202 protein-coding genes, 12 pseudogenes and 1 riboswitch (1 of these 215 running past the window's edge) are annotated in these 227,237 nt (G+C 72.3%); of the genes and pseudogenes, 104 read left to right on the plus strand and 110 right to left on the minus strand.

The genetic code is table 11. The annotated features are described in order from the left end of the window. Nucleotides 1-383: 383 nt before the first annotated feature. The 7 genes from QNO09_RS15680 to QNO09_RS15710 form a co-directional block, all read right to left on the minus strand. Nucleotides 384-2,192, minus strand: a complete 1,809-nt coding sequence (locus QNO09_RS15680; RefSeq protein ID WP_283970796.1) for an RICIN domain-containing protein — start codon at nt 2,190-2,192, stop codon at nt 384-386. Between the two features lie 58 nt (nt 2,193-2,250). Continuing rightward, complete coding sequence (locus QNO09_RS15685; RefSeq protein ID WP_283970797.1) at nt 2,251-4,401, minus strand: beta-galactosidase; 2,151 nt, start codon at nt 4,399-4,401, stop codon at nt 2,251-2,253. A gap of 47 nt (nt 4,402-4,448) precedes the next feature. Beyond that, nucleotides 4,449-5,384: a carbohydrate ABC transporter permease gene (locus QNO09_RS15690; protein WP_283970798.1), complete on the minus strand. Its 936-nt coding sequence runs from the start codon at nt 5,382-5,384 to the stop codon at nt 4,449-4,451. Further along, nucleotides 5,381-6,322, minus strand: coding sequence for a carbohydrate ABC transporter permease (locus QNO09_RS15695; protein WP_502962301.1), 942 nt, complete (start codon nt 6,320-6,322; stop codon nt 5,381-5,383). Before QNO09_RS15695 ends, QNO09_RS15690 begins: the two co-directional genes overlap by 4 nt. A 74-nt stretch (nt 6,323-6,396) precedes the next feature. After that, nucleotides 6,397-7,794, minus strand: coding sequence for an ABC transporter substrate-binding protein (locus QNO09_RS15700; protein ID WP_283970799.1), 1,398 nt, complete (start codon nt 7,792-7,794; stop codon nt 6,397-6,399). A 377-nt stretch (nt 7,795-8,171) separates the two neighbouring features. Continuing rightward, complete coding sequence (locus QNO09_RS15705) at nt 8,172-9,314, minus strand: LacI family DNA-binding transcriptional regulator (protein WP_283970800.1); 1,143 nt, start codon at nt 9,312-9,314, stop codon at nt 8,172-8,174. 792 nt (nt 9,315-10,106) lie between these two features. Continuing rightward, nucleotides 10,107-10,682, minus strand: a complete 576-nt coding sequence (locus QNO09_RS15710; RefSeq protein WP_502962302.1) for an alpha/beta fold hydrolase — start codon at nt 10,680-10,682, stop codon at nt 10,107-10,109. Between QNO09_RS15710 and QNO09_RS15715 the strand changes: the two are divergent. The 11 genes and pseudogenes from QNO09_RS15715 to QNO09_RS15765 all read left to right on the plus strand — a co-directional run. Further along, nucleotides 10,619-10,954, plus strand: a pseudogene (locus QNO09_RS15715) (transposase family protein); the annotation flags it as partial. The gene QNO09_RS15710 and the pseudogene QNO09_RS15715 overlap by 64 nt on opposite strands. 388 nt (nt 10,955-11,342) lie before the next feature. Further along, nucleotides 11,343-11,969 (plus strand): class I SAM-dependent methyltransferase, encoded by a 627-nt coding sequence (locus QNO09_RS15720; RefSeq protein WP_283970802.1) that lies wholly within the window; start codon nt 11,343-11,345, stop codon nt 11,967-11,969. A gap of 543 nt (nt 11,970-12,512) precedes the next feature. Then, a pseudogene (locus QNO09_RS15725) lies at nt 12,513-13,436 on the plus strand (IS1380 family transposase); the annotation flags it as partial. Between the two features lie 58 nt (nt 13,437-13,494). Then, the gene (locus tag QNO09_RS15730; protein ID WP_283970803.1) at nt 13,495-14,178 is read left to right on the plus strand and encodes a site-specific integrase; all 684 of its coding nucleotides are present in this window, start codon (nt 13,495-13,497) and stop codon (nt 14,176-14,178) included. Between the two features lie 77 nt (nt 14,179-14,255). Further along, nucleotides 14,256-15,011, plus strand: coding sequence for a HipA family kinase (locus QNO09_RS15735; RefSeq protein ID WP_283970804.1), 756 nt, complete (start codon nt 14,256-14,258; stop codon nt 15,009-15,011). Next, a complete protein-coding gene (locus QNO09_RS15740) occupies nt 15,008-15,421 on the plus strand; it encodes a DUF3037 domain-containing protein (protein ID WP_283970805.1) in 414 nt (137 codons plus the stop codon). The genes QNO09_RS15735 and QNO09_RS15740 overlap by 4 nt, the downstream gene beginning before the upstream one ends. Before the next feature lie 649 nt (nt 15,422-16,070). Then, the gene (gene fabG, locus QNO09_RS15745) at nt 16,071-16,832 is read left to right on the plus strand and encodes a 3-oxoacyl-ACP reductase FabG (protein WP_283970806.1); all 762 of its coding nucleotides are present in this window, start codon (nt 16,071-16,073) and stop codon (nt 16,830-16,832) included. Between the two features lie 12 nt (nt 16,833-16,844). Continuing rightward, complete coding sequence (locus QNO09_RS15750) at nt 16,845-17,603, plus strand: SDR family oxidoreductase (RefSeq protein ID WP_283970807.1); 759 nt, start codon at nt 16,845-16,847, stop codon at nt 17,601-17,603. A 296-nt stretch (nt 17,604-17,899) separates the two neighbouring features. After that, on the plus strand, nt 17,900-19,486 hold the full coding sequence (locus QNO09_RS15755) for an ABC transporter substrate-binding protein (RefSeq protein WP_283970808.1): 1,587 nt from the start codon (nt 17,900-17,902) through the stop codon (nt 19,484-19,486). 92 nt (nt 19,487-19,578) lie between these two features. Continuing rightward, nucleotides 19,579-20,262 (plus strand): uracil-DNA glycosylase, encoded by a 684-nt coding sequence (locus QNO09_RS15760; RefSeq protein WP_283970809.1) that lies wholly within the window; start codon nt 19,579-19,581, stop codon nt 20,260-20,262. Nucleotides 20,263-20,377: 115 nt separating this feature from the next. Continuing rightward, nucleotides 20,378-20,878, plus strand: a complete 501-nt coding sequence (locus QNO09_RS15765; protein WP_283970810.1) for a hypothetical protein — start codon at nt 20,378-20,380, stop codon at nt 20,876-20,878. Nucleotides 20,879-20,888: 10 nt separating this feature from the next. On the opposite strand, the gene QNO09_RS15770 is transcribed toward QNO09_RS15765, so the two are convergent. The 3 genes from QNO09_RS15770 to QNO09_RS15780 form a co-directional block, all read right to left on the minus strand. Further along, complete coding sequence (locus QNO09_RS15770) at nt 20,889-21,407, minus strand: hypothetical protein (protein ID WP_283970811.1); 519 nt, start codon at nt 21,405-21,407, stop codon at nt 20,889-20,891. A gap of 147 nt (nt 21,408-21,554) precedes the next feature. Then, nucleotides 21,555-22,064 carry a DinB family protein gene (locus QNO09_RS15775; protein WP_283970812.1) on the minus strand — a complete coding sequence of 170 codons (510 nt, stop codon included), beginning with the start codon at nt 22,062-22,064 and terminating at the stop codon, nt 21,555-21,557. Between the two features lie 43 nt (nt 22,065-22,107). Continuing rightward, a complete protein-coding gene (locus QNO09_RS15780) occupies nt 22,108-22,698 on the minus strand; it encodes a TetR/AcrR family transcriptional regulator (protein ID WP_283970813.1) in 591 nt (196 codons plus the stop codon). A gap of 82 nt (nt 22,699-22,780) precedes the next feature. Here QNO09_RS15780 and QNO09_RS15785 point away from each other — a divergent pair, with 82 nt between their 5' ends. Then, complete coding sequence (locus tag QNO09_RS15785) at nt 22,781-23,965, plus strand: FAD-dependent monooxygenase (protein ID WP_283970814.1); 1,185 nt, start codon at nt 22,781-22,783, stop codon at nt 23,963-23,965. A 13-nt stretch (nt 23,966-23,978) separates the two neighbouring features. Further along, complete coding sequence (locus QNO09_RS15790) at nt 23,979-24,884, plus strand: Gfo/Idh/MocA family protein (protein WP_283970815.1); 906 nt, start codon at nt 23,979-23,981, stop codon at nt 24,882-24,884. Here the strand turns inward: QNO09_RS15790 and lnt are convergent. The 5 genes and pseudogenes from lnt to QNO09_RS15820 all read right to left on the minus strand — a co-directional run bounded on the left by lnt (nt 24,808) and on the right by QNO09_RS15820 (nt 28,527). Further along, complete coding sequence (gene lnt / locus QNO09_RS15795; protein ID WP_283970816.1) at nt 24,808-26,373, minus strand: apolipoprotein N-acyltransferase; 1,566 nt, start codon at nt 26,371-26,373, stop codon at nt 24,808-24,810. The two genes, QNO09_RS15790 and lnt, sit on opposite strands and share 77 nt — an antisense overlap. A 72-nt stretch (nt 26,374-26,445) precedes the next feature. Next, a pseudogene (locus QNO09_RS15800) lies at nt 26,446-26,547 on the minus strand (nuclear transport factor 2 family protein); the annotation flags it as partial. Between the two features lie 196 nt (nt 26,548-26,743). Continuing rightward, complete coding sequence (locus tag QNO09_RS15810) at nt 26,744-26,923, minus strand: hypothetical protein (RefSeq protein WP_283970817.1); 180 nt, start codon at nt 26,921-26,923, stop codon at nt 26,744-26,746. Between the two features lie 98 nt (nt 26,924-27,021). Next, a complete protein-coding gene (locus QNO09_RS15815; RefSeq protein ID WP_283970818.1) occupies nt 27,022-27,897 on the minus strand; it encodes an undecaprenyl-diphosphate phosphatase in 876 nt (291 codons plus the stop codon). A 159-nt stretch (nt 27,898-28,056) separates the two neighbouring features. Next, a complete protein-coding gene (locus QNO09_RS15820) occupies nt 28,057-28,527 on the minus strand; it encodes a winged helix-turn-helix transcriptional regulator (RefSeq protein ID WP_283970819.1) in 471 nt (156 codons plus the stop codon). Between the two features lie 93 nt (nt 28,528-28,620). Between QNO09_RS15820 and QNO09_RS15825 the strand changes: the two genes are divergently transcribed. After that, entirely contained in the window at nt 28,621-29,790 is a 1,170-nt protein-coding gene (locus tag QNO09_RS15825; protein ID WP_283970820.1) for a thiolase family protein, read from the plus strand. A gap of 22 nt (nt 29,791-29,812) precedes the next feature. On the opposite strand, the gene QNO09_RS15830 is transcribed toward QNO09_RS15825, so the two are convergent. Then, nucleotides 29,813-30,604 carry a TVP38/TMEM64 family protein gene (locus QNO09_RS15830; RefSeq protein WP_283970821.1) on the minus strand — a complete coding sequence of 264 codons (792 nt, stop codon included), beginning with the start codon at nt 30,602-30,604 and terminating at the stop codon, nt 29,813-29,815. Between the two features lie 341 nt (nt 30,605-30,945). Between QNO09_RS15830 and tuf the strand changes: the two genes are divergently transcribed. Together tuf and QNO09_RS15840 are read left to right on the plus strand one after the other, a co-directional pair. Then, on the plus strand, nt 30,946-32,115 hold the full coding sequence (tuf, locus tag QNO09_RS15835; RefSeq protein WP_283970822.1) for an elongation factor Tu: 1,170 nt from the start codon (nt 30,946-30,948) through the stop codon (nt 32,113-32,115). Nucleotides 32,116-32,173: 58 nt separating this feature from the next. After that, complete coding sequence (locus QNO09_RS15840; protein ID WP_283970823.1) at nt 32,174-33,019, plus strand: spermidine synthase; 846 nt, start codon at nt 32,174-32,176, stop codon at nt 33,017-33,019. A 154-nt stretch (nt 33,020-33,173) separates the two neighbouring features. On the opposite strand, the gene QNO09_RS15845 is transcribed toward QNO09_RS15840, so the two are convergent. Further along, nucleotides 33,174-34,181 carry a DUF8017 domain-containing protein gene (locus QNO09_RS15845; protein WP_283970824.1) on the minus strand — a complete coding sequence of 336 codons (1,008 nt, stop codon included), beginning with the start codon at nt 34,179-34,181 and terminating at the stop codon, nt 33,174-33,176. A gap of 178 nt (nt 34,182-34,359) precedes the next feature. Here QNO09_RS15845 and QNO09_RS15850 point away from each other — a divergent pair, with 178 nt between their 5' ends. After that, nucleotides 34,360-34,797, plus strand: a complete 438-nt coding sequence (locus QNO09_RS15850; protein WP_283971006.1) for a DUF4442 domain-containing protein — start codon at nt 34,360-34,362, stop codon at nt 34,795-34,797. A gap of 95 nt (nt 34,798-34,892) precedes the next feature. On the opposite strand, the pseudogene QNO09_RS15855 reads toward QNO09_RS15850, so the two are convergent. After that, nucleotides 34,893-35,000: pseudogene (locus QNO09_RS15855) on the minus strand (UTP--glucose-1-phosphate uridylyltransferase); the annotation flags it as partial. Nucleotides 35,001-35,383: 383 nt separating this feature from the next. Between QNO09_RS15855 and QNO09_RS15860 the strand changes: the two are divergent. Both QNO09_RS15860 and QNO09_RS15865 read left to right on the plus strand, forming a co-directional pair. Beyond that, a complete protein-coding gene (locus tag QNO09_RS15860) occupies nt 35,384-37,270 on the plus strand; it encodes an RICIN domain-containing protein (protein WP_283970825.1) in 1,887 nt (628 codons plus the stop codon). A gap of 116 nt (nt 37,271-37,386) precedes the next feature. Beyond that, entirely contained in the window at nt 37,387-38,031 is a 645-nt protein-coding gene (locus tag QNO09_RS15865) for a DedA family protein (protein WP_283970826.1), read from the plus strand. Between the two features lie 12 nt (nt 38,032-38,043). Here QNO09_RS15865 and QNO09_RS15870 read toward each other — a convergent pair whose 3' ends face one another. Further along, nucleotides 38,044-38,571, minus strand: a complete 528-nt coding sequence (locus tag QNO09_RS15870) for a gamma carbonic anhydrase family protein (RefSeq protein ID WP_283970827.1) — start codon at nt 38,569-38,571, stop codon at nt 38,044-38,046. A gap of 111 nt (nt 38,572-38,682) precedes the next feature. Between QNO09_RS15870 and QNO09_RS15875 the strand changes: the two genes are divergently transcribed. Beyond that, entirely contained in the window at nt 38,683-39,483 is an 801-nt protein-coding gene (locus QNO09_RS15875; RefSeq protein ID WP_283970828.1) for an acyltransferase, read from the plus strand. A gap of 67 nt (nt 39,484-39,550) precedes the next feature. Here QNO09_RS15875 and QNO09_RS15880 read toward each other — a convergent pair whose 3' ends face one another. Then, nucleotides 39,551-40,408, minus strand: a complete 858-nt coding sequence (locus QNO09_RS15880) for an EamA family transporter (RefSeq protein ID WP_283970829.1) — start codon at nt 40,406-40,408, stop codon at nt 39,551-39,553. A 98-nt stretch (nt 40,409-40,506) separates the two neighbouring features. Between QNO09_RS15880 and QNO09_RS15885 the strand changes: the two genes are divergently transcribed. After that, nucleotides 40,507-41,079: a helix-turn-helix domain-containing protein gene (locus tag QNO09_RS15885; RefSeq protein ID WP_283970830.1), complete on the plus strand. Its 573-nt coding sequence runs from the start codon at nt 40,507-40,509 to the stop codon at nt 41,077-41,079. Between the two features lie 43 nt (nt 41,080-41,122). Then, nucleotides 41,123-41,680, plus strand: a complete 558-nt coding sequence (locus QNO09_RS15890; protein WP_283970831.1) for a YbaK/EbsC family protein — start codon at nt 41,123-41,125, stop codon at nt 41,678-41,680. A gap of 1 nt (nt 41,681) precedes the next feature. Here QNO09_RS15890 and QNO09_RS15895 read toward each other — a convergent pair whose 3' ends face one another. Then, entirely contained in the window at nt 41,682-42,740 is a 1,059-nt protein-coding gene (locus QNO09_RS15895) for a cation diffusion facilitator family transporter (protein WP_283970832.1), read from the minus strand. Between the two features lie 63 nt (nt 42,741-42,803). On the opposite strand from QNO09_RS15895, the gene QNO09_RS15900 reads away from it, so the two are divergent. Continuing rightward, nucleotides 42,804-43,163 (plus strand): ArsR/SmtB family transcription factor, encoded by a 360-nt coding sequence (locus tag QNO09_RS15900; RefSeq protein WP_283970833.1) that lies wholly within the window; start codon nt 42,804-42,806, stop codon nt 43,161-43,163. 1 nt (nt 43,164) lies between these two features. Here the strand turns inward: QNO09_RS15900 and QNO09_RS15905 are convergent, their stop codons facing one another. Together QNO09_RS15905 and QNO09_RS15910 are read right to left on the minus strand one after the other, a co-directional pair. Next, a complete protein-coding gene (locus QNO09_RS15905) occupies nt 43,165-44,388 on the minus strand; it encodes a 4-hydroxybenzoate 3-monooxygenase (RefSeq protein ID WP_283970834.1) in 1,224 nt (407 codons plus the stop codon). A gap of 256 nt (nt 44,389-44,644) precedes the next feature. Continuing rightward, nucleotides 44,645-45,073 carry a CoA-binding protein gene (locus tag QNO09_RS15910; protein ID WP_283970835.1) on the minus strand — a complete coding sequence of 143 codons (429 nt, stop codon included), beginning with the start codon at nt 45,071-45,073 and terminating at the stop codon, nt 44,645-44,647. A gap of 83 nt (nt 45,074-45,156) precedes the next feature. Next, a riboswitch (cobalamin riboswitch) is annotated at nt 45,157-45,346 on the plus strand. 69 nt (nt 45,347-45,415) lie between these two features. On the opposite strand from QNO09_RS15910, the gene QNO09_RS15915 reads away from it, so the two are divergent. The 17 genes and pseudogenes from QNO09_RS15915 to QNO09_RS15995 all read left to right on the plus strand — a co-directional run bounded on the left by QNO09_RS15915 (nt 45,416) and on the right by QNO09_RS15995 (nt 62,795). Further along, on the plus strand, nt 45,416-46,432 hold the full coding sequence (locus tag QNO09_RS15915; protein WP_283970836.1) for an ABC transporter substrate-binding protein: 1,017 nt from the start codon (nt 45,416-45,418) through the stop codon (nt 46,430-46,432). Then, nucleotides 46,429-47,481, plus strand: coding sequence for a FecCD family ABC transporter permease (locus tag QNO09_RS15920; protein ID WP_502962303.1), 1,053 nt, complete (start codon nt 46,429-46,431; stop codon nt 47,479-47,481). The genes QNO09_RS15915 and QNO09_RS15920 overlap by 4 nt, the downstream gene beginning before the upstream one ends. Next, nucleotides 47,478-48,275 carry an ABC transporter ATP-binding protein gene (locus tag QNO09_RS15925; RefSeq protein WP_283970837.1) on the plus strand — a complete coding sequence of 266 codons (798 nt, stop codon included), beginning with the start codon at nt 47,478-47,480 and terminating at the stop codon, nt 48,273-48,275. Before QNO09_RS15920 ends, QNO09_RS15925 begins: the two co-directional genes overlap by 4 nt. Before the next feature lie 102 nt (nt 48,276-48,377). Continuing rightward, nucleotides 48,378-49,094, plus strand: coding sequence for a hypothetical protein (locus QNO09_RS15930; RefSeq protein WP_283970838.1), 717 nt, complete (start codon nt 48,378-48,380; stop codon nt 49,092-49,094). Next, nucleotides 49,091-49,633: a SixA phosphatase family protein gene (locus QNO09_RS15935; RefSeq protein ID WP_283970839.1), complete on the plus strand. Its 543-nt coding sequence runs from the start codon at nt 49,091-49,093 to the stop codon at nt 49,631-49,633. Before QNO09_RS15930 ends, QNO09_RS15935 begins: the two co-directional genes overlap by 4 nt. 27 nt (nt 49,634-49,660) lie before the next feature. Then, nucleotides 49,661-50,287: a YigZ family protein gene (locus tag QNO09_RS15940; RefSeq protein WP_283970840.1), complete on the plus strand. Its 627-nt coding sequence runs from the start codon at nt 49,661-49,663 to the stop codon at nt 50,285-50,287. Nucleotides 50,288-50,490: 203 nt separating this feature from the next. Next, complete coding sequence (locus QNO09_RS15945) at nt 50,491-51,654, plus strand: exonuclease SbcCD subunit D (protein ID WP_283970841.1); 1,164 nt, start codon at nt 50,491-50,493, stop codon at nt 51,652-51,654. Beyond that, nucleotides 51,651-54,647, plus strand: a complete 2,997-nt coding sequence (locus QNO09_RS15950) for an AAA family ATPase (RefSeq protein ID WP_283970842.1) — start codon at nt 51,651-51,653, stop codon at nt 54,645-54,647. Before QNO09_RS15945 ends, QNO09_RS15950 begins: the two co-directional genes overlap by 4 nt. 829 nt (nt 54,648-55,476) lie before the next feature. Next, on the plus strand, nt 55,477-55,872 hold the full coding sequence (locus QNO09_RS15955) for a hypothetical protein (protein WP_283970843.1): 396 nt from the start codon (nt 55,477-55,479) through the stop codon (nt 55,870-55,872). Nucleotides 55,873-56,008: 136 nt separating this feature from the next. Further along, nucleotides 56,009-57,136, plus strand: a complete 1,128-nt coding sequence (locus QNO09_RS15960; RefSeq protein ID WP_283970844.1) for a PLP-dependent cysteine synthase family protein — start codon at nt 56,009-56,011, stop codon at nt 57,134-57,136. Further along, on the plus strand, nt 57,133-58,434 hold the full coding sequence (locus QNO09_RS15965; protein ID WP_283970845.1) for an MFS transporter: 1,302 nt from the start codon (nt 57,133-57,135) through the stop codon (nt 58,432-58,434). The genes QNO09_RS15960 and QNO09_RS15965 overlap by 4 nt, the downstream gene beginning before the upstream one ends. Nucleotides 58,435-58,523: 89 nt before the next feature. Next, nucleotides 58,524-59,273, plus strand: a pseudogene (locus QNO09_RS15970) (DUF1015 domain-containing protein); the annotation flags it as partial. 160 nt (nt 59,274-59,433) lie between these two features. Then, on the plus strand, nt 59,434-59,745 hold the full coding sequence (locus QNO09_RS15975) for a DUF1015 domain-containing protein (protein WP_283971020.1): 312 nt from the start codon (nt 59,434-59,436) through the stop codon (nt 59,743-59,745). 205 nt (nt 59,746-59,950) lie between these two features. Beyond that, entirely contained in the window at nt 59,951-60,415 is a 465-nt protein-coding gene (locus QNO09_RS15980; protein WP_283970846.1) for a DUF6153 family protein, read from the plus strand. A gap of 92 nt (nt 60,416-60,507) precedes the next feature. After that, nucleotides 60,508-61,188 (plus strand): DUF305 domain-containing protein, encoded by a 681-nt coding sequence (locus tag QNO09_RS15985; RefSeq protein WP_283970847.1) that lies wholly within the window; start codon nt 60,508-60,510, stop codon nt 61,186-61,188. Between the two features lie 130 nt (nt 61,189-61,318). After that, entirely contained in the window at nt 61,319-62,182 is an 864-nt protein-coding gene (locus QNO09_RS15990; RefSeq protein WP_283970848.1) for a F510_1955 family glycosylhydrolase, read from the plus strand. Nucleotides 62,183-62,276: 94 nt separating this feature from the next. Then, a complete protein-coding gene (locus QNO09_RS15995) occupies nt 62,277-62,795 on the plus strand; it encodes an immunity 21 family protein (RefSeq protein WP_283970849.1) in 519 nt (172 codons plus the stop codon). Between the two features lie 18 nt (nt 62,796-62,813). Here QNO09_RS15995 and QNO09_RS16000 read toward each other — a convergent pair whose 3' ends face one another. Together QNO09_RS16000 and QNO09_RS16005 are read right to left on the minus strand one after the other, a co-directional pair. Further along, nucleotides 62,814-64,505, minus strand: coding sequence for a DUF885 domain-containing protein (locus tag QNO09_RS16000; RefSeq protein ID WP_283970850.1), 1,692 nt, complete (start codon nt 64,503-64,505; stop codon nt 62,814-62,816). Nucleotides 64,506-64,536: 31 nt separating this feature from the next. After that, nucleotides 64,537-65,028 (minus strand): Lrp/AsnC family transcriptional regulator, encoded by a 492-nt coding sequence (locus QNO09_RS16005; protein WP_283970851.1) that lies wholly within the window; start codon nt 65,026-65,028, stop codon nt 64,537-64,539. A gap of 66 nt (nt 65,029-65,094) precedes the next feature. Here QNO09_RS16005 and QNO09_RS16010 point away from each other — a divergent pair, with 66 nt between their 5' ends. Next, nucleotides 65,095-66,318, plus strand: coding sequence for a trans-sulfuration enzyme family protein (locus tag QNO09_RS16010; RefSeq protein WP_283971008.1), 1,224 nt, complete (start codon nt 65,095-65,097; stop codon nt 66,316-66,318). A 65-nt stretch (nt 66,319-66,383) separates the two neighbouring features. On the opposite strand, the gene QNO09_RS16015 is transcribed toward QNO09_RS16010, so the two are convergent. From QNO09_RS16015 to QNO09_RS16035, 5 genes are all read right to left on the minus strand, one after another. Next, nucleotides 66,384-67,640, minus strand: a complete 1,257-nt coding sequence (locus tag QNO09_RS16015; RefSeq protein WP_283970852.1) for a GNAT family N-acetyltransferase — start codon at nt 67,638-67,640, stop codon at nt 66,384-66,386. 108 nt (nt 67,641-67,748) lie between these two features. After that, nucleotides 67,749-69,311 (minus strand): alkaline phosphatase D family protein, encoded by a 1,563-nt coding sequence (locus QNO09_RS16020; RefSeq protein ID WP_283970853.1) that lies wholly within the window; start codon nt 69,309-69,311, stop codon nt 67,749-67,751. A gap of 127 nt (nt 69,312-69,438) precedes the next feature. Beyond that, a complete protein-coding gene (pdxR, locus tag QNO09_RS16025) occupies nt 69,439-70,878 on the minus strand; it encodes a MocR-like pyridoxine biosynthesis transcription factor PdxR (RefSeq protein WP_283970854.1) in 1,440 nt (479 codons plus the stop codon). A gap of 33 nt (nt 70,879-70,911) precedes the next feature. After that, nucleotides 70,912-71,742 carry an alpha/beta fold hydrolase gene (locus QNO09_RS16030; protein ID WP_283970855.1) on the minus strand — a complete coding sequence of 277 codons (831 nt, stop codon included), beginning with the start codon at nt 71,740-71,742 and terminating at the stop codon, nt 70,912-70,914. Between the two features lie 107 nt (nt 71,743-71,849). Beyond that, nucleotides 71,850-72,092 carry a hypothetical protein gene (locus QNO09_RS16035; protein ID WP_283970856.1) on the minus strand — a complete coding sequence of 81 codons (243 nt, stop codon included), beginning with the start codon at nt 72,090-72,092 and terminating at the stop codon, nt 71,850-71,852. Between the two features lie 510 nt (nt 72,093-72,602). On the opposite strand from QNO09_RS16035, the gene QNO09_RS16040 reads away from it, so the two are divergent. Both QNO09_RS16040 and QNO09_RS16045 read left to right on the plus strand, forming a co-directional pair. After that, nucleotides 72,603-73,487, plus strand: a complete 885-nt coding sequence (locus QNO09_RS16040; protein WP_283970857.1) for an RNA polymerase sigma-70 factor — start codon at nt 72,603-72,605, stop codon at nt 73,485-73,487. A 167-nt stretch (nt 73,488-73,654) separates the two neighbouring features. Then, nucleotides 73,655-74,416, plus strand: coding sequence for a GntR family transcriptional regulator (locus QNO09_RS16045; RefSeq protein WP_283970858.1), 762 nt, complete (start codon nt 73,655-73,657; stop codon nt 74,414-74,416). 94 nt (nt 74,417-74,510) lie between these two features. Here the strand turns inward: QNO09_RS16045 and QNO09_RS16050 are convergent, their stop codons facing one another. From QNO09_RS16050 to QNO09_RS16060, 3 genes and pseudogenes are all read right to left on the minus strand, one after another. Next, nucleotides 74,511-75,653 (minus strand): ROK family transcriptional regulator, encoded by a 1,143-nt coding sequence (locus tag QNO09_RS16050; protein WP_283970859.1) that lies wholly within the window; start codon nt 75,651-75,653, stop codon nt 74,511-74,513. 88 nt (nt 75,654-75,741) lie between these two features. Next, entirely contained in the window at nt 75,742-76,404 is a 663-nt protein-coding gene (locus QNO09_RS16055; RefSeq protein WP_283970860.1) for a response regulator transcription factor, read from the minus strand. A 14-nt stretch (nt 76,405-76,418) separates the two neighbouring features. Beyond that, nucleotides 76,419-77,006, minus strand: a pseudogene (locus QNO09_RS16060) (sensor histidine kinase); the annotation flags it as partial. Between QNO09_RS16060 and QNO09_RS16065 the strand changes: the two are divergent. Further along, nucleotides 76,959-77,519: an ABC transporter permease gene (locus QNO09_RS16065; RefSeq protein ID WP_283971009.1), complete on the plus strand. Its 561-nt coding sequence runs from the start codon at nt 76,959-76,961 to the stop codon at nt 77,517-77,519. The pseudogene QNO09_RS16060 and the gene QNO09_RS16065 overlap by 48 nt on opposite strands. A 55-nt stretch (nt 77,520-77,574) precedes the next feature. Beyond that, the gene (locus QNO09_RS16070) at nt 77,575-78,006 is read left to right on the plus strand and encodes a hypothetical protein (protein ID WP_283970861.1); all 432 of its coding nucleotides are present in this window, start codon (nt 77,575-77,577) and stop codon (nt 78,004-78,006) included. A gap of 4 nt (nt 78,007-78,010) precedes the next feature. Here the strand turns inward: QNO09_RS16070 and mug are convergent, their stop codons facing one another. The 8 genes from mug to QNO09_RS16110 all read right to left on the minus strand — a co-directional run bounded on the left by mug (nt 78,011) and on the right by QNO09_RS16110 (nt 87,363). After that, the gene (mug, locus tag QNO09_RS16075; protein WP_283970862.1) at nt 78,011-78,559 is read right to left on the minus strand and encodes a G/U mismatch-specific DNA glycosylase; all 549 of its coding nucleotides are present in this window, start codon (nt 78,557-78,559) and stop codon (nt 78,011-78,013) included. Nucleotides 78,560-78,572: 13 nt separating this feature from the next. Continuing rightward, nucleotides 78,573-80,015: an adenylosuccinate lyase gene (gene purB / locus QNO09_RS16080; RefSeq protein WP_283970863.1), complete on the minus strand. Its 1,443-nt coding sequence runs from the start codon at nt 80,013-80,015 to the stop codon at nt 78,573-78,575. Nucleotides 80,016-80,107: 92 nt separating this feature from the next. Next, on the minus strand, nt 80,108-80,887 hold the full coding sequence (locus tag QNO09_RS16085; RefSeq protein ID WP_283970864.1) for an SGNH/GDSL hydrolase family protein: 780 nt from the start codon (nt 80,885-80,887) through the stop codon (nt 80,108-80,110). Between the two features lie 83 nt (nt 80,888-80,970). Beyond that, the gene (locus tag QNO09_RS16090) at nt 80,971-81,984 is read right to left on the minus strand and encodes a hemolysin family protein (RefSeq protein WP_283970865.1); all 1,014 of its coding nucleotides are present in this window, start codon (nt 81,982-81,984) and stop codon (nt 80,971-80,973) included. Beyond that, nucleotides 81,981-83,321, minus strand: coding sequence for a hemolysin family protein (locus QNO09_RS16095; RefSeq protein ID WP_283970866.1), 1,341 nt, complete (start codon nt 83,319-83,321; stop codon nt 81,981-81,983). The genes QNO09_RS16090 and QNO09_RS16095 overlap by 4 nt, the downstream gene beginning before the upstream one ends. Nucleotides 83,322-83,473: 152 nt before the next feature. Further along, nucleotides 83,474-83,968 (minus strand): GNAT family N-acetyltransferase, encoded by a 495-nt coding sequence (locus QNO09_RS16100; RefSeq protein ID WP_283970867.1) that lies wholly within the window; start codon nt 83,966-83,968, stop codon nt 83,474-83,476. 7 nt (nt 83,969-83,975) lie between these two features. Beyond that, a complete protein-coding gene (locus tag QNO09_RS16105; protein ID WP_283970868.1) occupies nt 83,976-86,543 on the minus strand; it encodes an ABC transporter permease in 2,568 nt (855 codons plus the stop codon). Between the two features lie 4 nt (nt 86,544-86,547). Continuing rightward, the gene (locus tag QNO09_RS16110; protein WP_283970869.1) at nt 86,548-87,363 is read right to left on the minus strand and encodes an ABC transporter ATP-binding protein; all 816 of its coding nucleotides are present in this window, start codon (nt 87,361-87,363) and stop codon (nt 86,548-86,550) included. Between the two features lie 135 nt (nt 87,364-87,498). Here QNO09_RS16110 and QNO09_RS16115 point away from each other — a divergent pair, with 135 nt between their 5' ends. Both QNO09_RS16115 and QNO09_RS16120 read left to right on the plus strand, forming a co-directional pair. Continuing rightward, entirely contained in the window at nt 87,499-87,738 is a 240-nt protein-coding gene (locus QNO09_RS16115; protein WP_086560028.1) for a toxin-antitoxin system HicB family antitoxin, read from the plus strand. A gap of 4 nt (nt 87,739-87,742) precedes the next feature. Beyond that, entirely contained in the window at nt 87,743-88,117 is a 375-nt protein-coding gene (locus QNO09_RS16120; RefSeq protein ID WP_283970870.1) for a fic family toxin-antitoxin system, toxin component, read from the plus strand. 1 nt (nt 88,118) lies between these two features. Here QNO09_RS16120 and QNO09_RS16125 read toward each other — a convergent pair whose 3' ends face one another. The 6 genes from QNO09_RS16125 to bioB form a co-directional block, all read right to left on the minus strand. Then, complete coding sequence (locus tag QNO09_RS16125) at nt 88,119-88,793, minus strand: class I SAM-dependent methyltransferase (RefSeq protein WP_283971010.1); 675 nt, start codon at nt 88,791-88,793, stop codon at nt 88,119-88,121. A 69-nt stretch (nt 88,794-88,862) separates the two neighbouring features. Continuing rightward, on the minus strand, nt 88,863-89,804 hold the full coding sequence (locus QNO09_RS16130) for an endonuclease/exonuclease/phosphatase family protein (RefSeq protein ID WP_283970871.1): 942 nt from the start codon (nt 89,802-89,804) through the stop codon (nt 88,863-88,865). 1 nt (nt 89,805) lies between these two features. Further along, complete coding sequence (bla, locus tag QNO09_RS16135) at nt 89,806-90,705, minus strand: class A beta-lactamase (RefSeq protein ID WP_283970872.1); 900 nt, start codon at nt 90,703-90,705, stop codon at nt 89,806-89,808. A gap of 87 nt (nt 90,706-90,792) precedes the next feature. Beyond that, entirely contained in the window at nt 90,793-91,515 is a 723-nt protein-coding gene (bioD, locus tag QNO09_RS16140; protein WP_283970873.1) for a dethiobiotin synthase, read from the minus strand. A 1-nt stretch (nt 91,516) separates the two neighbouring features. Next, nucleotides 91,517-92,797 carry an adenosylmethionine--8-amino-7-oxononanoate transaminase gene (locus QNO09_RS16145; RefSeq protein ID WP_283970874.1) on the minus strand — a complete coding sequence of 427 codons (1,281 nt, stop codon included), beginning with the start codon at nt 92,795-92,797 and terminating at the stop codon, nt 91,517-91,519. Next, entirely contained in the window at nt 92,790-93,965 is a 1,176-nt protein-coding gene (bioB, locus tag QNO09_RS16150; protein ID WP_283970875.1) for a biotin synthase BioB, read from the minus strand. Before bioB ends, QNO09_RS16145 begins: the two co-directional genes overlap by 8 nt. Before the next feature lie 150 nt (nt 93,966-94,115). On the opposite strand from bioB, the gene QNO09_RS16155 reads away from it, so the two are divergent. After that, the gene (locus QNO09_RS16155) at nt 94,116-95,243 is read left to right on the plus strand and encodes an 8-amino-7-oxononanoate synthase (protein ID WP_283970876.1); all 1,128 of its coding nucleotides are present in this window, start codon (nt 94,116-94,118) and stop codon (nt 95,241-95,243) included. A gap of 51 nt (nt 95,244-95,294) precedes the next feature. Here QNO09_RS16155 and QNO09_RS16160 read toward each other — a convergent pair whose 3' ends face one another. After that, entirely contained in the window at nt 95,295-95,525 is a 231-nt protein-coding gene (locus tag QNO09_RS16160) for a DUF397 domain-containing protein (RefSeq protein ID WP_283970877.1), read from the minus strand. Nucleotides 95,526-95,534: 9 nt separating this feature from the next. Continuing rightward, entirely contained in the window at nt 95,535-96,395 is an 861-nt protein-coding gene (locus QNO09_RS16165) for a helix-turn-helix domain-containing protein (protein WP_283970878.1), read from the minus strand. Nucleotides 96,396-96,622: 227 nt separating this feature from the next. On the opposite strand from QNO09_RS16165, the gene QNO09_RS16170 reads away from it, so the two are divergent. Continuing rightward, nucleotides 96,623-97,081 carry an ATP-binding protein gene (locus QNO09_RS16170; protein ID WP_283970879.1) on the plus strand — a complete coding sequence of 153 codons (459 nt, stop codon included), beginning with the start codon at nt 96,623-96,625 and terminating at the stop codon, nt 97,079-97,081. A 779-nt stretch (nt 97,082-97,860) separates the two neighbouring features. Here the strand turns inward: QNO09_RS16170 and QNO09_RS16175 are convergent. The 4 genes and pseudogenes from QNO09_RS16175 to QNO09_RS16190 all read right to left on the minus strand — a co-directional run. Then, nucleotides 97,861-98,025: pseudogene (locus QNO09_RS16175) on the minus strand (DUF6328 family protein); the annotation flags it as partial. An 81-nt stretch (nt 98,026-98,106) separates the two neighbouring features. After that, nucleotides 98,107-98,580 carry a C40 family peptidase gene (locus tag QNO09_RS16180; protein ID WP_283970880.1) on the minus strand — a complete coding sequence of 158 codons (474 nt, stop codon included), beginning with the start codon at nt 98,578-98,580 and terminating at the stop codon, nt 98,107-98,109. Nucleotides 98,581-99,131: 551 nt separating this feature from the next. Continuing rightward, a pseudogene (locus QNO09_RS16185) lies at nt 99,132-99,438 on the minus strand (hypothetical protein). Between the two features lie 12 nt (nt 99,439-99,450). Further along, nucleotides 99,451-99,939 (minus strand): annotated as a pseudogene (locus QNO09_RS16190) (ATP-dependent Clp protease proteolytic subunit); the annotation flags it as partial. On the opposite strand from QNO09_RS16190, the pseudogene QNO09_RS16195 reads away from it, so the two are divergent. Beyond that, nucleotides 99,935-100,119: pseudogene (locus QNO09_RS16195) on the plus strand (prevent-host-death protein); the annotation flags it as partial. The pseudogenes QNO09_RS16190 and QNO09_RS16195 overlap by 5 nt on opposite strands. Nucleotides 100,120-100,297: 178 nt before the next feature. Here the strand turns inward: QNO09_RS16195 and QNO09_RS16200 are convergent. After that, on the minus strand, nt 100,298-100,633 hold the full coding sequence (locus tag QNO09_RS16200) for a hypothetical protein (RefSeq protein ID WP_283970881.1): 336 nt from the start codon (nt 100,631-100,633) through the stop codon (nt 100,298-100,300). 124 nt (nt 100,634-100,757) lie between these two features. Here QNO09_RS16200 and QNO09_RS16205 point away from each other — a divergent pair, with 124 nt between their 5' ends. From QNO09_RS16205 to QNO09_RS16230, 6 genes are all read left to right on the plus strand, one after another. After that, nucleotides 100,758-101,060: an urease subunit gamma gene (locus QNO09_RS16205; RefSeq protein ID WP_283970882.1), complete on the plus strand. Its 303-nt coding sequence runs from the start codon at nt 100,758-100,760 to the stop codon at nt 101,058-101,060. A gap of 13 nt (nt 101,061-101,073) precedes the next feature. Further along, nucleotides 101,074-101,385 (plus strand): urease subunit beta, encoded by a 312-nt coding sequence (locus QNO09_RS16210; RefSeq protein WP_283970883.1) that lies wholly within the window; start codon nt 101,074-101,076, stop codon nt 101,383-101,385. Beyond that, nucleotides 101,378-103,099 carry an urease subunit alpha gene (locus QNO09_RS16215; RefSeq protein ID WP_283970884.1) on the plus strand — a complete coding sequence of 574 codons (1,722 nt, stop codon included), beginning with the start codon at nt 101,378-101,380 and terminating at the stop codon, nt 103,097-103,099. The genes QNO09_RS16210 and QNO09_RS16215 overlap by 8 nt, the downstream gene beginning before the upstream one ends. A 10-nt stretch (nt 103,100-103,109) precedes the next feature. Next, nucleotides 103,110-103,784 (plus strand): urease accessory protein UreF, encoded by a 675-nt coding sequence (locus QNO09_RS16220; RefSeq protein ID WP_283970885.1) that lies wholly within the window; start codon nt 103,110-103,112, stop codon nt 103,782-103,784. Nucleotides 103,785-103,846: 62 nt separating this feature from the next. Continuing rightward, nucleotides 103,847-104,524 (plus strand): urease accessory protein UreG, encoded by a 678-nt coding sequence (gene ureG, locus QNO09_RS16225; protein ID WP_283970886.1) that lies wholly within the window; start codon nt 103,847-103,849, stop codon nt 104,522-104,524. Next, a complete protein-coding gene (locus QNO09_RS16230) occupies nt 104,521-105,297 on the plus strand; it encodes an urease accessory protein UreD (RefSeq protein WP_283970887.1) in 777 nt (258 codons plus the stop codon). Before ureG ends, QNO09_RS16230 begins: the two co-directional genes overlap by 4 nt. A gap of 279 nt (nt 105,298-105,576) precedes the next feature. Here the strand turns inward: QNO09_RS16230 and QNO09_RS16235 are convergent, their stop codons facing one another. Then, nucleotides 105,577-106,293 carry a lysophospholipid acyltransferase family protein gene (locus QNO09_RS16235; RefSeq protein WP_283970888.1) on the minus strand — a complete coding sequence of 239 codons (717 nt, stop codon included), beginning with the start codon at nt 106,291-106,293 and terminating at the stop codon, nt 105,577-105,579. A gap of 354 nt (nt 106,294-106,647) precedes the next feature. Here QNO09_RS16235 and QNO09_RS16240 point away from each other — a divergent pair, with 354 nt between their 5' ends. Continuing rightward, a complete protein-coding gene (locus tag QNO09_RS16240; protein ID WP_283970889.1) occupies nt 106,648-107,103 on the plus strand; it encodes an RpiB/LacA/LacB family sugar-phosphate isomerase in 456 nt (151 codons plus the stop codon). 1 nt (nt 107,104) lies between these two features. Here the strand turns inward: QNO09_RS16240 and QNO09_RS16245 are convergent. From QNO09_RS16245 to QNO09_RS16265, 5 genes and pseudogenes are all read right to left on the minus strand, one after another. Beyond that, nucleotides 107,105-108,342 (minus strand): annotated as a pseudogene (locus QNO09_RS16245) (PP2C family protein-serine/threonine phosphatase). Between the two features lie 66 nt (nt 108,343-108,408). After that, nucleotides 108,409-110,868 (minus strand): SpoIIE family protein phosphatase, encoded by a 2,460-nt coding sequence (locus QNO09_RS16250; protein ID WP_283970890.1) that lies wholly within the window; start codon nt 110,866-110,868, stop codon nt 108,409-108,411. A gap of 478 nt (nt 110,869-111,346) precedes the next feature. Next, complete coding sequence (gene rocD / locus QNO09_RS16255; RefSeq protein WP_283970891.1) at nt 111,347-112,582, minus strand: ornithine--oxo-acid transaminase; 1,236 nt, start codon at nt 112,580-112,582, stop codon at nt 111,347-111,349. Further along, the gene (gene ddaH, locus QNO09_RS16260) at nt 112,579-113,400 is read right to left on the minus strand and encodes a dimethylargininase (protein WP_283970892.1); all 822 of its coding nucleotides are present in this window, start codon (nt 113,398-113,400) and stop codon (nt 112,579-112,581) included. The genes rocD and ddaH overlap by 4 nt, the downstream gene beginning before the upstream one ends. Before the next feature lie 126 nt (nt 113,401-113,526). Continuing rightward, entirely contained in the window at nt 113,527-114,045 is a 519-nt protein-coding gene (locus QNO09_RS16265; RefSeq protein WP_283970893.1) for an Lrp/AsnC family transcriptional regulator, read from the minus strand. 56 nt (nt 114,046-114,101) lie between these two features. On the opposite strand from QNO09_RS16265, the gene QNO09_RS16270 reads away from it, so the two are divergent. Genes QNO09_RS16270 through QNO09_RS16285 form a run of 4 tightly spaced genes read left to right on the plus strand, consistent with a single transcriptional unit; the run spans nt 114,102 to nt 118,151 of the window. After that, the gene (locus tag QNO09_RS16270) at nt 114,102-114,851 is read left to right on the plus strand and encodes a LytR/AlgR family response regulator transcription factor (protein WP_283970894.1); all 750 of its coding nucleotides are present in this window, start codon (nt 114,102-114,104) and stop codon (nt 114,849-114,851) included. Between the two features lie 2 nt (nt 114,852-114,853). Then, nucleotides 114,854-115,216, plus strand: a complete 363-nt coding sequence (locus QNO09_RS16275) for a hypothetical protein (protein ID WP_283971011.1) — start codon at nt 114,854-114,856, stop codon at nt 115,214-115,216. Nucleotides 115,217-115,224: 8 nt separating this feature from the next. After that, nucleotides 115,225-116,940, plus strand: a complete 1,716-nt coding sequence (locus QNO09_RS16280; protein ID WP_283970895.1) for a sodium/solute symporter — start codon at nt 115,225-115,227, stop codon at nt 116,938-116,940. Then, nucleotides 116,937-118,151 carry a sensor histidine kinase gene (locus QNO09_RS16285; protein ID WP_283970896.1) on the plus strand — a complete coding sequence of 405 codons (1,215 nt, stop codon included), beginning with the start codon at nt 116,937-116,939 and terminating at the stop codon, nt 118,149-118,151. The genes QNO09_RS16280 and QNO09_RS16285 overlap by 4 nt, the downstream gene beginning before the upstream one ends. 4 nt (nt 118,152-118,155) lie before the next feature. On the opposite strand, the gene QNO09_RS16290 is transcribed toward QNO09_RS16285, so the two are convergent. The 5 genes from QNO09_RS16290 to QNO09_RS16310 all read right to left on the minus strand — a co-directional run bounded on the left by QNO09_RS16290 (nt 118,156) and on the right by QNO09_RS16310 (nt 122,770). Next, nucleotides 118,156-118,335: a hypothetical protein gene (locus tag QNO09_RS16290; RefSeq protein WP_283970897.1), complete on the minus strand. Its 180-nt coding sequence runs from the start codon at nt 118,333-118,335 to the stop codon at nt 118,156-118,158. Between the two features lie 80 nt (nt 118,336-118,415). After that, nucleotides 118,416-119,366 carry a cytochrome c oxidase assembly protein gene (locus tag QNO09_RS16295; protein ID WP_283970898.1) on the minus strand — a complete coding sequence of 317 codons (951 nt, stop codon included), beginning with the start codon at nt 119,364-119,366 and terminating at the stop codon, nt 118,416-118,418. A 186-nt stretch (nt 119,367-119,552) separates the two neighbouring features. Next, a complete protein-coding gene (locus QNO09_RS16300) occupies nt 119,553-120,578 on the minus strand; it encodes a 6-phosphofructokinase (protein WP_283970899.1) in 1,026 nt (341 codons plus the stop codon). Nucleotides 120,579-120,779: 201 nt separating this feature from the next. Continuing rightward, nucleotides 120,780-121,508 (minus strand): type 1 glutamine amidotransferase, encoded by a 729-nt coding sequence (locus QNO09_RS16305; protein WP_283970900.1) that lies wholly within the window; start codon nt 121,506-121,508, stop codon nt 120,780-120,782. A gap of 23 nt (nt 121,509-121,531) precedes the next feature. Then, nucleotides 121,532-122,770, minus strand: a complete 1,239-nt coding sequence (locus tag QNO09_RS16310) for a MurT ligase domain-containing protein (protein ID WP_283970901.1) — start codon at nt 122,768-122,770, stop codon at nt 121,532-121,534. A 158-nt stretch (nt 122,771-122,928) separates the two neighbouring features. Here QNO09_RS16310 and def point away from each other — a divergent pair, with 158 nt between their 5' ends. Beyond that, nucleotides 122,929-123,468 (plus strand): peptide deformylase, encoded by a 540-nt coding sequence (gene def, locus QNO09_RS16315; RefSeq protein ID WP_283970902.1) that lies wholly within the window; start codon nt 122,929-122,931, stop codon nt 123,466-123,468. A gap of 74 nt (nt 123,469-123,542) precedes the next feature. Here the strand turns inward: def and QNO09_RS16320 are convergent, their stop codons facing one another. Next, nucleotides 123,543-124,187: a TetR/AcrR family transcriptional regulator gene (locus tag QNO09_RS16320; RefSeq protein ID WP_283970903.1), complete on the minus strand. Its 645-nt coding sequence runs from the start codon at nt 124,185-124,187 to the stop codon at nt 123,543-123,545. Nucleotides 124,188-124,359: 172 nt separating this feature from the next. Between QNO09_RS16320 and QNO09_RS16325 the strand changes: the two genes are divergently transcribed. Next, on the plus strand, nt 124,360-125,583 hold the full coding sequence (locus QNO09_RS16325) for an acyl-CoA dehydrogenase family protein (RefSeq protein WP_283970904.1): 1,224 nt from the start codon (nt 124,360-124,362) through the stop codon (nt 125,581-125,583). Here the strand turns inward: QNO09_RS16325 and QNO09_RS16330 are convergent. Continuing rightward, entirely contained in the window at nt 125,580-126,101 is a 522-nt protein-coding gene (locus tag QNO09_RS16330; RefSeq protein WP_283970905.1) for a cupin domain-containing protein, read from the minus strand. The two genes, QNO09_RS16325 and QNO09_RS16330, sit on opposite strands and share 4 nt — an antisense overlap. Before the next feature lie 74 nt (nt 126,102-126,175). Continuing rightward, a complete protein-coding gene (locus QNO09_RS16335) occupies nt 126,176-127,237 on the minus strand; it encodes a type III polyketide synthase (RefSeq protein WP_451521317.1) in 1,062 nt (353 codons plus the stop codon). 173 nt (nt 127,238-127,410) lie between these two features. Between QNO09_RS16335 and QNO09_RS16340 the strand changes: the two genes are divergently transcribed. Next, a complete protein-coding gene (locus tag QNO09_RS16340; RefSeq protein WP_283970906.1) occupies nt 127,411-128,076 on the plus strand; it encodes a thiaminase II/PqqC family protein in 666 nt (221 codons plus the stop codon). A 116-nt stretch (nt 128,077-128,192) separates the two neighbouring features. Here QNO09_RS16340 and QNO09_RS16345 read toward each other — a convergent pair whose 3' ends face one another. The 5 genes from QNO09_RS16345 to QNO09_RS16365 form a co-directional block, all read right to left on the minus strand. Next, complete coding sequence (locus QNO09_RS16345; RefSeq protein WP_283970907.1) at nt 128,193-128,429, minus strand: DUF6213 family protein; 237 nt, start codon at nt 128,427-128,429, stop codon at nt 128,193-128,195. 25 nt (nt 128,430-128,454) lie between these two features. Beyond that, on the minus strand, nt 128,455-129,840 hold the full coding sequence (locus tag QNO09_RS16350; RefSeq protein WP_283970908.1) for an NADP-dependent succinic semialdehyde dehydrogenase: 1,386 nt from the start codon (nt 129,838-129,840) through the stop codon (nt 128,455-128,457). Between the two features lie 76 nt (nt 129,841-129,916). Then, entirely contained in the window at nt 129,917-130,375 is a 459-nt protein-coding gene (locus QNO09_RS16355) for an NUDIX hydrolase (RefSeq protein WP_283970909.1), read from the minus strand. Then, nucleotides 130,372-131,910: an ATP-dependent DNA ligase gene (locus QNO09_RS16360; protein WP_283970910.1), complete on the minus strand. Its 1,539-nt coding sequence runs from the start codon at nt 131,908-131,910 to the stop codon at nt 130,372-130,374. The genes QNO09_RS16355 and QNO09_RS16360 overlap by 4 nt, the downstream gene beginning before the upstream one ends. Nucleotides 131,911-131,939: 29 nt before the next feature. Beyond that, a complete protein-coding gene (locus tag QNO09_RS16365) occupies nt 131,940-132,869 on the minus strand; it encodes an NAD(P)/FAD-dependent oxidoreductase (RefSeq protein WP_283970911.1) in 930 nt (309 codons plus the stop codon). 77 nt (nt 132,870-132,946) lie between these two features. Between QNO09_RS16365 and QNO09_RS16370 the strand changes: the two genes are divergently transcribed. From QNO09_RS16370 to QNO09_RS16395, 6 genes are all read left to right on the plus strand, one after another. Next, the gene (locus tag QNO09_RS16370) at nt 132,947-133,519 is read left to right on the plus strand and encodes a helix-turn-helix domain-containing protein (protein WP_283970912.1); all 573 of its coding nucleotides are present in this window, start codon (nt 132,947-132,949) and stop codon (nt 133,517-133,519) included. Between the two features lie 194 nt (nt 133,520-133,713). Further along, complete coding sequence (locus tag QNO09_RS16375; protein WP_283970913.1) at nt 133,714-134,679, plus strand: NADPH:quinone oxidoreductase family protein; 966 nt, start codon at nt 133,714-133,716, stop codon at nt 134,677-134,679. Continuing rightward, nucleotides 134,676-135,857 carry an acyl-CoA dehydrogenase family protein gene (locus QNO09_RS16380; RefSeq protein WP_283970914.1) on the plus strand — a complete coding sequence of 394 codons (1,182 nt, stop codon included), beginning with the start codon at nt 134,676-134,678 and terminating at the stop codon, nt 135,855-135,857. Before QNO09_RS16375 ends, QNO09_RS16380 begins: the two co-directional genes overlap by 4 nt. Next, nucleotides 135,854-136,927 carry an acyl-CoA dehydrogenase family protein gene (locus QNO09_RS16385; RefSeq protein WP_283970915.1) on the plus strand — a complete coding sequence of 358 codons (1,074 nt, stop codon included), beginning with the start codon at nt 135,854-135,856 and terminating at the stop codon, nt 136,925-136,927. The genes QNO09_RS16380 and QNO09_RS16385 overlap by 4 nt, the downstream gene beginning before the upstream one ends. A 257-nt stretch (nt 136,928-137,184) precedes the next feature. After that, nucleotides 137,185-138,048, plus strand: a complete 864-nt coding sequence (locus QNO09_RS16390; RefSeq protein ID WP_283970916.1) for a phosphatidylinositol-specific phospholipase C/glycerophosphodiester phosphodiesterase family protein — start codon at nt 137,185-137,187, stop codon at nt 138,046-138,048. A gap of 119 nt (nt 138,049-138,167) precedes the next feature. Next, the gene (locus tag QNO09_RS16395) at nt 138,168-138,362 is read left to right on the plus strand and encodes a hypothetical protein (protein ID WP_221758685.1); all 195 of its coding nucleotides are present in this window, start codon (nt 138,168-138,170) and stop codon (nt 138,360-138,362) included. A gap of 2 nt (nt 138,363-138,364) precedes the next feature. On the opposite strand, the gene QNO09_RS16400 is transcribed toward QNO09_RS16395, so the two are convergent. The 5 genes from QNO09_RS16400 to xylB form a co-directional block, all read right to left on the minus strand. After that, entirely contained in the window at nt 138,365-139,600 is a 1,236-nt protein-coding gene (locus QNO09_RS16400; protein WP_283970917.1) for a phosphodiester glycosidase family protein, read from the minus strand. Between the two features lie 341 nt (nt 139,601-139,941). Then, a complete protein-coding gene (locus QNO09_RS16405) occupies nt 139,942-140,340 on the minus strand; it encodes a luciferase domain-containing protein (protein ID WP_283970918.1) in 399 nt (132 codons plus the stop codon). Nucleotides 140,341-140,433: 93 nt separating this feature from the next. Beyond that, nucleotides 140,434-141,033: an N-acetylmuramoyl-L-alanine amidase gene (locus QNO09_RS16410; protein ID WP_283970919.1), complete on the minus strand. Its 600-nt coding sequence runs from the start codon at nt 141,031-141,033 to the stop codon at nt 140,434-140,436. 229 nt (nt 141,034-141,262) lie between these two features. Then, complete coding sequence (locus QNO09_RS16415) at nt 141,263-142,471, minus strand: ROK family protein (RefSeq protein WP_283970920.1); 1,209 nt, start codon at nt 142,469-142,471, stop codon at nt 141,263-141,265. Nucleotides 142,472-142,486: 15 nt separating this feature from the next. Beyond that, nucleotides 142,487-143,932 (minus strand): xylulokinase, encoded by a 1,446-nt coding sequence (xylB, locus tag QNO09_RS16420; protein WP_283970921.1) that lies wholly within the window; start codon nt 143,930-143,932, stop codon nt 142,487-142,489. 130 nt (nt 143,933-144,062) lie between these two features. Here xylB and xylA point away from each other — a divergent pair, with 130 nt between their 5' ends. Continuing rightward, on the plus strand, nt 144,063-145,229 hold the full coding sequence (xylA, locus tag QNO09_RS16425; protein WP_283970922.1) for a xylose isomerase: 1,167 nt from the start codon (nt 144,063-144,065) through the stop codon (nt 145,227-145,229). 150 nt (nt 145,230-145,379) lie between these two features. Further along, nucleotides 145,380-145,718, plus strand: coding sequence for a hypothetical protein (locus tag QNO09_RS16430; protein WP_283970923.1), 339 nt, complete (start codon nt 145,380-145,382; stop codon nt 145,716-145,718). A gap of 124 nt (nt 145,719-145,842) precedes the next feature. Here the strand turns inward: QNO09_RS16430 and QNO09_RS16435 are convergent, their stop codons facing one another. After that, nucleotides 145,843-147,120, minus strand: a complete 1,278-nt coding sequence (locus tag QNO09_RS16435; protein ID WP_283970924.1) for an SWIM zinc finger family protein — start codon at nt 147,118-147,120, stop codon at nt 145,843-145,845. Further along, nucleotides 147,117-149,981, minus strand: coding sequence for an SCO1167/SCO6262 family helicase (locus QNO09_RS16440; RefSeq protein WP_283971012.1), 2,865 nt, complete (start codon nt 149,979-149,981; stop codon nt 147,117-147,119). Before QNO09_RS16440 ends, QNO09_RS16435 begins: the two co-directional genes overlap by 4 nt. A gap of 223 nt (nt 149,982-150,204) precedes the next feature. Between QNO09_RS16440 and QNO09_RS16445 the strand changes: the two genes are divergently transcribed. Continuing rightward, the gene (locus QNO09_RS16445; RefSeq protein WP_031107015.1) at nt 150,205-150,387 is read left to right on the plus strand and encodes a tail-anchor membrane protein; all 183 of its coding nucleotides are present in this window, start codon (nt 150,205-150,207) and stop codon (nt 150,385-150,387) included. Nucleotides 150,388-150,437: 50 nt separating this feature from the next. Here the strand turns inward: QNO09_RS16445 and QNO09_RS16450 are convergent, their stop codons facing one another. Beyond that, nucleotides 150,438-151,298, minus strand: coding sequence for a hypothetical protein (locus tag QNO09_RS16450; RefSeq protein ID WP_283970925.1), 861 nt, complete (start codon nt 151,296-151,298; stop codon nt 150,438-150,440). Between the two features lie 134 nt (nt 151,299-151,432). Next, nucleotides 151,433-151,729 (minus strand): hypothetical protein, encoded by a 297-nt coding sequence (locus tag QNO09_RS16455; RefSeq protein ID WP_283970926.1) that lies wholly within the window; start codon nt 151,727-151,729, stop codon nt 151,433-151,435. 98 nt (nt 151,730-151,827) lie between these two features. On the opposite strand from QNO09_RS16455, the gene QNO09_RS16460 reads away from it, so the two are divergent. Beyond that, on the plus strand, nt 151,828-152,727 hold the full coding sequence (locus QNO09_RS16460; protein WP_283971013.1) for an oxygenase MpaB family protein: 900 nt from the start codon (nt 151,828-151,830) through the stop codon (nt 152,725-152,727). 109 nt (nt 152,728-152,836) lie between these two features. On the opposite strand, the gene QNO09_RS16465 is transcribed toward QNO09_RS16460, so the two are convergent. Next, nucleotides 152,837-153,436: a class I SAM-dependent methyltransferase gene (locus tag QNO09_RS16465; RefSeq protein WP_283970927.1), complete on the minus strand. Its 600-nt coding sequence runs from the start codon at nt 153,434-153,436 to the stop codon at nt 152,837-152,839. A 152-nt stretch (nt 153,437-153,588) separates the two neighbouring features. Between QNO09_RS16465 and QNO09_RS16470 the strand changes: the two genes are divergently transcribed. From QNO09_RS16470 to QNO09_RS16490, 5 genes are all read left to right on the plus strand, one after another. Then, nucleotides 153,589-154,362: an MHYT domain-containing protein gene (locus QNO09_RS16470; protein ID WP_283970928.1), complete on the plus strand. Its 774-nt coding sequence runs from the start codon at nt 153,589-153,591 to the stop codon at nt 154,360-154,362. A 273-nt stretch (nt 154,363-154,635) separates the two neighbouring features. Continuing rightward, the gene (locus QNO09_RS16475) at nt 154,636-157,212 is read left to right on the plus strand and encodes a sensor histidine kinase (RefSeq protein WP_283970929.1); all 2,577 of its coding nucleotides are present in this window, start codon (nt 154,636-154,638) and stop codon (nt 157,210-157,212) included. Continuing rightward, entirely contained in the window at nt 157,209-157,646 is a 438-nt protein-coding gene (locus QNO09_RS16480) for a roadblock/LC7 domain-containing protein (protein ID WP_283970930.1), read from the plus strand. Before QNO09_RS16475 ends, QNO09_RS16480 begins: the two co-directional genes overlap by 4 nt. 22 nt (nt 157,647-157,668) lie before the next feature. After that, entirely contained in the window at nt 157,669-158,079 is a 411-nt protein-coding gene (locus QNO09_RS16485) for a DUF742 domain-containing protein (RefSeq protein WP_283970931.1), read from the plus strand. A 68-nt stretch (nt 158,080-158,147) separates the two neighbouring features. After that, nucleotides 158,148-158,753 (plus strand): GTP-binding protein, encoded by a 606-nt coding sequence (locus QNO09_RS16490; RefSeq protein WP_283970932.1) that lies wholly within the window; start codon nt 158,148-158,150, stop codon nt 158,751-158,753. 16 nt (nt 158,754-158,769) lie between these two features. Here the strand turns inward: QNO09_RS16490 and QNO09_RS16495 are convergent, their stop codons facing one another. Continuing rightward, nucleotides 158,770-159,198, minus strand: a complete 429-nt coding sequence (locus QNO09_RS16495; RefSeq protein WP_283970933.1) for a PPOX class F420-dependent oxidoreductase — start codon at nt 159,196-159,198, stop codon at nt 158,770-158,772. A gap of 104 nt (nt 159,199-159,302) precedes the next feature. On the opposite strand from QNO09_RS16495, the gene QNO09_RS16500 reads away from it, so the two are divergent. The 3 genes from QNO09_RS16500 (at nt 159,303) to QNO09_RS16510 (ending at nt 161,240) form a co-directional block, all read left to right on the plus strand. After that, a complete protein-coding gene (locus QNO09_RS16500) occupies nt 159,303-159,716 on the plus strand; it encodes a roadblock/LC7 domain-containing protein (RefSeq protein WP_283970934.1) in 414 nt (137 codons plus the stop codon). Nucleotides 159,717-159,843: 127 nt separating this feature from the next. Further along, on the plus strand, nt 159,844-160,770 hold the full coding sequence (locus QNO09_RS16505) for a DUF6397 family protein (protein ID WP_283970935.1): 927 nt from the start codon (nt 159,844-159,846) through the stop codon (nt 160,768-160,770). A gap of 98 nt (nt 160,771-160,868) precedes the next feature. Then, the gene (locus tag QNO09_RS16510; RefSeq protein WP_283970936.1) at nt 160,869-161,240 is read left to right on the plus strand and encodes a VOC family protein; all 372 of its coding nucleotides are present in this window, start codon (nt 160,869-160,871) and stop codon (nt 161,238-161,240) included. A 148-nt stretch (nt 161,241-161,388) separates the two neighbouring features. Here QNO09_RS16510 and QNO09_RS16515 read toward each other — a convergent pair whose 3' ends face one another. From QNO09_RS16515 to QNO09_RS16525, 3 genes are all read right to left on the minus strand, one after another. Then, nucleotides 161,389-162,285, minus strand: a complete 897-nt coding sequence (locus QNO09_RS16515; RefSeq protein ID WP_283971014.1) for a DMT family transporter — start codon at nt 162,283-162,285, stop codon at nt 161,389-161,391. Nucleotides 162,286-162,411: 126 nt separating this feature from the next. Beyond that, nucleotides 162,412-163,284 (minus strand): acyl-CoA thioesterase, encoded by an 873-nt coding sequence (locus tag QNO09_RS16520; protein ID WP_283970937.1) that lies wholly within the window; start codon nt 163,282-163,284, stop codon nt 162,412-162,414. 37 nt (nt 163,285-163,321) lie between these two features. After that, the gene (locus QNO09_RS16525) at nt 163,322-165,835 is read right to left on the minus strand and encodes a DEAD/DEAH box helicase (RefSeq protein WP_283970938.1); all 2,514 of its coding nucleotides are present in this window, start codon (nt 165,833-165,835) and stop codon (nt 163,322-163,324) included. A gap of 146 nt (nt 165,836-165,981) precedes the next feature. Here QNO09_RS16525 and QNO09_RS16530 point away from each other — a divergent pair, with 146 nt between their 5' ends. Next, nucleotides 165,982-166,776 carry a metal-dependent hydrolase gene (locus tag QNO09_RS16530; protein WP_283970939.1) on the plus strand — a complete coding sequence of 265 codons (795 nt, stop codon included), beginning with the start codon at nt 165,982-165,984 and terminating at the stop codon, nt 166,774-166,776. Nucleotides 166,777-166,795: 19 nt separating this feature from the next. Here QNO09_RS16530 and QNO09_RS16535 read toward each other — a convergent pair whose 3' ends face one another. The 4 genes from QNO09_RS16535 to QNO09_RS16550 form a co-directional block, all read right to left on the minus strand. Further along, nucleotides 166,796-167,038: a type B 50S ribosomal protein L31 gene (locus QNO09_RS16535; protein ID WP_283970940.1), complete on the minus strand. Its 243-nt coding sequence runs from the start codon at nt 167,036-167,038 to the stop codon at nt 166,796-166,798. A gap of 35 nt (nt 167,039-167,073) precedes the next feature. Next, nucleotides 167,074-167,544: a DUF5709 domain-containing protein gene (locus QNO09_RS16540; RefSeq protein WP_283970941.1), complete on the minus strand. Its 471-nt coding sequence runs from the start codon at nt 167,542-167,544 to the stop codon at nt 167,074-167,076. Nucleotides 167,545-167,750: 206 nt separating this feature from the next. Further along, nucleotides 167,751-169,532 (minus strand): ABC transporter ATP-binding protein, encoded by a 1,782-nt coding sequence (locus tag QNO09_RS16545; RefSeq protein WP_283970942.1) that lies wholly within the window; start codon nt 169,530-169,532, stop codon nt 167,751-167,753. After that, a complete protein-coding gene (locus QNO09_RS16550; protein WP_283970943.1) occupies nt 169,529-171,334 on the minus strand; it encodes an ABC transporter transmembrane domain-containing protein in 1,806 nt (601 codons plus the stop codon). The genes QNO09_RS16545 and QNO09_RS16550 overlap by 4 nt, the downstream gene beginning before the upstream one ends. A 165-nt stretch (nt 171,335-171,499) precedes the next feature. Here QNO09_RS16550 and QNO09_RS16555 point away from each other — a divergent pair. Then, a pseudogene (locus QNO09_RS16555) lies at nt 171,500-171,865 on the plus strand (cation:dicarboxylate symporter family transporter); the annotation flags it as partial. Between the two features lie 76 nt (nt 171,866-171,941). Here QNO09_RS16555 and QNO09_RS16560 read toward each other — a convergent pair. After that, nucleotides 171,942-172,391 (minus strand): MarR family winged helix-turn-helix transcriptional regulator, encoded by a 450-nt coding sequence (locus QNO09_RS16560; protein WP_283970944.1) that lies wholly within the window; start codon nt 172,389-172,391, stop codon nt 171,942-171,944. An 86-nt stretch (nt 172,392-172,477) separates the two neighbouring features. On the opposite strand from QNO09_RS16560, the gene QNO09_RS16565 reads away from it, so the two are divergent. Beyond that, complete coding sequence (locus QNO09_RS16565; RefSeq protein ID WP_283970945.1) at nt 172,478-174,280, plus strand: ABC transporter ATP-binding protein; 1,803 nt, start codon at nt 172,478-172,480, stop codon at nt 174,278-174,280. A gap of 43 nt (nt 174,281-174,323) precedes the next feature. Next, complete coding sequence (mltG, locus tag QNO09_RS16570) at nt 174,324-175,169, plus strand: endolytic transglycosylase MltG (protein ID WP_283970946.1); 846 nt, start codon at nt 174,324-174,326, stop codon at nt 175,167-175,169. A gap of 40 nt (nt 175,170-175,209) precedes the next feature. Here the strand turns inward: mltG and QNO09_RS16575 are convergent, their stop codons facing one another. Continuing rightward, nucleotides 175,210-176,286, minus strand: a complete 1,077-nt coding sequence (locus QNO09_RS16575; protein ID WP_283970947.1) for an NAD(P)-binding domain-containing protein — start codon at nt 176,284-176,286, stop codon at nt 175,210-175,212. Nucleotides 176,287-176,469: 183 nt separating this feature from the next. Here QNO09_RS16575 and QNO09_RS16580 point away from each other — a divergent pair, with 183 nt between their 5' ends. The 8 genes from QNO09_RS16580 to QNO09_RS16615 all read left to right on the plus strand — a co-directional run bounded on the left by QNO09_RS16580 (nt 176,470) and on the right by QNO09_RS16615 (nt 188,769). Further along, the gene (locus QNO09_RS16580; RefSeq protein ID WP_031137210.1) at nt 176,470-176,892 is read left to right on the plus strand and encodes a YjbQ family protein; all 423 of its coding nucleotides are present in this window, start codon (nt 176,470-176,472) and stop codon (nt 176,890-176,892) included. A 144-nt stretch (nt 176,893-177,036) separates the two neighbouring features. Then, on the plus strand, nt 177,037-180,057 hold the full coding sequence (locus QNO09_RS16585) for a SpoIIE family protein phosphatase (RefSeq protein WP_283970948.1): 3,021 nt from the start codon (nt 177,037-177,039) through the stop codon (nt 180,055-180,057). A gap of 120 nt (nt 180,058-180,177) precedes the next feature. Beyond that, entirely contained in the window at nt 180,178-181,710 is a 1,533-nt protein-coding gene (locus QNO09_RS16590) for a sugar ABC transporter ATP-binding protein (RefSeq protein ID WP_283970949.1), read from the plus strand. Then, nucleotides 181,707-182,765, plus strand: a complete 1,059-nt coding sequence (locus QNO09_RS16595) for an ABC transporter permease (protein ID WP_283970950.1) — start codon at nt 181,707-181,709, stop codon at nt 182,763-182,765. Before QNO09_RS16590 ends, QNO09_RS16595 begins: the two co-directional genes overlap by 4 nt. A gap of 45 nt (nt 182,766-182,810) precedes the next feature. Further along, nucleotides 182,811-183,974, plus strand: coding sequence for a substrate-binding domain-containing protein (locus QNO09_RS16600; protein ID WP_283970951.1), 1,164 nt, complete (start codon nt 182,811-182,813; stop codon nt 183,972-183,974). Between the two features lie 166 nt (nt 183,975-184,140). Next, nucleotides 184,141-185,247, plus strand: coding sequence for an NAD(P)/FAD-dependent oxidoreductase (locus tag QNO09_RS16605; protein WP_283970952.1), 1,107 nt, complete (start codon nt 184,141-184,143; stop codon nt 185,245-185,247). Nucleotides 185,248-185,380: 133 nt separating this feature from the next. Next, nucleotides 185,381-186,784 (plus strand): cytochrome P450, encoded by a 1,404-nt coding sequence (locus tag QNO09_RS16610; RefSeq protein ID WP_283970953.1) that lies wholly within the window; start codon nt 185,381-185,383, stop codon nt 186,782-186,784. A 503-nt stretch (nt 186,785-187,287) separates the two neighbouring features. Further along, complete coding sequence (locus tag QNO09_RS16615; RefSeq protein ID WP_283971015.1) at nt 187,288-188,769, plus strand: MFS transporter; 1,482 nt, start codon at nt 187,288-187,290, stop codon at nt 188,767-188,769. Between the two features lie 27 nt (nt 188,770-188,796). Here the strand turns inward: QNO09_RS16615 and QNO09_RS16620 are convergent, their stop codons facing one another. The 5 genes from QNO09_RS16620 to QNO09_RS16640 all read right to left on the minus strand — a co-directional run bounded on the left by QNO09_RS16620 (nt 188,797) and on the right by QNO09_RS16640 (nt 198,888). Then, a complete protein-coding gene (locus QNO09_RS16620) occupies nt 188,797-189,873 on the minus strand; it encodes an SGNH/GDSL hydrolase family protein (RefSeq protein WP_283970954.1) in 1,077 nt (358 codons plus the stop codon). Between the two features lie 200 nt (nt 189,874-190,073). Beyond that, nucleotides 190,074-192,983, minus strand: coding sequence for a helix-turn-helix transcriptional regulator (locus tag QNO09_RS16625; protein ID WP_283970955.1), 2,910 nt, complete (start codon nt 192,981-192,983; stop codon nt 190,074-190,076). 206 nt (nt 192,984-193,189) lie between these two features. Then, nucleotides 193,190-194,197 carry a (-)-alpha-amorphene synthase gene (locus QNO09_RS16630; protein WP_283970956.1) on the minus strand — a complete coding sequence of 336 codons (1,008 nt, stop codon included), beginning with the start codon at nt 194,195-194,197 and terminating at the stop codon, nt 193,190-193,192. Continuing rightward, entirely contained in the window at nt 194,181-195,665 is a 1,485-nt protein-coding gene (locus QNO09_RS16635; RefSeq protein ID WP_283970957.1) for a cytochrome P450, read from the minus strand. Before QNO09_RS16635 ends, QNO09_RS16630 begins: the two co-directional genes overlap by 17 nt. A gap of 310 nt (nt 195,666-195,975) precedes the next feature. Next, nucleotides 195,976-198,888, minus strand: a complete 2,913-nt coding sequence (locus tag QNO09_RS16640; protein ID WP_283971016.1) for a glycosyl hydrolase 115 family protein — start codon at nt 198,886-198,888, stop codon at nt 195,976-195,978. A gap of 307 nt (nt 198,889-199,195) precedes the next feature. On the opposite strand from QNO09_RS16640, the gene QNO09_RS16645 reads away from it, so the two are divergent. Then, nucleotides 199,196-199,828, plus strand: a complete 633-nt coding sequence (locus tag QNO09_RS16645; protein ID WP_283970958.1) for a chorismate mutase — start codon at nt 199,196-199,198, stop codon at nt 199,826-199,828. A gap of 150 nt (nt 199,829-199,978) precedes the next feature. Here QNO09_RS16645 and QNO09_RS16650 read toward each other — a convergent pair whose 3' ends face one another. After that, nucleotides 199,979-200,383 carry a DUF779 domain-containing protein gene (locus QNO09_RS16650; RefSeq protein ID WP_283970959.1) on the minus strand — a complete coding sequence of 135 codons (405 nt, stop codon included), beginning with the start codon at nt 200,381-200,383 and terminating at the stop codon, nt 199,979-199,981. 208 nt (nt 200,384-200,591) lie between these two features. On the opposite strand from QNO09_RS16650, the gene QNO09_RS16655 reads away from it, so the two are divergent. Beyond that, entirely contained in the window at nt 200,592-200,738 is a 147-nt protein-coding gene (locus QNO09_RS16655; RefSeq protein WP_283970960.1) for a hypothetical protein, read from the plus strand. 6 nt (nt 200,739-200,744) lie between these two features. Here the strand turns inward: QNO09_RS16655 and QNO09_RS16660 are convergent, their stop codons facing one another. From QNO09_RS16660 to QNO09_RS16675, 4 genes are all read right to left on the minus strand, one after another. Continuing rightward, a complete protein-coding gene (locus QNO09_RS16660) occupies nt 200,745-202,784 on the minus strand; it encodes a CocE/NonD family hydrolase (RefSeq protein WP_283970961.1) in 2,040 nt (679 codons plus the stop codon). A 16-nt stretch (nt 202,785-202,800) separates the two neighbouring features. Then, nucleotides 202,801-204,114 (minus strand): ATP-grasp domain-containing protein, encoded by a 1,314-nt coding sequence (locus QNO09_RS16665; protein WP_283970962.1) that lies wholly within the window; start codon nt 204,112-204,114, stop codon nt 202,801-202,803. A 160-nt stretch (nt 204,115-204,274) separates the two neighbouring features. Next, nucleotides 204,275-206,677, minus strand: a complete 2,403-nt coding sequence (locus tag QNO09_RS16670) for a SpoIIE family protein phosphatase (RefSeq protein ID WP_283970963.1) — start codon at nt 206,675-206,677, stop codon at nt 204,275-204,277. Nucleotides 206,678-206,981: 304 nt separating this feature from the next. Beyond that, nucleotides 206,982-207,608 carry a LysE family translocator gene (locus QNO09_RS16675; RefSeq protein WP_283970964.1) on the minus strand — a complete coding sequence of 209 codons (627 nt, stop codon included), beginning with the start codon at nt 207,606-207,608 and terminating at the stop codon, nt 206,982-206,984. Nucleotides 207,609-207,719: 111 nt separating this feature from the next. On the opposite strand from QNO09_RS16675, the gene QNO09_RS16680 reads away from it, so the two are divergent. The 3 genes from QNO09_RS16680 (at nt 207,720) to QNO09_RS16690 (ending at nt 210,161) form a co-directional block, all read left to right on the plus strand. Further along, on the plus strand, nt 207,720-208,172 hold the full coding sequence (locus QNO09_RS16680) for an Lrp/AsnC family transcriptional regulator (RefSeq protein ID WP_283970965.1): 453 nt from the start codon (nt 207,720-207,722) through the stop codon (nt 208,170-208,172). Nucleotides 208,173-208,363: 191 nt separating this feature from the next. Continuing rightward, entirely contained in the window at nt 208,364-209,200 is an 837-nt protein-coding gene (locus QNO09_RS16685) for an alpha/beta fold hydrolase (RefSeq protein ID WP_283970966.1), read from the plus strand. Nucleotides 209,201-209,498: 298 nt separating this feature from the next. Further along, nucleotides 209,499-210,161 carry a DUF5701 family protein gene (locus tag QNO09_RS16690; RefSeq protein ID WP_283970967.1) on the plus strand — a complete coding sequence of 221 codons (663 nt, stop codon included), beginning with the start codon at nt 209,499-209,501 and terminating at the stop codon, nt 210,159-210,161. 105 nt (nt 210,162-210,266) lie between these two features. On the opposite strand, the gene QNO09_RS16695 is transcribed toward QNO09_RS16690, so the two are convergent. The 3 genes from QNO09_RS16695 to QNO09_RS16710 form a co-directional block, all read right to left on the minus strand. Further along, complete coding sequence (locus tag QNO09_RS16695) at nt 210,267-211,355, minus strand: AI-2E family transporter (RefSeq protein WP_283970968.1); 1,089 nt, start codon at nt 211,353-211,355, stop codon at nt 210,267-210,269. Between the two features lie 350 nt (nt 211,356-211,705). After that, complete coding sequence (locus tag QNO09_RS16705) at nt 211,706-211,921, minus strand: hypothetical protein (RefSeq protein ID WP_283970969.1); 216 nt, start codon at nt 211,919-211,921, stop codon at nt 211,706-211,708. A gap of 217 nt (nt 211,922-212,138) precedes the next feature. Beyond that, on the minus strand, nt 212,139-212,630 hold the full coding sequence (locus QNO09_RS16710) for a DUF2243 domain-containing protein (protein WP_283970970.1): 492 nt from the start codon (nt 212,628-212,630) through the stop codon (nt 212,139-212,141). 92 nt (nt 212,631-212,722) lie between these two features. Here QNO09_RS16710 and QNO09_RS16715 point away from each other — a divergent pair, with 92 nt between their 5' ends. Then, entirely contained in the window at nt 212,723-213,256 is a 534-nt protein-coding gene (locus QNO09_RS16715) for a hypothetical protein (RefSeq protein WP_283970971.1), read from the plus strand. A gap of 71 nt (nt 213,257-213,327) precedes the next feature. Here the strand turns inward: QNO09_RS16715 and QNO09_RS16720 are convergent, their stop codons facing one another. The 3 genes from QNO09_RS16720 to QNO09_RS16730 all read right to left on the minus strand — a co-directional run bounded on the left by QNO09_RS16720 (nt 213,328) and on the right by QNO09_RS16730 (nt 218,997). Next, entirely contained in the window at nt 213,328-215,598 is a 2,271-nt protein-coding gene (locus QNO09_RS16720) for a S9 family peptidase (RefSeq protein ID WP_502962306.1), read from the minus strand. After that, the gene (locus tag QNO09_RS16725) at nt 215,595-217,379 is read right to left on the minus strand and encodes an N-acetylglutaminylglutamine amidotransferase (RefSeq protein ID WP_283970973.1); all 1,785 of its coding nucleotides are present in this window, start codon (nt 217,377-217,379) and stop codon (nt 215,595-215,597) included. The genes QNO09_RS16720 and QNO09_RS16725 overlap by 4 nt, the downstream gene beginning before the upstream one ends. Nucleotides 217,380-217,899: 520 nt before the next feature. Further along, a complete protein-coding gene (locus QNO09_RS16730; RefSeq protein ID WP_283970974.1) occupies nt 217,900-218,997 on the minus strand; it encodes a carboxylate-amine ligase in 1,098 nt (365 codons plus the stop codon). Between the two features lie 465 nt (nt 218,998-219,462). On the opposite strand from QNO09_RS16730, the gene QNO09_RS16735 reads away from it, so the two are divergent. After that, complete coding sequence (locus QNO09_RS16735) at nt 219,463-220,833, plus strand: DEAD/DEAH box helicase (RefSeq protein ID WP_283971017.1); 1,371 nt, start codon at nt 219,463-219,465, stop codon at nt 220,831-220,833. 134 nt (nt 220,834-220,967) lie between these two features. On the opposite strand, the gene QNO09_RS16740 is transcribed toward QNO09_RS16735, so the two are convergent. Beyond that, nucleotides 220,968-222,446 carry a non-reducing end alpha-L-arabinofuranosidase family hydrolase gene (locus QNO09_RS16740; RefSeq protein ID WP_283970975.1) on the minus strand — a complete coding sequence of 493 codons (1,479 nt, stop codon included), beginning with the start codon at nt 222,444-222,446 and terminating at the stop codon, nt 220,968-220,970. A 680-nt stretch (nt 222,447-223,126) separates the two neighbouring features. Between QNO09_RS16740 and QNO09_RS16745 the strand changes: the two genes are divergently transcribed. The 3 genes from QNO09_RS16745 to QNO09_RS16755 form a co-directional block, all read left to right on the plus strand. Then, nucleotides 223,127-224,557 (plus strand): endo-1,4-beta-xylanase, encoded by a 1,431-nt coding sequence (locus QNO09_RS16745; RefSeq protein WP_283970976.1) that lies wholly within the window; start codon nt 223,127-223,129, stop codon nt 224,555-224,557. 100 nt (nt 224,558-224,657) lie between these two features. Further along, nucleotides 224,658-225,962, plus strand: a complete 1,305-nt coding sequence (locus tag QNO09_RS16750; RefSeq protein ID WP_283971018.1) for an RICIN domain-containing protein — start codon at nt 224,658-224,660, stop codon at nt 225,960-225,962. A gap of 219 nt (nt 225,963-226,181) precedes the next feature. Continuing rightward, a protein-coding gene (locus QNO09_RS16755) for a glycosyltransferase (RefSeq protein WP_283970977.1) crosses the window boundary here: on the plus strand, nt 226,182-227,237 show its 5' portion. 282 nt of this gene lie beyond the right edge of the window; the window shows 1,056 of its 1,338 coding nt (coding positions 1-1,056); it begins with the start codon at nt 226,182-226,184; its stop codon lies off the right edge, out of view.

Raw genomic sequence — 227,237 nt, forward strand, 5'->3', positions numbered from 1 at the left:
ACACCGGCCGAGGTCTTCGAAGAGCAGCTACGCTCGCTGCAACAGCCCGGTGTTGCAACGACTGGTTGAACTCGCCCAGTACTGCAGTCGGGCTTTCGCCGACGCCTGCCGCGAAGCGGGCGTCACCCAGTCCAATCGGCGGTGCCGCCGCGACGCCGGCTTCCGGCCTGGCCGACAGCGGCGTATCCCATGCGGTCTGGGACGGCGTGCGTGTAGGGGTTGCTCGGCGTCTGCCCATTCGGCTGCGTCGGACACGCGGCCACCACGGCCCGCCCGTAGTCGAATCCGATGACGTTCGAAATGTCGAGTGGAAAAGACGGGTGATACGGGACTGGCAGGGCCCGTCGGGGCCCGGCGTGGTCGCCGGGCCCCGACCAGGAGACCTACTGGACGAGTTCCCAGTCCTGCGAGCCGTCAGTGAGCGCGTTCTGCAACGTCAGCTGCGTCCCGGCGGACGCACCGGTCAGGTACAGGCTCGTGTTCTTGACGGACTGCAGCTTGTAGAAGCCGTTGCTGGTCTTGACGAGGTTCCAGCTGCCCGTGTTGCTGTTGTCGACCCACTGGCCGATCTTCTGGCCGGCCGTGGCGTTACCCGTCCAGATGGCCGCCGCGCGACCGCCGGCCTTGTTCAGCAGCGTTACGCCGCCGTTGGGTTCGGTCGTCAGGTGCCAGAACTGGGTGTCCGCGTTCGCCGCCGAGCCGGGGGCCTCCAAGCGCACGTCGGGGACGTCGCCGTTGCCGATGTTGGCGTCGTTGGTCTTGTTGCCGGTGCCGATCACCTGGTCCGTCTTGCGGTTCACCAGCTGGTAGTAGGCACCGTTGGTGTGCCCGAGATCGATCTCGGCGAACTTGAGTGTCGAGGTTCCCTGGTTGTTGAGGATCGCGATACGGCCGGTGCCCTCGACGTACTGCAGATTGCGGCTGTAGCCGGGCTGCGAAGTCGTCTGGTACTCCTTCCAGGTTCCGTCGCTGCGTCCGGTCTCGTTGACCCAGACGTTGCCGCTGCCCGCGGCGTTGTAGACCAGGCGCCCGCCGGGGAGCCTGATGAGGACCGGGCTGCCCCCCGCTGCGAGGGGGCGTGAGCCGGTGTCGACCGGCAGTGAGTTGACTCCCGTGCCGGTGGCCGATCCGGTGAAGAACTTCGTGGGGTCGCCGGCGATCTGGTAGCGGGTGTTGGCTCCGCCGCCCCAGTACTCGTAGGTGATCATCCACTTGCCGTCCGTGGTGCGAACGACGTTCGTCATGCCCGGCCGGCCGCCCCCGATCTCCGACTTGCCACCGCCCATGTCCTGGGTGAGACCGGCGATGTCGACGACGGGAGAGCTCCAGTTCGCGCTGCGCCCGTCCCAGGTCTTGTGCACGAGGATCTGTCCCAGCGAATCCGTCGCGGTGTCGTTCGCGGCGTCGAGGGTCGGGACGCCGGTGGTCGGGTTGAAGCCGGTGTAGTCGTTCTCGTCGGAGTAGTAGCAGACGAGCCGGCCCTTGTGGACCATCAGGTAGGGCTCCCAGAGGGGGTCCACCTGCCGGTTGGTGTTGGCGTTCGCGATGTTCTTGCCGACCGCGCCGGCGCTGCCGCCCTGCCAGCCGCCCGTTGCGACGATGTTGAGGATCTTCCACGTCGCGCCCTGGTCGGTGCTGGAGTACAGGGCGATCGCCAGGTCCTTGCGGTCGCCGTCGTTGGACGGCGTCCAGTTCGGGTCGGCCGCCTTGTGCTCCTTGTAGTAGTAGTCGTCACCCGACACCACCGTCGAAAGGAGCAGCGTGCCCTGCTTCAGATCCCCGACGTCCTGGGGAAGGGCGTAGAGGTAGGGGTTGGTCCAGTTGCTGGTGTACTTCGCGTACTGCGGGTCGCTGGAGATGTACGCGGGCGCCTTGACCTCGGACAGCGGCTGCCAGGACGTGCCGTGGTCGTCGCTCTTGTAGACCGGGACGGTCTGTCCGTCGGCGCTTCCCGACGACGTCACGACCGTGGACTTCTCGAACGCGGCCACCAGGCGTCCGCTCGGCAGCTGCGCCGACTTGGGGTAGACCGCGCAGTTCCCGCGCCCCTTCAGACACGGCTCGCTGCCGAGCTGGTACAGGGTTCCACCCGCCGGGTTGTACGCCTGCGCACCACCGGACGCGGGTATGGCCAGCAACGCGGACGCCGCGGCGACGGTTCCCAGTGCTCGTCTCAGCCTTCTTCTCTGCATAGCCCCTCCTCGGGGGATGACCATGGTGATACTCGGGTGTATGGAGCGGTTGCCTGCGTCAGGTAGGTGTGCCGTCCGTATCGGCTGAGACGAACACGCGTACGTCCCACGGGCCGAGTTCCAGTGCCGCGCCCGCGGGAAGGGATGCGCTGTCCAGGGCGTCGGAGAGCTCCACGGGGGCGGGGACGTTCGCAGGCTCCCAGCTCCAGTTGTGGACGATGTGGACCCGACGGCCGTCGGGTGCGGTGCCGGTCGTGGCGGTGACGGTTTCCGGCAGGTTCTGCCACGCGTTGCAAGCGGCCGGTGCCAGCCAGGCGGCCAGCGCCCGGGCGACACCGCGGCCGGGAACGGTGCCGACGGTGGTGACGCGACCGGTGCCGTGGCGGCGGGTGGTGATCGCGGGCCAGCGGCCGAAGTGCGGGTGATCGTAGGCGGCGAGCACATCGGCGTCGTCGACGGTGAGGCCGTCGGCCCACTGCGTCGCCGTCGCGTCCTGCGGGAGCTTCAGCGGGCTGTCGGGCGCGGCGCGGAGGGGAACGTCCTGGACGAGGTTGCTGAACTCGTCGTAGCTGACGCCGGCGGCCTCGGTGAGGCGTCCGGGGGCCGGTTCGGCTCGGGCGCGGGCCTCGTGGTCGGCGTAGCCGGTGCGCGGGCCGAGGACCAGGTGGCCGCCCGCTTCCGCGTAGGCCGCGAACCAGTCGAGCGTCGAGTCGGCGGCGATGTACAACGCGGGGACGACGAGGACAGGGTGGCGGCGGACCGCCTCCCGCGGTGTCAGGCCGTCCCGTTCCCCGGCCGGGTCGTGCAGTTGGCGGGAGTGGACGATGCGGACCTGGCGGTCGGCATCGAAGGCACCGCGATAGAACGGGTCGAAGATTCGGTGGTAGGACTCCGGGTCCGCCTCGCCGTCCGGCTTCGCGAGCGGCGGGTACTTCTGCATGAGCCACTTGCTGGGTGTCGAGTAGACCATCGTGATGTCGGCATCCGGATCGAGGCCGGCGACAAGCTCCCCCGTCGCCTCGAACTCGCCGCCCAGCCGGGCGAGTTCGGCGTAGGTACGACCGGGCTGTCCGGTGTGCGGAAGGATGCCGCCCCAGTAGGTCTCGGCGCCGAAATGGAGGGTGTGCCAGTGCCAGTACTCGATCATGCGGGCGCCACGGGCCACCAGCGCCCAGGCCGCCTGGCGCCACTGGCCGTCGTAGGCCGGGCGGTTGTCCCAGGGGAAACCGATGGAGCCTGCGTTGGTCTCGGTGACCAGGAACGGCTCCTGGCGGGAGGAGAACATCCAGTCGGCGGTCTGGTAGAGCGACCAGACGCCGGTGGTCTGCCACTTCTGCTCGTGGTCGTCGGGCGTGGGGTCGGGCAGCAGCAGGCTGTCCTGCATGCCGTAGTACGGGTTGCCGGAGGCGATGTCGAGGCAATCGGTCAGTTCGTCATCCTCGACCCCGGGACGCTTGTAGGAGATGCAGGTCGTGACGAACTGCTCGGGGTCGGCGTACTCTCGCACGATTTCGGCCTGCCAGCCGATGAACTCGGTGACCTGCCGGGCCTGGAACGCTCGCCAGGCGACGTCGTACTGGGGCTGGGCGTTGCCGTCCGGGGTCCACAGGTCGGCCCAGGTCGACAGGCGGTGGGACCAGTAGACCAGGCCCCATTCGCGGTTGAGGGTCTCGACGTCGCCGTACTTGGCGCGCAGATGGTCGGTGAAGCGCTGGAAGACGCCGTGGTTGTGGAAGAGCTCCAGGCCCGGCTCGTTGTCGACCTGGAAGCCGATGACCGCGGGGTGGTCGGCGTACCGGCCGATGATCTTGCGGATGACGCGCTCGGCGTGGAACCGGAAGGCGGGGTGGGTGAAGTCGACCTCCTGCCGGGCGCCCCAGCCGATGCGCTCACCGGTCCGCCGCTCGCCCGTGATCTCCGGGTACTGGCGGGCCAGCCACGGCGGCACGGCGTACGTCGGTGTGCCGAGGACGACCGAGATGCCGCGTTCGCGGGCGCCGTCCAGCACCGGCTGGAGCCAGTCGAGGTCGAATCGCCCGTTCTCCGGCTCCCAGGTCGACCACACCGACTCGCCGACCCGGATGACGCTGACATGCGCGTCGGCCATCAGGTCGAGGTCGGTTTTCAGGCGTTCGGCGGGGCGGTCGTAGGGCTGGTACTCGTGGTAATACGCGGCGCCGAAGAGGACGCGGGCAGGCAGAGCCGCCATGAGAGGAAACCTCCGAAGAACAGGGAGTGGGACGAGGGCTGCGAGCCCTACTGCTTGACGCCGCCCGCGGCCAGGCCGCTCTGCCAGTAGCGCTGGAGCATGAGGAAGGCCACGACAAGAGGCAGGATCGAGATCAGCGAGCCGGTCACGACCAGCGCGAGCATTTCGCTGCTGGAGCCGGCCCCGCCGTTCTGCGCCTGCGCGGCCCACGAGGAGAGGCCGACGGTGACGGGGTAGAGGTTCGGATCATTGAGCATGATCAGCGGCAGGAAGTAGTTGTTCCAGGTCGCCACGAGCGTGAACAGCAGCACGGTGACCAGGCCCGGCGCGAGGAGCCGCAGCACGATCGTCCCGAAGATCCGTGCTTCCCCTGCGCCGTCGATCCGGGCGGCCTCCAGGAGGCTGTCCGGCACGGCGTCCTCTGCGTAGATGCGCATGAGGTAGAGGCCGAAGGGGTTGACCAGGGAGGGGAGGATGACCGCCCAAGGGGTGTTGACCAGACCGGCCTTGGCGAACAGCAGGTAGGTCGGGATCGCCAGCGCGGTGGCCGGGACCATGACGGCGCCGAGCACCAGGTTGAAGGAGAACCGGTCGCCGCGGAAGCGGAACTTCGCGAAACCGTATCCGCCGGCGGCCGCGAGCAGCGCGGCCCCCACGGCGCTGACGCCCGCGTACAGCACTGTGTTGACCAGCCAGTGCACGAAGACCCCGTCGTCCTGGGCGAAGGTCTGCTTGATGTTCGTCAGCAGTTGCGGGGCGTGCGAGAACCACAGACCGAAGCTGTTGAACAGGTCGTGGGTGCTCTTGGTCGAGGCGATGAGCAGCCAGAACAGGGGGAGGAGGAAGTAGGCCAGGGCCGCCAGCATGGTGATCGTCAGGGGGGTGCTGCGACGCCGGGGTGCGGATCCGCGCCGGGCCGGGGCGGCGGGAGGCGGCTTTGTCGGCGGTTCGGCGATCGCGGCGGTGGGGATCGTGGTCGTCACGGGGTCCTCCTGCGGCTCGCGGTGAGCAGGACGGCGTAGGAGGCGATCACGATGATGAGGCCGAGGAGGAAGGACACTGTGGCCGCGTAGTTGACCTGCTGGCCGGTGAACGCGAGCGTGTAGGCGTAGAGGTTGGCGGTGTAGGCGCTGTTGATCACGTCCGGGGCGATGGTCATCAGCAGTTTCGGCTCGTTGAACAGCTGGAAGCTGCCGATCACCGAGAACAGCAGGGTGAGCATCAGCGCCGGTCGCAGGGCCGGCAGTTTGATCGACCGGGCGATCCGCCAGGCGCCGGCCCCGTCCATCGCCGCTGCCTCGTACAGCTCCTCGGGGACGGTGCGCAGGGCGGCGTACAGGATGATCATGTTGTAGCCGACGAACTCCCAGGTCACGATGTTCGCCAGGCTGCCGAGCATCCAGCCGTCACTGAGGAAGTCCGGGACGGGCAGACCGAGACCGCGACCGAGCTGGGCGAAGGGGCCGAAGTCCGGCCCGTACAGATAGCCCCACATGAGCGTGGCGACCACGCTCGGGACGGCGTACGGGACGAAGATGCCCAGCCGGACGACCCGGGCGAGCCGGAGCAGCCCGCTGTCGAGGGCCAGGGCGAACACCAGCGCCAGCAGCAGCATCACCGGGACCTGGATCGCGAAGAACAGCGCGACACGTCCGATGCCGTGCAGGAACTGCGGATCGCTCAGGGCCTGGGCGTAGTTGTCGAGCCCGACGAACGCCGTGCCGCCGATGAGGCGTTCCTGGAACAGGCTGAGATAGGCGGCATAGCCGAGAGGGGCGAGGAAGAGAAGCAGGAACAGCACCATGAACGGTGCGACGAACAGCGGTCCCGCCGCCCGTTGACGGCTCTTGCCGCCGCGCCCGAAACGTGTGGGCCCGTCTCGTCTCCTGCCCTTGGGGGAGACCGCGGTTGTGGCGGTCATCGTCGGGCCTTTCTGAGGGATGGGACTGTGTCAGGGGGAGGGTCCCGTGCCACCGCACGGGACCCGACGGACCGTTATGGCGTCTCGACGGTGAAGCCCTGGCTCTTGGCGTAGGCGGTGAGCCGCGACTGCCAGGTGCCGAGCGCGCGGACGGTGTCGGTCTTGTCGGCGAGGGACTTGCCGACCGTCTCGGTCCAGTCGGTCGCCGCCTGGTCGAGGAACGGGGGCCACTGGAAGTCGGAGTTGACCGTGGAACTGATGTCGGCGAAGACCTGGTTGACCTTCTGGCCGCCGTAGAAGGCGGGCGCGTCCCCGGTGAACGTGGCGTCCGTGAGGAGGGCCTTGGTGGCCGGGAAGAAGAACTGTTCGGTGGCGAACATCTTCGCGCTGGCCGGGTCGCTGTTGAGGAACTGTGCGAACTGGGCCGCCGCGATGGGGTTCTTGGTGGAACGGGTGACGGCGGTGGTCGAGCCGCCCCAGTTGCCCGAGCTCGGCTTCGAGGCGTCCCACTGCGGGAGGGGGGCGGCTCGCCACTTGCCGGACGTGGCCTTGGCGGAGCCGGAGAGGAAGGCCGGTCCCCATGCGGCGGTGATCCAGGTGGCGTACCTGCCCTTGTTGAACCCGGCGTACCAGCCGTCGGTGAAGTCCGGGTCGGTGCTGATGACGCCTTCCTGACCCAGGCCGCCCCAGTACGCGCCGAGCTTCCTGGATACGGCGTCGTCGACACCGATGGTGATGTCGCTCTTGCCGGACAACGCGTACGGCTTGGCGCCCGCCTGCCACAGCAGGCCGTGCCATGCGGCGACCTGGCCGGATGCGAGGTTGGTCAGGTAGACGTCGGGGTCGGCCTTGTGGAGCTTGCGAGCCGCGGTGGCGAACTCGTCCCAGGTCGCGGGGACCGGGATGTCGTGCTTGTCGAAGATGTCCTTGCGGTACAGCATGCCGAGCGGGCCGGTGTCCTGGGGGATCGCCCAGACCTCGCCCTTGCTGCCGCTGACCTGCTGCCAGGTCCAGTCGACGAACTCGTCCTTCAGCGTGGACGCGCCGTACGGCCGCAGGTCGAGCAGGCTGTCGGTGATGGTGAAGGTCGGGATGGCCTGGTATTCGATCTGCACCAGGTCCGGGACGCCGCTGCCGGCCTTGAGGGCCGTACGCAGCTTGGTGTACTCCGGGACGCCCTGACCGGCGTTGACGACCTTGACCTTGATCGCCGGGTACTTCGCCTCGAAGAGAGCGACCTCCTTGTCGATGTTCGGGACCCAGGTCCAGAACGTCAGCTCGGTCGGCGTCTGCATCGCCTTGTCGATGTCGGCCTGGCTGACCGGCTTGGACGACGTGGACGAGCCGCCGGAGTCGCTGCCACCGCAGGCGGTGAGAGTGACGCCGAGCGAGACGGCACCCGTCGTGGCGAGGAACAGTCGACGGCTCATCGAGGAGTGGCCGGGCATGGATGTGGACGTGAATCTGCGCATGGTGAACTCCCGCCGGTGGCGAAGATGACGGCACGCCTGGCAAGGGCGTACGTAGGGCGTACGGAGGGCGTGGTGGAGGAGCGGCGCGTACGCGCCGACCGAGGCTCGGACACCGACGGGGCCGGGTGCGGGTCCTCGTGGACCGGGGCCGGCGAGCCTTCCGTGTGCGGAGGTGGTGGTCGCGGCCGGACAAGAAGAGGGCAGACCAGAGGCCGAGCAGGTGTGGAACCCGTAACTCAGCGCCTGTTGGTTTGAACGGCCCCGCGGCGAGCTTGCGGCGGAGGCGTCCGGCAGGCGGGGCGTGGCAGGAAGATGCGGCTCGTCCTGAAGCCACGCGCCCGACTTGACCTGCGGTTGTCGGGGTTGACCGCTGTCGGTCAGCGGGGTGTGGAAGCGCCTCCGTTCTGGAGTGGCGGTTGGTCTGCTCCTCCCGAGGAGCGAGAGGCTGTACGCCGGCCGCGAGCCGGGGTCGTCCGGCTCAGCGGTGGCGCGGTTGAGGCGCGGATGATGAGGTCGATCGGTGGATCGCTCGTGGGCAAGGGATCTGCGCTCGGGTTCTCGATGGCATGCACCAGGCGCTTGAGTCCCTCTTGTGCCACGGCGTCGAAGGGTTGTCGCACCGTGGTCAGGGGAGGGGTCACATAGGCGGCGACCGGAGTGTCGTCGAAGCCGACGACACTCACGTCTTCGGGTACGCGCCGTCCGGCCTCCGTCAGTGCGCGGATCAGGCCGATCGCCATGTCGTCGTTGGCGGCGAACACCGCTGTGACATCACCGTCCTCGGCCAGTTCGCGTCCCGCCCGGTAACCGGACGCGGCCGACCAGTCGCCCTCGACGACCGGCGGCACGTCCCGGCCATGGGCGGTCAGGGCCGCTTGCCATCCCTCGAGGCGGTCCCGGGCGGCGTACCACCGCTGCGGACCGGCCAGATGATGGACTGTCACGTGGCCAAGATCCAGGAGGTGCTCGACGGCGGTGTGCGCCATCAGATCGGCACCGCCCCCTGCGGTCAGCGCCTGGGGTGAGGTGACAGGGAGTGGCGCACCCAGGGCGAGAACCGGAACGTCGATGCGGAAGGAAGCGTCTCCTTCGGCACCTTCTTCGTCGATCGGTTCGGAGATGACGATGCCGTCCACGCCCTGATCAAGGAGTGAACTCACGGCACCGGTCACGCCCGCGGCGTCCCCTTCCACCGTGTTGACCACGCGCAGCGCGTATCCCGTGTCCCGGACGACCCGCTCGACACCCATGAGCAGTGAGGCAGGCCCGTACAAGGCGGTGCCCAGCGTCACCACACCGATGGAGCGAGTGCGTCCGGAGGCCAGTGCCCGGGCGGCGTTGTTGCGCCGATAACCGAGCTCTTCAGCGGCTTCCAGGACGCGTCGGCGCACGTCGGCGGAGACATACTGCTCGTCGTTGAAGACCCGCGACACCGTCTTTTGTGAGACCCCCGCCAGACGAGCCACGTCCACGCTGCGCGGAGCCGCGGTGTTGCTGCTCCGCGCTGTTCCTCGCGACATGGTGTCTCCCGCCGGATGTGCGAACCACATGATGCCAGAGTCGCCTGTGACTGACTGCGTAGTCATGTCTACGCGGTCATGTCTACGCAGTCATAGGGCTGTAGTCAAGGGTTCGGAACGCATCCGTGACCAAGCTCGGGGCGGGCGCAGCGCGCGTGAACTCCGTGAGCGCGAGCCCGCGCGGCCGTGGCCAACTCGGTCAGGGTTGGTCGTGTTCCAGAGGGTTCGTCCTCCACAGCCGCCAACGGGTCGTCGTGTTCCTGTGTCCTCTTCACGCGCCGGTCCTGTCCCGGTATGTCGAGCGGGAGCCTCTGGCATTGCCGGCCACCTGGCGACCATCGTCGGCGGGGGCGCCGTGTGCCTGCTGCTCCCCGTAGGGATCGACTGGTGGCTGCCGGCCATGGCCCAAGTCCGGCACGGATGCGGACGGCGGATCCGGTAGTCCCGGGAGCGGCCTGGAAGCCGAGGGCCCTGCCCTGGGCTTGGCCAGCGCCGGGGCCACGGCCGAACGCTCCCGCTGAGGAGCGGACCCTCGACCTCGTCGGCGATCTGATACGCCGCGAGCGCAACCGGCTGGGGACTTGCCGGCGCAAGGTCCCCGCGGGCACCCAGGGGTTGATCGTGCTCGCCGTTCTCCGCCATGACCAGCGGCCTTCTCGTTGTCCAGGCGGCCGGAGGTCTTCGTCGTGCTCGGTTCCGTTCTTCGCAGCGGGTACCGCAGATGGCGTGATAGCTGACTGCACCTTCGAATGGGGGCAGTTGGTCGGCGCGCGACAGCCAGAACCGCCCTGGTTACGTTCGCGGTCGCTCTGTGGCATGGGCTGCGGTGGACCCGAACGCGACATCCTCGGTGCCCCAGACGTACAACGTGGGAACCTGGATCTTCCCGACTGCGGCGTCGGGCCGGTCAGCGCGGTAGTAGTTGAGGGCGGCGCTCAGTGCACCCGGTTCGGACAGACGCCGTACGTATTCATCGACGTGCCGGTCGGGAACCTTGCCTTGGTAGAGGGAACGCAGTAGCGCGGCGTCGTCCGCCAGGAAGCGGGCCTCTGTGTCGGGGCTCCGCCAGTCCTGCTGGTACTGGGAGCGACGGCGCTGGTCGTCGTCGGTGCGATGTGCCTCGCCCAACGCACTGGGGTGCGGCGTCGACACAGCGGTGAGCGTGCGCAGTCGCTCGGCGTGCCGGGCCGCGGTCCACCAGACGATGGCACCGCCCCAGTCGTGCCCGACGAGGTCGAAGCGATCCCAGCCGAGCGCGTCGGCCACCGCCGACACGTCCCCGACCAGCTCACTCACCCCGTACACGTCGGCATGCGGTGGGCGCACGCCGGACGAGTATCCACGGGTGTCGGGCGCGACCGCGCGCAAACCGGATCTGCGAACGCCAGGGCGTCCCGATCTTGGCCGACCGCGCCTACGTGGGCGCCGGCCCATGGGGGACGACACCCCTCCGACGCCCACCAGACCGTGGCCTCTCGCCCACTCAGCAAACCGTCAACCGCGCACTATCCGCGGCACGGGCACCGCTCGAACGCGGCGTGGCACGGCTCAAATCTTGGTGGATCTTCCGTCACGCCCGCTGCAGCCCGACCTGCATGACGTCAATCGCCAAAGCCGTCCTCACGCTTGAGCGGCACCGCTGTACCGGCGGGCGACTCAGTCGAGAAGCAAGGCGACTGCGCCGCTGCCCGGTGCGGCGCGGCGCACTCCGTTCGGTCGGTCGGTGCGGCGGAGAGATGGAACTCCAGCGGTCCGATCGTGTTGGTGTGGGAGGGCCAACACCCACCTGGCGGGAGGGGAACCTGCGCCGCACTACCTGACCGTCACGCTTTCACGCCACTGGGTGCCTGACAACGGCAGCCGGGTGGTCAGGTACGGGTGCAGAGGTGGCGCATGGTCGGACTCCTGTGTGAGCCTCGCCCTGTGTACCGTCGTAGCAGGCCGCGAGGTCTGGACCGACGAGCGGAATAGGGCGATGGCACTGTCCTCGCTCCTGCTGGGCGAGGCTGACCGGAAGGCACACTGAACATGACCGGGCAAAGCGACCGTTGGGCGGAACTGACCGGCGGACAAGCCGGAGAGGAGTACGCTCAGCGTTTCGCGCGGCTCGCCGAATCGGGCCAAGACATCCACGGCGAGGCCGCCTTCTGTGCCGCGCTGCTGAAGCCGGCCGCCCGGATACTCGACGCTGGCTGCGGCACTGGCCGGATCGCGATCCGGCTCGCCGAGCTGGGCCACTACTGCACCGGCGTGGATGTTGACCCCTCGATGCTCGCTGTTGCCCGCCGCGACGCGCCCACGCAGGAGTGGCTCCTCGGCGACCTGGCCCGTCTGGATGACCTCGGCTTGAATCCGGGTTTCGACCTGGCGCTGGCCGCCGGAAACGTCATCCCTCTGCTGGCCCCCGGCACCGAACCAGCTGTCGTCCGGCAGCTGGCCGCCGCACTGCGCCCCGGCGGTCTGCTGGTCACGGGCATGGGACTGGACGCGGCACACCTGCCGCTGCCCGAACCATCGGTGACCCTTGCAGAGTTCGACCACTGGTGCGCCCAGTCCGGACTGACCCTGCGGCAGCGCTACGCCACCTGGAGCGGCGACCCCTACTACCAAGGCTGCGGCTATGCCGTCAGCGTGCACTCCCGCCCCACCACGTGAGTCCTTGCCCATCCGCGACGATGTCGCCTGGCCGACGATCGCCGACCATCTCGGCGCACGACGGTGTCTGCCCCGGGCACGTGCCCGCGTGCCCCCACACCTTGATCCTCTGCCACGGGACGGGACACCATCCCAGGCGGCGGAGAAGTGCGCTCTCGGCGTGCCCGCGGGCGGAGCAGTGGCCCGCCTTGAGAAGTCCGAGCTGGGCGGCCGTGACGCTCATTTGACGCTCGTTCTGATGGGGTGTCAGGTGTTTCTCGATGCAGGTAGGGGGCTGTCTGTCGCGGCACCAGCAGTGGAGAGATCCCTTCTTGAAGTCCTCTGCCTTGCGCCCCTCGGCCCGTGGTTCTGTGACCAAATGGGCCTTTTCTCTGCGAAGACACCCAAGCACAGTCACGCACGCGCCCACCACTGACGCTAGCCTCGGGCTTTCACGAGGTGGGGTGTCCGAGGCTTGATCAAATAGGCGGAGAGTTCCCCTGACCTGCAACGATGGGACTTGTCTAGGGTCCTGTTGGCTGCACGGAAAGAAGCACTCTCCAGGTGAAGAAGCGTATCGGGTCGTACCCGCGTGTCCGCATCGAGGGCGGCGGCCGGGCGGTGGTCTCGCAGGCCGGGAGCGTGCTGCTGGTCGAGACCGTCCGCAAGACCGGGCTGGACGAGGCGATATCAGCGGCGCTGACGCCGTGGCGGAAGGCTCGGGCGGTGCACGATCCGGGCAAGATCCTGCTGGACGTTGCCCTGGCGGTCGCGTTGGGCGGGGACTGTCTCTCGGATGTCGGCATGCTGCGGGCCGAGCCGGCCGTGTGCGGGCCGGTGGCCTCCGACCCGACGGTCTCCCGCTTCATCGACACCCTCGCAGCCTCCGGGGAGAAAGTCCTGCGGGCCATCCGTGCCGCGCGGGCTGAAGTCCGCCAACATGTCTGGCGGTTGGCCGACCGGACAGCGCCTGATGCGGGCGGGACGGTGACCGTGGACCTCGACGGGGTGCTGGTGATCGCGCACTCGGCCAAGGAGGACGCCACACCCACGTGGAAGCGAACCTACGGCCACCACCCTCTGATGGGGTTCGTCGACCACGGACCGGGCGGCACGGGTGAACCGGTCGGGGCCCTGCTCAGACCAGGCAACGCGGGATCGAACACAGCCACAGACCGCATCACCGCCGCCCAACTGGCCTTGGCCCAGCTATCGAAGAAGTACAGGCGCGGGCGCCGGACCCTGATCCGCACCGACTCCGCGGGCGGCACCCACGACTTCGTCGCCTGGCTCGCCCAGCGGGGACGGTGGCTGTCCTACTCGGTCGGCATGGTGATCACCGAGGTGACCCACCAGCATGTGCTGATGGTTCCGGCATCGGCCTGGACGGCGGCCGTCGAGACGGACGGCGCGATCCGCGACGGCGCCTGGGTCGCCGAACTCACCGGCGACGTCCTGGACGGCTGGCCCAAGGGCATGCGGCTGATCTGCGCCACAAGAGCGACGCGGGGCTTGGCCGTTGGAGAGGGCGCTGCGAGTCCGCGACGTGATCAGCCCGCGAAACCGGATAGCCGTCGTAGTCGGTCTGGGGTGCGGACTCCGCCAGGGCGAGGTGTTCGGGCTGAGCCCGGAGGACATCGACTACGTGCGAGGCGTCCTCCACGTCCGCCGCCAAATCCAGGCGATCAGAGGAAGGCTGTACTTCACCCTGCCGAAGGGAGCCAAGACCCGTACGGTCGACATGCCCTCCTCGGTGGCCGAGGAGTTGAAGCGCCATGTCGACGCGTTCCCGCCAGTGGAGGTGGAGCTTCCGTGGGGGAAGCCGGAGGGGCAGGGGAGGAAGTTCTCCCTGCTGCTCACCACACGACTCGGCAACGCTGTCGCGGTGAACACGTGGAACACCTATACGTGGAAGCCCGCGTTGGCCGAGGCCGGCATCATCCCGCCGCGCGCCAAGGGAGCGAAACCGTGGCAGTGGGCGGCGGCCCCGAAGGACGGCTTCCACGTGCTGCGGCACACCTATGCCTCGATCATGCTGGAGGCCGGAGAGTCCGTCGTGACCTTGGCGCGGTGGCTCGGGCACTCCTCGCCCGCGATCACCCTCGGTTACTATGCTCACTTCATGCCGGAGGCCGGAAGCAAGGGGCGCACTGCCATCGACGGACTGCTGGGGAAGCAGGGAGAACCGCATGCCATTCGAAACTCCCCAGATTCTCCCCAGGGCCGTTGACGGGCGATTCCCGCTGCTGCCGCCTCTCCGAAGCTTGTCGTGGATTGCAAGGCTGAAGAGACGGGTGGCCCAGGAGAATGTTGAAAGAGGTCACCGCGACCCGCTACATCACGCCCCTGCGCGAGGGCGGTTCGCTGCCGGGACTCGTCGAGGCCGACGACCTCGGGACCTACGTCCTGAAGTTCACCGGCGCGGGACAGGGCCGCAAGACACTCGTCGCCGAAGTGGTCTGCGGGGAACTCGCCCGCCGACTGGGGCTGCGCATGCCGCGCCTGGTCACGGTCCAGCTCGACGCGGAGCTGGGGCTCGGTGAACCCGACGAGCAGGTGCAGAGCCTGCTCCGCTCCAGCGGCGGCACCAACCTCGGCATGGACTTCCTCTCCGGCGCGCTCGGCTTCGACCCGCTCGCCTTCCCGGTGGACGCGGAGGAGGCCGGACGGGTGGTCTGGTTCGACGCGCTGATCAACAACGTCGACCGGTCCTGGCGCAACCCCAACCTCCTGAGGTGGCGGGGCGAGTTGTGGCTCGTCGACCACGGCGCGACGATGATCTGGCACCACAACTGGCCCGGTGTGGAGGCCTCCGCCGCCCGCCCGTACGACGCCTCCGACCACGCGCTCGCGCCCTTCGCGCCCGACGTCGCCTCTGCCGCCGCCGCGTTGGCGCCCCTGGTCACCGAGGAACTGCTCGCCGAGGTGACCGCGCAGATCCCGGACGCCTGGCTCACGGACGAACCGGGTTTCGCCACTCCGGACGACCTGAGGCAGGCCTACGCGCGACCGCTGCTCGCCCGGGCCGCCGTCATCCACGACCGCATCCAGGGGCTCATGTGAACGACCGGCACATCATCAGGGGCGGCCCCCGGGACCGCCACGTCTACGAGTACGCCGTCCTGCGCGTCGTCCCGCGCGTCGAACGCGGCGAGTGCATCAACGCCGGGGTCCTCGTCTACTGCCGCGCCGAGGCCTACGTCGGTGCCCGCACCCACCTCGACGAGACCCGCCTGCTGGCCCTCGACCCCCGGGCCGACGTGGCCGGGGTCCGGGCCGCCCTGCGAGCCGTGGAAGGGCTGTGCGCGGGTGGGAGCGCGGCCGGCCAGGCGGCCTCCGACGACCCGGGCCGCCGCTTCCGCTGGCTCGTCGCCCCCCGCTCCACGATCGTCCAGCCCGGCCCCGTCCACACGGGCCTGACCACGGACCCTGCGGCGGAGCCCGAGCGTTTGCTGGATCTGCTGGTGCGGTGACGGGCACCCGGCCCGCCCGTAATCGCCGTCAGCGCCGGCGGCGTTCACGGGGAAACCGGCGGCGACCGCGGCCCCGCCGCGAAGGCCGGACCGATCCCGACGTCCCAGTCGCCCGGCCCCGAGGCCACCACGCCCCCGACTCCGCCTCGCACGCCCCTGGTCGCAGCGCCGGTCGGAGTCGCGGTGACGGGAGTGGAGGGACTGACCGGGGGACGGGCGGAAGGACCGGGCGGCGGGGTGGTGGGGAAGATGGCACCGGGGCGGGCCAACGCCTCCCACGCGATGCCGTCGTCAGGGCCCTGATCCTCGTCGAGTCTGGCAGTCCCCAGGTCCTGTCGGGGCCTGAGTTGGGGTCGATCGGCGGCACGACCGCGGCGATCGCGAACAGCGTGCCGATGGCACCGGGGCGACGGCGCATGGAACGCCTACCTTCCGGTCACGGGTGGCTCGCGCTCCGACGTCAGGGGCCGAGGGGCGTGGCGGCGCGCGAACCGTAGGCCGATCGGGTGTCCCGGAGGACGCCGCCGGGCAGGGTGGGGCCGGGTGATGGATCACATGCCGCCTGTGGCCGTTGACACCGCGTGCCAGGGCTTCTAGCGTCACCCTCACTGAAGGTACTAAGCGGTCGCTCACCTGAGGAGTAGCAGTCATGTCCACCACTGACCAGCGGGTTGCCGTCGTGACCGGTGCCGCGCGCGGCATCGGTGCCGCCACCGCCGTACGACTGGCCGCCGAAGGCCGCGCGGTCGCCGTTCTCGACCTCGACGAGGCGGCCTGCAAGGACACCGTCGAGAAGATCACCGCCGCGGGCGGCAGGGCCCTCGCGGTCGGCTGCGACGTCTCGGACGAGGCCCAGGTCGAAGCGGCCGTCGCTCGGATCGCCGAGGAGCTCGGCGCACCGACGATCCTGGTCAACAACGCGGGCGTGCTGCGCGACAACCTCCTGTTCAAGATGAGCGTCTCCGACTGGGACACCGTCATGAACGTGCACCTGCGCGGCGCCTTCCTGATGTCCAAGGCCTGCCAGAAGCACATGGTGGACGCGGGCTTCGGCCGGATCGTCAACCTGTCCTCGTCGTCCGCGCTCGGCAACCGCGGTCAGGTGAACTACTCGGCCGCAAAGGCGGGCCTGCAGGGCTTCACCAAGACCCTCGCCAAGGAGCTCGGCAAGTTCGGCGTCACCGCCAACTCCGTCGCCCCCGGCTTCATCGCCACCGAGATGACCAAGGCGACCGCCGACCGGGTCGGCATGGGCTTCGAGGACTTCAAGGCCGCCGCCGCCACCCAGATCCCGGTGGCGCGGGTCGGCGAGCCGGAGGACATCGCCAACGCCATCGCCTTCTTCACCGGCGAGGCGGCCGGGTTCGTCTCCGGCCAGGTGCTGTACGTGGCCGGCGGACCGCTCGACTAAAGGACGAAGAACATGACTTCCGTGGAACTCTCCGGCAAGGTCGCCCTCGTGACGGGCGCCAGCCGCGGCATCGGCTACGGCGTGGCCGAGGCGCTGGTCGCGCGCGGTGACCGCGTGTGCATCACCGGACGCAACGAGGACGCCCTCAAGGAGGCCGTCGAGCAGCTCGGTTCCGACCGCGTGATCCACGTGGCGGGCAAGGCGCACGACGAGGCCCACCAGGCCGTCGCCGTCGAGCGCGCGATGGAGGCCTTCGGCCGCGTCGACTACCTGGTCAACAACGCCGGCACCAACCCGGTGTTCGGGCCGATCGCCGACCTCGACCTGAACGTCGCCCGCAAGGTCTTCGAGACCAATGTCGTCTCGGCGCTCGGCTTCGCCCAGCGGACCTGGCACGCCTGGCAGAAGGACAACGGCGGCGCGATCGTCAACATCGCCTCCGTCGCGGGCCTGTCGCCCTCGCCGTTCATCGGCGCGTACGGCGTCAGCAAGGCCGCGATGATCAACCTGACCGTGCAGCTCGCGCACGAGTTCGCGCCCAAGGTACGGGTCAACGCGATCGCCCCGGCGGTCGTGAAGACCAAGTTCGCCCAGGCCCTGTACGAGGGCCGCGAGGAGGAGGCCGCCGCGGCCTACCCGCTGGGACGGCTCGGCGTGCCCTCCGACATCGGGGGCGCGGCGGCGTTCCTCACCTCCGAGCAGTCCGATTGGGTCACCGGTCAGACGCTCGTCGTGGACGGCGGCATCTTCCTCAACGCCGGAACCGGCTGACAATGCCCGAACGGGACGAAAACGCCTGAACAGGACTAGAAAGCACGAACCGGCCTGACCGCGCCTGAACGAGGCCGGCAACGCCGCAACCGGCCGACGAGCATCACGCACACCGCTCGGCACGGGCGCCCGTCCACACGGACGGCGCCCGTGCCGATGCAAAGACACCGCAAAGCCCGATGACAACGTCGTCAAAGGTTTATCGATCAAGAGGTCATGTCCCGGGGAGGGTCAGCGGGCGCGGCACTGCGGTATGGTCTGCCGACCCTTGGTAGGGCAGATCGAGGAGCGTGCGCGTGTTCAACCGGAATCGATGCCTGCGGCGGGTGGCGGCCATCGCGTCCATATCGTCCCTGCTCGCCGGATGCGGCGTGCTGTCGTCCGACACCCCGGAGGACGAAGGACCGATCGTCGTGGGCACCACCAGTGCGCCCAGCACGCTCGACCCTGCCGCTTCGTGGGACAGCTCCTGGGAGCTGTTCCGCAACATTTACCAAACACTCCTGAGCTATCCGACCGGTGCGAGCGAGCCCCAGCCGGACGCCGCCGAGAGCTGCGGCTTCAGCGACTCCTCGAACCAGGTGTACCGGTGCGAGCTGCGCGAGGGCCTGAAGTTCTCCAACGGCGACGCGCTGGACGCGCAGGCCGTGAAGCACTCGTTCGACCGGATCCGCAAGATCAACGTCAACGGCGGCCCCGCCGGTCTGCTGGGCAGCCTGGAGCGGGTGCAGGCGTCGAACGACCGTGAGGTGGTCTTCCACCTCAACAAGCCGGACTCCACCTTCCCGTTCGTGCTCGCCACCCCCGCCATGTCGATCGTGTCCCCGGAGGCCTACCCGGCGGACGGCCTGCGCGAGGACGGCGACGTGGTCGGGTCCGGGCCGTACACCCTTGACTCGTACTCCGACGGCAAGGAAGCCGTTCTCGTCCGCAACGACGCCTACAAGGGGTACGCGGAGCGCCGGAACGACGCCGTGACCGTCCGGTACTTCCAGGACTCCGGCGCCATGGTGAAGGCCCTGCGGGACGAGAAGATCGACGTGACGTACCGCGGTCTGGCCGCCGGTGACGTCGTCGAGCTCCAGAGCAAGACCTCCAAGGACGAGGAGATCCAGCTCGTCGAGGGCACCGGCACCGACATCAACTACCTGGTGTTCAACCCGAAGGACCCCTGGGCGAACAAGAAGGCCGTGCGCCAGGCCATCGCACAGGTCGTCGACCGGGCGGCGATCGCCCACAAGGTCTACAAGGACACCGTCGACCCGCTGTACTCCATGGTCCCCAAGGGCCTCACGGGCCACACCACGGGCTTCTTCGACGACTACGGCGACCCGGACGAGGCCAAGGCCCGGAAGATCCTCACCGAGGCCGGCATCACCCAGCGCGTCCCACTCACCTTCTGGTACACGAGCGACCGCTACGGCTCCGAGACCGCCGCCGAGTTCAAGGAGCTCAAGCGCCAGCTGGAGGACTCCGGGCTGTTCTCCATCAGCCTCAAGAGCCGCCCCTGGAAGACGTACGTCGAGGGGTACCAGAAGGGCGAGTACCCGGTGTTCGGACGCGGTTGGTTCCCCGACTTCCCGGACGCCGAGAACTTCATCGCGCCGTTCGTCGGTGAGCAGAACGCCCTCGGCACGCCCTACCGGGCGCCCGAGATCACCGGTGATCTGCTGCCCCGTTCGCGCCGGGAGAGCGACCGCGCCAAGGTGGAGAAGGAGTTCGAGGCGGCCCAGCGGATGCTCGTGGACGACGTCCGGCTGCTGCCGCTGTGGCAGGGCCGGCAGTACGTGGCGGCGAGCCGGGACGTCTCGGGTGCCGAGCGGGCCATGGACCCGTCGACGATCATGATGATGTGGGAGCTGCACCGCAAGACCGCCTGGTAGGCGGGCCGGCGCCGGGCGTTCCCGGGCACGTTGTCAGTGGTCGCCTGTAGGTTCTGTGGCCTGAAGTGACCGCACATCGTGAGGACGTTGACGTGACCGACATCGCCATGCTGCCCGAGTCCTGGCGCGGGGTTCTGGGTGACGAGCTGCAGCAGCCCTGGTTCAAGGAGCTGACGGAGTTCGTCGAGGAGGAGCGGGCGAAGGGTCCCGTCCATCCGCCGCGCGAGGAGGTCTTCGCCGCGCTGGACGCCACGCCGTACGAGGGGGTCAAGGTCCTGATCCTCGGTCAGGACCCCTACCACGGCGAAGGGCAGGGCCACGGCCTGTGCTTCTCGGTCCGGCCGGGCGTGCGGATCCCGCCGTCCCTGCGCAACATCTACAAGGAGATGCACCAGGAGCTGGGCACGCCGATCCCGGACAACGGCTATCTGATGCCGTGGGCCGAGCAGGGCGTGCTGCTGCTCAACGCGGTCCTCACGGTCCGGGGCGGCGAGGCCAACTCGCACAAGGGGCGGGGCTGGGAGAAGTTCACCGACGCCGTGATCCGGGCCGTGGCCGAGCGGCCCGACCCGGCGGTCTTCGTGCTGTGGGGCAACTACGCGCAGAAGAAGCTCCCGCTGATCGACGAGTCCCGGCACGCGGTGGTCAAGGGCGCGCATCCCTCGCCCCTGTCGGCGAAGAAGTTCTTCGGCTCGCGTCCCTTCACCCAGATCAACGAGGCGGTGGCGGCGCAGGGCCACACCCCGATCGACTGGACGATTCCGAACCTGGGCTGAGGGACCGGCCGGACGGCCGTGACGTCACCGGGGGTCTCCGGAGCCGCCTGAGCCGGATCGCCCCCGGCTGCGGTTAGCGTCGGCGGGAACAGCCGGCGAGTGCGCGGAGGGCGTCGTGGCGGAGCGACAGGGGCAGGCGGCGCCGGACGCCGTGCTGACACGGATCGGGCAGGTCGTGATGCTGCACCACGCGGGGGACCGGGAGGAGGCCCGGCACCGGTTGCTCGGCCTGTGGGCGGAGATCGGCGAGCACGGCGACCCGCTGCACCGCTGCACCCTCGCCCACTACCTGGCCGACACCCAGGACGACCCGGCGGACGAACTGGCCTGGGACCTGCGCGCGTTGACGGCTGCCGAGGAGGCCAGGGAGGAGGCCTTCGCGGTGACGGCGGTGACGGCGCTCTACCCTTCCCTGCACGTGAACCTGGCGGACGACTACCTCAGACTCGGGCGCGACGATGCCGCCCGCACGCATCTGCGCTGGGCCCGGGACGCCGCCACCGCCCTCGCCGACGACAGCTACGGCGACGGTGTGTGGGCGGCCATCGGACGGCTGGAGTCCCGGCTGGGGGAGGGCGGCCCGGGGGCGTGGACACCGCCGCGGCAGCGGCCCTGACGGCGGCAGGTCAGCGCCCGTACGTGTCGCGGCAGATCCTCGCCTCCGGGCTGTCCGTCCGCCAGCCCCCGTAGCGTCTGCCCAGCGCGCACACGTCCGAGCTGTTCGGAACGCTCTTCTCGACGTCCTGCCGTACCGCCTCCGGCACGTCCGGGACTGCGGCGTGCGACCGCCGGGGGGCGCGCGGGGCGGGCTCGGGGCGTTGCGGACGCATCGGGTGCGGTCGGACATCACGGTCACCGGGCCCCGGCCGGGCGCGCTCCGGCGAGGCCGCCGGCGGCGTCGCCGGCCGGGGCGCCGAAACGGCCGGCTCGGGGCGACGGGACGCCTCTTCGATGAGTTGCAGGGCCTCACGGGCCGGTGCCTGCACGATCTGGGTCTCCGCCTCCCCCTCCGGCCGCGGCGCCGACGGCCGGGACGGTGCCGCCGAGGGCCCCGGCGCGGGGGGATGCGGGACCGTCGTACAGCCGGTGAGGGCCGAGACCGCCACGGTCACCAGGAGCGTCGCTGTGGTCGTCGTTCGATGCACCCGCGCAACTCTGGTGCGTCCGGCCCGAGATGGGGCCGCGGACCGGCGGAGGATGCCCCGGACGGGTGATCTCGCGCCCCGTACGGAGGTCGCGCACGGGACGGGGGTGACGTGCGGTGACACGCGTGACCGGTGGCTCGGGCGAGGTCAGTCGCCGGTCGCGCCGTCGATGCGCTCGCGGATCAGGTCCGCGTGGCCGTTGTGCCGCGCGTACTCCTCGATCATGTGGGTGTAGAGCCACCGCAGGTTGTACCGCTCGCCGGTGCGCCGGTGCTTGCCCTCGCTGATGTCGTCGAGACCGAAGCGGGCCGCGTTGCGGCGGGCCGTGTCGATCTCGGCCTGCCAGGTCGCCTGCGTCTCCTGCCAGGTGTCCGCCTCGGTGAGACGGAACTTGTCCGGGTCCTCGGCGCTCCAGTAGATCGGCTGCGCGTCCTCGCCCGTCAGCACCCGGCGGAACCAGCTCCGTTCGACGTCCGCCATGTGCCGCACCAACCCCAGCAGGGACAGGTCGGAGGGCTCGACGGCCGCTGACCTGAGCTGCTCGTCGCTCAGCCCTTCGCACTTCCAGGCGAGCGTCTGGCGGTGGAAGTCGAGCCAGCCCTCCAGCATGGTGCGTTCGTCGGCCGTGCTGGCGGGGATGCTGCGTTCGTTCGTCATGAACGCATCCTCTCCGGGCAGCCTCTGACGCGCCACGAGGTTTTCAGCCCCCCAGCATGCCCTCCAGCAGTTCCCGCACCCCGGCCCGCACGTCCTCCAGGCTCGGCACCTCGGCACCGAAGGACCCCGCCACGCAGCTGAACATCAGCCCGTCCGCCCAGGCGATCAGCGACAGGGTGTGCCGGGCCGGGTCCGTCGAGCCCAGACCGGTCACCAGGGCCGCGAGCTGGTCCCGGAAACGGGCGCCGGCGGCGTCGAAGTAGGCCCGCAGCTCGGGGCGGCGCGTGGCTTCCAGGGCCAGTTCGTAGCGGGCGAGGGTGAGGGTGCGGTTACCCGTCAGGGCCCGGTGGGTCGCCAGGGCCAGCGCGTCCGCCAGGGGGCCGGCCCCGGCCCGGGGGTCCGGCATCTCGTGCAGCCCCAGCACCCGCGCCTCACGGTCGGCCAGGCGCCGCACCGCCAGTTCCAGCAGGGCCTGCCGGGTCCGCGCGAGGTTGGAGGTGGACCCCTGCGGGAGCCCGGCCGCCTCGTCGACGGCCCGGTGCGTGAGGCCGCGCATTCCGCGCTCGGCGAGCAGGGCGAGGGAGGTGTCGGCGACGAGATCGGAGCGGGCGGGGCCGGCGGTGCGTACGGACATGGGCCTCACGCTACCCGCTCTACTACATCTGTAGTAACGTCGATGATGTCACTACAGGTGTAGTCGAACAGCAGGAGGAGCCATGGCACAGCCGAGTCGGGCCGTCGTGATCGGCGGCGGGATCGGAGGCCTGACCGCGGCGGTCGCCCTGCACCGGCGCGGCCTGCGGGTCACCGTGCTGGAGCGGGCCCGCTCGCTGGCTCCGGTCGGCGCTGCGATCTCCCTCGCGCCCAACGCTCTGCGCGCACTGGACGTCATCGGCCTCGGCGACGAGATCCGCACCCTCGCCGCCTGGTCGGGGGACGGCGGCCTGCGCTCCCCGGGCGGGCGGTGGTTGTTCCGCTCCTCCGCCGAGGCCGCAGCCGAGCGCTTCGGCGGCCCGCTCGTCCTGCTGCACCGCGCCACCCTGATCGAGCGTCTCGCCGGCCTTCTCCCGGCGGACGCCGTCCGCACGGACGCCGCGGCGGCCCTCGCCGACAGTGGCGGCCCGGGCCGGGCGGCCCGCGTCACGACCGCCGACGGTGAGATCGAAGCCGACCTGGTGGTCGGTGCGGACGGAGTCCGCTCCGCGGTGCGCGGTGCGCTCTTCCCCCGCCACCCGGGGACCGTCTACTCCGGCTTCACCACCTGGCGGGTCGTGATCCCCCTCCCCGGCGCGCGGTTCGCCTCGCACGAGACCTGGGGCCGAGGCCGTATCTGGGGCACCCACCCGCTCAAGGACGGCCGCGTCTACGCCTACGCCGCCGCCCTGGCCCCCGCCGGCGGCCGGGCGCCCGACGACGAGAAGTCCGAACTGCTGCGCCGCTTCGGGGACTGGCACGACCCGATCCCCGCCGTGCTCGCCGCCATCCGCCCCGAGGACGTCCTGCGCCACGACGTCCACCGCGTCGCCGAGCCCCTGCCCGCCTACCACCAGGGCCGGGTCGCCCTGCTCGGCGACGCCGCGCACGCCATGCCCCCCAGCCTCGGCCAGGGCGGCAACCAGGCGATCGAGGACGCGATCGTGCTCGCCCACCACTGCGACGACCTCGCCGCCTACACCGCCGCCCGGCTGCCGCGGACGACCGCCATCGGACGCCGGGCCGTCACGGCGGCCCGGCTCAGCCTCATGAGCGGCCGGGCCGGGACCGCCCTGCGCGACACGGCCGTGACCGCACTGTCGAAGGCCGGACCCGCCCTGCTCCTGCGCGGCTTCGACGGCATCGCCGACTGGGCGCCACCACAGCGGCCGTATGCTTCCGAACAGACCCCGGCAGGCAACCGTTAGAGGAGATCATCCCGTGAAGGTCGGCTGCATCGGACTCGGCGACATCGCGCAGAAGGCCTACCTTCCGGTCCTCGCCTTCCGGCCCGGGGTCGAACTGCACCTGCAGACCCGCACGCCCGCCACGCTCGACCGGGTCGCCGACGGCCTCCACCTCCCGCCGGAGCGGCGGCACACCACCTTCGACTCCCTGCTCGCGGCGGGCCTCGACGCGGCCTTCGTGCACGCGCCCACACTCGTGCACCCGGAGATCGTGACGCGGCTGCTGGAGGCGGGCGTACCGACGTACGTCGACAAGCCGCTCGCCTACCGAATCGACGACTCCGCGCGGCTGGTGGCACTCGCCGAGGAGCGGGACGTGAGCCTCGCGGTCGGCTTCAACCGGCGCCACGCCCCCGGCTACACGCAGTGCGCGGACCATCCGCGCGAGCTGATCCTGATGCAGAAGAACCGCATCGGGCTGCCGGAGGAACCCCGCTCGATGATCCTCGACGACTTCATCCACGTCGTGGACACCCTGCGGTTCCTGGTGCCCGGCGAGATCGACGACGTGACCGTGCGCGCCCGCGTCCAGGACGGGCTGCTGCACCACGTGGTGCTCCAGCTCGCCGGGGACGGCTTCACCGCGCTCGGCGTGATGAACCGGCTCAGCGGCTCCGCCGAGGAGATCCTCGAGGTGTCCGGGCAGGACACCAAACGGCAGGTCGTCAACCTCGCCGAGGTCGTCGACCACAAGGGTCAGCCGACCGTGCGGCGGCGGGGGGACTGGGTGCCGGTGGCCCGGCAGCGCGGGATCGAGCAGGCGGTGCTCGCGTTCCTGGACGCCGTCCGGGCGGGCAAGGTGCTCAGCGCCCGGGACGCGCTGGCGACCCATGAACTGTGCGAACGGGTGGTACGCGCGGTTCAGGAGCGGACCGCCTGAGCCGCAGGGTCCGAGCGCCCGCACCGGCCGCCCACAGGGCGAGGACCAGCATCGCCGCGTGCACCGTCCAGTCGCCGTGGCGGACATAGGGCGTGGTGCCGTGGGAGAGGGGGAGCTCGTAGACCTGTGCGGCGGAGGCGTCCGTGCCGAGCCACGATCCGACACGCTGCCCGTCCGGGCCGTAGACGGCGGAGACACCCGTGAGGGTCGCGTGCACCATGGGACGGCCGGTCTCGGCGGCGCGCAGCGCGGCGAGCGACGCGTGCTGCCCGGGAGCCCAGCTGTGCTGGAAGGTGGAGGTCGACGACTGGCCGATCAGCACGTCCACGCCCTCCCGGGTCAGGTGACGGGTCATGTCGGGGAACGCCGTCTCGAAGCACACCAGCGGGCCGACGCGCAGACCGTCGCCCAGGTTCATCACGACCGGCTGCGAGCCGCGCCGGCGGTCCTCACCCGCGGCCTTGCCGACGGAGGTGGCCCAGCCGAGCAGGGAGCGGGCCGGGATGTACTCGCCGAAGGGCACGAGCCGCATCTTGTCGTAGCGCTCGCCGGTCAGGCCGTCGGGGCCCACCAGGACGGAACTCTTGTAGATGCCGGGCTTGTCGGAGCGCCTGGCGTCCACGTTGACCAGGATGTCGGCGCCGGTCGCGCGGGACAGGGCAGCGAGCCGCCGGGCCGGGCCGGGGCGGTCCCGGAGGTCGAAGCCGACACTGCTCTCGCCCCAGACGATCAGATCGAGGTCCTCACCGGCGAGCCGGCGGGTCAGCTGCTCCTCGCGGGCGAACCGGCTGTCCGCGCCGACGACGACGCCCGGCTGCACGACGGCGATCCGGATCTGGCCGTCGACGGCGGGGCGGGGTGAGAACGTCCAGGCGGCGGAGGTGGCGGTGGCCGTGACGACCAGACCGGCGACCGCGGGCACCCGGGCCCGGCGGACCGCGAGAAGGACGGCCACGGCGACGTTCACGGCCACGAGCAGGTAGCTGAGCAGCCACACCCCGCCGACCGAGGCGAGCCGCAGCGCGGGCTCGACCTGCCACTGAGTGCTGCCGAGCATGCCCCAGGGGCCGCCGAGGCCCTGCCAGGAGCGGACCAGCTCGGCGGCCAGCCAGCCCGACGGCAGCACCAGGAGCGCCACCGCCACCTGGCTCCGGGACCGGATCGCTCCCAGAAGACGGCGCACCAGCCACCCCCAGGGGGCCCACAGCGCGCCGAGGAGGGCGGCGAGGACGATCGTGAACACGTTCAGGCTCGGCAACAGCCAGTGGTGCATGGCGAGCATGAAGCCGAAACCGCCGCACCAGCCCTCGTACACGGCCCGCTTCCCGGTCGGCGCGGTGCGCAGCAGCAGCAGCCAGGGGACCAGGGCGGCGTAGGCCCACCACCACAGGGACGGCGCGGGGAAGGCGAGCACGGGGAGGGCGCCCGCCATCGCCGCGGCCGCCGAGCGGCGCCAGGGGGAGGTGAGCCAGTGGCCGAGCGTCTTCATAGGCGCCTCCTACCCGCCGGTGCCTCCAGTGTGCCCCCCACCCGCGGACGATCCAGGACACGGGACGCCGGGTCAGTTGATCACAGGTGCCGTCCGCGGCTCGGGAAGGCGCCGCCACTTCTCCCGTACGACCACCTCGCTCAGCCGCCGGCCGTCGTCCGTGCGCAGCCGGGCAGGGACTTGCGTCCGGGGCGGCGGCCGCCGCGCGGATCACCGAGGTGAGATCCAGGACGTCGCGCCGCTCGCCGCGGAGATCCACGGGCTGGTGAGGGCGGGTCGACCGGAGTCGGCGGCGGGCCTGTTGCCGGAGGAGCGGCCGTACGAGACGGACGACGGGGTGCTGGCGCCTCTGCGCGCCTGGACGTGCCGATCAGGCCGCCTTGGCGACGCCGCCTCGGATCGCGGTCGCCCACTCGACGACGAGGAGCTCGTACTCCGCGCGCTCCTCGGCCGACAGGGTGCCGCCCGTGCGCTGCCACAGCGCACGGATCTCGTCGTTGACCTCGGCAGCGGACCGCACGGAACCAGGGGTCACGAAATGGGGGGACATGCGGACAAGCCTAGGGGCAGCCACTGACAGCCCGCTACCGGACGGCTACCCGATCGCTATGCGGTTGGTCACGAGACCCGGGTCACAGACCCCCGGCGTCAGCCCGCCGACTCGGCCGCGTGCGGGCTCAGCGCACCCGTGCTGACCAGGACGATGATGACGATGCCGAGTGCGATGCGGTACCAGACGAACGGCATGAAGCTCTTGGTCGAGATGAACTTCATGAACCACGCGATGACCGCGTAACCGACCCCGAAGGCGATGACCGTCGCGAAGATCGTCGGGCCCCACGAGACATGGCCGCCCTCCGTGGCGTCCTTGAGCTCGAACAGGCCGGAGGCGAGCACCGCGGGGATGGCGAGGAGGAAGGAGTAGCGGGCCGCGGCCTCGCGCTTGTAGCCCATGAACAGGCCGCCGCTGATGGTGGCGCCGGAGCGGGAGACGCCCGGGACGAGTGCCATGGCCTGGCAGATGCCGTAGATCAGGCCGTCCCGGACGCCCAGGTCCTCGAGAGCCTTGCGCTGCTTGGGCGCGCGGTGCTTGCCGCCGCTCTCGTCACGGGCCGCGAGCCGGTCGGCGACACCCAGGACGATGCCCATGCCGATCAGCATGGTGGCGGTGATCCGCAGATCACGGAACGGCCCCTCGATCTGGTCCTTCAGCGTCACGCCGAGCACACCGATCGGGATCGATCCGACGATCACCAGCCAGCCCATCCGGGCGTCGGGGTCGCTGCGCAGCGACTTGTCGGTGAGCGAGCGCGTCCACGCCGAGATGATCCGCCCGATGTCCTTGCGGAAGTAGATCAGTACGGCTGCCTCGGTGCCGATCTGCGTGATCGCCGTGAAGGCCGCGCCGGGGTCCTCCCAGCCCGAGAAGGCCGCCGTCAGCCGCAGGTGGGCGCTGGAGGAGACGGGGAGGAACTCGGTCAGCCCCTGGACGAGTCCGAGGATGAGTGATTCGAACCAAGACATGAGGTAGCGGAGTCCAAGTGCCGATCGTGGGACGGACGACGGGCGCACCGGGCCGCCGTTGCGATGAACGGGGGATCATGTGTGCCGAGGGGGAAGCGTAGCGCCCCCGGATGGCCGCTGGGACACAGGGGTTTGGAAGCCCTACCCGAGCAGGGGTGTTCAGGCCCCGGTGGGTCCGGTCACCGTCCAGCCGGGTGCCTGGGGGCGGGCCGTGAGGTCCTCGTGGCGTACCTCGTCGCCGCAGGCCCGGCAGGTGACGGCCGGGGCGAGGGGCCGTCCGCAGGAGTGCTCCAGGACCATCGGCCGGTCGCCGTCCGGCCGGAGGTGACGGTCGCCCCACGCCATGAGGGTCATCAGCACCGGCTCCAGCTCCAGTCCCGCCCGGGTCGGCCGGTACTCGAAGCGCTGCGGGCGCTCGCTGTACGGGTGCTTGGCCAGGATCCCGGCCTCGACGAGCCGGCGCAGCCGCGTGGTCAGGATGTCGCGCGGGGCGCCGATGTTGCGCACCAGCTGGTCGAACCGGCCGTTGCCCAGGCACACCTCCCGCAGCACGAGCAGGGAGTGCTTCTCGCCGACGAGCGCGAGGGTGTCGGCGATGGAGCAGGGGCGCGGGTCTTTGCGGGCGGCCATGGGACTCAGTCTAGAAGAGGGTTGGATTTTCCAACCCTGCGGGCTACGGTGAGTTCGGATTTCCTACTCACCGGTAGTCGTGGAGGCCCGCCCATGCGTGACGCAGTCATCGTCGAAGCCGTACGCACCCCGATCGGCAAGGGCAAACCGAACGGTGCCCTGGCGCACGTCCACCCCGTGGAACTCCTCGCCCACACCCTGCGCAGCCTCGTCGAGCGGTCCGGGATCGACCCGGCCCTGATCGACGACGTCATCGGCGGCACCGTCGACCAGGTCGGCGAGCAGGCCATGAACACCACCCGCTACGCCGTGCTGTCGGCGGGCTTCCCGGACTCGGTGCCCGCGACCACCGTGGACCGCCAGTGCGGCTCCTCCCAGCAGGCCGTGCACTTCGCGGCGCAGGGCGTCCTCTCGGGCGCCTACGACCTGGTCGTGGCCTGCGGTGTCGAGTCGATGAGCCGGGTGCCGATGTGGTCGAACGTGCCCGCGGGCAAGGACCCCTTCGGCCCCGGAGTCGCCGAACGCTACCCGGAAGGGCTTGTTCCGCAGGGGATCAGCGCCGAGCTGATCGCCGCCAAGTGGTCGATCGGCCGTGAGCAGATGGACGCCTTCGCCGTCTCCTCGCACCAGAAGGCCGCCGCGGCCTGGGAGAGCGGGCTCTTCGACGCCGAGGTCGCCCCGCTGGACGGACTCGCGCGCGACGAATCCGTGCGGCCCGGCAGCAGCACCGAGACCCTCGCCGGGCTCAGGCCCGCCTACCACGACCCTGTCTTCGCCGAGCGCTTCCCGCAGATCGAGTGGAACGTCACGGCGGGCAATGCCAGCCCGATCAACGACGGCGCCTCGGCGGTGCTGATCACCTCGAGCGAGACGGCGGCCCGGCTCGGCCTGCGCCCGCTCGCCCGGCTGCACAGCTTCGCCGTCACCGGCTCCGACCCACTGCTGATGCTCACGGGCGTGATCCCGGCGACCGAGAAGGTGTTGCGCAAGGCCTCGCTGACCCTCGACGACATCGACCTGTTCGAGGTCAACGAGGCCTTCTCCAGCGTCGTCCTGGGCTGGCGGCAGGAGACCGGCGCCGAGCTCGACCGGGTCAATGTGCACGGCGGCGCCATCGCGCTCGGGCATCCGCTCGGTGCGAGCGGAACCCGCCTGACGACGACGCTGGTGCACGCGATGCGGGAACGGGGCGCCCGCTACGGGCTCCAGACCATGTGCGAGGCGGGCGGACTCGCCAACGCCATGGTGCTGGAACGGGTGTGAGCCGGGCGGATGTGACGGCCCCTCAGAGCTGGCGCAGCCGGTGCCGCTTGCGCCAGGCCACCACCACGCCCGCCAGCGCGGGCAGGGCGATGCACGCCAGGGCGATCAGGAAGGCGGGAGAGGTCGGGGTCGAGGCGCGGGCGCCCGCGACGGCGTAGGCGGCGGTGTTCGGGATCGAACCGAGGGCCGTGGCCAGCAGGAACGGCAGCAGGCCCATCCGGGAGACGGAGGCGCAGTAGTTCGAGGCCCAGAACGGCACCCCCGGGAACAGCCGCACCGCCAGCATCGAACGGAAGCCGTGCCGGCTGAGCTGGCCGTCCGCGGCCTTCAGCCAACGCCCCCGCAGCAGAGGCCGCAGGGCGTCCTGGCCCAGCGCCCGGCCCAGGCAGAAGGCGATCCCCGCGCCGAGCACCGTGCCACCGAGGGCGACGCCGAGGCCCAGCTGCGAACCGAACAGGGCACCCGCGGCGAGGTTCAGCAGCGGCCTCGGCACGAACGCCACGGTGCACACGCCGTACGCCACCGCGAACACCGCCGCCGCGGCCGCTCCGCCGAGCTGCGGCGGCCAGCCCTCCGTCAGCAGCCGCTGCGGCTCGAACAGCAGCACCCCGCACGCGCCGGCGGCGAGCAGCGCGACGAGCAGCGACAGCCGCGACCACGGCGAGAGCAGGACTCTCGTGCAGCGGACGGCGAAACGGGTCGGTACGGCGGGCGGGACCGTCGGTGCCTGGGGAACGGCGACGGCGAGCTCCGCGGCGGTGGCCCGGGGAGAGGCCGTGGCGGTGCCCCCAGAGCGGGTGGTGGCATCGAGCATCCGGTGACACTAACCGACAAATGTGTGTGATCGCCGTATGGTTCGTCTCACGAGCGTCACAGGAGCCTGGGCGCGACCCCGTCCGGAGTCGAGCGAAAACCATTCGACGTGCGGTGAGGCGTCGGCGATGATCGACGACATGTTCCGGCACGCCTTCCCCCTCGCAGCATCCGTCGTCACGGATGCCCCGAAGGCTGCCGTCGCCGTTCTCACGGCCGTTGCCGACGGCGCCCGAAGCTGACCCTCTCCGGTTCCTCCGGCGGACCCCGCAAGGGGAGGGTCGGGCAGGTCCTCGGGGTCCCACGTTCTACTTCGCTGATCAGACGCTTCGAGGTACAGCCATGTCCAAGACGGCCTACGTCCGTACGAAACCCCACCTCAACATCGGCACGATGGGTCACGTCGACCACGGCAAGACCACCCTGACGGCCGCCATCACCAAGGTGCTCGCCGACCGCGGCGGCGGCGTGTTCGTGCCGTTCGACCGGATCGACCGGGCGCCCGAGGAGGCGGCGCGCGGCATCACCATCAACATCGCGCACGTCGAGTACGAGACCGACACCCGGCACTACGCGCACGTCGACATGCCGGGCCACGCCGACTACGTCAAGAACATGGTCACCGGCGCCGCCCAGCTGGACGGGGCGATCCTCGTCGTCTCCGCGCTCGACGGGATCATGCCGCAGACCGCCGAACACGTCCTGCTCGCCCGGCAGGTGGGCGTCGACCACATCGTGGTCGCCCTCAACAAGGCCGACGCCGGCGACGAGGAGCTGACCGACCTGGTCGAGCTGGAGGTCCGCGACCTGCTCACCGCCCACGGCTACGGCGGTGACTCCCTGCCCGTCGTACGGGTCTCGGGGCTGAAGGCGCTGGAGGGGGACCCGCGCTGGACGGCGTCGATCGAGGCGCTGCTCGACGTGGTGGACACCTATGTGCCGATGCCGGAGCGGTATGTGGACGCGCCGTTCCTGCTGCCCGTGGAGAACGTGCTGACCATCACCGGGCGCGGGACCGTGGTGACCGGGGCGGTCGAACGGGGTGTGGTGCGCGTCGGGGACCGGGTCGAGGTGCTCGGGGCGGCCGTCGAGACGGTGGTCACCGGACTGGAGACCTTCGGGAAGCCGATGGAGGAGGCACAGGCCGGGGACAACGTGGCGCTGCTGCTGCGCGGGGTGCCACGGGATGCCGTGCGTCGGGGGCATGTCGTCGCCGCGCCGGGGAGTGTCGTGCCGAGTCGTCGCTTCACCGCGCAGGTGTATGTGTTGTCCGCGCGTGAGGGAGGCCGTACGACAGCGGTGTCCACCGGGTACCGGCCGCAGTTCTACATCCGTACGGCGGATGTGGTGGGGGACGTCGACCTCGGTGAGGTCGGCGTCGCCCGGCCCGGGGAGACGGTGGTGATGACGGTGGAGCTGGGGCGGGACGTGCCCTTGGAGCCGGGACTCGGGTTCGCCGTGCGTGAGGGCGGCCGAACGGTCGGGGCGGGGACCGTGACCGTGGTCGGATGAGGGCGTGGGGCGGCTCCCGCGCCCCTTGACCGCGGGGTCCCGCCCTGACAATGGGAGAGTGAACGACTCCATTCCCGTGACCAGGACCACCGATCACGGCACCGCCAAGCTCATGCCCGACGTCGACCGGGACAGGGCCTGGCTGCTGACCGTGGACGGGGCGCCGCAGTCCTACGTCGATCTCGACGAGCCCGCGCACCTGGAGTTCGAGTACACACGGCGCCTCGGCCACGTGCTGGATGTCGTGGCCGAGCCGGGGCGGGCGCTGGACGTGGTGCACCTCGGGGGTGGGGCGCTCACCCTGCCCCGGTACGTGGCCGTGACCCGGCCCGGGTCGCGGCAGGACGTCGTCGAGGCCGACCGGGGGCTGCTGGAACTGGTGGCCGAGCACCTGCCGCTGCCGCACGGCGCGAACGTCGCCCTGCACGCGGCGGACGCACGCGACTGGCTGGAGAGGGCGCCCGCGGCTTCGGCGGACGTTCTCCTCGCGGACGTCTTCAGCGGGTCGCGGGTGCCGGCCCACCTCACCTCCGTCGCCTACGTCCGTGAGGTGGGGCGGGTGCTGCGGGACGGCGGGGTGTATCTCGCCAATCTCCCCGATGCCGCGCCGTTCGCCTTCCTGCGGTCGCAACTCGCCACCCTGGCCGGTGTCTTCGAGGAGCTCGTGCTGATCGCCGAGCCGGGGGTGCTGCGGGGGCGGCGGTTCGGGAACGCGGTGCTCGTGGCCGGGCGGCGGCCCGTCGACGTCGCCGCCCTCACCCGGCTCACCGCCGCCGACGCCTTCCCCGCCCGGGTCGAACACGGGGCCGGGCTGAGGGAGTTCATCGGGGGCGCGCGGCCGGTGCGGGACGAGGACGCTGTGCCCTCGCCCGAGCCCCCCGACGGGGCGTTCGGCATCGGCTGACGCCTCTTCGGTGCCGCCCCGGGCCACCGCCGGCGGCGCGGGTTGCGGGCGTCCGGCACGGTGGCGCAGTGGCGTGCACAGGCGCCGGGTCCGTCCCGAGGCTCCGGTGAACCGGGCCCGCCCCCGATCGGGGCGGGCCCGTCGGGTTCCCGCGTCAGCCGCCGGTCGGCTCACCGTGCAGGCGGACCGTGCTGAGGATCTTCATGATGGTCTTCTCGGGCACCTCGCCCGTGACGCCCTTGGCGCCGAAGAAGCTCCACGCGACGAAATCCCCGGCGGAGTTCTTGAAGCCGAACGTGACCGCCTTGCCGTCGCTCGCGCACTTCCCCTTGTCGGGGGTGTTCTCCGAGTACGCCCAGGCGACGCTGCCCTTCACGCCGGAGGCGGTGGTGTACGGCTTGGCCTTGTCGTCGGCCTTGACGCTCTTCTTGTCCGGCTGCGTGTAGCCGCCGTACACCCACCAGGCCACTTGGTTGACCGCGACCTCGTCCGTGTTCTTGGCGCCGTCGGCACCCTTGGTGCCCGCTCCGGCCAGGGACTCGGTCTCGCTCCTGCCGTCCTTGTCGTCGTCGCTCGTGCACCACTTGGACTTGTAGAACGCCGGTGCCGACATGAGGATCAGCGGCTTGCCGTCGTCGGACTTCTCGTCCTCGAAGAACACGGACGACGTCGGGGCGGCCACCTCCCAGTCCGCCGGGACGTCGAAGGCCGTGCCCCACTTGGGGTTGATGACGACCTTCCAGCCCTTGACCGTGGGCTGCTCCGCCTCGCCGCCGCGCGGGTTGTCGCCCGTGGCGGGGGCGCTGGGCTCCTCGGCCGAGGGGGCGGCCGACGTCCTGTCGCTCTTGCCGCCGCCGTCCGCCGTGGCGCCCTTGTCGCCTCCCAGCACCAGGAAACCGGTCACGCCGGCCGCCACGACCACCGCGGTGGCCGCGATGATCGCGACCAGCTTCGTCCGATTTCCGCCGCCACCGCCCTGCGGGGGCTGCGGCGCACCGGCCGGAGCCGGGGTGTTCCACTGCGGCTGCTGCCCATAGGGGTTGGGCTGCTGCTGGTATCCCGGCTGCTGGTACGGATTCGGCTGCTGGTACTCCGGCTGCTGGTACGGGTTGTTCCCTTGCGGGTTCTGCTCGCCCCCGGGCGGCTGCTGTCCTGGCCACATGGGCAGCCACCCTAGCCGCGCTCCGGACACGATTCGGTCACCGCCCGTGGACGGAGATGTAGCAACCCGGAGACGGAGCGGTGCGGCGGACGCCGTGCGGGCCGGTGCGGCGGTCGTCACACCTCCCTGGCCACCTGTCTCTACTCGTGAGTAACATGCGGTCATGAGCGCAGACCAGATGTCCATCGGCGAGATGCTCGCCGCCACGGTGCCCATGGCCCGGACCTTGAACCTCCAGTTCCTGGAGACCTCGCCGGAGCGGGCGGTGGTGTCGCTGCCGGACCAGGGCGAGTTCCACAACCACGTCGGTGGCCCGCACGCCGGTGCGATGTTCACGCTGGGCGAGTCCGCGAGCGGGGCGATCGTGCTGGCCGCGTTCGGGGACCAGCTCTCGCGTGCCGTGCCGCTCGCGGTCAGCGCCGAGATCTCCTACAAGAAGCTGGCGATGGGCGCCGTCACGGCCACGGCCACCCTCGGCCGCCCGGCCGCGGAGGTCGTCGCCCAGCTGGACGCCGGTGAACGCCCCGAGTTCCCGGTGGCCATCGCCATCCAGCGGGCCGACGGTGCCGTGACCGGCGAGATGACCGTGGTGTGGACCCTGCGGCCCAACGGCTGATCAGACTGTCGTGCGTGCGGGACCCCGGCCGGGTGCCGGGGCTTTCGCATGTCAGGGGGTCACGCCCCGGTGTCCGGGCCGGGCGCCGTCCAGCTCTTGTCGACGACGGGCAGCATCTCCTTGGGTGTCGCCTTCGTGGCGGGCAGGAAGCGGATGTCGAGGCCGGCGGCCGGGACGACCGCCTTGCGGACGGTGCGGAGGGGGCGGCCGGGAGGGAGGGGCGGGGGGTGATCATGCGGCCCATGCTGGTGCGCGGTGGTGGGAGCGCGCCGAGAGCCGCAGGGGAGTGGGCTGTGAAGGGGGAGATTTTGTGGACCAACCGTCTTTCCCCGCGCACAACTTGCCGCCCTCGGCGGCCGGGTTTTCGAAAGCCGGTGCGGATACCGCTGGTAACACATCTGAATTGCTCCCGCTGTGAACGTGCGTCATCCGAACTCCTTGTTACCTGCGAGTCGTATGTGCGAAAGTGAGCCGCCTCACAGTCGGGTCCGCAGCTGACACGGCACAGGTATGCACCAATCACGCACCTGCTTTCCAACGGACGCGCAATTCGCCTGCCGTTCTGCGGCTGGAAGGAAATGGTTCCGTGCAATCCCCCTACCCCCCACGCCCGCCGTACCCACCACGACCCGGAGCGGGGCCGGCGGAGTCCGACCGCAATCTCCTCGCCCGGGTCGGTGAACCGGATGAAGGGCCCCGCGCCGTCGCGCTGTTGCTGGCTCGGCACTGGCGCGCGGTCTACGAATACGCCGTCATCTGCCTGGCCTCCTCGGAGGATTCCGCGTCGATGGCGACGGCCGCCGCCTTCCGCGCGGAACTGGCCCGGCCGGGCGGCGGCGCCCTGCGCCCCCGGCTGCTCGCGGCCGTCCGGGAGACGGCCGGACAGTGGGCCGCCGACGACGGAATTTCCCATGTCCTGCCGGAACTCCGCAAAACCGTCGGCGCCCGGGGCCTGCGTGCCGCCCGCTCCCGTACGCCCGAAAGGCGACGCCTCGCGGAGCGCGCTTTCCGCGGGCTTCCGGGGGCCTCCCAATGCCTCCTGTGGCACACCGAGGTCGAGGCCGAGCCCATATCCGTACCGGCCGGTCTGCTGGGAGTGGATGCCGCTACCGCGTCGGCCGCCCTGGAGCAGGCACGTGAGCAATTCCGGACGGGATGCGTACGGGCACACCGGGAACTCGCGCCGACGCGGGAATGCCGCTACTACAACCGCCTGCTGGACGTCCCCATGCGCCGCGGCGGGGCCCTGCTGCCCGATGTGCAACGACATCTCATGGCATGCCGCTATTGCCGTCACGCCGTCGAACAACTCAGCCATTTCGAGGGCGGTCTCGAAGACCTGCTCGTCGAGACGGTGCTCGGCTGGGGCGCCCGCCGCTACCTGGAGTCACGGCCGGGCCGCGACACGAACCGGGGCGTGATGCCCACCGGCGGACGCCACCGCCACCGCCACCGCCTCCGGGCCCGTGCCCAGCCCGCCGACGGCCGGCCCGTACCCGCGAGAAGACACACGAAGGCACTGGCCGCCGCGGTCGGGGTGACCTCCCTGGTGCTCCTCGCGACCCTGCTCGCCGCCCGGGGCTGGACGGAGGAGAGCGGCACCGGCGACCCGCAGGCCACCTGGGGCGCGGTCAGCGGCCACACCGTCCGGCCGGACGGCGGGGGAACCTCGTCCGCGGGACCGGACGCCACGGACTCCTCGTCCGGATCCTCGACCGGCAATTCCTCGTCCGCCGGCTCATCGACGGCCGCCGCCGCGCCCGGCCCCGCCGAGGTGGCCCGCGGACGGCTGCGCAACCTCGACGCCGCCCTGTGCCTCGACGTCCGGGGTGGGCGGATTCGGGCCGACGTCCGCATCATGCTGGCCGCCTGCTCCATGGACGGCTCCCAGCGCTGGTCGTACCGGGACGACGGTGTTCTGCGCAGCGCCACCGACCCCACCCTGTGCCTCAATTCCGACCCGGCCGAGGGCTCGGTCGTCCTGGCCGACTGCCTCGTGCACGCCGGAGTCGTCCGCTACGACCTGACCGTGCGCGGCGAACTCCTGCCGCGCGGCGGCAAGGGACTGGCCGTCGCACCGGGGGAGGGCCGGGACGTGATCGTCGCCGGGCGCGACGGATCCCAGGCCCAACGCTGGGCGCTGGAACCGGTGGTCACCGCCAAAGGGCCGGGGGAGCCCCGGGAGAAGCGCGCCGAGGACGACCTGCGGGAGAACCGCGGGGAGGGGCGGCAGCCGGACGACGCCCCGTCCCGGCCGGGGTCGGGCGGCACGTCCGAAGACCGGCCACAGGAGCGGTACGAGACGCGGTTCGCGCAGGTGGACTGCTGTGCCGAGGCCGACGGGGCCCCCGGAACCGACGAGGCCGACGGGAGCGGCCGGGCCGGTGCGCCGCCCGGCTCCGGTGTCCTGGGTTCGGCGACCGCCACCCTGACCGACGCCGTGACGACGCCGCACAGCGCCGCGCTGCCGTAGGGCTCCCCTCGGGGTCGTCCCCTGGGGCGACCCCTGGAACGGCTGAGCCGCGAGGGACGTCCTACGAGCCGGTAGGCTTCCCGGGCACGCAGGGAAGCTCGGGGAAGGAACGGGCCTTGCACGTCCAGGAGTGGCTCGAAACCGTACCCGCGGTCGCCGTCTACGCACTGGTGGGGCTGGTCATCGGGCTGGAAAGCCTGGGCATCCCGTTGCCGGGCGAGATCATCCTGGTCTCCTCGGCACTGCTCGCGTCCCAGCACGGCGAGATCGACCCCGTCGTCCTCGGCGCGAGCGCCACGGCCGGCGCGATCATCGGCGACTCGATCGGCTACGCCATCGGCCGCAAGGGCGGGCGGCCCCTGCTGGCCTGGCTGGGCACCAAGTTCCCCAAGCACTTCAGCGAGGGCCACATCGCCACCGCCGAGCGCTCCTTCGAGAAGTGGGGCATGGGGGCCGTCTTCTTCGGCCGCTTCGTCGCCCTGCTCCGCATCTTCGCGGGCCCGCTCGCCGGTGTGCTCCGCATGCCGTACTGGAAGTTCCTCATCGCCAACGTCCTCGGCGGCATCGTCTGGGCGGGCGGCACGACGGCGGTCATCTACTACGTCGGCATCGTCGCGGAGTCCTGGCTGAAGCGCTTCTCGTGGCTGGGCCTGGTGGCGGCGGTCCTGGTGGGCCTCACGTCCGTGCTCGTGCTCAAGCGCAAGGCGAAGCAGGCTCAGCAGCAGACCCAGCAGGCCGGGACCGTGGCCGCCGCCGAGTAGCGCGGCCTTCTGCTACGCGTGCACCTCGCGGTGCGCCTTGGCGAGCTCGGCGTACATCGTGCCGTTGAGGGTGACCCCCTGCCGCTCCTCCTCCGACAGCTCCCGCCGTACCTTCGCGGGAACCCCCGCCACCAGCGAACCCGGCGGCACCACCATGCCCTGCGGCACCAGGGCCTGCGCGGCCACGAGCGACCCGGCTCCGATCACGGCGCCGTTCAGCACGGTCGCCCCCATGCCGATCAGGCAGTCGTCCTCCACGGTCGCCCCGTGCACCACCGCGTTGTGCCCGATGCTCACGCGCTCACCGACGCGCACGGGAAACCCCGGGTCGGCGTGGAGGGTGCAGTTGTCCTGGACGTTGCTGCTCGCCCCGACGGAGATCGCCTCGACGTCGCCGCGCACCACGGCCCCGTACCAGACGCTCGCGCCCGCCCCGAGTACGACGCTCCCGATCACCGACGCCGTCGGCGCCACGAACGCGGTCTCGTCGATCTCCGGCTCCCTGCCGCCGATGCCCGTGATCATCGCCCGCTGACCCATGTCCGCCTCCCGAACGTCGTAGACAACGCGCACACCGTACGTCACCCGGTAGGGCGAAGATCACAGGCAGGGGACGCCGCGGGGTGAGCGGCCGCTGAGTACGGTGAGCGGGTGCCGAAGCGCAAGAACACGTTCTCATCCTGGCGGCGTGGCCTCACGCAGCGCGCCGTCCACGCGGGCTGGGCCTGGCTGCAACGGACGGCCTCCGTGACCGCCGAGCACCCCGGCCGGTACCGGTTCGGTGCGATGGGAACAGGTACCAGGCTCGCCTTCCCGCTCGGCACGGTCTTCGGTGAACCGTGGATCCACCTGGGTTCCCACTGCATCATCGGCGAGCAGGTCACCCTGACCGCGGGCCTCATGCCCGACCTCGACCTCGGTCCGGATCCGATCCTGCGCCTCGGCGACGGCGTCGTCCTCGGCCGCGGCAGCCACGTCATCGCCGACACCACCGTGACGATCGGCAGCGACTGCTATTTCGGCCCATACGTCTACGTCACCTCCACGAACCACTCCTACGACGATCCGCACGAGCCGATCGGCAAGCAGTGGCCGCGGATGGAGCCGGTGGAGATCGGGCCCGGCTGCTGGATCGGCACCGGAGCGGTGATTCTTCCGGGCGCCCGGATCGGGCGGAACGTGGTGGTGGCCGCGGGCGCCGTCGTCCGGGGCGCCGTGCCCGATCACGCCGTGGTGGCGGGCGCGCCGGCCCGTGTCGTGAGGCGCTGGACCCCGGCCGACGGCTGGCAGCCCCCGCTGCGCACCCCGGCGCCCGTCCCGATACCGGAGGGCGTCACCTCCGAGCAGTTGTGTGCGCTGTCGGACCTGGACGAGGAGACGGCGGCCAGGCTGGCCGAGCTGGACGAGGAGGCGGCGGCGGGTCTCGCGGAGCTGGAGCCGGGGTCGTCCTGACCTCCATGAGGGGACCCCTCGGGTGCCCGGACGCAGAGGTGCGCCGTCTCTGGGGTCTGAGCCCGGATCAGCCCGAGGCCAGCAGCACCGTGCCCACCAGGGCCAGTCCCGCCCCCGCGCTCTGAATCGCCCGGAGCCGTTCGCGCAGCACGCCCCGTGCCGCCACGGCCGTCACCACCGGGTACAGGGAGGCCAGCACGGCGGCGACCGTCACCGGGCCGTGCTGCGCGGCGATCGAGTACGTGCCGTTCGCGGCGACGTCCGCGAGGCCGACGAAGGCGAGGGCGGGCAGGGAGTGCCAGGGGAAGCCCTTCGCCGGGAGTGCGGGCGACCCGCGCCGCACCGAGACGTACAGCGCCAGGCCGCCGGCGGCGACATTCGTCACCCGCTGCACGAACAGTGCCAGGAACAGCCCGGTCAGTGTGGTTGACGCCTCGGCGATCAGAGCCATGACCGCGCCGAAGCCGAACGCCGCGAGCAGGGTCAGGGCGATGGCCTGGCGCTGGACGGGAGCGCCGCGGAACTGGGGGCCGCCGGCCAGGCACACTCCCGCGACGGCGACCAGGATGCCGAGGAACTGCACCAGGCCGGGGCGTTCGCCCAGCACCAGGCCCACGCCGACCGGCACCGCCACGCCGATCGACCCCAGCGGCGAGACCACGCCCATCGGGCCCAGCGCGAGCGCCTTGTAGAAGGCGAGCATCGCCACCGGCCCGGCCAGCCCGGCCGCCACGGCGAACCACAGTTGCGGCCCCGCCTCGCTCCAGCCGCCGGTCGCCATCACGACCGCGCCCAGCACGGCCACCGCGATCGACTGCGAGACGACGACCACCGTGAGCGCGGGCGTGCGCCGGGACAGCAGGCCGCCGCCGAAGTCGGCCAGCCCCCACAGCAGGCTGGTGGCCAGGGCGAAGAGCGCTGTCATGGGGCGGATACCTCGCAGTACAGTTCAGTGAACGATCAGGTGCAACCACACCATAGTGCAGTCGACTGCACTGTGTCATACAGAATATTGGACGGAACGTGTCGGACCTCGACCTGCTGACCCAGTCCCTGGCGCGGAGCGTCAAGCACTGGCGCGCGGTACGCGGCTTCACCCTGGACGTGCTCGCCGCCCGGGCGGGGGTCAGCCGCGGCATGCTCATCCAGATCGAGCAGGCCCGCACCAACCCCAGCCTCGGCACCGTCGTCAAGATCGGTGACGCGCTCGGCGTCAGCATCACCACCCTGCTCGAGCACGAGCAGGCCCCGAACGTCCGCGTCATCCCGGCCGAGCAGGCCGTACGGCTGTGGCACACCGACGCCGGCAGCTACAACCGGCTCCTCGCGGGCACCGAGGCGCCCGGCCCGCTGGAGATGTGGGACTGGCGCCTCATGCCCGGCGAGAGCAGCCCCTCGGACCCGCACCCGGCCGGCACGACCGAACTGCTCCACGTCACGGCGGGCGAGCTCACCCTCACCGTCGACGGCGTCGAACACCGCGTGCCCGCCGGCGCCAGCGTCCACTTCGAGGCCAACGTCCCGCACACCTACGGCAACACCGGCGACGTGCCCATGGAGATGGTCATGGCCGTCTCGGTGCCGCCCGTGACCTGAGACACCCGGCCCACCACCGGTCCCTTGTTGTCGGCGTGCGCTCATGCGCGCACCCATCGGACACTTCGACAACGCCCGCCCGGCCCCCGCCTGCCTCGACGAACGCACCGCCCCGGTGGCCGACGCCGTACGCCACTGGCGGGGCGGTGTCCCCGCCGAGCACATCGTCTACGTCGACACCGACCCGGAGTGGGCCGACACCGCCACCTTCGTGGAGCACTACGGGCAGGACCTGCTGGAGCGTTCGGCGAACTGCGTGGTCGTCGCGGGCAAGCGGGGCGCGGAGTCCACGCTCGCCGCGTGTGTCGTGCTGCCCACCACCCGGGTCGACGTGAACGGCGCCGTGCGCCGTCGGCTCGGTGCCCGCAAGGCGTCCTTCGCCTCGATGGACACGGCCACCGGCGAGACCGGCATGGAGTACGGCGGCATCACCCCGCTCGGACTGCCGGAGGGCTGGCCCGTCCTGGTGGACGCCGTCGTCGTCGACCTGCCCTATGTGCTGGTCGGTAGCGGCCGGCGGCGCGGCAAGCTGCTCGTCCCGGGCAAGGCGTTCGCGGAACTGCCGGGCGCCGTCGTGCTGGAGGGCCTCGGGCTCCGCTGACCTACGCCGCGATGTGATGGGCCAGCCGAAGGTGGGGGTCGCTCTCGCCCGGGGCCGGCTCGGGATCCGCGTGCACCAGGGCCGCGGTCAGCCGCGGTACCGCGTGCAGCAGCGCGTGCTCGGCCTCCACGGCGATGTGGTGGGCCTCGCGCACCGTCACGTCGCCGTCCACCACGACCGCCACCTCGGCGCGCAGCCGGTGGCCGATCCAGCGCAGCCGGAGCTCACCCACCCCGCGCACCCCGGGCACCTCGGTCAGGGCCCGTTCGGCCCGGTCCACCAGAGCCGGGTCGACGGCGTCCATCACCCGGCGGAACACCTCACGGCCCGCGTCCCGCAGCACCAGCGCGATCGCCGCCGTGATCGCCAGCCCGACGATCGGATCGGCCAGGTGCCAGCCCAGGGCCGAGCCCCCGGCGCCCAGCAGCACGGCCAAGGAGGTGAAGCCGTCCGTACGGGCGTGCAGTCCGTCGGCGACCAGGGCTGCCGAGCCGATCGAACGGCCGACGCGGATGCGGTAGCGGGCCACCCACTCGTTGCCGGCGAAGCCCACGAGAGCGGCCACGGCGACCGCCGGGACGTGCTGGACGGGGCGCGGATCCAGCAGCCGGTCCACCGCCGTCCAGCCCGCGAAGGCCGCGGACGCGGCGATCGTCAGCACGATCACGAGCCCGGCCAGGTCCTCGGCCCGCCCGTAGCCGTAGGTGAAGCGGCGGGTGGCCGCACGCCGGCCCAGCACGAAGGCGATCCCGAGGGGCACGGCGGTCAGCGCGTCCGCGGTGTTGTGCACCGTGTCCCCGAGCAGTGCCACCGATCCGGACAGGGCCACCACGACCGCCTGGGCCAGCGCCGTCACCCCGAGGACGGCGAGCGAGACCCACAACGCACGCATCCCGCGCGCCGAGGACTCCAGCGCGGAGTCGACCTTGTCGGCCGTCTCGTGGGAATGCGGGGTGAGCAGATGGCTCAGCCGCCGGCGCAGGCCGTGCCGGTGGCCGTGACCGTGGCTGTGGCCGTGGGCGTGGTCGTGCGGGTGGGAGTGTTCGTGCCGGTCGCTCACGTGGATCCCCTTTCGGTGCGCGCGAGAGTGGACGTACCCGTCCCGGGACGCCATTATGTGCGTATGAGCGCACGCATGCACTTGTCAGCTACGCATGATGCGCATCCGCGCAGCCCCGGCGACGAGCAGTTCGCCCTCGCCGCCGAACTCCTCGCCCTGCTGGGGGACCGGACCCGGCTCGCGCTGCTGCACGCGCTGACCGGGGGAGAGGCCGACGTCACGACCCTCACGGAAGCGTGCGGGGCGGCCAGACCGGCCGTCAGCCAGCACCTGGCGCGACTGCGCCTCGCGGGCCTGGTGAACACGCGGAAGGAAGGCCGCCGGGTGGTCTACTCACTCCGCGACGGCCATCTGCGCCGGCTCGTCGACGAGGCGCTGAACGTGGCCGACCACCGCCTCAGCGACCGGCCCCCGCACGACTGAGTCAGTACCGCGCCGCCGTCCCGAGGTACTGCTCGGCGAAGGCGGCGGCCGCCGCGGGCGAGGTGAACAGGCGGCGCAGCCGGGCGAGTGCGGTGCCCGCGCGGAACGGGTCGCCCGCCGCCGTGCCGTGGTACACCTCGGACAGCCACTGCGAGAACTCCTGGTAGTCCCACACGCGCCGCAGACACGCCTCCGCGTAGCCCGCGAGCCCGCTGCCGTCGCCGGCGGTCAGCCGGGCGGCCAGCGCGTCGCCGAGCAGGAACGCGTCGTGCAGGGCGAGGTTCATGCCCTTGGCGGCGATGGGGGCGACCAGATGGGCCGCGTCGCCGGCGAGGAACAACCGGCCGTGCGCCATCGGCTCGACCACGTAGTCGTGCATGTCCAGCACGCGCTTCTCGATCAGCCGCCCCTCGGTCAGCGGCGGCACACCGGCCGCCCCGAGGCGCTCCCGGAGCTCGGCCCAGACGCGCTCGTGCGGCCAGTTCGCCGGGTCGTCGCCCGGCGGGCACTGGAGGTAGTAGCGGGTCACCTCCGGGCTGCGGGGCATCTGGCCGGCGAACCCGCGCGCGTGGCATCCGAACAGCACGCAGTCGGCGGACGGCGGGGCCTCGGCGAGCAGGGCCAGCCAGCCGACACCGTAGTCGTGCCGCGCGATGCGGACCCGCTCGGGCGGGAGCGAGGCCCGGCTCACCCCGCGCGCCCCGTCGCAGCCGGCGACGAAGTCGCAGTGCGCCACGCGGCTTTCACCCGTCTCCGGGCAGGTGTACGACACCCGGGGCCGGTCGGTGTCGAGGTCCTGGATCCGCACGTCCCGGACCCCGAAGCGGATCTCTCCGCCCCGAACGTCGGCGTACTCGCGCACCAGGTCCGTCACCAGCAACGGCTGCGGGTAGACGAAGTGGTGGCTGCCCGTCAGCTCGCCGTACGGGAACCGGTAGCGCTGCCCGTCGAAGCGGAACTCGCACGCGGTGTGCAGCTCGGCGCGGTCCAGCAGGTTCCGGGCGAGGCCCCGCTTCTCCAGGCCGCGCACGGCCCATTCCTCGATGACCCCGGCCCGGGGCCGCTGTTCGACGAACGCACGGGTCTCCGTCTCCAGCACCAGGCAGTCCACGGACGCGGCCCGCAGGATGTTGCCGACGGTCAGACCCGCGGGACCGGCGCCCACGACGACGACCGGGAAGCGTTGCGGGGCGCCGGAGCCGGCGGACGGGAGGGCGTGGGTCATGCGCACATTATGGAGGCCGGTCCCGGGGGACGGGCACCCGCGCGACGGCCACCTCCCATGCCTCGCTCGATCTCCCCGGACCGGGGAACCGAGGCGCGGGCCCGGTAGCAGATCGCCGGTGAGAAACGGCGACGACCAGCACGTCCCACCACAGACCCAGGTGCCACCGGCCGCCGAATCCGCGGCGGTGTACCAGACGTAGCCGCCGACGAGTCGTGCACCCTCGACCGGGTGCGGGAATGCCGTGGGAAACGCCTCAGGAATCCTGAACGCGGTGATCAGACAGCCGTGGGATCTCGATCGCCGGGCAGCGGTCCATCACCGTCTCCAGGCCCGCCGCCCGGGTCCGGTCGTACGCCGCTTCGTCGATGACGCCGAGCTGGAACCAGACGCCCTTGGCGCCCTTGGCGACCGCCTCGTCGGCGACGGCTCCGGCGAGGTCGCTGTTCACGAAGACGTCCACGACGTCCACGTCGAAGGGGATGTCCGCCAGGCTCGCGTACCCCTTCTCCCCGTGCACCGTCTCCGCCTTCGGGTGCACCGGCACCACGCGCTTGCCGAAGCGCTGGAGCACGGCGGCGACGCCGTACGCCGCGCGCTGCCGGTTCGACGACAGGCCCACCACGGCCCAGGTGTCGCCGAGCCCGGTGAGAATCCTGCGGACCGTTGCCTCGTCGCCGTACACCGGCGGCCTCCTCGGAAGTCGTGAACGACCTGCTCCCGGGTTCAACGGCGCGGGGTGCGCGGTGATTCCCCGGACGGCCTCCGTGATAGCTTGCCGAGGCCAGTCGAACCCATGTACGTGGGTCAGGGAATCCGGTGCGAATCCGGAACTGACGCGCAGCGGTGAGGGGGACGGGCGGGGCCTCGGCCACTGGACTCCCTCGTGGACGTCCGGGAAGGCGCTCCGATCCGGGTGAACCCGAGTCCGAAGACCTGCTGGCGGCCCCCGCGGCCGCATGCGGCGGGGGAGCACCGTACGACCGGGCTCCGCGCATGGGCCCTCGACGCCTGAGGACTGGTTCTCGTGCCCCTCACCCGACCCGCCCCCGCCGCCGTCCTGCTCGCGGCCGGCTCCCTGCTCCTGACCGGCTGCGGCGCCTCCGGACCCACGACGGCGAAGGCCGCCGTCACGCTCGTCAACTGCGGCCACGACGTCGCCGTCGAGACCCCGCCGCGGCACGCGGTCTCCCTCAACCAGGGCACCACCGAGATCCTGCTGTCCCTCGGTCTCGCCGACCGCCTCGCGGGCACCGCCACCTGGACCGACCCGGTGATGAAGGGGCTGGAGAAGGCCAACGCGCGGGTGCCGCGCATCGCCGACGACAACCCGTCCTTCGAACGCGTCCTGGACACCGATCCCGACTTCGTCGCCGCGTCCTTCGTCTCCACCCTCGGCAAGGGCGGCGTCGCCACCCGCGAGCAGTTCGAGAAGCTCGGCGTCCCCACCTACGTCTCCCCGTCCGACTGCGCCGGCAAGGACAACTCCGGTGGCGGTGACGGAGCGCGCGACGAAGCCCTGGGCATCGACACCGTCTACGGCGAAGTCCGCGACCTCGCCACCGTGTTCGGGGTGAAGGAACGCGGCGACGCGCTCGTGGCCTCGCTCCGGCAGCGCATGGAGAAGGCCACGGCGGGCGTCGACGCCTCCGACGTCACCCTCCTGTACTGGTTCGCCAACTCCGAGTCGCCCTACATGGCCGGCTGCTGCGGAGCGCCCGGCATCATCACCCGGGCCCTCGGCGCGCAGAACGCCTTCGACGACACGCACGAGGAATGGCCGCAGATCAACTGGGAGACGGTCGCCGACCGCGACCCCGACGTCCTCGTCATCGGCGACCTGACCCGCAAGTCACAGACCGCCGAGTCGGCCGCGAAGAAGATCGCCTTCCTGGAGTCCAACCCCGTCACCAGGACCATGGACGCCGTCCGGCACAAGCGGTACGTGCTGCTCAGCGGGCAAGCAATGAACCCGACCATCCGCACCGTCGAGGGCGTGGAGCGGGTGACGGCGGGGCTGCGCCGGTTCGGGCTGGTGAAGTGACCGCCCGCAGTGAGCCGGCCCCAGGGGCCCGGCCCCGGCGCGGGACCGGGCCGGCGCTGGGCGCGGCGGGGGCCGTCGCGCTCGTCGCCTCCCTCGCCGTGGCCATCACCATCGGCCCGGCCGACATCAAGGTCGCCGACGTGTGGTCCGTCGTGGCCGCCCACCTCGGTCTCGGCAACTCGGGGCTGACGCCGATCCGGGACGGGATCGTCTGGCAGCTGCGGCTGCCCCGCACCCTGCTCGCCGCGGTGTGCGGGGCCGGACTCGCCGTGTGCGGGGCGGTGATGCAGTCGCTGCTGCGCAACCCCCTCGCCGACCCGTTCGTGCTCGGCGTGTCCTCGGGCGCCTCCACCGGAGCGGTCCTCGTCGTCGTGCTCGGCGTGGGTGGCGGCGCCCTCCCGGTGTCCGCCGGCGCGTTCCTCGGCGCCCTGCTGTCGTTCGCGTTGGTGCTGCTGCTCAGTCACACCCTCGGCGGCACCACCGAGCGGGTCGTCCTCGCGGGCGTCGCCGCCATGCAGCTCTTCTCGGCGCTCACCTCCTTCGTCGTCATGACCGCCGCCGACGCCGAGACGACCCGCGGCGTGCTGTTCTGGCTCCTCGGCTCCCTCGGCGGCGCCGGCTGGACCGACGTGTGGCTGTGCCTGGCCGTGCTGGCCGTGGCGCTGGGGGTGTGCCTGCCGTACGCCCGTACCCTCGACGCCTTCGCCTTCGGGCAGGACGCGGCGGCCGCGCTCGGGGTGTCCGTCGCCCGCACCCGCCTGGTGCTGCTGTGCGTCACGGCCCTGCTCACGGCCGCCCTGGTCAGCTCGGCCGGGGCGATCGGCTTCGTGGGACTGGTCCTGCCGCACGCCACCCGGGCCCTGACCGGTCCCGGACACGCACGGCTCCTGCCGGTCACCGCCCTCGCGGGGGCGGTGTTCCTGGTGTGGGTCGACACCCTGGCCCGTACCGTCCTCGATCCGCAGGAGGTTCCGGTGGGGGTCGTGACGTCGCTGATCGGAGTACCGGCGTTCGTGGCGGTGCTGTACCGGACGCGGAGGGTGCGGTGAGCGGCACCGGGCGTGCGAAGAGTGAGGGGCTGCGGGCCGAGCGGGTCAGCCGCCGCGCCGACGGACGTCTCATCCTGGACGGCGTGGTCCTGGCGCCCGAGCCCGGTTCCACCGTCGGCGTGCTCGGCCCCAACGGCTCCGGCAAGTCCACGCTGCTGCGGCTGCTGGCCGGACTGCTCACGCCGACCTCCGGAGTCGTCACGCTCGACGGCGCACCACTCGCCGAACTGCCCCGCCGCACGGTCGCCCGCCGCCTCGCCGTCGTCGAGCAACAGTCGGACACCCAGGTCGAACTGACGGTGCAGGACGTCGTACGGCTGGGCCGCGTCCCGCACCGCCGGGCCTGGACACCCGCCTCCGCGGACGACGAGCGGGCCGTGCGCGCCGCCCTGGAGCGCACGGACCTCACCGGCCGTTCCGGCCAGCCCTGGCACACCCTCTCGGGCGGCGAACGCCAGCGGGTGCAGATCGCCCGCGCGCTCGCCCAGGAACCCCGCGAACTCCTCCTCGACGAGCCCACCAACCACCTCGACATCCACCACCAGCTCGACCTGCTCACCCTCGTCACGGGCCTTCCGGTCACCACCGTCGTCGCCCTGCACGACCTCAACCTCGCGGCGATGTACTGCGATCAGGTCGTGGTGCTGTGCGCGGGGCGGGTCGTGGCCGGGGGCACTCCGGGGGACGTCCTCACGCAGGAACTCATCGCCGAGGTGTACGGGGTGCGGGCCGACGTTCGCCCTGAAGGGCACGAGGGGCGGCCGCATGTGCGGTTCCTGGGGACGCTGGCCTGAGAGGAGCGCCGCACAGGCCACCGGCGGGGGCGATCGCGCCACGGTGGCCCGAAAACGCCGAACCTGCCCGCGTACGCGTGTCCGCCCGCCTACGCTCACCCCGTGCTGCGCATCATCGACGCCCGAAGCCATGAGCCGGTCGACGCCGCCCCGGCCCGCCGGGGCCTGACCCGTGTCGTGGTGCACGCGCACGGTTCCGACACGACGAACCTGCGGGTGCTGCTCGTCGGGGACCTCCTCGTCCGGGCCCTGGAACTCGGCGGCACACCGGTGTGGGCGCTGCTGACCGGCGGCCGCAGGCAGGCGGAACTGCGTGCGGACGCCGCGGCCCTCGGCATGCACCCCTTCGAGGACAGTCCCGACGTCGGCGCCGGACTGGGCGAGGCCCAGGCCGTGCACGTCGTCGCCGAGGACGGGCCGCTGCCCGACGGGGTGCGGATCGCCGTCGCGCCGGTGGCGGTGGACACGCCGGACCACTCCGACCCCGCCGCCCTGCGCCTGGCCCTGCTCACCCGGCACCACAGCGCGCCCGTCCGGCTGGAAAGGGCCTCCCTCGGCGACGCCCGCGACACCCTCGCCCGCTGGCGCACCGCGGTCGCCCGCTGGGCGCGGCAGCCCTCACGGCCGATCCCCGACGACGTGCGGGGGCGGCTGCGCGACGCCTGGGAGGACGACCTGGACGTGCCCGGGGTGCTGGACGTCCTGCGCCACGTCGAGACCGAGCCGGACCTCGCGGACGGCGCACGCTTCGAGACGTACGCCTACGCCGACCGGCTCCTCGGCCTCGAACTCACCCGCGATCTGGGGTCACCGTCATGATCGAACGCTCCGGAGCGGGTCCGCTGCGCCGCCTGATCGTGCTGCGGCACGCCAAGTCCTCCTGGCCCCCGGACGTCGCCGACCACGAACGCCCCCTCGCCCCGCGGGGCCGCCGGGACGCCCCGGCGGCCGGGCGGGCCCTGGCCGACGCCGACCTCCTGCCGGACCTCGCGCTGTGCTCCACCGCCGTCCGCGCCCGCCGGACCTGGGACCTGGCCGCGGCCGAGTGGGGCACGCCCCCGCCGGTCCGGCACGACCGCCGCATCTACGCCGCCGGCCCGTCCGGTCTGCTGGCCGTCGTGCACGAGGTGCCCGCCGAGGTGGAGACCCTGCTGCTGATCGGGCACAACCCGGGCCTGGAGGAACTGGTCCTGGCCCTCGCCGACGACGGCCTCGACGACACCCTGGAGCGGGTCCGGACGAAGTTCCCCACCTCGGCGATCGCCGTGCTGTCCTGGCGCGGCACGGCCTGGCGGGCCCTCACCCCCGGCACCGCGCTGCTCACCTCCGTGATCGTGCCCCGGGGCGCCAAGAAGTAGGCCGGGAGCCGCGCATAGGCTGGCCGGATGCAGGACGAATACCGCACGGTCACCGCCACCGGCGTGCACGAGACCGAGGTCAACCGCTCCCGCTTCGTGTGCGCCCTCGCCCCGGCGGCCACCGAACAGGAGGCCCAGGCCTTCATCACCGCGGTCCGCAAGGAGCACGCCGACGCGAGCCACAACTGCTGGGCCTACGTCATCGGCGCCGACGCCTCCGTCCAGAAGGCGAGCGACGACGGCGAACCGGGCGGCACGGCCGGAGTCCCCATGCTCCAGATGCTGCTGCGCCGGGACATGCGGTACGTCGTCGCCGTCGTCACCCGCTACTACGGCGGGGTCAAGCTCGGCGCCGGTGGGCTCATCCGGGCGTACGGCGGAGCGGTCGGCGAGGCGCTGGACAGCCTCGGCACCCGCACCCGCCGCAGGTTCCGGCTGGCCACGGTCACCGTCGACCACCAGCGCGCCGGCAAACTCGAGAACGACCTGCGCACCACCGGACGCGAGGTCCGCGACGTGCGCTACGCGGAGGCCGTCACGATCGAGATCGCGCTTCCGGACGCCGACGTGGAGGCCTTCAGAGCCTGGCTCGCCGACGCCACCGCCGGGACGGCCGGCTTCGAACCGGGCGGAGAGGCGTACGGCGACGCGTGACGTGCGGGCCCGCGTGCGGCGGCTTTTCTCTGTACACATACGGACATGTCCCTTGGATCGGCGCCGGGCGGGCGGGGCTTGCCGAGGTTCGTGGTGGAGCAGGGGCCCGCACGCGTTAGCGTGGTGGGTGCTGACAGCGAGCCGTACCGGCTCGCGCTGGTTGTGCGGGAAGCAGGGGGAGACATGCGGGTCGGGGCGGGGTCGTGAGACTGCTGCACACGTCCGACTGGCACCTCGGCCGGGCCTTCCACCGGGTGAACATGCTCGGTGCCCAGGCCGAGTTCATCGGCCACCTCGTCACGACCGTCCGGGAGCGGGCCGTGGACGCGGTGGTGGTCTCGGGGGACGTGTACGACCGGGCGGTGCCGCCGCTCGCCGCGGTCGAACTGTTCGACGACGCCCTGCACCGCCTCGCCGACCTGGGCGTGCCGACGGTGATGACCTCCGGCAACCACGACTCGGCCCGCCGGCTCGGCGTCGGCGCCGGACTGATCGGACGGGCCGGCATCCACCTGCGGACCGAGCCGTCGGCCGCAGGCACCCCGGTGGTGCTGCCCGACGCCCACGGCGACGTCGCCTTCTACGGCCTGCCGTACCTCGAACCGGCCCTGGTGAAGGACGAGTTCGGGGTGGAGAAGGCCGGGCACGAGGCCGTGCTCGCCGCCGCCATGGACCGGGTCCGTGCCGACCTCGGTACCCGCCCGCCCGGCACCCGCTCCGTGGTCCTCGCGCACGCCTTCGTCACCGGCGGCGAACCCAGCGACAGCGAGCGGGACATCACGGTCGGCGGCGTCGCCGCGGTGCCCGCCGGGGTGTTCGACGGCGTCGACTACGTGGCGCTCGGGCATCTGCACGGCTGCCAGACCCTCACCGACCGCGTCCGCTACTCCGGTTCCCCGCTGCCCTACTCCTTCTCGGAGGCCGCCCACCGCAAGAGCATGTGGCTGGTCGACCTGGCCGCGGACGGCTCCGTCGACGCCGAGCGCGTCGACTGCCCCGTGCCCCGCGCCCTGGCCCGGATCCGGGGCACCCTGGAGGACCTGCTCGCCGACCCGGACCTGGCACCGCACGAGGAGGCGTGGGTCGAGGCGACCCTCACCGACCCCGTCCGGCCGGCCGACCCGATGGCCCGGCTCACCGAGCGGTTCCCGCACACGCTCAGCCTCGTCTTCGACCCCGACCGCGACGAGGACGAGTCCGAGGTGTCCTACGCCCGGCGTCTCGCCGGCCGCAGCGACCAGGAGATCGCGGAGGACTTCGTCGCCCATGTGCGCGGCGCCGGACCCGACCCGCACGAACAGGGCGTGCTGCGGGACGCGTTCGACGCGGTGCGGGCCGACGAGACCGTGCGGGAGGTGGCCCGGTGAGGCTCCACCGGCTGGCTCTCACCGCCTTCGGGCCCTTCGGAGGCACCCAGACGGTCGACTTCGACGAACTGTCGACCGCCGGGCTGTTCCTGTTGCACGGACCCACCGGCGCGGGCAAGACGTCCGTCCTCGACGCCGTCTGCTACGCCCTGTACGGCTCGGTGCCCGGCGCCCGGCAGGGCGGCGGTCAGGGCACGACCCTGCGCAGCGACCACGCCGCGCCCGCGACCCGCACCGAGGTCGCCCTCGAACTCACCGTCGCCGGCCGCCGCCTGGAGCTCACCCGCCAGCCGCCCTGGGAGCGCCCCAAGAAGCGCGGCACCGGCACGACACTCGACAAGGCCCAGACCTGGCTGCGCGAGTACGACCCGACGGCCGGCGCCTGGAAGGACCTGAGCCGCTCCCACCAGGAGATCGGCGAGGAGATCACCCAGCTGCTCGGCATGAGCCGGGAGCAGTTCTGCCAGGTCGTGCTGCTGCCGCAGGGCGACTTCGCCCGGTTCCTGCGCGCCGACGCCGAGGCCCGCGGGAAACTGCTGGGCCGGCTGTTCGACACCCGCCGCTTCGCCGACGTCGAGAAGCGCCTCGCCGAGCGCCGCCGCGTCACCGAGGCCCGGGTGCGCGACGGGGACGCGGAACTGCTGGCCGACGCCCACCGCATGCAGCAGGCCGCGGGCGACGCCATGGAGCTGCCCGAACTTGCCCCCGGCGAACCGGGACTCGCCGAGGCCGTCCTGAGTGCCGCCGCCGTCGCCCGCGGCACCGCCCGCGAACAACTCACCGTCGCCGCGTGCGCGCTCGGCGCGGCCGAGTCCGCCCAGGCCGCCGCCGGCCGCGCCCTGGACGACGTCCGCGAACTGGACCGCCTCCAGCGGCGGTTCGCGGAGGCCCGGGACCGGGCGGCCCGCCTGGAGCACGGAGCCGAGGCCTACCGGCAGGCGCAGGCGCTCATGGAGCGGTCCCGCAAGGCCGAAGCGGTCGCGCCCGCCCTGGACCTGCGGGAATCCGCCGAGGCCGAACACCGCCGGGCCGCGGCCGCCGAGACGCGTGCCCGTGCCCTGCTCCCGGAGGCCTTCGCCGACGCGGGAGCGGCCGGACTCGCCGCCGCCGCACGCCGGGCCGCCGAGGAACTGGGCGGGCTCGACTCGGCCCGCCGCGCCGAGCGGCGGCTGGCCGAACTCCTCGACGAACGCGCCGGTCTGAGCCGGCAGGAGCGCGCCGACGCGGACCTCCTCCAGGAGGCGGAGACCTGGCTCGACGGCTGGGAGGAGACCCGCACCCGACTCCAGGACCGGGTGGAGGCCGCGCAGCAGGCCGCGGCCCTCGCCGAGCAGCTCGCCGTGCGGCGCGAACCCGCCCGGCAGCGGCTCCGGGCGGCCCGCCTGCGCGACCAGCTCGCCCAGGACACGGACCAGGCGGTCGACCGGGTCCGCACCGCGCGGGACGAGACGCTGGCGGCCCGGCAGCACTGGCTCGACCTCAAGGAACAGCGACTGAACGGCATCGCCGCCGAACTGGCCGCACACCTCACCGAGGGCGAACCCTGCGCCGTCTGCGGCGCCACCGAACACCCCGCCCCGGCCCGCAAGGTCGCCGGGCACGTCGACCGCGAGGCGGAGGAGCACGCCCTCACCGCCTACCACCGCGCCGACGAGCAGCGCGCCGAGGACGAACGGCGCCTCGGCGTCGTACGGGAGGCACTGGCCGCCGCCACCGCCGAGGCCGGTGACGCCCCCACCGATCGACTGGCCGAGGAAGTCGAGCAGATGGAGGAGCAGTACGCGCGGGCCCGCGGCGCCGCCGCCGAACTGCACTCCGCGCGGGAGCGGCTGCGGCAGGCCGGGCAGGAGCACGAACGGCGCCTCGCCGCCCGGCAGGAGGCCGCCGTGCGAACTGCCGCACGCGTCGGTCACCGGGAGCGGCTGGACAGCGAACGGGCCGCCCTGGAGGAGGAACTGGACCGGGCGCGGGGCTCCCTGGACAGTGTCGCCGCGCGAGCCGCACAGCTGGAGCGGCGGACCGCGCTGCTCACCGACGCCGCCGACGCCGCCCGCGTCGCCGAGGACACCGCCCAGCGGCTCAAGGACGCCGACGCCCGGCTCGCCGACGCCGCCTTCCGGGCCGGTTTCGACACCCCGCAGGCCGCGGCCGACGCCCTCCTCGACAACGCCGCCCACCGCGAACTGCAACGCCGACTGGACGCCTGGCAGCACGAGGAGGCCGCCGTACGGGCCGTCCTCGCCGAAGCCGACACGGCCGCGGCGGCCCGCGCGCCGCAGGCCGACCTGGCCGCGGCGCAACGGGCCGCCGACGAGGCGGCCCGGCGGCTGCGCGACGCCGCCTCCGCCCACGACGCCGCCGGCCGGCGCTGCGTGGAACTCGACCGGCTGTCCGCCCGGGCCACGACCGCCGTGCGGCGGCTGGCGCCGCTGCGCGAGGAGTACGACCGCGTCGCCCGGATGGCCGGCCTCGCCGCGGGTACGTCGGCGGACAACGAGCGCCGGATGCGCCTGGAGTCGTACGTCCTGGCGGCCCGGCTGGAGCAGGTCGCCGCCGCCGCGACCGTGCGGCTGCGCCGCATGTCCTCAGGCCGCTACACCCTCGTCCACTCCGACGACCGCACCGGGCGCGGCCGCAGCGGACTCGGGCTGCACGTGGTCGACGCCTGGACCGGCCGCGAGCGGGACACCGCGACGCTGTCGGGCGGCGAGACGTTCTTCGCCTCGCTCGCGCTGGCCCTGGGCCTCGCGGACGTCGTCACCGACGAGGCGGGCGGGGTGCGCCTGGACACCCTCTTCATCGACGAGGGTTTCGGCAGCCTCGACGACCAGACCCTCGACGAGGTGCTCGACGTCCTCGACTCGCTGCGCGAACGCGACCGCAGCGTCGGCATCGTCAGCCATGTCCCCGACCTGCGGCGGCGTATCCACGCCCAGCTCGAAGTGGTCAAGAGCCGGTCCGGGTCGGTGCTGCGCCAGCGCGGCGCCGGTTAGGGTTCGGCGGCCCCGCGCGGTCCTCACCCAGTCCCGGTGCCGGCCGCTCCCGTACGGCGGCGGATCAGGTGACCTGAGCACCAGCCGCAGCAAACAGGCCATTCATCCGACGAGTTGACTCAGTGTTTCGGCACGGGTGGTCGATCACTTCCAGCGAGCCGCTAGGATCACGGCATGGTCACGGCTTGGTCGCCCCGGCGCATCGTCAGGACCCGCTCCGGTGCGGGTCCGCTGCTGCGCGTGCTGGCCATGGCCGTGCTCCTGTTCGGCGTCCTCGTGACGCACGGCGTGCACGTGGAAAGCGTCACGGGGCACCTCTCCACCGGCGCAACAGCCTTCACCGCACCGCCGGACGGCGGCGTTCGCCATGCGGGCGTCGAGCCGACGGTGCGGTCCGCCGCGGATGCCGACGATCACCATGGGGGCCATGGGCCGTCACACCCTGGTGAGCACTGCGTGTCCGGACAGCCTCAGCAGGCTTCCGCCCTGGTACCGCCCTGCTTCGCAGCGTCGGTTCGCGAATCGACCGGTTCCTCCCACGCCTCGACCGTTCGAGGGCCGGCCGCTGGTGGCCCCATGGACGGTGAGTCTCCTGTGGCTCTCAGAGCAGCCTCCGTGGTGCGGCAGGTCTAGAGGCACGCGGTTCCGCCAACCGGCCTGCCGGATGCCACCGGTTCGGCTGGTACCGCGCGACGAGCGTCCTGTCCCGTGCTCATGATGGGTCGCCACGTTCGTCGAAGCCGTCCTGCCCCACTCATGTCTGCGCCTCACTCCGTGCCTGCCGGAGACGTGGCAGCAGCACGGAGGACCTGTGTCGACCCACTCCCGTATGCACCCCCTATGGGCCCCCTGCGGCTCATCGCTGTCCCGCCGATTCGTCTCGGCGGTCCGCGGCGCCCTCGTGATGGCGCTCGTGCTCTGCGCCGTCCTGCACGGCGTGTCCGAAGAGGCGCACGCGTCGGTGTCCGTGCCTGCCGCGTCCTCGGTGACGGCAGCGGACATGGACCCTCATGGCCCCCACGCCCCCCACGGGGCCGAGGAGTGTGCGGCGGGCGTGATCGTGCGCGCCGCGGTCCAGCCGGCCGTGGAACTCGCCCTGGCCGTCGTACTCCTTGCCGTGTCCCTGGTGGCCGCGAGACCCCTCCTGCGGCGTGGCCGCCGTAGACGTCGCAGCGCACGCACCGGCCGCCTCGCGCTCGCTCGCACCTCGCGGTGGCGGATCTAGACCACTCGCTCGCAGCCGAAGGACTTCACAGCTGCCGCGTGCCCCTGGCCTGAGCGCGGACGCATCGTCCGCCCGTGACCAGGACGCGCGAGAGGAACCGCACAGGTATTCATCGAGCGAGAGTGAACACAAAGACATGCAGTCATTGACCAAGGCCGCGACCCCCTCCGGCCGGCCCGCCCTGTCCGGGCTGGTGGGCAACACCCCGCTGCTGCGGGTGTCGGAGCCGCTGGCCCCGGCCGGGCGCGGTTTCTGGGCGAAGCTCGAAGGCTTCAACCCCGGCGGCATCAAGGACCGTCCGGGGCTGCACATGGTGGAGCGGGCCCGTGCCCGTGGCGACCTGCGGCCCGGCGGGCGGATCATCGAGTCCACGAGCGGGACCCTGGGACTGGGGCTGGCTCTGGCCGGGATGGTGTACGGGCATCCGGTCACCCTGGTCACCGATCCAGGTCTTGAGCTGTCCATGACCCGGCTGCTGACCGCGTATGGAGCCCAGGTCAACGTCGTCTCCGAGCCGCACCCCACCGGAGGCTGGCAGCAGGCCCGCCGTGACCGCGTGCAGCGGCTGCTGGAGCAGCACCCCGGCTCCTGGTGCCCGGACCAGTACAGCAACCCCGACAACGTCGCCGCCTACACACCGCTGGCTCTCGAACTCGCCTCCGAGATGGGCCACATCGACGTGCTGGTGTGCAGCGTCGGCACCGGAGGCCACTCGGCCGGCGTCTCCCGCGTCCTGCGCCAGCTCTACCCCGAGCTGACCGTCATCGGCGTGGACACCATCGGTTCCACGATCTTCGGCCAGCCCGCCCGGACCCGCCTGATGCGCGGTCTCGGCTCCAGCATCCACCCCCGCAACGTCGCCTACGAGAACTTCTCCGAGGTGCACTGGGTCGCCCCGCACGAGGCCGTGTGGACCTGCCGCCAACTGGCCACCTCCCACTACGCCACCGGCGGCTGGAGCGTCGGCGCGGTCGCGCTGGTGGCCGGCTGGCTGGCCCGCACGACGCCGGCCGACGCACGGATCGTCGCGGTCTTCCCCGACGGCCCGCAGCGATACCTGGGGACCGTCTACGACGACGACTACTGCGCCGCCCACGGCCTGCTGGAGTCGCCACCGGCACCCGAACCGGAGCTGCTCGGCCGCCTGGACGAGAAGGAGGTCACCCGCTGGACCCGGTGCACCACCGTCGTCGACCCCCTGACGCTGCAAGACGCCCAGGGCGCACCGGCCGTCGAGGCCGACGCCTCGGAGGAGGACCGGTGAAGGGGCTGCTCACCCAGGTCCGGTCGTACGAAGGCAGCGTCCAGCTGTTGATGGTCAACCAGTTCACCATCAACCTCGGCTTCTACATGCTGATGCCCTATCTGGCCGCCCACCTCTCCGGAACGCTCGGGCTCGCCGGCTGGATCGTCGGACTCGTCCTCGGCGTACGCAACTTCAGCCAGCAGGGCATGTTCCTGGTCGGCGGCACACTCGCCGACCGGCTCGGCTACAAACCGCTGATCGTCGCCGGATGCGTGCTGCGCACCCTCGGCTTCGCGACGCTCGGACTCGTCGACTCCCTGCCTGCCCTGCTCGCCGCTTCAGCGGCCACCGGGCTGGCCGGGGCGCTGTTCAACCCGGCCGTTCGGGCCTACCTCGCGGCCGACGCGGGGGAGCGCAGGGTCGAGGCGTTCGCCCTGTTCAACGTGTTCTACCAGGCAGGCATCCTGCTGGGCCCGCTGGTCGGCATGGTGCTGACCGGGGTGGACTTCCGCGTCACCTGCCTGGTGTCGGCCGGGATCTTCGCGGTGCTGAGCGTCGTACAGATCCGCGCGCTGCCCGCCAGGACGCCGGAGGACGCCAAGCGGAAGGACGCTCACGCCGGCCAGGGCGTGCTCGCCCAGTGGCGCGGCATCCTCGCCAACCGGCCGTTCGTGCTCTTCTCCATCGCCATGATCGGTTCGTACGTCCTGTCCTTCCAGGTCTATCTGGCGCTGCCGTTGGAGGTACGTCGGCTCGGCGGCGACGGGCGGTTCGGCACGGCGGCGGTCGCGCTGCTCTTCGCCGTCTCCGGACTGGCCACGATCATCGGTCAGACGCGAGTGACGGCGTGGTGCAAGGCGCGGTACGAGCCAGGACAGGCACTCGTGCGCGGACTGGCGGCGATGGGATCGGCCTTCGTGCCGCTGCTGCTCGCCACCGCCGTGCCGGTACCGGAGTCCGGGATCGGACTGTGGCTGCTCGCGGCGGTTCCGCCGACGCTCGCCGCGCTGCTGCTGGCCATCGGCACGATGATCACCTACCCGTTCGAGATGGACACCATCGTCCGCCTCTCCGGTGACCGCCTCGTCGCCACCCACTACGGGCTGTACAACACGATCTGCGGCATCGGCATCACCGTCGGGAACCTCGGCACGGGCGCCGCGCTCGACGCCGCCCGCGCGGCCGGGATGCCCGCGCTGCCGTGGATCACGCTGTGTGCGCTCGGCCTGGCCTGCGCCGCCGCCTTGTACGGCCTGTACCGCACCGGACGGCTGACGGCGCGGCCGGCCTCCGAGCCGCTCGCCGCGACCGTCTGACCCACCCACCGGCCACCCGCCGGCCCGGGGGCGGGGCACCACACGGTGCCCCGCCCCTACTGGGCCCTGCCCTCCTCCAGGAGTCCTCCATGCCCGTTCCCGCGGTGCCCTTCCCCGAGCCGACCCCCTTGCAGCTCCGCCCCTTCCGGGCAGTGCGCTACGACGCGGACCGTGTCGGCGACCCGTCCGAGCTCCTCTCCCCGCCCCACGACGACCTTCACCCAGCCCACATCCGCGCGCTCCGGCGCCACCCGCACCACGTGGCGCGACTGCTGTACGCGGACGCACCGCAGGACGCCGCCCGCGAACTGGGACGCTGGCTGCGACGCGGCGTACTCCGCCGGGACGAGCGGCCCGCACTGTACGTCTACCAGCAGCAGCGTGGCGCCCGGATCCTCCAACGTGGCCTGGTCGGTGACCTGTTGCTGCCACGTCAGGCGGGACAACTGCTGCCGCACGAAGACGTGTCGGCTCATGTGGTCCGGCAGCGCGCCGCCCATATGTCAGGGCTCCGCGCTCAACTGGAGCCACTGCTGCTGGCTCATCGGGGCACAGAGTCGACGACCGCGCAGCTCATGGACCACATCACCCGCCGAACACCGGTCGCCGTCGCCCGGACCGGACAGATCACCCACATCCTGTGGGCTTGCGATGATCCCGCGGAACTCGCGCTTCTGGCCGGCGGCCTGTCCGTCGGGCAGGCCCTCATCGCCGACGGCCACCACCGCCACGCCGCCTGCCTGCACCTGTGCGCGGACGCGCCAGGCCCGTGGACCGGCAGCCTCGCCCTCCTGGTCGATACCGTGACGTACCCTCTGCGGCTCTCCGCGATCCATCGAGTGCTGCCTGCGCTGGAACCGGAGAAGGCCGCACGCGAGGCGGGCGAAGTGGCCCGAGTGCTCCCGCTGCCAGGAGGGCCGCGTCCGCCCGGGCTCGGTGAACTCATACTCACCGGCGGGGGAGAGGCCTTGGAGCATCACACATCCCGACCCCGGGAGCATGGAAGAAGCCCTGGCGGGTCATCCCAGCCAGTGGGCGCGGCTCCCCGCTGCCGTCAGCGACCACCTGCTGCTCCGGCACGCCTGGTCCGTGCCCGACCTGCCCGGCGCCGTGACGTACCTCCACGACATCGGCCAGGCCACGGCTGCCGTGTCCGCTCCGGGCAGGGGCAGCGCGCTCCTGTTGCCCGTGATCAGTCAGGACACGGTGTGGGAACTGGCCGGTGCCGGTGTGCTGTTGCCGCGGAAGTCCACCTCGTTCGGTCCCAAGCCGACGGCCGGTCTGGCCATGCGTGTGCTGGGCCTGTCGTAGCGCCGTTCCGGTGGTCTCGACGGGGATGTGCCGCCGTGTCGAGGGTGGGATCACCGAGGCGCGCGGACCGCGCCCAGGGGAGAGACGGCCGATGAGGAGGGGCCTCCCGAGGCACCCTCCTGCCTGCGAGGGCCGGTGCGTGGGCCGATGGGTGGGCCGATGGGTGGGGCGCCGTTCCGCGCATCGACTGAGTAGCATGTCCGGCATGTTGCGTGTGAGCAGTCGGCTGCGTGTGGGAGGAGCCCTCGGGTACCTCCTGCTGGTTGCCGCGCTCACCTTCGGCGTGTTCGCCATGCACACGATGGGTCATCCCGAGCACTCCTCCGCCCCAGGGGCAGGCGGCGCACCCCATGCGGTCGCCGGCGCGCACCAGGACGTCATGGCCCAAGAGACCGCCCGGACCCGTACGTCCACAGAGCCCGTGACCATGGCGGACCACGGGGCGGTCGCGCCGACCGAAGCGACCGCGGACGGGCCCATGACGGGCATGGACGTGCTGTCCGTATGCGTGGCGGTCCTCACCGGATGGCTGCTGTGGTTGTTCCTGTGCGCGGCGGCCCGCCGTAGGGAGCGGCTGACGGCCCTGCTCGCCCGAGCGATGGCCGTGAGAGGCCCCCTCCCGCCGCCACCCAGACCTCTCCTCGCTCAGCTGTCAGTCCTGCGGATATAGGCCGGAACCGCGGCGCGGGCTTCGCATGCCCACGCACACCGCGCGTAACCAGCACCTTCACCGTAGAACTGATCAAGCGAGGTATCACGCACATGACCGCCCACAACCCTGCCCTGCGTCGTCGTCTTCGTCGCCGTTCGGCCATCGTGAGCACTGTCGTGGCAGGCGGGCTGCTGCTCGCCGCATGCGGCGGGGACGACACGGAGGGCATGGACCACGGAAGCGGCAGCTCCGCCTCCGCCACCTCCACCCCGACGGCGGGTGACAACCCGGCGCCCGGCGCCTTCAGCGACGCGGACGTCATGTTCGCGCAGATGATGATCCCGCACCACGAGCAGGCCCTGGAGATGTCCGAGCTCGCGGACGGCCGTGCTTCCGACGCGGAGATCAAGACCCTGGCCGCGGACATCGAGAAGGCGCAGGACCCCGAGATCCGGACCATGAAGTCGTGGCTGAAGGCCTGGGGCAAGCCGGAGTCCGCCCAGGAGAGCATGCCGGGCATGAACCATGGGTCCGGTGGCATGGACCACGGCTCCGGTATGTCCGGGATGATGTCCGAAGCGGACATGAAGAAGCTCAAGGCCGCCAAGGGCACCGAGTTCGACCGGATGTTCGCGGAGATGATGATCGAGCACCACAAGGGTGCCATCACGATGGCGGAGGACGAGCAGAAGAAGGGCCGTAACGCCACGGCCAAGAAGCTCGCCGCCGATGTCGTGAAGACCCAGTCCGCCGAGGTCGAGACGTTCGAGAAGATCCTCGACCGGCTCTGATCCAGATCCGGCCACTGACCGTCCGGGCTCCCGGGCCCGCGCCCGAGGAGCCCGGGCGGTCATCCCCCTTGCCACCGCCACCGTGATCGGCTGCCGCCGCTCCGGTGCGCCCGCACGCCTGCGAGGAATCATGAACAAGCGTTGTGCCGCCATGGCGGCCACGGCCCTGGCTCTCACCCTCTCCCTGGTTGCCTGCTCCGCCCGGGGAGATGACACGGACTCGACCGGCTCCACCGCTTCCGGGAGGACCGTGAGTCACATCCACGGTCTCGGTCTGGACCCCGCCGACCAGCGCCTGTACGTCGCCACCCACGAAGGCGTCTACACCCCCGACGCCGAGGCGGAGCCGGAGCTGGTCGGAATCAGCGAGGACGACTTCATGGGCTTCACCGTGGCGGGCGCGAAGACCTTCTACGCCAGCGGCCACCCGACCACCGGGGGCAACAAGGGGCTCATCAAGAGCACCGACGCCGGCAAGACCTGGAAGTCCCTGTCCCTGTCCGGCGAGTCCGACTTCCACGCCCTGGAGTTCGCACACGGCACGGTCTACGGCTACGACTCCACCAACGGTCTGGTGCGCACCACCAGGGACGGCGTCTCCTGGAAGGACGGCGCGCGGGTGGAAGCCGTCGACATCGCGGTCAGCCCGTGGGAACCCGACCTCGTGCTCGCCACCACCGCCGACGGCGTAGCCCGCAGCGCCGATGGCGGCAGCACCTTCGCCAAGGGTGAGAAGCCGGTGATGGCCTTCCTTTCCTGGGCGGCGAAGGACGCCTTGTACGGCATCGACACCTCCGGCGCCGTACACCGCAGCAGCGACGGCGGCAGCACCTGGAAGAAGGCCGCCACCGTTCCGGGCGGCCGGCCCCAGGCTCTCACCGCCGTCGACGCCGAGCACATCCTGGCAGCCACCCAGGGCGGGGTGTACGAGTCGAAGGACGGCGGCAAGGCGTTCACGAAGCGCCTCGCCGTCGAATCGAGCGGCGCCCACTGAGCGGTAGCTCCCCACGGCGGAGACTGCGCACCGGCTGGGCCGTCCCGGAAACCCCCGGTCGGGGGCCGTGTGTTGACCCTGTAGGTTCTGCGCCATGGTGCGATACGCGGAGCCGGGCGCGGTGGAATGGGTGGAGTCGGGCGGCGGGCCGCTGATAGCGGTACCGGAACCCGTCCTGCCGTTCTGGGCGGGCGCCGACGGAGAGGAGACGGCCTCGGACTACGACCGGGCCTGCGAGGTGGACGGCCACGTCGGCCTCCTCCCGGTCGGCGACTGCACCGCCCTGGTCCTGGGCGACGAGCCCGCCTCGACCGCCTATCTGCCCGACCACGGCGTGTTCGTCCGGTGGTGCGCCGGCGACTCCGAGGACGAACTCCTGGCGAGCGTCCCGGCGGCGACCGCCACGGCGCAATGGGGACCGGAGACGACCTGGAAGGTGCCCGGCCCCGTGCGCCTCTTCGACGCGGCCTGGCCCGGGACGGACCTCACGGGCACCGACCAGGTACGGGTGGTGCTGGAACCGGGGAGGTACGCGGTCCGCGCGGCGAGGGTCCAGCCGGGCCCGGAGACCTGGCTGGACCTGATCGAGCTGCGCCTCCAGGCGCCGCGGTAGCGACGCCCCACAAGGCGCCTACAGCCGGGACAGTTCGTCCACCAGGTCGTCCAGCCCCAGGGAGCCCTGGGACAGCGCCGCCATGTGCCACGCCTTCGGGTCGAAGGCGTCGCCGTGCCGCGTGCGGGCGTTCTCGCGGCCGAGCAGCCAGGCCCGCTCGCCGAGCTTGTAGCCGATCGCCTGGCCCGGCATGGACAGGTAGCGCGTCAGCTCGCTCTCCACGAAGTCGGCCGGGCGGCTGCTGTGCGAGCCGAAGAACTCCTGGGCCAGCTCGGGCGTCCAGCGCTCCCCGGGGTGGAAGGGGGAGTCGTCCGGGATCGTCAGCTCCAGGTGCATGCCGATGTCGATGATGACGCGCACCGCCCGCATCATCTGCGCGTCCAGGTAGCCGAGCCGGCGCTCCGGGTCCGTGAGGAAGCCCAGTTCGTCCATCAGCCGCTCCGCGTACAGCGCCCAGCCCTCGGCGTTGGCGCTCACCATGCCGACGCTCGCCTGGTAGCGGGAGAGGTCCTGCGCCACGTGCTTCCACTGGGCCAGCTGGAGGTGGTGGCCGGGAACGCCCTCGTGGTACCAGGTCGACACCAGGTCGTAGACCGGGAAGCGCGTCTCGCCCATGGTCGGCAGCCAGGTGCAGCCCGGGCGCGAGAAGTCGTCCGAGGGGGGCGTGTAGTAGGGGGCGGCGGCGCTGCCCGGAGGGGCGATGCGCGACTCCACCCGGCGCACCCGCTCGGCCAGGTCGAAGTGGGTGCCGTCGAGCGCGTCCATCGCCTCGTCCATGAGGCTCTGCAGCCAGTCGCGGACCTCGTCGACGCCCTCGATGTGCGTGCCCTGCGCGTCGAGGTGGGCCAGCGCCTCCCACGGTGTGCCCGCGCCCGGCAGGATCTTCTCGGCCTCGCTCCTCATCTCGCCGAGGAGGCGGTGGTACTCGGACCAGCCGTAGGCGTACGCCTCGTCCAGGTCGAGGTCGGTGCCGTTGAAGTAGCGCACCCAGCGCGCGTACCGCTCCCGGCCCACCACGTCGGGCGCGCCCTCGATCGCCGGCGTGTACACGTCCCGCATCCAGTCGCGCAGCCGGACGACGGCCTCGGTGGCCGAGCGGGCGGCGGCGTCCAGCCGTGAGCGCAGGGACTCGGGGCCGGCGGCGGCGTACTGCTCGAACCAGCCGTGGCCCTCGCCGTCGGCGTCGGCCCACTCGCCGAGCTGCTCCACGAAGGTGGCGGTGGCGCGGGGGCCGCCGTACAGCTTCCGTTCCAGGCCGAGCGCGAGGGACCGGCGGTATCCCTCCAGCGCGTCCGGGACCGCGCGCAGCCGCTCGGTGATCGCCGCCCAGTCCTCCTCCGACTGCGCCGGCGTCACGGTGAACACCTGCCGCACCGCATGGGCGACGGAGCTCAGGTTGCTGACGGAACGCAGGCTCTCGTCGGCCTCGTGCACCGCGAGTTCGGCGCCCAGCCGCTCGCGCAGCAGCCGCGCGCACCGGCGTTCGATGTCGCTGTCCGCGCCGGGCAGCCGCTCGGCCTCGTCCAGCCGGGCCAGCGTCCGGCGTGCCAGCTCCGCGAGCGCCTCCTGACCCGCGGGCGAAGTGTCGGGCAGCCTGCTCGAACTCTCCTTGTCGCCGAGGAACGTCCCGGTGATCGGATCGAGGGCGACGAGCTCGTCGACGTACGCGTCGGCGACCTCACGGGGCAGCGGGCTCTTGATCTCAGACATGCGGCCATCCTCGTACGACGGACCGCACACGTCACGCGGATTGAGCCGACGGCGAAGGCGGCAGCAGCGGCCCGCACTCCCACTGCTGGAAGATCAGCCGGGTCTCCACCCGCGCCACCTCCCGGCGCGAGGTGAACTCGTCCAGCACCAGCCGCTGGAGATCGGCCATGTCGGCGACCGCGACATGGACCAGGTAGTCGTCCGGGCCGGTCAGGTGGAAGACCGTCCGCGACTCCGGCAGGGCCCGAATCCGCTCCACGAACGGCCCCACCAGCTCCCGCCGGTGCGGTCTGACCTGCACCGACAGCAGAGCCTCAAGTCCGCGCCCCAGCTTGGCCGGATCCAGCTCCAGCCGGTGACCGAGGATGACGCCCGAGCGGCGCAGCCGCGTCACCCGGTCCAGACAGGTCGACGGCGCCACCCCGACCTGCGCGGCGAGATCCCGGTACGTCGCCCGGGCGTCGTTCTGCAACAGCCGCAGCAGATGGAGATCCACCGGATCGAGTACGACGGATTCGGCCATGGGCCGAACGTAGCACGGGATATCGCGCCGACGACCCGGCCGATGTTCACCCTTGCCCACATGGACATGGACCCAACGAGCACGCGCGCCCACGACGACGTACGCACCGCACCGCGAGCCCTCGCCACCGAGGCCGTGCACGCCGGGCGGGACGACCTCGCCCGGCAGGGGCTGCACGCCCCGCCGATCGACCTGTCCACCACCTACCCGTCCTACGACAGCCGCGGCGAGGCGGCCCGTATCGACGCCTTCGCCACCACCGGCGCCGAGCCCGACGGCCCGCCGGTCTACGGACGGCTGGGCAACCCGACCGTCGCCCGCTTCGAGACGGCTCTGGCCCGCCTGGAGGGCACCGAGGCGGCGGTGGCGTTCGCCAGCGGCATGGCCGCGCTGAGCGCCGTCCTCCTCGTCCGCGGCTCGATGGGCCTGCGGCACGTCGTCGCCGTCCGTCCCCTCTACGGATGCAGCGACCATCTGCTGACCGCCGGGCTGCTCGGCTCGGAGGTGACCTGGACCGACCCGGCCGGGGTCGCGGACGCGCTGCGCCCCGACACGGGTCTGGTCCTGGTCGAGTCCCCGGCCAACCCCACCCTCGCCGAGGTCGACCTGCGGGCCGTCGCCCACGCCTGCGGCTCGGTGCCGCTGCTCGTGGACAACACCTTCGCCACACCGGTCCTGCAGCGCCCCGCGGAACAGGGCGCCCGGCTGGTCCTGCACAGCGCCACCAAGTACCTCGGCGGGCACGGGGACGTGCTCGCGGGCGTCGTCGCCTGCGACGAGGAGTCCGCCGGCCGGCTGCGTCAGGTGCGTTTCGCCACGGGCGGCGTCCTGCACCCGCTGGCCGGCTATCTGCTGCTGCGCGGTCTGTCCACCCTGCCCGTCCGGGTCCGGGCGGCCTCCGCCACCGCCGCCGAACTGGCCCGCCGCCTGGCCGCCGACCCGCGGATCGCCCGGGTGCACTACCCGCGCATCGGCGGCGCCATGGTCGCCTTCGAGGTGCACGGCGACCCGCACGAGGTCATCGCCGACGTCCGCCTGATCACCCCGGCGGTGAGTCTGGGCAGCGTGGACACCCTCATCCAGCACCCGGCCTCCATCAGCCACCGCATCGTCGACGCGGACGACCGCAGGGAAGCGGGGGTGAGCGACCGGCTGCTGCGCATGTCGGTGGGTCTGGAGGACGTGGAGGACCTGTGGTCGGATCTCGACCAGGCCCTCTCCGGACCTCAGGGGGGCGGGAGGAACCGCGCGACGAGCCGCACCGCGCCCGCCCCCGCGCTCGCCGGCTGACGACGACGGCTAACGGGTCCTTTCACTATGAGCGTCCGATCAGGTCGCTCATAGTGAAAGGACCCCTAAGGCGCCGAGGTGCTTCCCAGACCTTCCGCGCCCGACGCGACGACCTCGCCCAGCCGTGCCGTGATGACCAGCGTCCCCTCCTCGACCTGGTAGTCGAGAGGCAGCCCGAGCCCGCGCATCGCGGCCACCATCCCCGTGTTGGAGGCCTGCGTCACGGCATACACACTCGAGCAGCCCGCCTCGGCGGCCATCGCGACCAGTCGCCCCAACAGCTGCGCGCCGACACCCCGCCGCTGCCACGCGTCCTCGACGAGCAGCGCGACCTCCGTCTCGTCCCCGTCCCACAGGAGGTGACCGAGCCCGACGATCCGCCCGGAGGCCGTCTGCACGGCGAGGGTGCGGCCGTAGCGCGGGCTGAGCAGGTGGTTGAGGTACCGGTCGGCGTCCCGCACGGGCCCGTGATAGCGCAGCCTCAACGTGTGCGGGGAGCACCGCTCGTGCATCGCCCTGGCCGCTTCGAGGTCGCGTGTGTCGGCCCGCCGCACGGTGATGTCGCTGCCCTCGGCGAGGGTGAGGTGGTCCCGCCCGTGCGGGAGACGCGGCCCGAGCCGGGCGTCCAGTTCCACCAGGGCCCTGGCCCGGGCGAACTCGGTCGGGGTGAACGGCAGATACGGCCGCTCCACGGTGATCACTCCACCATCGGGGGCGCGCAGCCGCATCACCGTGTCGTCGAGCGCCCCCTCCACCGGAAGGCCGTCCGCTGCCCGGCCGGCGCCGGCCCGAGCGGGCTGGGAACGAATCGTGCACCGGCCCAGCAACTGCCGCAAGGCGAGCGGCAGTTCCGCCGCGTCCAGGGCCGTGCGGGCGGCCAGCCCGAGGATGCGGGTCGGCGCGTCCACCAGGTCGTGGGCGTCGGCCCGCTCGATCCAGGTGTCGGCGCCACCGGCCGACTCGACGGCCGCGGTGATCCCGGCCGCCGGCAGACCGGCCGGGCTCCGCAGTAGGAACTCGTCGACCGTGCCTTCGGCCAGCGGGTGCGTCTGGAGGCTCAGGATGTCGACCCTCTGCCCGGCCAGGGCCGCGCAGAGGGTCGCCAGAGACCCGGGTTCGTCCTGCACCGTGGTCCGCATCCGCCACAGGGTGTTCGCCCCCGGCACCGGCTCGGGTGCCGGGGACCCGGTATCACGCGTCGGCGGTGCGTGTTCGTGGCGTCGTGTTCGCCAGGTCCGGAACGTCTCGGAGATCCGCTGCCACGGTGTGGCGGGGCGGCAGTCGGCGTCGTGGTGCGGCACATGAGTCACTTCTCGCGTCATGCACCCACTGTGAAGGAACGGTGTTGCGTGATCGAGAACGCTCTGTGACTGCCGGGTAAAGGGCGGGCTTTCCCCCTTTATCGACGCTTCAAACGTTGCGTTCCGTACCTACTGGCCGACCCGGCCCGGCTGGAGCACCTGCGTGAACAACACCGTGCCGTCCTGCTCCCGCAGACGGACCGTCAGCTCCCCGCTGTGGCCGTCGATGTCCACCTCTCCGAAGAACTGGAAGCCCCCGGCGGGCGAGACGTTGGGGGTCGTCGGTGCCTTCACGAACACACGGTCCGGTCCGAAGGTTCCGTCCAGCGCGTTCGCCGGGAAGGCACCGGCGTTGAGCGGACCCGAGACGAACTCCCAGAACGGCTCGAAGTCGCTGAAGGCGGCCTTCGACGGCTGGTAGTGCTGAGCCGAGGTGTGGTGCACATCGGCGGTCAGCCACACCGTGCCCGTGATCCGCCGGTGCTTGACGAACCGCAGCAGTTCGGCGATCTGCAGTTCGCGGCCGAGCGGCTTGCCGGGGTCGCCCTGCGCGACGGCCTCGATGTTCGGCGCGTCCGGGACGACCAGGCCGATCGGCATGTCGGAGGCGATCACCTTCCACACGGCCCGGGAGCGGGACAACTCGCGCTTGAGCCACTGAAGTTGCTCGCGGCCGAGAATGCCCTGCGGATCCACCGGCTGGTCGTTCGGCGAGTTGGCGTTGCGGTAGGTGCGCATGTCCAGGACGAAGACGTCCAGCAGCGGACCGTGATGCTGCACGCGGTGGACACGGCCGCCGGGGCGGCGCAGCGTGGAGATCGGGAAGTACTCCGAGAAGGCCCGGCGGGCACGGGCGGCGAGCACGTCGACGCGCTTCTCGGTGTACCGGGCGTCGGTGAGGATCTCGCCCGGGTACCAGTTGTTGGTGACCTCGTGATCGTCCCACTGGACGATGGACGGGACCCGGGCGTTGAAGGCCCGCAGGTTCTCGTCGAGCAGGTTGTACCGGAAGTTGCCGCGGAACTCCCCGAGTGTCTCGGCGACCTTGGCCTTCTCCTCGGTGGTGACGTTCCGCCAGGTGCGGCCGTCGGGCAGGGCCACGGTCTCGGTGATCGGGCCGTCGGCGTAGACGGTGTCGCCGCTGCACAGGAAGAAGTCCGGGTCGAGGGCGGCCATCGCGTTGTAGATCGTGTAACCGCCGAACTCCGGGTTGATGCCCCAGCCCTGCCCGGCCAGGTCGCCGGACCAGACGAACCGCACACCGTCGCGGCGCTTGGCCGACGCCGTGCGGAAGGTGCCGGTGACCGGTTCGCCGGTGCGGCGCGGGTCGTCGGGGTCGGCGAGCAGCACACGGTAGTGGATCTGCTCGCCGGACGGCAGGCCGCGCAGCCGGGTCGTGCCCGTGAAGTCGGTACCCGGACCCAGCAGCGGGCCGTGCCATCTGCGGGCGGTGCGGAACGACTCGGTCGCCGACGTCTCGACGATCATCCGGGCCGGACGGTCGGAGCGCACCCACACCAGCCCGGAGTCGCAGGTCACGTCTCCCGCCTGCACACCCCACCCCGCCGTCGGGCGCCCGGAGCGCGCGAACGCGGGTGCCGCGCCGAGAGCGGTGGGCAGGGACAGGGCCGCCGACGCGGCGAGGGAGCCACGCAGGACGCTACGGCGCCCGGGCAACGGACGGTGTGACATGGATGTGCCTCCAGGGACTCGATCCGGCCAAGTGTGCAGAGCCACACCTACTGGCACGCCGCAGCGCACACACGAACCCCGAGTGAACAACTGACCGCGGGATGAGGGAACCGGCGAACCGGCCGGATCACCCGGTCGCGGCCTCGGCCATCAGCCGTACGCCGTCGGCGATCCTGGCGGGCGGCACATGGGCGTAACCGAGGACGAGCCGGACCTCCTCGGCACCCTCCGGTTCGGTGCGCGGGTGGGCGTACGCCGACAGCGGGCGTACCGCCACTCCCGCCTCCGCCACGCGCGCGAGGAAGCGCTCCTCCGGTCCGTACCGACCCGGCAGTGTGGCGATCACATGCAGGCCCGCGGCGATCCCGGACACCCGGGATCCGGGGAAGTGCGCGTCCAGGGCGGCGACCAGCGCGTCACGCCGCTCGCGGTAGGCGCGCTGGCAGCGGCGCAGCTGGCGGTCGTAGTCGCCGCGTTCCAGGAAGCGGGCGAACACCGCCTGGTCGAGGGCGGGGTGGCCGAGGTCCATGGTGCGTTTGCGTTCGACGATCTCCTGCGCCCAGGACTCCGGCACCAGCAGCCAGCCCAGCCGCAGGCCCGGGGCGAGGGACTTGCTGACCGAGCCCGTGTAGGCCACGCGGTCCGGGTCGAGGCCCTGGAGCGCGCCGACGGGAGCACGGTCGTAGCGGAAGTCGCCGTCGTAGTCGTCCTCCAGGACGATGCCGTCCACGGACCGCGCCCAGTCCAGCAACGCGGCGCGACGCCGGGCCGAGTAGGCGATGCCGCTGGGGAACTGGTGGGCCGGGGTCGTCACCACGGCCCGTAGGCCCGACGCCCGCAGCGGCCCGGGGGCGACCCCCTCCTCGTCCACCGGCAGCGGTACGGCGCCGACCCCGGCCGCGCCGTACAGCGCGTCGTGCTGGGGACTGCCCGGGTTCTCCACGCCGACCGCGCGCACCCCGCGCGCGTGCAGCGCGAAACCGAACAGGGTCGTCGCCTGGGCCACCCCCGAGACGACCACGATCCGTTCCGGGTCGGCCACCACGCCCCGCCGCCGGGCGAGCAGTTCGGCCAGCGCGCTGCGCAGCCGCGGCAGCCCGCGCGGATCGGGGTAGCCCAACTCCTGGTGCGGCAGTTCCGCCAGCACACCGCGGTGCGCGGCGGCCCACGCCGCCCGCGGGAACAGCGCCAGGTCCGGGGTCCCGGGCACGAAGTCCGCCCGGGAGCCGGGCGATCGCGGAGCGAGGTCGTGCGCCCGCGGCCGCGCGGCCCGGACGGCCGCGCCCACCCACGTGCCGGCGCCCCGGCCGCTGCGCAAGTACCCCTCCGCCGTCAGCTGCTCGTATGCCTCCGTGACCAGCCCGCGCGACACCCCGAGGTCCGCCGCGAGGTCCCGGCTCGACGGCAGCCGGGTGCCCGGCGTGAGCCGGCCCGAGCGGACCGCCTCGCGCAGCGCCGCCTGCAGGGAACGGCCCCGTGTGCGTGCCGGTGCCGACGCGGCGGGGAGCAGCAGTTCCCAGGCGGCGGACGCGGCACCGTCGCCCGGGACGCTCTGCGTTGGTCTCATGGGGGGAGACCTTAAGCCGTCCCCGGCGTGGGGTCAGCGGCTGCCGTCGAGCACCACCCGGGCCACCAGCGCCGGGTCGTCGTTCATCGGGACGTGGCCGCAGCCGGGCAGCCGCACCAGCCGGGCCCCGGGGATGACGCCCTTGGCGCGCACGCCCTGGCGGGGGATGAGCAGCCGGTCCCGGTTGCCCCACGCCACGGTGACCGGCGTGCCCACGATGTCGTCGGTGAACCGCACGGTCCGGCCGGAGCGCAGCGTCTCGGAGAACCCCTGGGCACGGGCCAGCGCGAGCGTCTCGGCGACCACGGCCTCGGGGGACCGGCGGCCCGGGCGGGCGTAGATGGTGCTCGTCAGCAGGGTGCGGCCGAGGGCCGGGCGGGCCAGTCGCTCCACCAGCGGCGGCGGCATCCGCCGGGCGATCTGCCGCATCGTCATCAGCACCGTGAAGGCGTAGCGGCGCTCGGCCGCGTTCCAGAACCCGGCGGGGGACAGGGCGGTGACCGAGCGGACGAGGCGCGTGCGGGCCAGGTCCAGGGCCAGCAGGCCGCCCAGCGAGTTTCCGGCCACGTGCGGCCGTTCGATCTCCAGTGCTTCGCACAGGGCCGTGAGGACCGCGCTCATCGTGGGCAGGTCGTGCGCCATGCCGTCCGGCAGCGCCGGTGACTCGCCGCAGCCGGGCAGGTCCACGGCGATCACATCGCGCTCGGCCGCCAGCGCGGGGATCACCGGGTCCCACACCTGGCGGTGGTGACCGATGCCGTGCAGCAGGAGGAGCGGCTCGCCGCTGCCCCGGCGCGTGTAGGACAGGGTCACGCTCTGCTCGCCCTGCGCGGAGGCGACGTTGAAGGAGACGGTGGCGGACATGGGGTGCTCCTCGGCTGTACTCGCTGACGGACGCCGTAGACAGCTTGTCAGCAATTGCTACTCGCGGGTAGCCCCATGGTGGCGTCACCTTCACGGCCCCGGGCCGCTCAACGCGACCGGCGCACCTCCCGGTTGAACTCACCGTGCCCGAACGACCGGAACAGGCCGACCCGCGGGGGCAGCAGCCACATCTCCACGGCGCGTGCCGCCCGGTTGCCCCCGAGATCGAGCACGCGCCCGGTTGGCGGCCCCAACTCCCCGGGCAGGGCCGTCACCTGCTCCCTGGCACCCGGGTCTTCCCCCCAGGCAAAGACGTTGTGCTCGCCCGGCACACGGTCCGGTTCCGCCATCACCCGGCAGGACCGTGTTGAGCGTCTTCACCACGCGTGCCCGCGCAAGCGCCCGCTGGTCCGCTCACCACCGCTGTCCGACCCGACGGGGGACAGCCGCGACTCACCCTCCGCGAACGCGGCGGATCGGCCACGTCCACGAGGACTTCCCGCCGAGGTTTGCCGCCCCTCCGCCTCCCGCGCGGTGAGCGCCACCCGCCCTCCGGCCGCGTTCACCACGACCTGCCCGAACTCCGCCGCCTCCGCGAACGTCCCCATGCCCGCATCCGGCGCGGACCACCGCACGGCGGCCGCGTCGTCCCTCGTGCGCGAGCCCGGCCGCACCTCGTGGCCCGGCTCCACCGGCCGTTCGCCGAGCGTGCGCCCGACCTGTCCCCCCGTGCCCGACGCCGCGTACCGCGTCGCCACCTTCCGGCCGTACCGCCGTTCACCGGTGCCCTATCGGCCAGTCTGTCCGGGAAGAGACGGTTCCGCCTGGACAGGGCCGCAGCGGTGGGCTGGGATGGAGCCGTGACCACCGAGACCGCGACCGATGTCTTCGAAGCACACCGTCCCGTCCTGCTGGGCGTCGCCTACCGCATGCTGGGGCGCGTCGCCGACGCGGAGGACGTGGTCCAGGAAGCCTGGCTGCGCTGGTCCGGCGCCGCTCGCGACGACGTGCGCGAACCACGCGGCTACCTCGTGCGGATCACCACCCGGCTCGCCATCGACCGGCTGCGCCAGATCAAGGCCCGCGACGAGACGTACGTCGGCCCCTGGCTGCCCGAGCCCTACGTCACCGACTTCGGCGACACCGTTCCGGACACCGCCGAGCGCGCCGTGCTCGCCGACTCCGTCTCCCTCGCCGTCCTCGTCGTACTGGAGTCGCTGTCGCCGCTGGAGCGGGCCGTGTTCGTGCTGCGCGAGGCCTTCGGCTTCCCCTACGCCGACATCGCCGCCATGCTCGACCGCGGCGAACCGGCGGTGCGCCAGCTGGCCGGGCGGGCCCGCAAGCACGTCGGGGAGCGGCGCCCGCGCTACGAGGTCGACCCCGCCCAGCGCCGCGACCTCACCGAGCGATTTCTCGCCGCCGCCGCCGACGGCGACCTCGAAGGCCTGATGGCGCTGCTCGCCCCGGAGGTGCGGCTCGTCGGCGACAGCGGCGGCAAGTCGCGGGCGCCGCTGCGGGTCCTGCGGAGCGCCGACAAGGTGGGCCGCTTCCTCGTCGGCGCGGCGCGCAAGGGTGTCGCGGACTTCTCCGTCCGTTTCCTGGAGCTCAACGGCGGCCCGGCCGTCCTCGTCCTGTCCGGCGGCAGGCCCGATTCCGTCTTCCAGATCGACGTCGCCGACGGCCGGGTCCAGGCCGTCTACGTCATCCGCAACCCCGACAAGCTGCGGTCACTGGCCGCCGCGTGACCGGACGACCCGGGCCCGCCGAGGCCCCCGACCACGGGCCGTGAACGTTCCCGGCCATTGGTCTTGACCAAGGATCAGGGCCGCCCTATGGTCGCAGAGAAGTGCAACAACCTTTAATAAACAAGGGCGCTGAAACGCCGCCGACCACGGCTATCGCGGAGGACAGGGTGGGGACCACGCAGCTGGAATCGGTGCAGGAACCGAAGTACTGGCATCTCAAGACGGTGCTCAGCCAAGCGCTCGACTCGGAGTTCTCGGTGGGGGAGATCCTTCCCAACGAGCGCGACCTCGCGGCCCGCTTCGGCGTCGCCCGCGCCACGCTCCGCCAGGCCCTGGAGCAGCTCGAACTCGAAGGCAGGCTGCAGCGCCGCCGCGGAGTCGGGACGACCGTCGCGCCGCCCCGCGTGGGCGTCTCGCTCGGCACCGGCCCGCACACCTGGCCGGGCGGTCCCGAGGACGCCTGGCAGCCCGTCGACTGCACGGCGGCGGTGCCGCCCGCGGCGGTCGCCGAGGCGCTGGAGACCGGCGAGGAGGAGTCCGTGCACGTCGTGCGCCGCTCCCGTGTCTCGCACGGCCGGCCCGTGGCCGCGGAACTGCTCTACGTCCCGCGGTCCTCGGTACCCGACCTCGCCGGCATCGACGCGGCGTCCGCGGCGGCACGCGCGCGTGCGGTGCTGCGCGAGCTGCAGCGGCTGGAGCCGGAGCGGCAGGAGAACGCGGTGGAACTCGGCTCCGCCGGCGCCGACGAGGCGAAGGAACTGGACCGGCTGCCCGGAGCGCCCGTGCTGGTGGTGACCACGCGGTTCGTCGCAGGGGGACGGACGGCCGCGTTGTCGGTGGCGACCTATCGCGCCGATACGTGCCGGTTGACCTTCGGCGACTCGGGGGACGTGGAGATTCACGCCGGGCTTCAGCGGCAGGCTTCCTGACCCGGGCGCCGTGAGCCGTGCGGTGAGCGGGGCTGCGGGTTCGTCGTGGCTTGTCGCGCGGTTCTGCGCCCCCCCGGGGGAGGGCGCCGGCCGCTCAAGGGCGTTCCACGGTGAAGAGCTGTTCCTCCACGTGGTCCAGGGCCAGGCGCAGGGCGCCCGTCGCCACGGCCGCGTCTCCCAGGCTGGAGAGGGTCACCTCCGGGGGGCGCAGACAGTAGCGGGCGAGTTCCCGGCGCAGGGGTGGCAGGACGCCGTCCAGACCTGCCGCCCAGCCGCCGATGACGACCAGCTCCGGGTCCAGGGCGAGGACGAGGGCCGCCACGTCGTGGACCAGGCGCTGGATGAAGCGGTCGACGGCCGCGCGGGCCCGCTGGTCGCCGCCGCGGGCCTGGGCGAAGACCTCGGCGACGGCCTGCTCGTCGAGCGGGTGCAAGGGCTCGTCGGTGGTCGACAGGAGCGTCTCGGGCGTCACCCCCCGGCCCAGCAGATGCAGCGCGCCGATCTCGCCGGCCGCTCCGCCGTAACCCCGGTGCAGCCGGCCCCCGATCAGCGAACCGGCGCCCGGGCTGAGCCCCGCCAGCACGAACACCACGTCGTCCGACTCGGTGGCGGCGCCCTTCCAGTGCTCGGCGACGGCCGCGGCGTTGGCGTCGTTCTCGACCAGCACCGGGCACTTGAACGACCGGCTCAGCCGCTCGCCCAGCCGCAGCCCCGTCCAGCCCGGCAGCGCCGTGCCCAGCCGCACCGTGCCGTCCGCCTCGACGATCCCGGGCGTGGCCACGCCCACGGCCCGCAGCGAGCCGCGTGCGACCCCGGCCCGCCGCAGCAGCTCCGCGACGGCACCGCGCAGCCGCTCCAGCCGCTCGTCGGCCCCCGCCGTCTCGGGGACCTCCTTGGCCTGGGCGCCGATCACCCGGCCGTCCAGGTCGGACAGCAGCGCGGCCACCCGGTGCGCCCCGATCTCCAGCCCCAGCAGATGCCCGGCCTCCGCCCGGAAGCGGAACCGCCGCGCCGGGCGCCCCTGCCGCCGGGCGGCGCCCTCCTCGGCGGCCTTCTCGACGACGAGCCCGGCCTCGATGAGCCCCTCGACGACGCCCTCGACGGTCGGCCGGGACAGCCCCGTCACCCGGGTGATCTCGGTCAGCGTCGCGCAGTCCGTGGCACGCAACGCGTGCAGCACCACCGCGGAGTTGATCCGTCGCAGCAGCGAGGGGTCCCCGCCGGTCAGCCGCCCCACCGTCCGTCCTCCCAGGTCGTGCGCGTGTTGGCCGGATCGTACTTCGCTACGGCACACCCCGGCGAGGGGCAGACGCCGGCTCTCGCGATCAGCCCGGCGCCACGAAGCCGGACTCGTACGCCGCGATCACGGCCTGGGTGCGATCGCGCGCCCCCAATTTCGCCAGCACCGAGCTGACACGCGACTTCACGGTCTCGGTCCCCACGACCAGGCGGGCGGCGATCTCCGCGTTGGACAGGCCCCGCGCCATCAGCCGCAACACCTCGGCCTCGCGCTCGGTGAGCTGGGCCCGCTCCAGCAGCGCCCGAGCCGCGCGGTTCCCTCCGGTGTCGCCGTACTCGGCGGCGAGCTGCCGCACCGAGGCCGGGAACAGCAGCGACTCGCCCTCGGCGATCAACCGCACCGCGTGCACGATCTCGGCGGGCCGGGCACGCTTCAGCAGGAACCCGTCGGCTCCCGCCCGCAGCGCCTCGTACACGTACTCGTCGTTCTCGAAGGTCGTCACCACGAGGATCCTGGGCGGCTCGTCGACCGTCCGCAGCAACGCCCGGGTGGCCTCGATGCCGTCCAGCAGCGGCATCCGGACGTCCATGGCGACCACGTCCGGCCGCAGCCGCCGTACGAGCGGGATCACCGCCGCCCCGTCGGCGGCCTCCCCGACGACCTCGATGTCGGGCTGTGCCTCCAGCACGGCCCGCAGACCCGCGCGCACGAGGGGTTCGTCGTCGACGAGGAGTACGGTGACCGGCATCGCACCAGCGTAGATCAACTCAGCGGCAACTCGGCATGGACATGCCAGTCGCCTTCGTCGGGTCCGGTCCGGGCCCGCCCGCCGAGCAGAGCCGCGCGTTCCCGTATCCCCCGCAGGCCGCTGCCGCGCCCGGAGCCGGACCTCCCGGCCGGCAGCGGATTGCGTATCGCGAGGACGACGGTGCCCTCGCCGACGTGCACGCGGACGCGCACCGGGACCGCCCCCGCGTGCCGCAGCACATTGGTCAGCGACTCCTGGAGGATCCGGTAGCCCTCCCGGGACACCGTCCCGGGCACACTCTCCACCGGACCGGTCACCTCGGCGTCGACCTTCGCCCCGGAGGCCCGGGCCGACACCAGCAGCCGGTCGGCGTCGGCGAGGGTCGGTCTGCCGCTCACCGGCCTCTGCGACTCGCGCAGCACGCCGAGCACCCGCTCCAGGTCCTCCAGGGCGGCCCGCCCGGTCTCCTCGATGGCACCCAGGGCGCGAGCGGTGAAGGCCGGATCGCCCGCCGCCCGGGCGGCCCCCGCCTGCACGACGGCGACGGTGAGGGCGTGGCCGATGGAGTCGTGCAACTCACGGGCGATCCGGGCGCGTTCCAGGCCGTGTCGTCGGAGTTCCGCCCGGGCGCACTCCGGCTGTCCCTGGCCGCGGTGCCGCGGCGCGGCCGGTGGTTCGCGGCCAAGGCGGCCGTCATCGCCGCACCGGCGCTCCTCGTGGGGCTGGTGACGGCCGTCGCCGCCCTCCTCGTGGCGCGGGCGGGCCTCGGCCCGGCGGCCGACGGGCTCAGCGCCGGTGAGCAGGCGCGCGGTGTCGTGGGCTGCGGCGTCTACCTCATGCTGATGGCCCTGTTCGCCGCCGGAATCGCCGCCCTGCTGCGCAGCGGAGTGGCCACCCTCTCCCTGCTGGTGCCGTTCATCCTCGTCGTGTCCTTCGTGATCGGCGACGCGACGGGCACCGTGGCCGACTTCCTGCCCGACAAGGCGGGTCAGCTCGTCCTCCGGGAGACCTACGACGGCTCCCTCGGGCCGTGGTCGGGGCTCGCGGTGACCGCGCTGTGGACGGCCGCCGCCCTGCTGGCCGGGGCCTGGAGCCTGCGGCGCAGGGACGCCTGACGGCCGACCGGATGACGGCCCGCCAAGTGTCAGTGCGGGCGGGTTTACTGGAGCCATGAACATCGCACAGCACATCGCCCTCATCGACGAGCTGTGCTACCGCCCCTTTCCGGCGGAGCACGGCCCGTCGGACGTCGGTGTCTCGGGGCCCGGTCACCACATCGCGGTGTTAGAAGCCGCGACGGACGGCGACCCGGCGGCCCGCGCGATGACGATCGACCAGTACGAGAAGGACCGGGACGCCGTCTACGAGCTCCTCGCCTCCCGCTGGGGCGACACCGCCCCGTACAACCTGCAGACCGTCCTGCTGCGCACGGCGGGGGAGGAGATACCCCGCCCCTGGGCCGAGTTGAGCGCGCGGGCGAGCGTGGCCCACCTGTGGGAGGTGGAGGGCACGGGCCGCTGGGTCGCCGTGGCGGTCGCGGACCGGGACCCCTCGCGGGAGGTGCAGTTGCTCGCCCTGATCACGCAGACGGACCCGCCGTAGCGGATCAGTCCTCGGCGGCGGCCTTCCGCAGCCGTCCGAACTCCTCCGCCATCGTCTCCAGCGTCCAGTGCGCGTTCAGCCCGCTCGGATTGGGCAGCACCCACACGCGCGTATGGCCGATCGTCCGCGGTTGCGGACCCACCCGCGCCGTGCGGTCGTCGAACGCGGCGCGATAGGCGGTCACCCCCACGACGGCCAGCCAGCGCGGCCGCAGCCGTTCCACCTTCGTCGCGAGCAGCCGCCCGCCCTCCCGGTACTCCGCTGCGCTCAGCTCGTCGGCCCGGGCCGAGGCCCGCGCCACGACGTTGGTGATGCCGAGCCCGTACGACGGCAACTCCTGCTGCTCCGACGGCTTCAGCAGCCGCGGCGTGAACCCGGACCGGTGCAGCGCCGGCCAGAAGCGGTTGCCGGGGCGGGCGAAGTGATGACCCGTCGCGGCCGTCATCAGACCGGGGTTGATGCCGCAGAACAGGACACGCAGGCCCTCCGCGACCACGTCGGGCACGACGCGGTCGCGGGCGGCCTGAAGCTCCTCGGGCGTGAAACGCGCCATCACGGGCGGCGCGTCAGAGGATCGCCCCGGGCGCGTAGCCCGCGGCCCGGGGGTGCTGCTTCACGATCTCCTCGATCCGGGCGACGACGGCGGCGACCTGGTCGCCCGCGGCGCCGGTGAAGGACAGCTTGTCGGCCATCAGCGCGTCGAGCCGGTCGCGGTCCAGCGGGATGCGCGCGTCGGCGGCCAGCTTGTCGAGCAGTTCGTTGCGCTCGGCGCCCCGCTCGCGCATGGCGAGCGCGGAGGCGACGGCGTTCTCCTTGATCGCCTCGTGCGCCAGCTCCCGGCCGACGCCCGCGCGCACGGCGCCCATCAGCACCTTCGTGGTGGCGAGGAACGGCAGGTAGCGGTCCAGCTCCCGGGCGACGACCGCCGGGAACGCGCCGAACTCGTCGAGCACCGTCAGGAACGTCTCCAGCAGACCGTCCAGCGCGAAGAACGCGTCCGGCAGCGCGACCCGGCGCACCACCGAGCAGGACACGTCGCCCTCGTTCCACTGGTCGCCCGCCAGCTCACCGGTCATCGAGGCGTAGCCGCGCAGGATCACCATCAGGCCGTTGACCCGCTCGCAGGAGCGGGTGTTCATCTTGTGCGGCATCGCCGAGGAGCCGACCTGGCCGGGCTTGAAGCCCTCGGTGACCAGCTCGTGCCCGGCCATCAGCCGGATCGTCTTCGCCAGCGACGACGGGGCCGACGCCAGCTGCACCAGTGCCGTCACGACCTCGTAGTCCAGCGAGCGCGGGTAGACCTGGCCGACCGAGGTGAAGGCCTGCGAGAAGCCCAGGTGCGTGGCGATCCGCTGTTCCAGGTCCGCGAGCTTCGCCGCGTCCCCGCCCAGCAGGTCCAGCATGTCCTGCGCGGTGCCGACCGGCCCCTTGACGCCGCGCAGCGGGTAGCGGCCCAGCAGCTCCTCGACGCGGCCGTGGGCGACGAGCAGCTCGTCGGCGGCGGTGGCGAAGCGCTTGCCGAGGGTGGTGGCCTGCGCGGCGACGTTGTGCGAGCGGCCGGCCATGACCAGCTCGCCGTACTCACCGGCCAGCTTGCCGAGCCGGGCCAGGACGGCCACCGTGCGGTCGCGCATCAGCTCCAGCGAGAGGCGGATCTGCAGCTGCTCGACGTTCTCGGTGAGGTCGCGGGAGGTCATGCCCTTGTGCACGTGCTCGTGCCCGGCGAGGTCGTTGAACTCCTCGATCCGTGCCTTCACGTCGTGCCGCGTGACCTTCTCGCGCTCGGCGATGGAGGCCAGGTCGACGGTGTCGAGGACACGCTCGTAGTCGGCGAGCGCCGCGTCCGGCACCTCGATCCCGAGGTCCTTCTGGGCCCGCAGCACGGCGAGCCAGAGCTGTCGCTCCAGCTTCACCTTGTGCTCGGGCGACCAGAGCGTGGCGAGCTCGGCGGAGGCGTAGCGTCCGGCGAGGACGTTCGGGATGCGGGGCTTGGCGGGAGCGGAAGTCACGTGCACGGATTCTACTGGCGATTCGTGCAGGCCAGCGCCTCGGGTGTCCTTGTCGGAACCTACGAGAGGGCGGCGGCCGTCTCCACCTGGGGCTACGCCCGGTCCTCGTACGGCAGCAGCTCCGGCCGCTTGGAGGGCAGGCCGTCACCCGAGGAGCGGCCCGTCAGGCGGCGGCCTATCCACGGCAGGAGGTGCTGCCGGGCGAAGCGCGCGTCGGCCACGCGCCGCATGACCCAGCCGGGCGGCAGCGTCGCGGGTATCGGCGTGTGCCAGTCGGCGTCCCCGGGGTCGTAGCCCAGCGTCTGCCACACCGCCTCCGCGACCCGGCGGTGGCCCTCGGCCGTCAGGTGCAGCCGGTCCACGTCCCACATCCGCGGGTCGCTCAGGGACGGGGCTCCGTACAGGTCGACGACGATCGCGCCGTGCCGGGCGGCCAGCTCGTCGACGCAGGCGAACAGCTCCTCCATGCGCGGCCGGAACCGCTCCAGGACGGGGCCCTGCCGGCCCGGGCTGCGCATCAGGACCAGCTGCCGGCACGCGGGGGCCAGCTTCTCCACGGCCTCCTCCAGCAGGCCGCGCACCCGGCCCATGTCGCACTTGGGCCGCAGTGTGTCGTTGAGCCCGCCGACCAGGGTGATCACGTCGGCGCCCATGGCCGCGGCGACGTCGACCTGCTCGTCGACGATCTGCCGGATCAGCTTGCCGCGCACGGCGAGGTTGGCGTACCGGAAGCCGGGCGTGCGGGCCGCCATCCGTGCGGCGAGCAGGTCGGCCCAGCCCCGGTAGGTGCCGTCCGGCATGAGGTCCGACATGCCCTCGGTGAAGGAGTCGCCGACCGCGACCAGGCTGCTGTAGGTGGGGTTCGTCTGCATGGCGACGGAAATGGTATCCCGTGCACATACCCAGCGGTCGGTCGGCCTCCCGAGGCCTGGGCGGCGGGCTCCCGCCGCCCGTTTCACGCCCGCCGGCCGAACAGCTCCCGCAGGACGTCCTCCATGCTCACCAGCCCGGCCATGCGCCCGTCCGCCCCGACGACGGCGGCGAGGTGCGTACGGCTGCCCCGCATCGCCGTCAGGACGTCGTCCAGCGGTGTGCGCTCCACCACGCGCGCGATGGCCCGCATGTCGCGCAGCCGGAACGGCACGTCACGCCCGAGGGCCTCCAGGGCGTCCTTCACATGGAGATAGCCCACGATCCGCCGCCCGTCGTCCACCACCGGGAAGCGGGAGAACCCGGACTCCGCCGACAGCCGCTCCAGCTCCTCCGGTGTGACGCCGACGCGCGCGTACACCACGCGCTCCAGCGGCAGCACCACGTCCCGCACCGGACGGCGGCCGAGCTCCAGCGCGTCGCGCAGCCGCTCCTGGGCCCGTTCGTCGATCAGGCCGGCCTCGCTGGAGTCCTTCACGAGCTGCGCGATCTCCGCGTCCGAGTAGGAGGCGGTGACCTCCTCCCGGGCCTCCACGCGCAGCAGCCTCAGCAGCGCGTTGGCGAAGGCGTTCACGGTGAAGATCACCGGGCGCAGCGCCCGGGACAGCGCCACCAGCGGCGGTCCGAGCACCAGCGCGCTGCGCACCGGCTCGGCCAGCGCGATGTTCTTCGGCACCATCTCGCCGAGCAGCATGTGCAGATATGTCGCCAGGGCCAGCGCGATCACGAAGGACACCGCGTGGCCCGCCCCCTCGGGCAGGCCCACCGCGTGGAACACCGGCTCCAGCAGATGCGCGATGGCCGGTTCGGCCACGACGCCCAGGACCAGCGTGCACAGGGTGATGCCGAGCTGGGCCGTCGCCATCAGCGTGGACACGTGCTCCAGACCCCACAGCACGCTCTTGGCGCGTCGTTCGCCCCGGTCGACGTGGGGCTCGATCTGGCTGCGGCGCACCGAGATCAGTGCGAACTCGGCGCCGACGAAGAAGGCGTTGACGACCAGCGTCGCCAGTCCGATCAGCAGCTGGACGGCGGTCACAGCTCCACCCCCGTCTCGTCGGGCTTCCGGTCGCCGAGGGGGGCACGCAACCGGACCAGGGCGGCCCGGCGTCCCGTGGCGTCGAGGACCTCCAGGTGCCAGTCGGCCACCTCGAGGGTGTCACCGGCGGCCGGTATCCGGCCGAGCACCGTGGCCACCAGCCCGGCGAGCGTCTCGTAGGGACCCTCCGGCGCGCGCAGCCCGACGCGTTCCAACTGGTCCACGCGCGCGGAGCCGTCGGCCGAGTACAGCGGGTGCCCGGCCTCGTCCCTGCCCGCCGGGGCCAGGTCCGGGGTCTCGTGCGGGTCGTGTTCGTCGCGCACCTCGCCGACGACCTCCTCGACGATGTCCTCCAGCGTGGCCACGCCCGCCGTGCCGCCGTACTCGTCGATCACGACGGCCATCGTGCGCTTGCCGGAGAGCCGGTCCAGGAGCCGGTCGACGGTGAGCGTCTCCGGGACCAGCAGCGGCTCGCGCATCAGCTCGGAGACGTAGATCCGGGTGCGGCGCTCGGCCGGCACCGCCAGCACGTCCTTGACGTGCGCCGTCCCGACGACCGAGTCGAGCGTCCCGCGGTAGACGGGGAACCGTGACAGGCCGGTCGCGCGGGTCGCGTTGGCCACGTCCTCCAGGGTCGCCTGCACCTCCAGCGCGACGACCTGCACCCGGGGCGTCATCACGTTCTCCGCGGTCAGATCGGCGAGGTTCAGGGTCCGCACGAACAGCTCGGCGGTGTCGGGCTCCAGGGCCCCCTCCTTGGCGGAGTGGCGGGCGAGGGCCGCCAGCTCCTGCGGCCCGCGCGCCGAGGCGAGCTCCTCGGCGGGCTCGACACCGATCCGCCGCACGACCCGGTTCGCGGTGTTGTTGAGATGCGTGATGAAGGGCCGGAAGGCGGCGCTGAACCAGCGCTGCGCGTTGCCCACGGTCTTGGCGACCGCCAGCGGCGAGGAGATCGCCCAGTTCTTGGGCACCAGCTCGCCGACGACCATCAGGAACACCGTCGACGCGGCCGTGCCCAGCACCAGCGCGACACTGCGCGACGCCGAACGGGAGAGGCCGAGGTCCTCCATCGGCCCGGCGATCAGGGCGGCGATCGACGGCTCGGCGAGCATGCCGACCACCAGGTTCGTGACCGTGATGCCGAGCTGCGCGCCGGAGAGCTGGAACGTCAGATTCCGTACGGCCTTCAGGGCGCCCTGCGCACCCCGTTCGCCGCGCTCGGCGGCCCGCTCCAGCTCGCCGCGCTCGACCGTGGTGAGCGAGAACTCGGCCGCCACGAAGGCGCCGCAGGCGAGCGAGAGCAGGATCGCCGCCAGGAGGAGGAGCACTTCGGTCATCGGTTCACCCCTGTTCCATGGTTCTCCAGGAAGGGGCGGAAGGCGCGGTGTCGCGCACGGGGAGGCTCGCCCATGGGCGGACGCTCACAACCATTCATGCGGACCGAGTGGCCATTCAAGGGAAAAGGATGGGTAAAACCCCTCCTGGCCGTTCACGAGGCCGGGGGCGGCGCCTGGCCGGTGAGCGGCTTGACCCAGCGCCGCCACTGCTCCTCGGGCCCGTACCCGGCGGCGTCCCACGCCCGGTGTGCGCTCTCGTTGCGGGTGAGCACCATCGCGTCCGCGCGGCGCCCGCCGAGCCGCACGAACCGCTCCTCCGCCGCGGCGAGCAGCGCGGACGCGATGCCCTGGCGGCGGTGGTCCGGGTGCACGGCCAGCCGGTACAGATGACAGCGCCAGCCGTCGAACCCGGCGATCACCGTGCCCACCGGCTCGCCGCCGCGCTCCGCGAGGATCAGTGCCTCGGGGTCCCGTGCGACCAGCCGCTCCACGCCGCCGCGGTCGTCACTGATGCTCGTGCCCTCGGCGGCCACCTTCCAGAAGGCCAGGACGGCGTCGAGGTCCTCGGGCGTCGCCGCCCGGATGCGCAAGTCGGTCATCCCGTGATCACACCACTCGCGCCGGCCCGCGTCAGACCGTTTCACCATCCGGACGTCACTGGTGCGCGATCGCCGCCAGCACGTTCATGCGGGACGCGCGCAGCGCCGGCAGCAGCGCCGCCACGACTCCGACCACCGCCGAGCCCACCACCACCAGCACGATCGTCAGCCACGGGACCGCCAGGGCCGTCATGCCCTGGAGCGCCAGGACCCGGTGCGTGCAGACACCCCACACCAGCCCCAGCACGAGCCCGAGGACCGCCCCGAACACGGCGATCACCACCGACTCCAGCCGGATCATCCGCCGCAGCTGACGCCGGGCCAGCCCGATCGCCCGCAACAGGCCGATCTCCCGAGTGCGTTCGACGACCGACAGCGCCAGGGTGTTGACCACGCCCAGCACCGCGATGATGATCGCCAGGCCCAGCAGCGCGTACACCAGGTACAGCAGCACGGCGATCTGGTCGTGGACCAGCTGCTTGTAGTCGGCCAGGTCCCGCACCTGCACCTGCGGATACGGGTCCAGGGCCTTCTCCAGGCTCGCGCGCAGGTCGTCGTCGCTCGTACCGCCCGAGGCGTTGACGTAGAGCGCGGAGTCCTGCCCGCCCGGCGCGTACCGCTCCAGGGTGCCCAGCCCGAAGTACAGCCCGCCCTGGGTGCCGAACCCCTCGGCGGAGTCCTGATCGGTGAGCGCGCCGACCGTCAGCTCCGCCGAGCGTCCGCCCTGGAACTCCACCGGGAGGGTGCTGCCCACCCGCACGCCGTGGTCGCGCGCGAAGTCCCGGTCCATGGCCATGCGCCCGTCCGCCAGCGCGGCCGCGGAGTCTCCCCGCACATAGGTGATGTTGGCGACGTCGTCGAGCCGGGGGTCATAGCCCGCGGCGGTCGTCTCCACCCGGTCGCCGTCGGGGAGCCGCACCGCGACGGGTGTGAACCGCCCGCGCACCACGAGGCCCACGCCGTCGGTGCCGCGCACCTTGTCGGTGACCTCCCGCGGGAACGGCTGGAAGTTGGTGTTCTGGATGACGAAGTCGGCACCCAGCGTCCTGTCGATCTGCCGGTCGAACGACGCGGTCATCGACTCACTGGCCACCGACATCCCGCCGACCAGGGCGATCCCCACCATCAGGGCGGCGGCGGTGGCGCCGGTGCGGCGGGGATTGCGCAGGGCGTTGCGCTGACTCATCCGGCCGATCGACCCGAACAGCGCGGGAAAGGCCGCGCCGAGCACCCGGATCATCGGGCGCACCAGCAGCGGCCCGGCGACCACGGTCGCGATCAGGGTGAGCACCACGCCGAACCCCAGCAGGGACGCCGCCGTCGCCGTCCGCTCCGACACCGCGCAGCCCACCAGCGCCGCCGCACCGGTCGTACCGACGATTCCGCCCGCCACCGCGCGAATCCGCAGTGGCCGGCCCACCCCGGCGACCTCCGCGTCCGAGAGCGCGGCCATCGGTGAGACACCCGCGGCCCGCCGCGCCGGGAGATAGGCGGCGACGAAAGTGACGCCGAGCCCGACGACATACGCCGCCACCGGTGTCACCCAGCGGATCTCCATCTCGTCGGCGTCGATGTTCATGCCGAGCAGGCCCATCAGCGCGATCAGACCGGCGGCGAGTCCGATGCCCGCGGCCAGCCCCAGCGTGGAGCCGACCAGGCCGAGCAGCAGGGCCTCGGTGAGGACCGAGCGCCGGACCTGGCGCCGGTCGGCGCCGAGCGCGCGCAGCAGCCCCAGCTCCCGGGTGCGCTGGGCGATCAGCATGGTGAAGGTGTTGACGATCAGGAACACGCCCACCAGCACGGCGATCCCGGCGAAGCCGAGCATCACGTACTTGATGACGTCGAGGAACCCGCCCAGTTGCTCGACATCCGACTGTGCCTGCTCGCCGGCCGTCCGGTAGTCGTAGGCGTGCGCCCCGAGCGCGTCCGCCACCCGCTGCTTGAGCTGAGCGTCGCTGACGCCCTCCGCCGCGTCGACCGAGATGCCGGTGGCCGTCCCCGGCCGGCCGAGCAGCTTGGTCTGCGCGGTGGGGGTGTCGACGTAGATCAGCGCGGAGCCGGGGTTGGTGGTCGTGAACGTGACGATGCCGACCACCCGCACCTCGAACGACCCCGGCGGTGCGATGACGGTGAGGGTGTCGCCGATGCGCACGTCCCTGCGGTCGGCGGTCTCGGAGTCGAGCAGCGCCTCGGCGGGGCCGTGCGGGGCGTGGCCCGAGGTCAGCTCCACGGGGCTGCGCGCGTACGGGTTCCAGGCGTGGCCGAGCGTCGGCGCCCCGGTGGTCGGGCCCACCGGCTCGTTCTGCTCGTCGACGACCGTGAGGCCGTTCACCTTCACGTCGGCGCGGGCCGCCGCGACCCCGTCCACCTGCCGGACCCGTTCGGCGAGCGCGGCCGGCAGGGTGGCCGTCCGGCCGGAGGGCACCGCCTCGTCGAGGCCCTCCTTCGGGCTGACCGTCACATCGGCCGCCGTGGAGGCGAACAGCCGGTCGAAGGTGCGGCTGACGGTGTCCGAGAAGATCAGGCTCCCCGTGACGAACGCGACGGACAGCAGGACGGCGAGCGCCGAGAGCAGCAGTCGCCCCTTGTGCGCCAGGAAGCTCCTCAGGGTCGCCTTGAGCACGGGCTCAGTTCTCCTCGGACGACGCCGGGGCGTCCTCGTACCGGGTGCGGATCGCGTCGAACCTCTTCATCCGCTCCAGGACCGCCTCCGCCGTCGGGTGGCGCATCTCGTCGACGATCCGGCCGTCCCCGAGGAAGAGCACCAGGTCGGAGTGGGCGGCGGCGCCCGGATCGTGGGTGACCATGACGACGGTCTGCCCGAGCCGGTCCACCGCCTCGCGCAGGAAGGCGAGCACCTCCAGGCCGGCGCGCGAGTCCAGGTTGCCGGTCGGCTCGTCCGCGAAGATCAGCTCCGGCCGGGAGGCCAGGGCCCGGGCACAGGCCACGCGCTGCTGCTGACCGCCGGAGAGCTGCGACGGCCGGTGCCCGAGGCGGTCCCTGAGCCCGAGGGTGTCGATCACCTGGTCCAGCCACTTCTCGTCGGGCTTGCGGCCCGCGATGTCCATGGGCAGGGTGATGTTCTCCAGCGCGTTCAGGGTCGGGATGAGGTTGAACGACTGGAACATGAACCCGATCCGGTCGCGGCGAAGCCGCGTCAGTTCACGGTCCCGCAGCCCCGTGATCTCCGTGTCGCCCAGCCACACCTGACCGGCCGAGACGGTGTCGAGCCCCGCCAGACAGTGCATCAGCGTGGACTTCCCGGAGCCCGAGGGCCCCATGACCGCGGTGAACCGGCCCCGGACGATGTCCACGTCCACCGAGTCGAGCGCGAGCACGGCCGTCTCGCCCGCGCCGTACGCCTTGGTCAGACCGCGGGCGCGGGCCGCGATCCCGTCGGCCGGCGCGAGGCCGGGAGCATGCTCCGCAGCAGGTGTGGACAAGGCCGCCTCCTCTGGGTGGACGTCAGGACCTCCTGGCCCTGACCGAGGGTAATGTGACCCGGCCCACACTCGGTATCCTCCGCGGGTCGGACTCCGCCCTTGCCGGTGCTAGCACCCGAGCGCTAGCTTCGAGGTATGGCCAAGACCCAGCTGAACGTGCGCGTCGACGAGGGCACCGCCCGAGCCGCGCGAGAACGCGCCCTGGCCCGCGGCATGAGCGTCAACCGCTACATCGAGGAGCTGGTCCGTCAGGACACCGGCGAGGTGGGCCACACCTTCGTGGAGGCCGCCGCGGACTTCATGAAGCAGTACGAGTCCGTCTTCGCCGAGGAGTTCGGCGGGGACCGTGAGGGCACGCGCGAAGGTCGCCACTGAACCGTTGGACAACCTCGAGATCGACCTCGCCTGGCTGCTGATGCTCGCCGAGCAGAAAACCCCCGGAGACCCCCAGGTCACCGACTGGGGAGCCCTCGTCGCCGCCGTCGCCCGGCACCGCGCCGCCGTGTTCGACGTCCCCGTCTACGACAGCCCGCACGCCCGCGCCGCCGCCCTGCTCCAGCTCCTCCTCCACGTCCCCGCGCTGGAACGCTCCAACGCCCTGTTCGCCTCCGCCGTCGCCTACGCGTACCTCGTGGCCAGCGGCGCCAAGGTCGTCACCTCACCCGAGCAGGTCCGCGACCTCGCCCGGCTGGTCAAGAGCGGCGAGGCCTCCGTACGGGAGATCGAGCAGGAGCTGCGCCAATGGAGCCTGTGACTCACCCCTCGGCAGGGCGCCACGCCGTGCCGAGCACGCAGTACGAGGTGGGCAGCGTCGGCCCCTGTTCGGGCATGAGCAACCGCCGGTAGGGGCCGAGTTCGAACCCGGCGTCCCGCAGGGCCCGCACCGGCTCCCGCGCCACATGGCAGCCCCCGCTCAGCACCGGCCACACCGTCCGGTCCAGGGCCTGCTGGGTGAAGGTCATCGCCCGGCCGCCGCCCCGGCCGTGCTCGAAGAACCGCACCTCGCCGCCCGGCCGCAGCACCCGCCGCAGCTCCCCGAGCGCCCGGGGCACGTCCCGCACACTGCACAGCACCAGCGACACCACGGCGGCGTCGAAGCCCTCGCTCTTGACCGGCAGCGCCTCGGCCACCCCCGGCGCCACGTCCACCGGCACCTCGGCGCGCAGCGCGGCCTCCACGGCCAGCTGCCGCAGCCGCCGCTCCGGTTCGATGGCCACGACCTCCGCGACGGTGCCCGGGTAGTGGGCGAAGTTCAGCCCGTTGCCCGCGCCGATCTCGATCACCCGCCCGGACAGCCCGCCGAGCAGTCTCCCGCGGATCCGGCCCATGCCCATCCGGGTCTCGGCGGCCACACTGGCCCGGGCGTAGCAGCGGGCGAACAGCGGATGGTGCACGGCGTCCCGTGGCACCGCGGCGGAACGGAACGGCATGGCGACCTCCCTGACGATGCCGGGCATACCCCGATTCTCCCCGCGACGGGCACGGCGCACCCCTGCCGCCTACCGCAGGCGTACGCGGCCCAGGACCGGACGATGGTCACTTCCGGTCGCCGCCAGTGCCGACACCTCCGCCACCTCCACCCCTCTCCCCAGCACCTGATCGATCCTCGCCACCGGCAGGGCGGCCGGCCAGCTGAAAGCGAACCCCGAGGGCGGGGCGTGCAGCCGGGAGGTGAGCGGCCCGAGACCGCGGTCCCGCACCGTGCCGTTGAGGTCGCCCACCACCAGGAGCCGGTCGGCCGGATCGTCGGCGACCAGGGCTGCGAGCAGGGCCGCGCTCTCGTCACGGGCCGCCGACGCCAGGCCCGCCGGACCGAGCCGGACGGACGGCAGGTGGACCACGTACACCGTGATGCTCCCGCCCGGCGCGGACACCGTGGCCCGCAGGCCCCGCTGCCAGCTCCCCGGGAAGCCCGCGGGCCGGATGTCCACGGGCCGCACGTCCGACAGGGGATGGGCCGACCAGAGCCCGACCGTGCCGTGGACGGCCCGGTGCGGGTGTGAGGCGCCCAGGACGTCCTGGTAGACGGGTCGCGCGGCGGGTGTCAGTTCCTGCACGGCCACCAGCCCCGCACGGGCGGCGCGCAGCGCCCGGGCGGTGCCGGAGGGGTCGGCGTTGTCGTCGGCCACGTTGTGCTGGAGGACGGTCAGGTCGTACGGGCCCGGGGCCCGGATGGGGGAGAACCACATCCCGCCGAACATCCAGAGCCACACGGCCAGAGGCGCCAGGCAGGCGAGGAGCCCCGCCCACGACCGCTTGAGCAGCGCGAGGCAGCCGAGCACGGGCACGCTCAGCCCGAGCCACGGCAGGAACGTCTCCAGCAGGCTCCCCAGCCGCCCGGCCCCGTTGGGCACGGCGAAGTGCAGCACCTGGAGCGCGGCGGCACCGGCCGCACCGCACACCAGCCGCACGTCCCACCGCGACCTGCCGCCGACGGCCACGCTAGGCGAGTTCCGCCGCCACCAGCGCGGCCGTCCGGGCCACCAGCGGGTTGTCGGCCACGGCGTCCTCCTCCGGCTGGGTGGTCAGGACGGACAGCGCGATCGGCGGGCCGTCCGGCGGCCGGACGACGCCCACGTCGTTGTTGGTGCCGTACCGCCCGCCGCCGGTCTTGTCGGCGATCAGCCAGTCGGCGGGCAGGGCCTTGCGGAACTTCTCGGTGCTGGTGGTGTTGCGCAGCAGCCAGTCCGTGAGCCGTGCCCGGTCCCGGGGCTCCAGCGCGGTGCCGAGCACCAGCCGGGCGTAGGTCGTGCCGACGGCGCGCGGGGAGGTCGTGTCGGTCACGCGCCACGGCTCCGCCGAGTTGAGCTCGGGCTCCCACCGGTCGAGCCGGGTGACCCGGTCACCGATCGAGCGGCAGAAGCGCGTGACGGCCGTCGGCCCGCCGAGTTCCTTCAGGAGCAGGTTGCCCGCGGTGTTGTCGCTGAAGCGGATGGTGGCGTCGCACAGTTCGCCGACGGTCATGCCGGTCGTGACGTTCTTCTCGGTGATCGGGGAGTACCCGGACTTCGTGACGTAGTCCTGCGTGTAGCGGACGCGGCGCGCCAGGAACTCACCGTCGTGGTCGAGGTCGCGCAGGACGGCCGCGGCGGCCAGGGTCTTGAACACCGAGGCCATCGGGAAGCGTTCGTCGGCCCGGTACGCCACCGTCCGGCCGGTGCGCAGGTTGCGGGCGTACACGCCCAGCCGGGCGGTGTGCTCCCGCTCCAGTTCCCGCAGCCGCGCGGTGACAGCACCGGTGCCCGGTGACGCGTGGGCCGTGCCGCCGCCCAGCGAGAGAGCGGCGGCCGTGCCCAGCGCGAGAGCCGTGCGGCGGGACGGGCGTGATCCGTTCGTGTGCAAGGTGGTCCCTTCGGAGGCGATCACGTACGTAGGTCAACACGCGATCACGTCCGGTCCGGTTTCACCGCGTGCCCGAACGGGCCCTCATCACGCCTCGGGTGCCTCCCGTACCCGGAACGCCTCCGCGTCCCACGAGCCGTCCAGCCGGGGGGCCAGCCAGTGCGGCGCGGATGCCCGGAAGGCGGCGGGGGAGAGGGCGGCCGACCCCGCCGGAACGGCACCCAGCAGCGGCGCTCCGGCCACGTCCGGCAGGTCCGCGAGATTGCAGCGCGCGGCGAGGTCGGGGGCGGCCGGCCAACTCCCGATCACGATCCCGGCCATCTCCAGCCCTCGGGAGCGCAGTTCACGCGCCGTCAGCTCCGTCGTGTTCAGGGTGCCGAGTCCCGCCGGCGCCACGACCAGCACCGGCGCCGACAGCAGCCGGGCGGCGTCCGCCAGGGTCCCGCCGGCCGCGTCGAACCGTACGAGGAGTCCGCCGGCCCCCTCGACCAGCACCAGGTCGTGCTCGGTGGCCAGCTTGGCGGCGGCCTCCGCGACCTCGTGCGGATGCACCGGGGCCCGGCCCGCCCGGCGTGCGGCCGTCGCGGGGGCCAACGGCTCGGGGTACCGGGCCAGTTCGGCCGTTGTCACCGGCCCCGCCAGGCGCGCCACCTCGGCGGCGTCGCCCGGCTCGTCCGGCCGTACGCCCGTCTGGGCGGCCTTGAGCACGGCCACCGACCGGCCGGCCGCCAGCGCCGTCGCGGCGACGGCGGCGGTAACGACCGTCTTGCCGACCTCCGTGCCCGTGCCCGTGATCACCAGTACCGGCATGTCATCCCTCCCGCGCCGCCGCGCACACGGCCCGGGCGATCCGCGCGAGGTCCGCGTCGCCCGTGACGTACGGCGGCATGGTGTAGATCAGATCGCGGAACGGCCGCAGCCACACGCCCTCGTGCACGGCCGCCTCGGTCGCCGCCCGCATGTCCACCGCGTGATCCAGCTGTACGACCCCGATCGCGCCGAGGACCCGGACGTCCTTCACCCCCGGCATGTCGGAGGCGGCCGAGAGTCCGTCCCGCAGCCCCGCCTCGATCCGCTCGACCTCCGCGGTCCAGTCCTGCCCGAGCAGCAGCTCGATCGAGGCGCAGGCCACGGCGGCCGCCAGCGGGTTGCCCATGAAAGTGGGGCCGTGCGCGAGCACCGGCACCTCGCCCCGCGAGATGCCGTCGGCCACCCGCGCGGTGCACAGCGCGGCCGCCATCGTCAGGTACCCGCCGGTCAGGGCCTTGCCCACGCACATCACGTCGGGCGTCACCGCCGCGTGTTCCGCCGCGAACATCGCGCCCGTACGGCCGAAACCGGTCGCGATCTCGTCGAACACCAGCAGCACGTCGTGCGCGTCGCACGCCTCGCGCAGCACCCGTAGATACGCGGGGGAGTGGAACCGCATCCCGCCCGCGCCCTGAACCACCGGCTCGACGACCACCGCGGCCAGTTCACCGGCGTGCCGCTCGATCAGCGACCGCAGGTGCTCGGCGTACGCCTCCTCGTACTCCGCCGGGGGCGCATCGGCGAACACCTGGCGTTGCAGCACCCCGGTCCACAGGTCGTGCATCCCGCCGTCCGGATCGCACACCGACATGGGCTGCCAGGTGTCGCCGTGGTAGCCGCCGCGCCAGGTCAGCAGCCGCTGCTTGCCGGGGCGGCCCAGCGAGCGCCAGTACTGCAGGCACATCTTGACCGCGACCTCGACCGACACCGACCCGGAGTCGGCGAGGAAGACATGCTCCAGGCCTTCGGGTGACATGTCGACAAGGAGCTTCGTCAGGCGTACGGCGGGCTCGTGGGTGAGCCCCCCGAACATCACATGGCTCATCCGCCCCAGCTGCTCACGCGCGGCCTCGTTGAGCACGGGGTGGTTGTAGCCGTGGATCGCCGACCACCAGGACGACATCCCGTCGACCAGCTCCCCCGAACCGTCGGCGAGCCGCAGCCGCACTCCGCTCGCCGACTCCACGACGAGCGGTTCCTGCCGTCCGGGCATCGGGCCGTACGGATGCCACACGTGCCGCCGGTCGAGCTCCAGCAGCTCGGCGACCGTGCGCTCAGGCATTGGGCGCGAGGTCGGTCCCGGCGCCCCGGCGGCGCACGGCGACCAGGTCGGTCCGGGGTTCGGCGCCGGTACGGGCGTCGGCGACCTGCGGTTCCTCGCCGGATCCGCATGACCCGCCACCCTCGGAACCGCACACTCCGCCACCGTCGTGGCAGCCGCCGGCGGCCCGGTGCTCCGGAAGCGTCACCCGGTCGGTGCCCTCCACCTCGAACCCGGCGTCCGCGATCATCTCCAGGTCGGCCTTGCCGGCCTGGCCCTCACTGGTGAGGTAGTCGCCGAGGAAGATCGAGTTGGCCAGGTGCAGGGCGAGCGGCTGCATCGTGCGCAGATGGACCTCACGTCCACCGGCGATCCGCACCTCGACGTCCGGGCAGACGAACCGCGTCATCGCCAGGATCCGCAGGCATCGCTGCGGGGTCAGGTTCCACTCCTTGCCGAGCGGAGTGCCCTCGAACGGGATCAGGAAGTTGACCGGAACCGAGTCCGGGTCCAGCTCACGCAGCGAGAAGACGACGTCCACGAGGTCCTCGTCCGTCTCGCCCATGCCGGCGATCAGCCCGGAACAGGCGGACAGACCGGCCGCGTGCGCCTTGTGCACGGTGTCGACGCGGTCCTCGTAGGTGTGCGTGGTGGTGATCTCCCCGTACGTCGCCTCGGACGTGTTGAGGTTGTGGTTGTAGGCGTCGGCGCCCGCCTCGCGCAGCCGCTCCGCCTGGCCGTCGGAGAGCAGACCGAGGCACGCGCACACCTCGACGCCCTCGTTGTTCTCCTTGATCGTCCTGATCGTCTCGGAGACCCGGTCCACGTCCCGGTCGGTCGGGCCGCGCCCGCTGGCCACCAGGCACACCCGCTTGGCCCCTCCGGCCACACCGGCCGCCGCCGCGTCGGACGCCTGGCCGGGCTTGAGCCAGGTGTACTTCAGGATCCCGGCCGTCGAGCCGAGCCGCTGCGAACAGTACGAGCAGTCCTCGGGGCACAGGCCGGACTTGAGGTTGACGAGATAGTTCAGTTTCACCCGCCGGCCGAACCAGTGCCGCCGCACCTTTCCGGCCGCGGCCACCACATCGAGCAGGTCGTCGTCGGACGTCGCGAGGACGGCCAGTGCTTCGTCGCGGGTCGGCAGCTCGCGCCGAAGCCCCTTGTCCACCAGCGTGTTCAGCAGGTCCATGGAAGCCGATCCTGTCCTACGGAGGCGCCCGGGGCCAAGGAGACTTCGTACAACAGAGTCGCTTCGAGGTGTGGGTATCACCACACACTGACCTGCTGGTCGTCCCGCTAGTGTCTGTGCACTGCCTACAAATTCCCCGGAGGACCACCCATGGCGTTCGGCTGGATCGACGAGCAGGCCCAGCGGCGCCGCCGCGCCGGACTCGTACGGATTCTGCGCCCCCGTCCGGCCGCTTCGCCGCTCCTCGACCTGGCGAGCAACGATTACCTGGGGCTGGCCCGGCACCCCGAGATCACCGAGGGCGCGGCCCGGGCCGCGCGGACCTGGGGCGGCGGCTCGACCGGCTCCCGGCTCGTCACCGGCACCACCGAACTGCACACGGAGCTGGAGCGGGAACTGGCCGACTTCTGCGGTTTCGAGGCGGCCCTGGTCTTCTCCTCCGGTTACGCCGCCAACCTCGCCGCCGTCACCGCGCTGGCCCCGCACGGCTCCCTGATCGTCTCCGACGCGGGCAACCACGCCTCGCTCATCGACGGCTGCCGGCTGGCCCGCGGCACCACCCAGGTCGTGGCGCACGCCGAGCCCGACGCCGTGCGCAAGGCACTGTCGGCGCACGAGGGCACGGCGATCGCCGTGTCCGACACGGTCTTCTCGGTCGACGGCGACGCCGCCCCCCTCACCGCGCTGGCCGAGGCCTGCCGGGAGCGCGGCGCCGGACTGGTCGTCGACGACGCCCACGGCCTGGGCGTCCTCGGCGACGGCGGCCGGGGCGCCGCGTACGCGGCGGGACTCGCGGGCGCCGACGACGTCGTCGCGACGGTCACCCTGTCCAAGTCGCTCGGCAGCCAGGGCGGAGCCGTCCTCGGCCCCGCCCGGGTCGTCGACCACCTGGTCAACGCGGCCCGGACGTTCATCTTCGACACCGGACTCGCCCCCGCCGCGGCGGGGGCGGCCCTGTCGGCCCTCCGGCTGCTGCGCCGCGAGCCGGAACGGGCCGCACGGGCCCGCGCGGTGGCGGCCGAACTGCACGCACGCCTGACCGCCGCGGGACTGGAAGCGGTACGTCCGGACGCCGCGGTGGTCTCGGTGCGGGCGCCCTCTGCCGAGGACGCGGTGAACTGGGCGGCGGACTGCCGCGCGGCGGGCCTGGCCGTGGGCTGTTTCCGTCCTCCCTCCGTGCCCGACGGCATCTCACGGCTCAGGCTGACCGCCCGCGCCGACCTGACCGGTCAGCAGATCGCACGCGCTGTACGGCTGATCGGCGAGACGCGACCATGAGTCGGCGTGACACGGCCGTGTGTCGCACGATGTCGGCCTGATCGAACGCGGTTACATGCGGTCCACCCCGGCCGCGAACGCCGCCCAGCTCTCCGGAGAGAAGAGTAGCGCGGGTCCGGCCGGGTTCTTGGAGTCGCGCACGGCGAGCAGTCCGGCCCAGGGCGGGGCATCCGGACGCGCGGTCTCGACGCAGTTGTTCGCGCCGGTGCTGTAGCTGCTGCGCAACCACCGCACACCGTGCAGTTCGATGCTTGAGGGGACGTGACGAGGCAGTGCACGCATGGTGCCTCCTTACGCGCCGGCGGCTGTCCCGGCGATGAAATCCAACGAGTCCTCGGGCGAAAGGGCGTGGATCTGAAGGGCGTTGAAGGCCTCCGTGTAGGCCTGGAGGTCTTCTTTCCGTTCGAGGTAGAGGCTACTCGTCAAGTGGTCGAGAACAACCACATCCAGATCAGAAGTGCTCGAAAATGACAAGATAACGAAAGGGCCGGTGACGCCGATGTGCGCCCCGGCGGCGAACGGCAGCACCTGCAGCCGCACTTGGGGGAGCCGGGCGGCCTCGACCAGTCGTTCCAGCTGGCGGGCCATGACCCCGGGTCCGCCCACCTCCCGGCGCAGCACCGCCTCGTCCAGGACGGCGCTCAGTTCCAGCGGGGGATCCGCGCGCAGCACGTCCTGCCGGGCCAGTCGCACCTCGACCAGCGTGTCGAGCCGGTCCTCCGAAAGCCCCTCCACCGCGGCCTTCGTCACCGCGCGGGCGTACTCGGGTGTCTGGAGCAGGCCCGGGACGACGGTGGTCTCCAGCGTGCGCATCGCGCCGGCCTGCGACTCCAGGCTGATGAAGTCCCGGTAGGTCGGCGGCAGCACCCCGCGATAGGCGTGCCACCAGTGATGACGTCCACCGCTCTCGTCGGGCCCCGCCAACACCATGAGCAGCTCGCGAAGTTGGGAGTCCGCCACGGAGTAGGCGTCGAGGAGTAACCGCACATCGGCCGGTTTCACCCCGCTCGTGCCCGTCTCGATCCGGCTGACCTTGGACTGGTGCCAACCCACCAGCCGGGCCGCCTCACCGCTCGTGAGCCCCGCCGAGGTGCGCAGCGCACGCAGTTCGGCGCCCAGTTTCCGGCGGCGCACCGCGGGACCGTGCTGCATGGGCTCCTCCTTACTCCTTACCGGGACTCCGAACGGCCGCATCCAAATACGGTCTCGCGTCGCAGAGTTCACCGCTTTGAGCGACAGATATATGCATATCTTGGTGGATCGCCGTCCTTCGGGGGCGTTCTGATGGCAGTCTGGCGATGAAGCACCAGTCCGGGACCGTACTCGAACCATCCGCTCCGTGTCGGACTGCGGTCCCGTGGGAAAGGGACGACGTCGCCATGGCAGACCATTTGGAAGCATCCGTCACTCTGCCGAGCGATCCCGCCTCGGTCTCCGCTGCGCGCACCTACGTGGTGGGCACGCTGGCGGAGTGGGGCCTGCCGCCGGACACGGAAGTGTCCGACACCGTCCGGCTCATCGTCTCCGAACTCGCCACCAACGCGGTCCAGCACACCTTCGGCCAGTCACCGACGTTCACCGTGGACCTGGAGCTCGATCGCGACGAGTGGTTGCGTATCGGTGTCACGGACAGTCACCCGCGCTTCCCCAGACGCCTGCCCGCCGCCGTCCAGCAGGACAACGGCCGCGGCCTGGTCATCATCCGCTGGCTGACCGCCGAGTGCGGTGGCCGACTCCGCATCCGCCCCACCCGCGAAGGCGGCAAGACCATCTCGATCGAGCTCCCGTGGGCCGCGCCGGTCCAGCCGGTGACCACGGTGGTCCGGCAGGAGCCGTGACCGCTCGTAGCAGGACCGAAGAACATCCCCAGCGGATGCCCTGAGCCTGCCCGGGCCCACGCGACCGGCATCCATGCACCCCGCGAGCCGCGACGCCCCTCTTCCGGCCGCCCGCGAGCCATGGCGCCCTCCGGCGCCGCCTCCGAGCCAGGTGCTTCCTCCGGGCCGCCTGCGAGCACGCCGCCCCTGCGAGCACGCGCCTGCGAGCGCACCGCCCCTTCGGGCCTCCGTGCGAGCTGTGGTGCTTCCTCCCGGATCGCCTGCGAGTCGCGGCGCCCTCTCCGGGCCACCCCCAAGTCACGGTGCTTCCTCCGGACCGCCTGCGAGCACGCCGCCCCTTCAGACGACCCTGCGAGCCGCGGCATCTTCTCGGGGCCGCCTGCGAGCCGCGGTGCTCCTCCGGGCCTCCCCACGAGCCCCGGCGCCCTCATCGGGCCCCCTGAGAGCCACGCCGCCTCCTCCGCCGCCCGCGAGCCCGAGCCGCCCCTCCGGGCCGCCCGCGAGGCTACGACGCCCCTTCTGGGCGTCGTACGGCGCGGCGCCAGTCACTCCCCGTGCCTCACCACGCGCCGTGGCACGCGACGGCCCTCACCTGTGCCGCGCCGCGCCTCCCGGTGCGCTGCCGTGCACCGAAGCCCTGACGGCGGCCTGACGGTGCGCCGCAGTGGTGCGGGAAACCTGACGTCGTCCCCGGCCCGCTCCTCCTCGGTCGTCTCCGAGGTGCCGTCCGTCTCCGGACGCCGACCCGCGCGCCGCACCAGCCGGGGAGCAGCCCCCACAAGGTCCCCGAAGCGCGAGGTGAAGGCGAGCGACAACAGGAAGGCGAAGAGGATCTGCACGCCCGTCTGGGTGACGCGCAACTCCTGGAGCAGTTCGACGAAGTTGCGGTCCGCACGGTGCAGCGGAGTCTCGTTGCGCGCGGTGCAGGGGCGATGCTCGGCCATGGGGCGACGGGTATCCGCACAAGTCCGAGTCACGCTCCGGCGTGCGGCGGCGCGTCAGGACGCCGCCGCACGCCGGGCGGATCACTTCACGCGCCCGTACCAGACGCTCTTGGTCCAGATCTTCTGGAGCCGCACCACGTCCCCGCTCTTCGGGGAGTGCCAGAGCTTGTTCTTACCCGCGTAGATACCGACGTGGTACACGTTGCTGCCCGAGTGGAAGAACACCAGGTCTCCGGCCTTGCGGTTCTTGCTGGAGATGTGGCGGGTCTTGTTGTACTGCTGGGCAGCCGTGCGGGGGAGCTTCTTGCCGGCCTTCTTGAACGAGTAGAGCGTGAGCCCGGAGCAGTCGAACCGGTGCGGACCGGTGGCCCCGTACTTGTACGGCGAACCCTTCTTCGAGGCCGCGATCTGGAGTGCCTTGGTCGCCGGCGTGGCTGCCGCGGCGTCGGAGGCGAAGCCGGGCGCCACTATCGAACCGCCGACGGCGGCGATGGTGAGCGCCGAGGCCGTGCCGGCCCGGGCCATGAGCGACGGGACACGATTGAGCGCAGTCATGCGCAACCCTTCGTCAGCCGCCTGTGAAGGATGACCTGTCGGATTCGGGCTGGCGAAGTTGCCCGGCCGCTGACGCGGCTTCACCCCAAGGGCTGCTCGGGTGCGGTCATGGCGTGACCGTCCCGGCGACCCGTCGTGCTTGGGTCCTCCACTCCTGCCGATCCACTCCTGTCGACCGGTCATCCGGGCGGCGGCAGGACTCGGCGTCCGCCCGGATCGCCCCGCCACAGCGGCGGGGGCTTGTCGTCAGACAGGGATCTTGGCTCATGCCTGTCCGGATTTCCCAACGGAACCGGGGATTTGTGTTGTTACTCACCACTCGCCCGTTCGGGTGGACACGTGTGCGTTCGAGCCGCTGTCCACAGGTTCGCGGAGCGTCGGACCAGCGATGGAATGTCCCATTCCGTCCCCTGGCTGCGCGCGTTGCGCAACCGGGACGGTCCCAAAACAGGTCTCCCACCTACTCCGAACAGGGGTACGTCATTTGGTCCGTTTCGACTCAGCCCCGGACGGTCCACGGTCGATCGGGCGTCCGGAGCGAGGACTCCGCGTCAACTGACGGACTCCGGGGGCAGGCTGAGGCGGGCCGTGCGCAGCTCACCGTCCAGCACCCGCAGCGCACGGGCCAGGGTGCCGGCGTGCAGTTCCGTCTCACCCCGCTGGTGCATCAGGGCCAGCGCGTCGCGCAACGCGGCCGCCTTGCCGACCAGGGACTGGGCGGCGCGCAGTCCGCGGTAGGTGTCGCCGTCCAGCGCCGGGTTGATACGGCCCAGCAGGCCGACGACCTCGAGGTAACGGCCGATCAGTTCCGCCTCGGCGCGTCGGGGCGGGCAGCGGCGGCAGTTCCGGCGGGAGCATCGGGGCCTCACCTCACCGTCCGGTCGGCGGGACCGGGGTGGCCCTGCGGTGGGGGATGATCCCGTCCACCAGGCCGTACTCCACGGCCTCCTGGGCGGTGAGGATCTTCTCCCGCTCGATGTCCCTGCCGATCTGCTCCCGGCTGCGGCCCGTGTGCCGAGCGAGCAGCTCCTCCGTCCGGAGCCGGACGCGCGTCAACTCGTCCGCCTGGACGGCGAGATCGCTCGCCTGTCCCCGGACGGGCGCGGGCAGTGCGGACTGATGGATCACCAGGCGGGCGTCGGGGAGTGCGAATCGCTTGCCGGGCGCGCCTCCCGCCAGCAGCACCGAGGAGGCCGCGCCGGTCCGGCCCGGACAGATCGTCTCCACGTCGCAGGAGACGTACTGCATCGTGTCGTAGATCGCCGCCATGGCGTGGAAGGTGCCGCCGGGGGAGTTGACGTAGAGCGAGATGTCGCGGTCCGGGGCCTGGTGCTCCAGGCGCATGAACTGGGCCAAGCCCCTCGTCGCCCTCGTCTCGGCCGATGACCTGCGGCGACTCGAAGTGACCCAGGAGCTCGCGGAATCCGCGGAGGAGCAGGTGGTCAGCGCGGTCTCCACCGTCCGCGAGGTCGCGTCCGCCCCGGCGAACCCCAGCGGTTCGGCATCGCGGCGGAGCGCCACAGGGCGGGCTCGGCCTAGGCCCCTTCTGATGGCTCTCCGTGGGAGAAGGAGCGGCGTTCGGTGCGTGCTCTGGGGGTCCCCCCTGCTCGAAGAGCTTGGGGGAGTGCCGCGTGGAAGCCCTCGTAGCGGAGCTACTCGGGCTTTCGCGCGGTGCGGCGAGCGTGCGTGCCGGGCGTCGCGACGCCGCGGAGATCCGTCAGAAGGGGCCTAGTCCCGTACAGGCGAGAACCGTGCGTCCCCGTCCGCTGCCGCGGGGACGCACGGTCGCCATCCGGGGTGCTCGGAGGCGCCGGTGTGGTGGTCGGCCGACGGCCGAGAGTTCCCTTCGGTCGGCCGCGGGCTCACTGCCCGCCTTCCGTGCCCGCAGCGCGTCGCCGAGCAGCACGGCGCCCGGGCCGAGCGCCGCCCACCAGGCCAGGGCCAGAGCGGGCCCGGTCGCGGCCATGTCCACCAGGGGCCGAGAGGCCGAAGCGCCGAGCGGCGCGAGCACGGCCCGGTCGCCGCGCAGCCCGCGCCGCGGCCGGTGGATCACAGCGCGGTTAACGTGCCCGAAACGCGGTCCAATTAGCCTGCCGATCCACGCCACCTGGCAGTTTGCCCCGTGGCCGCGGCAGCCGGGCCCCGCACGGCCCGGAGCGAGGACTGTGAGGTGGGACGTGCAACTGACCCCGCACGAGCAAGAACGACTGCTGATCCACGTGGCGGCCGACGTGGCCGAGAAGCGCCGCGCCCGTGGCCTGAAGCTGAATCACCCCGAGGCGGTCGCGCTCATCACCTCGCACATCCTCGAAGGCGCGCGGGACGGCCGGACCGTCGCGGAACTCATGGCCTCCGGACGCACGATCCTGACCAGGGACGACGTCATGGAAGGCATCCCCGAGATGATCCATGACGTGCAGGTGGAGGCCACCTTCCCGGACGGCACCAAGCTCGTCACCGTCCACGAGCCGATCGTCTGACGGGGAGGCCGCCGTGATTCCCGGAGAGATCCTGTTCGCCGAGGACCCGATCGTCTACAACCAGGGCAGCGAGGTCACCCGTCTCACCGTCCTCAACGCCGCCGACCGGCCCGTGCAGGTCGGCTCCCACTACCACTTCGCCGAGGCCAACCCGGGCCTGGAGTTCGACCGCTCCGCCGCGCGCGGCAAGCGGCTGAACGTCGCCGCCGGCACGGCCGTGCGCTTCGAACCCGGGATCCCCGCCGACGTCGAACTCGTCCCGCTGGCCGGCGCCCGTGTGGTTCCCGGTCTGCGCGGGGAGACCGGAGGTGCCCTCGATGCCTGAGATCTCGCGCGCCGCGTACGCCGACCTGTTCGGCCCGACGACCGGCGACCGGATCCGCCTCGCCGACACCGACCTGCTGGTCGAGATCGAGGAGGACCGTTCCGGCGGTCCCGGCCTCGCCGGTGACGAGGCGGTGTTCGGCGGCGGCAAGGTCATCCGCGAGTCCATGGGGCAGGCGCGAGCCACGCGTGCGGAAGGGACCCCCGACACCGTCGTCACCGGCGCGGTGATCATCGACCACTGGGGGATCGTCAAGGCCGACGTCGGCATCCGCGACGGCCGGATCACGGGCATCGGCAAGGCCGGCAACCCCGACACCATGGACGGCGTCCACCCGGATCTGGTCATCGGCCCCGAGACCGAGATCATCGCCGGCAACGGGCGGATCCTCACGGCCGGCGCGATCGACGCACACGTCCACTTCATCTGCCCGCAGATCGCCGACGAGGCGCTCTCCTCCGGCATCACGACCCTCGTCGGCGGCGGTACGGGGCCGGCCGAGGGCTCCAAGGCCACCACGGTGACGCCCGGCCCCTGGCATCTGGCACGGATGCTGGAGGCGATGGAGGCCCACCCGCTCAACATCGGACTGCTCGGCAAGGGCAACACCGTCTCCCACGAGGCGATGCTGTCGCAGCTCCGGGGCGGCGCGCTCGGCCTGAAGCTGCATGAGGACTGGGGCTCCACACCGGCCGTCATCGACGCCGCGCTGACCGTCGCCGAGCGGACGGGCATCCAGGTCGCCATCCACACGGACACGCTCAACGAGGCCGGGTTCGTCGGCGACACCCTCGCCGCCATCGCCGGGCGGGGCATCCACGCGTACCACACCGAGGGCGCGGGCGGCGGGCACGCGCCGGACATCATGACCGTGGTCTCCGAGTCGTACGTGCTGCCCAGCTCCACGAACCCCACCCGGCCGTTCACCGTCAACACCGCCGAGGAACACCTCGACATGCTGATGGTGTGCCACCACCTCAACCCCGCGGTGCCGGAGGACCTGGCCTTCGCCGAGTCCCGGATCCGGCCTTCCACGATCGGGGCGGAGGACGTCCTGCACGACCTGGGCGCCATCTCGATCATCTCTTCCGACTCCCAGGCCATGGGACGCGTCGGAGAGGTCGTCATGCGGACCTGGCAGACCGCGCACGTGATGAAGCGCCGGCGGGGCGCACTGCCCGGCGACGGACGGGCCGACAATCACCGAGTGCGTCGATATGTCGCCAAGTACACGATCAACCCCGCCCTCGCCCAGGGCCTGGCCCGCGAGATCGGGTCGGTGGAGAGCGGCAAGCTGGCCGATCTGGTGCTGTGGGATCCGGCGTTCTTCGGCGTGAAGCCACTGCTCGTCATCAAGGGCGGGCAGATCGCGTACGCGCAGATGGGCGACGCGAACGCCTCGATCCCCACGCCGCAGCCGATCCTGCCGCGGCCGATGTACGGGGCCATCGGGCGGGCGCCCGCCTCCAACTCCGTCAACTTCGTGGCGCCCCTGGCCGTGGAGGCCGGGCTGCCCGAACGGCTGGGACTCGGCAAGCGGTTCGTGGCGATCGAGTCGACGCGTGGGGTCACCAAGGCCGACATGCGGGAGAACGACGCGCGGCCCGAGGTGCGGGTCGACCCCGACAGCTTCGCCGTGCACATCGACGGAGAGCTGGTCGAGGCGGCACCGGCGGCCGAACTCCCCATGGCTCAGCGGTACTTCCTGTTCTGAGGGTGGTCTGATGTCGCGAGCAGCGCTTCTCGTCCTGGCCGACGGGCGGTTCCCCGCCGGAGGACATGCGCACTCCGGGGGTGCCGAGGAGGCGGTCAAGGCCGGGCGGATCAGCGGGGCGGCGAGCCTGGGCGAGTTCTGCCGGGGCCGGTTGCACACGGCGGGGCTGGTGGCGGCGGGGCTGTCCGCGGCCGCGGCGCTCGGGATCGATCCCGTCGCGCTGGACCGCGCCGCGGACGCGCGGACGCCGTCGCCCGCCCTGCGGACCGCCGCCCGGAAGCTGGGACGGCAGTTGCTGCGGGCCGCGCGGACGACCTGGCCGTCCGCCGAGCTGGACGCCCTCGGCAGGGAGTTCCCCAAGGGCGCGCACCAGCCGGTGGTGCTGGGGCTGGCCGCCCGGGCGGCGGGACTGGGCCCGGTGGACGCGGCGTACTGCGCGGCGTACGAGAGCGTGAGCGGGCCCGCGTCGGCGACGGTACGGCTGCTGAGTCTGGACCCGTTCGACGCGACGGGTGTCCTGGCCCGGCTGGCGCCGGAGGTCGACCGGGTCGTGGACCGGGCGGTGGAGGCGGCGCGCCGGGTCGTCGACGAGGGCGTCGACGCGTTGCCGGCGGGGTCGGCGCCACTGCTGGAGATCGGGGCCGAAGCCCACGCGGGGTGGGCCGTGCGGCTCTTCGCCTCCTAGACGGTCGCCGAGCCCGTCGTCGCCACCCGCATCAGTCGGACACCAACGGAGGAGTCGCTCCCATGCACCTCGACCACACCCACCAGGGCCCCGCCGCCGTCAGCGCCGACGCCCTGCGCCCCGACGGCCGCCGCCGTGCCCTGCGCGTCGGGCTCGGCGGCCCCGTCGGATCCGGGAAGACCGCCACCGTCGCCGCGCTCTGCCGGGCGCTGCGGGACGAGCTGTCGCTCGCCGTCGTCACCAACGACATCTACACGCGGGAGGACGCCGAGTTCCTGCTCCGTGAGGCCGTGCTGCCGCCCGAGCGGATCACCGCCGTGGAGACGGGGGCCTGCCCGCACACCGCGATCCGGGACGACATCTCCGCGAACCTGGAGGCGGTGGAGGACCTGGAGGACGCGGCCGGGCCATTGGACCTGGTCCTCGTGGAGTCCGGCGGGGACAACCTCACCGCGACCTTCTCCAAGGGGCTCGTCGACGCGCAGATCTTCGTCATCGACGTGGCTGGGGGCGACGACATCCCGCGCAAGGGAGGACCGGGCGTGACCACCGCCGACCTGCTCGTCGTCAACAAGACCGATCTCGCCCCGTACGTCGGTTCCGACCTGGCCCGGATGGCCGCCGACGCCAAGGCCCAGCGCGCCGAACTGCCGGTGGTCTTCCAGTCGTTGCGGAGTGAGGGCGGGGTGGCGGACGTCGCCGCGTGGGTGCGTGCGCGGCTCGCCGCGTGGACGGCATGAGCGGGCGCGCCGGTGCCGGGGTGCGGTCCCTCGCGCGGATCGTCGCCCGTGCCGACGGGCGGGGCGGAACCTCGCTGCCCGTGCTGGAGAGCGACGGGCCCCTGGCGCTGCGGCGCACCCGGGCCAGCGGCTGCGAGGCGCGGGTCATGCTGGTCGGTGCGATGAGCGGACCGCTCGGCGGGGACCACTTCACCGTGGACGCCCGGGTGGAGCAGGGAGCGCGGCTGTCCGTCGGATCGGCCGCCGCCACCATCGCGCTGCCCGGCCAGGCGAAGGGCGACGCCCGCTACGACGTCCGGATCGAGGTCGCCGACCAGGCCGAACTGCACTGGCTCCCCGAGCAGTTGATCTCCGCCCGGGGCAGCGACCTGTCTGTGGGCACTCGCGTGGAGCTGGCCGCCACGGCCCGGCTCGTGCTGCGCGAGGAGCAGGTGCTCGGGCGGGTCGGAGAGGAACCCGGGCGGCTCACGAGCCGTCTGACCGTGCGGGTCGCCGGGCAGACCGTGCTCGACCAGGAGCTGGCCTGCGGCCCCGGCGCGCCCGGCGGCTGGGACGGGCCGGCCGTGCTGGCGGGACATCGCGCGGTCGGTCAACTGGTCGTGGTGCGACCGGAGTTCGCCGCCGAACCGGTGACGGCCGGGATGCTGGGGGAGAGGGCCTCGGTAGTGCCGCTCGCCGGGCCGGCCGCGCTGGTGACGGCGGTGGCGCCGGACGCCCTGCGGCTGCGGCGGCTGCTCGACGAGAGCCTGAGGTCCCTCGCCCCCCGACCGTAACCGCCCGCGAGCAGCATCGGCTCTCCGTTCACCGGATGGGCAGAGAAGGACCTCCCGCCGGAGAACGGCAGCGCCGTCTACACGGCCATGGAGTGCGCCGACGCCAAGTGGCCCATTGGGCGGCGGACCTGTCGCACACCACCGGCAGCTCCACCGACCACGGTGAGCCGCCCACGGACGCCTGCGCCGACCCGTCCAGCAGGACCGTCTCCGTTCCCATGCCGCGACGGTAGATCGCCGCGGGCCTGCCGGGAACCGGTCTCTGCCGGGCAGCAGAGCTCAGCGCAGCGGCAGGCGGCGGAACTTGCGCTCCTTGGTGGCGGCCTCCTCGGCCTTCACCACGGCCGCGTACCGATCGACGTACTCCTGCTCGGACAGGGAGAGGATCGCGTACATGATCTCGTCGGTGATGGCGCGCAGAACGGCCTTCTCGTTCTCCATGCCCTCGTAGCGGGAGAAGTCGAGGGGCTCGCCGAAGCGGATCTTGACGGGGTGGATGTTGGGGATGACCTTGCCGGGCGGCTGGGCCTCGAAGGTGCCGATCATGGCGCAGGGGATCACCGGGACGCCGGCCTTCAGAGCCATCACCGCCACGCCGACCTTGCCCTTGTACAGGCGGCCGTCGTGCGAGCGGGTGCCCTCGGGGTAGATGCCGAGCAGCTCGTCCTTGCTCAGCACGCCGAGGCCCTCGCGGATCGCCGCCTGGCCCGCGTCCTTGCCGGAGCGGTCGACCGGGATCTGGCCGGCGCTGCGGAAGAAGAAGGCCGTCAGACGGCCCTTGACGCCCGGACCCGTGAAGTACTCGGCCTTCGCGAGGAAGGTGATGCGGCGCTTGAGGATCGCGGGCATCAGGAAGTGGTCCGAGAACGACAGGTGGTTGCCGGCGATGATGGCGGCGCCCTCCGCGGGAACGTGCTCCAGGCCCTCTATGCGTGGCCGGAAGACCAGTCTCAGCAGCGGGCCCAGCAGCACGTATTTCAGCAGGTAGTAGAACAAAGCGGGCGCTCCTCGACTCTCGCAGTGGACTCAACCGCCGCGTTCCAGCAGGTCAACCGGCATGTCGTGGGGTGCCAGTGTAGGTGCAGGCGTGGCCACCGGGCACCTCGTGCGGCCGGACCGCACAGATCCTTCGCCAATTGACTGATGGTCAGTCAGGAAGGGGTGTGGCGGTGGTGCTCGTGCGGCTGGGGAGAACCACGGGGCCGGCGTGCTGCGCCGTCCGGGTGACGGGCAAGCCGCACGGGAGGCGTGGCGCGATGGCGGGGGTGCGTGGCGGACCCGCGGTTCTTGCGGGCGGGCAGCCGTGGTGGACCGCTCGCCCGCGCCGCCTCGGCGAGTAACCTGCCAGACATGCGGATCTCTGTTTCCTCGGACATGGACGAACCCGTCGCCCGCCTGCTCGTGGCCGCCCTGCGCGAGCGGGGGCACGAGGTGCGCCCGCACGGCGCGCTGCGCCCGGGGGACGACCCGCAGTGGGCGGTGTGCTCCGAGGCCGCCGCCCGCGAGGTCGCCGACGGCACGGCCGACCAGGCGGTGGTCTGCTGCTGGACCGGCACGGGCGCCTCGATCGCCGCCAACAAGGTGCCCGGCGTACGGGCCGCCCTGTGCACGGACGCCTACACGGCCGACGGGGCACGCCGCTGGAACGACGCCAACGTGCTCGCGCTCAGCCTGCGGCTGACGTCGCAGCCGCTGCTGACGGAGATCCTCGACGCGTGGTTCGCCGGTGAGCCCAGCGCGGACGCCGAGGACCGGCAGAACATCGACCGTGTCCGGCTGCTGGACCACGGCAGGACCCCCAGGTAGATCACAGACGCACGATGATCAGCGCGGTGTCGTCGGTGGCGCCGCCGGGCGGCAGCAACTCCGACAGCACGGTGTCGGCGAGGGTCTCGAGGTCCTGGTCCCGATGGTCGCGCAGGGCGTCCGCGAGCCGGCCCAGGCCCGTGTCGATGTCCTCGCGCCGCCGTTCGATCAGGCCGTCGGTGTAGAGCGCGAGCGTCGCGCCCGGCGAGAACGTGGTCTCGGCCTGGGGTCTGCGGATCGGGTCCGGGCGCGCGTCGAGCGGCGTGTCCGTGGCCTGATCCAGAAACTCCGTGCGGCCGTCGGCGTGGACGAGCACCGGCGGGGGATGACCGGCGCTGCTGTACGTGATGACGTGGCGGTCGCAGTCGATGAAGGTCGTCACGGCGGTCGCCGACTCGGCCCCGTCGATCACATGGGCGTAGCGCCCCAGCACGTCCAGGGCCTGGGCCGGCCCCGCCGAGACCCGGGAGGCCGCGCTGAGGGCACTGCGCAACTGGCCCATCACCCCGGCGGCCGCCAGCCCGTGCCCGACCACGTCGCCCACGGACACGCCGATACGGTCGCCGCCCACCAGATCGACCAGGTCGTACCAGTCCCCGCACACGTTGAGCGCGCCCACGGCGGGCCGGTACCGGACGGCGGCCCGATGGTGGCCGACCTGCCGGGGAGCGGGCAGCATCGCCTCCTGCAACGCCAGCGCCACCTCGCGCTCCCGGGAATGGGCCTGGCGCAGCCGCTCGTTGAGCTCCTGCAGCTCCCGGGCGCGGGTGTACAGCTCGGCCTCCAGCACCCGGGCCCGGCTGCCCCGGTCCCCCGGAGCGCCGCCCCGGCCCGGATCAGTTCCGTGACCTCCTCCACGCGGTGCAGAATCAGCGCGACCTTGCCGTCCGAGCCCAGCAGCGGCGCGTTCACCGGGCTCCAGTAGCGCTGCTGCCACTCGCCGGGCCGCTCGGGATCCTGGACGTCGTAGCGCTGCAGCGCCATGGTGTCGCGTTCCCCCGTGGCCAGGACGCGGTACAGCGAGGCCTCCAGGTTGCGCATGCCCGACGCGGCCGGATCGGACGGGTTGTCCGGGAAGACGTCGAACAGGTACTTGCCGATCAGCTGCTCCCGTGAGCGGCCGGAGACCCGGACGAACTCCTCGTTGACGTCCGCGTACACCAGATCGGGTGTCAGGAGCGCCACCATGCCGGGCAGGGCCTTGAACACCGCCCCGTAGTCGATCGCCGTGTCCGCCATGGCTGCCGCCTCACCACCGCCGGGATCACACCAGTTTCGCATGGTATGGAGGATCCTCAACCGGCTTCATCCGGGGAGGTCCGTCAGTGACTGCTCGGCCCAGATGATCTTCCCTTCGGGGACGAACCGCGTGCCCCACCGCTGCGTGAGCTGGGAGACCAGCAGCAGCCCGCGCCCGCCCTCGTCCGTCGTACGGGGATGACGCAGATGGGGCGCGGTGGCGCCGCCGTCGAGAACCTCGCACATCAGGGCCCGCTCCCGGATCAGCCGTAGCCGGATGGTCCCGGTGGCGTACCGGATGGCGTTGGTGACCAGCTCGCTCACCACCAGCTCCGTGGTGAAGGCCAGCTCGTCCAGGCCCCAGCGCGCGAGCTGCCGCGTGGCCGTGCGGCGGGCGTCGGCGACCACGGCCGGGTCCGAGGGCAGTTCCCAGGCCGCGACCTGCTCGGTGCCGAGACGTTTCGTCCGGGCCATCAGCAGCACCACGTCGTCGTACGGGCGGGCCGGGAGCAGCGCGTCGACCACGGCCCTGCAGGACGACTCGAGCGGACCCGCCCGCTCCAGCGCCCCGCGCAGCCGCTCCCGGCCCGCGTCGACGGCCCAGGTCTCGCTCCGGGCCAGCAGTCCGTCGGTGTGCAACGCGAGCGTGCTGCCCTCCGCGAGGGACAGTTCGACCGCCTCGAAGGGCGGGCCGCCCACGCCGAGCGGCGGCCCCTGTGGCAGGTCGACGAAGACGACCGAGCCGTCGGGCAGCACCACGGCCGGTGCGGGGTGCCCCGCCGCGGCCATCGCGCAGCCGCCGTCGACCGGGTCGTAGACGACGTACAGGCATGCGGAGCCCACGCACTGCGTGCCCGCGGCGCCGACCGTGCCCGGCTCGGCGCCCTCCTCCCGCGCCGACCGCGCCACCAGGTCGTCGAGATGCGCCAGCACCTCCTCGGGCGGCAGATCCAGAGCCGCCAGCGTCCGTACGGCGGTCCGCAGCTGTCCCATGGCCGCCGCGGCGTCGATGCCGTGCCCGGGCACCTCGCCCACGACCAGCGCGACACGCGCCCCGGACAGCGGGATCAGGTCGTACCAGTCGCCGCCCAGTCCGGTCAGCTCGTCGGCCGGCCGGTAACACGCGGCGACCTCGACGGCGTCCTGCTCGGGCAGCCGGTGGGGGAGCAGACTGCGCTGCAGGACGAGCGCGGCGTCCCGCTCCCGGGTGTAGCGGCGGGCGTTGTCCACGCAGACGGCCGCACGGGCGACGACATCCTCGGCCAGCCGCAGGTCCTCCGCGTCGAAGGGCTCCCGCTGGTGGCGCCGGTAGAAGGTCGTGATGCCCAGCGTCGTGCCGCGCGAGCGGATCGGCACGGCCATCACGCTGTGCAGACCCAGCTCCCCGAACGTGGCCCGGCGGCCGCTCGGGGTGTCCGTGGTCCAGTCCCGGATCAGCGGGTCGAGCCGCTCCTCACGCCAGGACCGTCCCGTGGCCAGACAACGGAAGGGGGGCGTCCCGGCCCGGAAGGCGACCACCTCGCCGATCGCGATGACGGCCTCCGTGAGGTCGTCCTGTACGGACCGGTATCCGGCGCGGCGCAGCTCCACCGGCTCCTGCGATTCCGCGAGGGGTCCGGGAGCCGGCTCGGCGCCCCGCAGCACCGACTCCAGCAGGTCCACGGTGACGAAATCGGCCAGCCCCGGCGCGGCCACGTCCGCCAACTCCTGGGCGGTGCGTGTGAGGTCCAGGCTGCGTCCGATGCTCTGGCCGGCCCGGTCGAGCAGCGCCAGCCGCTGCCGCGCGCGGTGCCGCTCGGTCATGTCGACGACCGTGTAGTACACGCCGATCGGATGACCCCGGTCGTCCTCGAGCCGGGTGAACGACAGCATGTGCGCCGTCTCGCGCAACGGTGCCGAGCGCACGTGACCCACGTGCTCGTAACCGATCACCGCCTCACCGGTCTCCAGCACGTGCCGCATCTGCGCCTCGACCGCCTGGGCGTCCATGCCCGGCTGGACGTCCGCGAAGCGCAGACCGAGCCGTCGCGCCGCCGGACCGCCGCCGAACTGCTCCAGGGCGGCGTTCGACCACACGAAGCGCAGGTCCGTGTCCACGATCGCGATACCCACCGGGGCGCCCGCCGTCAGCTGTTCCAGGACCGTGCGGCTCATGTCCCAGCCGGGGGCGTCGGCCAGCTCCGACAGGAGCATCAGCCAGCGCGACCCGCCGTGCGCCTCCTCGGCCGAGGCGATCCGGGCCACGACCTTCACCGGCTGCCCGTCCCCGCGGCGGGCCGTCAGCAGCCCCGTCCAGCCGCCGTCCCCGCGGCACCGCTCGACCAGGTCCGGCACGCGCTGCGCGTCCTCGGCGATCAGCAGATCGGCCAGTTTCCTGCCGACCGCCTCGGAAGCCGGGTATGCCAACAGCCGCCGGGCACCGCTGGTCCAGCCCGTCACCACGCCCTGTGGATCGAGCAACACGGGCGCCGCGTCGGCCACGTCGAACCGCTGCCGGGCAACGCCGTACTCGTCGTCTGCGCCCACGGCCGACCTCTCTGTCGCTGAGAGTGGTCTACCACCTCTTGCCCCAATCTTCACCCTTCCGGCGACAGCGGGCGGCCTGGGCGGGGCCGGTGAGGTGGGACGGTCCCACCGGCCCCGCGCGATCTGGACGGACAAGGGCACGACGCGTCGGGGCGGAGGCGGCGACACCCTCGGACGACCTCGCGCTGGCGCCCGGGATACCCGTCGTCGCCCCGATCAAGGCGACCGAGGTGTCACTCGCCACCGCGTGAACGCGCCGGTGAACGACGGGAGGCGTCCTCGCCGGACCAGCCGGTACGGGCGCCGACCGCGTCGAGCCGGACGGTTGTGCCCGGGCGCCGGCGCGGCCGTCAGCGCCTGCGCGGTCCGCCTGCTCCGCGTCGCCGACGCCCCGCCGAGGGGCCACCACCGGGCCATCCGCTCCTGCCCGCCTCGCGGGGGACCGTGACGCTCCCCACCCCGGTGGCGGCCCGGCCGCTCACCCCAGTGCCTTCTCCAGCGCCGCGAGCGCCCCCCGCAGCTCCTCGGCCGTGATGGTGAGCGGCGGGGCCAGGCGGATCGTCGAGCCGTGGGTGTCCTTCGCCAGGATTCCCTCCCGCATGAGCCGCTCGCTGATCTCGCGGCCCGTGCCGAGCGCGGGGTCGACGTCCACGCCCGCCCACAACCCGCGCGAGCGGAAGCCGACCACGCCCTTGCCGACCAGCCCCGTCAGTCCGTCGCGCAGGATCACGCCCAGCTCGGCCGCCCGGCGCTGGAACTCGCCCGTCTCCAGCAGTTCCACCACCGCCGTACCGACCGCCGCCGCCAGGGGATTGCCGCCGAACGTCGAGCCGTGTTCCCCGGGATGCAGCACCCCGAGCACCTCCCGGCGCCCGACCACCGCCGACACCGGCACGATCCCGCCCCCCAGCGCCTTGCCCAGCAGCAGCACGTCCGGCACCACCGGCTCGTGCTCGACCGCCAGTGTGCGGCCCGTGCGGCCGAGCCCGGACTGGATCTCGTCCGCGATGAACAGGCACCCCTTGCGGCGGGTCAGCTCCCGCACGCCCGCCAGATAGCCGTCCTCGGGGATGATCACCCCCGCCTCGCCCTGGATCGGCTCGATCAGCACCGCCGCCGTCGTCTCGTCGACCGCCGCCTCCATCGCGGCCAGGTCGTTGTAGGGCACCACCCGGAAGCCGGGCGTGAACGGCCCGAAGCCCGCCCGGGCCGTCTCGTCCGTGGAGAAGCTGACGATCGTCGTGGTACGTCCGTGGAAGTTGTCCGCCGCGACCACGATCGTCGCCCGGTCGGCCGGTACGCCCTTGACGTCGTAGGCCCACTTGCGGGCCACCTTCACCCCGCTCTCCACCGCCTCCGCACCGGTGTTCATGGGCAGCACCATGTCCATGCCGGTCAGCGCGGCCAGCCGCTCCGCGAACCCGGCGAGCCGGTCGTTGTGGAAGGCGCGCGAGGTGAGCGTCAGCCGGTCGAGCTGGCGGTGGGCCGCCTCGATCAGCGCCGGGTGCCGGTGGCCGAAGTTGAGCGCCGAGTAGCCGGCCAGCATGTCCAGGTAGCGTCGGCCCTCGACGTCCTCCACCCAGGTGCCCTCGGCGCGGGCCACGACGACGGGCAGCGGATGGTAGTTGTGCGCGAGGACCGGCTCCTCGGCGCGGATCAGCTCCTCGGAGCCCCGCGTGCCCTGCGAGCCCTGGGTACGGACGGGTGCGGTCATGGGCGGTTCTCCCGGATCTCCTGGGTGCAGCACTTGATGCCGCCACCGGCCTTCTGGAACTCGGACAGGTCGACGGGGACGGGGACGTAGCCGCGGCCGGAAAGCTGCTCGGCCAGGGCCGTCGCCCCGGGTGAGATGAACACATGGCGCCCGTCGGAGACGGAGTTGAGCCCGAACGCCATCGCATCCTCGCGGGTGGCGAGCACCGCGTCCGGGTACAGCCGGGCCAGCACCTCGCGGCTGCCCGGCGAGAACGCCTCGGGGTAGTACACGATGTTCTCCTCGTCGAGGACGAACAGTGCCGTGTCCAGATGGTAGAAGTACGGATCCACCAGCGTCAGGCTGATCACCGGCGTCCCGAAGTACTCCTGCACCTCGCTGTGGGCCTCCCGGGTCGTACGGAAGCCCGTCCCGGCCAGGATCCAGCGGCCGGCCGGCACCAGGTCGCCCTCGCCCTCGCAGACCGACTCGGGGTGATAGACCTCGTAGCCCGCCGCCTTGAACCACGCCTCGTACGGCACGGACTCCGGACGGCGCTCGGGCGCGTGGAAGAGGGAGCCGAAGACGCGGCCGTCGACCACGACCGCCGCGTTGGCGGCGAAGACCATGTCGGGCAGACCGGGAACGGGTTTCACAGTGTCCACGGTATGGCCGTGCGCGCGGTAGGCGTCGACCAGCGCCTGCCACTGGTCCACGGCGCGGAGGACGTCGACGGGTTCGTCGGGGCGCATCCACGGGTTGATCGCGTACTGCACGGCGAAATGTCTGGGTTCGCAGACGAGGTAGCGCCGCCGGCGCGGCACACGGGAGTCGGGCACAGAGGGGTCCCTCCGCTTCCTCACGGTGTGTGACTGGTGGTTGACACAACGGTAGGAACTGGCGAAGGTGCCCGACAAGCGACAATGGTTGCGTGTTCGCGCAGGAACGCTGCGTCTTCAGCCCGCTCAGCGCACGTCTGATGCGCCGCCCCGGCCCTCCTCGGGCGCCGGATGGGTTGCTCCCGCCTCCGGGCTCTCGGGGAGCAGATGGGACAGCACCATCACACTGATCGTCTTCCGGATGAACGGCTCCTGCCGGATCCGCTCCAGCACCTCCTCGAAGTGCTCCACGTCCCGCGCCCGCACGTGCAGCAGCGCGTCCGCGCCGCCGGTCACGGTCATCCCCGCGGTGATCTCCGGGTAGTCACGCACGACCTCGGCCAGCCGCCGCGGCGGGGCGGCGCCCTCGCAGTACACCTCGACGTAGGCCTCCGTGCGCCAGCCCAGCGCCGACGGCTTCACCGTGGCCGTGAACCCGGTGATCACGCCCGTCTCGCGCAGCCGGTCGACCCGCCGCTTGACCGCCGTGGCCGACAGGCCGATCGCCGTGCCGATCTCGGCGAACGACGTCCTGGCGTTCGCCATCAACGCCGTGATGATCTTCCGGTCGAGTTCGTCGAACGCCGAGGACGACCTGCTGTTCATGCGGGCACTGTATCCACGTGTCCGGACAGCGGGGATCCCCCCTACACTCCGGGTTCATGCTGCGCGCCCTGGCTGTCGACGACGAACGCCCCTCCCTGGAGGAGCTGCTCTACCTCCTGCGGGCCGATCCCCGGATCGGCAGCGCGGAGGGCGCCGGTGACGCCACCGAGGCGCTGCGCCGCATGAACCGCGCCCTGGAGTCCGGGCCGGACGGTCCGGAGGCCATCGACGTCGTCTTCCTCGACATCCAGATGCCCGGCCTCGACGGCCTCGACCTCGCCCGGCTGCTCACCGGCTTCGCCCGGCCGCCGCTCGTCGTGTTCGTCACGGCCCACGAGGACTTCGCCGTGCAGGCATTCGACCTCAAGGCCGTGGACTACGTCCTCAAACCGGTCCGCAAGGAGCGGCTCGCCGAGGCCGTCCGCCGGGCCGCCGAGCTGCGCGGCGCCGCCCCGCGCATCCCCGTGCACGAACCCGACCCGGACCACGTACCCGTCGAGCTCGGCGGCGTGACCCGCTTCGTCGCCGTCGACGACATCACCCATGTCGAGGCCCAGGGCGACTACGCCCGCCTGCACACCGACAAGGGCAGCCATCTGGTGCGCATCCCGCTGTCCACCCTGGAGGAGCGCTGGCGCACCCGCGGCTTCGTCCGCATCCACCGCCGCCACCTCGTCGCCCTGCGCCACATCGGCGAACTCCGCCTCGACGCGGGCACCGTCAGCGTCCTCGTCGGCTCCGAGGAACTCCAGGTCAGCCGCCGCCACACGCGCGAACTGCGCGACCTGCTCATGAGGAGGCCGTGACAGTGCCCCAGGACCACACCGAACGCCGCGTCGTCGTCACCGGACCGCCCCGGCAGACCGGCCGAGCGGCCTCCGGCTACTACCGCCCGCGCACCGAGATCGACGAGCAGACCACCCTCGGCCACACCTACGTCCGCTCCCTGATGCGCACCCAACTGCGCGCCGCGCTCACTGTGTTCGCCGTCCTCGGCCTGCTCGTCGGCCCGCTGCCGCTGCTCTTCGCGGCGATGCCCGACGCCCGCCGCCTGGAATGGGCCGTCCTCGGCTTCGGCCTCTACGCCCCCCTCGTCCTGCTCGCCCGCTGGTACGTCCGCCGCGCCGAACGCAACGAACGCGACTTCGTACGCCTCGTCGAAGACCGCTGAACCCCCCGATGAACTCCAGCTACGCCATCGCCGCCGTCGCCCTCGTCGTGGTCGCGACGGTCCTCGTCGGCGCCTTCGGCCTGCGCATCTCCCGCACCACCTCCGACTTCTACGTCGCCTCGCGCACCGTCGGTCCCCGCCTCAACGCCGCCGCCATCAGCGGGGAGTACCTCTCCGCCGCCTCCTTCCTGGGCATAGCGGGCCTGGTCCTGGTCCAGGGCCCCGACATGCTCTGGTACCCGGTCGGCTACACCGCCGGCTATCTGGTCCTGCTGCTGTTCGTCGCCGCCCCGCTGCGCCGCTCCGGCGCCTACACCCTCCCCGACTTCGCCGAGGCCCGCCTCGCCTCCCAGGCCGTGCGGCGCCTGGCCGGTGCCTTCGTCGTCGGCGTCGGCTGGCTGTACCTGCTGCCCCAGCTCCAGGGCGCCGGACTGACCCTGACCGTGCTGACCGGAGCACCCGACTGGCTCGGCGGAGTGATCGTCGCCGTCGTCGTCACCGCCATCGTCGCCGCCGGCGGCATGCGCAGCATCACCTTCGTCCAGGCCTTCCAGTACTGGCTGAAGCTCACCGCCCTGCTCGTCCCCGCCCTCTTCCTGGTCCTCGCCTGGCAGAGCGACGGCGCCCCCCGGCACGCCTTCGACGAACCGGCCACCTTCCGCGAGCAGCGCGCCGTCCTCGTCGACGACGGCATCGACCTGAAGCTGGACCGCCCCCTGCCGGTCACCGTGACCGGCACCGTCGACGGCCGGACGCACACCGACGCCCGCCTCACACTCCCCGCGGGCACCCACCACATCGAACGCGGCACCCGCCTCACCTTCGCCGCGGGCGCCCCCGTCCCCCGCGCCGGGGGCAGCGGCGGCGGCGACCTGTCCCCGTCCCAGGCCGAGAGCCGTCAGGAACGCCCCCTCTACGCCACGTACGGGCTGATCCTCGCCACGTTCCTCGGCACCATGGGCCTGCCGCACGTCGTGGTCCGCTTCTACACCAGCCCGCACGGCGTCGCCGCCCGCCGCACCACCGTCGCGGTCCTCGGCCTGATCGGCGCCTTCTACCTCCTGCCACCCCTCTACGGCGCCCTCGGCCGCCTCTACGCCCCCGAACTCACCCTCACCGGCGACCCGGACGCCGCCGTCCTCCTGCTGCCCGACCGGATGATCGGCGGAGTGGGCGGCGATCTGCTGGGGGCGCTGGTCGCCGGGGGCGCCTTCGCCGCGTTCCTGTCCACGGCCTCGGGGCTGACCATGGCGGTCGCCGGCGTCCTCACCCAGGACGTCCTGCCGTCCCGGGGCGTGCGGCACTTCCGGCTCGGGACGGTCCTCGCCATGGCCGTGCCCCTGGCGGCGAGCGTCCTGGTCGGCGGGCTGCCGGTCGCCGACGCCGTCGGGCTCGCCTTCGCCGTGTCGGCGTCGTCGTTCTGCCCGCTGCTCGTCCTCGGCATCTGGTGGCGGCGGCTGACCCCGCCCGGCGCCGCCGCCGGGATGCTGGTCGGCGGCGGTTCCGCCCTGCTCGCCGTCGCCGCGACCATGGCGGGTTACCCGGGCGAGGGCGCCGCACTGCACGCCCTGCTCGCCTGGCCCGCGCTGTGGTCGGTGCCGCTGGGCTTCCTCACCATGATCCTGGTGTCCCTGGCCACCCCCGGCCGGGTCCCGCCCGGCACCGGGGCGATCCTGGCCCGGTTCCACCTTCCCGAGGAACTGCGCACGGAGGTGCCGGCATGAGCGGCTTCCTGGCGGGCCTGTGCGTCGCGGTGCTCCCGGTGCTCGCCCTGGGCGTCTGGCTCGGGCGGCGCACCGCCCGGGCCACGAGCCTCGCCGGCCTCGGCACACCCGTCGAGCACGCCACCTTCGAGACCCTGCACACCGCGTCCCTCGCCGCGCCCCCGCTGCGGGCCGGCCTGACCGAGGAGACCGCCCGCAAGTCCGCCCGCAAACTGCGTTCGCTGCTCGGCACGGACGCCCTCTGCCTCACCGACCGCGAGCGGGTCCTGGTCTGGGACGGTGACGGCGACCACCACCGCACCGAGATCATGGAACGCCTCGCGAACTCCCTGGAGACCGGCCGCGGTGAGGCCTTCGAGCTCACCTGCGACAGCCTCGACTGCTCGGTGCGCTGGGCGGTCGTCGCCCCGCTGACCGTCGACGACCGGGTGCACGGCGCTCTGGTCGCCTGTGCGCCCCGCGAGTCGGCCGTCCTGGTCCGGGCCGCCGGCGAGGTCGCCCGCTGGGTCTCGGTCCAGCTGGAACTGGCCGATCTCGACCAGTCCCGCACCCGTCTCATCGAGGCGGAGATCAAGGCGCTGCGGGCGCAGATCTCCCCGCACTTCATCTTCAACTCGCTCGCGGTGATCGCCTCGTTCGTCCGCACCGACCCCGAGCGCGCCCGCGAGCTGCTGCTGGAGTTCGCCGACTTCACCCGCTACTCGTTCCGCCGGCACGGCGACTTCACCACCCTCGCCGAGGAACTCCACGCCATCGACCACTACCTGGCGCTGGTGCGGGCACGCTTCGGCGACCGCCTCTCCGTGACCCTCCAGATAGCGCCGGAGGTGCTGCCGGTGACCCTGCCGTTCCTGTGCCTGCAGCCGCTCGTCGAGAACGCCGTCAAGCACGGCCTGGAGGGCAAGGCCGTGCCCTCGGGCAGGTGCCACATCCAGATCACCGCCCAGGACGCGGGCGCCGAGGCGCTCGTCGTCATCGAGGACGACGGCGCCGGCATGGACCCGGGCCTGCTCCGCCGCATCCTCGCCCGCGAGGTCAGCCCCTCGGGCGGCATCGGCCTCTCCAACGTCGACGACCGGCTCCGCCAGGTCTACGGCGACGACCACGGCCTCGTCATCGAGACCGCCGCTGGCGCGGGCATGAAGATCACGGTCCGGCTCCCGAAGTACCAGCCGGGCGTGCACTCGGCGGCCCGGCTGACCCGGGAGTGAGCCGTCAGGTGCTGCGCGCGGTCACCACCAGTCCCAGGGTGATCAGACCCAGGACGACCCAGCCGAACCACAGCCAGCCGTTGCTCCCGAGCGCCACCGTGTAGGCCGTCACCAGGACCAGCCCCCCCACGGTGATCACTCCCATGGTCTTGGTCGAGTTGGAACCGTTCGTGGAACCGGGCATCGCGACACCCTCCTCATGGTTCGGTTCCTCCATGGTGCCTGGCGCATGCCCGGCGCGCACGGCCCGTACCGGAGTCGGGTTCAGCGCCCCTGCGTGTTCAGCGAGGCCAGATAGGCGTTGTACGCCTCGAGTTCCTTGTCCCCGTCGCGGTCGGCGGCCCGGTCCGTGCGCCTGGCCTGCCGCTGGTCCGAGGCGTACCACTGGAACAGCAGGGCGACCAGCACCAGCACGGACGGGATCTCGCTGAACGCCCAGGCGATGCCGCCCGCCGCGTTCTGGTCGGAGAGCGCCTCGATACCGAGCGAGGCGGGCGGGTTCTCGAACGTCTCGATCATCGGCGCGGACGCCATCATCAACGCGATCCCGAAGAACGCGTGGAACGGCATGCCCGCGAACAGCTCCAGCATCCGCATCAGGTAACCCGGGCGGTGCGGGCCCGGGTCCACGCCCATGATCGGCCAGAAGAACACCAGGCCCACGGCGAGGAAGTGCACCATCATCGCGATGTGCCCCACCTTGGAACCCATCAGCGTGTCGAAGAGGGGCGTGAAGTACAGCCCGTACAGGCTCGCGATGAACAGCGGGATCGTGAACGCCGGGTGCGTGATGATCCGCATGTACCGGCTGTGCAGGAACATCAGCAGCAGCTCACGCGGCCCCTTGCGGCCCCGGCCCGCGGTCGGCAGCGCCCGCAGTGCCAGGGTGATCGGCGCCCCGAGCAGGATGAGGATGGGCGACACCATGCTGATGACCATGTGCTGCACCATGTGCACACTGAACATGACCATGCCGTAGTCGTTCAGCTGGGTGCACATCATGAGCATGATGGTCAGCACACCCAGGACGTAGGCGACCGTCCGCCCCACGGGCCAGCTGTCCCCGCGCCGGACGAGCCGCACGACACCCCACCCGTACAGGGCCAGCCCGGCCAGGCAGGCGACGAGGAAGAACGGGTCCGCCGACCACTCCAGCCCTCGTCCCAGCGTGAACGGCGGCAGATCCATGGTCATGCCGTGCCCGCTGTGATCCATCCGCCGGCTCCTGTTTCGTGGGGGTGTGCAGCCATCTGTCCGCCCCAAGACTAGAACCGCCCCCGGTCGTCATTGCGACCGGGGGCGGTACGACGTCTCAGGGGCGCGGGGCCGGGTTCGACACGCGGCACCGCCGCGCGGCGCGACAGGCCACGAACGGCCCGTACCCGGCCGACTCCAGCGATCTCAGAGCACGCACTCCGCCTCTTCGTACCGGTTCTCCGGCACGGTCTTCAGCGTCTTCACGGCCTCGGCGAGCGGCACCATCACGATGTCGGTGCCCCGCAGCGCGGTCATGTGCCCGAACTCACCGCGGTGCACGGCCTCCACGGCGTGCCACCCGAACCGCGTCGCCAGCACCCGGTCGTAGGCGGTCGGCGTACCGCCGCGCTGCACATGTCCGAGGATCACCGGCCGGGCTTCCTTCCCGAGCCGCCCCTCCAGCTCCACCGACAGCTGCCGGGCGATCCCGGCGAACCGCTCGTGCCCGTAGATGTCCTTGCCGCCCTCGTCGAACTCCATGGTCCCGGGCTTGGGCTTGGCCCCTTCCGCCGCCACGACGATGGCGAAGCGCTTGCCCGCCTCGAACCGCTCACCCACCTTGCGGGTCAGTTCGTCGACGTCGAAGGGCCGCTCGGGGACGACGATGGCGTGCGCGCCGGCGGCCATGCCGGAGTGCAGCGCGATCCAGCCGGTGTGCCGGCCCATGACCTCGACCACCAGGACCCGCTGGTGGGACTCGGCGGTGGTCTTCAGCCGGTCCAGGGCCTCGGTCGCCACGCCCACGGCCGTGTCGAAGCCGAAGGTGACGTCGGTGACCGCGATGTCGTTGTCGATGGTCTTCGGCACACCCACGACGGGCAGGCCGCTGTCCGACATCAGCCGCGCGGCCTTGAGCGTGCCCTCGCCGCCGATCGGGATGATCGCGTCGAGGTCGAGCTCCTCGACATGGCCCCTGGCCCGCTCCACACCGTCCCGCAGATGGGAGGGCTGGACCCGGGAGGACCCGAGAATCGTGCCGCCGCGGGCGAGGATGCCACCCACCGCGTCGAGGTCGAGCTTGAGGTAGTCGCACTCCAGGAGGCCCTTCCAGCCGTCCCGGAAGCCGATGACCTCGTCGCCGTGGTCGACGACGGCGCGGTGCACGACGGACCGGATGACGGCGTTCAGGCCGGGGCAGTCGCCGCCGGACGTGAGGACACCAATGCGCATAGCCCGAATACCTTCTCCACGTGGGCCGGGTCCGGACCACGTTGTCCGGCTCGAATCCCCGCCACCCTAGCGGCATCCAGGGCCCGGACCGAAGCACGCGTCCGCCTGCTGGACGACCCCGCTCACCTGTGCGGATGTGCCGTCAGACGGGCTGTTGACCAGCAGGTTGACGCGTCCTTCGGACACGCTGCGGCGCAGCGCTCACGCAGGCTGCTGAGCAGCGGCGATGCGCTCGTTGCGGAGTGCCTCGTACCAGCGGTCGTCGGTCGGGGGCAGCGCGTTGACGTCGAGGGCCAGCTTCAGCATCAGGTCCGCGATCAGCGGGTTGCGCGCGAGCACCGGCCCGTGCATGTACGTGCCGAAGACGGTGTCGTTGTACGCGCCCTCCGTGCCGTCGCCCGTGCCGTTGCCGTTGCCGAAGCGCACCCGGGCGAGGGGGCGGGCGGTGGGGCCGAGGTGGGTGACGCCCTGGTGGTTCTCGAAGCCGGTCAGCGGGGGCAGGCCGAGCCGGGCGTCGACGTCGCCCAGCACGTCACCGACGCAGCGGGCGCCCTCGCCGCGCGTCGACACCACGTCCAGCAGACCGAGGCCGGGCTCGCGCTGGCCGAGGTCGTTGATGAACTCGTGGCCCAGGATCTGGTAGCCGGCGCACACGGAGAACACGATGGCGCCGTTCTCCACGGCCCGGGTCAGCCCGCCGTCCCGGCGCAGCCGCTCGGCGGCGAGCCGCTGCGGACGGTCCTCACCGCCGCCGATCAGGTAGATGTCGCCGGAGGTCGGGATCGGCTGGTCGCTGCGCACGTCCAGCCGGGCCACGTCCAGGCCGCGCTGCTGGGCCCGGCGTTCGACGACGAGGACGTTGCCCTGGTCGCCGTAGGTGCTGAGCAGGTCGGGATAGATCCAGACGATGCGCAGTTGGTTGTCGCTCACAAAAGTCCCCTGACGTCTCGTGCTCAGTTGCCGACGCGGCGCCGGAGGTCCTGGAACGCCGTGTAGTTGGCGATGACCTCGATCCGGCCCGGCGGGCAGGCGGCCACGGCCTGGTCGAGGTTGTCGTAGACCTGGAAGTGCTGGTCGGCGACCTCCAGGCGCACCGCCAGGTCCAGGCGCCGGTCGCCGACCACGCAGATCGGGTGGCCGGTCAGGCGCGTGTAGTCGACGTCCCACAGCCAGGAGGTGTCGGTGCCGTCGGCGCCGCGGGCGTTCACGGAGAGGATGACCGGGGTGGGCGGCGGGTCGATCAGGGAGAACGTCTCCAGCCAGCCGGCCGGGTTCTTCGCGAGCAGCAGACGCAGGTCGCGGCCCTGGAACTGGACGACGTCGTAGCGCCCGGCCACCGCCTGCACCTGGTACATGCGCTCCAGCGCGACCTGCGGCGGCACCCCGAACACGGCGGCGACGGCGGCCGAGGAGGCGGCGTTGGCCTTGTTGGCGCGGCCGGGCAGCTGGAGGTGGATCGGCCAGGCCGAGCCGTGCGGGTCCAGGACGTGGTCGCCGGAGAGCGCCCAGCTCGGCGTCGGACGGCGGAAGCCGCACTCGCCGCAGAACCAGTCGTCGCCCGGGCGCTGCATCACGCCACCGCACGACGGGCAGGACCAGGCGTCGTCCTTCCACATCTGCCCGGCCGCGACCCAGATCACATTGGGGGAGGAGGACGCCGCCCACACCACCAGCGGGTCGTCGCAGTTGGCCACGACCACGGCCTTGGAACCCGCGAGCCCCTCCCGCCAGTTCTCGGCGAGCATGCGGGTCTCGGCGGCGCGGTCGAGCTGGTCGCGCGAGAGGTTGAGCAGGGCGATGCACTTCGGGGCGGTGTCCCGGGCGACACCGGCGAGGTACTTCTCGTCGACCTCGATGACGCCGTAGCGGGCGTCCGAGCTGCCGGCGAGGGCCGAGGTGATGCCGGCCGGCATGTTGGCACCGAGCGCGTTGGAGACGACCGGTCCCGCCGCGCGCAGGGCCTCGGCGATGAGCCGGGTGGTGGTGGTCTTGCCGTTCGTCGCGGAGACCAGGATCACGTCCAGGTGCTGCGCGAGCCGGGCGAGGAGGTCGGGGTCGAGTTTGAGCGCGACCCGGCCGCCGATCACCGAACCGCTGCCGCGTCCTGCGGCGCGCGATGCCGCCGCGACCGCCTTGCCCGCGGTCACGGCCAGCTTGGCCCGCGGCGAGAGCGGGTCCGAGTTGCCTGCCATCAGTTCTCGATCCTCCTTGCGTACGCGCCGCGCCCTGAAGCCTGACGGCCACGTGGTGTGGACCTCAGCCTATCGAGATCCGTTCGCACTCCCGAACCGCGGCACTGTGGCGAACTCGTGTGGGAGACGCGGACCGACAGGACCTTACTCTTGCCGCCATGCGACACAGCTCCCTGCCCGGCACCCACGGCCGCGTGAGACCCCTCACCCTGCACGGCGATCCGCTCCTGCACTCGCCCTGCGCGGAGGTCACCGACTTCGGTCCCGAACTGGCCCATCTCGTCGAGGACTTGTTCGCCACCATGTACGCGGCCCAGGGCGTCGGGCTCGCCGCCAACCAGGTCGGCGAGCCGCTGCGGGTCTTCGTCTACGACTGCCCGGACGACGAGGACGTCCGCCATGTGGGCCATGTGATCAACCCGCGGCTGACCGAAAAGGACGGTGTGGTGATCCGGGGCCCGGAGGGCTGTCTGTCCCTGCCCGGCCTGGAGGCGGGCACGGAACGGTACGACCACGTGGTCGTCGAGGGCTTCACGGTGACCGGAGAGCCGGTCACCGTCCACGGCACGGGGTTCTTCGCGCGCTGCCTCCAGCACGAGTGCGACCACCTGGAGGGCCGCGTCTACGCCGACCACCTCAAGGGCTGGCGCCACCGCAGGCTGATGCGCCAGGTGTCCCGGGCTTCTTGGCGCCGGTGAGGCCGATCTGCCTTTTCCAGGGCGCGGGGAACTGCGCGACCAGCCCCCACCGGCCCGCACACGACTCGCGAGGGTCAGAACCCGGGACCTCCCACCCGATCTCCCGCAGCCGCGAGCCGCCCCCACAGAAGATCAGCCAGACTCCGCACCAACTCCGCACGAGAACAGGGCCGTTCCCCCAGCCACCAGTCCCCGGCGGCATGCATCATGCCGACGATCCCGTGCCCCCACACCCGAGCCAGTCGCTGCCCGCCCGGGCCGAGGTCCAGCCGCTCCTCGATGACCTGCGCCAGCTCCTCGCCCATCCGCCGCAGCAACGGCGCGCTGTGCTTGCCGACATCGAAGCCCTGATCCCCCTGCTGGCTCCCGTCCGACGGGTGCATCAGGAACCGGTACACCTGGGGCCGCGCCTCGATCGCCGCGAGGTAGGTGTCCAACGTCGCCTCGACCCGCTCCCGTCGGTCCGCCGGCGCGTCCAGCGCCGCCCGCAGCGAGTCCAGCAGCGCGTCGGTGTGCCGTTTGGCAAGGGCCGCGTAAAGTCCGCCCTTGTCACCGAAGTGCCGGTAGAGGATCGGCTTGGTGATGCCGGCCTCCGCCGCGATCGCGTTCATCGAGGCCTGCGGGCCGTCGCGCAGCACCACCCGGTCGGCGGCTTCCAGCAGCTCACGCCGACGGCGGTCGGCGGACCGTTGCTGATCGGTCCGCTGCGTGGTGTCCATGTGCTCTCCCCACCCGTGCTGTTTCGCTGACGCCTGCGCAAACTAACACTGAAGCATGCGCGGGAGACCGGACGGGTGCCGACCGGTCGGTAGGAGTTGACTTCGACTACCCGTCGGTAACAGACTGATGTTACCGCAAGTAACATGCACGTGTGCCGCTGGAGGGGACGACATGGCCGAGTTCACCATGGAGCTCAACGACGAACAGAAGGAGGTCCGGGACTGGCTGCACGGCTTCGCGGCCGATGTGATCCGCCCCGCGGCCGCCGAATGGGACGAGCGTGAGGAGACTCCCTGGCCGGTCATCCAGGAGGCCGCCAAGGTCGGCATCTACTCCCTGGACTTCTACGCCCAGCAGTACTTCGACCCCACCGGTCTCGGCATCCCCATGGCCATGGAGGAGCTGTTCTGGGGCGACGCGGGCATAGCCCTCTCCATCGTCGGCACCGGTCTCGCCGCGGTCGGCGTCCTCGCCAACGGCACCGAGGAGCAGATCGGCACCTGGATCCCCCAGATGTACGGCGACGCCGACGATGTCAAGGTCGCCGCGTTCTGCTCCTCCGAGCCCGACGCCGGCTCGGACGTCGCCTCCATGCGCACCCGCGCCGTGTACGACGAGGCCAAGGACGAGTGGGTGCTCAACGGCACCAAGACCTGGGCGACCAACGGCGGCATCGCCAACGTCCACGTCGTCGTCGCGGTCGTCGACCCCGAGCTCGGCTCCAAGGGGCACGCCTCCTTCATCGTCCCGCCGGGGACGCCGGGGCTGGCTCAGGGCCAGAAGTTCAAGAAGCACGGCATCCGCGCCTCGCACACCGCCGAGGTGATCCTCGACAACGTGCGCGTCCCCGGCTCCTGCCTGCTCGGCGGCAAGGAGAAGCTGGACGAGCGGCTGGCCCGCGCACGGGAGAAGGCCCAGCAGGGCGGGAGGGTGAAGAACGCGGCGATGGCCACGTTCGAGGCCTCGCGTCCCGCGGTCGGCGCCATGGCGGTCGGCACCGCCCGCGCCGCCTACGAGGTCGCCCTCGACTACGCCGTTACGCGCGAGCAGTTCGGGCGCCCGATCATCGACAACCAGGGCGTCGCCTTCCAGCTCGCGGACATGCGGACGTCCATCGACGCGGCCCGCCTGCTGGTGTGGCGCGCGTCCTGGATGGCGGTCAACGGCAAGCCGTTCACCGCTGCCGAGGGCTCGATGTCCAAGCTGTTCGCGAGCGAGACGGCCAAGAGCGTCACGGCCCGGGCCATCCAGATCCTCGGCGGCAACGGCTACACCCGCGAGTACCCCGTCGAGCGGATGCACCGCGACGCGGCCATCTACACCATCTTCGAGGGCACGAGCGAGATCCAGCGGCTGGTCATCGCCCGGACCCTGGCCGGGGTGCCCATCCGCTAACGGTGTCTCAGCGGCGTCAGCTGCTCGATGTCGTACCGCGCCCGCAGCTCCTGGATCGCGGAGTGGTCCGGCGGGCCCCCGGCGCCGAGGATCTCCAGCAGTTCCTCGAAATACCGCTCGTGATCCGGCGGCGGACTCGCCTGGAAGAACACCTTCGCGGGCTCCTCCGTCGGGTTGGCGAAGGCGTGCGGGCACCCCGGGGGCACGACGATCACCGTTCCCGGTGTCGCCCGTACCACCCGGTTGCCCGAACGGGACTCCCACTGCTGCCAGCGGTCGGGAGTGCGGACCCGAGGCTCGAAGGCGAGGACGTCCAGCTCGCCCTCGAGGACGTAGAACAACTCCTCGCTGCGGGTGTGCACATGGGCGCCCACGTCGAAGCCCGGGGGCACGACCACCTCGAAGGTGGAGGCCGCCCGGGAATGCGTGCCGGTCACCTTGAACGTGACGTGCTGGGCGGGGGCCGCCATCACCCGGCCGTGCCCCGGGGGGACGAGCAGCCCTTCCGTCGCCGTCATCGCCCGCTCACCGCGTCACGGGCAGGGGGCGGGATCCCGGTGATCGTGTCTCCGTGATCGTCTCCTCGCTCATGTCACCTCGCCTCGTCCCCGCTGTGCCAGCGCGCCAGGGCCATCTCGGCGGTGATACCGGGTCCGAACCCCGCGAGCAGCCCGCGGGCCCGGTCCCCGGGGCCGCCCTCGTCGAACAGCCGGCGCAGCGCGTCCAGGACGACGGCGCTGGCGATGTTGCCGTACTCGGTGAGCGTGGCCCGGCTGAAGCGGAAGGCGTGCGGGTCGACGCGCAGGAAGGTGCTGAGGTCGTCGAGGATGCGGGGCCCACCCGCGTGCACGATGTAGAAGTCCAGGTCGGAGGCGTCCCATCCCTGGTCGCCCGCCAGGTCCCGCAGCACCGGGGCGAGCGGCTCCATCGTGCCCGGCACGCGCTTGTCGAGCAGGAAGTGGAAGCCGGTTTCCCGGACGTCGTACATGATCCACTCCTCGGTCTTGGGGATCAGGTACGAGCCGTTGCGCTCCAGGAGGACTCCCTCGCCGCCGCGGCCGCGGACCACGGCGGCGGCCACGCCGTCACCGAACAGGCCGTTCGACAGCAGGGAGCCGACACCGATGTCGGTCGGCTGGTAGCACAGCGAGCAGAACTCGCAGGCCACGATCAGCGCGTTGGCGTCGGGGTACGCCGTGCAGAAGTCGTGGGCCCGGTTGACGGCCGCGCCGCCGGCCGCACATCCCAGCTGGGCGATCGGCAGCTGACGGGTGGTCGGGTCGAATCCCATCTCGTTGATGAGCCACGCCGTGAGCGAGGGCATCATGAAGCCCGTGCACGACACGTAGACGAGCAGATCCACCTCGGTGGCGAGCAGTTCCGCGTCGTCCAGTGCCCGCTGGACGACCGCGGGCACCCGGGCCTTCGCCTCGGCCTCGTAGAGCTTGTTGCGGTCCGCGAATCCGGGGTGTCTCAGCGTTTCCTCGATGGGCTGGACGATGTGCCGTGTGCGCACACCGGTGTTCTCGATCAGGCGGAGGGCCAGCGGCAGTTGGGGGTGGTCTGTGTGGCGCCCTCGCGCCAGCTCCAGCGTCTCCTCCATCGTGATCACGTGCTCTGGAACGGACACCGCGGGTCTGCACAAAGTCGCCATGAACCGTGCCTGCTTTCGCCTCCCGGGAGGCCTTCGGTCCGGTCAGAAGGTGCGTCACCTCAAGAGGTGGTCCCCCCACGATCCCCTGCCGGTACACCGACTTCGCGCCGGACTACTCCGTATCGGGCACGCCGTGCCACGCTCGTACCGACACCTCGACGACGGAGGACGCGATGACGCACCCGGCACCGGATCTGCTGAAGAGGACGACCGCGGCCCTCGCCCCGGACCCGCACGCCAACCCGCTGATCCCCCGGATCGCCGACGGCACCGCCACCCGCTCCACCCTCGCCTCGCTGGCCCTGGAACAGACATGGGTGATCCCGGCGGACCGCCGGGCGTTCGAGTTCCTGGCGGCACGCGGCGAAGCGACCGACCCGGAGGCCGCGGCCTTCTTCACGGCCCTGGCCGAGAGCGAGGCCCTGGCGGGTGAGCGACTGACGGCGTTCGCCCGAGCGTGCGGAGTGGACGAGGCGGGGGAGACGTCGTACAAGCCCCTGGCGGGCTGTCAGGCGTACCCCGCGTACGTGGCCTGGCTGGCCCTGAACGCCTCACCGGCAGACGTGGTCCTGGCTCTGACGGCCAACTTCTCGGCGTGGGGCGGCTACTGCGCGACGATCGCGACCGCGCTGCGCGAGCGGTACGGCTTCACCGACGAGGCCTGCGCCTTCTTCGACTTCTTCGCGCAGCCGTCGCCGGAGCCGGACCGACTGGCGACGGCGGCCGTCCAGGCGGCGCTGGACGCCGGGCACCTCGACGAGGAGCGAGCACTCACCTACGGCCGCCTGCTGCAGAACTACGAGGCGATGTTCTGGAACACCTTGAGCCGGGTGCCGTGAGGGGAGCGGGACGCTGTCCGCTGTGCGGCTCCGCCGTGGACGCGACAAGCCCCCAGGCGCCCGCACACCCCACGAACCACACCGCACAAGCCCTCACGCACCCGCCCACGCCACGACTACGTCGCACTCCCACTGCTGTGCGCGATACAGGCCACATCGATACGATCGGCCAGCTTCGCCAGCTCAATGGCCAACTCGGCGACCGTGTCCTCGTCCAGCCCCGATTCCCCGCCCTCCACGAGCCGCACCCACCGACCCCCCACCGTCCGCAGGAGTTTGCTGACGTCCGCGGCAGCCACCTGCAAGGTCCCGCGGTCGTCGACGATCAGAGGCAGAGTCACTTCGCGGTTCACAGACGGGATCGTAGCCCCGCAACACTCACGCACCATGCCAAACAGTGGTGATGTTGCAGAACTCGCGGATTCCGTGCCCGGACAGCTCACGCCCGTACCCGGACCGCTTCACACCGCCGAACGGGAACGCCGGGTGGGACGCCGTCATGCCGTTGAAGAACACCCCGCCGGCCTCCAGGTCGCGCACGAACCGGTCGACCTCACCCTCGTCCCGCGTCCACACGTTGGAACTCAAGCCGAACGGCGAGTCGTTCGCGATCAGCACGGCCTCGTCGAGGTCGGCCGCCCGGTACAGCGTCGCGACCGGCCCGAACGCCTCCTCCCGGTGGATCCGCATCTCGCGGGTGATGCCGGTGAGGATCGTCGGCGTGTAGTACCAGCCCGGCCCGTCCGGCCGTTCGCCACCGCACAGCACCCGGGCCCCGCTGCGGACCGCGTCGTCGACCAGTTCCTCCAGATCACGCAGGCCCTGCTCGCTGGAGAGCGGCCCGACCTCGGTGTCGTCGGACAGGGGGTCGTCGACCTTCAGCGCCTTCATGCCCTCGGCGAACCGCTCGGCGAAGGCGTCGTAGACGTCCGTGTGGACGATGAACCGCTTCGCCGCGATGCAGGACTGCCCGGTGTTCTGCACCCGCGCGGTCACCGCGACCTTCGCTGCCCGGTCGATGTCGGCGGACGGCATCACGACGAACGGGTCGCTGCCGCCCAGCTCCAGCACCGTCTTCTTGATCATCTCCCCGGCGGTGGAGGCGACCGCACGGCCCGCCGGCTCGCTGCCGGTGAGCGTGGCCGCCTTGACCCGCTCGTCGCGCAGGATCTCGTCGACCGCGGCGGAGCCGATCAGCAGCGTCTGGAAGGCGCCCTCGGTGAAGCCCGCCCGGTGGAAGAGGTCCTCCAGGTACAGGGCCGTCTGCGGGACGTTCGAGGCGTGCTTGAGCAGGCCCACGTTGCCCGCCATCAGCGCGGGCGCGGCGAAGCGGACCACCTGCCACAGCGGGAAGTTCCACGGCATGACCGCCAGCACCGGGCCGAGCGGCCGGTAGCGGACCCGTACGCGCGAGGCGCCGGAGTCCTTCACGTCGGCGTCGGCGGGTTCCTCGTCGGCGAGCAGTTCCTCGGCGTGGTCGGCGTACCAGCGCATGGCCTTGGCGCACTTCGCCGCCTCGGCGCGGGCCTGCTGGATCGGCTTGCCCATCTCGGTGGTCATCACCCGGGCGACGTCCTGCTGGTCCTCTTCGAGCAGGTCGGCGGCCCGGTGCAGCAGCCGGGCCCGCTCGGCGAAGGTCGTCGTCCGGTACGTGCGGAACGTCGCCTCCGCGAGCTGGAGCCGGCGCTCGATCTCCTCCTCGCCCATGGCCTCGTACGTCTTGAGCGTCTCGCCGTTCGCCGGGTTCACCGTTGCGATGGGCATGGCTGACCTCCCTCGGAGCGGGCTGTGTCTCGACCTTCCCGCGCGGCGGAGGGGACCGCAACGCGGGAGCGTCTCCTCAGGGCGAGTGCTCCGCCAGGCGGTCGAGAAACGCCGCCTGCGCCGTGACGATCACCGCGCGGGCCCGGTCCGGGCCGAACCACGCCACCCGGTCCAGCTCGGGGAACTCCTGGAGCCGCCCCGACCTCGGGGGCCACTCCATCCGGAAGGTGCCGGGCGCGATCGTCGCCGGGTCGAGGTCCGCCTCGACCGCCCACGCCGTGACGATCTTGCCGTTGGTCTGCCGGACCTCGCCGAGGTCGAGGGCCTCGCCATCGGGCGGGGGGAGCCCCAGCTCCTCCCGGAACTCGCGGCGCGCGGCCTCCCATGCGGGCTCGCCCGGCTCGTACTCGCCCTTGATCACGGTCCACGCCCCGGCGTCGCGCCGGGCGAAGAACGGGCCGCCCATGTGGCCGAGCAGGACTTCGAGGCCGTCGCCGGTGCGGCGGAAGAGCAGCAGGCCGGCGCTGCGCTTCACGGCTTCACTTCCGGGTGCGCGGTCAGGAGTGTCTCCACCGTGTCGGCGTCCTCGGGGCGCTTGTCCTCCCGGTAGCGGATCACGCGGGCGAAGCGCAGGGTGACGCCGGCCGGGTAGCGGGTGGAGCGCTGCAACCCGTCGTAGGCGATCTCGACGACGAGGTCCGGGCGGACGGTCACGACGTGGCCGTTGTCGTCGACGGCGAGCTGCTGGAGCCGTTCGGTCTGCCAGGTGAGCATCGCGTCGGTCATGCCCTTGAAGGTCTTGCCGAGCATGGCGAGGCCACCGTCGGTGGTGCGGGCGCCCAGGTGGAGGTTGGAGAGCTTGCCGGTGCGGCGGCCGTGGCCCCACTCGGCGGCCAGGACCACCAGGTCGAGGGTGTGGACGGGCTTCACCTTCAGCCAGGACGCCCCGCGCCGGCCCGCGCTGTAGGGGGCGTCGAGTGCCTTGGCGACGACGCCCTCGTGGCCGCGCTTCAGGGTCTCGGCGAGGAACTCCTCCGCGGTGGGCGTGTCGTCCGGGCCGGACACCAGCGTGCGCCGTACCCGCATCGGCTCGGGCACCAGGCGGGCCAGCTCGGCGTGCCGCTCGGCGAAGGGCAGGTCCAGCAGGTCCTGGCCGTCCACGGACAGGGCGTCGAAGAACACGGGGGAGACCGGCACCGCGCGGGCGGCCGTCGCCACGTCCGTACGGGAGCCGACGCGCCCGGCGGTCTCCTGGAACGACCGGGGGCGTCCCTCCTCGTCGAAGGAGATCACCTCGCCGTCCAGGATGAACCGCTCGCCCCGCAACCGAAGGGCGGCGGCCGTCACTTCCGGCAGGCGGTCGGTGATGTCGTCGAGGGTGCGGGTGTAGAGCCGAACGGTGCCGCCGTCGCGGTGCACCTGCACGCGGATGCCGTCCAGTTTCTCCTCCACCGCGCAAGGGCCCAGCTTGTCCACCGCCTCGGCCACCGAGGAGGCGCTGTGCGCCAGCATCGGCAGGACCGGGCGGCCGACGGTCAGGCCGAAGCGGTCGAGGGAGGCGGGGCCGTCCGCCAGCAGTGCCTCGGCCACCGCCTGGAGGGACCCCGCGAGCATCACGGCCCTCCGCACGTCGGCGGACGGCGCGCCGGTCGCCTGGGCCAGGCCCTCGACCGCCACCGCGTCCAGCGCGCCCTGCCGGACCTCACCGGTGAGCAGCCCCAGCAGGAACCGCTGCTCGTCCTCGGTGGCCGCGCCCATCAACTCCCCGACCAGCCGGGCCCGTTCCGCCTGGGAGCCGGGGCCGGACACCTTGGCGAGCTCGGACAGCCGGGCGTCCACCTCCCGCACGGTCAGGCCCGGTTCGGCGGCCGGGGCGACCGGGCGGCCGAGCATCTTCCAGCCGACGCCGATCCGGCCCTGCGGCAGCCGCCCGGCCAGATACGGGATCACGATCGGCACGTCGTCGGCCTCGGCGTCCCGGAAGAGCTCCGCGAGCAGGGCCGTCTTGCGGGACCGCGCCGACGTGGCGGCGACCTCCCGGGACACTCGGGCCAGCCGGTGCAGCAGCATGCAGTCATGGTGCACCGGGTGCGGTGCCTCTACACCTGGACCGCCGCGTCGAGGTCGGTCATCAGCAGGTCCCCGACGATCGCCGACGCCGCCCGGTACCCGCCGCTCGCCGCGTGCACCACCTGCTCGGCGAAGCCGATCGCGTTGCCCGCGGCCCACACGCCCGGCACCGTCGTCAGGCCGGTCGCGTCGACGACCGGATACGCGCCGAACGGCGTCTCGTGCAGCTCGGCACCCAGCCGCTCCAGCAGGCCGGTCTGCGGAACGGGGCGCGGGGCGACGAACAGCACCGAGCGGGAGTGCGCCGTACCGTCGGTGAGCCGGATGCCGGTGAGCCGGTCGTCCTCGACCACCAGCTCCGCGACCTCCCCCGGCACCACGTCCACCCCGGCCGCGGCGAGCCGGCGCAGGTCCTGGTCGGACAGCTCCTCCTCGGCGACCGTGTGCAGGAAGAACCGCACGTCCTTCGACCACTGGGACACGATCAGCGCCTGGTGCACGCTCGCCGGGCTCGTCGCCAGCACCCCGAACGGCTGGTCGCGCACCTCCCAGCCGTGGCAGAACGGGCAGTGCAGCACGTCCCGGCCGAACCGCTCGGCGACCCCGGCGACCGCGGGCAGCTCGTCCTTCAGCCCCGTCGCGACGACCAGCCGCCGGGCCCGAACCGTCCGCCCACCGGCCAGCACCACGGTGAAGTCCTCGCCCCTCGTCACCTCCACCACCCGGTCCCGCACGAGCTCCACGCCGTAGCGCGCGATCTCCTCCCGGCCGACGGCCAGGAACTCGGCGGGCGGCATGCCGTCCCGGGACAGATAGCCCTGCATGTGCGCGGCCGGCGCGTTGCGCGGCTCACCCGCGTCGACCACCAGCGTGCGGTGCCGGGCCCGCCCCAGCACCAGCCCGGCGGACAGGCCCGCCGCGCCCCCGCCGATGACGACCACCGCGTACTTCTCGGTCATACGACCACCTCCGCTGCCGAGCGTCCTCCCGGCACTGCGGGATTGACAAACGGCTTTGCCGAATCTGCAATACGTCCATGACGACGGACGAGGTACTCGCGGGCGTGGGCCCCCGGCTGCGGCAGATGCGGAAGGACCGGGAGGTGACCCTGGCGGCGCTGTCCGAGACCACCGGCATCTCCGTCAGCACCCTCTCGCGGCTGGAGTCCGGTCTGCGCAAACCCAGTCTCGAACTGCTGCTGCCGATCGCGCGCGCCCACCAGGTGGCCCTGGACGAACTGGTCGGCGCTCCGCCGACCGGCGATCCGCGGGTGCGCTCCAAGCCGATCGTGATGGGCGGCCGCACCCACTGGCCGCTCACCCGCCAGCCCGGCGGCCTCCAGGCCTACAAGGTCCTGGAACCCCGGCGCAGACAAGAACCGGAACCGCGGACGCACGAGGGCTACGAGTGGCTGTACGTGCTGTCCGGGAAGCTGCGTCTGGTGCTGGGCGAGCACGACGTGGTGCTCACGGCGGGGGAGGCCGCCGAGTTCGACACCCGGGTGCCGCACTGGTTCGGGTCGACGGGGGAGGGGCCCGTGGAGTTCCTCAGTCTGTTCGGGCCGCAGGGCGAGCGGATGCATGTGCGGGCCCGGCCGAAGGGCGCGTGACGGACGGCCGTGACGGACGGCTGTGACGGACGGCCGTGGCGGACGGCTGTGACGGATGGTTTGACCGACGGCTGTGGCGGACGGGAGACCTCCGCGCGGGAGATTGCCCGGAGACGGTTCCCTGATGGGCAAGCGACCGCTTAGTATGCGAACCGACCCCGGTCAGACGAAGCAGTCCCCCGTGGAGGCCCCGCATGCAGGCATGGCAAGTGCACGAGAACGGTGAGCCGGGCGAGGTGATGCGGCTCCAGGACGTGGAGCCCCCCACGCCCGGTGACGGCCAGGTCCTGCTGAAGGTGCGGGCGGCCAACATCAACTTCCCGGACGCCCTGCTGTGCCGCGGCCAGTACCAGGTCAGGCCGCCGCTGCCGTTCACCCCGGGCGTGGAGATCTGCGGGGAGACCGAGGACGGCCGCCGGGTGATCGCCAACCCCGCGCTGCCCCACGGAGGCTTCGCCGAGTACGCCGTCGCGGACGCCGCCGCGCTCCTGCCCGCGCCCGACGCCCTCGACGACGCCGAGGCCGCGGCCCTGCACATCGGCTACCAGACCGGCTGGTTCGGTCTGCACCGCCGGGCCGGTCTGGAGGCCGGCGAGACCCTGCTCGTCCACGCTGCCGCTGGAGGGGTCGGCAGCGCGGCCGTGCAGCTCGGGAAGGCCGCCGGTGCCACCGTCATCGGTGTCGTCGGCGGCTCCGGGAAGGCGGCCGTCGCCCGCGAGCTCGGCTGTGACGTCGTGATCGACCGGCGCTCCGAGGACGTCGTCGCCGCCGTCAAGGAGGCCACCGGCGGCCGGGGCGCCGACGTGATCTACGACCCGGTCGGCGGCGAGGCCTACACACAGTCCGCCAAGACCGTCGCCTTCGAGGGTCGTATCGTCGTCGTCGGCTTCGCCAGCGGCACGATCCCCAGCCCCGGCCTGAACCACGCCCTGGTGAAGAACTACTCGATCCTCGGCCTGCACTGGGGCCTGTACAACACCAAGAACCCGAAGCTGGTCCAGCACTGCCACGAGCAGCTCACCGAGCTGGCCGCCCGGGGGGCGATCAAGCCGCTGGTGAGCGAGCGGGTGCCGCTCGGCTCGGCGGCGAGCGCCGTGCAGAAGGTGGCGGACGGTCTGACCACCGGCCGGGTCGCGGTCGTCATGGAGGAGACAGCATGACCGACACCGAGGAACTGCGCCGCCGCACCCGGGAGTTGCTGGCCGCCCACCCGCCGGCCTCCACCGACCGGCTGGACTTCCTCCGGGCCCGCTTCGACGCCGGACTGGCCTGGGTGCACTACCCGGAGGGCCTCGGCGGGCTGGGTGCTCCCCGATCCCTCCAGGGCGTCGTGGACGCCGAACTGGAGGCCGCCGGGGCGCCCGACAACGACCCGCGGCGCATCGGCATCGGCCTCGGCATGGCCGCTCCGACCATTCTGGGCTTCGGCACCGACGAGCAGAAGCGGCGGTACCTGAGGCCCCTGTGGACGGGGGAGGAGGTCTGGTGCCAGCTGTTCAGCGAGCCCGGCGCCGGGTCCGACCTGGCCGCACTGGGCACACGGGCCGTCCGCGAGGGCGACGAGTGGGTGGTCAACGGGCAGAAGGTATGGACGTCCAGCGCCCATGTGGCCCGCTGGGCGATCCTCATCGCCCGCACCGACCCGGAGGTGCCCAAGCACCGGGGCATCACGTACTTCGTCTGCGACATGACCGACCCGGGCGTCGAGGTACGGCCGCTGCGGCAGATCACCGGCGAGGCCGAGTTCAACGAGGTGTTCCTCACCGACGTCCGCATCCCGGACGCGCGGCGCCTCGGTGCGGTCGGCGACGGCTGGAAGGTCGCCCAGACCACGCTGAACAACGAACGCGTCGCCATCGGGGGCATGCGACTGCCCCGCGAGGGCGGCATGATCGGCCCGATCTCGAAGACCTGGCGCGAGCGGCCCGAGCTGCGCACGCACGACCTGCACCAGCGGCTGCTGAAGCTCTGGGTGGAGGCCGAGGTCTCCCGCCTCACCGCCGAGCGGCTGCGCCAGCAGCTCGTCGTGGGCCAGCCCGGCCCCGAGGGCGCCGGCATGAAGCTGGCCTTCGCCCGCCTCAACCAGGAGATCAGCGGCCTGGAGGTGGAACTCCTCGGCGAGGAGGGCCTGGTGTACGACGACTGGACCATGCGGCGCCCGGAGCTGGTCGACTTCACCGGCCGCGACGCCGGTTACCGCTACCTGCGCTCCAAGGGCAACAGCATCGAGGGCGGGACGAGTGAGGTCCTGCTGAACATCGTCGCCGAGCGCGTCCTCGGCCTGCCCGCCGAGCCGCGCACCGACAAGGACGTCGCCTGGAAGGACCTCGCCCGATGAGCGACCTGTTGTACTCGGAAGAGGAAGAGGCGCTGCGCGCCGCCGTCCGCGACCTGCTCACCGACCACTGCGACGCCCCCGGCGTCATCGCCCGCGCCGAGTCGGACGCCCCGCACCACCGGGCCCTGTGGAAGGCCCTGACCGACGGCATGGGCCTCGCCGGCCTGCTGGTGCCCGAGGAACTCGACGGCCAGGGCGCCACCCACCGCGAAGCCGCCGTGGTGCTGGAGGAACTGGGCCGCGCGGTCGCGCCCGTGCCGTATCTGACGAGCGCGGTCGTCGCCACCGAGGCCCTGCTGGCCTGCGGCACCGACGACCTGCTCCGCGACCTCGCGACCGGGAGGACGATCGGCGCCCTCGCGGTCGCCCTCGACGTCGCACCGGGCGCCGCCTACCGGACCGTCCGGCACGACGACGGCGCCCTGCACGGGGAACTGACCGGCATCGCCGACGCGGTCGTGGCGGACGTCCTCCTCGTGCCCGCCGACGACGGCGGCCTGTACGCGGTCGACGCCTCGGCCGCGACCGTCACCCCCCAGACGTCCCTGGACCTGACCCGGCCGCTCGCGACCGTCGGCCTCGACGGAGCGCCGGGCCGGCTCCTGGGCGACGCCGAACCGGCCGTGCGCCGGGCCCTGCGCGCCGGGGCCGGACTGCTCGCCTCGGAGCAGTGCGGGCTGGCCGAGTGGACGCTGACCGAGACCGTCCGCTACCTGAAGGAACGCAAGCAGTTCAACCGGCCCGTCGGCGGCTTCCAGGCGCTCAAGCACCGGCTGGCCCAGCTGTGGCTGGAGGTCGTCAACACCCGCGCGGCCGCCCGCAACGCCGCCGACGCCCTGACCACCGGCGAGGACGTCGACGTGGCCGTCACCGTCGCCCAGGCCTACGCGGCGCCCGTGGCGGTGCACGCCGCCGAGGAGACCCTGCAACTGCACGGCGGCATCGGCATGACATGGGAGCACCCCGCCCACCTCTACCTCAAGCGCGCGAAGGCCGACTCGATCGCCTACGGCACCGCCGGCGCCCACCGGGAGGCCTTGGCCGGCCTGGTCGATCTGCAGGCCCCCTGACGCCCGTCCGCCCGGCACCGGGCGACATCCCCGCCGGAGAGCGGGGGAGCCACAAGGCCCGGGGGAGCCCGAAGGTGGCCCGGAAACGCCCGTCCCGTCAGGGGCGGGCCTTTTCGTGCGCCCCTCCCAGCGCCCCGGCCCGGTGAAGTGAACGCGTAGCGGCGGTCCGGCCAACTCCGCGCAGGGCCCTGCTCCTTGAGCCGACCTGGACCCCATACTCACAGGGTTCCCGTACGGCACCTCCAGGGAGGCAGAGCATGGCCCTCACCACCCGTCGCCGAGCCCTCACCACCCTCGGCGCAGCCCTCGCGGGCTCGATCGCCCTCCCGGCCGCACCCACGTCGGCCCACGAACGCACGCACCGGCCCCGCCCCTTGTGGCGCGCCCACGCCCACAACGACTACGAGCACCCGCGTCCCCTGTTCGACGCTCTCGACCACCGCTTCGGCAGCGTCGAGGCCGACATCTACCTCGTGGGCGACCAACTCCTCGTCGCCCACGACCCGGAGGACCTCGACCCGTCCCGCACCCTCGACTCCCTCTACCTCGACCCGCTCGCCGCCCGCGTCCGCGCCAACCACGGCTCGGTGTACCGGGGGTACAGCGGAACGCTCCAACTGCTCGTCGACATCAAGACCGAGGGCGCGTCGACGTACCTCGCACTCGACCGGCACCTCCGGCGCCATCGGCGCCTGTTCACCACGTACGCCCACGGACGCGTCCACCGAGGTCCGGTCACCGTCGTGGTCTCGGGCGATCGCGCCGCCCGCGCACCCATGGAGGCTCAGACCGTCCGGCGCGCCCTCTACGACGGCCGCCTCGCCGACCTCGGCAGCCAGGCGCCCGCCTCCTTCATCCCCCTGATCAGCGACAACTGGACGCTCAACTTCACCTGGCGGGGCGTGGGCCCGTTCCCCGACGCCGAGCGGCACAAGCTGCGGGGCATCGTGAGGACCGCCCACAAGCGCGGTCAGAAGGTGCGGTTCTGGGCGACCCCGGACCTGGCCGGGCCGGCCCGCGACGCGCTGTGGGGCGAACTGCTCGCCGCCGGCGTCGACCACCTCAACACCGACGACCTCGCCGGACTGGAGGCGTTCCTCGACACCCGCCGGGCGGCCTAGAGCGGCAGAACACCACACGTTCGGCGGACAGGTCAGCCGCCCGGACGAACCCTTCGCTACGCCACACTTGCGGCCGAACGCCGTGAACCGGACATGGCGGCGTGGCGGAGGAGTTGACGATGGCCATTTCCATCTCTGTGGTGCTGCTGCTCGTGATCCTGGCGGTGATCTTCCTGCGCAACGGTGGGCTGAAGATCTCCCACGCGCTGGTCTGCCTGCTGCTCGGCTTCTACCTGGCCAGCACCAGCATCGCCCCCACCATCCACAGCGGCCTCACGGCGACGGCGGACATCGTCAGCGGTCTGCGGCCCTGACATCACCCGGAGAACACGCCGATGCCGTTGGGGACGGGGCGTTCGGCGCCGCCGCTGGGGTGGTTGCGCACCGAGACCTCGCTCACGCCCGGCTTCCGGGCGACCAGGGTCGACGATCCGCCGCCGTCCAGGCTGAAGGCGTCCTCGGCGCCCAGGTCCCGCATGGTGGCGGCGACTTCGGCGATCGTCAGTCCGCTGCGGTAGGCGGCGGCACCGTCCAGCGCGAGCAGCAGCACACGCCGTCCGCTGTCGGCGATCCCCACGGCCGTACGGACGGCCGACGTCGTGCTGTCGAGCCCCGGAAGCGGCTGCCCGCCGGTGAGAACCGGGTAGCCGCCGACGGCGAGCCGGTACGCGGCGCCGTCCGTGGCCGCCACGAGGCTGTGCTCGACCTCGACCGTCTCACCGGCGGAGAGCTTGCGCAGGTGCTGAGCGCCCGCCTCCCGGCCGACCAGCACGGTGGTCCCCGCCGCGATGGGGCCGCCGCCCGGGGTGTCGGCGGCCGAGACGACCTTGCCGTCGCGGACCGTCACCTCGTGGACGTCCGTGCTGCACGGGGCGGCGCGGTCCGTGTCCGTGCCGCACGTCGCGCGGACCCGGGAGGCGCTGCCCCACTCCGAGGTGAACGCGCCGACCGAACCCACAGCGAGCGCGTACTGGTTGAGCCCGCCGAGAGGCAGCTCGGTCTCGGCCGTACGGACCGCACCGGCGAGCGCCAGCCGGTCCAGCCGTGCCCGGCCGTCACCGTCCACGCCGAACACGTCCCGGGTGCTGGTGCCCGGCGGCAGGGCCGGACCGAAACGCTGGCCGTCCGGCACGGCCGCCTTGAGCGTCCGCCCGGCGGCGATCGCCGGTCCCACACTCGCCCCGGTCGCCTCGACGCCCGGATGCTGTGTCTCGCTGATGTTGAAGAAGTCGCCGTTGACACCGGCGACCGCCCCTTGGGTGTTCGCCATCGCCGAGACCTGGGCGCGCGAGGCCACCGCCCCCGGGTACAGCAGATCGACCCGCACCTGAGGGTTGCCCAGGTCGACCTTCAGCACATGTGCGTGCGTCACCCCCTTGGCCGCCTGGATGTCGAACTCCTCGTACGTCACGCCCGGCGCGACCCGTCCGCCCTTCTGGACGGCGCCGGCCGGAGCCGCCCCGGCCAGGGCCGCGCCGGTCAGCGCGCCGAACGCCGTGAGAAACGCCAGTACCGCTCTGCCCGCTCCCGCGCGCCTGTGCCGACCTGTCACCGTGCCCCCTGATGCCTCGTCAACCGTGCGGACCTCAGGGGCAGTGCATCAGACCACGCCGACCCGGCAGGGTGGCTGAGCGCCGACCACGCGGGAACGGCTGAAAAAACGCACCCCTCTGGGTGCTTCAGCCGTCACCCGTTCCCGTGTCGTACGAGGTGAAATGCGTGGGCGTGTGGTCGATCGGCAGACGGGCCGCCACGCGGTGAGAGCCTGCGCACCGCACACGAGCCCCAGTCGACACCCGCCGCTTCGGGCAGCACCATGCCCCGTTCCGGACGATGTGCTCCGTACGCGTCCCGCCCCTCGGCATCGACCGCCTCCGGTTCGACCGCCGAGGCTCAGCCACCCGCCACGGCATCACGCGGCAGCACCGTCACCCGGCGGAAGTTGCACCCCGTGCGCCGGGGCCCCGCGTCGTCGACGGGCGGGTTCTGGTGGGCCTTGAGCGCGATGCTCACCAGACTCAGCAGCAGGTCGATGTCCGCCTCGCAGTCGAGGTGGACCGTCACCCAGCCCGATCCGGGCAGCAGGTGGATCGCGCTCGAACCGGCGAGGTCGTAGTGGAAGCGCTGGATGGCGCGGCGAGTGAGGTGGAGGTCCACGTCCCGTGAGGAGTGGAAATGGACGATCTCGTCACGGACGGAACGGAGTGCCCTTCCGGTACCGCAACCCGCCGGGCCCACCATCAGGTCGGGCCAGGCCTGCAGGCGCTCCATGGCGCGCTGGGCCAGAGTCATGGCCCCATCGTCGCCTGCTCACCCGTCCGCAACCAGAGGTTGAACGATTTGTAACCGGGACGTGAGGTGGACCGCCCGGCTACCACTGTCGTTTCAGGCGGACTTGACGAGTCCGATGTAGCGCTTCCAGTCCCAGTGCCGGCCCGGGTCGGTGTGGTCGCTGCCCGGTACCTCGTGATGGCCGATGATGTGCGCGCGGTTCCTCGGGATGCCGTACCTCGCGCAAATCGCCGCGGTGAGCCGGGCCGACCGCTCGTACATGGCGTCGGTGAAGTAGCCGGGCCGGTCCACCCAGCCTTCGTGCTCGATGCCGATGCTGCGGGTGTTGTAGTCCCAGTTCCCCGCGTGCCACGCGATGTCGGACTCGCGCACGCACTGCGCCACGCGCCCGTCGGACGAGCGCACCACATAGTGCGCGGACACCTTCTCCTCGGGGTTGCGGAAGACGGACAAGGTGCCGGAGTACGTCGTCTGCGCCACGTGGATGATCACGTAGTGCAGCGGATGGGCGCGCGGGCGGTTCGACGGCGTGTAGTTGCCGCGCCCGGCCGGATGCCATGCCGCTCCCGGGTGGTCGACGGCCTGCGGCCGGGCGCCGACCCGGGCGCCGGTGAGCAGGACGGACGGGACGGCGGTGAGGGCGGCGCCTGCGAGGATGCCGCGCCTGCTGGGGAAGGAGGAGATCCGTGCCATGAGCGTGTGCCTCTTCCGGGCTCGACGGGAGGGTGTTCCTTGATCGACTGCGGCGAGCGGCGGCCGTTGTGGTCGCGGCCCGCGGTGATCAAGTTACGGCTCCCGGCGGCCGGCCGCGCGGAGGCGGTGCGATGCGGTGGACGGGCCCGTGGATGTGGACAACTCCCTCACCCAGTCGGGTGATTCGGGGTGTCGGCGAGGTGCTGGTGACTGCTCTCGAGGGCCTGTCTCAGGCCTGCCCGGCGGCGGCCGCCGGATCGTCCAGCACCGCCCGCACCACCGAGTGCGCGGCCCCCAGCAGCGGCCCCTGAGGGCCCAGCCCGGACACGGACACGGGGCAGGCCGGACCCGCCGTACGACGGGACAGCTCGTCCCGCAGGGAGGGCAGCAGCCAGGGCGCCAGCCCGGACAGTTCCCCGCCCAGGACCACGCTCTGCGGGTCGAGCAGGTTGACCGCTCCGGTCAGGGCCACGCCGAGCGCCGTCCCCGCGTCGAGCAGGGCACGGCGAACGTTCTCGTCGCCGTCCGCGGCGCGTCCCGCCAGCAACCCGACCCGGTCCTCGCCGGGTTCCAGACCGGCCGCGCGCAGCACGGCCTCCTCGCCGGCGTACTGCTCCAGGCAGCCTCGTCCTCCGCAGGCGCACTCCGGCCCGTCCGGCTGGACCGGCACGTGTCCCAACTCGCCCGCGAATCCGCGGGTTCCGCGCAGCAGCCCGCCATCCACCACGACCGCCGCGCCGATCCCGATCTCCGCCGAGACGTGCAGGAAGTCGCGGGGCGTGCCGTCGCCCAGCCACAGCTCGGCGAGGGCGCCGAAGTTGGCCTCGTTGTCCACGGTCAGTGGGAGGTCCGCCGGCAGCAGCTCGCCGAGGTCCGTGTCCCGCCAGCCGAGGTTCGGGGCGCGCACGACGGTCCGGGCGTCGCGCGCCACCAGGCCCGGCACGGCCACGGCGAGTCCGGCCGGCCACAGGCCTTCACTCTCGGCCTCGGCGACCACCTGCCGGATCAGCTCGGTGAGTTCCTCGAGCACGGGCTGTGGGGAGCGGCCGCGGTTCGCTCCCTGCCGTATCGCCCGGGACCGGGTCGTGCCGCGCAGGTCGACGGCGCAGACCGCGAGATGGTCGACGCCGACCTCCGCGCCGATGCCGGCCGGGCCGCGTCCGCTGACGGCGAGCGCGGAGCCCGGGCGGCCCACCCGGCCGGGTCGCTCGGGCCCCAGCTCCTCCAGCAGTCCCGAGCGGATGAGCTCGTCGACGAGGGTCGACACCGCCGCCCGGGTCAGGCCGATCCGTGAGGCGACGGCGGCCCGGGACAGCGGCCCCTCGGCGCGGACGGCGTGCAGGACGCGGGCGAGATTGCGGCGGCGCATGCCCTGCTGGGTGTCGGGCAGTGCGCGTCCCGGACCGGCGGGGCGTGCCTCGTGCAGGGGTGCGGTCATGCCTGACGCCAGTCCTCAGTGGGTGTCGGTGGGCCGCTCCAGCAGCGGAGCCGCGTCGGAGAGTACCCCGGCGATCCTGGCCAGCGTCTCCTGGTCCCGTTCGACGGCGTCGAGCACCGGCCCGGCGGCCGTGTCCCAGCGCCGCGCGACCGCTGCCGGGTCCTCCCCGGTCAGCAGGCCCGCCGCCTGCGCGGCGGCGCCGAGCGCGACCAGCTCCTTGGCCGCGGGCACCTGCACGGGACGCCCCGACAGCCGCCGCACGGTCTGCTGCCAGGCGGTGCCCCGGGCGCCGCCACCGATCAGCAGCAGCGGCTCCGACGGGTCCGCGTCCTCGTCGAGGACCAGATCGAGTGCCCCGAGCAGGGAGTGCACGGCACCGTCGTAGGCGGCCTGGAGCAACTGGCCGGCGGTCGTGTCGTGACGCAGGCCGTGCAGCAGGCCGGAGGCGTTCGGCAGGTTCGGGGTGCGTTCGCCGTCCAGGTAGGGCAGCAGCGTCACGGCCGTGCCGGGCTCCACCGCCTCGCGGTCAAGACCCAGCAGCGCCGCGACGCGGTCGACGGCGAGGGTGCAGTTGAGAGTGCAGGCCAGCGGCAGCCAGTCACCGCGGGCGTCGGCGAAACCCGCCACCGTGCCGCTCGGATCGGCGGGCCTGTGCCGCGACACGGCGTACACCGTGCCCGAGGTGCCGAGGCTCATCACCGGCACGCCGGGCCGCACCCCGAGGCCCAGCGCCGCGGCGGCGTTGTCCCCCGTGCCGGGCGCGACCAGGGTGCCCCGGGAGAACGGCAGGTCATGGCCGTCGCGGACCGTGCCCGCCACCTCGCCGGGCCGGACCACACGGGGCAGCAGGGCCGGGTCGAGCCCCACGTGCGCCAGGATCTCCTCGTCGTACGCCTCCGTCCCGGACGCCCACCAGCCCGTCCCGGAGGCGTCGCCGCGGTCGGTGGTGCCCTGCCCGGTGAGGCGCTCGGTGAGGTAGTCGTGGGGGAGCCGCACGGCCTTCGTGGCCCGCACCGCCTCCGGCTCGTGCTCGGCCAGCCAGGCCCACTTGGTGACCGTGAACGAGGCGGCGGGCACGCTTCCGGTGCGCTCGGCCCAGAACTTCGCGCCACCCAGTTCCTCCGTGAGCCGGCGGGCCTGCGGCGCCGAACGCACGTCGTTCCACAGCAGGGCGGGCCGCACCGGCTCGCCCCGGCCGTCCAGGGTGACCAGGCCGTGCTGCTGCCCGCCGACCGACACCGCGGCGGCCTCGTGCGCCGCCTCACCGCACTGGCTCAGGGCCTCGCACAGCGCGTCCCACCACTGGCGCGGGTCGGTCTCGCGTCCGGCCCCCGAGGAGACCGTGTGCGGCGCCTGGCCGCTCGCGACCACCAGGCCGGTGGACGCGTCGACGACCAGCGCCTTGGTGGACTGGGTGGACGAATCCACACCGACGACGAGCGGACCCTCGGCTGCTGACATCGGGCTTCTCCCTACTGCGCGCGGCACGTGACTCCGTTCGGAGGCACCTGGTCTCTTCCCAGAGAGGTGCTCGCATACTAATTTGTAAATCGGCATGACGAAATACCCCCAGCGAGCAAGGAGCCGCGGCATGAGCTACCAGCCCACCCCCGAGGACAGGTTCACGTTCGGCCTGTGGACCGTCGGCTGGCAGGGACGGGACCCCTTCGGCGACGCCACGCGGCGTGCCCTCGACCCGGTCGAGACGGTGCAGCGCCTGGCCGAGCTGGGCGCCCATGGTGTGACCTTCCACGACGACGACCTGATCCCCTTCGGCTCGAGCGACACCGAGCGTGAGGCGCACATCAAGCGCTTCCGGCAGGCGCTGGACGCCACGGGCATGAAGGTCCCGATGGCCACCACGAACCTCTTCACGCACCCCGTCTTCAAGGACGGCGCGTTCACCGCCAACGACCGCGACGTGCGCCGCTACGCCCTGCGCAAGACCATCCGCAACATCGACCTCGCCGCCGAGCTCGGTGCCGAGGTGTACGTGGCCTGGGGTGGCCGTGAGGGTGCCGAGTCCGGCGCCGCCAAGGACGTCCGCGCGGCCCTGGACCGGATGAAGGAGGCCTTCGACCTGCTCGGCGAGTACGTCACCTCCCAGGGCTACGACCTGCGCTTCGCGATCGAGCCGAAGCCGAACGAGCCGCGCGGCGACATCCTGCTGCCGACCGTCGGGCACGCCCTGGCGTTCATCGAGCGCCTGGAGCGTCCGGAGCTGTACGGCGTGAACCCCGAGGTCGGGCACGAGCAGATGGCCGGCCTGAACTTCCCGCACGGCATCGCGCAGGCGCTGTGGGCGGGCAAGCTCTTCCACATCGACCTCAACGGCCAGTCCGGCATCAAGTACGACCAGGACCTGCGCTTCGGCGCCGGCGATCTGCGTGCCGCGTTCTGGCTGGTCGACCTGCTGGAGTCGGCGGGCTACACCGGGCCCCGCCACTTCGACTTCAAGCCGCCGCGGACCGAGGACCTCGACGGTGTGTGGGCCTCGGCGGCCGGGTGCATGCGCAACTACCTCATCCTCAAGGAGCGCGCCGCCGCCTTCCGCGCCGACCCGGAGGTCCAGGAGGCCCTGCGTGCGGCCCGCCTGGACGAGCTGGCCCGGCCCACCGCAGCGGACGGCCTCCAGGCGCTGCTCTCCGACCGGTCGGCGTTCGAGGCGTTCGACGTGGAGGCGGCCGCCGCGCGCGGCATGGCGTTCGAGCACCTGGACCAGCTGGCGATGGACCATCTGCTGGGGGCCCGTGGCTGAGACCACGCGCGCGTACGGGCCCGTCGGCCGGTCACTCCGGCCGGCCGACGAGCCCGTCACGCACCGGAATCATGCGGTCCACGCCATGAGTCGGTATCAGCTTCCGCACGCCCCTCCCGGCTCGCGCGGTGCGCGGCGACTCTGGTCGGTATGGCCCTGCCGCCCGTACCGCCGCACCCGCCCGGACCTCCCCGGCGCCGCAATAGGCTGTTCGTCCTGCTCGCCGTGCTCGTGGCCGCGGCGGCCGTGTCCCTCGTCGTGCTCATGGCCTCGGGCAGAGGCGACTCGCCGGACGAGGAGCCGTCGGGCGAGAGCACGAGCCGCACTCCCGCCCCGTCCTTCGGCATCCCCACCGAGCTGCCCACCAGGTTGCCGAGCGAGCTGCCGACCCGGCTGCCCTCGGGCGTCCCGACGCAACTGCCGAGCGACCTGCCCAGCGGCCTCGAATCGCTCCTCCCGTCCCTGGACCCCGGAGGCCTGGTGCCCTGAAACTCCCGCCCCGGGCGGAGGCCTCAGGTCCCGGGGCTCCCAGGGCGGCGCCGTGAAGACCTAGGCGTACGCCTCGGTGAACACGTCGGCGACGGTGAGGAGTCCGGGCCATGCCGCCGGAACCTCACAGGGAGCTCCCCTCTCCTGGCGGGAGCTCCGCCGAAGCCGCGGCTGTCACCGCCGCCAGGGCCGTCGCCGGATCCTGGGCGGCGCCTCCCGCGGGCAGCCACCGGCCGCGCTCCTTGCGGTAGGGCCACCACCGGCCGTCCCGGCCGAGGCGCAGCTGGACCGGGGCCCCGACGACCGTCCAGCGGTTGCCGTGCGCCCGCAGCTCCGGTCGTTCGTCCGTGTCCCAGGCCGATTCCAGGGCGGCACGCGCGCGTGCGAGCGTGTCGCCCTCCACACGCCACTCCTCGTCGAGAACGGACAGTGCGGCCGCCTCGCCGTGCTGCCAGGCGCGGACCGCCGCCGCCAGCCCGTCCCGGCCGCGTCCCGATCCGTCGGCGAGCCGGTCCGCCACCTCCCGGCCGGGGTCGCCCGCGGCCAGCCGAGCCACGTCCTGCGTCAGCGTCGGTTCCGCGTCGAAGCCGCCCCGGAGCGCCTCCGTGAGCAGACGGTGGGCCCGGACGGCGGTCCGCGCGGCCAGGAACTCCAGCGCGTGCGGATCGACCCCCGGAGCGGGCGGCGTCTCGGTGTCCAGGGACGGCGGCACCCCCGGCTCGCCCGGGAGTTCGGGCAGGGCCGGCAGCGGGGGCAGGATGTCCCCGCCCGCGTACGCCTCCACCGCGTCCGCACCCGAGGGCCCCGAGGGCTCGGGAGCGGACATGCCGCCGCCACGCGTCTGGAGGCCGTCCAGCACGGTCGTTTCGGCGCGCCCGCGCATCAGCAGCAGCACGAACGGGTCCTGGTCCAGCAGCCGTGCCACCTGGTAGCAGAGCGCCGCCGTGTGCGCGCAGTGATCCCAGGTCCCGCAGTCGCACGCCGGTTCCAGATCGCCCAGGCCGGGCAGCAGCTCGACGCCCGCGTCCGCCGCGTCCTCGACCAGGTGCGGTGGCATCTCCCGGTCCAGCAGCGCCGCCACATGTCCGGCCCGCTCCGCCGCCATGTCCAGGAAGCGGTCCCACTGGTCGGGCGACAGCTCCGCCAGCAGGACGTCGGCCCGGTGCGCCGTACGGTCGCGGTCCTGAACGACGGCCGTGAGCCGCCCCGGGCGCACCGACACCGCACCGACCGCACCCGCGCGGGCGAGCCTGCGGCCCGTCTTGAGCTGCGCCGAGTCCAGAGCCGTGCCCTCCAGCGCGGTCAGCCACGCCTGACCCCACCAGGTCTGCGCGAAGCCCCGCCCGTGCGCGGGCGGCAGCGCGGCGAAGGTGCGTTCCGTGTCGCCCTCGTGCCGAGTCATCGCAGGCCCCCTCGCAGTTCGACCAGATCCGCCAGTTCCGCGTCCGTCAGTTCCGTGAGGGCCGCCTCGCCGACGCCGAGGACCGAGTCGGCCAGCGCCCTTTTGCGCAGCAGCAGTTCGGCGATGCGGTCCTCAATGGTTCCCTCCGCGATGATCCGGTGCACCTGCACGGGCCGGGTCTGGCCGATGCGGTACGCGCGGTCGGTCGCCTGCGCCTCGACCGCCGGGTTCCACCAGCGGTCGTAGTGCACGACGTGCTCGGCCCGGGTGAGGTTCAGCCCGGTCCCGGCCGCCTTCAACGACAGCAGGAACACCGGCGCATCACCGTCCTGGAAGCGGCGCACCATGGCCTCGCGTTCCGTGACCGGGGTCCCGCCGTGCAGGAACTGCGAGGGCGTGCCCCGGGCTGCCAGATGCCGCTCCAGCAGGCGGGCCATCTGCACGTACTGCGTGAACACCAGCACGCTCGCCCCTTCGGCGAGGATCGTGTCGAGCAGTTCGTCCAGCAGCTCCAGCTTCCCCGAGCGTCCGGTGATCACCGGACGCTCCTCCTTGAGGTACTGCGCCGGGTGGTTGCAGATCTGCTTGAGGCCGGTCAGCAGCTTCACGATCAGGCCCCGGCGGGCCATGTCGCCCGTGCCGGAGATCTCCGCGAGCGCCTCGCGCACCACGGCTTCGTACAGCACCGCCTGCTCCTGGGTGAGCGACACGGCGTGATCGGTCTCCGTCTTCGGCGGGAGCTCGGGCGCGATCCCCGGGTCCGACTTGCGGCGGCGCAGCAGGAACGGCCGTACGAGCCGGGCCAGACGGTCGGCCGCGGCCGGGTCCTGACCGCCCTCGACGGCCTCCGCGTACCGCTTGCGGAAGGTGCCGAGCCGCCCCAGCAGCCCCGGAGTCGTCCAGTCGAGGATCGCCCACAGCTCCGACAGGTTGTTCTCCACCGGGGTGCCGGTGAGCGCCACACGCGCGCGTGCCCCGATGGAACGCAGCTCCCGCGCGGTCGAGGAGTACGGGTTCTTCACGTGCTGGGCCTCGTCCGCCACGAGCATGCCCCAGGGCACTGCCGCGAGCCGGGGCGCGTCCAGGCGCATCGTGCCGTACGTGGTGAGCACGAACTCGCCGTCGGCCGGCTCGTCCAGGGCGCGTCGTGCGCCGTGGAAGCGCCGCACCGGGGTGCCGGGTGCGAACCGTTCGATCTCCCGCTGCCAGTTGCCCATCAGGGACGTCGGGCAGACCACCAGGGTGGGTCCGGCGGACTCCGACTCGGTCTGCCGGTGCAGGTGGAGGGCGATCAGCGTGATCGTCTTGCCGAGCCCCATGTCGTCGGCGAGACAGCAGCCCAGGCCCAGCGACGTCATACCGGAGAGCCAGTTCAGGCCCCGCCGCTGGTAGTCCCGCAGGGTGGCCGCGAGGGCGGCCGGCTGCTCCACCGGCTGCAGCCCCTCGGGGTCGGCGAGCCGCTCCCGCAGGGCGGCCAGCCATCCGGTGGGCCGTACCTCGACCCGGTGGCCCTCCACCTCCGCCCAGCCCGTCAGGGCCGCGCCCAGGGCATCCACCGGTGTCACCTTGCGGTCCTGCCGGGTGCGGGCCAGGCGCACCTCCTGGGGGTCGATCAGGACCCACTGGTCGCGCAGCCGCACCACCGGACGCTTGGCCTCGGCGAGACGGTCCAGTTCCTCGCGGTCCAGCCGCCGGTCGCCCAGGGCGAACGACCAGGTGAAGGCGAGCAGCGCGTCGGCGGACAGGAACGACGGCCTGGCCGTGAAGGTCGTGCCGGACTCCGGGTCGCCGTCGGGAGGGCCCACCTCCGCGCGCGTGGTGAACTCGCGGGTCAGCCCTTTCGGCCAGTGCACGTCGACCCCGGCGGCGCTGAGGGCTCGGGCGCCCGCGCCGAGAAGTTCGGTGACCTCCTCGTCGGCGAGTTCGGCCGCGTCCGGCACGGTCGCCGACAGCAGCGGCGTGAGCGGGGCCCAGGCCCGGGCCGCGCGGCGCAGGGCCAGCAGCACGTCCATCCGGGCGCGCGGGCCGAAGGCCTCGCCACCGGCGCCGGCCCAGACATCCGCCGCGTCCGCGACGAGCGCGGGGTCGCTCACGCTGTGCACCTGCGGCACGGCCCGGAACGTCACGTCCGCGTCGAGGGCCGCCGTCTCCTCCAGGCCGTCCGCCTCGATCCGCAACGACAGCCGCACGCCCGCGTCGTGGCCCGCGGCGACCTCGGCGGCCCAGGCGCGCTGTTCGGGCATCCGCACCGGCTCCGGCGCGGCGTAGGCGGGGCCGCCTGACACCAGCGGCGCGGCGGGGGAGCGGGGCAGGGTGTCGGCGACCGCGTCGAGGAAGGCGCGCAGGAGCCGCTCCGGGTCGGGCAGGCGCGGCGGCCCGGCGCTCTCCAGGGGCACGGCGTGCGCCTCGGGCGGCATCGAGGCGGCGAGGCGCCGTACGGCCTCGATGTCCTCGGCGCGCAGGGGGCCGGTGCGCCAGGCGTCGTGGTCGGCCGGGGACAGCCCCGGCAGCAGCAGTCCGCGCGCCACGAGCTGCAGTGCGTGCAGGGCCGCGGCGCCCCAGAAGACGGTGGACCGGTGTCCCCGCCCGTCGGCACGCGCGCGGGTGAGGACCGGCAGGGCCGTGCGTACCGGGACCAGGGCGGCGGGCACGTGTGCTTCCTCGACGCCGCCGCCGTGCGGTACGACGACGGTCAGGTCCGTGACGGGCGCGGACGCCACGGCCGGAGGGGAAGCGCCGTCCGGCAGCCAGAAGGCGACCCTGCCCGTACGCGCGGGGTCGCCGGGCAGGAACACGGAGCGGCAAAGGGCCAGTTCGGAGAGGTCGGAGGAGGATGCCGGGGGAGTCGGATGCTCGGCTATGGCGGATTCCTCAAGTTTGACTAGTGGGATGGAGTCGCCGAGAGTACAGCACTCCCGCTGCACACGAGTATGGCTGAGCTGTGAACTGGGTCACCATGGAGGTCTCGGGGGTGTGTCGGGGTCGCACCTCAGGGATGTCTCAGGGTCGCGGTCCGGAACCGCCGTGAGCGCGGGTCCGTTGTCGAGACAGAGAGCGGCAGAGGCCGCGAAGGAGGCGACAGTCATGTCGAACAACGCCAAGATCGCCGCAGGCGGTGTGGCGGTCGGGCTCATCCTGCTGATCTGGCTGCCCTGGTGGGCATCGCTCCTGATCATCCTGGGAGTCCCGGCCGCCGCGTACCTCGCGCTGGATCCGTCGCAGCGGCGCAGGCTCCGCCGCACCACCCGCAAGGAACTCGGCCGCTGAGGCGCTGACCCGGTGCGGCCCGGCCGACGCTCGGGGCCGGCCGGACCGGCTCAGTTCGGCCGTACGGCCATCTTGTCGAGCGCTTCGAGGAGGCCCGGCAGTTCCGGCCCTCGGCCGACCGGCAGGACCTCGCCGGGCTCCTCGTCGAGCAGTACGAAGGCGATGTCGTCGGTCCTGGCGACGAGCGACCAGCCCGGACCGTCGGCCCGCAGGGTCCGGGCGTCTCCCGGTGCGAAGGAGGACCGGACCCGGCCCAGCGGCGGTGGTGAGTCGATGTAGGCGCGGGCCTCCGCGAGGACCCGCCGGATGCCGCTGTGGCCACCCTTCTGCCCGCTCTCCCCGCCTTCGTCCGGGCCGTCGCCCGCCCCGTCCCCGTCGCCCGGTGCCCCCGAGGGCCCCGGCGCCGGGAAGTCCGCGTCGTCGACCTGCTCCCGCCACACCGCCCACTGCAGTGCGATCTCATCCGCGCCCAGGCGCCGCTGTGCCGGGCCCCAGACGGTGGCGTCCGGAGGAGTCAGCGGAGGCCGGTCGTCGGCCTCCGGGCCCGGATCGTGCGGGGCGGGCACCCCGGGGGCCGCGACGGCCACCGCGAGGGGCCAGCCGGGCAGGGCCGCGACGACCGTGCGTTCGTCGGGCGACAGCTCGTACTCCATGCCGCAGTCCCAGGACGCGATCGCGACGGCCACCAGGGAGACGTCGTCGATGGCCACCGTCCACCGGGCGCCCTCGCCGTCCTGGCCGAGCACCAGCCCGTAGCCGTCGGCGAGCGGCGCGAGACCGAGCGCCGCGCATGCTTCGGGGTAGTCGTCGCCGAGCACACTCGGGAACTTCGCCGGCGTCAGCAGCACCGCCGTGAGCACATAGAGCGCATCGTCCGCGGCGGCGACGGCTTCCTCGTCCGTCCCGGCCATCCCAGCCTCCCCATCGGTTCGTCCACCGGCGCGCACCCTAATGCGCCTGGAAGCCCCTTGTCACGGCCTCGCCCGCGCGCTCGGAGCTGCAGTTTTCCGGCGGACGGGGCGAATCGACCGTCCGGAACGCCCCCTCACGCCGCCGGCAGCCCCAGCAGCGCGCGGGCGACGGTCTCCGGCGACTCGTCGCGCTCCCGGGCGAGCGCGATCACGGCCCGGCAGGCCAGCTCGTTCACACCGAACGACAGCGCCTCCGGCGACACCCAGCCGGCCGCCTCGTCGGACCGCTCCTGGTCGTCCTGCGCGCACGCCGTGACATAGGTCGCCGCGGCCTCGAAAAGATTGTGCGGCCGCCTGTCCCCGCCCGCCTTCGGCTCCGTGCGCAGTCCATGCGAGTCCCTTCCCCCGGCTTTGCGGAACCTGCCCCACATGTGACCACCTTCCCCCTGTGCGCCTGTCCTGCCTGGTCGTTCATCTCCCGCTGACCAACGTAGAGTTGCACATCCTGTGGCAGAAGGGGGACGGCACGGTGAAGCGCTTCTCACGCCTCGAACAGATCCGGCGGATGGACCCGTACGAGGAGGCCACGGAGATCTACCGGCTGAGTGTGGCGTACGAGTTCCCGTGGGACTTCACACGAGCCCTGGAACTGGCCCTGTACCGCACCTACGCCGTCCCGAGCATCGGCCGGCTGCTCGCGCGGACGGCGGAGCTCACGGACCGGGCGCAGAAGCGCTACGACGACACCTCGCTGCTCCTGGACACGATCGTCGAGCACGGCTTCGGCAGCGACGAGGGCAGGACCGCGATCCGCCGCATCAACCAGATGCACCGCAGCTACGACATCAGCGACGACGACATGCGCTACGTACTCTGCACGTTCGTCGTGATGCCCAAGCGGTGGATCGACGCCTACGGCTGGCGCAGATTGTCGCGCCACGAGACCGTCGCCGGCGTCGTCCACCACCGCACACTGGGCCGACACATGGGCATCAAGGACATCCCCGAGACCTACGAGGAGTTCGAGAACTGCCTCGACTCCTACGAGGCCGCCCACTTCGCGTGGGACGAGGACGCCCGGCGCGTATCGGACGCCACGCTTGACCTGATGGCCTCCTGGTACCCCGCCCCTCTCGCGCCCCTGCTGCGCACCACGACCCTCGCGCTGCTCGACGACTCGCTGCTGCGCGCCTTCCGCTACACCCCGCCGAGTGCCGCCACGCGCGCGTGGGTGCGTCGCGCGGTCCGGCTCCGCGGCCGTGCCGTCCGCCTGCTGCCGCCCCGGCGGGCCCCGCACTTCGCCCGCCAGAACCGGGAGATCAAGGGTTACCCCAACGGCTACCGGATCGCCGACCTGGGCACCCGCCCTGTCCCGGGCGTCCGGGGCTGCCCCGTGCGACACACGGCGCCGGGCGCCGAGGCCGGGTGAGGTGACCCGGCGGCTCGCCTTTCACCCGGGCTCCGCCCTGGCCCACGGTGTTCAGTCGTCGTGCACGATGTTCCGTCGTCGTGCGCGGTGATCATGTCGTGCGCGGTGATCAGTCCTCGCGCACGGCCAGTGCCAGAAATCGGGAGTCCTCGTCGACATACGACGTCAGGCGCCAGCCGGAACCGGCCAGCAGCGGACGGAGATTGGGCTCGGCGCGCAGGTCGTCCGGGGTGAGCGGGCGGCCGTGGCGTGCGGCGAGAGCCGCCCTGCCGATCGGGTGGAACAGTGCCAGCATCCCGCCCGGGCGCACCACGCGCGCGATCTCCCGCAGGTCCTCGGCCGGGTTCCCGAGGTGCGAGATGAGGCCCGCCCCGAACACGGCGTCCAGAGACTCCGAGCGCAGCGGCAGCGCGGCGACGTCCGCGAGCAGCAACCGCCCGTCACGATCCCGCCCGGCCCGTACGGCCGCCCGCAGCATGGCCGGCGTCAGGTCGGCCCCGAGAACCACTCCCGAGGCCCCGACGGCGGCTCGAAGCGGCGGCAGGGCGCGTCCGGTCCCGCACCCCGCGTCGAGGACCCGGTCACCCGTCCGCAGTCCCAGCTCGGCGACCGCGGTCGCGTAGGCCGGACCGTCGTCGGGGAACCGGCTGTCCCAGTCGGCGGCGCGGGCGGTGAAGAACTCCTGGACACGCGTCTGCTCGTCGCTCATGCACCGCATGATTCCTCACCGGCAGGGATGACGCCTCAGTGCACACGTTCGAGCGTGACCCGATCGTTCCGATACATCCTTGCGTCATATTCCAGAACCTTTCGAAATGCGCCCCCGTCGCGCGCCCCAGCCGGGTCTAGCGTCCCGGGGCCATGGGACACCTGGACCACGCAGCCCTGGGGTGGCTGACCCCCGCACTGTCGTACGTGATGGCCTGCATAGGCGCCGCGCTCGGTCTGCGCTGCACCGTCCGCGCGCTCGCCACCACCGGGCGCTCGCGCCGCAACTGGCTCGTCACCGCCGCCTCGGCGATCGGCACCGGCATCTGGACCATGCACTTCGTGGCCATGCTCGGGTTCGGCGTCACCGGCACCGACATCCGCTACGACGTGCCGCTCACGCTGCTGAGCCTGCTCGTCGCCATGGTCGTCGTCTGCGCGGGCGTCTTCGCCGTCGGCTACAGCAGGGACCGGGGCCGGGCGCTGCTGGCCGGCGGGCTCACCACCGGGCTCGGCGTCGCGAGCATGCACTACCTGGGCATGGCGGCCGTCCGTCTGCACGGTGACGTGACCTACGACCCCCTGCTCGTCGGAGTCTCCGTGCTGATCGCCGTCGTCGCCGCGACAGCGGCCCTCTGGGCGGCTCTCAACATCAAGTCGCCGGTGGCGGTCACCATCGCCTCCCTGATCATGGGCGCGGCCGTCAGCAGCATGCACTACACCGGGATGTTCGCGGTGGCGGTGCGCGTGGCGCCCTCCGGGGGAGCGCTGCCCGGGGCATCGGCGATGCAGTTCATCTTCCCCCTCGCCGTCGGCCTCGGCTCCTACCTCTTCCTCACCTCGGCCTTCGTCGCCCTGTCACCGACGGCCGGGGAGCGTGCGGCCTCCGCCTCGGCTCAGCGACCGGTGGGAAGCGCCTCACCCTAGCCACGGAGGCGACCGCGGACCGCGGACACGCGCTGGGCCGAACACGACGCCGAGGCCCGGGTGGTGCCAGGTGCGCCTCCCCGGCAGGGGCCCCTGCGACCCTCAGCGGCCCCTGCGACCAAGAGGAACCGCCTCGGAGGCCCCATGGCGCACCCGACGGCCGGACAGCCCGATGCCCGACTCCAGGCCTGGCCCCGCGCCGCGGTCCGGACGGGGCGTCCCGGCCGGGACGCCCCACCGCACGCCCCCGACCCACTCCCGAGCGAGGAGTTCATGCGAACACCCCGTAGGACCCCCACAGACGGCGCCGAGGCGCCGCCCCCGCCCGTGCGCGGTCGCCGTGCGCACGCCGGGCCCCCGGCCGACGAGAGCCCCGAGACGGCCCAGGGCGCCCCGGCGGACGGGATACCCGTGCGAGCGGGGCGCTGGCACATCCGCCCCCGCACCGTGCGCGCCAAGATCGTCTGCCTGCTGATGGTGCCGGTCGTCTCCCTCCTCGCCCTGTGGGCCTACGCAACCGTCACCACCGCCCAGGACGTCTCCCGGCTGCGGCAGGTCCAGCGGGTGGACGCCACGGTCCGCGCCCCCGTCTCCGCCGCCGTCGACGCCCTCCAGGCCGAACGCGCGGCCGCCGTACGCCACGCCACCGACCCCTCCGCCGTCCGCACCGACGCGCTGGACGAGCTCGCCCGGCGCACCGACCGGGCCGTCGCGAGACTGCGGCTCGGCACCGGCCACACCGTCGCCGACAGCGGGGAACTGCCCGCCGGAGTCGCCCATCGGCTGAAGGCGTTCGTCACCGATGCCGAGCAACTGCGGCCGCTGCGCACGGCGGTGCGGGACGGGCGCGCCGGCTGGGCGGAGACGTACGACCGCTACACCCGGACCATCTCGACCGCCTTCGGCGTCGGCGGCGCGCTCAGCGGGATCCAGGACGCCGATCTCGGCTCCGACGCGCGCGTGCTGCTCGAATTCGCCCGCGCGGGCGAGGCACTGGCCCAGGAGGACGCGGTGCTGGCGAGCGCCCGTCTGGACGGCGCCCTGAGCGGGGAGCGGTTCCGGCTCTTCACGGGCGCCGTCGACCTGCGCCGCACGCTCACCGAGTCGGCCGTCGCGGACCTGAGCGCCGGCGAACGCTCCGCATGGGACGCCCTCGCCGACCACAGCGCTTACAGCGCCCTGGGCCGCGCCGAGGACCGCGTCCTCGCCCGCGGGCCGGGAGCGAAGGCGGCCGAAGCGGCACCCGAGAGCACCTGGAACACGGCCCACACGCGCGTGCGGAACGGCATGCGCACCATCGAGGACGAGGCGGCACGCGGAGTCGCGGAGCGGGCCGACCCGTTCACCCGCGGACTGCTCACCCCGGCCGGTGCCGCCGTCCTGCTCGGCCTGGCGGCGGTCGCCGCCTCGCTCGTCATCTCCGTGCGGATCGGGCGCGGCCTCGTCGTGGAACTGGTCAGCCTGCGCAACAGCGCCCTGGAGATCGCCCGGCGCAAACTCCCCGACGCCATGCGCAAACTGCGGGCGGGGGAGGAGATCGACATCCGCGCCGAGGCCCCGCCGGGCGTACCCGCGGAGGACGAGACCGGGCAGGTCGCCGAGGCCCTCACCACCGTGCACCGCGCCGCGCTGCGGGCCGCCGTGGAACGCGCCGAACTCGCCAGCGGCATCTCCGGCGTCTTCGTCAACCTGGCCCGCCGCAGCCAGATCCTCGTCCACCGGCAGCTGGCCCTCCTGGACAACATGGAACGCCGCTCCGACGACCCGAACGAGCTGAGCGACCTCTTCCGCCTCGACCACCTCACCACCCGCATGCGGCGCCACGCGGAGAGCTTGATCATCCTCTCCGGAGCCGCCCCCGGCCGGGCCTGGCGCATGCCCGTCTCCCTGACGAACGTGGTCCGCGCGGCTGTTTCCGAGGTGGAGGACTACGCGCGCGTGGAGGTACGGCAGCTGCCCGAAACGGCCGTGGTGGGCGCCGTCGTCGCCGACCTCACACACCTGCTGGCCGAGATCATCGAGAACGCCGCCCAGTTCTCGCCGCCCCACACGCGCGTGCGCGTCACCGGCGAACCCGTCGGCAAGGGCTACGCCGTCGAGGTCGAGGACCGCGGCCTCGGCATGGGCAAGGAGACTCTCGCCGAGGCCAACCGCCGCATCGAGCAGTCCGAGGCACTCGACCTGTTCGACAGCGACCGGCTCGGGCTGTTCGTGGTCAGCAGGCTCGCCGCCCGGCATGACGTCAAGGTCCACCTGAGGACCTCGCCGTACGGCGGCACCACGGCGGTCGTCCTGCTGCCCACCGCCCTGCTCCACACCGGGGCGCCGGAACCGTCCCCCGAAGGCGCGCGGCCCGCCGGGCAACCCGAGGAACGCGCCTACGCGCGCGTGCCCGACGGCACGACGCTCCAGGACGCCGTCCCCGCCCAGAGCGACCGGCGCGCCCTCGTGGCTCCCGTACCGGCCGTCGCGGAGACCGAGACGGTGCGGCACGCGGACACACCGCATCACGCGGAGAGCCGACGTCATCGGGAGACCCCGAGCCCGACCCCACCCCCAGGAGTCGCCACCTTGCGACTGCACCGCCCACCGCAGCAGCCCGAAGACTCCGACGACCTCCCGCGCCGTGTACGACAGGCCAGCCTCGCTCCCCAACTGCGCGACGGACGTCCCGAGGAGCAACGGCCCACCCCCGCCCCCCGGGACGAGGAACGCACCCCCGAACTCGTACGGGACCGCATGGCGGCCTACCGCGACGGCTGGGCGCGCGGCGGCGGCAGGCGACCCGGCCGCGGCACCATCCCCGGCCCCACGACGGGCAGCGACAGCAGCGAAGGAGACCCCGCATGATCCAGGACCCGAGCACACAGTCCGCCCGGCGGTCCGGCGAACTCGACTGGCTGCTGGACGATCTGGTGCTCCGCGTGAGCGACATACGGCACGTCGTGGTGCTGTCCAACGACGGCCTCGCCGTGGGCGCCTCGACCGGTCTGCGCCGCGAGGACGCCGAGCATCTCGCCGCGGTCGCCTCGGGCTTCCACAGCCTCGCCAAAGGCGCCGGACGGCACTTCGGCGCCGGCGGGGTCCGCCAGACCATGGTGGAGATGGACGAGGGCTTCCTGTTCGTGGCCGCCGCGGGCGACGGCTCCTGCCTCGCCCTCCTCACCGCCGTCACCGCCGACATCGGCCTCGTGGCCTACGAGATGGCACGCCTGGTCAAGCGCGTCGGCGAGCACCTCGGCACGGCGCCCCGCGTGGCCGCGCGGCCACCCGCCGCCGGATGAACCGGAAGAACGGTCCGCGCAGATGACCGAGGACACAACGAGCACCCCGCTCGGACAGGGCAGCCAGTGGTACGACAACGAGGCCGGTCCGCTCGTCCGCCCCTACGCCATGACGGGCGGACGCACCCGGCCGGGTCCCACGGGCGTCCGTTTCGACCTGATCGCCCTGGTCACACTGGACCCGAACGCACCCGGCGTCGAGGACGCCCCGCTCGGGCCGGAACACCGCAACCTCCTCGACCTGTGCCGCACGGAGACCCAGTCGGTCGCCGAACTCGCCGCCGGGGCGGACCTGCCCGTCGGTGTGGTCAGGGTCCTCCTCGGCGACCTCCTGGAACTCGGCTGCGTCACCGTCAGCCGCCCCGTACCACCGGCGCAGCTGCCCGACGAACGCATCCTGCGCGAAGTGATCGAGGGACTGAGGGCGCTGTAGTCAGCCACTGGCTGAACGCCCACCATCCGCGCACGCACGACACCCGCCACTCCTGAGAGAAGTGATCAATGGTCTCCGAGCACTCCGACGCCCCGGACGGCGACACCGCCGCACTGGCGTTGAAGATTCTGGTCGCCGGCGGGTTCGGCGTGGGCAAGACGACCCTGGTGGGCGCCGTCAGCGAGATCCGGCCACTGCGCACCGAGGAACTGCTCAGCGAAGCAGGGCAGTCGGTGGACGACACCGACGGCGTGGACCACAAGACCACCACGACCGTCGCCATGGACTTCGGACGCATCACCATCCGGTCCGGCCTCTCCCTGTACCTGTTCGGCACGCCGGGCCAGGACCGGTTCTGGTTCCTGTGGGACGAGTTGTCGCAAGGGGCGCTCGGCGCGGTGGTCCTCGCGGACACCCGCCGCCTGGAGGACTGCTTCCCCGCCGTCGACTACTTCGAGCACCGGCGCATCCCGTTCGTCGTGGCCGTCAACTGCTTCGCGGGCACCCGCCGGCACGACGCCCCGGACGTCTCGCGAGCCCTCGACCTCGACCAGGGCACGCCCGTGGTGCTCTGCGACGCCCGGGACCGTGACTCCGGGAAGGCGGTGTTGATCCGGCTCGTCGAGTACGCCGGGCGGATGCACACCGCCCGGCTGCTCGACTCGGTCGGCTGACCAGGGCCTACCGCCGTCAGATCGCGATGTCCCGCTCCGCCAGCACCCTGTCGACGGTGACACGGACGAGGAGTTCGCCGGGAACGCCGTTGCGCGCGCCGAACTCCTCGGCGCGCTCCTCGCCCATGTAGCGGGCGCCGATCCGGGTGGCCCAGTGCCGGGTCTCGTCGAGGTCGTCCGAGACGCGGGCGCGGCCCCGCAGCACCACGAAGGAGTACGGCGGCCGGTCGTCGTCCACACACAGGGCGACCCGGCCGTCCCGGACGATGTTGCGCCCCTTCACGGTGTCCTGGCCGGTGTTGAACACCACCTCGTCCCCGTCCAGCAGGAACCAGATCGGAGCCACGTGCGGGCTGCCGTCGGCCCGGACGGTGGAGAGCTTCGCGGTGCGGGTGCCGTGGGAAACGAACTCGCGCCATTGCGCGTCGGTCATCTTCTCTGCCATGGCTCCCATCCTCCTTGCCCCGGCAGCGGACGTGGGGAAGGCTGGCGTGGAGATCCTCCGGCCAGGAGGAGAATTGCACGGGGAGAAAACGGGGAGAACGGAACATGGCGCAGAACCAGGGACTCGACTGGCTGCTGGACGACCTGACCGAGCGCGTCCACGAAGTGCGGCACGCACTGGTCCTGTCCAACGACGGCCTGGTGACCGGCGCGAGCACCGGACTGCGCCGCGAGGACGCGGAACACCTCGCGGCCGTGTCGTCCGGGTTGCACAGCCTGGCCAAAGGCTCCGGACGGCACTTCGGCGCGGGCAGCGTACGCCAGACGATGATCGAGTTCGACGACGCGGTGCTCTTCGTCACCGCCGCCGGAACGGGCAGCTGTCTGTGCGTTCTCAGCGGCGCGGAGGCCGACATCGGCCAGATCGCCTACGAGATGACACTGCTGGTCAACCGGGTGGGCGAGCACCTCGACGTGGACGCCCGCCAACCGGAGTCGAAACCGATCGCAGACCTCTGACCTGCCTGTTCGTCATCCCCCGCGGAGTTATCCACAGGCTCGCCACGAGATCCGCCGCAGCGGCTACGGTCTTTTTCACGGCGACCGCACACGGCGTGAGCCGGCGACTCCACGGGGGAGACCGACCATGACACGCATCGGCACGACATCCGACCGTCTCACCTGCGCCCCGAGCCGGGCCGCCCGCGAACTGAGTCTCAAGCGGAGTGAGTTCGACCTCGCGGTGGACCTGGGGCTCGTCCGGACCGTGGCCGACGAAGGAGGCGGGGGGCGGCGCGTGCCTCAGAGGGAGATCGACCGGCTGCGTTCCGACGGCGGCTTCCCGGGTGCCCTGCGCGAGCGCGTCACGACCGTCGGCACCACTGAGGGCGCGAAGCTCATGGAGGTGGCGCCCACCCGGTTCACGAGCCTCGCACGCTTCGGCCTGCTGGTCCCGGTGACGTTTTACCTGAACCGCTATCGCACGGTCGTCTGGCTGTATCTGGCCGAAGAACTCCGGCAGTTCGCGGCCGAGGACAGCAACGTCCGGTTGCTGACCGGCCGTCGAGCGCCCGCCGAGATCCGGGAAGGGCTGAAGTCCGGGATGGACCGGCGGCCCCGCAACTGGCGGGGCCGTCACGTCGGATTCCTGACACGGCAGGCGGGGGACGACCCCTGGGCACGTGCGGCAGCCGTCGCCTGCCTCCTGGACCCCGCCGACGTGGCGGACCTCGTCCCGGATCCCCGCGAACGCGCCCACCTGGACCGCTGCCGCCCCCGGCTCCCGGCGCACGGCACTCCCGGTTCACCCGCCGCCGAGCTGGCCGAGACCCTGATGACGGCGAGCGAGCCGGACGAGGTGGACTGGTTCCGGGCAGACCTGGCCCACACCATGCGGACGGCCCGAAGGCACCTCCACGTGGCGGAGGCCCCGCCCGCGACACCGCGGTCAGGACCCGAGGTGCTCGCGCCACCCCCCGCTGCGGCGGCAGCGCGGCCCGTGCCACCGAGCCCCGCCCCTCCCCATGGCCTGCTGAACAGGCTCCTCGGCAGAGGCCGGCGGTCGGGCGGGTGACCCCTTCGGCTCGCAACACCGCTGGTCGGCGCTCTGACCGATGACTTTCCGGATGCGCCCGGGTCCACCTCTGACGAGACTGTGTCCGGGAGGCGATCATGTTCGGTACGACGAAGGCGTTCAGCGGGTTCTCGGTGAACGACATCGACGCGGCCAGGGCGTTCTACGGTGACACGCTCGGGCTGCGCGTGTCGGAAGAGAACGGGATGCTCATCCTGCACCTCGCGGGTGACCGGGACACCCTGGTCTACCCCAAGCCGGATCACACCCCGGCGACGTTCACCATCCTCAACTTCCCGGTCGACGACATCGAGGCCGCGGTCGACGAGCTGAGCAGGAGAGGGGTGCGTTTCGAGCGCTACGACCACCTCAAGACGGACGACAAGGGGATCTTCCGCGGTGGCGGCCCGCTGATCGCGTGGTTCACCGACCCGGCGGGAAACGTGCTGTCCGTCCTCCAGGAAACCTGACACGCGGATCATGCCCGAGCTGCCCGACACCGAGGGCTTCCGGCAAGTGATGCTCACCCGCCGCCCCCGACGACGGTCACCCGCCGCCCGCCGCCCCCCATGCTGCTCACCCGCCCGCGGGGGCGTGCCTTCGTGGGCCCCCCTTCGCTCAGGGTGCCGCCGTGGTCTCGCGCTCCTCGTCCGGGGCCACCAGCGACTGCGTCAACGGGATTCGCGCCAGCGCAAACACCCCCGCGGCGATCAGCGCGACGCCGAACAGCTGGGGCACCAGCCACCACCCGGTGCGGATGGTCTCCTCGTACAGGGTGATGCCGAGGGCGAGGCTCACCAGGGCGTCGCCGAGGGTGAGCGCGGGCTGCGAGGCGACCAGCGGGCCGGCCTGCATGGCGTGCTCCAGCAGGAACAGCGCGGCCACGCCGGACGCGGCGAACGCGTACGTCTGCCAGGCGGTGAGGAAACCGACGATGCCCTGCTCGTCGAGGATGTGGGTGGCGGCCTTCATCAGCGCCGCGGTCACCGCGTAGCTGATCGCCGTCGCGGCACCCAGACAGGCGGCCCGGGCGCGGCCCTCCGGACGCCGCAGGGCGGCCAGAGCCAGGGCGACGACCGCTCCCGCGCACACGGCGAGAGCGGGAATCCAGCGGTCCAGCGCCACCTGCGTGCGGTTGCCGGCGGGTGAGGCGGCGGCGAGCGCGACCGCCAGACCGGCCACCACCACCGTCACGGCCAGCCATCCCCTCCCCGGAAGATGCCGGTGCATCAGCAGGGAGGCGACGATGAGGGTGAGCGGCAGCTCCAGCACGAAGAGCGGCTGCACGATCGTCAGCGGCCCCGTGGCCAGCGCCAGCGCCTGGCAGACGCCGGCGCCGATCACCGCGAGGATGCCGGCCAGCCACACGGGCCGGCGCAGCAGATCGACGATCAGGCCGGCCCGCAGGCCTTGCGACGCGGGCACGGTGAGCGCCGCCTTGCGTTGCAGTACGGTCGCGACGGCGTTGCTGAAGGCCGCGCAGATCGCGAACACGACGGGGACCACGGTGTGCAGCGTTGCCACCTCCCGGATCGGCGGGCGTGTGACGCCGGCAGGGCCTGCTCCTGCCATGGTCGCCGGATCCGGTCAGCGGCGCGATCGGAGCCCCGGCGCGCGGTGCTCCGATCGGTGAGGACCAGGTCAGCCGAGCTTCCGGAAGAGCCCTTCCTGCACCACGGACACGACCAGACGGCCCTCACGGTCGTAGATCCGGCCCCGGGCCAGGCCCCGGCCGCTGACCGCGATCGGCGACTCCTGGTCGTAGAGGAGCCAGTCGTCCGCGCGGAACGGGCGGTGGAACCACATGGCGTGGTCCAGCGACGCCATGTCGAAGCCGCGCGGTCCCCACAGCGGCTCGACAGGGATGCGGACGGCGTCCAGCAGCGTCATGTCGCTGGCGTAGGTGAGGGCACAGGTGTGCACAAGAGGGTCGTCGCCGAGCGGTCCGACCGCGCGCATCCACACCGCGCTGCGCGGCTCGGCGTCCCGGGCCTCCGCGGCGGTCCAGCGCAGCCGGTCCACGTAGCGGATGTCGAAGGGCTGGCGGCGAGCCATTCGCTCCAGCTGCTCGGGCAGCGCGCCCAGGTGCTCCCGGATCTCGTCCGTGACCGTGGGCAGGGACTCGGGGTCCGGGACCTCGCGGGCGGGCGGCAGCTGGTGCTCGAAGCTGCCCTCCTCCGGTTTGTGGAAGGAGGCGGTGAGATTGAAGATCGTGCGGCCCTGCTGCACGGCCGTCACCCGGCGGGTGGTGAACGACCGCCCGTCGCGCACATGCTCGACCTGGTAGACGATCGGCACACCCGGCCGGCCCGGCCGCAGGAAGTAGGCGTGCAGCGAGTGCACCGGGCGGTCGCCCTCCGTGGTGCGGCCGGCGGCGACCAGCGCCTGGCCCGCCACCTGCCCGCCGAAGACCCGCTGCAGGGACTCCTGCGGGCTGCGGCCGCGGAAGATGTCGACCTCGATCTGCTCCAGGTCGAGCAGGTCGACCAGTCTCTCGGCCGGGTTCGTCGTCATGGGTGGGATTCTCCTGTGCTCGCTGCTGCCCGGCCGTTCACAGCCGGCCGACGTCGGTCACGCGCACGACCGCGCGGCCCTCCGCGTCGGAGGCCGTGAGGTCGACCTCCGCGCTGATGCCCCAGTCGTGGTCGCCGTTGGGATCGTGGAAGATCTGCCGGACCCGCCACAGAGCGTTCTCCGGCTCCTCCTCGATGAGCAGCAGCTTCGGGCCGCGGGCGTCGGGGCCGGTGCCAAGGTCCTCGTACTCGTCCCAGTACTCGTCCATCGCCTCGCCCCACGCGTCGGCGTCCCAGCCGGAGTCCCCGTCCATCTCGCCCAGTTCCCCGACCTGGTCGAGAGCGGCCAGTTCCACGCGGCGGAACATGGCGTTGCGGACCAGGACGCGGAAGGCGCGCGCGTTGGCGGTGACCGGCTTGACCTCGTCGGCCTTCTCCTGGGCCTCCTCGGCGGTCATCTCCGCGGGGTTGGCCAGCTGCTCCCACTCGTCCAGCAGGCTGGAGTCGACCTGGCGCACCATCTCGCCCAGCCAGGCGATCAGGTCCTGGAGGTCCTCGGACTTGAGGTCGTCGGGGACGGTGTGGTCGAGGGCCTTGAAGGCGCTGGCGAGGTAGCGCAGCACGATGCCCTCGGTGCGCGCCAGCTCGTAGTGGGACACCAACTCCGTGAAGGACATGGCTCGTTCGTACATGTCACGGATGACCGACTTGGGCGACAGCGGATGGTCGCCGACCCACGGGTGGCTCTTGCGGTACGTGTCGTACGCGTGGAAGAGCAGCTCCTCCAGGGGCTTCGGGTAGGTGATGTCCTGGAGGCGCTCCATGCGCTCCTCGTACTCGACCCCGTCCGCCTTCATCTGGGCCACGGCCTCGCCGCGCGCCTTGTTCTGCTGAGCGGCGAGGATCTGCCGCGGGTCGTCGAGCGTCGACTCCACGACGGACACCATGTCGAGCGCGTACGACGGCGATTCGGGGTCGAGCAGTTCGAACGCGGCGAGTGCGAACGTGGACAGCGGCTGGTTGAGCGCGAAGTCCTGCTGGAGGTCGACCGTGAGACGGACGACGCGGCCCTCGGCGTCCGGCCGGTCGAGCTTCTCGACGATGCCGCCGTCCAGCAGCGAACGGTAGATGGCGATGGCCCGGCGGATGTGCCGCAACTGCTGCTTGCGCGGCTCGTGATTGTCCTCCAGCAGCCGCCGCATCGCCTCGAAGGCGTTGCCGGGCCGGGCGATCACCGACAGCAGCATGGTGTGCGTCACCCGGAATCGGGAGGACAGCGGCTCCGGCTCGGAGCCGATGAGCTTCTCGAAGGTCTGCTCCGACCAGGCGACGAAGCCTTCGGGGGCCTTCTTGCGGACGACCTTGCGGCGCTTCTTCGGGTCGTCGCCGGCCTTGGCGAGGGCCTTCTCGTTCTCGACGACGTGCTCGGGCGCCTGCGCGACGACGAAGCCCTCCGTGTCGTACCCGGCCCGTCCGGCACGGCCCGCGATCTGGTGGAACTCCCGGGCGCGCAGGGTGCGCACGCGGGTGCCGTCGTACTTGGTGAGGGCCGTGAACAGCACGGTCCGGATGGGGACGTTGACGCCCACGCCGAGCGTGTCGGTGCCGCAGATGACCTTCAGCAGACCGGCCTGCGCGAGCTTCTCCACCAGGCGGCGGTACTTGGGGAGCATGCCGGCGTGGTGCACGCCGATGCCGTGCCGGACGTAACGGGAGAGGTTGCGCCCGAACTTGGTGGTGAAGCGGAAGTTGCCGATCAGCGCGGCGATCTGCTCCTTCTCCTCCTTCGAGCACATGTTGATGCTCATCAGCGCCTGCGCCCGCTCCACGGCCTGCGCCTGAGTGAAGTGCACGATGTAGACGGGCGCCTGCCGGGCCGCCAGCAGGTCGGTGAGCGTCTCGGTGAGCGGGGTGTACCGGTACTCGTAGGAGAGCGGGACCGGCCGGGTCGCCGAGCGCACCACCGCGGTCGGGCGGTTCGTGCGGCGGGTGAGGTCCTTCTCGAAGAAGGAGACGTCGCCGAGCGTCGCCGACATCAGCACGAACTGCGCCTGCGGCAGCTCCAGGATCGGGATCTGCCAGGCCCAGCCGCGGTCGCCCTCCGCGTAGAAGTGGAACTCGTCCATCACGACCTGGCCGACGTCCGCGTCCTTGCCGTCGCGCAGCGCGATCGACGCGAGCACCTCGGCGGTGCAGCAGATCACGGGGGCGTCGGCGTTGACGGACGCGTCACCGGTCAGCATGCCGACGTTCTCCGTGCCGAAGATCTTGCACAGCTCGAAGAACTTCTCCGACACCAGCGCCTTGATCGGGGCGGTGTAGAAGGTGACCTCGTCACGGGCGAGGGCCGCGAAGTGCGCGCCCGCCGCGATCATGCTCTTGCCTGAGCCGGTGGGCGTCGACACGATCACGTTCGCGCCGGAGACCACCTCGATCAGCGCCTCCTCCTGGTGGGAGTAGAGGGTGAGCCCGCGCTCGCCGGCCCACGACTCGAAGGCTTCGTACAAGGCGTCGGGGTCGGCGGTCCGCGGCAGCTGATCGATGAGGGTCACGCCCCCCATCTTGCCTGGCCCGATACCCGATGCGGGAATCGGCTGCGGGCCCGAAGATCACGAACGCTACGCTGGGGCGCCGACGGGACGTCAGCGCGCCCGGTCAACTGGACAGCGGCACATGACGAATGGGGCGGGCAGCGGCCATGATGGGACCAGCACACTCACTGTCGGGAGCCGCCGCCTGGCTCGGCGTCGGTGCGGCCGCCGCGGCGGCCGGGCACCCGATGCCCTGGCCGGTCCTCCTCGTCGGCGCCCTGATCTGCGCCGGAGCGGCCCTGGCCCCGGACCTCGACCACAAGGCCGCCACCATCTCCCGGTCCTTCGGGCCGGTGTCGCGCTGGCTGTGCGAGATCGTGGACAAGTTGTCGTACGCCGTCTACAAGGCCACCAGGAAGCAGGGCGACCCGCGCCGCTCCGGCGGGCACCGCACCCTCACGCACACCTGGCTGTGGGCGGTCCTGATCGGTGCGGGCACCTCGGCCGTGGCGATCACCAGCGACCGCTGGGGCGTCCTCGCGATCCTCTTCGTGCACCTGGTCCTGGCCATCGAGGGCCTGCTGTGGCGGGCGACGCGCGGCTCCAGCAGCGAGGTCCTGGTGTGGCTGCTGGCCGCGGCCACCGCATGGATCCTCGCGGGCGTGCTGGACCAGCCGGGCAACGGCGCGGACTGGCTGTTCGCGGCGCCGGGCCAGGAGTACCTGTGGCTGGGGCTGCCGGTGGTGCTGGGCGCCCTCGTGCACGACATCGGAGACGCGCTGACCGTGTCCGGCTGCCCGATCCTGTGGCCCATCCCGGTCGGGCGCAAGCGCTGGTACCCGATCGGGCCGCCGAAGGCCATGCGGTTCCGGGCCGGCAGCTGGGTCGAGCTGAAGGTGCTGATGCCGGTGTTCATGCTGCTCGGCGGGGTGGGCTGCGCGGCGGCGCTCAACGTCATCTGAGCGGGTCCCGCCCTCTGTCTCAGCCGCCGTAGCGCCGCTCGAACGCGGCGACCCTGCCCTCCGAGTCCACGGTGCGTGCCTTGCCCGTGTAGAAGGGGTGGCTCTCCGAGGAGATCTCCACGTCCACGACCGGGTAGGTCTCTCCGTCGTCCCACTCGATGGTCTGGTCGCTGCTCGCGGTGGACCGGGTGAGGAACGCGTATCCGGCGGCGCGGTCGCGGAAGACGACGGGGTGGTAGTCGGGGTGCTTGTCCTGCTGCATGAACGCTCCTCGAACGACTCGGGCCGGTTTCGCGATCAGCCGGACAGGGTGTCCTCGTCGACGACGTGCACGGCGGCCTCCTCGGCCGACGCGGCGGCGCCGTCGATACCCACGTCCATGGCGACCAGTGCTTCCTCCTCGTCCTCGTGGGCGCCCTCGTCGGGTGCCACGAGCCGGCCGGAGCGCGCGGCGCCGACCTCGTTGTCCAGGAGTTCCCCGTCGGTGTCCTCACAGTCCCCCAGGCCGTCACCGTCCGGGGCGGCGGCATCGGGCAGCTCCTCGGCGAGCCGCTGGTCCAGTGTCTCGCCCCGCTGCCGCTCGGCCGCAGTCACGCCGAGGTGCTCGACGGCCCAGGGCCGCTCGGGAGGGGACCAGCCCCGGTCCAGGGGATCGTCGACGCCGTCGTACTCCAGGGTGTCCTCGGCGTCGAGCAGCCCCGTGTCCTCTCTCTGCTCGTCTTGGTCCGGCTGGTAGACGTCGTCTCCCCAGCCGTCGGAGCTGTTCACGGGTACCTCCCAGGGGATGGGGACGGGCCCGATCGCACGGGTCCCGCGCCGGGCCGCCGCCGCATGGAGCGCCGGCGCCGCCCGAGCCGCTGAGTGCCGGGCGTTCCCCGAGCCGGTGCCTGATTCCAGACTTCCACCCAGGCTCGGGACCGCGCAACGCCAAGGACCCGGCGCCCGCGGGGACGCCGTCCCGTACGACGAGGTGCTCAGCCGTGCCACGACCTCCACAGCGCCGCGTAGGCGCCGTCCGCCGCGACCAGCTCCTCGTGGCTGCCCAGTTCGCCGATGCGGCCGTTCTCGACGACGGCGATGACGTCCGCGTCGTGGGCGGTGTGCAACCGGTGGGCGATGGCGACGACGGTGCGGCCGTCGAGAACCCGGGCCAGGGAGCGTTCCAGGTTGCGGGCGGCGCGCGGGTCGAGCAGTGACGTCGCCTCGTCCAGGACCAGCGTGTGCGGATCGGCCAGCACCAGGCGGGCCAGCGCGATCTGCTGGGCCTGGGCCGGGGTGAGCGCCAGGCCGCCCGAGCCGACCTCGGTGTCCAGACCGTCCTCCAGTGCCCTGGCCCAGCCGTCCGCGTCGACCGCCCCCAGCGCCGCCCACAGCTCGGCGTCGACGGCACCGGTCCGCGCCAGCCGGAGGTTGTCGCGCAGGGAGCCCACGAAGACGTGGTGCTCCTGGTTGACCAGGGCCACATGGGAGCGGACGCGTTCGGCGGGCATCCGGGACAGCTCGGCGCCGCCCAGGGTGATCCGGCCGTCCCGGGGCGCGTAGATCCCGGCGAGCAACCGGCCCAGCGTGGACTTGCCCGCACCCGAGGGGCCGACCAGGGCCATCCGGGTGCCGGGGGAGACCTCCAGGGACACCTTGCGCAGGACGTCCACGCCCTCCACATAACCGAAGTGCACCCGGTCGGCGTGCACCTGCCGTCCCTCGGGGGCGACCGACGCGTCCCCGGCGTCGGGCTCGATGTCCCGGACCCCGACGAGCCGGGCCAGCGACACCTGCGCCACCTGGAGCTCGTCGTACCAGCGCAGGATCATGCCCACCGGGTCGACCAGCATCTGGGCGATCAGCGCACCGGTGGTCAGCTGGCCGACGTCGATCCACCCGTGCAGGGCGAACACGCCGCCGATCATCAGGACCGAGGCGAGCACGGTGACGTGGGTGACGTTGACGACGGGGAAGAGCACCGACCGCAGCCAGAGCGTGTACCGCTCCCAGGCGGTCCACTCCCGGATCCGGCGCTCCGACAGCGCCACGCGGCGCTCGCCCAGGCGATGCGCCTCGACGGTGCGCCCGGCGTCCACGGTCTCGGCGAGCGCGGCGGCCACGGCGGCGTACCCTGCGGCCTCGGAACGGTAGGCCGAGGGCGCCCGCCGGAAGTACCAGCGGCAGCCGACGATCAGCAGCGGCAGGGCGAGCAGCGCGGCGAGCGCCAGTGGCGGCGCCGTGATCACCAGTCCGCCCATCAGCAGGACGACCCACACCACGCCGATGGACAGCTGCGGCACGGCCTCGCGCATCGCGTTGCCCAGCCGGTCGATGTCGGTCGTGATCCGGGACAGCAGGTCGCCCGTCCCGGCTCGCTCCAGTACCCCGGGCGGCAGCCCCACCGACCGGACGAGGAAGTCCTCGCGCAGGTCGGCCAGCATCCGCTCGCCCAGCATCGCCCCGCGCAACCGCACCTCACGGACGAACACCGCCTGGACGGCCAGCGCGGCCAGGAAGAGCCCGGCCGTCAGTTCCAGCCGCAGGTCCCGTGCCCCGCCGGACACACGCTCCACGAGTCCGCCCAGCAGCCAGGGACCGGCCATCGAGGCGATCACGGCGGCCGTGTTCACGGCGATCAGCACCAGGAACGCCCGCCGGTGCCGGCGCAGCAGTTCGGCCACATAGGCGCGGACGGTCTCGGGGGCGCCGACCGGCAGAGTGCTCGCCGTGGTCGGGGCCGCCGGGTCGTACGCCGGTGGCGCGACGCCGATCATGCCTTCTCCTCGATCTCTTCCAGTTCCTTCAGGACGTCCTGCAGGGCGACGGAGCCGTTCAGCGCGGCCTCGTCGTCCGTCTCGCGAGTGACCACCGCCCGGTAGCGGGGTTCGCTGCGCACCAGCTCGCGGTGGGCGCCGACCGCCACGGCCTCGCCGTCGTGCAGGAACACGACCCGGTCGGCGCGGTCCAGCAGCAGCGGGGAGGAAGTGAACACCACGGTCGTGCGCCCGGCGCGCAACTCCCGCACCCCCTGCGCGATCCGCGCCTCGGTGTGCGAGTCGACGGCCGAGGTCGGCTCGTCCAGGACGAGCGCCTCCGGGTCGGTGACCAGTGACCGGGCCAGCGCGAGCCGCTGGCGCTGACCGCCGGACAGGGACCGGCCGCGTTCGGTGATCCGCGCGTCCATGGGATCGGCGGTGTCCAGGGAGCCCTGCACCAGCGCCGCCAGCACGTCGTCGCACTGCGCGGCCGCCAGCGCCGCCTGCGGCGGGACGTCACCCGACGCGGGTACGTCGAGCAGGTCGCGCAGCGTGCCCGAGAGCAGGACCGGGTCCTTGTCCTGGACGAGGACGGCCGTACGGGCGCTGTCCAGCGGGAGTTCGTCGAGCGGCACCCCGCCCAGCAGCACCGAGGTGCCCTCCTGGGACGGGTGTCCGCCCAGCCGTTCCGCCAGCAGGCCCGCCGCGTCCGGGTCACCGCACACCACGGCCGTGAATCGCCCGGCGGGTGCGAGCAGTCCGGTCTCCGGGTCGTAGAGGTCGCCGGAGGGGACGTCGTCGGCGCGCGATCCGGCGGTGTCGGTGGGCCGCTGCAGCGACAGCACTCCCGCGGCCCGCTTGGCGGAGGGCCGGGAGAAGGAGTACGCCATGGCGATCTCCTCGAAGTGCCGCAGCGGGTAGGTGAGGACCATCACCGAGCTGTAGACGGTGACCAGTTCGCCGACGGTGATCCGCCCCTCGCGCGCCAGCCGCACGCCGTACCAGACGACGGCGATGAGCAGCAGCCCGGGCAGCAGGACCTGGATCGCGGAGATCAGGGACCACATCCGGGCGCTGCGCACGGCCGCGTGACGGACCTCCTGGGAGGCGTTGCGGTAGCGGTCGAGGAACAGCTCCTCGCCGCCGATCCCGCGCAGCACGCGCAGCCCGGCGACGGTGTCCGAGGCGAGTTCGGTGGCGCGTCCGGCCTTCTCGCGCTGGGTGTCGGCGCGCCGGGTGGCGCGGGGCAGCAGCGGCAGCACGGCGAGCGCCAGCGCGGGCAGCCCCACGGCGACGACCACGCCGAGCGCCGGCTGGTAGACGAGCAGCCCGACGCAGACCAGCACGATGGTGACCAGGGCCGCGGTGAAGCGGGACAGCGCCTCGACGAACCAGCCGATCTTCTCGACGTCACCCGTCGAAACGGCCACCACCTCACCGGCCGCGACGCGCCGGGTCAGTGCGGAGCCGAGATGGGCGGCCTTGCGCGCGAGCAGTTGCTGGACGCGGGCGGCCGCCGTGATCCAGTTGGTGATCGCGGTGCGGTGCAGGAAGGTGTCGCCGACCGCGTTGCCCACGCAGGCCAGCGCCAGCAGGCCGCCCGCCAGGGCGAGCCGTGAGCCGGAGCGGTCGACGACGGCCTGCACGGCGACCCCGACGCAGAACGGCAGCGCGGCGACGGAGGTGAAGTGCAACAGCCCCCAGGCCAGCGACTTGAGCTGGCCGTCCAGCTGATTGCGGAAGAGCCACCACAGGAAGCGGGGCCCCGAACGCGCGTCCGGCACGCCCGGGTCGGGGTACGGAAGGTCTTGAATCTGCATGACGTCCCAGTGGCTCGTGTCGGAGGGCGAACGGGATGGGGAGACGGGTCGGCAGGGGAGTGGGGCTACCGCCGGCAGAGGCAGCAAACCGTGACAGGTTCGCTTCGCGACGCCGCCGGAGGCAAACGGTTTTCCGTCCGCCGGGCGGAATCGGCCGACAGCCGGAAGGGCATGGCGGGCATCCCCGGTTCGGCGTTCCTCGCCCTGTCCGCCACCGCCTCGTCCCTGGGGGCGCTCCCCGCCGGAGCCGTCGCGCCGCTGCTCGGCGTGGACCGCGTCATGGACTCGATGCGCGTTGTCACGAACCTCCTCGGCAACTGCGTCGCCGTCTTCGCGGTGTCCCGCTGGGAGGGCGCCCTGGACACCGCCCGGGCGAAGAGGGTGCTCGACGGGGCGGACCCCCGCGAACCGGACGACGATGACGAGGCCGCCGACGCCGAGGCGGGCGCCGACGCGCTCGCCGTGGGCATTCAGGCCCAGAAGGCCAAGGAAGTCGGGGAGCTCAAGGAGCCCGCGCCCGAGGCCGGTTGACCCGGACCGAACCGACCGCGGCCACCGCTCCAGCAGGACGAGCGGTGGCCGCGGCCCCGTGTCGTGGTCCGGCCGGTCAGCAGGACCGCGCCGGCGCCCCGTCGATCAGCGTGTCCAAGAGCCCTCCGAGCGCCTCGCGTTGATCCCCGGTCAGCGGCGCGAGGATCTCCTCCGCCGCCGACCTGCGCGCCGCCCGCAGCTCGCGCAGCGCGGCCCGGCCGTCGTCCGTGAGCTCGATGCGGATCACCCGCCGGTTCACCGGGTCAGGGACCCGCCGCACCTTGCCGCTCGCCTCCAGGCCGTCGACCAGCGTCGTCACGGCCCGCGGGACCACCTCCAGCCGCTCCGCCAGGTCGGCCATGCGGGGCGGCGAGCCCCAGTGCGCCAGCGTGCGCAACAACCTGGACTGGGCCGGGGTGATGCCGAGTTCGCGCTGCTCCAGATGGCGCTTCTGGATGCGGTGCACCCGGCGGGTGAGCCGCAGCAACTGCTCGGCGAGCAGGCCGTCGGAGTCGGGCGTGGTCATACGGGAACAATATCAGGATGCAGTTCATTGTGAGTATAGGTAACAATGAGCGGTGATCCGATCCGCCGCGTTCCTCGTAGGAGCCCATGCATCCCGACCGTGAAGCCCCCTGGACCCCGCCGGCCGACTCGAAGGAGCAGCCCCGGCAGGTCCGCCGCATCCTCGGCCTCTTCCGCCCCTACCGTGGCCGGCTCGCGATCGTCGGCCTGCTGGTCGGTGCCGCGTCACTGGTCTCGGTCGCCACGCCCTTCCTGCTGAAGGAGATCCTGGACGTCGCGATCCCCGAGGGGCGCACGGGCCTGCTCAGCCTGCTCGCCCTCGGCATGATCCTCAGCGCCGTCCTCACCAGCGTCTTCGGAGTCCTCCAGACCCTGATCTCCACGACGGTCGGCCAGCGCGTCATGCACGACCTGCGCACCGCCGTCTTCGGCCGGCTCCAGCGCATGTCCCTCGCCTTCTTCACGCGCACGCGCACGGGTGAGGTGCAGTCCCGCATCGCCAACGACATCGGCGGCATGCAGGCCACCGTCACCTCCACCGCGACCTCCCTGGTCTCCAACGCGACCAGCGTGGTCGCCACGATCGTCGCGATGATCGTCCTCGACTGGCGCCTGACGGTCGTCTCACTGCTGTTGCTGCCGGTGTTCGTGTGGATCAGCCGCCGCGTCGGCAACGAACGCCGGAAGATCACCACCCAGCGCCAGAAGCAGATGGCCGCCATGGCCGCCACCGTCACCGAGTCGCTCTCCGTCAGCGGCATCCTGCTCGGCCGTACGATGGGCCGCTCCGACTCGCTGACGAAGTCCTTCTCCGGCGAGTCCGAGGCGCTCGTCGACCTGGAAGTGCGCTCGAACATGGCCGGCCGGTGGCGCATGGCCGTCATCACCATCGTCATGGCCGCCCTGCCCGCCGTCATCTACTGGACCGCCGGCATGGCCCTCCAGCTGGGCGGCCCCCAGGTCTCCATCGGCACCATCGTCGCCTTCGTCTCGCTCCAGCAGGGCCTGTTCCGCCCGGCCGTGAGCCTGCTGTCGACCGGGGTGCAGATCCAGACCTCGCTCGCCCTCTTCCAGCGCATCTTCGAGTACCTCGACCTGCCGATCGACATCACCGAACGCCCCGACGCGATGCGCCTGGACCGGGTCAAGGGCGAGGTCCGCTTCGAGAACGTCTCCTTCGGCTACGACGGCAAGGGCGGCCCGGTCCTCGACGGCGTCGACCTCGCCGTCCCGGCCGGAGGCAGCCTCGCGATCGTCGGCCCCACCGGCGCCGGCAAGTCCACCCTCGGCTATCTGGTGCCCCGGCTCTACGACGCCACCGGCGGCCGTGTCACCCTCGACGGGGTCGACGTCCGGGACCTCGACTTCGACACCCTGGCCCGCGCGGTCGGCGTCGTCTCGCAGGAGACGTACCTCTTCCACGCCTCGGTCGCCGACAACCTGCGCTTCGCCAAGCCCGACGCCACGGACGAGGAACTCCACCAGGCGGCGAAGGCGGCGCAGATCCACGACCACATCGCGGCCCTGCCCGACGGTTACGACACCGTGGTGGGCGAGCGCGGCCACCGCTTCTCCGGCGGGGAGAAGCAGCGCCTGGCCATCGCCCGCACCATCCTGCGCGACCCGCCGGTCCTCATCCTCGACGAGGCCACCAGCGCGCTGGACACCCGGACCGAGGCCGCCGTCCAGGACGCCATCGACGCCCTGTCGGCGGACCGCACCACCCTCACGATCGCCCACCGGCTGTCCACCGTGCGCGGCGCCGACCAGATCGTGGTCCTCGACTCCGGCCGGGCGGTCGAACGCGGCACGCACGAGGAGCTCCTGCGGCAGGGCGGCCGGTACGCGGCGCTCGTACGCCGGGACGCCCAACTGGAACCGACAAAATGAAAATATGCCGGGTTTATGGCGGTATGCGGGTTACCGTGCCCGCATGCAGAAGAACACTCCGCCACGGAGCACGATTCGACTGACGCGCCGGGGCCGTATCGCCCTCGTCGCGACCGGAGCCGTCGTGGTCGGTACCGCCGTGGCGGTGCCGCTGCTGACCCTGGGCACCGAGGAGGAGGGCCGGCCCACGACCCTGGCCATCCCTGAGGGCTGGCGCGCGAGCCAGGTCTACGCGGCCGTCGACAAGGCCCTGGACCTGCCCGCGGGCAGCACGAAGAAGTCCCTGGACAAGGCGGCCCTGAAACTGCCGAACGACGCCGAGGGCAACCCGGAGGGCTACCTCTTCCCGGCCACCTATCCGCTCCAGGAGAAGACCACGCCGGACAAGCTCCTCACGCTGATGGTCGACACCGCGAACGAGAAGTTCAACGGCGCGCCCATCGCCGCCGGAGCGCAGCGCAACGCCATGAACGTCTATCAGGCCGTCACCATCGCCAGCATCGTCCAGGCGGAGGCGGCCACCAGGGCCGACATGGGCAAGGTGGCCCGGGTGATCTTCAACCGCCTCGAACGCGGCATGCCCCTGCAGATGGACTCCACCCTCAACTACGCGCTCAACCGCTCCAGCCTCCGTACGACGGAGAGCGACACCCGGCTCGACAGCCCCTACAACTCGTACCAGCGCATGGGACTGCCGCCCACACCCATCGACAACCCGGGTGAGGAGGCGATGCGCGCGGCCATCAATCCACCGCCGGGCGACTGGCTGTACTTCGTCACGGTCCGCCCGGGCGACACCCGCTTCACGGCGGACTACCGGGAACACCAGCGCAACGTCGCGGAGTTCAACGCGCAGAGCAAGAAGAGCGGGGCGCGGGCGGCCGGATGACAGGCCGGATGACCGCCCCGCGGGCCCGCCCCGGCCGGTGTCAGGCCGCGGCCGGCTCCCTCTCCAGCAGTCGCCTGATGTCCCGTACGGCCGCGCGGCCGGCCCGGTTGGCTCCGATGGTGCTGGCCGACGGGCCGTAGCCGACGAGGTGGATGCGGGGGTCGGCGGCCGCGTGCGTGCCCTCCATGCGGATGCCGCCGCCGGGGGCGCGCAGGCGGAGCGGGGCCAGGTGGTCGATGGCGGGGCGGAATCCGGTGGCCCAGAGGATGACGTCGGCGTCGACATGGCGGCCGTCGGCCCAGTCGACACCCGTCGGTGTGATGCGGTCGAACATCGGCTGCCGGTCGAGCACTCCGGCCTCGATGCCCTGCCGGATCGCGTCGTTGAGCGGCAGCCCGGTGACCGAGACGACACTGCGGGGCGGCAGTCCCCGACGTACCCGTTCCTCGACGAGCGCGACCGCCGCGCGGCCCGCGTCCTCGTCGAAGGGCCCCTCACGGAAGACCGGCGGGCGCCGCGTCACCCAGGTGGTGGCCGCCGCGTACGAGGCGATCTCCAGCAGGTGCTGGGTGCCCGAGGCGCCGCCGCCCACCACCACGACCCGCTGCCCTGCGAACTCCTCGGGCCCGGGGTACTGCGCGGTGTGCAACTGCCGCCCGAGGAAGGTCTCCTGGCCCGGACAGCGCGGCCAGAACGGCCGGTCCCAGGTGCCGGTCGCGTTGATCAGCGCCCGCGCCGACCACACGCCGTCCGAGGTCTCCACGAGCAGCCGCCCGGCGGGCCCCTCGCGCACGGCCCGTACGTCCACCGGGCGCCTGACCCGCAGGTCGAAGGTCCGCTCGTAACGGTCGAAGTACGCGCTGATCACCTCGGCGGACGGCCGTCGCGGGTCCGCGTCCGTGAGCTCCATGCCCGGCAGCGCGTGCATCCCGTGCACCTTGCCGTACGTCAGCGACGGCCACCGGAACCGCCAGGCGCCGCCGGGGCCCGGGGAGTGGTCAAGCACGACGAAGTCGCGGTCCGGCTCGAAACCGGAACGCCGCAGGTGATAGGCGCCGGCCAGACCGGCCTGACCCGCGCCTACGACGACTACCTCGACCTCACGTGTGTAGTTCACATTTCCATTAACCGGGGTGAGGGCATGGATCTTCCCGCCGTGGGTCTTCCCCCTGTCGGTCTTGTCGCGTGGGCGCCGCGCGAGGCTCGTGGTGCCCGGCCCGCCGCGCCCCGTCCGAAGGCCGTTTCGCCACCCGCCCGGGCATGGCCCGGGGAAGCCCGGCGCGTGCGTCAGGATGGGGGCATGTCAGATGTCTTCACCACCCGAGTCCTGAACGTCAGCACCGGTGCCGCGGAGAGGGTCCTCGACATCACCGGCGACTGCGAGTCCTTCCTGCGCGAGGCGGCCGCCGGCCGCGACGGCCTCCTCAACGTCTTCGTCCCGCACGCCACGGCCGGCATCGCCGTCCTGGAGACGGGCGCCGGCAGCGACGACGACCTCCTGGCCGCGCTGCACACCCTGCTGCCCGCCGACGACCGCTGGCAGCACCGGCACGGCAGCCCCGGCCACGGCCGCGACCACGTCCTGCCCGCCCTCGTCCCGCCCCACGCGACCCTGCCGGTGCTGGGCGGCCGGCTGGAGCTCGGCACCTGGCAGTCGGTGTGCCTGGTGGACACCAACAGGGACAACCCGGAACGGAAGGTGCGCCTGAGTTTCCTGGGGTGAGTGCCGCCCGCCCGGCCGCGACCAGCCGGTCACCGGCCCGTGCGGCGCCCGCACGCCGTGACGCCTGCCCGTAATGCCCGTATCCTCATCAATGCCAGACTGTCTTTCGAGCAGCGGATTGCCGCGGCGCAAGTGAGGCGAAGCGTGGTTCGGTCCGGCGAGGAACCCAAGCCGGCGGGGCGTGCGACGGACGGCACGGGGCCCGCCAGTCTGCGTGAGCTGTTCCTCCAGGGCGAGGCGGTCGCGGAGGGCGTCCGGACGTCCATCTTGAACTCGTGGCAGCGCTGCCGCTCCCTGGGCCTGTCGCCGGACACGGCCGACCTGCCCTACCGGCAGGACTTCGACCCGGGCGGCCGTATCGTCAGGGCGGCCGCGCCGGTGCTCGACCGGCTGCAGGCCACGTTCGCCGGGAGCCAGGTCAACATCTCCGTCGCCGACGCGAACGGGACGGTGCTGCTGCGCCGCTTCGGGGACCCGTCGATGACCAGGAGTCTGCCCGCCATCCAGGTCGTGCCCGGGTTCGTGTTCGCCGAGCAGGTCGCCGGCACCAACGGCATCGGGCTGGCCCTGGCGGAGCGGCAGCTCATCCGCGTCTACGGCGCCGAGCACTTCGCCGAGCGCTCCCAGCAGAGCGCCTGTGTCGCGCTGCCCGTCCGGGACCCGCTCAGCGGGCGCATCGAGGGCGTGTTGTGCCTCGGCTATCCAAGAGGGTTCGAGCGGCCTGCCCTGGGCGTCGCCATCCGCAGGGCGGCCGAGGGCATCGAACGGCGGCTGCTGGCACAGAGCTCCGCGCACGAGCGCGCCCTGCTGCGGACGTACCTGGCCTCCGGGGCCAAAACCGCCGGTCCCCGTCGCGGCGTGGCGATGGACGCGCTGGCGAACGAGTTCCGGCCCTGTGACGAGGCGATCCTGAGGGAGAAGGCCGCCGAGCTGATCTCCGGCGCACAGCGGGGTGCCGTCGAGGTGCCCCTGCCCGGCGGCCGGTGGGTGACGCTCGTGAGCCGCCCGGTGACGAGCAGCTCCGGCGTACGGGGCATCGCCATCGAGGCCGTGCTGCCCGGGGCCCCGGCGGGGGAGCCGTTTGCCATACCCCACCAGGCGGACGAGCTGTCGGCCCTCGCCGCCCCGCGCCCGGGGATCATCCTGCCGCCCGGTCACCTCGCCGCGGTCCCGGGCCCGGTCGTCACGGCCGACGGAGACGGCGGCACGGCCGGGTCGCACGCGGTCGCCAGGGCGGGTGCGACCGCCTCGCCGCGGGTGCCCGCCGAGCCCGGCGCGACCCTCCCGGCGGCCGGCGACGGGGGTGCCGTCGGGTCGGTCGCGGGGGCCAGGCGCGCCGACCCCGCCGAGCCCGGCACGGCCGCTGGCCGCCGGGTCGCGGAGCCCACCATGGCCGATGGCCGCCCGGCTGCGGATTCCGGCACGGCCGACGGCCTCCGTGAGCACTCCGAGGCGGCGTTCCCGGCCCGGGGGCTGGTGATGCTGGGGGAGCCGCACGTCGGGGCCTACGCCCTGGCCGCGCGCCGGCGTCTGGAGCTGCTGTCCGAGGCCAGTACCCGCATCGGCACCACCCTGGACGTGCGCCGCACCGCCGAGGAACTGGCCGAGACCGCGGTCCCCGGACTGGCCGACTTCGTCACCATCGACCTCCCCGACGCCGTGCTGCGCGGCGAGGAGTCCGCCGATCCCCTCGCCGACCTGCGCCGTACGGTCCTCCACGGAATCCGTGAGGGCCTGCCCTTCACCCCACCCGGCAAGCGCGCCGAGTTCGGCCCGACCACGCCCCAGCTGCGCTGCCTCACCAGCGGCGAGGCCGTGCTGGAACCGGATCTGAAGGCCGCCGCGGGCTGGCTCGCCGAGGACCCCGAGCACACCGCGCGTCTGCTGACCCACGTCCATTCCCTCATCGCGGTCCCGCTGCTCGCCCGCGGTGTCGTCCTCGGCATCGCCAGCTTCTACCGCTCCGGCGGCTCCTTCGGGGACGACGACCGCTCCCTGGCCCAGGAACTCGCCTCCCGCGCCGCCCTGTCCATCGACAACGCCCGGCGCTACACCCACGAACGCGGCATGGTCCTGGCCCTCCAGCGCCGGCTCCTCCCGCACGGACTGCCCGACCAGGACGCCGTCGAGGTCGCCCACCGCTACCTGCCCGCCGAGTCCGACGTGGGCGGCGACTGGTACGACGTCATCCCCCTGTCCGGCGCACGCGTGGGGCTCCTCGTCGGCGACGTCGTCGGCCACGGCATGCTCTCCGCGGCCACCATGGGCCGCCTGCGCACCGCCGCCCGCAGCTTCGCCGAGCTCGACTTCCCGCCGGACGAGGTCCTCACCCACCTGGACAACCTCGTGGGCCGCCTGGACCGGGAGGACCCGGACGGCAAGGGCGCCGGCGTCATCGGCGCGACCTGCCTCTACGCCGTCTACGACCCCACCTCGCAGCGGTGCCTGATGGCCCGTGCCGGGCACCCACCGCCCGCACTCGTGCGCCCCGACGGCACCGTCACCTACCCCGAGCTCCCCGCCGGGCCCCCGCTCGGCCTGGGAGGCCTGCCCTTCGACGCCGTCGAGGTCGATCTCCCCGCGGGCAGTCAGCTGGTCATGTACACCGACGGGCTCATCGAGGACCGGCACCGTGACGTCGACGTGGTCCTGGAACAGTTGCGCGAGGCCCTGGCCCATCCCGAGCGGGCCCCCGAGGAGACCTGCCGGGCGGTCCTGGACACCGTCGCCCCAGCGCACCCGCACGACGACATCGCCCTGCTCGTGGCCCGCGTCCACGCCCTGGACCCCAACCGGATCGTCGGCTGGGAGATGTCCGCCGACCCGGCCCTCGTCGGCGAGGTCCGGACGTCCGCCATGCGGTGGCTCACCGACCGGGGACTGGAGGAGACCGCGTTCGCGGCGGAGCTGATCCTCAGCGAGCTGATCACCAACGCCATCCGGCACGGCGCCGAGCCCATCCGGGTGCGGCTGCTCTACGGCCGGACCCTGATCTGCGAGGTCTCCGACGCCAGCAACACCGCCCCGCACCTGCGCCGGGCGGCCAGCACCGACGAGGGCGGCCGCGGTCTGTTCCTCGTGGCGCAGCTCTCGCAGAGCTGGGGCACGCGCTATCTGCCGGAGGGCAAGGTCATCTGGGCCGAGTGCGGGCTCGACGCGGCGTGACGCGGCCACCGGCCCGTGCCGGCCCCACTCCCGTCCGGGAAGGCGTGCCCCATCGGCGCCGCACCGACTCTGAAGATGCCCGAAATGCTGTAATTTGATGGGGTGCGTGACGCTTCCGACATGCCGACGAAGGCGGCTTCGCCGTTCGGGCCGGAACCCCTGGTCCGTATCCGCGGGCTCAGCAAACGGTTCGGCGGCACCGTCGCGCTGGCCGGGGTCGATCTGGACGTCCACCCCGGCAGCGTCCTCGCCCTGCTCGGGCCCAACGGCGCCGGGAAGTCCACCCTCATCAAGATCCTCGCCGGAGTCCACCACGCCGACGCGGGACAGATCACCGTCGCCGGGGAGCCGCTCGGCAGCCCGGCCGCCACCCGCAGCATGGCCTTCATCCACCAGGACCTCGGGCTCGTGGAGTGGATGACGGTCGCCGAGAACCTCGCCCTGACCACCGGGTACGCGCGCCGGAGCGGGCTGATCTCCTGGCGGCGCACCCGCGAGCGCTGCGCCGACGCCCTGCGGACCGTCGCCGCCCGAGTCGACCCCGGCGCCCCGGTATCCGCACTCGCGCCGGCCGACCGCTCGCTGGTCGCCATCGCCCGGGCCCTGGCGGCACGCGCACGCATCGTCGTCCTCGACGAGCCGACCGCCCGCCTGCCCGCCGCGGACAGCGCCCGGCTCTTCCGCGTCCTGCACGAACTGCGCTACCGGGGGCACGCCATCCTCTACGTCAGCCACCGCCTGGACGAGGTCTACCGGGTTGCCGACGCCTTCGCCGTCCTGCGCGACGGCCGTCTCGTCAGCCACGGCCCGCTGGCGGACCGCAGCCCGGCCCGGCTGGTCCACGACATCGTCGGAGAGGTGGACGAACCGGTCCCGCCCCGCACCGCCGCACCCTCGGCCGGCGCGCCGCCCGCCCTGACCCTCGACGGCGTGCGCACCCCCGGTACCGGGCCCGTCAGCCTCGAACTGGCAGCCGGGGAGGTCCTCGGCCTGGTCGGACTCTCCGGAGCCGGGCACATGGACCTGGGCCGCGCCCTCGCCGGCGCCCGCCCCCTCCTGGACGGGCAGGCCGTGTTGCACGGGCGGCCGTACCGCCCCCGCACCGTCGCGGAGGCCGTGGGCCTCGGAGTCGGCCTGGTACCGGGCGACCGGCTGCGGGAGGGCTGCCTCACCGAGCTGACCGTGCGGGAGAACCTCCTGGCCAACCCCCGCGCCGGAGGCCCTCGCACACCGCGCTGGATCGGCCCCCGCGGCGAACGGGCCCGGGCCGCGGCACTGATCGAACGGTTCGCGGTGCGCCCCCGGGACACCGAGACCCCCATCGCCACGCTGTCTGGGGGCAACCAGCAGAAGGTCGTGATCGGCCGCTGGCTGCGGGCGGACCTGCGGCTGCTGATCCTGGAGGAGCCGACCGCGAGCGTCGACGTCGGCGCCAAGGCCGCGATCCACCGTCTGCTCCAGGAGGCACTTGGGGCAGGCCTCGCGGTCCTGCTGCTGTCCACCGACTTCGAGGAAGTCGCGAGCCTCTGCCGGCGCACGCTGGTCTTCGTGCGCGGTGCCGTGACGGCGGAGCTGAGCGGCCCCGCCCTCACCGTCGCCGGACTCACCCGGGCGGCCTCGGCCCTGCCCCCGTCCACGGCCGGGCACCCATGACGCCGCCGCCCCCGCCCCGGCAGCGCCCCGGCGGCCACCTCGTCGGCGCTTACGGCCTGCTCGTCCTCATGGCCCTGCTCTACCTGGTCTTCTCCCTCGCCCTGCCGGACACCTTCCCCACGCTCGACACCGTCGACTCGATCCTGTCCAACCAGTCGATCCCGGCGGTCCTCGCGCTCGCCGCCATGGTGCCCATCGTCACCGGCGCGTTCGACCTCTCCATCGGCTACGGCCTCGGCCTGGCCCATGTGATGGTGCTGTGGCTCGTCGTCGAGGAGGGCTGGCCCTGGCCCCTCGCCTGTCTCACCGTGCTGGCCGGAGGACTGGCCGTGGGCGTCCTCAACGGCGTCGTCGTCGAGTTCGGCCGGATCGACTCCTTCATCGCCACCCTCGGCACCGGCAGCATGATGTACGCCGTGACCGGCTGGATCACCGACGGCGGCCGGATCGTCCCCGGTCCGCAGGGCCTGCCACCCGCGTTCACCGACCTCTACGACTCCTCGTTCCTCGGCCTGCCGGTCCCCGCCTTCTACGTGCTCGCCCTCGCGGCCGTCCTCTGGCTGGTGCTGGAGCGGCTGCCCCTCGGCCGGTACCTGTACGTCGTCGGGTCGAACCCGCGCGCGGCCGGTCTCGTGGGCATCCCGACCCGCAGGTACACCGTCTACGCGTTCGCCGCCTCGGGCCTGATCGTCGGCTTCGCCGGTGTGCTGCTCGCCGCCCAGCAGCAGATCGGCAACCCCAGCGTGGGCCTCGACTACCTGCTGCCCGCCTTCGTCGGCGCGCTCCTCGGCTCCACGGCGATCAAGCCCGGCCGGCCCAACGCCCTCGGCACCGTCGTCGCCGTCGCCGTCCTCGCCGTCGGCCTCACCGGCATCGCCCAGCTGGGCGCCGAGTTCTGGACGGTCCCGCTGTTCAACGGCGGCACCCTGCTCGTCGCCGTGGGCCTGGCCGGCTACGCGGCCCGTCGGCGGCTGCGCGGCGGCGCGGCCCGCGACACGCCCGCCGCGCCGCCCCCGTCCTCCCCGGCGCCGGAGACCGGGACGTCACCGCCCTGATCCCCTCCTCACGCCCGCCGCGTCGATCCCCTCACTGGAGCTCCCGTGCACCGCACCCGCAAGGCCGCCTCCGCAGCCCGCACCGCGCGGCTCGCCTCCTGCGTCCTGCTGGCCACGGCCGCCGCTCTCGTCGGCTGCGAACGCGGTTCCTCCGACACCGCGGAGGCGACCGCGACGGGTCCGAACGGCTGCCCCGCCGTCCACGCCCGGGCCCAGGAATCCGTCACACGGGCGCAGCGGACCGACATCCCCTGGGGAGGGCCCACCAGCGGCCCCGAGGCGGTGTCCGGCAGGACCATCGTCTACGTCGCCCAGACCATGACCAACCCCGGCGTCGCGGGCGCCGCCAACGGGGTGCGGGACGCCGCGCGGGTCCTCGGCTGGAACGTCCGGGTCATCGACGGCGGCGGCACCCCGGCCGGCATTCAGGCGGCCATGAGCGAAGCCGTGGCGCTGCGGCCCTCGGGCATCGTCATCGGCGGGTTCGACCCCGACTCGACGGCCCGGCAGGCCGCCCGGGCCAACGCACAGGGCATCCCGCTCGTCGGCTGGCACGCGGTCCCCGAGCCCGGCCCCAGCCGGCAGCCCGACCTCTTCACCAACATCACCACCCGCGTCCAGGACGTGGCCCGCATCAGCGCGCAGTGGATCATCGCCGACTCGGACGGCCGCGCCGGGGTCGTCCTCATCACCGACGCCTCGATCCCCTTCGCGCGTTACAAGTCCGACCTGATCCGCGAGGAACTGGCGACGTGTCAGGGGGTGCGGCTGCTCTCGGTGGAGAACATCCCCATCCCCGACGCCAGCAGCCGCACCCCCCGGGAGATCTCCTCCCTGCTGTCCCGCTTCGGGGACCGCTGGACCCACTCCGTGGCCATCAACGACCTGTACTTCGCCGACGCCGCCCCCGCCTTCCGCGCCGCCGGCAAGAAGGGCTCCGGCCCGCCCTTCAACATCGGGGCCGGCGACGGCGACCCGTCCGCCTTCCAGCGCATCAACAACAAGCAGTACCAAGCCGCCACCGTGCCCGAGCCGTTGAACCTCCAGGGCTGGCAGATCGTCGACGAGTTCAACCGCGCCTTCTCCGGCAGTCCCCACAGCGGATACGTGGCGCCGGCGCACATCGCCACGGCCGCCAACAGCGAGGGCGCCACCACCTGGAACCCGTCGGGCTACCGGGAGGCGTACCGGAAGATCTGGGGGAAGTGACGGCCGCTGAGGTGCCGATCCCTTCACGGAACATGCACGGAACCCCGGAATTCCTTTAGCTTTCAAGCGCTACTGTCGCGTCAGTCGAGTGGCCGCCGTGGGTCGAACCGAGCGGGGCCCGTCCGCGGCGGCCCTCGTTCCCCCACCCCGGCACAGGAGACTCGGTGTGTACGACGGCGACGTAGTGGTGATAGGCGGCGGGTACGCCGGTGTCCGGCTGGCCAGGCGGCTCGACGACACAGCCCGGGTCACCCTGGTGGACCGCAAGGAGGTCTTCTTCCACCGCATCGCCTCCCTGCGCGCCGGAGTGCACCCCGAGTGGACCCACACGCCCTTCATCCCCTACGACCGGCTGCTGCGCCACGGCCGGGTGGTCACCGGCAAGGCCGTCCGCGTCGACACCGCCGAACGGCAGGTCGTCCTCGCCGCCGGTGAGCGGCTGCCGTACGACGTGGTCGTGATCGCCACCGGCGCCGACTACCCCGAACCGGCCCGCTTCACCGGCACCACCACCGAGGAAGCGGCCAAGTCGTTCGCCGAGCACCAGCGCGACATCGCCACGGCCGGGCACGTCCTGGTCGTCGGCGGCGGCCCCGGCGGAGTCGAGCTCAGCGCCGAGATCCGCCTCGCCCGCCCGGACGCCCGGGTCACCCTCGCCCACTCCGGGCCCGCGCTGCTCGATTCCACCGGCAGCCCGCGCCCGGGCCGCAAGGCGCTGGCCTGGCTGGAATCCCACGACATCGAGGTACGGCTCGACTCCTTCATGTCGCCCGGCAACGACTACGGCACCTACCGCGACGCCCGCGGCACGGTCATCGAGGCCGACCTGAGCTTCTGGGCGACGGGCACCACCCCCAACACGCTCTGGCTGCGCCTGGCCGGGCACGGCGACTGGCTCAACGGTGCCGGACGGGTGAAGGTCGACCGGACCCTCCGAGTGGAGGGCAGGCCGGACGTGTTCGCCGTCGGCGACGTGAACGACGTCAGCGAACTCAAGATCACCCCGGCCGCCCTCGCCCAGGCGGACATCGCCGCCCACAACATCCGCGCCCACCTGCGGAGTTCCGGCAAGCACCGCAGGGAACCGCGCCGGTACCGCCCGATCCGGCGCATCCCGCTCATCGTGCCGTTCGGCTCCGCCGACGGACTGACCGTGCTGCCCGTGCCGGGCGGCGAGTCCGCCGTACTCGGCAGCCGCACCACCGCCCTGGCCAAGGCGAAGAGCCTCATGACGCCCTACATGCGCCGTCAACTCGGTTACACGGCGGCCTGACCCGCCGCCGGAGGCGCCCTCGTCCCCCACCCCCGTCGTTACCCGTGGGTTCAGCCTGGGGTAGGGTCCCCACCGTTTCCGGCTACCGACTGATGGTGCGCCGGTACAGGGCGTGTCGGAGGGTGGCAAGACGATGGAATCCCAGTGGGGTGACGGCGCATCCGTGGACCTGGACGACACGAGGCTGGAGACCCTCAGTCCCGAACCACTGCTGACCAGGGACTACGAGACGCGTCCCGCGCTCGTGTACGAGCGGCTGCGCCAGCAGCACGGACCGGTCGCGCCGGTCGACCTGCTGGGGGTGCCCGCCTGGCTGGTCCTCGGCTACCGCGAGTCGCTCCAGGTGCTCCAGGACGACGACGGCTGGCCCAAGGGCCTGGAGAACTGGCGGGCCCGCTCCGAGGGACGGGTGCCGGCCGACTGGCCACTCGGCCCCTCCCTGGAGGTCAACCACATCCTGATCCAGGGCGGCGCCGGCTACCGGCCGCTGCGCACCGCCTGGGACGTCGCCCTCAAGCCCTTCCAGGACGCCCGCCACCCCCAGGCCAAGCGTCTGAAGGCCGCCGTCACCGCCTACGCCGACGAACTGATCACCCTCATCGGGCAGGGCGGCAAGACCGGCGTCGCTGACCTGTCCGCCCAGTTCTCCCGGCCGCTTCCGCTGATGGTGGCCAGCCATCTGCTGGGCTTCCCCGGCTCGCAGGGCGACGACGCGCTGATGGACATGTGGCGCGTGCTCGACGCGGGCCCCGACGCCGAGGCCGCGCTGGAGCGCCTGCTGGCCACGCTGGCGGAACTGGCCGCGCTGAAGCTGCAGAAGCCGGGCGACGACTTCCCCTCCTACCTGCTGGCCGCCCACCCGGACCTGTCGCTCGACCACCTCGCCCGCGAGCTGTTCATGCTGCTGGGCATGACCTCCGACCACGTCGGCATCCTCATCTCCAACACCGTGGTGGAGGTCATCTCGGGCGAGGGCAGCGTGCGCGCCAGCCTGTCCGCCGGGATGGTCAGGGAGACCATGAACCGGGTGGTGATGCGCAAGCCGCCGCTGGTCAACTTCGTCCCGCGCTTCGCGGCCCGGGACACCCCGCTCGGCGACTACACCATCCGGGCCGGCGACCCGGTGTGGGTCTCCCCGGGCGCCGCCCACGCCGATCCCCTCTTCGCCGACCACGTCGCCTCGGGCACCGCCATCAGCACGCGGGCCCACCTGTCCTGGGGCGCCGGGCCGCGCCAGTGCCCGGCGCGAGAGCTCGCTTCGACGGTCGCGGCGGCCGGCGTCGGGCGCCTGTTCGAGCGTTTCGACCACCTCGATCTCGCCCTGCCCGCCGACCAACTGCCGTGGCGTTCCTCACCGTTCATGCGGGGCCTGCGCTCCCTGCCCGTGCGGTACGAACTGGCTTCCGCGCCGCCGCCGCGGCCGTGGGCGGAGGAACCCGCGCCGGGGGTGGCCGAGGAGGTCCTGCCCGACCCGACCGCCCGCCAGCGCTCCTCGCTGTGGCGCTATCTGACGGGCCTCATCCGCGGCGGCCGCTGACCGGCGGGGACCGAGCCGAACGCCCATCCCGCATCGGCGTTCCTCACGGCCCCGGGATGACGCTTTTACGCCGCACACATGACAAACGGTGCTGGTGGGCGGCGCGCCCGCGGTGAGATGCTCGTGGCAGATGCCGAACAGGGCCCGAGAGCCCGCGGGGGCCGGGCAGGTACACCTCGATGACCTGCCCGGCCGTTCCTGCGTCAGGGCCCGGAGCCCGAGGCCCGGAGCGGGGGACGGACGCAGGGCTTGAGGCGGGGACGCCGGGCCTGGCGCGGGGGAGGCAGGGCCTCGCGCGTTTCGGTCCGGGCGACAGCCCGACCGGTCGCCCCGCGCACCCGGCCGCAGGCCCCCGCGAGGCGCCCGTGGAGGCCGACGGTGATCGAGTGGTGGGGCGGGGGAGCCGGGCGTACCGTCGAACGGTGGACACCGCAGGCAGCAGCCCGCAGCCGGCTTCACCACAGGCGACCACCACCAAGAAGCCCGGTGGTGGCGGAAACGCGATGGCGCTGCTCGTCATCGCCTCCTGCCAGTTGATGGTGGTCCTCGACATCACCATCGTGAACATCGCGCTGCCGCACATCCAGAGCTCGCTGGAGTTCTCCACCACGAGCCTGTCCTGGGTGGTGAACGCCTACACCCTCACCTTCGGCGGTCTGCTCCTGCTCGGCGGCCGGGCCGGAGACATCCTGGGACGGCGGCGGGTCTTCGTCTTCGGCGTGCTGCTCTTCGTACTCGCCTCCCTGCTCGGTGGATTCGCCCAGAACGCCGGCCAACTCCTCGGCGCCCGCGCCCTGCAGGGCGTCGGTGGCGCCATCGCCTCCCCGACCGCCCTCGCCCTGATCAGCACCACCTTCCGCGAGGGGCCGGAACGCAACCGCGCCTTCGGGGTCTTCGCCGCGGTCTCGGCCGGCGGCGGAGCGATCGGCCTGCTCGCCGGCGGCATGCTGGTGGAGTGGCTGAACTGGCGGTGGGTGCTGTTCGTCAACGTGCCCATCGGCCTGCTCATCGTGCTCGCCACACCGCGCTACATCAGGGAGTCCGAACGCCACCCCGGGCGCTTCGACGTCACCGGCGCCCTCACCTCCACCGTGGGCATGGTGCTGCTCGTCTACGGCTTCATCAGAGCCGCGCAGGAGGGCTGGCGGGACCCGCTCACGCTCGCCTCGTTCGCCGGAGCGGTCGTGATCCTGGCGGTCTTCATCGCGATCGAGCGGCGTTCGAAACAGCCCATCACACCGCTGCACATGTTCGCCGACCGCAACCGCGCGGGCACCTACGGCATCATGCTGTGCCTGGCCGCCGCCATCTTCGGCATGTTCTTCTTCCTCACCCTCTTCGTGCAGAACGTGCTCGGGTTCAGCCCGCTCGCGGCGGGCCTCGCCTTCCTGCCGGTCAGCGCGGTCATCGCCGTCGGCGCCGGACTGGCCTCGCGGTTCCTGCCCGTCTACGGGCCCAAGCCGTTCATGGTGGTGGGCGCGATCCTGGCGGCAGTGGGCCTGAGCTGGCTGACCCTGACGGACGTGCACTCCACCTACGCGGGCAGCGTCCTCGGCCCGATGCTCGTCTTCAGTCTGGGCATGGGCATGGAGTTCGTGTCCCTGACTCTCATGGCGCTGTCCGACGTGCCCACACCGGAGACCGGTGCGGCCTCCGGGCTCCTCAACGCCACCCAGCAGGTCGGCGGCTCCCTCGGCCTGTCCATTCTGGTCACGATGTACGGCACGGCCAGCATCAACGAGGCGGACAAGCAGGTTCCGGACTTCTTCCGGCAGGCGACCCCGGCCGAACGCATCCGGTTCCAACGCACCGAGCAACTGCCCAAACCCTGGTCCGACGAGATCCTCACCGCCGGCGTCTCGGCCGCCTTCATCATGGCGGCGATCTTCACCGTCGTCGCCGCGCTGATCGCCCTGGTCGTCATCCAGGTCCGGCCCTCGGACCTGGAACGCCTCAAGGGAGGAGCGGGCCCCGGTGCGATGTGAGGCCCGCCCCCGCGCCCTTCAGGGCCGCTACGACCCGATCCGCGCCGCGATGACCGGCGCCAGCCGGTCGGCGATGACCCGGTGCCCCCGGTCGTTGGGATGCACCGAGTCCGTCAGGTCGCCCGATCCCAGCCAGCCCGTGGTGTCGACGAAGGAGACCCGCGCGTCACCACCGGCGACGGCGGACTTCACCGCGGCCTCGGTCTGCGGGACGAACCGCCCGCGGAACGTCTCCAGCGCGAAGATCCACGCCTGCGGATACGCGGACCGGACCTTGCGCAGCAGACTGCTGTACGCCGACTGGAACTGTGCCGAAGACACCCCGTGTCCGACGTCGTTGGTGCCGAGGTTGATGACGACCGCGTCGGCCCGGTAGCGCGAGAAGTTCCAGTCGGGCGTCGCCGCGTTCGGGTTGAGCTTGGTGAACTGCCGCTCCAGTCCCACGCATCCGTCCGCCGCGGCCACCAGGCACGCCCCGCCCTGGGCGATCCGCGTGTGCTCGACGCCCAGCCGCTCACCGATCAGCCAGCCGTACGCGGTACGGGCGTTCTGCGAACTCGTCGTGCCCACGGTGATGGAGTCACCGACGAACTCGACCAGTTTCGCCGGGGCCGGTGGGGCGAACGTCGTCGCGCCGCTGTCCAGGACCAGTCCCTGGAAGACGGCGTCCCCCCGGTACGACCCGGCCACCACCTGGTAGTTGACCTGGAGGGTGTGGTTGCCGGGGGACAGGGCCGTCGGGGTCAGGTTCACCGTCCCCTTGACGTCGTCGTAGAACCTCACGGGGCCGTTGTCGATCCGCGCCCACAGGTCGATCGTGCCCCGCTGCTTCAGCTTGACCGTGCGGCCGGTGAAGCCGGCCCGGTAGTACGCGCCCGCCCAGTACGGGGTGTAGGCGGTGGCGGAGCTGGTGGTGTCCCAGCGGCCGACGAACTTGATGTTCGGATCACCGGGCTGCCCGGGGGCGGCGGCCTTCGCCGTGGCGGTACCGCCGAGGGCGGCCTGCGCGGGCGAGCCGGCCCAGGACAGCAGACAGGCCATGAGCGCGGCCGCCAGCAAGGTCGGCAGGAAACGTCTCGGGAAGGTGTGGGGGATGGTCTGCACGGGGTTCCCTTCACGTGGGGTGGAGTGGGAGCGCTCCCATCAGCAGCCTTTCGAGGGAAGCAGTGAAACGGTTCAGCGTCAAGACAGCGGACGGTATGGAAGGGGGAGGGCCGCTGAGGTGGTCCGATCGCCGTACGGCCGGGTGGTGCCGTAAACCCGCCCATGGCTGCGGGCCGGGTTGGGGGCCGGGCTCCCGGCCGTCACCGCCCGTGTCGGGGATGGCTCGACAGGGCCTCGGGAAGGCCGGATGCGTCCGTGCCGAGTTTTCGGTACACGGCGGACAGCAGGTGCCGTACGCCCTGCTCGGTGAGCCGCAGGTCCTTCGCCACCACCGATACCGGGTGCCCCAGGGCCGTCATCTCGGCGGCCCTGCGCTCCTGGGCCGTCAGCATGTCCGTCTGCGCGTAACGCAGGGGCAGCGGGCGCAGTCCCGCCGCGGAGAGCTCCCGCCTGGCCCGGGCGGCCAGACCCTCGGCGCCACAGTGCACCGCACCCTCCAGGCCCTGGTAGAGCCGGTCGGCGGCGTCGTGCAGACGACCGTTGCGGGCCAGAGCGGCGCCGTGGCCCACCAGGGCGCGGGCCAGTTCGTACGCGGCGGGCGACCGCTCCAGATGGTCCACGGCCTGCGTGTGCAGATCCAGTGCGGCCTGCCCGCCCGTCACCTCCGCCTGGACGTGCAGCGCCTGGCCGATCGCGGACGCCGCACCGAAGTCCCGGGCGCGCTTGACGGCGTCCTGGGCATGGCGGGCCGCCTCGTCAGGGGCGGTGCGGGCAAGGGCCGAGGCCAGTCCCAACTGCCAGGGGCACCACGCCGGGTTGCGCCAGTCCCGCCCCTCCAGCCCGTCCCCGACCTTGGACAACAGCCGCGCCGCCTGCGTGAGTCGCCCCTCCGCCAGGAGCAGGTCGGCGTACACCGTGCGGGGATCGGGGAAGATGACGGCGTTGGGGACCACGTCGCCGTAGTGGTAGCTGTCGGCGAGTCGGCGCGCGTCACCGGTGCGCCCACGGGCCAGCAGGGTCTGGATGAGAATGCCGATGGCGAACCACTGGGCGGGCACCGCCCCTTCGACGCGCTCGGCGGTGTGCAGCCCGGCCCGGACGAGTTCTTCCGCCTCGGGCAGGAAGCCGCGGCGGTAGCGGATGTAACCCAGCAGCGTCTGGCCCTGCGCCAGATGGGAGCCGCGCCACCCCATGTGCTCGCACTCGGCCATGCCTTCGGCGAAGAGTTCCTCGGCCCGCCGTGGCTGGTCGCAGTACATGAACAGCAGGGCGACCGCCGCGGGCACCTCGAAGCCGCGGTTCTCGTCGGTCCAGCTCATCCCGCCGCGCAGGGCCTCATCGGCATACCCGAGGGCGGTGTGCCGCGGCTCGCCGCGCACGAGGGCGTCCCACGCCCGCAGTCCGAGGATGTAGCGCTCCTCCAGACTGCGGCCGGGAAGCTTTTCGGCCAGCCGTGCCAGCCGCCGCGAGCGGGCGGACGAGTCGGGTTCGTCGGCGCGGAACGCGCTCCATACGAAGTGATCGGCCTGCATGCGCAGTTTGACGCGCGCGTTGGTGGCGCGCCGTGCCTCGTCGGCGGCCACGGTCGCGGCCTCGGTCATCCGGTCGGTGTGGGCCAGCGCCTGAGTCAGCCGGTAGACGATGGCGGCGCGCAGGTCGGGATCGATTCCCGGCTCCGTCAGCGCCTCCCGGAGATGGCTGACCGTGGCCGTGGGCTCGATCAGGAACGTCGAGCAGGCCAGCTCGTGGAGCAGGGCGGCGCGGTCCTCGGCAGGGGGCGGTTCCCGCAGCGCCCGGGTCAGCACGCGTCGGGCGGCCTCCGGGGCCCCGGCGCGCAGGTACTCACGCGCTGCGGCGCGCAGGCACGCGACCGCCTCGGGCCGGCCGTCGCAGGGAACCTCCAGCAGGTGCCGGGCGGCGACAGTGGGGTCGGCCCCGACCGCCTGGGCGGCATGGGCGGCCGCGTTGTGCATGCCGACGCGCAGGGCCGGTGGGATGTCGCGGTAGATCGTCGTGGCGATCTGCGGGTGGACGAACTCCAGGTTGCCCGCGGACTCGTCGGCGTCCGCGAGGACGCGGCGGACGCGCAGCTTCTCGGCCGCCTCGAAGGCCTCCTCCCTGCCGACCACCGCGAGGTCGGCGGCGACCTCCGGGGAGAAGGACCCACCCAGGACGGCGCCGGCCCACGCGAAGCGGACGGTGCCCGGGCCGAGGCGTTTGAGGCGCTCGATCAGGCCGGGGCCCTTGACCGCGGCGGCGAGGTCCCGCATCACGGGCAACTCCTCCTGGGTGCCCCTCACCTTCCGCTCACGGAGCCGGATGGCCAGTTCGACGGCCTCGAAGGGGCTTCCGTTGGTGACCGTCCAGCACGCGCCGCAGAACTCGTCCTCGGCTTCCTCACCCACTTCGTCCCTGATGATCCGCGCCACACCGGCCTCGCCGAGCGGTGACAGCACGTGCGGGCGCTGCTCGTGGCGCTCGACGAGCGTGCGGAAAGAGGTCGCGTCGGACGGAAGTTCGTCGGGCCGGTAGCCGACGACGATCAGCAGCGGGAGGTTCGCGACCCGGGGCGCGAAGGAGGCGAGCCAGTCGAGGGATTCGGCATCGGCCCAGTGCAGGTCGTCCAGGAGCAGCACGACAGGCGAGTTCAACATCGTGAGGCGCGTCATGACCCAGTCGAGGCCGTCGCGTACTCCGGTCGGGTCCGGGATCCGAGCGGGGTCCGTCGCCTCGAGACCGAGCGCGGCGCCGACGATGTCGTACCAACTGCTCAGGAAAGCCCGGCGCTCCGTCTCGCTCATCCTGGCCAGGATGGGCTGCATGGCCTGGCGGACGACGCGGAACGCCATCCCCTGCTCGTTCTCGCCGCCCTTGCCGGAGAACACGGTGAACCCGAGGGCGGCGGCGCGGGCGCGCACCGCCGCGATGAGTGTCGTCTTGCCCAGCCCGGCCTCACCGGTGAAAGCGAGAAACCCACCGCGCGGTACCTGGGGCACGCCGTCGACCGTGTCGCGGAGCCGCGCCAACGCGTGGTCGCCGGCTCGGAGTTCCTCGTCACGTTCGAGGAGTGGCCGGTGTTCGTTGATCGGTTGCCGCAGCCCATGGGCCATGTGGTCTACCACTTCCTGTGGTTGCTCCCCGCCGGACGGGGCGAGCGTACGCCTTGGTGCACGCCCCTTGGCCGGGTCGGAAGTGGAGATAGGCGAAGCGGGTGAATTTCCCGCGGGAGTGGTTCGAGCCTCAGCCTTTCGGGTAGTCTGCTGTGTTTCCGCCCTTCTCGGGACCCTGTGGTGGGAACGACCGGTCGGGCAGCGGATCAGAGCACGGGCGATGCCGCCAACGCGTCCGCGTACCTGGGTACGGTGCGGGACCAGAAGTAGCAACCGCGGATCCAGCCGGCCATGCCCTCCACGTAGCCGACTCCGGACGGGGTCAACTCCGGCCTGAACTCACCGTAGAGCCGCTCGAACTCGCGGATCGTGCTGTTGATGTGCCGTGTGGCGAGCGCGACGGCCGTCGGCAAGGAGCACCGGTGTGTCCGCCGGTAGGCGAGGGCGAGGTTGATCAGGCCGCCCGTCCGCTGTTCCTTCACCGCGGAGAAGAGGTCGGGTATCCACACCGCCGCGTCGGCCGACAGCCGGGTCAGGCGCCGCATGACAGGGTGATGGATCTCCTCCGGGGTCAGTTCGCACGGCTGCGCGGCCTCGCACAGCGGGTAGAACGGCTCGACGCCCGCGATGAGGGAGCGTACGGACCGGCACAGCCCGCTTCCCACCGGGGCGGGATGGTTCTGGGCCACCGCTTCGTACAGCAGGCCGTGGACGTACTCTCGGCTGTTCCAGGCCCACCGTGCGGCCTGAGCGGGTGTGCACCGCTCGCGTACCTGTCGATGGAGGTCGGCCAGGGCCGCCCCGAGCGGGGTGGTGGGTGGTTGGTCGTCCCGCAGGATCGCGATGCTCTCGCACAGCATGGGCAGCAGCCGGCCCGGCGTGTGCCGGCCGACGTCCTCCGCACGGTCGTCGTAGATGAACTGGTAGGCGATCTGGTTGGCCACGATCTGGAGGAGCCCGGCGTCCATGGTCGGACTGTTGCAGGCCGCGAGTTCGGCGGGGCGTGTGCAGGAGATCATGGCCGCCACCGCCGGGTTGTCGGTCAGCCCCCACGTGCTCAGCCATTCCTCGACGCCCGCCGCCGCTTCGGACGCGTGGGGACTGCGCTGGAAGGGGAAGGGCATGTAGAGGTTCGCGTCGATCATTTCCCTCAGATCGACGACCTGTATTGCGTATTGCGCGGCGAGCGTGACTTCCTCATGCGTCGCGGACATCGTTGCCACCTGCCGTTCGGGAGTCGTGGACGACGGGTACGGCTGTTGTCCCGGGAACGCGGGAGTCCGCCCGAGGCGGTGTGCCCACCGGCCGCCCCGCTCGCGGTTCGCTGACCATCACCAATCCCCTCGGCCCCAACGACGCCGCGGGGTGCAGCTGTTCGGTGTGGCCGGGCAGATGACGCAGCCGCCAGTGGCGGGCGATGAACGCGACGGCCACCGTGGCCTCCGTCAGGGCGAGTGTCTCTCCGATGCATTTCCGGCTGCCCGCACCGAACGGGATCATCGCCCCGGGCGGAACCGCGACGGCCTGCCCGGGCAACCAGCGGTCGGGGAGGAAGCGATCGGGGTCGGGGAACAAGGTGGGGTCGTGGTGCAGGAGGTAGGGGCTGAACATGACGGTGGCGCCCTTCGGCAGACGGTGTCCGGCGAGCTCCGTCTCCTGAGTGGTGACGCGGGTGAAGAGCCAGCCGGGCGGGCGGTGGCGAAGGGTCTCGGTGAGGATGCACCGGGTGCGGACGAGGCGTGGCAGTTCGTCGGAGCCGGGCGGCTGCCCTGACGCGAGCACGGCGTCGACTTCGGAGTGCAGGCGGCGTTCCTCCTCGGGATGCCGCCCCAGGAGTTCCAGGGCGGAGGAGAGGCACAGCGCGGTGCTCTCGGCGCCGGCGAACATGAGAGTCATCACCTGGCCGTGGACTTCCCGGTCGGTGATCGGCGTTCCGCCGCCGTCGGCCCGCGTGGCCGCCAGCAGGGTTCCGAGCAGATCGTCGCGGTTGTCGTGGGGAGAGTCTCGCCGACGCCTGGCGATGGCCGCGTCGACGATCGCGCGCAGGCGGTCGGAAGCATGCCGGTAGCGCCGGTTCGCCGACGTGGGAACACGGAACAGGGCGTCGACCGGCATCACCGTCCGGACGAACATGCCGCGGACCACGGTGGCCAGGCACCTACGCATCTCGGCGGCCGTCGCGGTGCCGAGCGAGTCGGAGAAGAGGACGCGGCTGACCACACGTGTGGACAGGTCCAGCATGGTCGCGCTGATGTCGACCGCTTGCCCGGCCCGCCACGCGTGGCACATCGACTCCACTTCCTCGCCCACCAGGCGCACGTGGTCGGCGACGCGGGCCTTGCGGAACTCGGGCTGGAGCAGCCTGCGCTGGCGCCGGTGATCCTGATGGCGGCAGGTGCCGACGCCGTCCCCCAGCAGCGTCCGTAACCTGTCGTAGAGCGGACCGCCCTTGTCGAAGGTGCGCGGGTCCATGAGCACCTGGTGGACCAGGTCCGGGTGACACGCCATCCAGGCACGCTGCGGACCCAGGCGTATCTCGACCAGATCCCCGTGTTCGGGCAAAGAATTCAGAAAGGCCAGCGGTCGACGGGCCAAGTCGATACCGTGGCCGATGAATGGGAATATGCCTGGAGCAGTGCCCACTGTCCAATCCCGGGCTGGCCCGGAAACGGAGCCGATCATCGAAACCACCTGCCTCAGTTGGCATACGGAATTGCGATGCGGTCGCACCGAATTGACGCTCGCCTCATGTCCTGCCCAGTGGAATCTGCCTGCGGCTCGCCGAATCCTGTCTCCGCAGGGGCGCACGGATGCACGGAGGGGTGTTCGGCGCATCACAGTTGCTGCATGGAGTCAGTTTTTGTTGTTTTTCCGTGCACGCAGAAAACTGTGTTCCCGTCAGTGCCCCTGAAGAACGCGGGATCGCGGCAGACGTCTGGCATGGACATGAAATTGCGGTCCGAGGCCGGCCAGACGGCTGCCGACGACCGGCTTATCGGTCCTGCGCCGCCACGCCCGGTGCGACGGCGGGGCCGGGATTGAAGACGCCGTGGTAGCTCTCCGGAGGGGCGAGATGACTCGCGGGCAGACCACCCGTGTCGATCACGATCTGGTCCACCGCCATCCCCGGATCCACCATGAACACCCTCAGTACATGCTCACCGGGCTCCGCGACGGTCACCCGGGCCGTCAGCTTCTCGATGCCCTCCTCCACGTTGCGGGCCCAAGCGTCGCCCCGGTTGCCGGTGGCGATCGCCTGACCCGACAGGACCGTCGGGGGCTGGTCGTCGAGGGCGACCGCGACGCGCCGCTTGCCGCGTTCGTCGAGGGAGGGTAGCCGGAACACCGTCACCGGGAACGTTCCGGCCGTGGCGAAGCGGATGCGGTACCGCAGCTCCGGAGACCGGACGGTGAGGTCCTCGGTGATCGGCGGGGCCGTCGTCGGGACCGCCTCGACGGCGGCCGTACGCCGGCCCAGCCCGCGCACGACCCGCCACCGCGCGCCGCCGCGGGGCAGCTCCCGGTCGAAGTGGGCGGCGTCGATCGACACATGGCCGTGGGCCTCGACGAAGCCGCGGACGCGCCGCCGTGCCCGCTCCCCGTCGTTGACCACCAGCAGCGGCACCTCGATGCTCCGGTCCGCGCCGGTGAAGGTCAGCACGGGACGGTGCGTGCCCTCCGGCGCCCGCGTCCAGTCGATCTCGGCCCATACCCGGATCTGGTCGGTGAGTTCACCGCCCGTCGTGCTCAGCCGGACCCAGGGGGCGCTCGGCTCGGCCCGCCAGTCCAGCGGCAGGAAGCCGGTGTTGAAGACGTCCACGAAACGGCGGTCGCGGGTGTAGGACGAGAAGGACAAGGGGCGGTCGGTCCCCGTCTCGTTGCCCTCGGAGGCGAGGCCCAGGCCCGCTGTCTCCCGGCGGGGGATCCTGGTCACGGCCGGGCGGCCCGGCGCCTTCGGGATCTCGGAGGGGTACGGGTTGACGATGCCGTCCCACTTCCCGCCCGCGACCTCGGTGTTGTAGCGCCGGGTGATTGCCTGCTCCTCGGCGTGTGCCGCCTCGGCCAGGTCCGCGAAGCGGTTCGTGCCCGCCCCGCGGCCCTGCCGGACGGCGAGGGCGTTGCGGTCCGCCCAGTAGTACTTGAGGTTCATCAACCAGGCCCCGTGGACGGGGTACTCGACCAGCTCGTAGTAGGCGTCCCGGTAGGCCTCGGGCAGCTTCGCGCCGAGCCGCCGCGCACGGTCCAGCAACTGCTCGTAAGCCGTCATGCGGCGGCCCGCCTCGTCACCGTGATGCACCGTCGAGAAGACCGCCCGGTCGGTGAACTCCGGGCGCCGCTCCGCCGCCAGGCGGTAGTACTCGGTGCGGATGGCGGCGATCTCCGAGCCGTACCTCCGGCCGAACTGGCGCCCGGCCCACTCCACGAGGAAGTCCTCGACGTTCTCGGGGCCCCAGCGGTTCACGTCCCAGGCCATGTCCAGGCAGAAGGACAGCCCCGTCTCGATCGACTTGATGTCACCGACGTTGAAGATCCACATGCGGTCCACCTGGTGCTCGTGGACCCGGCGCAACTCCTGCCACACCTTGCTCAACTGCGTGGTGTCCAGCCACAGATAACTGCGGGGGCGCCCCCAGTAGGAGAGGTGGTAGTAGATGCCGTTGCCGCCGGGGCGGCGTCGCTCGGTGTCGTCCGGGAGCTGGCGCATGTTGCCGTGGTTGTCGTCCGGCCAGATCAGCGTGACGTCCTCGGGGACCCGGACGCCCGCGTTGTACAGCTCCAGGACCTCCTTGTACGGGATGAAGATCTGGGGCTCGGCCGCCGGGCCCACCTCCTCGGCCAGGATGCGGCGCTGGTCGGCGATGATGTCGTTCATCACCAGCACCTTCTCCGGGACGGTGGTGGCGTGCTTCGTCTCCAGCGCGGAGTCGTGCAGACCGCGCATGCCGATCGTCCAGCTGCTCTCGTAGGCGGCGTTCTGACGGGCCCGCGCCCGCCAGTAGCCGGAGATGACGGAGGGGTTCACCGTGTAGTCGTAGACGGGCGGCGTGCCGTCCTCGGCCCGGTGCTCCTCCGCCCACGGCTGCCATTCGTGGACGCCGTTGCGCAGCATGGCCTCGGGGTGGCTGGAGCCGACCACGATGCCGTAGCGGTCGGCCAGTTCGGGATTCTCGCGGTGCTTGTTGAAGAAGTCGGAGTAGGGGTGCATCGCGGGCCAGAGGTAGTTGGCCTTGAGGCGCAGCAGCAGCTCGAAGACCCGCTCGTAGGTTCTGGGGCCGATGTTCTTGTCCGGCTCCTGGGTGCGGTGGGACCAGGTGGTGAGGTTCTGCTCGTCGTTGATGAAGACGCCCCGGTAGCGCACGGCGGGTTCCCCGCGGACGAAGGGGCCGGCCGGGACCGTCACCGTGTCGCGGCGGGCCACCGGAACGTCGGCCCACCAGTACCAGGGCGAGACGCCGATGCGTTCCGAGGTGTCGTAGACGCCGTAGACCGTGCCGCGGCGGTCGCTTCCGGCGATGACCAGGGCGCGTCCCACGCCGGGCAGTGGGCGGTCCACGACCTGGGTGACGGATGCCTCCCAGCGGCCCTTCACCCGGGAGACGTCCAGTCGTCCCTGACCGATGAGGCGGTCGATCACCGGGCTCGCGCCGATCGTCCCGACCAGGACCAGCAGTTCGGCGCGGGGCGGCACGGTGCGCAGGAGCCCCGGTCGCACGCCGCCGACGCGCTCCACGTCCGCCTGGAGGTCGCCGGCCGCGCGGACGACGGCGGCGTCGTCCGCCGCGTCGACGAACACGTCCACGGCGGTGCCGTCCCGGAGCAGGGGAAAGTCGGGGCGGTGGACCGAGGGCGCCGCGGCTTCGGCGGCGGTGACGGGGAGCAGGGGAGCGGCACCCGCGGCCGCCATGCCCCGTAAGAAGGACTTGCGGGTGACGGACGGGAACGACGGCTTCTGGGGCACTGGGCACTGCCTTTCCGCGCCGGCCCCACGGCGGCTCCAACGTCCGGCCGTCGGCGGGGCTGCGCGCACAGGGGGGTGGCATGAGCAGGTCAGAAAGCGCTTGCTGCTGCACCTTAGGCGAGGCCTCATGAGGGCGTCCAGATGTGGGCGATGGGTCAGGAGTGGCCGTCACGGCGGACGGTGGTGCCGTCGCGCGTACGGAGAAGGATCGGTAGGTTGTCGCCCGCCTCGCCCCCACGGAAGGTCACATCTGGTGCGCTCTCCATTCCTGCGGTCCGCTTTCACCGTCCCCGCCACCGTCGCCGCGGCGGTCTCCCTGGCCCTCGCCGGGGCCGGACCGGCCGCCGCCGACGTCCATCGGCCCGCCCCCGCCGCCGCCCGCGGGACGGCCGCCGCCCACGGCTTCACCCCGCTGACCGACCTGTTCGCCCAGCGGCTGCTGCTGGCCGACAAGGTCGCCGCCGCCAAGTACGGCACCGCCACGCCGATCGACGACCCGGTGCGCGAGGCGCAGATCCTGGCCGACGTCCGGGCCAGGGCGGCCGGCACGGGGCTCGATCCGGAGGCCGTGGCCGCCGTGTTCCGGAACCAGATCGAGGCGAACAAGCTGGTGCAGCGCGGTCTTTACGCCCGCTGGGACGCACATCCGGGCGAGCGCCCCACCGAACGCCCTGACCTCGTCAAGGAGGTCCGGCCGGCCCTGGACCGCATCACCACTCTGCTGCTGGCCGCGCTGCGGGAGACGGAGCGGACCCGGGCCGTGCCGTCGTGCGGTCCGCGCCTGGCCGCGGCAGCCGGCTGGTCCGCGCACAGCCACCGGCTCGACGCCCTGCATCTGAGGGGACTCGGACGGGCGCTGCCGTCGGTGTGCGCCTACGCCTGGTAGCCCGCCGCTCAGACGGGGCCGCCGCTCTCGACGCGCCGGGCCGGATTCGTGAACCCGCGATCGCCCCCCCGCGCTCACCAGCGCCCGGTAGACGGCCGCACGGGAAGCGTCGACATGACCGGAGGCCCGGGACGTGTGCACGGACCGACCTCAGGGGGTGTGGTCCGCCCCGTTGGGCAGCGGCGGTTCCGACTCCAGGCGGCGCAGCTCCTCGTCGGTGAGGAGGCGGGAACGGAGCAGGAAGCGGACACCCTCCGGAGCCTCCAGCGAGAAGCCGCTGCCGCGGCCCGGGACCACGTCCACGGTGAGGTGGGTGTGCGACCAGTACGTGAACTGGTCCGCGCTCATCCAGAACGGGGTGTCTGCGGCCACGTGCCCGAGCAGGACGTCCGAGGCGCCGACCCGGAACTCGCCGCGCGGGTAGCACATCGGGGCACTGCCGTCGCAGCAACCGCCGGACTGGTGGAACATCACCGGCCCGTGCGTCGCGGTCAGCCGCCGCAGCAGTTCCTCGGCGGCGGAGGTCAGTTCGACACGTCCTGTGCGCAGGGTCATCTGGTCCTCCTGGCGGTGACGGTGGGCCGGAAGCCGGTCCGTATCGCGAGTCCTCCAGTATCCGCCGCCGTACCCGCGGGGACCACAAGGCGGACGCGGCACCTGCCCGCGCCCGCCCCGCGCGGTGTCTGAGGCAGGCGTCGTCACGCGCCGGCGACTCGGTGTCTGGGGCATGTAAGGGTCCGAAGCCGCCCATCACGCAGCCGAGTTGAGCCGTCTCTTCGCCCGGGAACCGGGCCATGCCGAAGAGGTGCCGGCCCTCTACCAGAGGGCCTACGCCCTCATCACGTACGACCTCTTCGGCATGGGTCCGCACGACGGGCACTTCCGCTGGTGCGCCGCCCGGCTGGGATGAGGCGGCCTACAGCAGGTCGCGGGGGACCTGCTCGTTCCAGGTACGGGAGAAGACCCGCCGGTCCGCCTCGTACGCGTCGAGGGTCGCGTCGACGAAGAAGTCCGTCTCGTCGCACGTGAGCCGGGTGTGGGTGACCACGGTCGCGTCCCAGTCGTCCCGCCGGAACCGCATGGTCCAGGTGGTCTCGCCGCCGACCGAGGTGAAATCGTCGGCGACCGCCGTGTAGCGCTCGTGGGCGCGGCGGCCGGCCTCCAGGCCGATGTCCTCGAAGCGGACCGTGCCCCGGTCCTTCACGATGTCCAGCTCGGAGTGGTAGCCGATCAGGTCCCGCTTGACCTCCCAGCGCTCCTCCGGGGGCGTCACCTGGGTCATGGCGAGCGGGGGAGCGCCCTCGGGCTCGCCGAAGGGGGACGAGGGCACCTCGTCGGGCTCGTCCACCGGCCGCACCGGCAGGGTGAGCGTGCTGGTGTGTTCGTGGACGCTGAGCAGGGCCGGCTTGGGCGCCGGCCAGGCCAGCGGCCAGTAGGACGTCGACAGGGACAGCCGGATGCGGTGGCCCGGCGGGAACGCCTGCGCCACACCGTTCAGCGGGAGGGTGGCCCGGTAGCGCCGGCCCGGCTCCAGCGGCTCGGGAGATTCGGTGCTGTCACGCCGGGTCAGGTTGAGAATGCCGTACGAGACGCGTGTCGCGGCGCCGTCGGGGCTCACGTCGGACAGCCGCGCGGCCACCAGGGCGACCGGTTCGCTGACCGACAGGTCGAGTTCCACGGTCGGCGAGCCGAGGATCTCCACCGGCTCGGTCAGCGGCTCGGTGTCGAAGACGAGCGAACCGCCGTCCTCCTCCCGCTGGTCGTAGGGCAGGTCCGGCGGCGCGTTGTAGGAGGCCCACTTGCCCGCGAACTGCCCGACCGACAGCGGCGACCGGACGGTCATCGCCTCACCGCCCTCGGGCGCCCGGGCCGCCGCGTCCCGCGGCGGCCCGATCGTGTGCCGGGTGAGCGGGTGCGTGACGGGCCGGATGTGCGGGGACGGCCAGTCCGGCTCGCCCACCCAGCGGCCCGGCCGCTCCTCGTAGGAGGTGGAGGGCGGCACGCTGTCCTGCATCCACGCCCGGAGCATCGGACCGTCCATGACGCCGTTGTTGACGCCCTTGAGCCAGTGGTCCCACCACCGCACGAGCTCCTGGAGGTAGCCGATCGCGGGACCGGGCTCCCCGAGGTGCGGGAACTTGTGCGACCAGGGCCCGATCAGCCCCTTGCGGGGCACGTCCAGGTTGCCGAGCAGCCGCGTCACGGCGTTGGAGTAGCCGTCCGCCCAGCCGCTGGAGGCCAGGACCGGGCAGCGCACGCTGGAGTAGTCCTCGCACACCGAGGCGTGCCGCCAGTAGGCGTCGCGCCGCTGATGGCGCAGCCATGGCAGGACCCAGGGCTCGGTGTTCTCCAGCCGCTCGTGCCACATCTCGCGCCAGCGGTCGCCGACCACGGACGGGTCGGGCGGGCAGGTGCCGTAGGCGAACATGGTGCCCGCCTCGGCGAGGTTGTCCGACAGCAGGGCGCCACCCATGTAGTGCATGTCGTCGGCGTGCCGGTCGTCGGTGAACGAGGCGATGGCGATGGCCTTCAGGCTCGGCGGCCGGCGGGCCGCCACCTGGAGCGCCGCGAACGCGCCCCAGGAGATGCCCATCATGCCCGTGCCGCCGTCACACCAGGGCTGCTCCGCCAGCCAGGCCAGGACCTCCTCGGCGTCCGCCTGCTCCCGTTCCAGGTACTCGTCGCGCAGCACGCCCTCCGAGTCACCGGTGCCGCGCAGGTCGACACGGACGCAGGCGTAGCCGTGCCCGGCGAGGTAGGGGTGGTGGATCGAGTCGCGTACGGCGGTCAGGTCGCGCTTGCGGTACGGGATGTACTCCAGCACCGCCGGCACCGGCTCCTGGTCGGACGAGGTGGGGCGCCAGATGTGCGCGGAGAGCCGGACCCCGTCGGACATCGGGATCGTGACGTGCTCCTCTTCCTTCGTCTCGTACGGCAGGTTGGTCACGTAACGCATGAAAGTGGCGTGCTCCTCACTTGCGCGTGGTTTCGGCCTCGGACGGGGCGTCCTCGAAGGAGAGGCCCAGGGCGGCCACGCAGTGGTCGAACTTCTTCCGCAGATCCGCCTCGTCGGCTCCACCGGTGTAGATGTGCGCCAGTTCGTAGCTGTAACTGTCCTGCCCGGGAAGGTCCGAGAGCCTCTCGCCTGCCCCGGGGATCACCTCGATGCGCACGCCCGGGGTCTCCCGCTCGATGCGGGCGATGTCCTCCGGACTCGGCACCCGGTTCACCACACCGTCGGTGAACCAGCGGTGGTACCACTTCGCGGCCATCGCGTACGAGCCCTCGCGGTGCGGCATGCGCGGGTCCTCGCCGAGGGCGAGGCTGACCATGCAGTGGTGGTTGGGCACGCCGTCGACGTACTGGAACAGCTCCGCGTGCGACTGGGAGTGCCGGGGGTTGATCTCCAGCAGGTTGATCTCCTGGGTCCGCGGGTCGTAGAAGTACTCGATGCTGAAGGTGGCCGAGTCCATCCCGATCTGCCGCATCACCCGCTCGCTGACGTCGTGCAGTTGTGTGATGACCGGCGGCGGCAGCATCGAGGGGTACTGGTGGCGCAGGAAGCAGGGGGAGTCGGGGTACTGGATGGAGTCCAGGACCCCGTAGACGGTCACCTCGCCCCGGTGGACGTAGCCCTCGACGGCGACCTGGACGCCGGACATCGCCTCCTCGGCGAGGCAGACCCGGCCGCCCACGCCGTCCATCTCCGGCGGCAGGTCGATGCGTTCGAGGATGTGCTCGAAGGGGCGGCCGATGCGCGATATGCCCTCGCGGATCTCGGCGACGGCCTTGCGGAACTCCTCATCGTCATCCACTCCGAAGGCGAGTTCGGAGGAGTACGAGAGGGCGGGCTTGAGCCACATGGGGAAGGTCACGTTCTCCGGCGGGCGCGGCGGGTCGGCCGACAGGTCGACCTGGTCGAAGCGCGGGTGCCGGTCGGTGGCCTTCTGCTGCTCCAGCCGGCTCCAGTACTTGTGCTCGCACTTGACCACCGACTCCAGGCTGGTGCTGCGGGTGCCGTAGCGCTCGCTCAGCATCGGGACGAGGGTGCTGACCGGGAAGTCCCAGTAGCCCACGATCGCGTCGATGCTGCCGTCGAACGCGTCGAGCACGCCCTGCGCCTTGTCGAGCAGCGAGGGCAGGTGCACTTCGCCGACCTGGAGTTCCTCGATCGTCAGCAGCTGGTGGAAGCGCAACCCGTCGGCTCCCGGGACCTGCTGGAGCGTGGGCAGATTGGCCTCGTCGAGCCCGATCACGAAGACGTTCTTCACCGTCTCGTCAGACACGGCTCTCCTTCCGACGACGTACGGCCCGAGGGCCGACTTGCAAGATCGTCGGGGTACCCCTCCTACCTGCGGGCATGCCGCTCCGGACACCTCGCCCGTACCGGACGCCGGGGAACATGCCCGTCGCGACCCGGACACCCCCGACCCGCGTGCGCTCGGCTCACACCCCGGTCGGCAAGGACTGTTCCGTCCAGATGGTCTTGCCCGTGGGGGTCTGGCGGGTGCCCCACCGTTCGGCGAGCTGGGCGACGAGCAGCAGGCCCCGTCCGCCCTCGTCGAAGACCCGGGCCCGGCGCAGATGCGGCGCGGTGCTGCTGCCGTCGGACACCTCGCAGATGAGGGTCGCATCGCGGATCAGCCGTAGCTCGATGGGGGCGCCACCGTAGCGGAGCGCGTTGGTGACGAGCTCGCTGACGATCAGTTCGGTGGCGAACTCCGCCTCGGCCAGCCCCCATTCGGCCAGCTGCTCGCCCGTCATCTTGCGGGCCCGGGCCACGGCCGCGGGGTCCGGAGGCAGCTGCCAGGTGCGGACCTTCCCGGCGTCGAGCACGGCCGTGCGCGCCAGCATCAGCACGATGTCGTCGGTGGGCCGGCCGGCCGGCAGGGTGCTCAGCACCCGATCACAGGTCTCCTCCAGCGTGGCGGCGGGGCTGCCCAGGGCCCGGCGGAGCAGGGCGGTGCCGATCTCGATGTCGTGGCCGCCCGCCTCGATCAGACCGTTGGTGTAGAGGGCGAGCAGGCTGTTCTCCTCCAGTTGCACCTCGACGGCCTCGAACGGCAGGCCTCCCAGGCCCAGCGGCGGCCCCGCCGGAACGTCGAGGAAGCGTACGTCGCCGTCCGGTGTGACCAGCGCGGGCGGCGGATGCCCGGCACGGGCCATGGTGCAGCGCCGGGACACCGGGTCGTACACGGCGTACAGGCAGGTGGCGCCGACCTGCCCCGACGCCTCCTCCGACCCGCGCGCCTCCGGGCCCTCCTCCCGGTCGAGGCGGATGACGAGATCGTCCAGCTGGGTGAGCAGTTCGTCGGGGGCGAGATCCACGTCCGCGAGGGTCCGTACGGCGGTCCGCAACCGGCCCATCGTGGCCGACGCGTGGATGCCGTGGCCCACCACGTCGCCCACGACCAGGGCGACGCGGGCACCGGACAGCGGGATGACGTCGAACCAGTCGCCCCCGAGGTCCGCTCCGGCCCCGGTCGGCAGATAGCGGTAGGCGAGGTCCATCGCCGCGAGCCGCGGGAGCCGGTCGGGAAGCAGGCTGCGCTGGAGCGCCAGGGCCGTGCGGCGTTCCCGGGTGAAGCGACGGGCGTTGTCGACGCTCACCGCCGCCCTGGCGACGATGTCCTCCGCGAGCACCAGGTCGTCCTCGCTGAACGGGTCCGGGGTCCGGTGACGCAGAAAGTGCACCAGGCCCAGGGTCACGCCGCGGGCGCGCAGCGGCACCATCATCACGGAGTGGATCAGGTGCCTGGACACGGACTCGGCGCGCCCGGGGGAGGCCGTGAGCCACTCCCGCAGCTCCGGGTCCCCCGGCCGGTGCCGGGCGCCCCGGCCGGCGGTCAGGGTCCGCAGGGGAAGTGCCCCCGCCGGGTATCGGGTCGTGGCGCCCGAGGCCACCACCGACTCCGGGCAGCCCTCCAGCACCGACCGCTGCGCGGTGCGCCGCAGGGTGACCGGCGTGTCGGGCGGCAGCGGTGCCGGCTCGTCGCCCAGGGCGACGGACTCCAGCAGATCCACGGTGACGAAGTCCGCGAACCCCCCGGCGACGGCCACCTCGGCCATCTCCTCGGCGGTCCGGGTCACGTCCAGGGTGCTTCCGATCCGCAGACTGGCCTCGTTGAGCACCGCCAGCCGGCGGCGGGCCCAGTACTGCTCCGTCGTGTCGAACACGGTCGCCGACATACCCAGGACCGCGCCGGTCTCGTCCTTCAGCGGTGACATGAACATCGACCAGGCGTGCGGCCGGATCTCGCCCGGGGCCTTGCCGTGCTCCTCGTGGAAGACCATCTCGCCGGTGCGCAGGACCTCCCGCTGGAGGCGGTCGTAGGCGTCGAAGGGCGGGTTCGGCTCGATCTCCCACAGGGTCAGGCCCTTCATCTCCTCCTCGGACCTGCCCATCACCTCCGTCATGCTCTCGTTGGCCGCCACCAGCCGGGCGTCCCGGTCGTAGACCGCCACCGGCACGGGGAGCCGGGCGAGCGTGAGGTCCCACAGGGGCAGGGGCGCGCGGTCGACCCGCGCGGCCGTGTACGCCGGAACGGTGCCGGTCACGAGCCAGAGCCGCCTGCCCTGCGCGTCCAGCAGCGGCGTCCCCTGCAGCCGGACCACCACCCGGTTGCCGTCCCGGTGCCACAGCGCCACCTCACCGGCCCAGCGCCGCCCCTCGGCCGCGTGCCGCCGCGTGGACTCCGGGAGCCGGGCGGCGAGCAGGTCGCCGACGGGCCTGCCCACGATCTCGGCGGGCTCGTATCCGAGCAGGCGGCGAGCACCGTCGCTCCACACCATGATCGCCCCGTCGGCGTCGACGACCACCGCCAAGTCCTCCGGTACGCGTCCCTCCACGGTGCCTCCGGATGTGCCGCCTCTGCCCGCTCACGATTCCCTGCACCGATTGTCCCGCTACCGACCCGCTGCGGCGCGTCTGCCGTGCGCCACCGCGGTGACCGGCGAAGACGCTCAGCCGACCGCGCGGATCGCCCGCCCGAGCCCCTCGGCGTGCCCCGGGCGAGGCACGCCGCCTGCTCCGGCTCGCCCGCCACGACCGCCTCGATGCGGGGCCCGTGCTCGTCGACGTGGCCCGCCATGTCGGGCAGACGGTCGGGGCCAGGCGCCAGATGGGGGTGGCGCAGAGGCCCGCTCGGGGCCGTCAGACTGCGAGGCCTTCCACCAGCAGGAAGCCGCCGATGACGATCATCAGGACGCCGGAGGCGCGGGTCACCGCCCGGGCCGCGGAGGGCCTGGTCCCCAGGACCGTGCGGGCGAGGATCCCCACGGTGAGGTAGACGACGGCGCAGGCGGTCATGTGCAGCAGGCCGAGCAGGCCGGTCTGGCCGGCGACCGGCCAGACACCCGCGGGGTCGATGAACTGGGGGAACAGGGAGAAGTAGAGCAGCAGGGCCTTGGGGTTCAACCCGCTGGTACCCGCTCCCCTGAGCATGACCCGCACCCGGGAGGAACTCCCGGATCCCGGCCCGGCCCCGGCGGCCGTCAGGGTCACCGGCTGCCGCAGCACCCCCCAGCCGAGCCACACCAGGTAGCCGGATCCGGCCACGGTCAGCGCGGTGAGCAGCGTCCCCGAGCTCGCCACGATCACCACCAGGCCCGCGACCGCGAGCAGGGTGTACCCCGCGTATCCGGCGACCAGCCCGGCGACCGCCGGTACGACCGACCGGTCCCGCAACCCCGCCGTGATCGCGTAGGCCCAGTCCGCGCCGGGGGTGAAGATCAGCAGCAGATCCACCGCCAGGAAGGCCGCCAGCGTGGTCGTGTCCATCGAACGTTCCCTCTCACATGCCGTGGTGCGAGAGGAAGGCTAGGCCGGATATGGCCGAAGGTGTTCCCTTCTTTACTCCTTGATCGCGTGATCTGGGGCAGAATCTTCTCCATGGATGCCCTGGACCGGAAGATTCTTACCGAGCTGCAGCTGGACGGCCGTCTCACCGTGACCGAGCTGGCCGCCCGCGTGAAACTGAGCGTCTCGCCCTGCCACCGCAGACTGCGCGATCTCGAACGCGAGGGCGCGATCCGCGGATATCGCGCGGTGGTGGACCCGGCCGCCGTGGGCCTCACCTTCGAAGCCCTGGTATTCGTCACCCTGCGCTGGGAGGACGCCGACACGGTCTCCGCGTTCGAAGAGGCCGTGGCCGCCGTCCCGCACGTGCTCCAGGCCCAGCGCCTGTTCGGCGACCCCGACTACCTCCTGCGCGTCGCCACCACCGACCTGGGCGCCTTCCAGCAGCTCTACGACCAGCGACTCGCCCGGCTCCCCGGCGTCCAGCGCCTCAACTCCACGCTCGTCATGAAGCACGTCGTCGACGACCGCCCGCTGCCGGAGTGACCGACTCGCACCGGCGATCCGGGAGCCGGAGCAGGAGGCGCGGGCCGGCACGTACCCCGCGCGGAGGATCACCGGCCGCATGTGCGCCACCGGTCGACAACCGGCGCGTTGCGGGGCAGCCGCCACGCCCCCGGAAGGTTTAGCGTGGCCGGGTCCCTTGCGTCAGCCGCTCGGAAACGAGGAAGCAGCACATGCCGTTCATCACCGTGGGCCAGGAGAACTCCACCGCCATCGACCTGTACTACGAGGACCACGGATCCGGGCAGCCGGTCGTCCTCATCCACGGCTTCCCACTCGACGGGCACTCCTGGGAGCGGCAGAGCGCCGTGCTGCTCGCCGCCGGTCACCGCGTGATCACCTATGACCGGCGCGGTTTCGGGCAGTCCGCCCAGCCGACGACCGGCTACGACTACGACACCTTCGCGGCCGACCTGAACACCGTGATGGAGACCCTGGACCTGCGGGACGCCGTTCTCGTCGGGTTCTCGATGGGCACTGGCGAGGTCGCCCGGTACGTGTCCCGGTACGGCTCGGACCGGGTCGCCAAGGTCGCCTTCCTCGCCTCCCTGGAACCCTGCCTGCTCAAGTCCGACGACAACCCGGACGGGGTCGCCCCCAAGGAGTTCTTCGACGGGGTCGTCGCGGCGGTGAAGGCCGACCGCTACGCCTACTACACGGACTTCTACAAGGACTTCTACAACCTCGACGAGAACCTCGGCACCCGCATCAGCGAGGAGGCCGTCCGCAACAGCTGGCACGTCGCCGCGCGCGGAGGATTCTTCGCCGCGTCCGCCGCGCCCGCGACCTGGTACACCGACTTCCGCGCCGACATCCCGGCGATCGACGTGCCCGCGCTGATCCTGCACGGCACCGGCGACCGCATCCTGCCCGTGGAGGGGACCGCGCGCCGGTTCCGCACGGCTCTCCCGGCCGCGGACTACGTGGAGATCGAGGGCGCCCCGCACGGCCTGCTCTGGACCCACGCGGAGGAGGTCAACTCGGCGCTGCTCGCCTTCCTGGCGAAGTGACCGGCTTCTCCCTCCGCTTCCTCCTGGACCGCCCCGGGGCGGCACGCTGACATCCTCGAGGCCGGGTAGCGGCTCCCGCCTGCCGGCCTCGACGATGTCCGGGCAGAAGAACTGCCGTCGCCCTCCGCCTCGACGTGCGGAACTCCACGGCCCGTCCGGCGGCGGGAAGACGGACACGGCGGATCGGGAACGTTCCGCAACACCGGCGCGTTGCCCTTGAGTTCACCCACCTCCGAATCCGCCCGCGCCTGACCTCGCCACGCCCGAATCCGCCCACGCCGCCGACCCAGGGAGCATCGTGCCCGACACCACGCCCGACACGTCCACCGTCCTGCCCGCACTCCCGGCACTGAGCACGCAGGCCGAGCGTCTGATCGAGCTGGGGGTGCACGAGAGGGCCGGGTTGTCCGCCGACGAGATCCGCACCTTCGCCGCCGGGGCCGGGGCCGACGGTGACGGTGCGCTGCTGGCCGTGCGCCCGGACCTGGCCCCCGCCTCCGCCCTGGCGCCGCTGCTCCGCCGCGACGGCAAGCCGGGCTTCGTCGTCGTCGACATGCCGGACATCGACGAGTTCACCCCCTGCGCCGTCGAACTGCCCGACGCCCCGCTCTACGTCGTCACCGGCATCGACCGCGGCGACCACATGGCCAACTGGTCCCCGGACGAGGCGCTGCCCGCCCTCACCGAGTGTGGCCGCACCCCTCTGGTGCTCACCGAGGGCATCCACTGGGTGCTCCAGCAGCCAGAGGCCCTGGAACGCAACCTCTGCTTCATGACCATCGGCTCCCGGCTGCGCAAGCCCAACGGCACCCTGGACGCCCGCACCCCGGCGATCTGGATCAGCAACGGCACCGGCCGGGACGGCCGCGAGCGGCGCAACGCCCCCAAGGTCGGCTGGTGCTGGTGGAACAACCGGCACACCTGGCTGGGCTTCGCCTCCGCGACGGGGCGCCGGGGCTGAGGCCGGGCGCGATGCGAACCGGAGGATGGGCACCACCCGGCTCGCGTCAGCGGGGCGGGGCGCGCCCACGGCGGGCCCTCGGATCCGAAGGGAGGGGGTGCCGGCTCAACCCCCTCCCCGCAGCGCCTGGTGCACGGACCACACCACGGCCACCAGCGGTACGGCCACCACCGCGCCGATCACCCCCGCCGCGACCGCCCCGCCGACCACCGACAGGGCGACCACCACCGGGTGCAGGCGCACGGCCCAGCTCATCACGATGGGGTGCAGGAGGTGGCCCTCGATCTGGCCGATGACCACGATCAGGGCCACCACCGCGAGGGCGATGAGCGGCCCCTTCGACGCCAGCGCGACGACCGCGGCGATCGCAAGAGCGATGGGTGAGCCGATCAAGGGGATGAACGCGGCCAGGAAGTCGAGAAGGGCCAACGGCACCGCGAGCGGCACCCCGAGGGCGAACAGCGCGACGCCCACCAGGACCGCGTTGGTCGCCGCCACCAGCAGGATGCCGTGCGTGTAACCGGTGAAGGTCCGCCAGGCGGCCCCGGCCGCGACCGCGAACCGCTGCCGGGCCCGGCCGGGGAGCTGGTCGCACAGCCACTGCCACTGCTTGTCGCCGGAGTGTGTGAAGAAGACCGCGCAGAACAGGGCCAGCGCGAGCACGGTCAGCACCTCGACCAGCCGGCTGGCACCGCTGAGCGCCGTGCTGATGAGGGTGGAGCGGTGGTCCGACAGGAGCTTGCCGATCCGCGACTGGAGGTCGTCGAACGCGTCCGCGGGGAGCCGGAAGGGCGGTTCCTCCAGCCGCCGCTCGATCCGGTCGATCCCCGCCACGAACTCCTTCTCCAGTCCGGTCCGCTGGTCCGCCACGGTCTCACCCACCAGAGCCAGTGCCCCGAGAACGAGGACGAGGCCACCGATGAGCGCGGCGGCGACCGCGAGCGGCCGGGGCATGTACCGGGCGAGGAGACCGGCCACGGGACGCAGCACCGCGGTGATGACGAGACCGAGGAAGACGGCGACGGCGACCCGGTGGAACTGCCCGAGCAGGGAGAAGGCGACCCGGACGACGATGCCGACCGCGATGAGCCGCCACGCGTACGCGGCCGCGGTCCGCAGCACGCCCGGCACGCGCGCCTCGGCGTCGTTCAGGCGTGGCAGGGCCGAGGCGGGTGGATCGGGGGGCGTGGACATCTCATGCCCGTACCACCTCCCGGCCGCCGGCCCGCCGAGCCGGCCCGCGATTCCCCCGAAGGCGGCTACGGGCCCGGCCGGACGGGCGCCGGATCCGGCCCTGCCGGGATCGTCCGGACCGGTCTCGTCCCGCCGACCGCCGGCGTCCCACCGGCTCCGCCTGGCGCCCGGGGAGACGGCAGGGCGGCCTCGTTCTGCGGGCGGTCTCCTCCGGCGTCGTGGGAGAGGAGCGCCGGGCCGTTGGAGATCTCGTTCTTGACGGTGGCGACCAGGGTCTGGATGCCGGGGCGCTCGACGTCCCACCGTGTTGCGCCTACGGGGGCGGGCGGGGCGGTCCGCGGGGGTTCGCTTCAGTCGGTCTCGCGCTCCAGGACGCGGCGCGCCGCCTCGGCCTCCGCCGCCGGCGGTGACAGCTCGTCGAGGGTGTCGAGCTCGTCGTCCGCCTCCAGCTCCCGCTCCCAGGCACCCGCGAGGCGTTCCTGCTCCTCGCGCGGCCGGGAGCCGACGTCATCGCGGTGCTGCGGGTCCAGGGCTGCCAGGAATCGTCCGACCTGGTCCGTGGGCATACAGGGCTCCTTGTCGTGTGGAGGGGGTGCCACCTGGCCCAGCATGGCCGAACGCCCCGGCGCCCGCCGCTCGGCGCAGCCGAGGGACACCGCGCCGGCCCACCGCTCGCTCGTGCCGCCCGCTGTGCGGCGGTGCGCGGCGGCAGGCCTGGGCCGCAGCGGCGATCTCCTCGGCAGCGCGCGGCGCAGGCGGAGGCCGGTCTCTGCCCGACCACCCCTAGAAGCCGCCTCCGCCTCGGTCGCGACGGCCCGCACGCACGGCGATGACCACGCCGACGAGCAGCAGGAGCAGACCGGCGATGTTCCAGGCCCAGTCGTACGGCGTGACATCCACCCCGTAGCGGATCTGGTGCAAACGCAGCAGTTTGTGGTCGACGATCCCGTCGAACAACTGGAACAGGCCCAGGCCCAGGAACAGGCCCGCCCACGCGGAGGACCGGACCAGGGAACGGCGGCGGCGCAGGTCGGCGTAGAGGAAGAAACCGGCGACCAGGGCCAGCAGCTCGGCACTGTGCAGCAGCCCGTCGGACAGCAGGCCCACGCGGGTGGTGGAACGGTCGTAGAAGTGGTGCCAGCCGAGGAGCTGGTGGAAGACGATCTCGTCGACCGCCGCCATCACGGCCGCCCCGATCAGCGCGCAGACGGCCATCGACCTCCCGGGTTCGGGCCCGACGCCCGGGGAGGTGGTCGGCCGGGCCGCTCTCGTCATGGGCATCGCCTCCTGCCGTGGTGCGGGCCCCCGCCGCCCGTCGTCGCGGACGCGGAGGTGACCTGACGGTGCCACCGGGTACCCGCCCCGACATGCTCAAGCGCGCACTGTGGCAGGGGCTGGTCGCCGGTACCGCCGGAGGTGTCGTGATGACCCTCGGTGAGAAGATCGAGCAGGCCGTCACCGGACGGCCCGACTCCCATGTGCCGGCCCGGGTCCTCCAACGGCTCACCGGCCTGCCCGAACGCCCCGGCGCCCAGCCGCTGCCGGTCAACTGGGCCATGCACTTCGGCCAGGCCGCCCTGCTCGGCGTGCTGCGGTCGGTCATGGCCCAGTCGGGTCTGCGCGGGCCGTTCGCCTCCGCCCAGTTCACCGTGGTCCGCCTCACCAACGACCAGATCCTGGAGAACGCCACCGGGGTGGGCGCCCCGCCGCCCACCTGGCCCCGCGGGGAACTCGTCGTGGACGTCCTGCACAAGACCGTCTACGCGTTCGTCACCGGCGCGGTCGCCGACGCCCTGGCGGCTCGCAACGGCCCCGGGCCCGGACAGCGCCACGCCGCCGCGCGCCCGGGCCGCCACACCGGTGTCGGACCGCTTCCCCGCAGGCACGCGCACGGCAGGTGAGCCCGGGCGACGACACGAGGTGCGGCGTCCCGGGCCCGTGTCACCGGTCGTGGTTCCGCCCCGGACGCGGCTCACCCGTGGAGGTGCCGCGCCAGCCAGTCCGCGGCGGCACGGCGGAACAGCCGCCGGTTGTCCGCACGCAGGAAGTCGTGCCCCTCGTCGCGCAGGGTCAGGAGTTCGGCGTGGACGCCCCGCTCGCGCGCGGCCCGTACGAACTGCTGCGACTCCCCGGGCGGCACATTGGTGTCGTGTTCACCGTGGACGGCGAGCAGCGGGGCGCGCAGCGCGTCGACGCGGTTCATCGGCGACAGGGCACGCAGCAGTTCGCCATCGCGCTCCGGGTGGCCGTACTTGTGCGTCGCCGATTCCGCGATCCAGGGTTCCGTGCCGGCGAAGAAGCTGAGGAAGTCCGACATGCCGCACACCGCGACGCCGGTACGGAAGAGGTCCGGGTGCCACACGAGCGAGGCGAAGGTCAGATAGCCGCCGTACGAACGGCCCATGACCGCCAGCCGCGTCGGATCGGCGGGGCCCGCCATGACCGCGTGGGCCGCGCAGTCCGCGACGTCGTCCAGCGCGGCGAAGCGGCCCGCGCCGAGGTCCGCGTCGACGAACGACCGGCCGTGCCCCGACGATCCGCGCACGTCGGGGGCGAAGACGTCCAGGCCCCTTCCGGCCAGCTCGTGGTAGAGCGGGTTGAACACCGGACGTTCCTGCTCCTCCGGGCCACCGTGCAGGTGGATCACGCAGGGTGCCGGTTCGCCCGGGGAACGTCCCGGCGCCCTGTAGTACCAGCCGCTCAGGGGCAGTCCGTCCCGCGCCGTCAGCCGCAGGGGGACGGGACGTACCGGTGGGTGGCCCGGCGGAACGGCGTCCGCGTCCCGGGCCGACCAGGGGGTGCGGAGCAGGGACACGCCTTCGTGGGCCCACCAGACGCCCGGCCGGCGCTGCGACCCGGACAGGGCGAGCAGCAGCCGCCCGGCACCGGCGGCACTCACGCGCGTGACGACCTCGTGGGGCAGGGCGAGGGGCCTGGCCGGGCCCGTGCTGTCCGCCGTCCGCCCGGTCGGGAAGGTCTCGACGAGTTCCAGCTGGCTCGCGCCCTGCGCGTTCCACGCCAGTGCGGCCGTGCGGCCGTCGTGCGCCAGGGACAGGAGTTCCAGGTCGCTGCCCTCGCGTTCCGCCACGACGGACACCCCGCGCGGCCCTCCGTCGGCGTCCAGAGCGACTTCGAGGAGAGCCGCGTACTCGCGGTCGGCGTTGCTGCGCAGCCACAGCGTCCGGCCCTCGGGTGAGAACCGGCCGATCCACGGGTCGCCGTCGGCCACCGGCATCGCGAAGGTGGCCACCGAGTCGGCGGTGCGCCGCACGACCGCCTCCCGCCGTCCGCGCGGCCCCCGGCGCAGCAGCACGAGTGCGCCGTCGTGGCTGAGGTCACACGCCCGCAGGGAGGCGGCGTGCGTCTCGGTGGTCAGCAGCACGGGGGACGCCAGGCCGTCGGGGTCGATCAGGTAGACCGACAGGCCCCCGTCGGGCCGGGCCGCCGGAGTCCCCGCCGAGAGGCCCGCCGGTGACCCTTCCGCCGCCGCCGGGGCGCTTTCGTGCGCCGACGAGGCGGCGTCGGCCCCGGGAGCCCCGTCGTACACGGCAGCCCCGTCGTACACGGCCGCGCCCAGGAGCCGCACACCTCCGTCCCGGTCCGGCCGGCCGGCCGCCGGGCGGGCCCCGGCGAGCAGGCCGTCCGGCGAGCCGTGGCCGGACAGGGCCAGGCCCGCGAACCCCGGGGACGCGGTGGCCGACGGGGCCGCGACGGTGACGGCGACGGCCGAGCCGTCGTGCGCCCAGCACCCCAGATAGGCGGAACTGGCCGGATCGGCCCCCGCCAGGATGCGGCGGCCGGTGCCGTCGGGCCGGACGCACAGCACCCGTGAGTGCTCACCGCCGCCCGGCGCGGTGGTGTACGCGATCCAGCGTCCGTCCGGTGACCAGGAGACCTCTTTGACGGGGTCGGGCGAGGAGTCGAGCAGACGCACCTCCTCGCCGCCGACGGGACCGGCCCAGAGCTGGGGGACGCCGCCCCGGTCGCAGATGAAGGCCGTCTCGGTGCCGTCGGCGTCGGCGGAGGGGTACCAGCAGCCGTGCGCGCGCAGCCGCGTGACCGCGTCCTGCGGGCCCCCCGCGTCCGGCAGCAGTACCGGAGCGGGGGCGGCCTCCCGGGCGGCGACGGACAGGTCCCCCGCCCGGGTGTCCGGGGGCGGCCCGGGCGGGGGACCGGGCCGCCCGGAGCGCGCGAGCGGGGACGTCGGATCGTACGCCGTCCGCACGCCCTCGCCGTCGGTCATGTGATCCCGTGGGTCTGCAGCCATATCTCCAGCAAAGCGATCTGCCACAGGGCGTTCGCACCCCGCTTGGTCCGGTGCTCGTCGGGCGCCGCGAGCAGCCGGGCCACGTACGGCTCCTGGAACAGGCCGCGCCGTTTCGCCTCGGGTGCCTCGAGCGCCTCCCGTACTCGTTCCAGCACCGGGCCCGCCATATGCGTGATGGCCGGAACCGGGAAGTAGCCCTTGGGACGGTCGACGACCTCCAGGGGGAGGAGCTTGCGGCCCGCCTCCTTCAGCACGCCCTTGCCGCCGTCGGCCAGTTTGGGTTCCGGCGGGCAGGCCGCCGCCAGCTCCACCAGTTCGTGGTCGAGGAACGGCACCCGGGCCTCCAGGCCCCAGGCCATGGTCATGTTGTCGACCCGCTTGACGGGGTCGTCGACCAGCATCACGTGCGTGTCCAGTCGCAGGGCCGCGTCCAGCGCGGTCTCGGCCCCGGGGACCGCCATGTGCTCGCGCACGAAGCGGCCGGAGACGTCGTCCCCGGTCAGCAGGTCCGGACGGAGCATGCCGGCGAGGTCGGCGTGCGGCCGGTCGAAGTAGGTCGCCGCGTACTGCTCGGGTTCGTCCTCGCGCGCTACCCCGGCCAGTTCCGGATACCAGTGGTAACCGGCGAAGACCTCGTCGGCGCCCTGCCCGCTCTGGACGACCTTGACCTCTTGGGACACCTGCTCGGACAGCAGATGGAAGGCGACCACGTCGTGGCTGATCATCGGTTCGCTCATGGCCGCGATCGCACCGTCCAGCGCCGTGGACACCCGGTCGGAGGGAACCATCAGCCGACGGTGGTCGGTGCCGAACTCGCGTGCCACCAGGTCCGAGAACCGGAACTCGTCACCCTGCTGCCCGCCCTCCGACTCGAACCCGACGCTGAACGTCCTCAGGTCGTGCTGGCCCTCGTCGGCGAGCAGCCCGACGATGAGGCTGGAGTCCAGGCCGCCGGAGAGCAGGACACCCACCGGTACGTCGGACACCATGCGGCGGCGCACCGCCGTGCGCAGCGCTTCGAGCACGGCGTCACGCCACTCGTCCGGGCCCATGCCGGCGTGCTCGGGCCGACGCCTGTAGGAGGGCTGCCAGTAGCGGAGGTCGCGGTGGGTGCCGTCCGGCTCGACGACCCGCACGGTGGCCGGAGGGAGCTTGCGCACGCCGTTGAGGATGGTGTGCGGCGCCGGGACCGTCGCGTGCCAGCTCAGGTAGTGGTGCAGGGCCACCGGGTCGAGTGAGGTGTCCACGTCCCCGGCGGCGACGAGGGCGGGCAGTGTCGACGCGAACCGCAGTCGGCCCGGCGTCCGCGCCAGGTACAGGGGTTTGATCCCGAGCCGGTCGCGAGCCAGGACGACCCGGCCGGTCCGGTGCTCGACGACGGCGAAGGCGAACATGCCGTGGAAGTGCTCGACGCAGGCCGTTCCCCACTCCAGGTAGGCGTTGAGCACCACCTCGGTGTCCGAGGTGGACGTGAAGCGGTACCCGAGGCCGCGCAGTTCCTCGCGCAGTTGCGGATAGTTGTACACACAGCCGTTGAAGACACCGGTGACCTGCCCGCGGGCGTCGGTCATCGGCTGGGCCCCCTGGTCCGACAGGTCGATGATCTTCAACCGCCGGTGCCCCAGGGCGACCGCGCCCCGTGTCCAGGTTCCCTCCCCGTCGGGCCCACGGGCGGCGAGCGGGCCGCTCATGCGCTCGACGGCCGTCAGATCGGCCGGGCCGCCGTCGAAGCGGATCTCCCCGCTCAGCCCGCACATGACATCCCGCCTCCCTTCCGTTGACCGGCGGTCACGCGCGGCCGGTGCACCGACGCGCCCCCTCCGGCGAGGACCGGGACGGTTCTGCGAGGCATGACGAAACCCTTTCTGCTCTTCTGCTCAGGACGGGAACCGAGTCGTACCGCTGCGCGGCGGGCGAAGGCGGCGCCCCTTGCCGGGCGCACCGGCGGCGCGGCACGGCGGCCCCGGCGTGATGTGCACCGGTACCTCGGTGGCCGATGGGGCCGGACATCCCCGGACCGGGCCGGAGGCACGCTCCGCGAACCCCTCTCCCCTGTGCGTGCCCATGCTCACGGTCACTCCCAGGGATGCCGGGCGCTGCCCCCGAGGCCCGTCCCGGCACCGGACTGTCGCGGTGCTCTGTGCCGTCTTCTGGGTTCCCCAACCATGAGCGGATAAGCCGGACGCTCACTGTTCGCACCACCGGCCTCAGGAGTGCGCACGCGCGTCGGCGACGACTCGCCCGGTCAGGGCGCCGTCCGGGCACCGTGCCGAGCGGTCAGGGGGTGGTGCTCTCGTCGACGATCAGGTGCATGACCGCGGGGAGACCGCCTTCCGACAGTGCGGCACGCTGCCGGTCGGCGCCGGTGCCGTGGCGCAGCAGCCGGTGGACCAGGGCCGTGACCTGCCGGGTGTCACCGGCCGCGTCGAGCGCGGGAGCCACATGCCGCAGGAGCCGGCACAGCACGTCCCCGGCACGTCGTTCGCCGTCGCTCGGGTCGATCAAGGTGTCGCCGAGACCGTGCCGGGCCGCGTGCCACATGCAGGCGTGCAGCAGTTCGGGCGCGCAGTCCGCGGCGGGCGCCCGGTCGGCGGTCGCTTCCGCGAGGGCGGTCGACACCAGGGCACGGACGACGCCGGCGCACATGACCGCCTCGTCCGCGCGCAGCTGGACGTCCATGCAGCGCACCTCGATCGTGGGGTACCGCTCGGAAAGTCGCGCCTGCCAGTACACCTGGCCGGTGTCCGAGATCAGGCCGCTCTCCACCAGGTGCTGGATCCGCCGCTCGTAGTCCGCGGCGTCGCGGAAGACCGGAGGCACACCGGCCACCGGCCACCGATTGAAGATCATTGTGCGCCAGCTCGCGAACCCGGTGTCGTGACCGTCCCACAGCGGAGAGTTCGCCGACATCGCCGTGAGGACCGGCAGCCACAGCCGGACACGGTTCAGGATCTCGACACCCGCCTCCCGGCTGGGCACGCCGACGTGCACGTGCATGCCGTTGACCAGTTGTTCTGCCACGAGCTGCGGTGCCTGCGCGACCATGGCCCGGTAGCGGGCGCGGTCGGTGACCGCCACGGGGCGCCCGTCGCGCAGCGGTGGCGTCGCACAGGCCGACATCCGGCACCCGTGCTCCTCGGCCGCCGCCCCGACCGCGTGCCGAAGGCGCAGCAGGTGCCCACCGACCTCGTCGAGTGTGTCGCACACCGGCGTCACCACCTCGACCTGCGCCTGAAGCAGTTCGGACTGCACCTCCTGCTCGCCCACGCACCGGGCCTGGCCGGCCGCCATACAGACCTTCTCCGCCTGTGGTGCCGGGAACCCCGATATGGTGTCGACCAGCAGGTACTCCTCTTCCACGCCGACCGTCGTCATCGACCGCCCTCTGCTTCCTCGCGGCCGCGCACGGCTCGCGATCCTCCGACGCCCGACGCGGTGCGGATCGCCTCGGCGAGGCGCCCGCCCTGGGGCTGACACCGAGTGCCGCAACCGCTTCATCACAAACCCCTCACGGTTGAGGAGGTACGGCGCCGATGGCGCGAAGCCGAGGCCGGGTTCTGCACCCGGGGGCGTGCGGGCGACACGTAGGAGATGTCGAGATCCGGGCTCTGGTGCGGACGCAGCGGCAAGGGGCGCGGACCCGCCGGAGCGGACGGGCGCGGGACGGCGAGCCCCGTGCTAGCCTCGGCTGTTTGCATCGTCGGGTGCTCCGTCCGGTGCCCCTGGCTGGTGACCGGGTCCCGGCCGCGCCCTCCTCGGTACGGTCTCTTCCGAGGAAGGCTTTCTGTGAGCAGTGAATCAGCACGTGTCGACGTCCGGCGGCAGGACGATGCGGCCGAGGTGGCAGACGCCGCTTCGGGGCTGCCCGCGGTGACGTCCTTCGCGCGGCTGGGGCTGCCGGCCGCGGTTCTGCGGGCGCTCGACGAGCACGGTGTGACGGTGCCCTTCCCCATCCAGGCGGCGGCGCTGCCGAACGCGCTCGCGGGACGGGACGTCCTGGGCCGGGGCCGTACCGGGTCCGGCAAGACGCTCGCCTTCGGTCTGGGGATGCTCGTCCGGACGGCAGGGCGGCGCGCGCAGCCCAAAGAGCCGCTGGCGCTCGTGCTGGTGCCCACCCGGGAGCTGGCGCAGCAGGTCGGTGAGGCGCTCACCCCGTACGCCGAGGCACTGCGGCTGCGGCTCACGACCGTGGTGGGCGGTGTGTCCATCGGACGGCAGGCCGCCGCGCTGCGGGACGGTGCCGAGATCGTCATCGCCACGCCCGGCCGGCTGCACGACCTCATCGAGCGCAGGGACTGCCGACTGGGCCGGGTGCGCATCACGGTCCTGGACGAGGCCGACCAGATGTGCGACCTGGGGTTCCTGCCGCAGGTCACCGAGATCCTGGACCAGGTGCGTCCGGACGGGCAGCGGATGCTGTTCTCCGCCACCCTCGACCGCGACGTCGACGAGCTCGTGCAGCGCTACCTGCGTGATCCGGCCGTCCACTCCGTCGACCCCTCGTCGAGCGCCGGGTCCGCGATCGAGCACCACGTCTTCGTCGTGCACGGCCCGGACCGATACGCGGTGACCACGGAGATCGCCGCCCGTGACGGCCGCGTCCTGCTGTTCCTGGACTCCAAGCACGGCGTCGACCAGCTCACACGGCATCTGCGGGCCAACGGTGTGGCCGCCGCAGCCCTGCACAGCGGCAAGTCCCAGCCGCAGCGCACCCGCACCCTCGCCCAGTTCAGGAACGGGCAGGTCACCTCGCTGGTGGCGACGAACGTCGCCGCACGCGGCCTGCACGTCGACGACCTCGATCTCGTGGTCAACGTCGACCCGGCCACCGACCCCAAGGACTACCTTCACCGCGCGGGCCGCACGGCTCGGGCCGGCCGCTCCGGCACCGTCGTCACCCTCGCCCTGTCGGGACAGCGCCGCGAGACGAGCCAGGTCATGACGGACGCCGGTGTTGCTCCCAAGGTCACCAAAGTGCGCTCCGGCGAGGCGGAGTTGAGCCGCATCACCGGCGCCAGGGCCCCCTCGGGAGAGCCTCTCGACGGCGGGCCGGCCGCATCCCGCCCCAAGAACCACAACGCCCCGTTCCGCGGCCTGGGCAGCGCCAAGGACCCGAAGAGCGGCTCCGGCGGCAGGCCGTCGCGCAAGAGCAGCGAGGCCCGCAAGCTCGCGGAGGCCCGCAAGGCGGCCCGGGTGCGGCGCGGCGGCTGAGCCGGGCTTCGCGGACCTGCCGCCGACCGACTTCGGCGAGCGGGGCTCGGCCTTCCGCCGAGCCCCGCCACGCCGGCTCCCTACGGAGCCTGCAACGCGGTCCGGCCCCTACGGAACCGGACCATGTCACGCCGTCAGCGCCGCAGTGTCAGCAGCCCCGGCCGGTAGGGCCAGTGGCCGTACTCGCCGCCGGAGTTGGGGTTGCGTCCCTGATAGAGGAACTGGAGGTTGCAGGGATCGACGGTGAAGGTCTGGTCGGCGCTGGTGCGGATCAGTTCGCCATGGCTGATGTCGTTGGTCCAGGTGGCGCCGCTGTTGGCCTTGCCGGCGAAGGGGTTGCTCTCGGTCGCGGCCTGGGGTGTCCATGAGCCGTTCAGGCTGGTGGCCGTGAACGAGCGGAAGTAGCGGCCCTGCGAGCCGATCGCCTCGACGATCATGAGGTAGCGGTTCTGGCCCTGGAGCTTGTAGACCTGCGGGGCTTCGAACAGGTTGTTCGTCGTATCGCTCATGATCGTTGTGTAGTTCGAGCCGAAACTGCTCGGGAAGTTCCCGATCGGCATGCTGGCCCGGTAGATCTTGCCGTTGTCACCGGCGAAGAACAGGTACATGTTCTGGCCGTCAGCGATGAGCGTCTGGTCGATGGGCCCTGTTCTGGAGCCGGAGATGCTTCCGGAGAAGAGCACCTTCTGTGCTGACCAGCCATTGGGGTTGGTGGGGTCGCTCGACGTCCGGTAGGAGAAGGCGCTCCCACCGCCCCACTGGTAGGCGAGCACCCAGATGTTCTTCGGCGCGAAGTAGAAGAGCGTGGGCGCCACGACAGAGTTCGACATCGTGTTCTGGCTGGCCGAGGCCATCTCCGGCCAGTTGCTGAACAGGCCGAAGTTCATCGAACCCCAGCCCACACCCGTTCCCGCGGCGCCGTGCGTCGTCGCATAGACGAGATGCTTGCCGTTGTAGGGGGCGACGGTGAAGTCCTTGAGCGAGGCCCACCCGGCCTTGGGCTGCGCCAGTGCGCCCGTCGATGTCCAGCGGTACGTCGACGGAAGATCGCACGTGCCGGGGTTGTCGCCGCCGACCTTGACGAGCTGCCACTGCTGGTTGGCACCGCCCCAGTCGTCGTACTGGACGATGTTCGCGTTGTCGGCGGTGGAGGCGCCCTGCACTTCGAGGGCCTTGTTGCTGTGGCGCGAGATGAGTCTCACGTAGCCGTCCGAGCTGTCGGCCAGCCGCCACTGCTGGTTGGTGCTGTCGAGGTCTGCCCACTGGACGATCGAGCCGCCGTTCGCCGTGGACCAGTTGTAGACGTCCAGCACCTTGCCCGAGTGGCGGGACTTGATGCGGAAGTAGCCGCCCCCGGAATCGACGAACTGCCACTGCTGCTGGGCCTGATCGTTCCTGGCCCACTGGGTGATGCGGGCGCCGTCGCCGGTCGCCATGTTGTAGACATCCAGGGCCTTGCCGCTGTTGCGGTTGACCAGCACATACGAGGCGTTGGGGTCCACGGTCGCCGCGCCGGCGGGCTGGGCGCCGAGGAAGGTGGCCACGAGCAGCAAGGGCGCAAGGACGGCGAGTAAGCGTTTCAGACGGACCGGGGACGGAGGGCTGAACCACATCGGAGAGGGCCTCCTTTGGGGGGTGGGGTGAGGTGACCCGATGAACCGCGGAGCGGAGCTGCCGGGGACATGGAAATCTCGAAACTTTCGATGAATTCCCGAATACTCAGACGCCACAAGGTAGGAATGCCGGGCCCGCCGGTCAAGGCCTGTCACCGATCTGTCCACAAACAGCGTCTCGCCCCACCCGGTGGCAGCCGCCATCGGCGACGCCCCGGCTGATGGTTCGGCCCCCCGGATGCTGCGAATGTTTCGATTGGAGAATCGAAACTTGTTCTGCGGGGAGTATTGACGAGTCATCGTCAACGCCTCAATCATCCTGACTGAGGCGCCGACCTTGGTTCGAGATGTCGAACCACCTGTGCTGCACGGCAGATCTACGCACAGCCGCACGACCCGATCCGCGCACCAAGAGCACCCAGCACCCTGCGCCACCCCGTCACGTACCGGTGAGGTTCGCACCAGCGCATCCTGGCTCTTCGCGCAGCCGGAGAGGTGCGCGACGCCGTGTGGCGGTCCCCCTGGCCGAGCCGCGATGGAGTGCCCCCATGCCTGTGTCGAAACACCGCCGCGCCCCGCCGTACGCCACCCGACGACCGACCGGGTGCCGTCCGTGGGGGCGGACGACGCATTCCCCTGCGCTTCAGTCCTTCCGTGACACCTACCTTGGAGGCACAGCCATGGGCTCGTATGCCCTTCCCGGACCCGTCGTCCGCCGGAGAATCCGCGGCCTGCTGCTGACGCCGGTCGTCGGCGTCCTCGCCGCGGTCACCGCACTGGTGACGCCGCCGCCCGCACACGCCGCCGAGAACACGCTCGGCGCCGCGGCGGCGCAGAGCGGCCGCTACTTCGGCACCGCCATCGCCTCGGGCAGGCTGGGCGATTCGGCGTACACGACGATCGCGAACCGCGAGTTCAACTCGGTGACGGCCGAGAACGAGATGAAGATCGACGCCACCGAACCACAGCGGGGCCAGTTCAACTTCACCGCCGCTGACCGCGTCTACAACTGGGCGGTGCAGAACGGCAAGCAGGTGCGCGGCCACACCCTGGCCTGGCACTCCCAGCAGCCCGGCTGGATGCAGAGCCTCAACGGCAGCGCGCTGCGCCAGGCGATGATCGGCCACATCAACGGCGTGATGGCCCACTACAAGGGCAAGATCACCCAGTGGGACGTCGTGAACGAGGCCTTCGAGGACGGCAATTCGGGAGCCCGACGCAACTCCAACCTGCAACGCACCGGCAACGACTGGATCGAGGTCGCGTTCCGCACCGCACGCGCCGCCGATCCGGCCGCCAAGCTCTGCTACAACGACTACAACGTCGAGAACTGGACCTGGGCAAAAACCCAGGCCATGTACCGCATGGTCCGAGACTTCAAGCAGCGCGGCGTGCCGATCGACTGCGTCGGCTTCCAGTCGCACTTCAACAGCGGCAGCCCCTACAACAGCAACTTCCGCACCACCCTGCAGAGCTTCGCCGCCCTCGGCGTCGACGTGGCCATCACCGAGCTCGACATCCAGGGCGCCTCGCCCACGACCTACGCCAACGTGACCAACGACTGCCTGGCCGTCCCGCGCTGCCTCGGCATCACCGTCTGGGGTGTGCGCGACAGCGACTCCTGGCGACGGGAGCACACGCCGCTGCTGTTCAACGACAACGGCAGCAAGAAGCCCGCCTACACCGCCGTCCTCAACGCACTCAACGGCGGCTCGACCACGCCCCCTCCGGACGGCGGGCCGATCAAGGGCGTCGGTTCGGGCCGCTGCCTGGACGTGCCCGGCACCAGCACCACCGACGGCACCCAGCTCCAGCTGTGGGACTGCAACAACGGCACCAATCAGCGGTGGACGCACACCGCCGCCGGCGAGCTCAGGGTCTACGGCAACAAGTGCCTGGACGCCGCCGGCACCGGCAACGGCGCCAAGGTTCAGATCTACAACTGCTGGGGCGGCGACAACCAGAAATGGCGCCTCAACTCCGACGGATCCATCGTGGGCGTCCAGTCCGGCCTCTGCCTCGACGCCGTCGGAGCCGGCACCGCCAACGGCACCCTGATCCAGCTCTACTCCTGCTCGAACGGCGCCAACCAACGCTGGACCCGCACCTGATGGGGCCCGTCGCAGACGAAAGGGCGAATCGATGAAGACCTGTAGTGCGGATTCCCCCGCTCCGGTGCGGCGACATCGCTGGTGGTCCCGGGTCGCCGCCGTGGTGGCGGCGACCCTCGCGATCGGCACGCTCGTCGCGGTGCGTCCGACGCCCGCCGAGGCGGCGACGGTGGACACCAACGCCTGGTACGTCCTGGTCAACCGCAACAGCGGCAAGGCGCTGGACGTCTCCGGCTCATCCACCGCCGACGGCGCCCGGCTCGGCCAGTGGACGCGCCACGACGGAACCAACCAGCAGTGGCAGTTCGTGGACTCCGGAGGCGGCTTCTACCGCCTCAAGGCCCGGCATTCGGGCAAGGTTCTCGACGTGGCCGGCTCCTCGGCCGCGGACGGTGCAGCGATCCAGCAGTGGGCCGACCACAACGGGGCCAACCAGCAGTTCCGCCTGGCCGACTCCGAGGCCGGCCACGTCCGGCTGATCAACCGCGGCAGCGGCAAGGCGGTCGAGGTGCAGGGCGCCTCCACCGCCGACGGCGGCACCGTCGTCCAGTACTCCGACTGGGGCGGCGCCAACCAGCAGTGGCAGATGATCAAGCTGTCGTCCGGTGGGGGTGGCGGCGGATGCGGCAGCGCCCCGGCTCTGACGAGCGGTACCCACACGATCCAGAGCGGCGGCAAGAGCCGCAGCTTCATCCTCAGGGTTCCCGCCAACTACGACAGCAGCCACCGCTACCGGCTGATCTTCGCGTTCCACTGGCGGGGCGGAACCGCCGGCGACGTCGCCTCGGGCGGTACGAGCGGGAACGCCTGGTCCTACTACGGCCAGCAGGAACAGTCAAACAACAGCGCGATCCTCGTCGCCCCCCAGGGCCTCGGCAACGGCTGGGCCAATGCGGGCGGTGAGGACGTCACCTTCGTCGACGACATGATCCGGCGCATCGAGGGCGGCCTCTGTGTCAACCCGGCACAGCGCTTCGCCACGGGATTCAGCTGGGGCGGCGGTATGAGTTACGCACTCGCATGCAGCCGGGCGAACGTCTTCAGGGCCGTCGCCGTCATCTCCGGCGCCCAGATCAGCGGGTGCAGCGGCGGCAACCAGCCCATCGCCTACTTCGGGATCCACGGCATCAGCGACAACGTCCTCAACATCGGGCAAGGACGGTCCCTGCGCGACAGGTTCGTCCGCAACAACGGCTGCACTGCCCAGAGCCCGCGCGAGCCCGCGCCGGGCAGCCGAACGCACATCACCACCACCTACTCGGGCTGCCGTGCCGGATACCCGGTCCAATGGGCCGCGTTCGACGGAGGCCACGGACCCGGTCCGGTCGACGGCTCCGGCGGCGAAAGCGGCGTCACCACCTGGACCAAGGCAGAGATCTGGAGGTTCTTCGCACAGTTCCAGTGACACGTCCGCACCACGGAGTGGAGCCAGGACGATCCTGGCTCCACTCCACCGACGTCTGCCTCAGGGTCTGGTCAGCCCCCTGCTGCTGTGGCCTGCCGGGTGGGAGACCGCGCCGTTCCCAGGCTCCAGCAGCCCGCTGACCGTGCGCCGGAGGAGCCCGGCGGAGGCTGCGCGGCGCCCGGCGGATGCCGACGGCGCCCGGCGGGTACCCCTGGTGGCATGCGTACCACCCCGTCCCACAGAGGCGGCACTGTCGCGAGGTCTCCAGAGGTCACGTCCGTCGCGGTCCTGATGGAACTGGTCAGGAACGAGTCGTCCGGCGGACATGTGAAGTGCTGGGAGCGGTTCGCCGAGGCGGCGGCCCGGCAGGGGAGCGACGGAGCCGCCGTCGATCTCACCATCTACGTGCTCGGACACCGCGAACACGTCGAGGAACTGTCACCCCGAGTGCGGTTCGTGGCACTGCGACCGGTCCTGAGCACGGCTGCGGTCATGCCCGTCATGGGAGGTGTGGACATCACCGACCTCGCACCCCACCACCCCCGCCTCGCCGGACTGCTGCCCCGTCACGACGTCTGGCACCTCACCCACAGTTTCGCGTTCGCCATGACCGCCGACCGGCTCGCCCGCCGCGCCTCCCTCGCACCGCGCCCGGGCCTGGTGAGCTCCCTCCACACGGACGTCCCGGCCCTGGCGTCCGTCTACACCCGCCAGATGATCGGGAAACTGCCCGGTCTCACCAAGGTCGCCGATCGGCCCGCGGCCGGCCTGCCGCACCTGGCGGAACAGCTCCTGCGACGCCGGCGCGACCGGCTGCTGCGGCGCTGCGACCGGGTCCTCGCCTCCTCACCGCACGCCGCGGAGGAGATGGGCGCGCTCGTCGGACCCGGCCGTCTGTCCCTGCTGCGCCGCGGTGTCGACCACGACCGGTTCCGCCCCGACCCGGCGGCCCGCGCGGAACTGGCCCGCCGCCACCACGTCCCCGGGGACCGGCCCCTGGTGCTGTTCGTCGGCCGGGTGGATGCCTCGAAAGGCGCTCCTCTCCTCGGGGCGGCGGTCCATCGGCTCGGACAGCGCGGACACCCCGCCCATCTGGTCATCGTCGGTTCCGGCGCCGAAACCGGCAGTCTCAAGGAACTGCTGGGGCCTCACGTGACCCTGCTCGGACAGCAGCCGCAGGACCGGCTGGCACAGGTGTACGCCGCCTGCGACGTCTTCGCCTTCCCCTCGCACACCGAGACCGTCGGCAACGTGGTCGCGGAGGCGATGGGATGC

The organism is Streptomyces sp. 378 (assembly GCF_030124145.1).
In the GTDB taxonomy this organism is placed as follows: Bacteria; Actinomycetota; Actinomycetes; order Streptomycetales; family Streptomycetaceae; genus Streptomyces.

What these genes read in the sequence shown, in the direction of transcription:
- QNO09_RS15680 (WP_283970796.1), bottom strand. Translation starts at nt 2,192, where the DNA reads ATGCAGAGAAGAAGGCTGAGACGAGCACTGGGAACCGTCGCCGCGGCG.
- QNO09_RS15685 (WP_283970797.1), bottom strand. Translation starts at nt 4,401, where the DNA reads ATGGCGGCTCTGCCTGCCCGCGTCCTCTTCGGCGCCGCGTATTACCAC.
- QNO09_RS15695 (WP_502962301.1), bottom strand. Translation starts at nt 6,322, where the DNA reads ATGACCGCCACAACCGCGGTCTCCCCCAAGGGCAGGAGACGAGACGGG.
- QNO09_RS15700 (WP_283970799.1), bottom strand. Translation starts at nt 7,794, where the DNA reads ATGCGCAGATTCACGTCCACATCCATGCCCGGCCACTCCTCGATGAGC.
- QNO09_RS15705 (WP_283970800.1), bottom strand. Translation starts at nt 9,314, where the DNA reads ATGTCGCGAGGAACAGCGCGGAGCAGCAACACCGCGGCTCCGCGCAGC.
- QNO09_RS15720 (WP_283970802.1), top strand. Translation starts at nt 11,343, where the DNA reads ATGACCGGGCAAAGCGACCGTTGGGCGGAACTGACCGGCGGACAAGCC.
- QNO09_RS15735 (WP_283970804.1), top strand. Translation starts at nt 14,256, where the DNA reads ATGTTGAAAGAGGTCACCGCGACCCGCTACATCACGCCCCTGCGCGAG.
- fabG (WP_283970806.1), top strand. Translation starts at nt 16,071, where the DNA reads ATGTCCACCACTGACCAGCGGGTTGCCGTCGTGACCGGTGCCGCGCGC.
- QNO09_RS15750 (WP_283970807.1), top strand. Translation starts at nt 16,845, where the DNA reads ATGACTTCCGTGGAACTCTCCGGCAAGGTCGCCCTCGTGACGGGCGCC.
- QNO09_RS15775 (WP_283970812.1), bottom strand. Translation starts at nt 22,064, where the DNA reads ATGACGAACGAACGCAGCATCCCCGCCAGCACGGCCGACGAACGCACC.
- QNO09_RS15780 (WP_283970813.1), bottom strand. Translation starts at nt 22,698, where the DNA reads ATGTCCGTACGCACCGCCGGCCCCGCCCGCTCCGATCTCGTCGCCGAC.
- QNO09_RS15785 (WP_283970814.1), top strand. Translation starts at nt 22,781, where the DNA reads ATGGCACAGCCGAGTCGGGCCGTCGTGATCGGCGGCGGGATCGGAGGC.
- lnt (WP_283970816.1), bottom strand. Translation starts at nt 26,373, where the DNA reads ATGAAGACGCTCGGCCACTGGCTCACCTCCCCCTGGCGCCGCTCGGCG.
- QNO09_RS15810 (WP_283970817.1), bottom strand. Translation starts at nt 26,923, where the DNA reads ATGTCCCCCCATTTCGTGACCCCTGGTTCCGTGCGGTCCGCTGCCGAG.
- QNO09_RS15815 (WP_283970818.1), bottom strand. Translation starts at nt 27,897, where the DNA reads ATGTCTTGGTTCGAATCACTCATCCTCGGACTCGTCCAGGGGCTGACC.
- QNO09_RS15820 (WP_283970819.1), bottom strand. Translation starts at nt 28,527, where the DNA reads ATGGCCGCCCGCAAAGACCCGCGCCCCTGCTCCATCGCCGACACCCTC.
- QNO09_RS15825 (WP_283970820.1), top strand. Translation starts at nt 28,621, where the DNA reads ATGCGTGACGCAGTCATCGTCGAAGCCGTACGCACCCCGATCGGCAAG.
- QNO09_RS15830 (WP_283970821.1), bottom strand. Translation starts at nt 30,604, where the DNA reads ATGCTCGATGCCACCACCCGCTCTGGGGGCACCGCCACGGCCTCTCCC.
- tuf (WP_283970822.1), top strand. Translation starts at nt 30,946, where the DNA reads ATGTCCAAGACGGCCTACGTCCGTACGAAACCCCACCTCAACATCGGC.
- QNO09_RS15845 (WP_283970824.1), bottom strand. Translation starts at nt 34,181, where the DNA reads ATGTGGCCAGGACAGCAGCCGCCCGGGGGCGAGCAGAACCCGCAAGGG.
- QNO09_RS15850 (WP_283971006.1), top strand. Translation starts at nt 34,360, where the DNA reads ATGTCCATCGGCGAGATGCTCGCCGCCACGGTGCCCATGGCCCGGACC.
- QNO09_RS15870 (WP_283970827.1), bottom strand. Translation starts at nt 38,571, where the DNA reads ATGGGTCAGCGGGCGATGATCACGGGCATCGGCGGCAGGGAGCCGGAG.
- QNO09_RS15880 (WP_283970829.1), bottom strand. Translation starts at nt 40,408, where the DNA reads ATGACAGCGCTCTTCGCCCTGGCCACCAGCCTGCTGTGGGGGCTGGCC.
- QNO09_RS15890 (WP_283970831.1), top strand. Translation starts at nt 41,123, where the DNA reads ATGCGCGCACCCATCGGACACTTCGACAACGCCCGCCCGGCCCCCGCC.
- QNO09_RS15900 (WP_283970833.1), top strand. Translation starts at nt 42,804, where the DNA reads ATGAGCGCACGCATGCACTTGTCAGCTACGCATGATGCGCATCCGCGC.
- QNO09_RS15905 (WP_283970834.1), bottom strand. Translation starts at nt 44,388, where the DNA reads ATGACCCACGCCCTCCCGTCCGCCGGCTCCGGCGCCCCGCAACGCTTC.
- QNO09_RS15935 (WP_283970839.1), top strand. Translation starts at nt 49,091, where the DNA reads ATGATCGAACGCTCCGGAGCGGGTCCGCTGCGCCGCCTGATCGTGCTG.
- QNO09_RS15940 (WP_283970840.1), top strand. Translation starts at nt 49,661, where the DNA reads ATGCAGGACGAATACCGCACGGTCACCGCCACCGGCGTGCACGAGACC.
- QNO09_RS15955 (WP_283970843.1), top strand. Translation starts at nt 55,477, where the DNA reads ATGCACCCCCTATGGGCCCCCTGCGGCTCATCGCTGTCCCGCCGATTC.
- QNO09_RS15960 (WP_283970844.1), top strand. Translation starts at nt 56,009, where the DNA reads ATGCAGTCATTGACCAAGGCCGCGACCCCCTCCGGCCGGCCCGCCCTG.
- QNO09_RS15975 (WP_283971020.1), top strand. Translation starts at nt 59,434, where the DNA reads ATGGAAGAAGCCCTGGCGGGTCATCCCAGCCAGTGGGCGCGGCTCCCC.
- QNO09_RS15980 (WP_283970846.1), top strand. Translation starts at nt 59,951, where the DNA reads ATGTTGCGTGTGAGCAGTCGGCTGCGTGTGGGAGGAGCCCTCGGGTAC.
- QNO09_RS15985 (WP_283970847.1), top strand. Translation starts at nt 60,508, where the DNA reads ATGACCGCCCACAACCCTGCCCTGCGTCGTCGTCTTCGTCGCCGTTCG.
- QNO09_RS15990 (WP_283970848.1), top strand. Translation starts at nt 61,319, where the DNA reads ATGAACAAGCGTTGTGCCGCCATGGCGGCCACGGCCCTGGCTCTCACC.
- QNO09_RS15995 (WP_283970849.1), top strand. Translation starts at nt 62,277, where the DNA reads ATGGTGCGATACGCGGAGCCGGGCGCGGTGGAATGGGTGGAGTCGGGC.
- QNO09_RS16000 (WP_283970850.1), bottom strand. Translation starts at nt 64,505, where the DNA reads ATGTCTGAGATCAAGAGCCCGCTGCCCCGTGAGGTCGCCGACGCGTAC.
- QNO09_RS16005 (WP_283970851.1), bottom strand. Translation starts at nt 65,028, where the DNA reads ATGGCCGAATCCGTCGTACTCGATCCGGTGGATCTCCATCTGCTGCGG.
- QNO09_RS16010 (WP_283971008.1), top strand. Translation starts at nt 65,095, where the DNA reads ATGGACCCAACGAGCACGCGCGCCCACGACGACGTACGCACCGCACCG.
- QNO09_RS16015 (WP_283970852.1), bottom strand. Translation starts at nt 67,640, where the DNA reads ATGACGCGAGAAGTGACTCATGTGCCGCACCACGACGCCGACTGCCGC.
- QNO09_RS16020 (WP_283970853.1), bottom strand. Translation starts at nt 69,311, where the DNA reads ATGTCACACCGTCCGTTGCCCGGGCGCCGTAGCGTCCTGCGTGGCTCC.
- pdxR (WP_283970854.1), bottom strand. Translation starts at nt 70,878, where the DNA reads ATGAGACCAACGCAGAGCGTCCCGGGCGACGGTGCCGCGTCCGCCGCC.
- QNO09_RS16030 (WP_283970855.1), bottom strand. Translation starts at nt 71,742, where the DNA reads ATGTCCGCCACCGTCTCCTTCAACGTCGCCTCCGCGCAGGGCGAGCAG.
- QNO09_RS16035 (WP_283970856.1), bottom strand. Translation starts at nt 72,092, where the DNA reads ATGGCGGAACCGGACCGTGTGCCGGGCGAGCACAACGTCTTTGCCTGG.
- QNO09_RS16055 (WP_283970860.1), bottom strand. Translation starts at nt 76,404, where the DNA reads ATGCCGGTCACCGTACTCCTCGTCGACGACGAACCCCTCGTGCGCGCG.
- QNO09_RS16070 (WP_283970861.1), top strand. Translation starts at nt 77,575, where the DNA reads ATGAACATCGCACAGCACATCGCCCTCATCGACGAGCTGTGCTACCGC.
- mug (WP_283970862.1), bottom strand. Translation starts at nt 78,559, where the DNA reads ATGGCGCGTTTCACGCCCGAGGAGCTTCAGGCCGCCCGCGACCGCGTC.
- QNO09_RS16085 (WP_283970864.1), bottom strand. Translation starts at nt 80,887, where the DNA reads ATGCAGACGAACCCCACCTACAGCAGCCTGGTCGCGGTCGGCGACTCC.
- QNO09_RS16095 (WP_283970866.1), bottom strand. Translation starts at nt 83,321, where the DNA reads ATGACCGAAGTGCTCCTCCTCCTGGCGGCGATCCTGCTCTCGCTCGCC.
- QNO09_RS16100 (WP_283970867.1), bottom strand. Translation starts at nt 83,968, where the DNA reads ATGGTGAAACGGTCTGACGCGGGCCGGCGCGAGTGGTGTGATCACGGG.
- QNO09_RS16115 (WP_086560028.1), top strand. Translation starts at nt 87,499, where the DNA reads ATGGCCAAGACCCAGCTGAACGTGCGCGTCGACGAGGGCACCGCCCGA.
- QNO09_RS16125 (WP_283971010.1), bottom strand. Translation starts at nt 88,793, where the DNA reads ATGCCGTTCCGTTCCGCCGCGGTGCCACGGGACGCCGTGCACCATCCG.
- bioD (WP_283970873.1), bottom strand. Translation starts at nt 91,515, where the DNA reads ATGCCGGTACTGGTGATCACGGGCACGGGCACGGAGGTCGGCAAGACG.
- QNO09_RS16145 (WP_283970874.1), bottom strand. Translation starts at nt 92,797, where the DNA reads ATGCCTGAGCGCACGGTCGCCGAGCTGCTGGAGCTCGACCGGCGGCAC.
- bioB (WP_283970875.1), bottom strand. Translation starts at nt 93,965, where the DNA reads ATGGACCTGCTGAACACGCTGGTGGACAAGGGGCTTCGGCGCGAGCTG.
- QNO09_RS16155 (WP_283970876.1), top strand. Translation starts at nt 94,116, where the DNA reads ATGGCGTTCGGCTGGATCGACGAGCAGGCCCAGCGGCGCCGCCGCGCC.
- QNO09_RS16160 (WP_283970877.1), bottom strand. Translation starts at nt 95,525, where the DNA reads ATGCGTGCACTGCCTCGTCACGTCCCCTCAAGCATCGAACTGCACGGT.
- QNO09_RS16165 (WP_283970878.1), bottom strand. Translation starts at nt 96,395, where the DNA reads ATGCAGCACGGTCCCGCGGTGCGCCGCCGGAAACTGGGCGCCGAACTG.
- QNO09_RS16170 (WP_283970879.1), top strand. Translation starts at nt 96,623, where the DNA reads ATGGCAGACCATTTGGAAGCATCCGTCACTCTGCCGAGCGATCCCGCC.
- QNO09_RS16180 (WP_283970880.1), bottom strand. Translation starts at nt 98,580, where the DNA reads ATGACTGCGCTCAATCGTGTCCCGTCGCTCATGGCCCGGGCCGGCACG.
- QNO09_RS16215 (WP_283970884.1), top strand. Translation starts at nt 101,378, where the DNA reads ATGCCTGAGATCTCGCGCGCCGCGTACGCCGACCTGTTCGGCCCGACG.
- QNO09_RS16220 (WP_283970885.1), top strand. Translation starts at nt 103,110, where the DNA reads ATGTCGCGAGCAGCGCTTCTCGTCCTGGCCGACGGGCGGTTCCCCGCC.
- ureG (WP_283970886.1), top strand. Translation starts at nt 103,847, where the DNA reads ATGCACCTCGACCACACCCACCAGGGCCCCGCCGCCGTCAGCGCCGAC.
- QNO09_RS16230 (WP_283970887.1), top strand. Translation starts at nt 104,521, where the DNA reads ATGAGCGGGCGCGCCGGTGCCGGGGTGCGGTCCCTCGCGCGGATCGTC.
- QNO09_RS16240 (WP_283970889.1), top strand. Translation starts at nt 106,648, where the DNA reads ATGCGGATCTCTGTTTCCTCGGACATGGACGAACCCGTCGCCCGCCTG.
- rocD (WP_283970891.1), bottom strand. Translation starts at nt 112,582, where the DNA reads ATGACCGCACCCGTCCGTACCCAGGGCTCGCAGGGCACGCGGGGCTCC.
- QNO09_RS16265 (WP_283970893.1), bottom strand. Translation starts at nt 114,045, where the DNA reads ATGAACAGCAGGTCGTCCTCGGCGTTCGACGAACTCGACCGGAAGATC.
- QNO09_RS16270 (WP_283970894.1), top strand. Translation starts at nt 114,102, where the DNA reads ATGCTGCGCGCCCTGGCTGTCGACGACGAACGCCCCTCCCTGGAGGAG.
- QNO09_RS16280 (WP_283970895.1), top strand. Translation starts at nt 115,225, where the DNA reads ATGAACTCCAGCTACGCCATCGCCGCCGTCGCCCTCGTCGTGGTCGCG.
- QNO09_RS16285 (WP_283970896.1), top strand. Translation starts at nt 116,937, where the DNA reads ATGAGCGGCTTCCTGGCGGGCCTGTGCGTCGCGGTGCTCCCGGTGCTC.
- QNO09_RS16290 (WP_283970897.1), bottom strand. Translation starts at nt 118,335, where the DNA reads ATGCCCGGTTCCACGAACGGTTCCAACTCGACCAAGACCATGGGAGTG.
- QNO09_RS16295 (WP_283970898.1), bottom strand. Translation starts at nt 119,366, where the DNA reads ATGGATCACAGCGGGCACGGCATGACCATGGATCTGCCGCCGTTCACG.
- QNO09_RS16300 (WP_283970899.1), bottom strand. Translation starts at nt 120,578, where the DNA reads ATGCGCATTGGTGTCCTCACGTCCGGCGGCGACTGCCCCGGCCTGAAC.
- QNO09_RS16310 (WP_283970901.1), bottom strand. Translation starts at nt 122,770, where the DNA reads ATGGCAGGCAACTCGGACCCGCTCTCGCCGCGGGCCAAGCTGGCCGTG.
- def (WP_283970902.1), top strand. Translation starts at nt 122,929, where the DNA reads ATGCGACACAGCTCCCTGCCCGGCACCCACGGCCGCGTGAGACCCCTC.
- QNO09_RS16320 (WP_283970903.1), bottom strand. Translation starts at nt 124,187, where the DNA reads ATGGACACCACGCAGCGGACCGATCAGCAACGGTCCGCCGACCGCCGT.
- QNO09_RS16325 (WP_283970904.1), top strand. Translation starts at nt 124,360, where the DNA reads ATGGCCGAGTTCACCATGGAGCTCAACGACGAACAGAAGGAGGTCCGG.
- QNO09_RS16330 (WP_283970905.1), bottom strand. Translation starts at nt 126,101, where the DNA reads ATGACGGCGACGGAAGGGCTGCTCGTCCCCCCGGGGCACGGCCGGGTG.
- QNO09_RS16335 (WP_451521317.1), bottom strand. Translation starts at nt 127,237, where the DNA reads ATGGCGACTTTGTGCAGACCCGCGGTGTCCGTTCCAGAGCACGTGATC.
- QNO09_RS16340 (WP_283970906.1), top strand. Translation starts at nt 127,411, where the DNA reads ATGACGCACCCGGCACCGGATCTGCTGAAGAGGACGACCGCGGCCCTC.
- QNO09_RS16350 (WP_283970908.1), bottom strand. Translation starts at nt 129,840, where the DNA reads ATGCCCATCGCAACGGTGAACCCGGCGAACGGCGAGACGCTCAAGACG.
- QNO09_RS16360 (WP_283970910.1), bottom strand. Translation starts at nt 131,910, where the DNA reads ATGCTGCTGCACCGGCTGGCCCGAGTGTCCCGGGAGGTCGCCGCCACG.
- QNO09_RS16365 (WP_283970911.1), bottom strand. Translation starts at nt 132,869, where the DNA reads ATGACCGAGAAGTACGCGGTGGTCGTCATCGGCGGGGGCGCGGCGGGC.
- QNO09_RS16370 (WP_283970912.1), top strand. Translation starts at nt 132,947, where the DNA reads ATGACGACGGACGAGGTACTCGCGGGCGTGGGCCCCCGGCTGCGGCAG.
- QNO09_RS16375 (WP_283970913.1), top strand. Translation starts at nt 133,714, where the DNA reads ATGCAGGCATGGCAAGTGCACGAGAACGGTGAGCCGGGCGAGGTGATG.
- QNO09_RS16380 (WP_283970914.1), top strand. Translation starts at nt 134,676, where the DNA reads ATGACCGACACCGAGGAACTGCGCCGCCGCACCCGGGAGTTGCTGGCC.
- QNO09_RS16385 (WP_283970915.1), top strand. Translation starts at nt 135,854, where the DNA reads ATGAGCGACCTGTTGTACTCGGAAGAGGAAGAGGCGCTGCGCGCCGCC.
- QNO09_RS16390 (WP_283970916.1), top strand. Translation starts at nt 137,185, where the DNA reads ATGGCCCTCACCACCCGTCGCCGAGCCCTCACCACCCTCGGCGCAGCC.
- QNO09_RS16395 (WP_221758685.1), top strand. Translation starts at nt 138,168, where the DNA reads ATGGCCATTTCCATCTCTGTGGTGCTGCTGCTCGTGATCCTGGCGGTG.
- QNO09_RS16405 (WP_283970918.1), bottom strand. Translation starts at nt 140,340, where the DNA reads ATGACTCTGGCCCAGCGCGCCATGGAGCGCCTGCAGGCCTGGCCCGAC.
- QNO09_RS16410 (WP_283970919.1), bottom strand. Translation starts at nt 141,033, where the DNA reads ATGGCACGGATCTCCTCCTTCCCCAGCAGGCGCGGCATCCTCGCAGGC.
- QNO09_RS16415 (WP_283970920.1), bottom strand. Translation starts at nt 142,471, where the DNA reads ATGACCGCACCCCTGCACGAGGCACGCCCCGCCGGTCCGGGACGCGCA.
- xylB (WP_283970921.1), bottom strand. Translation starts at nt 143,932, where the DNA reads ATGTCAGCAGCCGAGGGTCCGCTCGTCGTCGGTGTGGATTCGTCCACC.
- xylA (WP_283970922.1), top strand. Translation starts at nt 144,063, where the DNA reads ATGAGCTACCAGCCCACCCCCGAGGACAGGTTCACGTTCGGCCTGTGG.
- QNO09_RS16430 (WP_283970923.1), top strand. Translation starts at nt 145,380, where the DNA reads ATGGCCCTGCCGCCCGTACCGCCGCACCCGCCCGGACCTCCCCGGCGC.
- QNO09_RS16435 (WP_283970924.1), bottom strand. Translation starts at nt 147,120, where the DNA reads ATGACTCGGCACGAGGGCGACACGGAACGCACCTTCGCCGCGCTGCCG.
- QNO09_RS16445 (WP_031107015.1), top strand. Translation starts at nt 150,205, where the DNA reads ATGTCGAACAACGCCAAGATCGCCGCAGGCGGTGTGGCGGTCGGGCTC.
- QNO09_RS16450 (WP_283970925.1), bottom strand. Translation starts at nt 151,298, where the DNA reads ATGGCCGGGACGGACGAGGAAGCCGTCGCCGCCGCGGACGATGCGCTC.
- QNO09_RS16455 (WP_283970926.1), bottom strand. Translation starts at nt 151,729, where the DNA reads ATGTGGGGCAGGTTCCGCAAAGCCGGGGGAAGGGACTCGCATGGACTG.
- QNO09_RS16465 (WP_283970927.1), bottom strand. Translation starts at nt 153,436, where the DNA reads ATGAGCGACGAGCAGACGCGTGTCCAGGAGTTCTTCACCGCCCGCGCC.
- QNO09_RS16470 (WP_283970928.1), top strand. Translation starts at nt 153,589, where the DNA reads ATGGGACACCTGGACCACGCAGCCCTGGGGTGGCTGACCCCCGCACTG.
- QNO09_RS16475 (WP_283970929.1), top strand. Translation starts at nt 154,636, where the DNA reads ATGCGAACACCCCGTAGGACCCCCACAGACGGCGCCGAGGCGCCGCCC.
- QNO09_RS16480 (WP_283970930.1), top strand. Translation starts at nt 157,209, where the DNA reads ATGATCCAGGACCCGAGCACACAGTCCGCCCGGCGGTCCGGCGAACTC.
- QNO09_RS16485 (WP_283970931.1), top strand. Translation starts at nt 157,669, where the DNA reads ATGACCGAGGACACAACGAGCACCCCGCTCGGACAGGGCAGCCAGTGG.
- QNO09_RS16490 (WP_283970932.1), top strand. Translation starts at nt 158,148, where the DNA reads ATGGTCTCCGAGCACTCCGACGCCCCGGACGGCGACACCGCCGCACTG.
- QNO09_RS16495 (WP_283970933.1), bottom strand. Translation starts at nt 159,198, where the DNA reads ATGGCAGAGAAGATGACCGACGCGCAATGGCGCGAGTTCGTTTCCCAC.
- QNO09_RS16500 (WP_283970934.1), top strand. Translation starts at nt 159,303, where the DNA reads ATGGCGCAGAACCAGGGACTCGACTGGCTGCTGGACGACCTGACCGAG.
- QNO09_RS16505 (WP_283970935.1), top strand. Translation starts at nt 159,844, where the DNA reads ATGACACGCATCGGCACGACATCCGACCGTCTCACCTGCGCCCCGAGC.
- QNO09_RS16510 (WP_283970936.1), top strand. Translation starts at nt 160,869, where the DNA reads ATGTTCGGTACGACGAAGGCGTTCAGCGGGTTCTCGGTGAACGACATC.
- QNO09_RS16520 (WP_283970937.1), bottom strand. Translation starts at nt 163,284, where the DNA reads ATGACGACGAACCCGGCCGAGAGACTGGTCGACCTGCTCGACCTGGAG.
- QNO09_RS16530 (WP_283970939.1), top strand. Translation starts at nt 165,982, where the DNA reads ATGATGGGACCAGCACACTCACTGTCGGGAGCCGCCGCCTGGCTCGGC.
- QNO09_RS16535 (WP_283970940.1), bottom strand. Translation starts at nt 167,038, where the DNA reads ATGCAGCAGGACAAGCACCCCGACTACCACCCCGTCGTCTTCCGCGAC.
- QNO09_RS16545 (WP_283970942.1), bottom strand. Translation starts at nt 169,532, where the DNA reads ATGATCGGCGTCGCGCCACCGGCGTACGACCCGGCGGCCCCGACCACG.
- QNO09_RS16550 (WP_283970943.1), bottom strand. Translation starts at nt 171,334, where the DNA reads ATGCAGATTCAAGACCTTCCGTACCCCGACCCGGGCGTGCCGGACGCG.
- QNO09_RS16560 (WP_283970944.1), bottom strand. Translation starts at nt 172,391, where the DNA reads ATGACCACGCCCGACTCCGACGGCCTGCTCGCCGAGCAGTTGCTGCGG.
- QNO09_RS16565 (WP_283970945.1), top strand. Translation starts at nt 172,478, where the DNA reads ATGCATCCCGACCGTGAAGCCCCCTGGACCCCGCCGGCCGACTCGAAG.
- mltG (WP_283970946.1), top strand. Translation starts at nt 174,324, where the DNA reads ATGCAGAAGAACACTCCGCCACGGAGCACGATTCGACTGACGCGCCGG.
- QNO09_RS16580 (WP_031137210.1), top strand. Translation starts at nt 176,470, where the DNA reads ATGTCAGATGTCTTCACCACCCGAGTCCTGAACGTCAGCACCGGTGCC.
- QNO09_RS16590 (WP_283970949.1), top strand. Translation starts at nt 180,178, where the DNA reads ATGCCGACGAAGGCGGCTTCGCCGTTCGGGCCGGAACCCCTGGTCCGT.
- QNO09_RS16595 (WP_283970950.1), top strand. Translation starts at nt 181,707, where the DNA reads ATGACGCCGCCGCCCCCGCCCCGGCAGCGCCCCGGCGGCCACCTCGTC.
- QNO09_RS16610 (WP_283970953.1), top strand. Translation starts at nt 185,381, where the DNA reads ATGGAATCCCAGTGGGGTGACGGCGCATCCGTGGACCTGGACGACACG.
- QNO09_RS16615 (WP_283971015.1), top strand. Translation starts at nt 187,288, where the DNA reads ATGGCGCTGCTCGTCATCGCCTCCTGCCAGTTGATGGTGGTCCTCGAC.
- QNO09_RS16625 (WP_283970955.1), bottom strand. Translation starts at nt 192,983, where the DNA reads ATGGCCCATGGGCTGCGGCAACCGATCAACGAACACCGGCCACTCCTC.
- QNO09_RS16630 (WP_283970956.1), bottom strand. Translation starts at nt 194,197, where the DNA reads ATGTCCGCGACGCATGAGGAAGTCACGCTCGCCGCGCAATACGCAATA.
- QNO09_RS16635 (WP_283970957.1), bottom strand. Translation starts at nt 195,665, where the DNA reads ATGATCGGCTCCGTTTCCGGGCCAGCCCGGGATTGGACAGTGGGCACT.
- QNO09_RS16640 (WP_283971016.1), bottom strand. Translation starts at nt 198,888, where the DNA reads ATGGCGGCCGCGGGTGCCGCTCCCCTGCTCCCCGTCACCGCCGCCGAA.
- QNO09_RS16650 (WP_283970959.1), bottom strand. Translation starts at nt 200,383, where the DNA reads ATGACCCTGCGCACAGGACGTGTCGAACTGACCTCCGCCGCCGAGGAA.
- QNO09_RS16660 (WP_283970961.1), bottom strand. Translation starts at nt 202,784, where the DNA reads ATGCGTTACGTGACCAACCTGCCGTACGAGACGAAGGAAGAGGAGCAC.
- QNO09_RS16675 (WP_283970964.1), bottom strand. Translation starts at nt 207,608, where the DNA reads ATGGACACGACCACGCTGGCGGCCTTCCTGGCGGTGGATCTGCTGCTG.
- QNO09_RS16680 (WP_283970965.1), top strand. Translation starts at nt 207,720, where the DNA reads ATGGATGCCCTGGACCGGAAGATTCTTACCGAGCTGCAGCTGGACGGC.
- QNO09_RS16685 (WP_283970966.1), top strand. Translation starts at nt 208,364, where the DNA reads ATGCCGTTCATCACCGTGGGCCAGGAGAACTCCACCGCCATCGACCTG.
- QNO09_RS16695 (WP_283970968.1), bottom strand. Translation starts at nt 211,355, where the DNA reads ATGTCCACGCCCCCCGATCCACCCGCCTCGGCCCTGCCACGCCTGAAC.
- QNO09_RS16705 (WP_283970969.1), bottom strand. Translation starts at nt 211,921, where the DNA reads ATGCCCACGGACCAGGTCGGACGATTCCTGGCAGCCCTGGACCCGCAG.
- QNO09_RS16710 (WP_283970970.1), bottom strand. Translation starts at nt 212,630, where the DNA reads ATGACGAGAGCGGCCCGGCCGACCACCTCCCCGGGCGTCGGGCCCGAA.
- QNO09_RS16715 (WP_283970971.1), top strand. Translation starts at nt 212,723, where the DNA reads ATGCTCAAGCGCGCACTGTGGCAGGGGCTGGTCGCCGGTACCGCCGGA.
- QNO09_RS16720 (WP_502962306.1), bottom strand. Translation starts at nt 215,598, where the DNA reads ATGACCGACGGCGAGGGCGTGCGGACGGCGTACGATCCGACGTCCCCG.
- QNO09_RS16725 (WP_283970973.1), bottom strand. Translation starts at nt 217,379, where the DNA reads ATGTGCGGGCTGAGCGGGGAGATCCGCTTCGACGGCGGCCCGGCCGAT.
- QNO09_RS16730 (WP_283970974.1), bottom strand. Translation starts at nt 218,997, where the DNA reads ATGACGACGGTCGGCGTGGAAGAGGAGTACCTGCTGGTCGACACCATA.
- QNO09_RS16740 (WP_283970975.1), bottom strand. Translation starts at nt 222,446, where the DNA reads ATGTGGTTCAGCCCTCCGTCCCCGGTCCGTCTGAAACGCTTACTCGCC.
- QNO09_RS16745 (WP_283970976.1), top strand. Translation starts at nt 223,127, where the DNA reads ATGGGCTCGTATGCCCTTCCCGGACCCGTCGTCCGCCGGAGAATCCGC.